At 46.9% G+C, this 230,686-nt stretch carries 201 protein-coding genes, 15 tRNA genes, 2 rRNA genes, 1 pseudogene, 2 riboswitches and 1 other annotated feature (1 of these 222 cut by a window edge); of the genes and pseudogenes, 54 read left to right on the top strand and 165 right to left on the bottom strand.

Annotated features, from left to right (window positions below):
- Positions 1-783 precede the first annotated feature (783 nt).
- The 4 genes from MHB84_RS18580 to MHB84_RS18565 form a co-directional block, all read right to left on the bottom strand.
- Positions 784-1,515 (bottom strand): sugar phosphate nucleotidyltransferase, encoded by a 732-nt coding sequence (locus tag MHB84_RS18580; protein ID WP_076290869.1) that lies wholly within the window; start codon positions 1,513-1,515, stop codon positions 784-786.
- A complete protein-coding gene (locus tag MHB84_RS18575) occupies positions 1,512-2,285 on the bottom strand; it encodes a glycosyltransferase family 2 protein (RefSeq protein ID WP_076290870.1) in 774 nt (257 codons plus the stop codon). Before MHB84_RS18575 ends, MHB84_RS18580 begins: the two co-directional genes overlap by 4 nt.
- Complete coding sequence (locus tag MHB84_RS18570) at positions 2,282-3,397, bottom strand: glycosyltransferase family A protein (protein WP_256716887.1); 1,116 nt, start codon at positions 3,395-3,397, stop codon at positions 2,282-2,284. The genes MHB84_RS18575 and MHB84_RS18570 overlap by 4 nt, the downstream gene beginning before the upstream one ends.
- A 62-nt stretch (positions 3,398-3,459) precedes the next feature.
- Positions 3,460-4,410, bottom strand: coding sequence for a glycosyltransferase family 2 protein (locus MHB84_RS18565; RefSeq protein ID WP_256716888.1), 951 nt, complete (start codon positions 4,408-4,410; stop codon positions 3,460-3,462).
- Between the two features lie 761 nt (positions 4,411-5,171).
- On the opposite strand from MHB84_RS18565, the gene MHB84_RS18560 reads away from it, so the two are divergent.
- Positions 5,172-6,737 (top strand): M4 family metallopeptidase, encoded by a 1,566-nt coding sequence (locus MHB84_RS18560; protein ID WP_076290872.1) that lies wholly within the window; start codon positions 5,172-5,174, stop codon positions 6,735-6,737.
- A gap of 183 nt (positions 6,738-6,920) precedes the next feature.
- On the opposite strand, the gene MHB84_RS18555 is transcribed toward MHB84_RS18560, so the two are convergent.
- The gene (locus MHB84_RS18555) at positions 6,921-12,146 is read right to left on the bottom strand and encodes a WIAG-tail domain (RefSeq protein WP_076290873.1); all 5,226 of its coding nucleotides are present in this window, start codon (positions 12,144-12,146) and stop codon (positions 6,921-6,923) included.
- 394 nt (positions 12,147-12,540) lie between these two features.
- On the opposite strand from MHB84_RS18555, the gene MHB84_RS18550 reads away from it, so the two are divergent.
- Complete coding sequence (locus MHB84_RS18550) at positions 12,541-13,671, top strand: YheC/YheD family endospore coat-associated protein (RefSeq protein ID WP_076290874.1); 1,131 nt, start codon at positions 12,541-12,543, stop codon at positions 13,669-13,671.
- 85 nt (positions 13,672-13,756) lie between these two features.
- Positions 13,757-14,548 carry an archaetidylserine decarboxylase gene (asd, locus tag MHB84_RS18545; protein WP_076290875.1) on the top strand — a complete coding sequence of 264 codons (792 nt, stop codon included), beginning with the start codon at positions 13,757-13,759 and terminating at the stop codon, positions 14,546-14,548.
- 494 nt (positions 14,549-15,042) lie between these two features.
- On the opposite strand, the gene MHB84_RS18540 is transcribed toward asd, so the two are convergent.
- The gene (locus tag MHB84_RS18540; RefSeq protein ID WP_076290876.1) at positions 15,043-15,828 is read right to left on the bottom strand and encodes a helix-turn-helix domain-containing protein; all 786 of its coding nucleotides are present in this window, start codon (positions 15,826-15,828) and stop codon (positions 15,043-15,045) included.
- A 124-nt stretch (positions 15,829-15,952) separates the two neighbouring features.
- Positions 15,953-17,410 (bottom strand): MocR-like pyridoxine biosynthesis transcription factor PdxR, encoded by a 1,458-nt coding sequence (gene pdxR, locus MHB84_RS18535; protein ID WP_076290877.1) that lies wholly within the window; start codon positions 17,408-17,410, stop codon positions 15,953-15,955.
- 136 nt (positions 17,411-17,546) lie between these two features.
- On the opposite strand from pdxR, the gene MHB84_RS18530 reads away from it, so the two are divergent.
- From MHB84_RS18530 to MHB84_RS18520, 3 genes are all read left to right on the top strand, one after another.
- Entirely contained in the window at positions 17,547-18,164 is a 618-nt protein-coding gene (locus tag MHB84_RS18530; RefSeq protein WP_076290878.1) for a pyridoxamine 5'-phosphate oxidase family protein, read from the top strand.
- A 178-nt stretch (positions 18,165-18,342) separates the two neighbouring features.
- A complete protein-coding gene (locus MHB84_RS18525) occupies positions 18,343-19,641 on the top strand; it encodes an aminotransferase class I/II-fold pyridoxal phosphate-dependent enzyme (protein WP_076290879.1) in 1,299 nt (432 codons plus the stop codon).
- A gap of 282 nt (positions 19,642-19,923) precedes the next feature.
- Positions 19,924-20,061 (top strand): hypothetical protein, encoded by a 138-nt coding sequence (locus tag MHB84_RS18520; RefSeq protein WP_162842448.1) that lies wholly within the window; start codon positions 19,924-19,926, stop codon positions 20,059-20,061.
- A gap of 159 nt (positions 20,062-20,220) precedes the next feature.
- On the opposite strand, the gene MHB84_RS18515 is transcribed toward MHB84_RS18520, so the two are convergent.
- The 5 genes from MHB84_RS18515 to MHB84_RS18495 form a co-directional block, all read right to left on the bottom strand.
- Positions 20,221-21,438, bottom strand: coding sequence for an ABC transporter permease (locus MHB84_RS18515; protein WP_076290880.1), 1,218 nt, complete (start codon positions 21,436-21,438; stop codon positions 20,221-20,223).
- 2 nt (positions 21,439-21,440) lie between these two features.
- Positions 21,441-22,193 (bottom strand): ABC transporter ATP-binding protein, encoded by a 753-nt coding sequence (locus tag MHB84_RS18510; protein ID WP_076290881.1) that lies wholly within the window; start codon positions 22,191-22,193, stop codon positions 21,441-21,443.
- Positions 22,194-22,220: 27 nt separating this feature from the next.
- Positions 22,221-23,594 (bottom strand): DEAD/DEAH box helicase, encoded by a 1,374-nt coding sequence (locus MHB84_RS18505; RefSeq protein ID WP_076290882.1) that lies wholly within the window; start codon positions 23,592-23,594, stop codon positions 22,221-22,223.
- A gap of 406 nt (positions 23,595-24,000) precedes the next feature.
- The gene (locus MHB84_RS18500; RefSeq protein WP_063566081.1) at positions 24,001-24,774 is read right to left on the bottom strand and encodes an SDR family NAD(P)-dependent oxidoreductase; all 774 of its coding nucleotides are present in this window, start codon (positions 24,772-24,774) and stop codon (positions 24,001-24,003) included.
- Positions 24,775-24,830: 56 nt separating this feature from the next.
- A complete protein-coding gene (locus MHB84_RS18495; RefSeq protein WP_063566082.1) occupies positions 24,831-25,289 on the bottom strand; it encodes a chemotaxis protein CheX in 459 nt (152 codons plus the stop codon).
- Positions 25,290-25,735: 446 nt separating this feature from the next.
- Here MHB84_RS18495 and MHB84_RS18490 point away from each other — a divergent pair, with 446 nt between their 5' ends.
- A complete protein-coding gene (locus MHB84_RS18490; protein WP_076290883.1) occupies positions 25,736-26,638 on the top strand; it encodes a LysR family transcriptional regulator in 903 nt (300 codons plus the stop codon).
- A gap of 32 nt (positions 26,639-26,670) precedes the next feature.
- A complete protein-coding gene (locus MHB84_RS18485; RefSeq protein WP_063566084.1) occupies positions 26,671-27,480 on the top strand; it encodes a histidinol-phosphatase in 810 nt (269 codons plus the stop codon).
- A 403-nt stretch (positions 27,481-27,883) separates the two neighbouring features.
- Here the strand turns inward: MHB84_RS18485 and MHB84_RS18480 are convergent, their stop codons facing one another.
- The 6 genes from MHB84_RS18480 to MHB84_RS18455 all read right to left on the bottom strand — a co-directional run bounded on the left by MHB84_RS18480 (position 27,884) and on the right by MHB84_RS18455 (position 34,275).
- Positions 27,884-28,516, bottom strand: a complete 633-nt coding sequence (locus MHB84_RS18480) for a GNAT family N-acetyltransferase (RefSeq protein WP_083679041.1) — start codon at positions 28,514-28,516, stop codon at positions 27,884-27,886.
- A 180-nt stretch (positions 28,517-28,696) separates the two neighbouring features.
- A complete protein-coding gene (locus tag MHB84_RS18475; protein ID WP_076290884.1) occupies positions 28,697-29,431 on the bottom strand; it encodes a metallophosphoesterase family protein in 735 nt (244 codons plus the stop codon).
- A gap of 39 nt (positions 29,432-29,470) precedes the next feature.
- Entirely contained in the window at positions 29,471-30,412 is a 942-nt protein-coding gene (locus MHB84_RS18470; protein ID WP_076290885.1) for a metallophosphoesterase, read from the bottom strand.
- 177 nt (positions 30,413-30,589) lie between these two features.
- On the bottom strand, positions 30,590-31,354 hold the full coding sequence (sdhB, locus tag MHB84_RS18465) for a succinate dehydrogenase iron-sulfur subunit (protein WP_053783217.1): 765 nt from the start codon (positions 31,352-31,354) through the stop codon (positions 30,590-30,592).
- Between the two features lie 466 nt (positions 31,355-31,820).
- Positions 31,821-33,563: a succinate dehydrogenase flavoprotein subunit gene (gene sdhA / locus MHB84_RS18460; RefSeq protein WP_076290886.1), complete on the bottom strand. Its 1,743-nt coding sequence runs from the start codon at positions 33,561-33,563 to the stop codon at positions 31,821-31,823.
- Positions 33,564-33,606: 43 nt separating this feature from the next.
- Positions 33,607-34,275: a succinate dehydrogenase cytochrome b558 subunit gene (locus MHB84_RS18455; protein WP_076290972.1), complete on the bottom strand. Its 669-nt coding sequence runs from the start codon at positions 34,273-34,275 to the stop codon at positions 33,607-33,609.
- Between the two features lie 312 nt (positions 34,276-34,587).
- Here MHB84_RS18455 and MHB84_RS18450 point away from each other — a divergent pair, with 312 nt between their 5' ends.
- The gene (locus MHB84_RS18450; RefSeq protein ID WP_076290887.1) at positions 34,588-35,511 is read left to right on the top strand and encodes a LysR family transcriptional regulator; all 924 of its coding nucleotides are present in this window, start codon (positions 34,588-34,590) and stop codon (positions 35,509-35,511) included.
- Positions 35,512-35,566: 55 nt separating this feature from the next.
- On the opposite strand, the gene MHB84_RS18445 is transcribed toward MHB84_RS18450, so the two are convergent.
- Together MHB84_RS18445 and MHB84_RS18440 are read right to left on the bottom strand one after the other, a co-directional pair.
- Positions 35,567-36,238 carry a potassium channel family protein gene (locus tag MHB84_RS18445; RefSeq protein ID WP_076290888.1) on the bottom strand — a complete coding sequence of 224 codons (672 nt, stop codon included), beginning with the start codon at positions 36,236-36,238 and terminating at the stop codon, positions 35,567-35,569.
- 17 nt (positions 36,239-36,255) lie between these two features.
- Complete coding sequence (locus MHB84_RS18440) at positions 36,256-37,590, bottom strand: TrkH family potassium uptake protein (RefSeq protein WP_076290973.1); 1,335 nt, start codon at positions 37,588-37,590, stop codon at positions 36,256-36,258.
- A 475-nt stretch (positions 37,591-38,065) separates the two neighbouring features.
- On the opposite strand from MHB84_RS18440, the gene MHB84_RS18435 reads away from it, so the two are divergent.
- A complete protein-coding gene (locus MHB84_RS18435) occupies positions 38,066-39,763 on the top strand; it encodes a CPBP family intramembrane glutamic endopeptidase (RefSeq protein WP_076290889.1) in 1,698 nt (565 codons plus the stop codon).
- On the opposite strand, the gene uvrC is transcribed toward MHB84_RS18435, so the two are convergent.
- Complete coding sequence (uvrC, locus tag MHB84_RS18430; RefSeq protein ID WP_076290890.1) at positions 39,732-41,822, bottom strand: excinuclease ABC subunit UvrC; 2,091 nt, start codon at positions 41,820-41,822, stop codon at positions 39,732-39,734. The genes MHB84_RS18435 and uvrC overlap by 32 nt on opposite strands.
- 349 nt (positions 41,823-42,171) lie before the next feature.
- Complete coding sequence (trxA, locus tag MHB84_RS18425) at positions 42,172-42,489, bottom strand: thioredoxin (RefSeq protein ID WP_036605788.1); 318 nt, start codon at positions 42,487-42,489, stop codon at positions 42,172-42,174.
- Between the two features lie 263 nt (positions 42,490-42,752).
- On the opposite strand from trxA, the gene MHB84_RS18420 reads away from it, so the two are divergent.
- Complete coding sequence (locus MHB84_RS18420; RefSeq protein WP_090810527.1) at positions 42,753-42,908, top strand: YqzM family protein; 156 nt, start codon at positions 42,753-42,755, stop codon at positions 42,906-42,908.
- A 116-nt stretch (positions 42,909-43,024) separates the two neighbouring features.
- Here MHB84_RS18420 and dnaI read toward each other — a convergent pair whose 3' ends face one another.
- The 11 genes from dnaI to MHB84_RS18365 all read right to left on the bottom strand — a co-directional run bounded on the left by dnaI (position 43,025) and on the right by MHB84_RS18365 (position 64,310).
- A complete protein-coding gene (dnaI, locus tag MHB84_RS18415) occupies positions 43,025-43,975 on the bottom strand; it encodes a primosomal protein DnaI (protein WP_053783224.1) in 951 nt (316 codons plus the stop codon).
- Positions 43,976-44,205: 230 nt separating this feature from the next.
- On the bottom strand, positions 44,206-46,983 hold the full coding sequence (locus MHB84_RS18410) for an alpha-mannosidase (RefSeq protein ID WP_076290891.1): 2,778 nt from the start codon (positions 46,981-46,983) through the stop codon (positions 44,206-44,208).
- A 4-nt stretch (positions 46,984-46,987) separates the two neighbouring features.
- On the bottom strand, positions 46,988-50,161 hold the full coding sequence (locus MHB84_RS18405) for a beta-galactosidase (protein ID WP_076290892.1): 3,174 nt from the start codon (positions 50,159-50,161) through the stop codon (positions 46,988-46,990).
- Complete coding sequence (locus MHB84_RS18400; RefSeq protein ID WP_076290893.1) at positions 50,158-51,477, bottom strand: glycoside hydrolase family 125 protein; 1,320 nt, start codon at positions 51,475-51,477, stop codon at positions 50,158-50,160. The genes MHB84_RS18405 and MHB84_RS18400 overlap by 4 nt, the downstream gene beginning before the upstream one ends.
- A gap of 293 nt (positions 51,478-51,770) precedes the next feature.
- Positions 51,771-54,878 (bottom strand): alpha-mannosidase, encoded by a 3,108-nt coding sequence (locus MHB84_RS18395; RefSeq protein WP_076290894.1) that lies wholly within the window; start codon positions 54,876-54,878, stop codon positions 51,771-51,773.
- A 4-nt stretch (positions 54,879-54,882) separates the two neighbouring features.
- Entirely contained in the window at positions 54,883-57,231 is a 2,349-nt protein-coding gene (locus MHB84_RS18390; RefSeq protein ID WP_179087205.1) for a glycoside hydrolase family 3 N-terminal domain-containing protein, read from the bottom strand.
- A gap of 34 nt (positions 57,232-57,265) precedes the next feature.
- Entirely contained in the window at positions 57,266-58,120 is an 855-nt protein-coding gene (locus MHB84_RS18385; protein WP_205525065.1) for a carbohydrate ABC transporter permease, read from the bottom strand.
- 84 nt (positions 58,121-58,204) lie between these two features.
- A complete protein-coding gene (locus MHB84_RS18380; RefSeq protein ID WP_076290895.1) occupies positions 58,205-59,134 on the bottom strand; it encodes an ABC transporter permease in 930 nt (309 codons plus the stop codon).
- Positions 59,135-59,209: 75 nt separating this feature from the next.
- Positions 59,210-60,682, bottom strand: a complete 1,473-nt coding sequence (locus tag MHB84_RS18375; RefSeq protein WP_076290896.1) for an ABC transporter substrate-binding protein — start codon at positions 60,680-60,682, stop codon at positions 59,210-59,212.
- 282 nt (positions 60,683-60,964) lie between these two features.
- Positions 60,965-62,479: a response regulator transcription factor gene (locus MHB84_RS18370; RefSeq protein WP_076290897.1), complete on the bottom strand. Its 1,515-nt coding sequence runs from the start codon at positions 62,477-62,479 to the stop codon at positions 60,965-60,967.
- A 1-nt stretch (position 62,480) separates the two neighbouring features.
- Positions 62,481-64,310: a sensor histidine kinase gene (locus tag MHB84_RS18365; protein ID WP_076290898.1), complete on the bottom strand. Its 1,830-nt coding sequence runs from the start codon at positions 64,308-64,310 to the stop codon at positions 62,481-62,483.
- A gap of 211 nt (positions 64,311-64,521) precedes the next feature.
- Here MHB84_RS18365 and MHB84_RS18360 point away from each other — a divergent pair, with 211 nt between their 5' ends.
- Positions 64,522-67,278, top strand: coding sequence for an endo-beta-N-acetylglucosaminidase (locus MHB84_RS18360; RefSeq protein ID WP_076290899.1), 2,757 nt, complete (start codon positions 64,522-64,524; stop codon positions 67,276-67,278).
- A 74-nt stretch (positions 67,279-67,352) separates the two neighbouring features.
- Here MHB84_RS18360 and MHB84_RS18355 read toward each other — a convergent pair whose 3' ends face one another.
- The 4 genes from MHB84_RS18355 to MHB84_RS18340 form a co-directional block, all read right to left on the bottom strand.
- Positions 67,353-67,871, bottom strand: a complete 519-nt coding sequence (locus MHB84_RS18355) for a DinB family protein (protein ID WP_076290900.1) — start codon at positions 67,869-67,871, stop codon at positions 67,353-67,355.
- Between the two features lie 95 nt (positions 67,872-67,966).
- Positions 67,967-68,938, bottom strand: coding sequence for a helix-turn-helix transcriptional regulator (locus MHB84_RS18350; protein WP_076290901.1), 972 nt, complete (start codon positions 68,936-68,938; stop codon positions 67,967-67,969).
- 87 nt (positions 68,939-69,025) lie between these two features.
- The gene (locus MHB84_RS18345) at positions 69,026-70,561 is read right to left on the bottom strand and encodes a helicase DnaB (RefSeq protein WP_076290902.1); all 1,536 of its coding nucleotides are present in this window, start codon (positions 70,559-70,561) and stop codon (positions 69,026-69,028) included.
- A 355-nt stretch (positions 70,562-70,916) separates the two neighbouring features.
- Positions 70,917-71,210 carry a YuiB family protein gene (locus MHB84_RS18340; protein WP_053783239.1) on the bottom strand — a complete coding sequence of 98 codons (294 nt, stop codon included), beginning with the start codon at positions 71,208-71,210 and terminating at the stop codon, positions 70,917-70,919.
- Positions 71,211-71,440: 230 nt separating this feature from the next.
- Here MHB84_RS18340 and hemQ point away from each other — a divergent pair, with 230 nt between their 5' ends.
- Positions 71,441-72,187 (top strand): hydrogen peroxide-dependent heme synthase, encoded by a 747-nt coding sequence (gene hemQ / locus MHB84_RS18335; protein ID WP_076290903.1) that lies wholly within the window; start codon positions 71,441-71,443, stop codon positions 72,185-72,187.
- 135 nt (positions 72,188-72,322) lie between these two features.
- On the opposite strand, the gene MHB84_RS18330 is transcribed toward hemQ, so the two are convergent.
- Together MHB84_RS18330 and MHB84_RS18325 are read right to left on the bottom strand one after the other, a co-directional pair.
- Positions 72,323-72,577, bottom strand: coding sequence for a hypothetical protein (locus MHB84_RS18330; protein ID WP_024632648.1), 255 nt, complete (start codon positions 72,575-72,577; stop codon positions 72,323-72,325).
- Complete coding sequence (locus MHB84_RS18325; protein ID WP_024632649.1) at positions 72,574-73,767, bottom strand: NAD(P)/FAD-dependent oxidoreductase; 1,194 nt, start codon at positions 73,765-73,767, stop codon at positions 72,574-72,576. The genes MHB84_RS18330 and MHB84_RS18325 overlap by 4 nt, the downstream gene beginning before the upstream one ends.
- A 535-nt stretch (positions 73,768-74,302) precedes the next feature.
- Between MHB84_RS18325 and MHB84_RS18320 the strand changes: the two genes are divergently transcribed.
- Together MHB84_RS18320 and MHB84_RS18315 are read left to right on the top strand one after the other, a co-directional pair.
- Positions 74,303-75,277, top strand: coding sequence for an NAD(P)/FAD-dependent oxidoreductase (locus MHB84_RS18320; RefSeq protein WP_217504637.1), 975 nt, complete (start codon positions 74,303-74,305; stop codon positions 75,275-75,277).
- Positions 75,278-75,361: 84 nt separating this feature from the next.
- A complete protein-coding gene (locus MHB84_RS18315; RefSeq protein WP_072735483.1) occupies positions 75,362-75,613 on the top strand; it encodes a hypothetical protein in 252 nt (83 codons plus the stop codon).
- A gap of 21 nt (positions 75,614-75,634) precedes the next feature.
- On the opposite strand, the gene MHB84_RS18310 is transcribed toward MHB84_RS18315, so the two are convergent.
- Both MHB84_RS18310 and MHB84_RS18305 read right to left on the bottom strand, forming a co-directional pair.
- Positions 75,635-75,778 (bottom strand): sporulation histidine kinase inhibitor Sda, encoded by a 144-nt coding sequence (locus MHB84_RS18310; protein WP_017692430.1) that lies wholly within the window; start codon positions 75,776-75,778, stop codon positions 75,635-75,637.
- A 355-nt stretch (positions 75,779-76,133) separates the two neighbouring features.
- A complete protein-coding gene (locus MHB84_RS18305; RefSeq protein WP_076290905.1) occupies positions 76,134-76,793 on the bottom strand; it encodes a YheC/YheD family protein in 660 nt (219 codons plus the stop codon).
- Positions 76,794-77,029: 236 nt separating this feature from the next.
- Between MHB84_RS18305 and MHB84_RS18300 the strand changes: the two genes are divergently transcribed.
- Both MHB84_RS18300 and MHB84_RS18295 read left to right on the top strand, forming a co-directional pair.
- A complete protein-coding gene (locus MHB84_RS18300) occupies positions 77,030-77,284 on the top strand; it encodes a hypothetical protein (protein ID WP_063566109.1) in 255 nt (84 codons plus the stop codon).
- Between the two features lie 26 nt (positions 77,285-77,310).
- A complete protein-coding gene (locus MHB84_RS18295) occupies positions 77,311-78,837 on the top strand; it encodes a Ppx/GppA phosphatase family protein (RefSeq protein ID WP_076290906.1) in 1,527 nt (508 codons plus the stop codon).
- On the opposite strand, the gene ppk1 is transcribed toward MHB84_RS18295, so the two are convergent.
- On the bottom strand, positions 78,797-80,878 hold the full coding sequence (ppk1, locus tag MHB84_RS18290) for a polyphosphate kinase 1 (protein ID WP_076290907.1): 2,082 nt from the start codon (positions 80,876-80,878) through the stop codon (positions 78,797-78,799). The genes MHB84_RS18295 and ppk1 overlap by 41 nt on opposite strands.
- Before the next feature lie 247 nt (positions 80,879-81,125).
- Between ppk1 and MHB84_RS18285 the strand changes: the two genes are divergently transcribed.
- The 3 genes from MHB84_RS18285 to MHB84_RS18275 all read left to right on the top strand — a co-directional run bounded on the left by MHB84_RS18285 (position 81,126) and on the right by MHB84_RS18275 (position 83,756).
- Complete coding sequence (locus MHB84_RS18285; protein WP_072735535.1) at positions 81,126-81,353, top strand: hypothetical protein; 228 nt, start codon at positions 81,126-81,128, stop codon at positions 81,351-81,353.
- Positions 81,354-81,769: 416 nt separating this feature from the next.
- On the top strand, positions 81,770-82,750 hold the full coding sequence (locus tag MHB84_RS18280) for a glycoside hydrolase family 53 protein (RefSeq protein WP_236703614.1): 981 nt from the start codon (positions 81,770-81,772) through the stop codon (positions 82,748-82,750).
- Positions 82,751-83,246: 496 nt separating this feature from the next.
- The gene (locus MHB84_RS18275; RefSeq protein WP_076290908.1) at positions 83,247-83,756 is read left to right on the top strand and encodes a hypothetical protein; all 510 of its coding nucleotides are present in this window, start codon (positions 83,247-83,249) and stop codon (positions 83,754-83,756) included.
- A 96-nt stretch (positions 83,757-83,852) separates the two neighbouring features.
- Here the strand turns inward: MHB84_RS18275 and MHB84_RS18270 are convergent, their stop codons facing one another.
- Together MHB84_RS18270 and MHB84_RS18265 are read right to left on the bottom strand one after the other, a co-directional pair.
- A complete protein-coding gene (locus tag MHB84_RS18270) occupies positions 83,853-84,494 on the bottom strand; it encodes an NAD(P)-dependent oxidoreductase (RefSeq protein WP_076290909.1) in 642 nt (213 codons plus the stop codon).
- A 217-nt stretch (positions 84,495-84,711) separates the two neighbouring features.
- The gene (locus MHB84_RS18265) at positions 84,712-85,068 is read right to left on the bottom strand and encodes a HesB/IscA family protein (RefSeq protein WP_064635713.1); all 357 of its coding nucleotides are present in this window, start codon (positions 85,066-85,068) and stop codon (positions 84,712-84,714) included.
- A gap of 628 nt (positions 85,069-85,696) precedes the next feature.
- Between MHB84_RS18265 and mqnE the strand changes: the two genes are divergently transcribed.
- A complete protein-coding gene (mqnE, locus tag MHB84_RS18260; RefSeq protein ID WP_053783250.1) occupies positions 85,697-86,803 on the top strand; it encodes an aminofutalosine synthase MqnE in 1,107 nt (368 codons plus the stop codon).
- A 221-nt stretch (positions 86,804-87,024) separates the two neighbouring features.
- A complete protein-coding gene (locus tag MHB84_RS18255; protein ID WP_076290910.1) occupies positions 87,025-88,086 on the top strand; it encodes an NAD(P)/FAD-dependent oxidoreductase in 1,062 nt (353 codons plus the stop codon).
- On the opposite strand, the gene MHB84_RS18250 is transcribed toward MHB84_RS18255, so the two are convergent.
- Complete coding sequence (locus tag MHB84_RS18250; RefSeq protein WP_063566116.1) at positions 88,083-88,337, bottom strand: YuzB family protein; 255 nt, start codon at positions 88,335-88,337, stop codon at positions 88,083-88,085. The two genes, MHB84_RS18255 and MHB84_RS18250, sit on opposite strands and share 4 nt — an antisense overlap.
- Before the next feature lie 80 nt (positions 88,338-88,417).
- Between MHB84_RS18250 and MHB84_RS18245 the strand changes: the two genes are divergently transcribed.
- Positions 88,418-88,663 (top strand): NifU family protein, encoded by a 246-nt coding sequence (locus tag MHB84_RS18245; RefSeq protein ID WP_024632664.1) that lies wholly within the window; start codon positions 88,418-88,420, stop codon positions 88,661-88,663.
- A 68-nt stretch (positions 88,664-88,731) separates the two neighbouring features.
- Here MHB84_RS18245 and MHB84_RS18240 read toward each other — a convergent pair whose 3' ends face one another.
- Complete coding sequence (locus MHB84_RS18240) at positions 88,732-89,511, bottom strand: SDR family oxidoreductase (protein ID WP_076290911.1); 780 nt, start codon at positions 89,509-89,511, stop codon at positions 88,732-88,734.
- Positions 89,512-89,835: 324 nt separating this feature from the next.
- On the opposite strand from MHB84_RS18240, the gene MHB84_RS18235 reads away from it, so the two are divergent.
- On the top strand, positions 89,836-90,834 hold the full coding sequence (locus MHB84_RS18235; RefSeq protein WP_083679042.1) for a DUF2167 domain-containing protein: 999 nt from the start codon (positions 89,836-89,838) through the stop codon (positions 90,832-90,834).
- Between the two features lie 183 nt (positions 90,835-91,017).
- On the opposite strand, the gene MHB84_RS18230 is transcribed toward MHB84_RS18235, so the two are convergent.
- From MHB84_RS18230 to MHB84_RS18205, 6 genes are all read right to left on the bottom strand, one after another.
- On the bottom strand, positions 91,018-91,854 hold the full coding sequence (locus MHB84_RS18230) for a MetQ/NlpA family ABC transporter substrate-binding protein (RefSeq protein ID WP_076290912.1): 837 nt from the start codon (positions 91,852-91,854) through the stop codon (positions 91,018-91,020).
- An 80-nt stretch (positions 91,855-91,934) separates the two neighbouring features.
- Positions 91,935-92,594 (bottom strand): methionine ABC transporter permease, encoded by a 660-nt coding sequence (locus MHB84_RS18225; RefSeq protein ID WP_076290913.1) that lies wholly within the window; start codon positions 92,592-92,594, stop codon positions 91,935-91,937.
- A complete protein-coding gene (locus tag MHB84_RS18220; RefSeq protein ID WP_076290914.1) occupies positions 92,594-93,628 on the bottom strand; it encodes a methionine ABC transporter ATP-binding protein in 1,035 nt (344 codons plus the stop codon). Before MHB84_RS18220 ends, MHB84_RS18225 begins: the two co-directional genes overlap by 1 nt.
- 127 nt (positions 93,629-93,755) lie before the next feature.
- A riboswitch (SAM riboswitch) is annotated at positions 93,756-93,897 on the bottom strand.
- Positions 93,898-94,027: 130 nt separating this feature from the next.
- On the bottom strand, positions 94,028-94,756 hold the full coding sequence (locus MHB84_RS18215) for a Cthe_2314 family HEPN domain-containing protein (protein WP_076290915.1): 729 nt from the start codon (positions 94,754-94,756) through the stop codon (positions 94,028-94,030).
- Positions 94,757-94,970: 214 nt separating this feature from the next.
- Positions 94,971-95,900 (bottom strand): COX15/CtaA family protein, encoded by a 930-nt coding sequence (locus MHB84_RS18210; RefSeq protein WP_445322132.1) that lies wholly within the window; start codon positions 95,898-95,900, stop codon positions 94,971-94,973.
- A 312-nt stretch (positions 95,901-96,212) separates the two neighbouring features.
- Positions 96,213-96,557, bottom strand: a complete 345-nt coding sequence (locus MHB84_RS18205) for a thioredoxin family protein (RefSeq protein WP_076290917.1) — start codon at positions 96,555-96,557, stop codon at positions 96,213-96,215.
- Positions 96,558-96,700: 143 nt separating this feature from the next.
- Here MHB84_RS18205 and MHB84_RS18200 point away from each other — a divergent pair, with 143 nt between their 5' ends.
- Positions 96,701-97,981 carry a DUF2515 family protein gene (locus MHB84_RS18200; RefSeq protein WP_076290918.1) on the top strand — a complete coding sequence of 427 codons (1,281 nt, stop codon included), beginning with the start codon at positions 96,701-96,703 and terminating at the stop codon, positions 97,979-97,981.
- Positions 97,982-98,131: 150 nt separating this feature from the next.
- Here the strand turns inward: MHB84_RS18200 and MHB84_RS18195 are convergent, their stop codons facing one another.
- From MHB84_RS18195 to MHB84_RS18145, 11 genes are all read right to left on the bottom strand, one after another.
- Entirely contained in the window at positions 98,132-99,760 is a 1,629-nt protein-coding gene (locus MHB84_RS18195) for a putative polysaccharide biosynthesis protein (RefSeq protein WP_076290919.1), read from the bottom strand.
- A gap of 60 nt (positions 99,761-99,820) precedes the next feature.
- On the bottom strand, positions 99,821-100,261 hold the full coding sequence (locus tag MHB84_RS18190; protein WP_063566179.1) for a DUF456 domain-containing protein: 441 nt from the start codon (positions 100,259-100,261) through the stop codon (positions 99,821-99,823).
- 54 nt (positions 100,262-100,315) lie between these two features.
- Positions 100,316-101,065, bottom strand: coding sequence for a Cof-type HAD-IIB family hydrolase (locus MHB84_RS18185; RefSeq protein ID WP_076290920.1), 750 nt, complete (start codon positions 101,063-101,065; stop codon positions 100,316-100,318).
- 664 nt (positions 101,066-101,729) lie between these two features.
- Positions 101,730-102,602 carry a metal ABC transporter permease gene (locus MHB84_RS18180; protein WP_063566127.1) on the bottom strand — a complete coding sequence of 291 codons (873 nt, stop codon included), beginning with the start codon at positions 102,600-102,602 and terminating at the stop codon, positions 101,730-101,732.
- A complete protein-coding gene (locus tag MHB84_RS18175) occupies positions 102,602-103,561 on the bottom strand; it encodes a metal ABC transporter permease (protein ID WP_076290922.1) in 960 nt (319 codons plus the stop codon). Before MHB84_RS18175 ends, MHB84_RS18180 begins: the two co-directional genes overlap by 1 nt.
- 3 nt (positions 103,562-103,564) lie before the next feature.
- The gene (locus MHB84_RS18170) at positions 103,565-104,386 is read right to left on the bottom strand and encodes a metal ABC transporter ATP-binding protein (RefSeq protein WP_256716889.1); all 822 of its coding nucleotides are present in this window, start codon (positions 104,384-104,386) and stop codon (positions 103,565-103,567) included.
- Positions 104,387-104,417: 31 nt separating this feature from the next.
- On the bottom strand, positions 104,418-105,332 hold the full coding sequence (locus tag MHB84_RS18165) for a metal ABC transporter solute-binding protein, Zn/Mn family (RefSeq protein WP_310854578.1): 915 nt from the start codon (positions 105,330-105,332) through the stop codon (positions 104,418-104,420).
- Between the two features lie 275 nt (positions 105,333-105,607).
- Entirely contained in the window at positions 105,608-107,584 is a 1,977-nt protein-coding gene (locus MHB84_RS18160) for a peptidoglycan D,D-transpeptidase FtsI family protein (protein WP_411835895.1), read from the bottom strand.
- 368 nt (positions 107,585-107,952) lie between these two features.
- Positions 107,953-109,977 (bottom strand): peptidoglycan D,D-transpeptidase FtsI family protein, encoded by a 2,025-nt coding sequence (locus MHB84_RS18155; protein ID WP_076290925.1) that lies wholly within the window; start codon positions 109,975-109,977, stop codon positions 107,953-107,955.
- 105 nt (positions 109,978-110,082) lie between these two features.
- On the bottom strand, positions 110,083-111,180 hold the full coding sequence (locus tag MHB84_RS18150) for a transglutaminase domain-containing protein (protein ID WP_076290977.1): 1,098 nt from the start codon (positions 111,178-111,180) through the stop codon (positions 110,083-110,085).
- A 69-nt stretch (positions 111,181-111,249) separates the two neighbouring features.
- Positions 111,250-111,705, bottom strand: coding sequence for an ATPase (locus MHB84_RS18145; protein ID WP_076290926.1), 456 nt, complete (start codon positions 111,703-111,705; stop codon positions 111,250-111,252).
- A gap of 214 nt (positions 111,706-111,919) precedes the next feature.
- On the opposite strand from MHB84_RS18145, the gene MHB84_RS18140 reads away from it, so the two are divergent.
- Together MHB84_RS18140 and MHB84_RS18135 are read left to right on the top strand one after the other, a co-directional pair.
- Positions 111,920-113,095, top strand: coding sequence for an MFS transporter (locus tag MHB84_RS18140; RefSeq protein ID WP_076290927.1), 1,176 nt, complete (start codon positions 111,920-111,922; stop codon positions 113,093-113,095).
- 356 nt (positions 113,096-113,451) lie between these two features.
- Positions 113,452-113,799: a toprim domain-containing protein gene (locus MHB84_RS18135; protein ID WP_024631255.1), complete on the top strand. Its 348-nt coding sequence runs from the start codon at positions 113,452-113,454 to the stop codon at positions 113,797-113,799.
- Between the two features lie 79 nt (positions 113,800-113,878).
- On the opposite strand, the gene MHB84_RS18130 is transcribed toward MHB84_RS18135, so the two are convergent.
- Positions 113,879-114,490: an SCO family protein gene (locus tag MHB84_RS18130; protein ID WP_083679049.1), complete on the bottom strand. Its 612-nt coding sequence runs from the start codon at positions 114,488-114,490 to the stop codon at positions 113,879-113,881.
- 231 nt (positions 114,491-114,721) lie between these two features.
- Entirely contained in the window at positions 114,722-115,651 is a 930-nt protein-coding gene (cyoE, locus tag MHB84_RS18125) for a heme o synthase (RefSeq protein WP_076290929.1), read from the bottom strand.
- A 254-nt stretch (positions 115,652-115,905) separates the two neighbouring features.
- Between cyoE and MHB84_RS18120 the strand changes: the two genes are divergently transcribed.
- Positions 115,906-116,886: a metal-dependent hydrolase gene (locus tag MHB84_RS18120; protein WP_076290930.1), complete on the top strand. Its 981-nt coding sequence runs from the start codon at positions 115,906-115,908 to the stop codon at positions 116,884-116,886.
- A 105-nt stretch (positions 116,887-116,991) separates the two neighbouring features.
- Here the strand turns inward: MHB84_RS18120 and MHB84_RS18115 are convergent, their stop codons facing one another.
- Positions 116,992-117,210, bottom strand: a complete 219-nt coding sequence (locus tag MHB84_RS18115) for an alpha/beta-type small acid-soluble spore protein (RefSeq protein WP_017692386.1) — start codon at positions 117,208-117,210, stop codon at positions 116,992-116,994.
- A gap of 120 nt (positions 117,211-117,330) precedes the next feature.
- Here MHB84_RS18115 and MHB84_RS18110 point away from each other — a divergent pair, with 120 nt between their 5' ends.
- Positions 117,331-117,528, top strand: coding sequence for a hypothetical protein (locus MHB84_RS18110; protein ID WP_063566137.1), 198 nt, complete (start codon positions 117,331-117,333; stop codon positions 117,526-117,528).
- 91 nt (positions 117,529-117,619) lie between these two features.
- On the opposite strand, the gene trpS is transcribed toward MHB84_RS18110, so the two are convergent.
- Positions 117,620-118,612, bottom strand: a complete 993-nt coding sequence (gene trpS / locus MHB84_RS18105) for a tryptophan--tRNA ligase (protein WP_072735502.1) — start codon at positions 118,610-118,612, stop codon at positions 117,620-117,622.
- Positions 118,613-118,676: 64 nt separating this feature from the next.
- Positions 118,677-118,943 (bottom strand) — a binding site (T-box leader).
- Positions 118,944-119,192: 249 nt separating this feature from the next.
- On the opposite strand from trpS, the gene MHB84_RS18100 reads away from it, so the two are divergent.
- Both MHB84_RS18100 and MHB84_RS18095 read left to right on the top strand, forming a co-directional pair.
- On the top strand, positions 119,193-120,167 hold the full coding sequence (locus tag MHB84_RS18100; protein WP_076290932.1) for an aldose 1-epimerase: 975 nt from the start codon (positions 119,193-119,195) through the stop codon (positions 120,165-120,167).
- A 200-nt stretch (positions 120,168-120,367) separates the two neighbouring features.
- Positions 120,368-120,601, top strand: a complete 234-nt coding sequence (locus MHB84_RS18095) for an alpha/beta-type small acid-soluble spore protein (protein ID WP_076290933.1) — start codon at positions 120,368-120,370, stop codon at positions 120,599-120,601.
- An 80-nt stretch (positions 120,602-120,681) separates the two neighbouring features.
- Here the strand turns inward: MHB84_RS18095 and MHB84_RS18090 are convergent, their stop codons facing one another.
- Positions 120,682-121,095: a hypothetical protein gene (locus MHB84_RS18090; RefSeq protein ID WP_063566141.1), complete on the bottom strand. Its 414-nt coding sequence runs from the start codon at positions 121,093-121,095 to the stop codon at positions 120,682-120,684.
- Between the two features lie 273 nt (positions 121,096-121,368).
- Positions 121,369-123,168 (bottom strand): M3 family oligoendopeptidase, encoded by a 1,800-nt coding sequence (locus MHB84_RS18085; RefSeq protein ID WP_076290934.1) that lies wholly within the window; start codon positions 123,166-123,168, stop codon positions 121,369-121,371.
- Between the two features lie 118 nt (positions 123,169-123,286).
- Here MHB84_RS18085 and MHB84_RS18080 point away from each other — a divergent pair, with 118 nt between their 5' ends.
- Positions 123,287-123,457, top strand: a complete 171-nt coding sequence (locus MHB84_RS18080; protein WP_064506463.1) for a YycC family protein — start codon at positions 123,287-123,289, stop codon at positions 123,455-123,457.
- The gene (locus tag MHB84_RS18075; RefSeq protein WP_063566143.1) at positions 123,454-123,687 is read left to right on the top strand and encodes a hypothetical protein; all 234 of its coding nucleotides are present in this window, start codon (positions 123,454-123,456) and stop codon (positions 123,685-123,687) included. Before MHB84_RS18080 ends, MHB84_RS18075 begins: the two co-directional genes overlap by 4 nt.
- A 17-nt stretch (positions 123,688-123,704) precedes the next feature.
- On the opposite strand, the gene MHB84_RS18070 is transcribed toward MHB84_RS18075, so the two are convergent.
- Both MHB84_RS18070 and MHB84_RS18065 read right to left on the bottom strand, forming a co-directional pair.
- A complete protein-coding gene (locus MHB84_RS18070; protein WP_063566144.1) occupies positions 123,705-124,436 on the bottom strand; it encodes a DUF2225 domain-containing protein in 732 nt (243 codons plus the stop codon).
- A 36-nt stretch (positions 124,437-124,472) separates the two neighbouring features.
- Positions 124,473-124,850, bottom strand: a complete 378-nt coding sequence (locus tag MHB84_RS18065; protein ID WP_076290935.1) for a globin domain-containing protein — start codon at positions 124,848-124,850, stop codon at positions 124,473-124,475.
- 562 nt (positions 124,851-125,412) lie between these two features.
- On the opposite strand from MHB84_RS18065, the gene ylbJ reads away from it, so the two are divergent.
- Both ylbJ and MHB84_RS18055 read left to right on the top strand, forming a co-directional pair.
- Complete coding sequence (gene ylbJ / locus MHB84_RS18060) at positions 125,413-126,666, top strand: sporulation integral membrane protein YlbJ (RefSeq protein WP_076290936.1); 1,254 nt, start codon at positions 125,413-125,415, stop codon at positions 126,664-126,666.
- A gap of 104 nt (positions 126,667-126,770) precedes the next feature.
- Positions 126,771-127,574 carry an NAD kinase gene (locus tag MHB84_RS18055; protein WP_024634403.1) on the top strand — a complete coding sequence of 268 codons (804 nt, stop codon included), beginning with the start codon at positions 126,771-126,773 and terminating at the stop codon, positions 127,572-127,574.
- 28 nt (positions 127,575-127,602) lie between these two features.
- Here the strand turns inward: MHB84_RS18055 and MHB84_RS18050 are convergent, their stop codons facing one another.
- Both MHB84_RS18050 and lipA read right to left on the bottom strand, forming a co-directional pair.
- Positions 127,603-127,986, bottom strand: a complete 384-nt coding sequence (locus MHB84_RS18050; RefSeq protein ID WP_257219555.1) for a YutD family protein — start codon at positions 127,984-127,986, stop codon at positions 127,603-127,605.
- 14 nt (positions 127,987-128,000) lie between these two features.
- On the bottom strand, positions 128,001-128,900 hold the full coding sequence (gene lipA, locus MHB84_RS18045; RefSeq protein WP_076290937.1) for a lipoyl synthase: 900 nt from the start codon (positions 128,898-128,900) through the stop codon (positions 128,001-128,003).
- 203 nt (positions 128,901-129,103) lie between these two features.
- On the opposite strand from lipA, the gene MHB84_RS18040 reads away from it, so the two are divergent.
- Positions 129,104-130,174 (top strand): M23 family metallopeptidase, encoded by a 1,071-nt coding sequence (locus MHB84_RS18040; RefSeq protein ID WP_076290938.1) that lies wholly within the window; start codon positions 129,104-129,106, stop codon positions 130,172-130,174.
- Positions 130,175-130,296: 122 nt separating this feature from the next.
- On the opposite strand, the gene yunB is transcribed toward MHB84_RS18040, so the two are convergent.
- The 4 genes from yunB to zwf (MHB84_RS18020) all read right to left on the bottom strand — a co-directional run bounded on the left by yunB (position 130,297) and on the right by zwf (MHB84_RS18020) (position 134,860).
- Positions 130,297-131,172: a sporulation protein YunB gene (gene yunB / locus MHB84_RS18035; protein ID WP_076290939.1), complete on the bottom strand. Its 876-nt coding sequence runs from the start codon at positions 131,170-131,172 to the stop codon at positions 130,297-130,299.
- Positions 131,173-131,381: 209 nt separating this feature from the next.
- On the bottom strand, positions 131,382-132,026 hold the full coding sequence (fsa, locus tag MHB84_RS18030) for a fructose-6-phosphate aldolase (RefSeq protein WP_024632668.1): 645 nt from the start codon (positions 132,024-132,026) through the stop codon (positions 131,382-131,384).
- An 87-nt stretch (positions 132,027-132,113) separates the two neighbouring features.
- Positions 132,114-133,007: a phosphogluconate dehydrogenase (NAD(+)-dependent, decarboxylating) gene (gene gnd, locus MHB84_RS18025; RefSeq protein WP_076290940.1), complete on the bottom strand. Its 894-nt coding sequence runs from the start codon at positions 133,005-133,007 to the stop codon at positions 132,114-132,116.
- A 398-nt stretch (positions 133,008-133,405) separates the two neighbouring features.
- Positions 133,406-134,860, bottom strand: a complete 1,455-nt coding sequence (gene zwf / locus MHB84_RS18020; RefSeq protein ID WP_076290941.1) for a glucose-6-phosphate dehydrogenase — start codon at positions 134,858-134,860, stop codon at positions 133,406-133,408.
- Between the two features lie 414 nt (positions 134,861-135,274).
- Here zwf (MHB84_RS18020) and MHB84_RS18015 point away from each other — a divergent pair, with 414 nt between their 5' ends.
- Positions 135,275-135,595 carry a winged helix-turn-helix transcriptional regulator gene (locus MHB84_RS18015; RefSeq protein ID WP_024632671.1) on the top strand — a complete coding sequence of 107 codons (321 nt, stop codon included), beginning with the start codon at positions 135,275-135,277 and terminating at the stop codon, positions 135,593-135,595.
- Positions 135,596-135,762: 167 nt separating this feature from the next.
- Here MHB84_RS18015 and MHB84_RS18010 read toward each other — a convergent pair whose 3' ends face one another.
- The gene (locus MHB84_RS18010; RefSeq protein ID WP_076290942.1) at positions 135,763-136,635 is read right to left on the bottom strand and encodes an AraC family transcriptional regulator; all 873 of its coding nucleotides are present in this window, start codon (positions 136,633-136,635) and stop codon (positions 135,763-135,765) included.
- 142 nt (positions 136,636-136,777) lie between these two features.
- Here MHB84_RS18010 and MHB84_RS18005 point away from each other — a divergent pair, with 142 nt between their 5' ends.
- Entirely contained in the window at positions 136,778-137,905 is a 1,128-nt protein-coding gene (locus MHB84_RS18005) for a glycoside hydrolase family 88 protein (RefSeq protein ID WP_076290943.1), read from the top strand.
- An 80-nt stretch (positions 137,906-137,985) separates the two neighbouring features.
- On the opposite strand, the gene MHB84_RS18000 is transcribed toward MHB84_RS18005, so the two are convergent.
- Positions 137,986-139,143 (bottom strand): Gfo/Idh/MocA family protein, encoded by a 1,158-nt coding sequence (locus tag MHB84_RS18000; protein WP_076290944.1) that lies wholly within the window; start codon positions 139,141-139,143, stop codon positions 137,986-137,988.
- Between the two features lie 112 nt (positions 139,144-139,255).
- On the opposite strand from MHB84_RS18000, the gene MHB84_RS17995 reads away from it, so the two are divergent.
- Entirely contained in the window at positions 139,256-140,122 is an 867-nt protein-coding gene (locus MHB84_RS17995; RefSeq protein ID WP_143764792.1) for an AraC family transcriptional regulator, read from the top strand.
- A 90-nt stretch (positions 140,123-140,212) separates the two neighbouring features.
- Here MHB84_RS17995 and MHB84_RS17990 read toward each other — a convergent pair whose 3' ends face one another.
- The 4 genes from MHB84_RS17990 to MHB84_RS17975 form a co-directional block, all read right to left on the bottom strand.
- Positions 140,213-140,974 carry a DUF3600 domain-containing protein gene (locus MHB84_RS17990; RefSeq protein WP_076290946.1) on the bottom strand — a complete coding sequence of 254 codons (762 nt, stop codon included), beginning with the start codon at positions 140,972-140,974 and terminating at the stop codon, positions 140,213-140,215.
- On the bottom strand, positions 140,961-141,551 hold the full coding sequence (locus MHB84_RS17985; RefSeq protein ID WP_179087206.1) for a sigma-70 family RNA polymerase sigma factor: 591 nt from the start codon (positions 141,549-141,551) through the stop codon (positions 140,961-140,963). Before MHB84_RS17985 ends, MHB84_RS17990 begins: the two co-directional genes overlap by 14 nt.
- Before the next feature lie 171 nt (positions 141,552-141,722).
- Entirely contained in the window at positions 141,723-142,511 is a 789-nt protein-coding gene (locus tag MHB84_RS17980; RefSeq protein WP_076290947.1) for a TrmH family RNA methyltransferase, read from the bottom strand.
- 102 nt (positions 142,512-142,613) lie between these two features.
- Complete coding sequence (locus MHB84_RS17975; protein WP_064635682.1) at positions 142,614-143,276, bottom strand: potassium channel family protein; 663 nt, start codon at positions 143,274-143,276, stop codon at positions 142,614-142,616.
- Positions 143,277-143,454: 178 nt separating this feature from the next.
- On the opposite strand from MHB84_RS17975, the gene sspI reads away from it, so the two are divergent.
- The gene (gene sspI, locus MHB84_RS17970) at positions 143,455-143,688 is read left to right on the top strand and encodes a small acid-soluble spore protein SspI (RefSeq protein WP_062324046.1); all 234 of its coding nucleotides are present in this window, start codon (positions 143,455-143,457) and stop codon (positions 143,686-143,688) included.
- Positions 143,689-144,059: 371 nt separating this feature from the next.
- On the opposite strand, the gene MHB84_RS17965 is transcribed toward sspI, so the two are convergent.
- The 12 genes from MHB84_RS17965 to MHB84_RS17910 form a co-directional block, all read right to left on the bottom strand.
- Entirely contained in the window at positions 144,060-145,643 is a 1,584-nt protein-coding gene (locus tag MHB84_RS17965; protein WP_076290948.1) for a peptide chain release factor 3, read from the bottom strand.
- 357 nt (positions 145,644-146,000) lie between these two features.
- Entirely contained in the window at positions 146,001-146,399 is a 399-nt protein-coding gene (locus tag MHB84_RS17960; protein ID WP_053783291.1) for a DoxX family protein, read from the bottom strand.
- 404 nt (positions 146,400-146,803) lie between these two features.
- Complete coding sequence (gene zwf / locus MHB84_RS17955) at positions 146,804-148,354, bottom strand: glucose-6-phosphate dehydrogenase (RefSeq protein WP_076290949.1); 1,551 nt, start codon at positions 148,352-148,354, stop codon at positions 146,804-146,806.
- Between the two features lie 247 nt (positions 148,355-148,601).
- On the bottom strand, positions 148,602-149,342 hold the full coding sequence (locus MHB84_RS17950) for a YwmB family TATA-box binding protein (RefSeq protein WP_076290950.1): 741 nt from the start codon (positions 149,340-149,342) through the stop codon (positions 148,602-148,604).
- Positions 149,343-149,585: 243 nt separating this feature from the next.
- Positions 149,586-150,260 (bottom strand): response regulator transcription factor, encoded by a 675-nt coding sequence (locus MHB84_RS17945; RefSeq protein WP_090904561.1) that lies wholly within the window; start codon positions 150,258-150,260, stop codon positions 149,586-149,588.
- Positions 150,196-151,317, bottom strand: a complete 1,122-nt coding sequence (locus MHB84_RS17940) for a sensor histidine kinase (RefSeq protein ID WP_076290951.1) — start codon at positions 151,315-151,317, stop codon at positions 150,196-150,198. Before MHB84_RS17940 ends, MHB84_RS17945 begins: the two co-directional genes overlap by 65 nt.
- Before the next feature lie 32 nt (positions 151,318-151,349).
- A complete protein-coding gene (gene liaF, locus MHB84_RS17935) occupies positions 151,350-151,997 on the bottom strand; it encodes a cell wall-active antibiotics response protein LiaF (protein WP_076290952.1) in 648 nt (215 codons plus the stop codon).
- Positions 151,998-152,146: 149 nt separating this feature from the next.
- A complete protein-coding gene (locus MHB84_RS17930) occupies positions 152,147-152,854 on the bottom strand; it encodes a PspA/IM30 family protein (protein WP_024634152.1) in 708 nt (235 codons plus the stop codon).
- A gap of 1 nt (position 152,855) precedes the next feature.
- Positions 152,856-153,362: a PspC domain-containing protein gene (locus tag MHB84_RS17925; RefSeq protein WP_063566168.1), complete on the bottom strand. Its 507-nt coding sequence runs from the start codon at positions 153,360-153,362 to the stop codon at positions 152,856-152,858.
- Between the two features lie 17 nt (positions 153,363-153,379).
- On the bottom strand, positions 153,380-153,616 hold the full coding sequence (locus tag MHB84_RS17920) for a PspC domain-containing protein (RefSeq protein ID WP_063566169.1): 237 nt from the start codon (positions 153,614-153,616) through the stop codon (positions 153,380-153,382).
- 4 nt (positions 153,617-153,620) lie between these two features.
- Complete coding sequence (locus tag MHB84_RS17915; protein ID WP_063566170.1) at positions 153,621-154,292, bottom strand: PspA/IM30 family protein; 672 nt, start codon at positions 154,290-154,292, stop codon at positions 153,621-153,623.
- Between the two features lie 33 nt (positions 154,293-154,325).
- Positions 154,326-154,634, bottom strand: coding sequence for a LiaF transmembrane domain-containing protein (locus MHB84_RS17910; RefSeq protein ID WP_062324034.1), 309 nt, complete (start codon positions 154,632-154,634; stop codon positions 154,326-154,328).
- Between the two features lie 516 nt (positions 154,635-155,150).
- Between MHB84_RS17910 and MHB84_RS17905 the strand changes: the two genes are divergently transcribed.
- The gene (locus tag MHB84_RS17905; protein WP_083679044.1) at positions 155,151-157,508 is read left to right on the top strand and encodes a helix-turn-helix domain-containing protein; all 2,358 of its coding nucleotides are present in this window, start codon (positions 155,151-155,153) and stop codon (positions 157,506-157,508) included.
- A gap of 182 nt (positions 157,509-157,690) precedes the next feature.
- Here the strand turns inward: MHB84_RS17905 and MHB84_RS17900 are convergent, their stop codons facing one another.
- The 19 genes from MHB84_RS17900 to MHB84_RS17810 form a co-directional block, all read right to left on the bottom strand.
- Positions 157,691-158,611 carry a methyltransferase domain-containing protein gene (locus tag MHB84_RS17900; protein WP_083679045.1) on the bottom strand — a complete coding sequence of 307 codons (921 nt, stop codon included), beginning with the start codon at positions 158,609-158,611 and terminating at the stop codon, positions 157,691-157,693.
- Between the two features lie 448 nt (positions 158,612-159,059).
- A tRNA-Leu gene (locus MHB84_RS17895) sits at positions 159,060-159,138 on the bottom strand.
- 23 nt (positions 159,139-159,161) lie between these two features.
- Positions 159,162-159,235, bottom strand: a tRNA-Cys gene (locus MHB84_RS17890).
- 6 nt (positions 159,236-159,241) lie between these two features.
- Positions 159,242-159,316: transfer RNA gene (locus MHB84_RS17885), tRNA-Gly, on the bottom strand.
- A gap of 4 nt (positions 159,317-159,320) precedes the next feature.
- Positions 159,321-159,395: transfer RNA gene (locus MHB84_RS17880), tRNA-Gln, on the bottom strand.
- 13 nt (positions 159,396-159,408) lie between these two features.
- A tRNA-His gene (locus tag MHB84_RS17875) sits at positions 159,409-159,481 on the bottom strand.
- Positions 159,482-159,510: 29 nt separating this feature from the next.
- Positions 159,511-159,584: transfer RNA gene (locus MHB84_RS17870), tRNA-Trp, on the bottom strand.
- A gap of 6 nt (positions 159,585-159,590) precedes the next feature.
- Positions 159,591-159,676 (bottom strand) — tRNA-Tyr (locus MHB84_RS17865).
- A 5-nt stretch (positions 159,677-159,681) separates the two neighbouring features.
- Positions 159,682-159,757 (bottom strand) — tRNA-Thr (locus tag MHB84_RS17860).
- Between the two features lie 18 nt (positions 159,758-159,775).
- Positions 159,776-159,851: transfer RNA gene (locus MHB84_RS17855), tRNA-Phe, on the bottom strand.
- 96 nt (positions 159,852-159,947) lie between these two features.
- Positions 159,948-160,025: transfer RNA gene (locus MHB84_RS17850), tRNA-Asp, on the bottom strand.
- A 27-nt stretch (positions 160,026-160,052) separates the two neighbouring features.
- Positions 160,053-160,126 (bottom strand) — tRNA-Met (locus tag MHB84_RS17845).
- Between the two features lie 18 nt (positions 160,127-160,144).
- Positions 160,145-160,220: transfer RNA gene (locus MHB84_RS17840), tRNA-Val, on the bottom strand.
- A 70-nt stretch (positions 160,221-160,290) separates the two neighbouring features.
- Positions 160,291-160,362, bottom strand: a tRNA-Glu gene (locus MHB84_RS17835).
- 6 nt (positions 160,363-160,368) lie between these two features.
- Positions 160,369-160,460, bottom strand: a tRNA-Ser gene (locus MHB84_RS17830).
- Positions 160,461-160,463: 3 nt separating this feature from the next.
- A tRNA-Asn gene (locus MHB84_RS17825) sits at positions 160,464-160,539 on the bottom strand.
- Between the two features lie 68 nt (positions 160,540-160,607).
- Positions 160,608-163,533 (bottom strand): 23S ribosomal RNA (locus MHB84_RS17820).
- Positions 163,534-163,781: 248 nt separating this feature from the next.
- Positions 163,782-165,333, bottom strand: a 16S ribosomal RNA gene (locus tag MHB84_RS17815).
- Together the 16S and 23S rRNA genes with 15 tRNA genes alongside form the textbook arrangement of a ribosomal RNA operon.
- 463 nt (positions 165,334-165,796) lie before the next feature.
- Positions 165,797-166,678, bottom strand: coding sequence for a nucleotidyltransferase-like protein (locus MHB84_RS17810; RefSeq protein WP_256716906.1), 882 nt, complete (start codon positions 166,676-166,678; stop codon positions 165,797-165,799).
- Between the two features lie 122 nt (positions 166,679-166,800).
- On the opposite strand from MHB84_RS17810, the gene MHB84_RS17805 reads away from it, so the two are divergent.
- Positions 166,801-167,205: a YgzB family protein gene (locus MHB84_RS17805; protein WP_053778954.1), complete on the top strand. Its 405-nt coding sequence runs from the start codon at positions 166,801-166,803 to the stop codon at positions 167,203-167,205.
- 127 nt (positions 167,206-167,332) lie between these two features.
- Here the strand turns inward: MHB84_RS17805 and MHB84_RS17800 are convergent, their stop codons facing one another.
- The 17 genes from MHB84_RS17800 to MHB84_RS17720 form a co-directional block, all read right to left on the bottom strand.
- Complete coding sequence (locus MHB84_RS17800; RefSeq protein WP_083679076.1) at positions 167,333-169,063, bottom strand: glycosyl hydrolase family 18 protein; 1,731 nt, start codon at positions 169,061-169,063, stop codon at positions 167,333-167,335.
- Positions 169,064-169,202: 139 nt separating this feature from the next.
- Positions 169,203-169,625 carry a peroxide-responsive transcriptional repressor PerR gene (gene perR, locus MHB84_RS17795; RefSeq protein ID WP_024631328.1) on the bottom strand — a complete coding sequence of 141 codons (423 nt, stop codon included), beginning with the start codon at positions 169,623-169,625 and terminating at the stop codon, positions 169,203-169,205.
- A 175-nt stretch (positions 169,626-169,800) separates the two neighbouring features.
- Positions 169,801-171,201, bottom strand: coding sequence for a DUF4097 family beta strand repeat-containing protein (locus MHB84_RS17790; RefSeq protein WP_076291280.1), 1,401 nt, complete (start codon positions 171,199-171,201; stop codon positions 169,801-169,803).
- A 26-nt stretch (positions 171,202-171,227) separates the two neighbouring features.
- The gene (locus tag MHB84_RS17785; protein WP_076291279.1) at positions 171,228-171,821 is read right to left on the bottom strand and encodes a hypothetical protein; all 594 of its coding nucleotides are present in this window, start codon (positions 171,819-171,821) and stop codon (positions 171,228-171,230) included.
- A gap of 146 nt (positions 171,822-171,967) precedes the next feature.
- Positions 171,968-172,678 (bottom strand): MgtC/SapB family protein, encoded by a 711-nt coding sequence (locus MHB84_RS17780; protein ID WP_076291278.1) that lies wholly within the window; start codon positions 172,676-172,678, stop codon positions 171,968-171,970.
- A gap of 33 nt (positions 172,679-172,711) precedes the next feature.
- Positions 172,712-173,176 (bottom strand): GNAT family N-acetyltransferase, encoded by a 465-nt coding sequence (locus tag MHB84_RS17775; protein ID WP_076291277.1) that lies wholly within the window; start codon positions 173,174-173,176, stop codon positions 172,712-172,714.
- Positions 173,177-173,295: 119 nt separating this feature from the next.
- On the bottom strand, positions 173,296-174,735 hold the full coding sequence (gene gatB / locus MHB84_RS17770; protein ID WP_076291276.1) for an Asp-tRNA(Asn)/Glu-tRNA(Gln) amidotransferase subunit GatB: 1,440 nt from the start codon (positions 174,733-174,735) through the stop codon (positions 173,296-173,298).
- Positions 174,736-174,761: 26 nt separating this feature from the next.
- Entirely contained in the window at positions 174,762-176,219 is a 1,458-nt protein-coding gene (gatA, locus tag MHB84_RS17765; protein WP_064640573.1) for an Asp-tRNA(Asn)/Glu-tRNA(Gln) amidotransferase subunit GatA, read from the bottom strand.
- Between the two features lie 27 nt (positions 176,220-176,246).
- The gene (gene gatC / locus MHB84_RS17760) at positions 176,247-176,534 is read right to left on the bottom strand and encodes an Asp-tRNA(Asn)/Glu-tRNA(Gln) amidotransferase subunit GatC (protein ID WP_063566618.1); all 288 of its coding nucleotides are present in this window, start codon (positions 176,532-176,534) and stop codon (positions 176,247-176,249) included.
- Between the two features lie 303 nt (positions 176,535-176,837).
- Positions 176,838-177,221, bottom strand: coding sequence for a hypothetical protein (locus MHB84_RS17755; RefSeq protein ID WP_024631336.1), 384 nt, complete (start codon positions 177,219-177,221; stop codon positions 176,838-176,840).
- 127 nt (positions 177,222-177,348) lie between these two features.
- Positions 177,349-177,585 carry a hypothetical protein gene (locus MHB84_RS17750; RefSeq protein ID WP_076291275.1) on the bottom strand — a complete coding sequence of 79 codons (237 nt, stop codon included), beginning with the start codon at positions 177,583-177,585 and terminating at the stop codon, positions 177,349-177,351.
- Complete coding sequence (locus MHB84_RS17745; protein WP_076291274.1) at positions 177,578-177,913, bottom strand: YxlC family protein; 336 nt, start codon at positions 177,911-177,913, stop codon at positions 177,578-177,580. The genes MHB84_RS17750 and MHB84_RS17745 overlap by 8 nt, the downstream gene beginning before the upstream one ends.
- Before the next feature lie 2 nt (positions 177,914-177,915).
- Positions 177,916-178,452 carry an RNA polymerase sigma factor SigY gene (gene sigY, locus MHB84_RS17740; RefSeq protein ID WP_240343258.1) on the bottom strand — a complete coding sequence of 179 codons (537 nt, stop codon included), beginning with the start codon at positions 178,450-178,452 and terminating at the stop codon, positions 177,916-177,918.
- Between the two features lie 98 nt (positions 178,453-178,550).
- Complete coding sequence (locus tag MHB84_RS17735; RefSeq protein ID WP_076291273.1) at positions 178,551-178,844, bottom strand: hypothetical protein; 294 nt, start codon at positions 178,842-178,844, stop codon at positions 178,551-178,553.
- Positions 178,845-179,150: 306 nt separating this feature from the next.
- A complete protein-coding gene (locus MHB84_RS17730; RefSeq protein WP_076291272.1) occupies positions 179,151-179,783 on the bottom strand; it encodes an MBL fold metallo-hydrolase in 633 nt (210 codons plus the stop codon).
- A gap of 6 nt (positions 179,784-179,789) precedes the next feature.
- Positions 179,790-180,359 (bottom strand): thioredoxin family protein, encoded by a 570-nt coding sequence (locus MHB84_RS17725; protein ID WP_076291271.1) that lies wholly within the window; start codon positions 180,357-180,359, stop codon positions 179,790-179,792.
- 2 nt (positions 180,360-180,361) lie between these two features.
- A complete protein-coding gene (locus tag MHB84_RS17720; protein WP_076291270.1) occupies positions 180,362-180,976 on the bottom strand; it encodes a DedA family protein in 615 nt (204 codons plus the stop codon).
- A 160-nt stretch (positions 180,977-181,136) separates the two neighbouring features.
- Here MHB84_RS17720 and MHB84_RS17715 point away from each other — a divergent pair, with 160 nt between their 5' ends.
- Positions 181,137-181,484: a hypothetical protein gene (locus tag MHB84_RS17715; RefSeq protein WP_064640579.1), complete on the top strand. Its 348-nt coding sequence runs from the start codon at positions 181,137-181,139 to the stop codon at positions 181,482-181,484.
- 187 nt (positions 181,485-181,671) lie between these two features.
- On the opposite strand, the gene MHB84_RS17710 is transcribed toward MHB84_RS17715, so the two are convergent.
- From MHB84_RS17710 to yyaC, 5 genes are all read right to left on the bottom strand, one after another.
- Complete coding sequence (locus MHB84_RS17710) at positions 181,672-183,114, bottom strand: O-antigen ligase family protein (RefSeq protein ID WP_341143099.1); 1,443 nt, start codon at positions 183,112-183,114, stop codon at positions 181,672-181,674.
- Positions 183,115-184,183: 1,069 nt separating this feature from the next.
- Positions 184,184-185,461 carry a class I SAM-dependent methyltransferase gene (locus MHB84_RS17705; RefSeq protein ID WP_076291300.1) on the bottom strand — a complete coding sequence of 426 codons (1,278 nt, stop codon included), beginning with the start codon at positions 185,459-185,461 and terminating at the stop codon, positions 184,184-184,186.
- A 91-nt stretch (positions 185,462-185,552) separates the two neighbouring features.
- Entirely contained in the window at positions 185,553-186,242 is a 690-nt protein-coding gene (locus tag MHB84_RS17700; protein WP_076291268.1) for a DUF6483 family protein, read from the bottom strand.
- A gap of 240 nt (positions 186,243-186,482) precedes the next feature.
- The gene (locus MHB84_RS17695; protein WP_076291267.1) at positions 186,483-187,274 is read right to left on the bottom strand and encodes an alpha/beta fold hydrolase; all 792 of its coding nucleotides are present in this window, start codon (positions 187,272-187,274) and stop codon (positions 186,483-186,485) included.
- A 76-nt stretch (positions 187,275-187,350) separates the two neighbouring features.
- Positions 187,351-187,893 (bottom strand): spore protease YyaC, encoded by a 543-nt coding sequence (gene yyaC / locus MHB84_RS17690; protein ID WP_256716905.1) that lies wholly within the window; start codon positions 187,891-187,893, stop codon positions 187,351-187,353.
- Positions 187,894-188,052: 159 nt separating this feature from the next.
- Here yyaC and MHB84_RS17685 point away from each other — a divergent pair, with 159 nt between their 5' ends.
- The gene (locus MHB84_RS17685) at positions 188,053-188,277 is read left to right on the top strand and encodes a DUF1128 domain-containing protein (protein WP_076291266.1); all 225 of its coding nucleotides are present in this window, start codon (positions 188,053-188,055) and stop codon (positions 188,275-188,277) included.
- A 77-nt stretch (positions 188,278-188,354) separates the two neighbouring features.
- On the opposite strand, the gene MHB84_RS17680 is transcribed toward MHB84_RS17685, so the two are convergent.
- Both MHB84_RS17680 and MHB84_RS17675 read right to left on the bottom strand, forming a co-directional pair.
- Positions 188,355-189,080, bottom strand: coding sequence for a pirin family protein (locus MHB84_RS17680; RefSeq protein WP_076291265.1), 726 nt, complete (start codon positions 189,078-189,080; stop codon positions 188,355-188,357).
- 143 nt (positions 189,081-189,223) lie between these two features.
- Entirely contained in the window at positions 189,224-190,243 is a 1,020-nt protein-coding gene (locus tag MHB84_RS17675; RefSeq protein WP_076291264.1) for an asparaginase, read from the bottom strand.
- Positions 190,244-190,422: 179 nt separating this feature from the next.
- Here MHB84_RS17675 and MHB84_RS17670 point away from each other — a divergent pair, with 179 nt between their 5' ends.
- The 4 genes from MHB84_RS17670 to MHB84_RS17655 all read left to right on the top strand — a co-directional run bounded on the left by MHB84_RS17670 (position 190,423) and on the right by MHB84_RS17655 (position 192,430).
- Positions 190,423-191,118 carry a phosphatase PAP2 family protein gene (locus MHB84_RS17670; protein ID WP_076291263.1) on the top strand — a complete coding sequence of 232 codons (696 nt, stop codon included), beginning with the start codon at positions 190,423-190,425 and terminating at the stop codon, positions 191,116-191,118.
- Between the two features lie 134 nt (positions 191,119-191,252).
- On the top strand, positions 191,253-191,510 hold the full coding sequence (locus MHB84_RS17665) for a GlsB/YeaQ/YmgE family stress response membrane protein (RefSeq protein WP_063566604.1): 258 nt from the start codon (positions 191,253-191,255) through the stop codon (positions 191,508-191,510).
- A gap of 65 nt (positions 191,511-191,575) precedes the next feature.
- The gene (locus tag MHB84_RS17660) at positions 191,576-191,983 is read left to right on the top strand and encodes a YtxH domain-containing protein (RefSeq protein WP_076291262.1); all 408 of its coding nucleotides are present in this window, start codon (positions 191,576-191,578) and stop codon (positions 191,981-191,983) included.
- Between the two features lie 81 nt (positions 191,984-192,064).
- Entirely contained in the window at positions 192,065-192,430 is a 366-nt protein-coding gene (locus MHB84_RS17655; protein WP_083679074.1) for a DUF5665 domain-containing protein, read from the top strand.
- A gap of 25 nt (positions 192,431-192,455) precedes the next feature.
- Here the strand turns inward: MHB84_RS17655 and MHB84_RS17650 are convergent, their stop codons facing one another.
- The 11 genes from MHB84_RS17650 to MHB84_RS17600 form a co-directional block, all read right to left on the bottom strand.
- Positions 192,456-193,484: a magnesium transporter CorA family protein gene (locus MHB84_RS17650; protein ID WP_256716904.1), complete on the bottom strand. Its 1,029-nt coding sequence runs from the start codon at positions 193,482-193,484 to the stop codon at positions 192,456-192,458.
- A gap of 128 nt (positions 193,485-193,612) precedes the next feature.
- Complete coding sequence (locus MHB84_RS17645) at positions 193,613-194,386, bottom strand: sigma-70 family RNA polymerase sigma factor (protein ID WP_024631358.1); 774 nt, start codon at positions 194,384-194,386, stop codon at positions 193,613-193,615.
- Positions 194,383-194,835, bottom strand: coding sequence for an anti-sigma B factor RsbW (rsbW, locus tag MHB84_RS17640; RefSeq protein ID WP_063566601.1), 453 nt, complete (start codon positions 194,833-194,835; stop codon positions 194,383-194,385). The genes MHB84_RS17645 and rsbW overlap by 4 nt, the downstream gene beginning before the upstream one ends.
- A gap of 18 nt (positions 194,836-194,853) precedes the next feature.
- Entirely contained in the window at positions 194,854-195,192 is a 339-nt protein-coding gene (locus MHB84_RS17635) for an STAS domain-containing protein (protein WP_053778980.1), read from the bottom strand.
- An 86-nt stretch (positions 195,193-195,278) separates the two neighbouring features.
- Positions 195,279-196,955 carry a response regulator gene (locus MHB84_RS17630; RefSeq protein ID WP_064640586.1) on the bottom strand — a complete coding sequence of 559 codons (1,677 nt, stop codon included), beginning with the start codon at positions 196,953-196,955 and terminating at the stop codon, positions 195,279-195,281.
- Positions 196,956-196,971: 16 nt separating this feature from the next.
- Positions 196,972-197,844, bottom strand: coding sequence for a CheR family methyltransferase (locus MHB84_RS17625; protein ID WP_076291260.1), 873 nt, complete (start codon positions 197,842-197,844; stop codon positions 196,972-196,974).
- Between the two features lie 71 nt (positions 197,845-197,915).
- On the bottom strand, positions 197,916-201,635 hold the full coding sequence (locus MHB84_RS17620; protein ID WP_076291259.1) for a response regulator: 3,720 nt from the start codon (positions 201,633-201,635) through the stop codon (positions 197,916-197,918).
- Complete coding sequence (locus tag MHB84_RS17615) at positions 201,632-202,801, bottom strand: PP2C family protein-serine/threonine phosphatase (protein ID WP_076291258.1); 1,170 nt, start codon at positions 202,799-202,801, stop codon at positions 201,632-201,634. The genes MHB84_RS17620 and MHB84_RS17615 overlap by 4 nt, the downstream gene beginning before the upstream one ends.
- A gap of 391 nt (positions 202,802-203,192) precedes the next feature.
- Complete coding sequence (locus MHB84_RS17610; RefSeq protein ID WP_064640589.1) at positions 203,193-203,537, bottom strand: general stress protein; 345 nt, start codon at positions 203,535-203,537, stop codon at positions 203,193-203,195.
- A 93-nt stretch (positions 203,538-203,630) separates the two neighbouring features.
- Positions 203,631-204,164, bottom strand: coding sequence for a hypothetical protein (locus MHB84_RS17605; protein WP_083679073.1), 534 nt, complete (start codon positions 204,162-204,164; stop codon positions 203,631-203,633).
- Between the two features lie 66 nt (positions 204,165-204,230).
- On the bottom strand, positions 204,231-204,743 hold the full coding sequence (locus MHB84_RS17600; protein WP_076291257.1) for a DUF948 domain-containing protein: 513 nt from the start codon (positions 204,741-204,743) through the stop codon (positions 204,231-204,233).
- Between the two features lie 219 nt (positions 204,744-204,962).
- Between MHB84_RS17600 and MHB84_RS17595 the strand changes: the two genes are divergently transcribed.
- Together MHB84_RS17595 and MHB84_RS17590 are read left to right on the top strand one after the other, a co-directional pair.
- Positions 204,963-205,127 (top strand): DUF1328 domain-containing protein, encoded by a 165-nt coding sequence (locus MHB84_RS17595; protein ID WP_017692264.1) that lies wholly within the window; start codon positions 204,963-204,965, stop codon positions 205,125-205,127.
- A gap of 396 nt (positions 205,128-205,523) precedes the next feature.
- On the top strand, positions 205,524-206,027 hold the full coding sequence (locus tag MHB84_RS17590; RefSeq protein ID WP_090954767.1) for a hypothetical protein: 504 nt from the start codon (positions 205,524-205,526) through the stop codon (positions 206,025-206,027).
- A gap of 105 nt (positions 206,028-206,132) precedes the next feature.
- Here the strand turns inward: MHB84_RS17590 and MHB84_RS17585 are convergent, their stop codons facing one another.
- Positions 206,133-207,023: a cation diffusion facilitator family transporter gene (locus MHB84_RS17585; RefSeq protein WP_076291256.1), complete on the bottom strand. Its 891-nt coding sequence runs from the start codon at positions 207,021-207,023 to the stop codon at positions 206,133-206,135.
- A 292-nt stretch (positions 207,024-207,315) separates the two neighbouring features.
- Between MHB84_RS17585 and MHB84_RS17580 the strand changes: the two genes are divergently transcribed.
- A complete protein-coding gene (locus tag MHB84_RS17580; RefSeq protein WP_063566591.1) occupies positions 207,316-207,504 on the top strand; it encodes a hypothetical protein in 189 nt (62 codons plus the stop codon).
- A gap of 164 nt (positions 207,505-207,668) precedes the next feature.
- On the opposite strand, the gene MHB84_RS17575 is transcribed toward MHB84_RS17580, so the two are convergent.
- The 6 genes from MHB84_RS17575 to MHB84_RS17555 form a co-directional block, all read right to left on the bottom strand.
- Positions 207,669-209,294 carry an ABC-F family ATP-binding cassette domain-containing protein gene (locus MHB84_RS17575; RefSeq protein ID WP_076291255.1) on the bottom strand — a complete coding sequence of 542 codons (1,626 nt, stop codon included), beginning with the start codon at positions 209,292-209,294 and terminating at the stop codon, positions 207,669-207,671.
- A 215-nt stretch (positions 209,295-209,509) separates the two neighbouring features.
- Positions 209,510-210,574 carry an MBL fold metallo-hydrolase gene (locus tag MHB84_RS17570; protein WP_076291254.1) on the bottom strand — a complete coding sequence of 355 codons (1,065 nt, stop codon included), beginning with the start codon at positions 210,572-210,574 and terminating at the stop codon, positions 209,510-209,512.
- Between the two features lie 71 nt (positions 210,575-210,645).
- Positions 210,646-210,819 carry a cytochrome bd oxidase small subunit CydS gene (gene cydS / locus MHB84_RS31425; protein ID WP_375165360.1) on the bottom strand — a complete coding sequence of 58 codons (174 nt, stop codon included), beginning with the start codon at positions 210,817-210,819 and terminating at the stop codon, positions 210,646-210,648.
- A gap of 32 nt (positions 210,820-210,851) precedes the next feature.
- Positions 210,852-211,886 carry a cytochrome d ubiquinol oxidase subunit II gene (locus MHB84_RS17565; protein WP_076291252.1) on the bottom strand — a complete coding sequence of 345 codons (1,035 nt, stop codon included), beginning with the start codon at positions 211,884-211,886 and terminating at the stop codon, positions 210,852-210,854.
- Positions 211,883-213,229: a cytochrome ubiquinol oxidase subunit I gene (locus MHB84_RS17560; RefSeq protein ID WP_076291251.1), complete on the bottom strand. Its 1,347-nt coding sequence runs from the start codon at positions 213,227-213,229 to the stop codon at positions 211,883-211,885. The genes MHB84_RS17565 and MHB84_RS17560 overlap by 4 nt, the downstream gene beginning before the upstream one ends.
- Positions 213,230-213,556: 327 nt before the next feature.
- On the bottom strand, positions 213,557-216,364 hold the full coding sequence (locus MHB84_RS17555; RefSeq protein WP_076291250.1) for an ATP-binding protein: 2,808 nt from the start codon (positions 216,362-216,364) through the stop codon (positions 213,557-213,559).
- Between the two features lie 380 nt (positions 216,365-216,744).
- Between MHB84_RS17555 and MHB84_RS17550 the strand changes: the two genes are divergently transcribed.
- On the top strand, positions 216,745-217,443 hold the full coding sequence (locus tag MHB84_RS17550; protein ID WP_076291249.1) for a response regulator transcription factor: 699 nt from the start codon (positions 216,745-216,747) through the stop codon (positions 217,441-217,443).
- A gap of 40 nt (positions 217,444-217,483) precedes the next feature.
- Here the strand turns inward: MHB84_RS17550 and MHB84_RS17545 are convergent, their stop codons facing one another.
- Positions 217,484-217,924, bottom strand: a complete 441-nt coding sequence (locus MHB84_RS17545) for a hypothetical protein (RefSeq protein ID WP_076291248.1) — start codon at positions 217,922-217,924, stop codon at positions 217,484-217,486.
- Positions 217,925-218,150: 226 nt separating this feature from the next.
- Here MHB84_RS17545 and MHB84_RS17540 point away from each other — a divergent pair, with 226 nt between their 5' ends.
- Together MHB84_RS17540 and MHB84_RS17535 are read left to right on the top strand one after the other, a co-directional pair.
- Positions 218,151-219,293: a virulence factor gene (locus tag MHB84_RS17540; RefSeq protein ID WP_076291247.1), complete on the top strand. Its 1,143-nt coding sequence runs from the start codon at positions 218,151-218,153 to the stop codon at positions 219,291-219,293.
- Positions 219,294-219,435: 142 nt separating this feature from the next.
- Positions 219,436-219,653, top strand: a riboswitch (Lysine riboswitch).
- A 114-nt stretch (positions 219,654-219,767) separates the two neighbouring features.
- A complete protein-coding gene (locus MHB84_RS17535; RefSeq protein ID WP_076291246.1) occupies positions 219,768-221,234 on the top strand; it encodes an amino acid permease in 1,467 nt (488 codons plus the stop codon).
- Between the two features lie 164 nt (positions 221,235-221,398).
- On the opposite strand, the gene MHB84_RS17530 is transcribed toward MHB84_RS17535, so the two are convergent.
- From MHB84_RS17530 to xylB, 8 genes and pseudogenes are all read right to left on the bottom strand, one after another.
- The gene (locus MHB84_RS17530; RefSeq protein WP_076291245.1) at positions 221,399-222,526 is read right to left on the bottom strand and encodes a transglutaminase domain-containing protein; all 1,128 of its coding nucleotides are present in this window, start codon (positions 222,524-222,526) and stop codon (positions 221,399-221,401) included.
- A 199-nt stretch (positions 222,527-222,725) separates the two neighbouring features.
- Positions 222,726-225,125 carry a YcdB/YcdC domain-containing protein gene (locus tag MHB84_RS17525; protein ID WP_179087215.1) on the bottom strand — a complete coding sequence of 800 codons (2,400 nt, stop codon included), beginning with the start codon at positions 225,123-225,125 and terminating at the stop codon, positions 222,726-222,728.
- A 202-nt stretch (positions 225,126-225,327) separates the two neighbouring features.
- On the bottom strand, positions 225,328-226,278 hold the full coding sequence (locus MHB84_RS17520) for an alpha/beta hydrolase (RefSeq protein ID WP_256716903.1): 951 nt from the start codon (positions 226,276-226,278) through the stop codon (positions 225,328-225,330).
- Between the two features lie 157 nt (positions 226,279-226,435).
- Positions 226,436-227,068, bottom strand: a complete 633-nt coding sequence (locus MHB84_RS17515; RefSeq protein ID WP_076291243.1) for a bifunctional 4-hydroxy-2-oxoglutarate aldolase/2-dehydro-3-deoxy-phosphogluconate aldolase — start codon at positions 227,066-227,068, stop codon at positions 226,436-226,438.
- A gap of 235 nt (positions 227,069-227,303) precedes the next feature.
- Complete coding sequence (locus MHB84_RS31420) at positions 227,304-228,374, bottom strand: glycosyltransferase (protein ID WP_445322131.1); 1,071 nt, start codon at positions 228,372-228,374, stop codon at positions 227,304-227,306.
- A 429-nt stretch (positions 228,375-228,803) separates the two neighbouring features.
- Positions 228,804-229,322, bottom strand: a pseudogene (locus tag MHB84_RS31415) (hypothetical protein); the annotation flags it as partial.
- The gene (locus tag MHB84_RS17505; protein ID WP_256716902.1) at positions 229,288-230,004 is read right to left on the bottom strand and encodes a glycosyltransferase family 2 protein; all 717 of its coding nucleotides are present in this window, start codon (positions 230,002-230,004) and stop codon (positions 229,288-229,290) included. The gene MHB84_RS17505 and the pseudogene MHB84_RS31415, both read right to left, overlap by 35 nt.
- Before the next feature lie 293 nt (positions 230,005-230,297).
- Positions 230,298-230,686, bottom strand: the end of a protein-coding gene (xylB, locus tag MHB84_RS17500) for a xylulokinase (RefSeq protein ID WP_076291241.1). It continues 1,105 nt past the right edge of the window; 389 of the gene's 1,494 nt are visible here — the last part of the coding sequence; the start codon falls outside the window, past its right edge — the gene reads right to left on this strand; the stop codon is at positions 230,298-230,300.

The following is a 230,686-nucleotide window of genomic DNA, read 5'->3' as shown; positions in this document are numbered from 1 at the left end:
CGCGGAAGCCCTCGGCGTAGCCGCTCTCGGGCGCTGCTGCCGGCTGCGCAGGCGCAAGTGCCCTTGCGCTGCCAGCATGCGCGGCAGCGCTTTCCCGCCCCGCGGGGGCGACACCACCGCGTCGGTGTGTCGCTTTCGGCGGGGCGGGGCCAGCACCGCTGGCAGGCAGCGCCTGTGGCGTGCTGGCTTGTGGTGCTGGCCCCGGCGCACGCTGCGCAGCTTTGCGCTGTTTGGCGCGGGCACCTGGGGCCCGCCCGCCCCGCGGCGCAGCATGCCCGCGGCCTGCAACTGCGCGCTTGCCCGTTTTGGCTCGCGCCCCTTTACGGCCACGGCTCACGCCTGTACGCTCGCCTGCTTTCACGCGGGTGCCTGCAATGCCACGCCCTTCACCTGTTTTCGCTCCCGTTCTGGTTCGTGCTCCAGTGCTCGCACCACTTCTTGCGCCGGTGCGCCCGCTGGCTTTGCCTTTCGGTTCTGCAAGAAGCTTGCGCTCTATTCCTGTGAGTTCCACATTCCCCTGCTTCGCGCCTTGGTTTCCCCATTCGTGATTCGAACTTGCTTTGGGCTGCACTCCCACAGATACGTACAAGGAGCCGGCATGACCGCCCAGTGTCTTCTTTCTGCCCAAGTCGCTGCGTTTTGCTACTCTCACGGCATTCCCTCCCTTGGCATGCACGAGGAGTGCCGCCGCTGCACAAAGCGCCGGAGCATTCTTCCGGCTCCGGCGCAAGTTGTTCTGCTCTCATGGGACCTCTCACAGCGGCAGCATCAGGCGCATATATTTTAGGGCAATTGACCCTTCATGCGGATGGCTGCTTCCTGAAGCGATTGGAACGTCCCGGCATCACTCCAATATTTTTGCAAAATATCGTATTCCAGTCCTCCAGCTGCTGCATAATGATTGTTCACGTCCGTAATTTCGAGTTCGCCGCGTGCAGAAGGTGTAATGTTCTGAATGAGGTTGAAGACATGGTCATCATACATATATATGCCAGTAACACAATAAGAGGTCTTCGGATCACTCGGTTTTTCCTCAATGTATGAGATTCGTTCCGGATGCTGCGGATCAAACACCGGTACCCCATACCGCCGTGCATCGTCCACTTCTTTGAGCAAGACACGAGCTGTACCCGCAGACTGCTGCATATACCGATCCACGTAAGGCTTCAAATCGTCGCTAAACAGATTGTCTCCCAGAAGCACAACGAATTTCTCTCCAGGAAGGATAAACGACGTCGCCAGATCCAATGCTTCAGCAATTCCGCCTGCCTTTTCCTGAATCCGATACGTCAGCTTGACGCCATGATCTGCTCCACCACCCAAATACTCCGTGTATAACCCAGCGGAATGTTTGTTGATCACGATCAATATCTCTTCAATGCCTGCCTGGCGGAGTCTGTCGATGCCATACATAATCATCGGATGCTTGCCGACTGGAATCAGATGCTTGTTAATCAGCCGGGTGAGAGGATACAGTCGTGTTCCTGTTCCGCCAGCAAGAATTACACCTTTCATTCCACTATCCCTCCTTCATCAGATGTCTCAATATATTTAAGGGGATCGACATGCCATTTGTTGATAAAAATGGATCGATTGCGCTCAAGCAACTGTTTCCATGCTACAGGATCGGTCTTCAGGAAACTCGCGCTGCCGCGATGATGTACCAAGACATCCCCGCATACCAGCAAACGATACCCTTTCTGGCAGGCCCGGTAGCAATAATCGTCATCTTCATAGTGTCCCGGCGAATAGACTTCGTCAAGCACACCAATGTCCTCCATCACGCTTCGCCGTATGAGCATACATAAGCCGACGATCCGTCTGACTTCCTTCCATCTGGAAGAATCGACTATATTGTTGACAGCAGCCAGTTCCTGAAAATGTTCCATGTCCCGGAACTCAAGCTCCACCTGCTGGATACCACTTGCGTAGTTGGTCACCGGACCTGTAATACCAATGTTTACATCACTGTAGAGTGCTGCCCGCAGATTATCGAGCCAGCGGGTGGTAACTGTAACATCATTATTCAGCAGCAACAGCTCATCACCACAGGCTGCGCGGAGCCCGGCATTGCAAGCCGCCGGGAAACCCCGATTGTCCGGTAACCGGACAAAGCGAATTCGTTCCTGGGCACAATACGCTGCCGTTCCATCAACCGAGCCATTATCCACTACGATGATTTCATAAGCTGTATGATGATCGGTATATTTTCGAATGGCATCGATACATGGCTTCAGCAAATCCAACCCATTGTACGTCGGAATAATAATACTCGTCAGTGTCATCTGGCGTTCCTCCTGTAGGCCACTTCAGCACGGGATATGGATCGGGCTTGTGACTTATTTCCGCCCATATCCAGCCAGGTTGCAATCGCCTCCAGATGATCGCCAATGATCAATCTGGCGACTTCGTTGCCACTGCCCGTATTGGTGGAACGCAGGCGATTGGAACGAATGACATCCACCTGACTGGGTGCAGTCACTCTTAATCCGTGCTGGATGGCTAGACTTTGCGCCTTGGGAGGAACGGCCAGCGCCTCCGGTTTTACGATCTGGATCATATTACGCGAAAGGGCATGAGGTACGGCCGTCAACGAATTAGAACCCAGATCCGAACGATTAAGCACATGGTTGAGATATGCCTTGATGCGGCTCACTTCATCCTGACGAGCAAATGGAGGCAAAAGGGATGAAAGATTGTTCAGCGCCACATCATCTCCCCGGTCAACCGCATACAGAAATGGGGCGAGCTGCTCTGCCGGGACGACCATATCCCCATCCACAAAGAGAAGGGTCTCTGCCTCCGTCATCTTGGCCCCCAAGGCGCGGCCCACATCATGTCCCGCCCGGTCAGGTTCATAGACCAGCGTGATACCAGGCTGTTCAAGCACCTGTGTCAGACTGTTGTCCGTTGTTCCATTCAATACCACAACGATATCCGTCAGGGGTAACCGTTTCAGTTGTACAAGCACTTGCCCCAGCGTGAGTTCCTCATTGCATGCACAGACGACTGCAGCGGCAGGTTTTCTCAGGGCAAGTGGAACGATATTTAATGAACGCCCTGCAGCATGAGCATAACCCTGCATGAATGCTTTCCCTGCGTGCATTGCAGCAGAATATCCCCTTAGCTCCACTGAGATCGCAGCCTCATGTTCCTGCCATGTTGAACGTGCATGTTGTTCAATCGATTGCTCATTTTCAAACGCCTTGCGTCCTGCCCGTTGCCCTGCGCGGAATGCTTCATGCAATACGGAGCTGTTCGTAGCAGACCTGCTCGCTGTCGAACTCTTTAGCGGCGATTTAATCAGGCTCTTCCTGCCCATTGTTCTGATTCTGTTCCTTGTTGTTTGTCTGCCTGCTGTCCGTTGACGACGGATACGCCCTGAACGCTCCTTCATTTCCTCACCTCCAGCATGTTGTATCTTTTGACGAGGTTTCTTGCTTGTTTTAGGCAACATGCTCACCTCGTCAGGCTACGAACACGCTGCAGATCGGAATGTCCTCCGCGTGGTCCAAGCGTATCAGTTATCCACCTGATCGCTGTCAGATGATCATTCCATACTACTTGACTGAGCGGGTCCGGTCCTTTTCGTTTCTTGACTCGAACTGCGTTCATTTTACCTACAGGCACATGATGAACGGCACGCACCTTTAACCCGCTGGTAACCGCCTTTGCATGTGCCAACGGTGGAATCTCCAGTGTGTCCGTACCAATCACTTCAAGTACCCTGCGACTTAATGCATGCGGAATGGCTGTCATGGAAGCTCCTTGCAGATCAGGTCTAGCAAGCATGCTGTTCAGCACATGTTTGGCTTCTACCACAGGGTGAACAGGGATACGCGCCACCGGTCCGTTATAATCATTAAGCGCCACATCCGTCCCATCCAGAATCGCTCGCACATAAGGCGCGAGATGTTCTGCCGGAATTGGAATGTCTGCATCCGTGAACAACAGCACCCTGCCACGAGCTGCCGCTGCACCGATTCTTCTGCCTCCATCATGTCCCAAAGCCTCGGCATAACGAAGCACCTGTGCCCCCGCCCTTTTTGCCGCTGCTGCCGTCCCGTCCGTGGAACCATTCACAATAACAAGCACTTCAGCATCACGGCATATCCGCAGCGCCTGACGGACGACTGCACCAATGGTTCGCTCTTCATTCATGGCAGGTATAATGACCGAAAGCAGTGGGTTATGCGAGTCCGTCGAACCTTGTGCGAGTGTCTCTCTCATCGCATGCTCAGCTCCGAATGCTGGCAATTCCGTTTGCTCCACGGGTGGAATCACGTACTTGTAGGCCTTTGTACCCTTTTTGTAAGCAGATTTCAAACGACGCTTCTTTAATTGCGCTTTTCTTTGTACCAGCTTCGATTTGGCTGCATAAAAAGCTGTATTGCCGCGTTTTTGCAACACAGTCACCTCCCGGGTGTACATCAATGCCATGCAAAGGGAGTACACGTTATTCTATGTATTCATGGAGCAGTGGAAACGGCGTATGTCCTTGAACTGAGCAGGTTCTGTCTGCTACCAGGATCAGTCAATCCATTTATTTAGACATGATTCGCCAAAAAATGCGAAATATGCTACGGCTCCCCTACTTCAGACACAATTTTAAAAAAATTTTAAAATTGCATCTTTTCCAAACTTTTACATTGTGATAATATACGTTGCAAGCAGTAGATTGACAAAAAAATCCTAACAAGGAACAAACGTTCCCTATAATTACTTTTTTATTCCTGTTAATTGACCTTAGGTTAATTTATGCATACAGGATGATACAGGAGACCGTTTTTGCTCTGTTACATGTACTTTGAGAGGAGTGATGCCGTTCAATACGTAATTCAGGCTTTATTATGTGAACCCGGAACGAACACCCCGGCTCCGTAAGAACATCTTCTGCTTCGCAAGTGGACAAGACCCCTGGCTTCTGAGAGAGGAACAACAATAAACGATTAAGCCTCATGGCTGAACCGAATAAACGGTACCCTTTTGTCAAGTCCCACCACAGACATACAGGCTCTGCCGACTTTGTTCTTTATCGTTTCTTGTCATATTCCACGTTTCAGATTCAGCCCCCACACTCCGCGCTGCCCAAGTTGCAGACGGAACTCCAACCGAGATTGGCATAATCATTTGTTATTCAAAAAATCATATTGAGAATGGGAGAGTTTACTATGAAATTTGCTAAAGTTATGCCAACAATTCTTGGAGGAGCTCTTTTGCTCGCTTCCGTATCGTCTGCTGCTGCAGCTCCATTGTCTGATCAGTCCATTCCATTGCAGGCCCCTTATGCCTCTGAGGAGGGTATCCAGTTGAACAGCGGTTCTGACGAAACAATCTTCAATTTCCTTGGACAACAGGAACAATTCCTGAACTCCGATGTGAAATCCCAACTCAAAATTATTAAAAGAACTACAGACACCTCTGGTGTACGACACTTCCGCCTGAAACAGTACATTAAAGGAATTCCAGTGTACGGTGCCGAGCAAACGATCCACTTAGACAAGACTGGCCAGGTTTCATCCGCACTTGGTGATCTTCCACCGGTTGAAGAACAAGCTATCCCTAATGACGGTGTCGCTGAAATCAGCGCAGAAGATGCGATCAAGATCGCATCCGAAGAAGCCACTTCCCGCGTTGGAGAACTTGGCGAACCACAGAAAACCCCTGAAGCGGAACTAAACATTTACCACAATGAGGAAGATGACCAAACCTACCTTGTTTACATTACCGAAGTCAATGTGCTGGACCCCGCCCCGTTACGTACCAAATATTTCGTGAATGCCGTTGACGGCAGTATCGTATCTCAATATGACCTCATCAATTTCGCAACAGGAACAGGTACAGGTGTACTTGGTGATACCAAAACCCTTACAACCACCCAATCCGGCAGTAGCTTCCAACTGAAAGATACCACTCGAGGTAATGGCATTGAAACTTACACTGCAAACAATGGCTCTTCCATTCCAGGTACGCTCCTGACAGATTCAGATAACGTATGGACTGATCGTGCTGGCGTAGATGCTCACGCCCATGCTGCTGCCACGTATGATTTCTACAAAAGCAAATTCAACCGCAACGGTATCAATGGCAACGGTTTGCTAATTAAATCTACGGTGCATTACGGCTCCAACTACAATAATGCCTTCTGGAACGGAGTACAGATTGTATTTGGTGACGGTGATGGAACGACTTTCCGCTCCCTATCTGGTGATCTAGATGTAGTAGGCCACGAATTGACACACGGTGTCATTGAGTACACAGCCAATCTGGAGTACCGCAATGAGCCAGGCGCATTAAATGAAGCCTTCGCTGATATTTTCGGAAATACCATTCAAAGCAAAAACTGGTTGCTTGGCGACGATGTATACACTCCTAACATTGCAGGTGATGCACTGCGCTCCCTGTCCAATCCTACACTCTATGGACAACCTGACAAATACAGTGATCGTTATACCGGAACATCCGACAACGGTGGTGTTCATATCAACAGCGGTATCATCAACAAAGCCTACTATCTTGCAGCCCAAGGCGGCACACATAATGGTGTGACTGTAACTGGAATCGGGCGTGATAAAGCCATTCAGATTTTCTACAGCACACTTGTGAACTACCTGACGCCTACATCCAAATTCGCTGCTGCCAAAACAGCGACAATCCAAGCCGCTAAAGATCTGTACGGAGCAACTTCTGCTGAAGCTACTGCAATTACCAAAGCTTATCAAGCTGTAGGATTGTAAGAATCATTCGTTGTTGAACTCATATTCAATCGTTCAGGCACCCCTCATCGTCCGAACGGATCAAGCTTATATATGAAAAAAAGCGGTGTCCCGGACATATCCGGGAACCGCTTTTGTCTATTTAAACATGTGAAATCCATTCCTCTACAGTTATCTTGAATGAAGACACATGATCTCCCATTTTTACTTCGAAGGCCCAGCGGCAATCCATGACAACAATCCGTAGGTGTGTGTGGAGCCCGCAGTACGTGACACTTCCAGCACGGCTTCATCCTCACTCTGGGAGAGGAGTGACACCTGGAATCCCCGATCATTACACATAGCTACAATCACATAATGCTCGGAAATAAAAGACTCCTCAAAAGCTACCGTTACTTCCACGCACTGTTCATTCTCAGGCAATATAAAGGCTTCCATACCGAACTGCTGCACCACAGGCTGACGGCTGACACTTCGTACAGGCTGGAATGACAGGTGTTCAGGACCCACAGCTCCATGCTGTAACTGGCTGCTTCCAACAGCTCCATCACTCAAATGCTCCTGCTTAACTGCTTGCTCCCTCAGCTTGAACTCCTTATTTCCATCGATCTCATGTGAAAATTCAGGCTGTGGTAGCTGTGGCTGGACCGTGCCAGCTGTCGTCAATGAATCTCCAAGCTGGTTAGCTTGCGATGGATGCTCTTGTTGTTGCCCCAGCTCCTGACCCGACGTCTGGATAAACTGCGTTTCCTTCAGATCGACACTTGAGTGTTCCACGACAATTGCCGGCTGTGATGGCGGTACAGCCTCACTTCCTGTTTGAAGCAATACCTCTTGTTTTTTGATCGCTGCCAGCTGTTCGAGCGTTTCTCCACTGAACTGACGAATCGCATTCCATATCTCTTCGCTCAAATGGGCCGGACCTACAATTCCCGCATTCAAGTGATTGGAGGTAATGCTTTGTTCACTCAGTTTGCTGCCGGTTACACTGCCGTCGGCCAATTTGGCACTGGTGACAGACCCATTTTGCAGATGAACCCCGCTTACTGCTTCCTCTTCCAGATGGGTTGTGCGAATACTGCGTTCCTGAATATGATCAGCAAGAATCGTTCCATCCTGAATATGCCGAGATTGCACACTTTTGTCTGCTATGTGGATTGCCGATATCGCACCTTCAAGCAATTTATTACCGTTTACACTGCCGTCGGCCAATTTGGCACTTGTAATGGAACCATTGTGCAGATGAATCGAACTGACTGATTCCGCTTTGAGGTGGGAGATTCCAATGCTACGCTCTTGAATATGGTCAGCATGGATGGCTCTCTCTTGGATATGACGGGATTGCACACTTCCATTGGCAATATGGACATCCGACACCGCATCTTCAAGCAGTTTGCTGCTGCTCACACTGCCATCGGCCAGTTTGGCACTCGTTACGGACCCATTTTGCAGATGAACCGCACTTATTGCTTCCTCCTCCAGATGGGACGTACCAATGCTATGCTCCTGAATATGATCAGCAAGAATCGCTCCTGCCTGGATATGGCGAGTTTGCACACTTTCCGATGCGATATGGCTCCCCAATACAGCATCTTCGAGCAATTTGCTGCCGCTAATGCTACCGTCAGCCAATTTGGCACTTGTTACGGACCCATTTTGCAGATGAACCGCACTTACCGATTCCTCCTCCAGATGGGCTGTGCCTATGCTTCGCTCCTGAATATGACCAGCATGAATAGCTCCTGCCTGAATATGCCCGGATTGCACACTTTCCGATGCGATATGAATCCCGGATACCGTACCTTCGAGTAACTTGCTGCCAGTTATACTGCCATCCGCCAGTTTGGCACTCGTTACAGATCCATTTTGCAAATGAATGGCACTTACCGATTCCTCTTCCAAATGTGCTGTGCCGATGCTCCGCTCTTGAATATGATTAGCAAGGATTGTTCCCTCTTGAATATGACGGGATTGCACACTATCGTCTGCAATGTGGATATCCGATACTGCTCCTTCAAGCAACTTGCTGCCGGTTACACTGCCGTCGGCCAACTTGGTACTTGTTACAGATCCATTTTGCAGATGAATGGCACTTACTGCTTCCTGTTCCAAGTGAAGCATGCCAATGCTGTGCTCGTGAATATGGTCAGCAAGGATTACTCCTGCCTGAATATGGCGGGATTGCACACTTTCAGAGGCGATATGGATTCCCGACACCGCATCTTCGAGCAACTTGCTGCCGGTTACACTGCCGTCGGCCAGTTTGGCACTGATGACAGACCCATTTTGCAGGTGAATCGCACTTACTGCTTCCTCCTCCAGATGGGTTGTGCCGATGCTCCGCTCCTGAATATGGTCAGCATGAATGGCGTCTGCCTGAATATGCTCGGATTGCACGCTTTCGGACGCAATATGAATTCCCGATACGGTCCCTTCAAGCAATTTGCTGCCGTTTATACTGCCATCCGCCAGTTTAGCACTGGTTACAGATCCATTTTGCAAATGAACCGCACTTACAGACTCCTCATCCAGATGAACTGAGCCAATACTGCCCTCTTGAATATGATCAGCAAGGATTGCTCCTTCTTGGATATGACGGGTTTGCACACTTTCATTGGCAATGTGAGTAGCCGATACGGTTCCAGCGGCTAATTTGCTGCCATCCACACTACCCGTTGCTAGTTTGGAGCGTGTTACAGATTCATCCTGCAAAATAATCGTACTTACCGCTTCTTCTTCCAGATGAGACGTTCCGATGCTGCGTTCATGGATATGATGAGGAAGAATCTCACCATCTTGAATATGACGGGAATGCACAGCTCCTTGCTGCAGGTGAACAGCACTTGTCGACTCTGCCTGAAGATGCAAACCACTAATCAAACCTGGCTGAAGATGAGCCGCTGTAATGGATAAAGGTGCCAGATGGTCTGTTTCAACAGATCCAGGTGCCAAGTGATGCGATGTAACCACCTGTTCAGCAATATGCTCCTCATGAATGATGTCTGCCTTCAGATGCTGTGAGCTCACTACTTGAGTTCCCAAATGGTCAGATTTCACGCTGCCTTCAGCAAGATGGACGGATTGTACAACGGATGGCTGCAAGTGCTCGCTACCTACAGCGGCCTGTTGTAGTTCTGTTCCGGATACCGAGTCTGCTGTCAAATGGTCCGCACTTATGGAGCCATGCCGAAGTTTGTTGCCGGTAATACTGCCATCAGCGAATAATTCCGGTGAGCGTATTTCTTCCGACAAATGTTCCAGAGAAACGGCATGCTGCTTCAGGTGATACCCGCGAATGGTTCCTGATGGAATATGTTTGGCGTTAATACTCTCTGCCATAATCTTTGAAGAAGTCACGCTGCCGTCTGCCAGTTTAGCTGACGTGACAGCAAAATCCGCCAGTTTATCTGTTGCAACACTCTCTGGTGAAAGCTTGGGGGAGGTAACCGCATGATCTGTTAGATGAGGCGGAAAAATGGACCCGCCAGCCAGCTGGGCTGAAGTTACACTATCAATAGCCAATTTATCTGTTGTGACCGCGGCCCGTGCAATCGCATCCGTTTCAACACTGCCCGGCTGAAGATGAGGTACACCTACGGCATGTTCTGTCAGGTGTTCCGATTTCACTGCATAAGGTCTCAGGGCCTCAGAACCCACGCTGCCTGGAGCCAAATGTGTCCCTGTGACTCCACCACTCGCAAGATGCGAGGATATAACACTTCCCGGGGCAAGCGCTCTGCTACTCACCGATGCCGTTCCAAGCTTTTCTGTTGTCACACTTCCATCCGCGAGTTTAACGTCTGTAACGGCAGCATCCTGCAATTCATACGTACCCACGGCCGACTCTGCAAGATGCCGCTCAGACACCACGTCGTCTGCAAGAGCATCTCCGGACACACTTCCGGTAGATAGATGAGTTGCCTCGATGCTTCCACTTGCAATGTGAATGGAGTGAATTGCGGAATTGTCCACATGTACCGGCGTAATTCCCCGATTCGCAATGTGTTCCGCACGAATGGACCCTTTGGCAAGATGTTTACCATGTATGGCTTCATCCGCAATTTTGGAAGAAATGACGCTCTGATCAGAGATCTTGGATGCCGTAATGGACTGCTCCAGCAACTTTGCTGTTCCAACAGACTGGTCTGCAAGTTTGCTGCTGGTTACTGCACCTTCTGTCAAATGCTCACTGCCCACTTCTCCATTGCCAATCTGCTCCTTGCCAACGGAATGAGCTCGAATCTGGCTTGAACCAATTGAACCGTCCAGTAGATGTCTTCCACTTAATGAACCCTCAGCTAAATGTCTTGTTTGTATGGATCCATCCTCTATCTGGTCACTTCCAATACTGCCATTTAATAGTTGTGAACGACCGACAGACCCTTCTGCCAGATGTGTCTGTTTAACAGCACCTGCCTGAATATGGTGAGACTCAATGGAGTGTTCTTCGATTTTGCTGCCTGTGACAGCAGCTTCTCGAATTTTGGATGTAGTCACTGCATCATCAGCCAGTTTGGAAGTATTCACAGCTCCTCCCGTGAGATGCCTTGTGTCCACGCCGCTAATCGCGATCTTGTCTCCAGTTACGGCATGATTCTTGATTAATTCTTCCGTTACCAGCATGCGGCTGAGATGTCTTGTGCTGATGGAACCGTCGGCAATTTTGGCCGAATCGATGACCTGGTTGCCAAGCTTCTGAGAAGTAATACTGCCATCTCTAATTTTCTCACCTGCAATAGAAGCATTACGTATTTTGTGACCAGATACAGAGCCGTCAATCAGGTGCTCCTCAGATACAGACGCTTCTGCAAGTTTCGCTGAAACAATGGCCCCGTCTGCAATGTGAATGCTGGTCACCGCATAATCCTGCAATGCTTCACTGCCGACCGCATCCGGTTTCAGCTTGGAGGCATCCACAGAGAAAGGAGCCAGTTTGCTCTCTGTAACAGCAAATTCACTCAAGTCGTCCGTGTAGATGTAGTGTCCGGTATGACCCGGCATCTGGTTCTGGTTCAGGATCTGCAGCCGGTCCTTGCTTATTATCTCCTGTTTGTTGATGTCCTGCTCTTCTTCCAGAGCAGGCGGAGCCACGCTACTAACCTGAATCTGCTTTTCCAGGATATCTTGCGTCTCGACGACTTTCTCGCTATCAGACTCTACGGGTTCCGGCTTGATCGATTTGGTTACGATCTCCAGGTCTTCCAGCTCGTTCGTTGAAGCAGGTAGCTCCATTGATTCGGATAGGAATTCTTCTGATGCCTGAATGGCCTTCGAATTTCGTTTATTTGTATTCAAGCGTTCTTCCCTATTCGAAGTGAAACCCGAGTCCATTGTGTCTGACCGTCGATTGGTCAGATCCAGTTCCTTAAATTTAGGACTCACATGCCGCAGTTTTGGCGTAGGAACCTTCTTATTGCCCTTTTTACTCATGCAGCTAGCTCCTTCCTCTAACGTTCGTCTCCGGCATCATATGCGTCAGTATGGGCATCTGCCACTGTAATTCCTGACTTTAGTGGGTTACATTTCATCGCCGCACAAGCTTCAAGGCATGAATGATTGAGCTGTCCCTACTGAAATAGGCTGTACCCGTTCACTTATGTAAGGCGGCTGTCCACGCCCCTGCTCCCGAGATGTCATACGATATCCTGTAAGCCATTTGCATAAATCCATATGATGCAAAGGAGCTGCTAGGAGAACTCGTTGATGCATATCGAAGCATCATGAATCCGGTCTGCGTTATCGTGATGTCCAACCATGCGGTGACAGGCCGGCATTCCATGGATGGACGATCCATGGTCGCGATAACATTGAAGGAGGAACGGTCATGCTACAAGAAACGATCGGTATTATGTTCGATTCACGCATGTACCGGGGGATACCAGCTGGGAGGACAGGTCAGGAATCACTTGCGAATGTTGAACAGGCAGCGGCCTGTTATGGATTAACCCCTTGTTTTTTGCGGCTGGAGGACGTGGATGCGGATACCAAAACCTGTATTGCTTATGTAAAAAAAGAGGGCATATACGTTCGTCAAAGAATGCCCTTGCCCTCCGTTATTCATAACCGGGCTCTCCAGCTTCGCCGTTCGGAGCAGCATCAGGTAACCAAACTATTGTTGCAGGGCATACAGGTATACAATGTACGCAATCGATACCGCAAAGACCACATTCACGAGATGCTTTATCAGGACCCCGGTCTCAGGCAGCACCTCCCCCGTGCGGTCAAGGCTACACCTGAGTCTTTGGCATATATGATGGAAAATTACGATGATCTGGTGATCAAGCCTTGCAGCGGAAGCATCGGTCACGGCATTATGCGGATATTTGAAAAGGATGGTCAGTGGAAACTGACATGTGAGACAAGGACTTCACGCAAGGGATGGGCCACCTTTCGACTGAATAAGGGACAACTGCCATCAGCCACCCTGCGCCGTATTTTCCGGCATGCCTATCTCATTGAAGAGCGGATACCTCTGGTCCGTTATGAAGGAAGACCCGTAGATCTGCGGGTATCCGTGCAGCGTGGAAGCGACGGTTTGTGGGGGATCACGGGCATATTCGCAAAGGTGGCTCCGGCTCATACGTTTGTTACCAATATCGCCCAAGGTAGCAAAGTCATGACGCTGGCTGAAGCCCTTGACTTGCAGGCAACCGATTGGCATGCACTTGAACTGGAGGCCAGAATCCGATCTGTCGGGCTCCGAATCGCACGGACGCTGGCTTCCAGCCTGCCTCATCTTGCGGACCTTGGACTTGATCTGGGGATAACAGCGAAGGGCCAGATTTATTTTATCGAATGCAACGGAAGGGATCAGCGCTACGGTTTCCGGAAGGCCGGAATGACGGAGACTTGGAAAGCCAGCTACCGGCAACCGATGGCTTATGGACGTCTGCTTCTGGAGCAGAATTCGCGCATACCGCGGCAGCCCCAGACGTATGATCGTGGCCTATATTGATTTCGTGGGCATTCTGTGTCAATATTATGCAGAACGGCCGGTCCTGCCGGCCTTGAAGTTCGCACTAACCCTAAGGGGGATATTCATGGCAAAAACGCTGTTGCGGTTAATGACCGAGCTTTCTTCTCGCAAATGGATCTCCCGGACTGTGGGAGCCTTCTCCAAGAGCCGGGGAAGCAAGGCATTTATCCCTTATTTTGTCCGGACCTACGACATCCCTGTTCAGGAAGCTGAGAAAGACTGGAAGGAATATCGTTCTTTGAATGATTTCTTTACCCGTAAACTTAAACCGGGCATGCGCCCGCTTGAACTTTCAGAACATGCTCTGATCAGTCCGGTAGATGCCAAAATTACGGCAGCCGGTCCTGTATCTGCTGGAACGCTCCTGAATGTTAAGGGACAAAATTATACACTTGCTGAATTATTAAACCACTCGCCACATCTGGAGAAGTACAAGCACGGTTATGCCTTTGTCCTGTATCTCAGCCCACGCGACTATCATCGCATTCATGCGCCTGTTAGCGGTCGCCGCATTGAGAGTGAACATATTAAGGGCAAGGTATATCCTGTAAATGATTTTGGTCTGACCCATATGAAATCGGTGCTGAGTCGCAACGAAAGGCTCATTACGTATATTGCTCATGACTTTGGAGAAGTTGCTGTCGTGAAAGTAGGCGCAATGAATGTGAGCAGCATACAGTACGCTGGTGCAGATGTAAGTTCATGGGCACAAGGCGATGATCTCGCATATTTTGAATTCGGTTCCACCGTCGTACTGTTAACGCAGAGCGGCACATTCGAACCGAAACCAGGCTTGCAGCCTGGCGACTCCGTCAAAATGGGAGAGTTGCTCGGTCGGTTAAAACCAATCCATTGAGCAATGCGCAGATGATTCCTGAATAACAGGAGTCATCTTTTTTAATTTCCGATCTAAAGAAAGAGATTACACAGAACTTTGGCCTATATAAAAAATATAAAAAGGTACTCACAGCCGGAACACCTTTTTAGGGTAAAGTGTCCAGGCTATGAGTACCTTTTGCTAATCAGAGAATTCGATTATCCGCTTCAGAGCTATGTAGAAGTCAGGATGATTACCGTTCCCATTCCATGTATACATGCAATACGAAGCTAAGCTTCGTCATATTGGTTTTCAGACCATTCCTTAAAACCATACGTCCTGCATTTCCTCTGCCGGTTTGGAGCGGCGCAGGCGGTTCCGGAAAATATTAAAGCCCTTAATAGAGCATCCCCGGTTGCGGACCCGACGTTTTCCGTTCATCACAAGTTCCCCCTTTCGTCTGGAATGCTACATACTTACCCCTGCTTTCCAGCTTTGAAACGTTTCCATATTCTTCCGGTCAGAGAGAAGTCCTATCGAATCTCGGACGGACTTTTGCCGGTGTACTGCTTGAACTGACGACTGAAGAAAAAGATATCGCGGTACCCAAGGGCATCTGCCACTTCGGTCACATTCATGCCAGTGTGCACCAACAGATGCTCGGCCCGCTCAATGCGCATGCGAATGATATAGGATTGCACGGACGAACCAATCAATTCCTTGAACTTAATCGAGAAGTATCGAGGCGATAATCCAGCCCTTGCAGCGAGGTCTTCCACGCGATGTGTTATCCCCGGATGCTGACGTACATAGTTAGCAACCTCCTGGATGACATCAGACAACTGGTTGCTCACCTTTTTCTCCACAGGAGATTCCGTGTCCGCGCGCAGCAAATGAATCATCAGCTGTTTCAGAATCAGTCGGCTCTCCTCATCCCGCCCATATACATCGGATAGAAACAGTCTTACATACCGAGCCAGCAAATGCTCGAATTCCACCGTTTCCAGTACCTCACGATAGGACTGGGGAACATCATTAACGGGTATATCTACATCAAAATGAATATACGTAAGTACCAACGGTTTTTGCTTATTATGTGTTGCAGTAGGATGATCGCCTGGCCTGAACAGAAAACAACTACCCTTGCCAACTTCATACGACCGGTCATTCAGCACAACGGTCCCTTCACCACTCCATACATAAAATAAGTCATAGTTTTGCATCGGTTTTTCCCGCTTCTGCCACTTCCATCCCGGTTCGCAGACAATTTTGGCGACGGCGGGCAAAATAACAAAAGATGACGGCGATGCCTGCAGCATGTCGCCACTCCCCCTTGAAAGTTAATCTCTTTTGCATACTGCATCAAAAATGATGAGATATGTGTTTATATATAATTTCTGCTCCTGCTGGAGCGAAACGCCTTATCCCATTATACAGCGGAATTCACCGAAACGAAAATGTGCACTTCTCCCATGCTAACCGCATTCTTCTTATCCCCTCTTGAATCTCCCCTTTCTCCAGATGTGCAAAGCCAAAACACACAGCCGGATGACCTGAAGTAAGCCGATAACGCACCGCATCGCGGAACAGGACACCTTCTTCCTGAGCCAGTGCCTTGAACCGCTCGTAACTGTTGATATCCCCTTTCCACGTAGCATAAATATGCAATCCAGCATCTCCAGGCTGCATGATGAAAGGTTCCGGTAATTCCCGCTTCATCTCACTGACAAAAAAAGCATGCCGTTCCCCATAGAGACGGGTTAACCTTCTTAGATGGCGCAAATACCCTCCTCGGGCCATAAACTTCGCAAGTGCACGCTGCTCCAGAAGGGCTGGAGGTACGGGTTCATACAGTGCTTTTGCAGCGATCAGTGGCTGCACCAGACTGGGTGGCAGAACCGCGTAACCAAGCCGGAAGGATGCAACCATCGTTTGTGAGAACGATCCGACATAGATGACCCGTTGTTCACGATCGAGTACTTTGAGCGGTTCAATCGGCCTACCTCCCCAGCGAAATTCACTATCATAATCATCTTCAATAATGACGGCATTTCGCTCGGAGGCCCATTCAAGTATGGCTCTCCGTCTATCCAGGCCAAGGACAGCCCCTGTAGGAAACTGGCGGGTTGGTGTCACAAATAACGTCTGTGCTTCCCAGGACTGCGGAACAATCCCCCCGGTATCTACTTCCGCTGGAATAATCTTTCCTCCGCAGGACCTAACGGCATGAGCGATTCCCTGATATCCCGGATTTTCCAATACGACAGCGGCCCCCTCAGGAATAAGCAGCTGCGCCAGCAAAGTGATGCCCTGCATGGAACCACTAAACAGCACGATCTGTGATGCCTCAGCCTGAATGCCTCGTGTCCACCTCAGATGTGATGCGATGGCCTCACGCAGTTCAGGGTCTCCGGCAGCACCACTTTGTTCATGCGACCCGCTTCGATGAACGGCGGCCAGCGCACTTTTCCATTCCGCTTGTGGGAAATGCTCGGCAGGCATACGCTGTACATGGAAGTTGATGACTCGTTGCTCCGGTGCAAGGGCTGACGTTTGTTGCTTTTGATTCTGAATATTCAGCGTACTCACCCGCTCTCCCCATGGAGAAAGTTGAATGATTGCCTCCTCTTCCTCATGTTCCTGCGCTGTTAAGGTGTCCGAAACAAAAGTTCCTCTCCCCCTATGTGCCCGCACATAACCATCCGCGAGCAGCATGTCATATACCTGGGCCACGGAGCCGCGTGACATTTCATATTGACGTGCCAGCTCTCGGGTGGAAGGCAGTCTTGTGCCTCCAACCAGCGTCCCTGCATGGATGGCGTCACGCAAAGCATGGTACAATGCCTCGTATTTGTAACGGTGTTGAACCACGTATGAATCCATAGGCAGCCACAATTCCATCGTGCACCTCTTTTTCCGAAAAAATTGGTCTATTAAAGTGAATGTAAATTGGATCTTTTTATATGTCAATGCAGGTTCTATTGTTATGGCTAAGGTACAGCGATCTTATCCACATGCCATTCAAGGGGGAACACCGATGAGAAGAAAAGAATTCAATGTAGATGAAGAGCAGGAAATGATAACATTTCTGGATCAATGCTCCTTTGGTTTTCTGGGAACGGTCAGTCCAGATGGGCAGCCAAGGGTAACACCGCTAAACTTCGTATATATGGACGGTTGTTTTTATTTCCACGGCAGTCTTGCAGGAGAAAAAATGAAACAGATCAAGCAGGATTCCTCCGTCAGTTTTACCGTTGCAGAAGAGTTTTCCCTGATTCCATCTTATTTCAGTGATCCCGAGTTAGCTTGTCCGGCAACTTCTTTTTTCAAAAGTGTAATGGCATTCGGACAGGCAGAGCCGGTTCAGGATCTGGATATCAAGGGCAAGGTTCTTCAACGTTTTATGGAGAAACTCCAACCGCAGGGCGGATATATCCCCATTAATGCAGCTGATCCCCGCTACAAGGGTAATCTCAAAGCGGTTGCTGTGGTCCGCATTGTTCCTGAACGGGTCAGTGCCAAGTTCAAATTTGGACAGAACCTCTCGGCTGAACGCTTTGATCATATTAGCGGCGAACTGGAACAGCGTAACGAAGGACGAGATGCGGAAACTGCCGAAATGATGCGGAAATACTGTCCTTTTCATCAGAAATAACATCCATTTTCTATCGTATAATCAATCGGGAGAAGTGACATTAACCTCACTCAAAAACACCTGCAACAACGCGGTAAAGTGATAAAACTGTCATTATGCGTAATTTCCGTGACGGGGGCAATGTAAGGTGTTATAATGTTAGGCAGTTGAATCCCAAAGACTTGGAAGGATGAAAAGAATGAATCCACTGGCTGAACAGTTGAACGAAAGTATTCAGGCAGGCAGCAGTCACGTCTACTCCATGCTGTCGCAGCTCGGCAAAGAAATCTATTTTCCAAAAGAAGGTATCTTGAGTCAGTCTGCTGAAGCAGCAAGTCTGGCCAAAACCTACAATGCTACGATTGGTATTGCCCTGGAGGGCGGTGTGCCGATGCACTTGGCTGTTATTCAGGATAAGCTGTCTGCATACCAACCGAAGGATTTGTACCCTTACGCTCCGCCTGCAGGAAAGCCTGAGTTGCGGACCGTATGGAGAGACAAGATGCTGAAGGAAACACCTTCCCTTGAAGGTAAAACGTTTGGTAACCCCATTGTGACTAACGCATTAACTCATGGACTGAGTATCGTAGCCGACCTGTTCGCCGAAGAAGGGGACGCTGTTATATATCCGGATAAAAACTGGGAAAATTATGAGCTAACCTTCGGAATTCGTCGTCATGGCGAGTTAGTTCATTATCCCCTGTTCGATGATCAATTGAACTTTAACAGTGCAGGCCTGCTAGAAGCGTTGCTTGCGCAGAAGGACAAAGGCAAAGCCATCGTGCTGCTGAACTTCCCGAACAACCCGACAGGTTATACACCTGGAGCTGAAGAAGCAGATGCAATCGTGGATACGATTCGTCAAGCAGCTGAGGCTGGTGTGAACGTTGTTGCTGTGACAGATGATGCCTACTTTGGTCTCTTCTTCGAAGATTCCATTCACGAATCCCTGTTTGGCAAACTGGCGAACCTCCACCCACGTGTGTTGACTGTCAAAGTTGACGGTGCCACAAAGGAAGAATTTGTATGGGGCTTCCGTGTTGGATTCATCACGTACGCTCATGAAGATGCTGCAGTTCTCCATGCTCTGGAGCAAAAAACACTCGGTATTATCCGGGCAACCATCTCCAGTGGTCCGCATCCTTCCCAAACTTTTGTATTGGATGCGCTGAAAGCACCTGAGTTTGAAGCACAGAAGCTGGAGAAGTTTGAAATCATGAAAGGCCGCGCCAACAAAGTAAAATCCATCCTCGATAGCGGTAAATACGGTGAGGTATGGGATTACTATCCGTTCAACTCCGGTTACTTCATGTGCCTGAAGCTGAAGGATGTCGGCGCAGAGCAGCTACGGACCCATTTGCTACAGAAATACGGCGTCGGTACTATTGCGCTGGGTGAAGCCGATCTGCGAATTGCCTTCTCCTGTATTGAAGAATCCGGACTGGAAGATCTGTTCGATACGATTTATCGTGGAGTTTTGGATCTACAGACAACTTAATTTATATGCAATAATGCTTATCCAAATAAATAAGTCAGGGAGCGGACTTGCATCCGTTGCCTGACAAATATAACCCCCTTTGTATCCTGATGAATGCCTCTAGATACAAAGGGGTGTTTTGTTTTCCAACCTGAAAACGTATGGCTATCTTGACGGGCAAATGCCCAAAACGAAGATTTTCAGGCTCTACCGGGCAACGGCCCAATCAGCCTATCCCCAAGGCACATAATATACGATGTACGCAAGGGCGTGCCTAACACCACTTGAAAGGGGAATGACCATATGTCTGGAGTAGTTGAAGAAACAAGAGGCGGTTATGGATGCGGCGGTTACGGTTACGGAGGAGGATTTACAAATACAGGTGCCATTCTCGTTCTGTTCATCTTGCTCGTCATTATCACAAAATCGTTCCTCTGTTAGTCCATACGTCCTCACCAGGATTCGGAACAAGGTAAGCTGACTGTAGCACAAAGAAGGGTATTCCGGGATACAGCTCGGAATACCCTTCTTTTGTTATGTTACGCAAGCGTCCCTAGTCGGCGTTGCCATTGGACGCTAACTAGTCATACGCCCAACCGTTCATTCATCCTCTTCTTCCTTCAACCACTTGTTCCCCTGAGAACGTCGCATCAAGTAGATGACCAGCACACCAAGGACCAGTGCTGCTATGGTCATGCTCAGTCCACTCCATCCCGCAGCCAGCATCGGCAACCACATAAGCAGAGCAACCAGCGCATGTAGATTCGAGATGAACCCTAGCACCTGGGATCGACGACTCTCTCCCGAGATGGGATAAATCATAATCCAGAACGATTCACTATGACTGCGTCGCAGCGCACCCAGTTGCACACCTGCAAGCAGCAGGAAGAACAGGTATACACCAATACCGAAATAACTGCCTGCCGTCCACCAGGACAGCAACATGCCCAGTACAACCAAGCGCACCACGATGGAGAACACTTCAGTTCGGATGAACGTTTTGGTAATCAAATAGCGATAGGCTTTTCCTGCATTCCACGGAAGACCACTCCCCCATTTGCTGAGCCAGCGACGAGAACTTACTTTTTGGCCTGATGAAGGAACATCTACGAACCATCCCAGCGTACGCATCACTCGTCCAGCCTGGCCCTTCTCGACCTGAATCAGACGTTCCCATGAAACCCGATGTTTCGAAGGGATACGCAGAGCAACGATATATACAACAGCCAGCAGCAGCAGGAACCAGATGCTGCGCTGTGGAGGCTGCCACAACCAGGCGGCAACCGCCAATACAGCCAATGCCCATCGGAGCAAACGATATCCTCTAGCGGCCCCAATTTGCACCATGCGCAGTTCCTGCCAAGCCCCATAGCTCGATAACCCTTTCCACAACAGGAGAAGCAGGATAAACCAGCCAAATGGCCTTGCATCCTGATCTGCTCGAACATAAAGCGGCCACAACGTTACAAATACGAGCAGCATACCCAAGGTTTTATAGATGATGCCACGAGCGAAGCTGTTTTTCAGATATTCGTGCATCCGATATTCCTGCGGACGTAAAAATACGATGTCTGCCGGATGCAGATATGTACGATAACTGCTAAACAGCACCAGGGGTGCCAGCAGCAGCAGCGTAATCCAGCGAATCGGAAATCCCGCCGGAATGTGCTGTACAAACGATGTATACCAGGCGGAGAACGCAATGACGAGAAATAAGAAAACCATGGCTACGCCGCTCTGAATGACATAACCCAGATAAGGAAGAATTCCATTCCAGAATCCCGTGCGTCTTTGCTTCCATAACTGCTTCAGATCCATGCTTAATCCCTGCCTTGTACAAGGGAATAGAACATATGCTCCAACGTGGCGTTCGATTCCCCGAATTGAGTACGCAGCTCATTCAGCGTCCCTTGAGCAATGACCTGTCCTCGGTGCAGGACAATAAAACGGTCACAGTAGTTTTCAATGGTGGACAGAATGTGTGAACTCAACAAAATGGATGATCCCGAAGCCTTCATTTCAAGCATAAAATCAAGCAAAGAGCGGATTCCGAGCGGGTCAAGTCCCAGGAAAGGTTCATCAATGATATAGAGTGGCGGACCTGCCACAAAAGCACACATGATCATGACCTTTTGCCGCATACCTTTGGACAGGTGGGTCGACAGACTTGTGCTTTTCTCATTCATGCGGAACAAGTCCAGCAGTTTCTCCGTACGCTTTTTGAAATCAGCCTCAGAAACACCATATGCTCTGGCCGTAAACTCCAGATGCTCCATGACTGTCATCTCGTCATACAGTTCAGGAGATTCCGGTACAAAGGCCATGGCAGATTGATATACCTGTGGATCTTCGTCCCGCTTCTTGCCCATGACCCGCACTTCTCCCTGTTGAGGGGTCATCAATCCTAAAATATGCTTCATCGTAGTACTTTTGCCAGCACCGTTTAATCCGATCAGTCCGACCATTTCTCCGCGTCCAACTTCCAGATCGATGCCGTGGAGGACCGGCCGCTTGGCACTGTATCCTCCGCTTAGCCCGTTGATTTTCAATACGGGTGGTTGAACGTTATCCATCTATCCCTGCACCTCTTTCGTCAGGTTTTATTCTTCAGAGCGTGTCTCTTTACCTTTGCTCCATTTGGGAGCGCCCTTGTTCTTGCGATCCTGGTCCCGTTCAGTTCTGCCAGTATTGCCAGCTGGCTTGCTGCCCGCCGGACGTTGATTCGAAGCAGCAGTTCTAGCACCGCCATTGCGGCTCGCCTGACCAGGTCTACGATCCCGGGACTGCCCTGGTTTTCTAGAGAAAGAATGGCCTTCAGGCCGCGTATCCGGACGTGGATCAGCCTCCAGCACTTTACCCCCGAACAATACACGTTCCGGCAATTCGATTCCAAGTTCCCGCGCAAACTTGCGCATAATGAAAATTTGCGTTTCGTCCACGATCGACAACACAATACCACTGCGACCCATACGACCTGTTCTTCCTGCACGGTGAACATAGTGTTCCGAATCAAATGCAGGGTCATAGTTAATGACCATAGGCAAACCTTCAATATCCAGCCCCCTGGCTGCAACTTCGCTCGCGATCAATAGTTGCAGTTTTCCGTTACGGAAAGCGGATAGCACGTTGCTACGCGTCACTTTGTCAGCATCGCCATACAGCGCAGCTGCGGAGAAGCCCAGATGATTCATTTTCGCTTCAACCTCGCCAATATCCTCGGTAGCATTCACAAAAACGATGGCGCGATCCGGGTTATACTGTCTAACCAGACGGCGCAGCATATCAATTTTGTTGCGGTTTTCTTCCACAAAATAAAAATGCTCAAGTCCCGCCGCAGTTGCCCGGTCCGGTTCAATTCCGATCTGTACCGGCTCTTTCATCTCCCGCTTCGCGAGTCCAGCAGTATGTTCATCAATCGTTGCTGACAAGAAAATAAGCTGACGGTCGCGCAGGGCACTGCGCAATACGAAGTCCACATCACTTACCCCGCCGAGCTGGAATACCTGGTCTGCCTCGTCAATAACAATCGTGGAGACATTGTGCATTTTCAGCTTTTTCAGCGTGATCAGTTCCTTCAGACGTCCTGGCGTTCCTACAACCAGTTCCGGGTGTTCACGCAGCTTCTCGATCTGACGTTTTACTGCGGCGCCACCAATTAGCCCCAGAACGCCAATTTTGCGTTCTTCTCCATATCGCTGTGCTTCCCGTACAATCTGCATCGCCAGCTCTTGTGTAGGAGCTATGATGAGCTTCTGTGTTCCTTTTACATCACTTTTGATGGATTGCAGCAGTGGCAGCAAATAGGCGAGTGTCTTGCCTGTTCCCGTCTGAGATTTTGAAACCACATCGCGACCTTCCAAAATAACCGGGATCGTCTGTGCCTGTACCGGTGAAGGTTCGTTGATGCCATGTTTGGCGAGTACAGCCTCAAGATCCTGTTCTACGCCAATTGAAGCAAATGTTTGATTCGTCATGTATGTCCATCCTTTAAATTTATTCGTTATGACGCTATATACATTCAACTAATAAATATTTACACTAACACTCCGATGACAGAACAACCTTCCGATGCAGCTTTCTTTCAGAAAGCTTTTTGGCGAAGTGGATGCTTTCGAAGTAGCTTTCTTGCAGAAAGCTTGTAGCTTCGCTTCTTCAGGTTATTTCTGTCCTCTCCGTTATCGTGTAAATGTTTAGTTGAACATATATAGCCCTGCTTGTACTAATAAAACCGAAGCCTGTCATCACATTACCTTTCATTATATGCGAAAAAAGCCTACGGACCAAATCTTATTCATGAAACATGTCTTTGCAGACAAAAAAAAGAAAAGCCCCTCGGCGGAGCCCTTCTTTTATCCGATATATGATGCCCATTGTTGCATCTTACTTCTGATTCATTACACCGTGCGACAGCCTGTCAGCGAGACGCGGAAATAGCTGATACAGCCACACTCCAGCCGAAGCCAGTCTGGGCAGATTCACTTCTTCCTTGCGCTTCTTCATCGCACGGATCATATGCCCCGCAACCTCTTCCGGCTTCAGCATCATCCAGCGTACATTATTAACATAGTTACCGGAGGGGTCTGCCCGTTGGAAGAACGGTGTATCGATGGGTCCGGGATTAATGGTCGTTACCGTGACTCCAGTCTTGCGAAGTTCCTGGCGCAGGGCATTGCTGAAGCCAAGTACAGCATGTTTGGTTGCCGTATATGAAGCGGATTTTGCAGTTCCGATCTTGCCAGCCATGGAAGCTACATTCACGATTTGTCCTCTGCCTCGTTGTAACATCTGCGGCAGTACTGCCTTGGTGCAGCGAACAATGCCCATGTAATTAACGTCCATCATCTCATCGAATTCCTGCACAGACATATCCGTCATCGCTGCAAATTTTCCGTAACCAGCGTTATTCAGCAAAATATCGATTCGTCCGTATTTCTGCAACATCGCATCCACGGCTGTCTGAACTTGCTCAGTATTCGTTACATCTAACGTGAGTAGTTCATGTTGCCCTTTCAGCGAAGCACCAATCTCTTCCAGCTTGTCCCGCGAGCGGGCAGCCAGAATCGGGATGGCTCCTTCTTCTATCAGCATCTGTGCACAGAGCGCACCAATTCCGCTCGACGCACCTGTGATAAAAACAACCTGATCTTTCAACATACCCGATGTCCTCCCGTATTGAACACATATTGCCCCAAGAGGCGTATGGTTCTATTCTACGAGATCATCACTTGAATATCCATCTCACCGATTCCGTCCATCAGCAAAGGAATACTCAATGCTTTCGTTGCACTAAAAGAACTCACGTATTCGGAATTCATCACTTGTGGAGGTGTAATATCAACAACGACACCCTGATTGGACAGGATGGTACTTGCATTGCCGCTAATCATATTGCCAAGTTCAGAAATAGCACTTTTACTCATTTCGTCCATTTCTGTAATGACAAAGCCGCCCATCATGGCAGAAACGATTTTCAATGCTACCGACTCTTGTATTCCAAACACGATGTTTCCGCTCAGTTGTCCAGTCATTCCGATCACGATCCAGACATGGTCTGCGATGTACTCCACATTTTTCACGCCAAGACTCCCGGTGGAAGGCGAAACCTGGATGAGCTGTTCGAATACGTTCCGTGCGGATTCCAGGAAAGGATTAATCACTTCCGCTTTCACTGTCTAATGTCCCCCTTACACTGGGTTATTGGTCACACACCAAAAGTCCCATATTCATAAATTTATTATACTTTATCACGTACAAGAATTCACCAAGAATTCGGCAAGGCATGTGTACTATAATTTATCGTCATCCGCGGGGCAAATGTTTATAGCTGATTCTAGCGAAAAAACGAGGCTTTTCGCATCTGTTGCAAGAACAATTGCCATGAAGAGGCATGGCAAAAGGCATTTAGGACTTTTTTACTGTTTCTTAAAATGTTGAAAATTTAATTTCTTGAAATAAAATTAATTTCTCGTTCTTATGGACCTCCCCAAATCCATGATGTTCCCTTCATTGCCCTGCTGTCCTGAATCACCTATAATTTAAGGAACGGAACAATGACCAGTTACGGGATTCCACCTATGGATAGACAGAAGACATTTTACGTGCAAGGAGGCCATACATGAATATCAGTCAACTGGAGACGCTGATTACCATCTCGAAAACGATGAGTTTCCGCAAAGCCGGAGAACTTCTAAATCTGACTCAACCTGCCGTCTCGGCCCAAATCAAGAGCCTGGAGGATGAATTCAGTACCGTTCTTGTCGATCGGAACCAACCGGTCACCCTTACCGATCGCGGACAGGTGTTTCTTCAACATGCCGAACGTATGCTGGACATCGTGGGTGAGCTGAAACAGAAGCTGATGGATCTCGATGAGACTCCTCAGGGACATATCAGACTAGGTACAACCACGTCCATTGCCATTCAGATTTTGCCACGGGTCTTATCCTACTTTCAGGATCAATTTCCACTCATCAAAACCAGTATCCAATCCCTGCCTTCCTCCCAGATCTATACCCAGGTCGAGAATGGAATGGTAGACATCGGTATCGGTTATCTCACGGAACGGAATCCTAACCTGAATACGTCCGTGCTGTATTATGATACTTTCGAACTTGTCGTATCCCCATTCCATCCACTGGCAAAGCAAAAGCATGCGGCGGTGGATGTCCTGCGCAGCACACCTCTGATTTTGCTATCTCCGGATACGGTAGGACGCCGCTTTACGGAAGGCATTTTCAAAAAACATAATATTGAGCCCAATATCGTTATGGAGTTGTCGAGCAGCGAGGAAGTAAAACGGATGGTTGAGATTAATCTCGGGGCAGCCGTTATATCCAAACAATCCGTTGCCCACGAGTTACGGCAAGGCACACTGCGCATGATTCCACTCAGTGAACTGGAGGTCAGTCACCCTGTCGGAGTCATTTACAAATCAAGTCGTTATCTCAATTCGGCTATGCAGCAATTCCTGAGCGATCTCAAAGGCATGCCGGAGACCCAGTTCATCAGTTCAGAATGACAAATGAGCCATGAGAAAGGAAGGATTTCCATATGAAATTTGATCTTCACACCCATCATTTTCGTTGTGGTCATGCAGACGGCAATATTCGCGACTATATTGAGGCAGGTATTCAATCTGGACTTCAGGTCATCGGTATCTCAGATCATACACCTTACTTTGGAAGTGACGAGGAGCAGGCTTTTCCCCGGATCGCGATGGGCAAGTCGGAATTGCGTCATTACGTGGAAGAAGTTCTGGCTCTGAAGGAAGAATACGCGGGCAAAATTGATGTGCTGCTTGGCATTGAATCCGACTATTTCCCTGTCCATGCCGATTTGTATCGCAATACACTGGGGCAATATCCTTTTGATTATATTATTGGTTCAGTTCATCATACGGAAGATGTCAGCATATTCAACAAAACCCGCTGGAACGGATTAAGCGATGCGCGTAAGGTTGAAGTGAAAGAGAGTTACTATGCTTTGATTCGGCAATCGGCCCGAAGCGGTATGTTCCAGATTCTCGGACATATTGATGCCATGAAAGGAAATTATCCACCTTTCTCGGATATTATCGCGGATCAAGCCATCGATGAAACGTTGCAGGTCATTGCAGAATCGAACGTGGCTATTGAAATTAATACGTCAGGTAAAACCAAACTCAGTGGGGGCTGGTACCCTTCCGATGCCATTCTGGAGCGTGCGCATCATTATGGAGTGAAAGTGACTTTCGGATCAGATGCCCACAAACCGCAGCGTGTTGCCGATGAACTGGATGACGTGCGTACACGTTTGCAAGAGATTGGATTCACCGAATGGGTATACTTCAAGCAGAAACAAATGCAAGTTGTACCGTTTTAAACATAGAACATCACAATAGCCCTCACGGCGTAAAAATAACGCTGTGAGGGTTTTTCTTTGTATCCTAATATAAAAAATGTTATATAAGTTCAACTAAATATTTACACGATAGCGGAATGTAGTTCTGTATCGGAGTGTTGGTATAGAAATTCCATAGTTAAACTTATATAGACAAAAAAAATGAACCCGCTAAGTGCGGGTCCCAACAGCATTATCTATTATCAAAAAGGGGGTCATGAGATAAGTTTACCCGCTGTCTGTTAGAGTTCAATTGCAGCTATATTTCATTTGTGTAACAAATAATTGAAGTTCGTTTCAAGCCCCTGCTGTTTCATTAAAACGATCTATATTTTTCTAATTGAAAGACGCTCTTTGGATTTATGCTATATGCTTCTATTCTATGTTACTCGTGCTTGTCGGATACCAACGTTTGCAGGCGATTTTCCCAAGGAGAACGGACATGCTGTTCACGATACAGACTATAAACCTTAACATCCAGCAGAGTATCCGGCTTCTCACCATCCTCATGATTCAAAACAAACGAAGGCAGAGTCCGTTCATAAATCATACCGCTTTTGCAGAGGACCCGTTCGGATGATACATTTGCCTCGTAACAGCGCGCTTCCACTTTGCACAAATTAAGTTCGGCAAAACCGAATTCCAGCAAACGCTGTACTGCCTCAGTTGCGACTCCCTTACCCCAGCATGACCTGTTCAGAATATATCCAATCTGTGCGGTGCCGTTCTGGTCGTTCCAATGCTGGAATGAAGTGATGCCGATGATCTGTTCGCTGCCTTTCCAGCAGATGCCGTAATGCAGTGAATCCAGCTTGGCACTGCTGCTGCGAATCTGATTCAATAATCGCCGAGCCCGGATTGGCGTGGGCTGACTCCCCCTGTTTACATAACGAATCACCTGCGGGTCGGAAAACAGCTCCGACAACGTGCTGTAATCACTCTGACGTAATGATCGAAGAACAAGGCGCTCTGTCCATAAAGCAGGCAATCCTTGGCCCAGCATTTTTCGGGTCAGCATGACAATCGCTCCTTTTGCCTAACGGGTTCTAGTCCGGTAAGACAAGCATGCTCTGAGGATGATCCGGCGCAAATAAAATACATGGATAAACAATGAAACATCACTATACTCCACAGTACTCCGCTCAGTAGCCCGAACATTAGTATGCCAATTCATTACAGCGGATTATTCCTGACATAACTAATCCGTTTGCAGCCCGCGATAAACGCCCGTACGAAGTTCCCGGATATAAAAATCAAGGGAAGGCACCTGAGCCTGCTGAGCAATCTGTACTTCCTGCTCAATATCATAAGGAACCCTTACAAATTGAAGGTTGAACGGGTTGTTTCGATCAGTGCTGTTCTCTCCTTCAAGGATACAGTAAGAAGCCTGGGTAAAATCAAGCGGGTTACCCACACTGCCCGCATTAAACAACATTTTCCCATTCATAAATTGCAAGTATGCATTATGCACGTCCCCATATCCTACAACATCCGCCACACCAAGCTCAGGTTCATCTGCCGGAGCATCGAACATCGCTAACCTTTTCTCGATCTCATCCCACGGCTGTACACGGTGATATACACTTTGGGGAGAGGCATGCACCAAGCGAATCGTACGACCACTCAGCTCTAATTGGTGACTAAACGGCAAGCTCTCCAGATATGCCAATCGCTCCTTACCCAGCCGCTTCGCTTGCCAAGTAAAATTCTCATTGTCCTGATTAACCGCAACCAATTCATCCCAGTTGCCGCGGATAACTTGCTCACATGTCTCCCTCACCAGATCAACTACCTGTACCGGATCAGGCCCCTTGCCAACGAGGTCGCCAAGACAAAAGATTCGCTTCAATCCGCGACTCCGAATATCTTTTAATACTGCTTCCCAAGCAGTCATATTGCCATGAATATCGGATACAATCGCAATTCGTTCCATCCGGCTAACCTCCCTTTATGCTCTATATTGTTTATGTTGTTAACCCTTTAATTCAAAAACCGTCAATTCCGGCCTGCACAAAAAGCGAATCGGCAGTTGGGTCATGCCAAAGCCACGGTTCACATAGACTGGCATATGCTTATCCCCTGCGTAATATAACCCTTGAATATACTTGAGTGAACCTCTCGGTGTAGTCAGTGCCCCAATCCAGGGAAAACGCACCTGTCCGCCATGACTGTGTCCAGAGAGCTGTAGTCCGAAACCGTAAGGTGCTGCAATGTCTGCATAATCGGGCTCATGCATAAGCAGCAGTTTCCAGACCTCTCTGCTCAATCCCTTGATTGCTACAACAGGATCAGGTCTGCCCGTAAGCGCGTCATCCAAACCTGCTATCGCAATACGTGAATCCCCTCGTTCAATCAAAACATGGCTATTCCGGAGCAACGTGAACCCGGCCTCTTTAAACATCAGCTCCACTTCATGCTGCTGATGGCCTCGGTAATCATGGTTCCCCAATACGGCATATTTGCCATACTTCGCTTGCATTGAAGCCAGTGCAGGAATACATTCACGCATCGGTTCTGCCTCTCGTTCAACCATATCTCCGGTAAAACAAATCAGATCAGGCTGTTGTTCCCGTATCGTTTCAGCCAGCTTCTCCATTTGTTTCAGCCCCGTATGGAATCCAAGATGAGCATCACTGAACTGAATCACACGCAGTCCCTCGAATGCTTTTGGAAACTTGGGCAGTTTCAATTCAACATGCTTGATCTCCAGATGACGAGGCTCCCACAACCAGGCATATCCTCCTGTGAGCAAACTGGCACTCGCCGTCATTAAGATCATGCGCATCAAAAAACTGCGCCGGGAGGGATCATGATCCTTTTCCTCTCCGGGAAAAATGGAGTCCTCCGAATCAGATCCATACTTCGAGCGCCGGGGCGGCGAGATCTTGCTGCCCTCACGCGGTGTTTCTCCCATGCGTCCCCCTCCTTCTTCCGCTCCAAATCCATCCCCTTAGTATACCATATTCTGCATGACTAGCCCGGTTCCTTTGCGAGTACAGAAAAAGAAGCCGGGATCTTAGGCTATATATGCCAAGGATCACGACTTCTTCTAATGGTGCAGATCCGAAGTTCTGCATTTGATATGACTAGGTTAAACACCCAACCAGCGTTTGAACATGTGTTTGGTTGTTTGTTTGTTCATTTCGGCAATGGAGGTAGTCAACGGAATACCTTTTGGACAAGAGCGTACGCAGTTCTGCGAGTTACCACAGCCTTCAATACCTCCGTCTTCCATAAGTGCTTCCAAGCGGTCTTCAGCGTTCATCTCCCCTGTTGGGTGAGCATTGAACAGACGTACTTGAGAAAGAGCTGCCGGACCGATAAAGTCTGTTTTCTCATTCACGTTCGGGCAAGCTTCGAGGCATACACCACATGTCATACATTTGGACAGCTCGTAAGCCCACTGACGTTTCTTCTCAGGCATCCGCGGACCTGGACCGAGGTCATAGGTTCCATCAATCGGAATCCACGCTTTAACCCGTTTCAGGGCGTTAAACATCCGAGTACGGTCGATGACGAGGTCACGAACCACCGGGAAGGTTTTCATCGGTTCGATGCGAACCGGCTGTTCGAGCTTGTCGATCAGGGCAGCACACGCTTGACGCGGCTTGCCGTTGATGACCATGGAACATGCTCCACAGACTTCTTCGAGACAGTTCGATTCCCAGCAAACCGGGGCAATGGACTTGCCTTCTGTATTAACTGGGTTCCGCTGGATCTCCATCAGGGCGCTAATAACGTTCATGCCGGGACGGTACGGAAGCTCAAACTCTTCGTTGTACGAAGATGACTCCGGACTGTCCTGACGGGTGATGATAAACTTGACGGTTTTTTTTGCTGTAGCTGTGTCCGTCATATCGTTGTCCCCTCCTTTGGTGACGATGATTGATTGCTATCGTTACAAGACCACAATGTTCACAAATGGTCACTCCGCTGGCAGAAGATCCTTCCGATCGCTGTTATCCCCAGATTTCTTTGATCCACCTTATAGGGTGGAAATCCGGAAATAAAGGCGAACGCTTCGCTTCTTCAGTAATCTTCTGCCTTCTCCGTTCAGGTGTTAACTTTTAGATCATGTAAATATGAAATAAAATCCTCTTGGTGTTATGCAGTAAAGGCGAGCGCTTCGCTTCTTCTGGGCATTTCCGCTTCCTCCGCTACGTCGTGCACGCAGGGTCACTTTGTTGGAAACTGCACTCCATTCATTCTGGTTGGCAGTAACATTGAGAAGCTCGGCGTACGCTTTGCCTCTATGTGTCTACTGCTTTTCCGTTATGTTGCTAAGTCATTAACTTTATTAATAGACCGAAATTTCACTTTACTTAATCTTTCGAGTAGTCCCGGATCCGTGGTGGGATCAGGGAAACGTCTACAGGCTCGTACGAAATTTTCGGACCTTCCTTCGACCAGCTTGCGATCGTTGTTTTCAGGAATTCTTCGTCATTCCGTTCGGTGAAGTCCGGTTTGTAATGCGCTCCACGGCTTTCGTTACGCAGCAGTGCGCCCAAAGTCATCGCTTCTGCAAGTTCAAGCATGTTCCACAGCTGACGGGTAAATGCTGCACCCGGGTTGTTCCAACCGGAAGTGTCGTACATGTTGATTTTACCGTAACGCTCTTTCAATTCCTTGATTTTGCCGATAGTCGCTTCCAGCTTATCGTTGTAACGTACCACCGTCATATTCGCTGTCATCCACTCGCCAAGCTCTTTATGAATGACATATGCATTTTCATTGCCCTGCATATTTAGGATGCCTTCGTATTTATCGGTTTGGCGCTTGGTATAACCATCGAATACGGAAGAACTGATATCTGCGGACGATTTTTTGAGTCCTTTGATATATTCAACTGCTTTCGGTCCAGCCACCATCCCACCGTAGATTGCCGATACCAGGGAATTTGCACCCAGACGGTTCGCACCATGATATTGGTATTCACATTCACCAGCTGCGAACAGTCCTGGAATGTTGGTCATTTGGTTATAATCTACCCACATGCCGCCCATGGAATAATGGACTGCCGGGAAAATTTTCATTGGGATTTTACGCGGGTCATCACCCATGAACTTCTCGTAGATCTCAATGATTCCGCCGAGCTTCACATCCAGCTCCTTCGGATCTTTGTGTGACAAGTCGAGATATACCATGTTCTCGCCGTTCACGCCGAGGCCCATATCCACGCAGACACTGAAAATTTCACGCGTCGCGATATCACGCGGAACAAGGTTACCGTATGACGGATATTTTTCTTCGAGGAAGTACCAAGGCTTACCGTCTTTGTACGTCCAGATCCGTCCACCTTCACCACGAGCCGATTCGGACATCAGACGCAGTTTGTCATCGCCCGGAATAGCAGTCGGGTGAATCTGAATGAACTCACCGTTCGCGTAATTTACACCTTGCTGATACACCGCACTTGCGGCAGTTCCTGTATTGATAACTGAGTTGGTTGTTTTACCGAAAATAATACCAGGGCCGCCGCTCGCCAGAATAACTGCTTCTGCCGGGAACGTTTGTACCTTCATCGTTTTCAAATCCTGTGCTACAATCCCGCGGCAGGTGCCTTCGTCATCCACAACAGCTTGCAGGAACTCCCAGTTCTCATACTTCGTAACGAGACCCGCTGCTTCCCAACGACGTACTTGCTCATCCAACGCGTAGAGCAATTGTTGTCCAGTCGTTGCACCAGCAAACGCCGTACGGTGATGCTTCGTTCCACCGAAACGACGGAAATCGAGCAAACCTTCCGGTGTCCGGTTGAACATTACGCCCATCCGGTCCATCAGGTGAATGATGCCTGGTGCTGCTTCACACATCGCTTTGACTGGAGGCTGATTCGCCAAAAAGTCACCGCCGTATACTGTATCGTCAAAGTGTACCCATGGAGAGTCGCCCTCACCCTTGGTATTTACCGCACCGTTGATACCGCCTTGGGCACATACGGAGTGGGATCTTTTGACGGGAACCAGTGAAAATAAATGAACATGGACTCCGGCTTCAGCCGATTTGATCGCCGCCATCAATCCCGCGAGACCTCCGCCCACAATAATTACATTAGATGATGCCATTGCTGTTCACTCCCTTATAAGTCAGCATTTAAAGTCCAAATGCTTAAATCAGAACTGTCTTAACTGCGTCAATCATAGAAGTGGCTACCTGGAAATCCATGCTCCGGAAAGCAAGCAGCGATGCAATAAACATGAGAGCTACAATAGCAAACAAGCTCATGCAGATGTAGGAAGATACACGCTGCGCACGCGGACCGACGGTAATTCCCCAGCTAACCAGGAACGACCACAAACCGTTGGCAAAGTGATAGGATGCCGCAACCACACTGATCAGATATAAAATAAACGTTACCGGGTTCATCACGATGCCGTGTATGACACCGCCAAGCTCTTCGTGTGTGACATTCCCCAGCGCAACCTGGAAACGAGTCTCCCAAATATGCCAGATGACGAACACAAACGTAATGACACCGCTGACGCGTTGCAACGTATAGCGCCAGTTGCGCTCATTGCCAAAACGTCCCACGTTAGGCTTGGCCTGATAGGCAATGTACAAACCATATACACCGTGATAGAACAGCGGCAACCAGATGAGAAGCGTTTCAAGTACAATTACGAGCGGCAGGCCATTCAGAAATGCAACTGCATCGTTAAAGCCTTCTTTGCCGCCTTCAACTGCCGAGAAGTTCGTCACCATATGCTCAATGAAAAACAGACTGAGCGGAATGACGCCAAGCAAGGAGTGCAGCTTTCTGGAGTAAAACCCTTTCATAAAATGTCGATCCCCTTTCGCTAAATACAACGTTTTCATAAATAAAATTCGCTTATCATGACACAAACCTTTCCCAAGGAAAGGTTCGACAAATTGTTCCGTTTTCTTCAGGTGTGAACAACTTGTGTCACGATTCATGTTACTCCTTTTTTTCTTATAAGGGAATTGCAATATAATTATTAAATGTTATAACCTATAGTTATAAGTTATAAACATCGGTCGTGCAGGCCATACAACATGAAGAAATATTTGACAAGGAGATGCCTCACGCAAAGTACATTCATACGTTCATTAGAAAAGAGGTTAGTGCTCATGTTCGAGGAATTAAACGCTTTTGCGGCGGTTGTAGAGCAGTCCAGTCTGAACCGTGCATCGAAATTGCTGAATCTTTCACAGCCTGCGCTGTCTCGCAAAATCTCCAAATTGGAGGATGAACTCGGCGTAGCGCTCTTTCATCGCCGTGGTAAACGACTTGAATTAACCAGCGTAGGCCAGTTCGCCTATACTTTCGCGGTAGAGCAGAAACAGCAGCAACAAAAATTTCTGACCATGCTGGCCCAGTACAAGGACGAAGAACAAAGCTCCATTACGCTTGGAGCCAGTCTGACAACGCTTCAAACCACATTGCCACCGCTGGTAAATGCCTTTATGCAGAAACATCCGAATGCGGAAATCAAGCTGGTGACAGGGAAAACGCATGAAATTGTCTCTTTTGTGCGGGATAAAAAAGCCGATGTAGGCATCGTTGCATCCTCTATAAGTGAAGCCGGGCTAAACTGTGTGCCACTTTTTGATGATCATCTGGAGCTGGTTGTGCCCTTAACGCATCCCCTATCGGGTAAAGAAGCCGGAATGGAACATTTGCAAGATCTGCCGATGATTACGTTCTCCAAAGGAACCTGGTATCGCAAATTAACCGACGACCTGTTCCAGCGCTGCGCCGTGATGCCGGATATTCGCATGGAGATTGATTCCTTTGAAGCGATTGTCCGTCTTCTGCCTACCTGCAAAGCTGCAGCCCTTTTGCCCAAGTCATATCTCCGCCCTCAGTTGCTTGCGGACAATGATCTCGTCTCGGTATATCTGCCGCAATTGCAACAGACCCGGCGAACAACCTGCATGATCTATGGGGAAAAGGAAGACCTCAGCCAAACCTCCAGACAGTGGGTCAGAGAAACGGCTGCGCTCTTTACAGCAAAGGCGCCGCTGCCCTCACGGAGGACTACGACGCCTTAGCATTCATATCAATCAGCCGAGCTCAACGCTCTGCTTTCATTTAATAGACTCAGCTCTAGCTCTCTTGGCTGATCACTTCTTCCTCAAAACGGTCAATGTCATCATTCATGCCGATAATTACCATGATATCACCCATCTGAAGCGAGTCCAGTGCAGTCGGGGCAATGATGACCCCGGCTTCCTTTTGCAACGCTACAATGCTGCAACCAAAGCGTACTCGAGCATTCAGAGTAGACAGCGTTTTATTATGCAGACAGGCCGGAACCTTCATCTCCACAATACTGTAATCATCGGACAATTCGATATAATCCAGCAGATTTGGGGTGACGAGCTGATGGGCAACCCGGATTCCCATATCACGCTCAGGATAAACAACACGATCGATCCCCAGCTTGTCCAGTGCCCGTCCATGAAGAACTGAAATGGCTTTGGCCACAACTGTTTTTACACCGAGTTCCTTCAGTAAAATAGCAGTGAGAATACTGGTCTGGATATCAGCCCCGATGGCAACGATACAGCAGTCAAAATTACGGATGCCCAGGGAGCGCAGCACTTCCTCATCCGTTGAATCCGCGACGACGGCATGGGTGACCAATTCACTCATGTCTTCGACGACTTCTTCATTTTTATCGATACCCAGCACTTCATAACCAAGCTCCATTAATTCCTGTGCCAGACTGGAGCCAAAGCGCCCAAGCCCAATTACCGCAAACTGCTGTGTTTTCATTGTTCTTCACGAACCCCTTATCCAATAATCATTTTGCCTTCCGGATACCTGTACAACTCTTTACCCTTTTTCTGTCCGAGTGCATACGCGAGCGTAATTGGTCCAAGACGTCCTGCAAACATCGTGAAACAGATCAAAAGCTTGCCGATCGTGGTCAGCTTCAGTGTAAGCCCCATAGATAAACCTACAGTACCGAAGGCGGATGTTGTCTCAAATAATATCATTAAAAAACTGCTGTCTTCCGTCGTACTAAGCACCATCGTAACGGCAATAATGAGCAACAGTGCAAGCAGTGTAATCGTCAGTGCTTTGAAAATACGTTCCTGTAGGAGCCGATATCTGAAAAAGACGATATCTTCCCGTCCTCGCATCATGGCATAGACAGCTCCGGCCATAATCATAAATGTGGTTGTTTTAATACCGCCTCCGGTAGAACCGGGAGAAGCACCAATAAACATTAATATAATGATGAAAAATTGCGTTGCCTGTCTCAGACCAGCAATGTCTACCGTATTCGCCCCTGCTGTTCTTGGGGAAACCGACTGGAAGAACGAACCGAGAATTTTACCACCCCAGTTCAGGCCACCCAATGTCCGGGGATTGCTGAATTCAAATACAAATATAACCAAAGCTCCAAATATGATTAACAATCCTGTTGTCAGCAATACCACTTTGGAATGCAGCGACAGCTTCTTCGTCCTCCGATACTCCACCAGATCAGACAAAACGACAAAACCGATTCCTCCTGCAATAATAAGGAACATGGCTGTAAAATTCACGAGCGGATCATACACATACCCGGTTAAGCTGCGGAATTCTCCGAACATATCAAACCCGGCATTGTTGAACATGGAGATGGCATGCCAATATCCATAATAGATGGCCTGCCCCATTGGCATATCAAACGACCACCGAATGGCGAATAACGTGCCACATATGCCTTCCAATATGAGCGAGTAGATCACAACTTTGCGAATAAGGCGGACAATCCCCTCCATCGTGCTCTGATTCATCGCTTCCTGCAAAATCAACCGCTCACGCAGAGAGATCCGCCGTTTGAATGCAATCGCCACCAGTGTCGACATCGTCATAAAGCCAAGGCCGCCAATTTGAATCAGGATTGCAATTATGATCTGACCCAACGTCGAAAAATGAGTACCCGTATCCACCACAACCAGCCCTGTTACGCAGACTGCGGAAGTCGCAGTGAAGAGTGCGTCAATAAAAGGAAGGCTGACCCCGCTTCGACTGGATGCCGGGAGCATCAACAGAAGTGTCCCGAGCAATATAATACCCGCGAACCCTAGGACCAGAATTCGGGGTGGCGATAGACGCATCCATTGAACATTCATTTTCACTTGAGTATCATCCACCTCTGCCAAAAAGAAAATGACTCCACGATGTGGAGCCTTTCTCCGAAGCGCTTTTCCACATGACTTGACGGAATAGCCAAGCACTTGGAAAGCCTCATTTCGGAGTGTAAACATGTATGATTTTCGCTGTAACACATATACATTAGGTTGGAATACCTTTTATACATTCTATTCGTTCCCTTGTTAGCCTAAAGACATGCGGAATATTGGACATTTGATTCAAAATTATAAGCGCTGGGACGTTTGTATACAAAACGATTTTTGTGTAAATAGCATCGAATTCCGTCAAAAAGGGAAAAACTCAGATATGGCGATGGATAGATCAGATTGTTTCGATCATTTTCATTCGTTTTCATGCATTTGCACCACTTCTCGTTTCGTCATTGGCATTCGGGGCTTGGGCTGTGCTATCTTTACTTTAATATCCATATTAATAAAGGAGGAACAATATTAAATGAATCCCTTAGGGCAGCCTTTGGTACTCAAAGCTAACTTCAAGCGTTTAGGGTTGCTTGCGGCGATTGGCCTGATTCTGTTTTTCGTTTTTCAAATCTTTCCTGCCACCTCATCGCAAACGACTGATATTCAGTCTACTTCCTTCATAAGCAAGGAGAAAGCGGCGGAGTCGGCACGATCTTTTGCAGCTTCTCTACCTGATTATACCCTTCCGTCAAATACCGGAAACGAGCTTGTGACGTACCAAACCCATTCCGACATCTATGGGTATATGGCCAAAACCAAACAGTTAGAAACCTATAACAAGAAATGGGAAACAACCTATCCTTACGATGTGTACCGCGTTCGTTTGCCCGATCAGGACAAAGGCGGTTATTTGAATGTTGACGTACATATGAGAACAGGAAAAGTTGTCGGTTTCAAGCGCGAACTGCCGTCTTCCCTGTATGCATCCATTGAGGCTGAGCAGGACAAAAGCAAAGTAAATGCTGCCCAACGTTTAGCTGAAGATAACCTTTCCCTAAATGAAAAAGAACAGCTTGCCGCTGGCGTTCTTGGCGAATTCGGGTATAATGTACCGAAACTTCAACTGGACACCCGTGAAGAAGAAGCGGGGCTGCAATACACAGATAACGAAAAGCAAATTGGAGATTCCAAGCTGGAACTGAATTTCACGTTTGAAAACGGAGCCGTTCGCTCCTTCGAATCGGTCTTCTCGGTTCCTACCTCCCATACCGACTATGTACAAAATCAGACCCGGCAAGCCAACTGGATGACTTATGGCGGTTATGCTTTCCTGACCTTTGTGCTTGGCGTGCTCGCGATCATCTACAGTATTCTGACGAGAGCACACACGTCATTCAAACGCGGAATCGTTCTGTCTCTGGTATACTTTGCAGCTTCCGTGATTGGCACACTGAACATGATTCCGCTCTTTCAGGCGCAGGGGCTGTCTAACTTTATGCTGACCTTCCTGATGGTGATGCAAGCTGGGATTACGCTAGTCATGAGTGCAACCATCTATCTGTCGCTCGTTGCCGGTGACGGCATGTGGCGCAAAATCGGTCTGAATCCTTGGCCTCGAGCCAAAGAACCCGGATACGGCAAATATGTCCTGCACAGTATGTATACAGGATACTTATGGGCGTTGATTCTGCTGGGTGTGCAATCCGTACTGTTCTTTATTCTGGAGCGCAGTATTGGAAGCTGGTCAACAACATCGGCTGACCAGTCCACATACAACATGAGTTATGCCTGGATCTTCCCGATTATGGCCTGGATGGCCGGGATCGGTGAGGAAACGGTCTATCGTCTGTTCGGAATTCGCATGATGCAGAAGGTTGTACGCAATACGTTCATTGCTTGCCTTATCCCAACATTAATTTGGGCTCTGGGACACACCCTGTACCCAATCTATCCGGTCATCACACGTCCAATTGAGCTTACTGTTATCGGACTCTTGTTCAGTCTGATCATGCTGCGCCACGGCTTCATCGCCGTTGTATTCGCACATGTTATCTTTGACAGCCTGTTGATGGGGCTAAGCCTGATCTTCATGGGTGATGCACTGAACATTTCCGCAGGACTCTTCTGGATTGTGCTTCCGGCCATCGTTGGTTATGTCATCTATAAGATGAATCCAAAACAAAAAGAGAAGCCGTATGTCACGACTCCTCATCACGAAGTGCTGCAATAATCTGATTCGCAAGCTTGTCACCAATAGATAGAGGCCGGAAGTCTTCGACGCTGGCCTCTTTTATTTTGCGTAAAGAACCAAAATGCTTCAGCAGCAGCTTGCGCCGCTTTTCGCCGATACCCGGAATGGCGTCCAGACGGGAAGTCACCATCGATTTGCCACGCTGCTCGCGGTGGAACGAAATCGCAAAACGGTGGACCTCTTCTTGAATCCGCTGCAACAGGTAGAACTCCTGACTGTCACGCGGCAAGGAGATGACTTCCGGCGGGTTGCCGATCATCAATTGTGAGGTCTTGTGCTTCGCATCCTTTACCAGGCCACATACCGGAATAAACAGCCCCAATTCATTCTCCAAAATATCGACCGCAGCCGAGATCTGTCCTTTACCACCATCGACCACAATCAGGTCAGGCTGGGTCAGATTTTCCTTCAATACCCGCTCGTAACGGCGACGGATAACTTCTCGCATCGTTTCATAATCATCCGGTCCTTCAACCGAACGGACCTTGTACTTCCGATATTCCTTCTTATCCGGTTTACCATCGGTAAATACGATCATGGCGGATACCGGGTTCGTACCCTGGATGTTCGAGTTATCAAACGCTTCAATACGGTGAAGCTGATCCAGTCCAATAAAACGTCCCAGTCCTTCAGCGGCTTTCGATGTCCGTTCTTCATTCCGCTCAATCAGGCGGAACTTCTCTTCCAATGCCACACGTGCGTTATCCACGGCCATGGTGATCATCTGGCGTTTCAATCCACGCTGCGGAATATGGACTTTAATTTCCAACCATTCCTGCAATGCTGCTGCGACCTGAGAAGGATCTTCGAAGCCTGGAGGCTGTTTATCAGCCGATACATCTTCCTGAGCAACAGCGTCGTCTTGGTTAACCATCGCAGCTTCTTCCGCTTCTGCTTCGGGTTGGATATCACCATAAGATGCACGGGACTCGGCAACACGTAGCTCAACCGCAGAATCTTGCGCCAATCGCGTTGTCTCTTCTGGCTCGATTGTCACCGCCGCAGGTACCGCTCCATCAGCATCGGATATATCATCCGCACCACCGTCACCCGCTGCTAGATCTTTTGGCATTTCCGGCAGTAAGATTTCCTGTGGCAACGCTGGATTATCACTGTAATACTGGGTCACGTAAGACATAAAGTCACTGTATGCCTCACCGTAAAACGGGAACGTTGATACGTGTCGTTCGATCATTTTCCCCTGACGCATATATAGAATCTGGACACACATCCAGCCTTTATCAATGGCAAAACCAAACACATCGCGGTCTCTGGCGTCCGCCATCGTAATTTTCTGTTTTTCCATCATCGCATCAATGGCAATGACCTGATCCCGAAGTTCCTTGGCTCGTTCAAAATACAGATCCTCAGCCGCTTCCTGCATTTTGCGCTGTAAATCCTTCTTGATCTCCTCATGCCCGCCACTCAAAAATGAACTGATCTCCTGGGAGATCTCATCATACTGCTCCTTGCCCACTTCTTGCACACAGGGGGCGAGGCACTGTCCCATATGATAATACAGGCATACTTCCTTCGGCATCACGCCGCATTTGCGTAACGGATACATCCGATCAAGCAGCTTTTTCGTTTGGTGTGCCGCATATGAATTCGGATAAGGTCCGAAGTATTTGGCTTTATCTTTGAGCACCCGCCGGGTCACTTCGAGTCGGGGATGCTTTTCATTCGTAATTTTAAGGTAAGGAAATGTCTTATCATCCTTGAGCAACACGTTATACCGCGGCATATGTTTCTTAATCAGGTTACACTCCAGAATGAGTGCTTCCATATTGCTGCCGGTAACGATATATTCAAAATCACGGATTTCGGACACCAGGCGCTGTGTCTTCCCATTATGACTGCCGATAAAATATGATCTTACGCGATTCTTCAGCACTTTGGCTTTACCTACATAGATAATGGTACCTTCACTGTTTTTCATCAGGTAACAGCCGGACATGTCAGGCAGCAAAGCCAGCTTGTGGCGGATCTGCTCCAGAGCCTTCTCCTGTTCCTGCACGTTTGTAATGAATTCATCCATAATTCGGTGGGTCCTCCTTCCCGATTACTGAGAAAGCTGATAGCTTCACCTTACATGAGGCACTCCGATGACAGAATGACCTTTCGATCGCTGTTACCCCCAGATTTCTTTGATTCTTTTCTTATAACGTATAAATCCGGGGATAGCGCATGCTTCCGAAGTAGCTTTCTTTCAGAAAGCTTTTAGGCGACCACTTCGTTTCTACAGGTCATTTCTGCCCTCTCCGTTGTTCATGTAAATTTCAGTTCACCTTATAATAAATAGTATATCTTATATTGTCCTATATGAAAGTATTCGACGCAAAACGCCCCCGGCGCATAACCGGAGGCGTATGTGAAATCTTGGTTAATTATTGGTGTTTTTCGATAATTCCTTTGAGAGCATCTTTCGAGTTCAGACCAACCACTTTATCAACCGGTTGACCATCTTTGAAGAAGATCAATGTTGGAATGCTCATTACGCCGAAGCGGGAAGCGGATTCCGGATTTTCGTCCACATTGACTTTAGCAATTTTCACTGCATCGCCAACTTCGGTGGACAGCTCTTCCAGGATTGGAGCGAGCATTTTACAAGGACCGCACCAAGGCGCCCAGAAATCAACAAGAACCGTTCCTTCGCCTTCGACTTCAGCGTTGAAGGATTGATCGGATACGTTAACAATAGCCATGAAATTGTCCTCCTTATATATACTTACGGTTTATTTTAACCTGTAACGTCGTGAACGACACTTCCAGTATAACACAGGTACTCTAATGTTGTGAAATGAACGCATCAATGTTCATCTTCCCAACATCAAATCTTCACAATTGAAGAACTTGCAGGTTCGCTGCAAAATCTTTACAAACGCTTTCTTTTCCAAGTATACTAAAATTACTCCGGGCTTCAGCTACCTGTAAGGGCAAGCTGTTATCCCCATAAGGAGGCAATACCATGGATGCAAATGTGCGGATCAACGACCCGCGTGAACATGTGAACGAGGAACCCCGTAACGATCTGTTTGATCTGATTGCGGGTGTTGCTGGCATGGCCGGCCTGATGACGGTTATCTTTTTCGGAATGGTGATTTTCAAATTTATCACCGAATAGGATCTTCAGGCTGCACGCAGGCCAGAAAAGCCCGGTTTTCGCGACAATGCGAAAGCCAGGCTTTTTTTGGGACTATAGGAGTAAAAAATAGATCAGATCGGTAACATAATTAGAAATTAACGTTTGCCCCGCTGATTCTCACCCCGAACCGAGATGACATCAACAAACGGACGAATCCGGTCCATCAAACGTTGGCCTTTGTTCATTTCCTCGCCGTCCCTACTGGTGAAGCTAAGATGTTTCTCCAGCCCATCCAAGTTGTAGTTGGACGTGTAAAATGTAGGTTTGCGATTCATACGGTAGTTCAGAATGGAACCCATCACATGATCCCGAACCCATGGGTTCAGATTTTCTGCCCCAATATCATCAAAGATGAGCAGATCACAGCTTTTCAAAATATCCGTCGTTTCCTTCAGCTTGTTTCCTTCACTGATCATGGATTTCAGATCCTCCACAAAATCAGGCATGTAGATAATAACACCTGTGTGGCCCACAACCGCGAGTTCATGCAGCAGATAACACATCAAAAACGTCTTGCCCGTTCCAAATGATCCTTCCAAAAACAGTCCTTGCGGAGACAATCCATTCTCCTTGGTGTCGTTAATATAACGCAGAACCTGGTTCACCGCCGGAGCACGCATCCGATCCTTGCCCATAATTTCCACATCGTTATATCCTGCATTGAGCGCACGCTCGTCCACATAGAAGCTGCGGATTCTTTGCTTGATAACATGCTCATTCTGCCGGGCGATATGTTTGGAACAAGGTGCTTTTTTATCTATAATTTCGGGTTTACCGTTAAAATGCTCTACTTCCAGTTTGCAAAAGTGACCCTGGAAATCGTTAGGACAGTTGTCGAGCCCCGGACAGTTCGCACAGTTCTTCGAATCTTTGGCATACTGATACAGCTTGCTCAGATCGGTAATAAGCTGTGCATCTTTCAGTTCAGGATGACCTGCGCGGAATTCGCGTACGTACGGATCTTCCATCAATTCCGCCGCAATCCGCCGCGACTGTTCACGAAAGGAAGGATTCAGCTGCTGAAGCAGTCCTCCCAAGGATTCCATGGCTTCAAGCCCCCTTAATAGTTTCAATATAGAATGAACAATTGAATTTTACGATGACCATCATGATGGCAGGGTAACCTTCGATCGCTTATAATTCTACTGTTCATTCTATATAAACTTGAGGAATAACTCAACATTTTCAGCTGGAAAAAGCATTATCCATTCCATGACAGTACGCAGAACTTCGGTTAGACACTACACAACGAATTGATCCAATCACGCTTGGAAAATTAACGACGCAACCCCACCGTAACAATCTCACAAGGTCCCGCTTGAAGAGCCCATTCTTTGCTAGCCAAGGCAGCGGAAGATTCATTTACCACCGAATCATTCAGTTTGCCTGTCTCTTCTTCCAGAATGTTGCTCTGATATGCATCTTCCAATGCTTGCGGGATGGACTCAGAAGCAGCAAACTTCAGCTCAGTTGTATTCGACCCCATATTATACCAACGCAACATCAGATCACCCGAATCCTCGTTCACCTTCAGTGAAGAAAACGCAAGACCTTCCCCTTGCCACTCAAAAGGTGTGTTGCTTGGCGTCAGGAATCCTGGATGTACGTTCGTCTGAGCCAAAGTCCATGGAATCTGGAACTGGTAAGCTTCAATGTATGCTCCGGAGGTTGCTCCGTTCCCGTCATGAGGGATAATCTCCATCTGGAAGGAATGCTCACCGAGACACTGAGCTTCCGGTGTAGGGAACAATCCCCAGTCTCCAAGCTCTCCCACGGCACGAAGCAGTGTCACGGCAATCGTATTCCGCCCATCCTCAAGAACCTCATATTCATTCAGACCGAGATTGGCTACAACCAACCCAACCTGATCCTCGCTTACATCAACAAAACTTTGCTGATGCTGGGTATTGCTCGGATTCTGCCATTCCGGTGCAGGCGTATTATCGCGAGTAGCAATTTCGAACATCGAGTCAACGTGATGAACAGCCGATGTCAGATCCGTCGGGAAGAGTGCCCGCACCCGATGATCCTTCGCCTGATTGTTGAAAGTTGTTTCGAGCTTGATGCCTTTTCCACTGCGGCTTAACGACACAATGGTTCGGATCTTGAGCGTAACCATTTGTTTGGAACGTTGAGCTTTACGATGTGGATAATAAATCAGTTCCCGCTGCTCACGATCAAGCGATTCGTCAGCGGATTCAGGAATTTCCCAATTATGAACAATTTCGTACGAAGCTCTGTAAGGCGCATCTTCAATAACCCGAATTTCTGCCCGAAGATCCTTCGTAGTCAATGCCACTTCATTCTCCGGTTGCTTGAACATGTACTCATTGCCGATATCACCGACATTTTCATACACGCCAAGATCTTTATACGTCCGGCCTGTCCGTTTATCTGTGAGTGCAAAAGATCCATTGTCTGCAATATTTACGATAAAATATTCATTTTCCATGCCACGTTCACCACGCAGCAGTGTATTTGAATTCGCAGCATTGCCGTCCATGCGGACCAAAGCATACGTCTTCAGGCCAAGTGCAGGCACACTCTCTGCTTCAAACGTAATGCTGACCCGACGGCAGCTATATGGCTGACGGAATCGATCATCAGGCAGATCATAGCCGAATTGCAGACCCAGATCCTCTACCGTACACGGAACTGGTTTGCCTTCTTCATCCACCAAAATACGACCTGACAGGTCAATGGCGTTCATTTTGGCTGCCATATCTTCCAATGAGAAACCATCGCGGAAGTACAAACGGGCCGCATCCAGTTCAATCTGAACTACACCGCTGCGCTCCCATCCCGAAGTGTTAAACACAACCACAGGCCGCACTTCCTCACCATATCGTTCAAATGTTGAAGTATCCACAGCTGCAGCGATTTGGCTGGTGCTATCCTCAATCAGGGCCTCAGCCACATGACGGCTCTTATCAAACCGGGTGACCATCTCGCGATGCACCTCGTCTACGCTACAGCCACAGATGCTGTCATGCGGATGATTCTGCATCAACGTTTTCCACGCATAGGTAAACTGATCATGCGGATATGGATGACCTAGCAGATGCGCGAACGAAGCCAGGGGCTCAGCCACCTTTTCCAACATGGATTGGCCCAGTTGGTTCATCTGTTTCAGATAAACGCGTGCGGAAGCTGTGTTCACCAAAGTGCCCCAGCCATCGGTACGCTGGCTGCGCAGCTCTCCTTTTACAACAGACAGCTCCTGAACCGCAGATGCTTTCAACGCTGACAGATAGTCCGGGAAGTTGGAGTGAACAAACTCGATATCGGGATACAATTGTTCAGCCATACGGATGGCTTCAGGCAGATCCTTCTGAATCGGCTGGTGATCACATCCATTCATGTACAGCAATTCATTGGTCGATGCATATTTCTCCGCGTCAGCCAGCTTGGTTTCCCAGAACTTGCGAGCTGAAGCTTCGTCCACCGGAACTTCATTCCCGTTAGAGTACCAGTTGGCAAATAAAACACCGAGCACTTTAGATCCATCCGGACCTTCCCACATCAGCTCTGAGAAACTGGATTCGTATCCATCGTCAGACACCATGTTGTTGAAACCCGTTGGCTTCACGCCTCGCCCGAAAAAGACATTATCGATGCCCGATTGCAGCATAAGCTGCGGTGTCTGTCCTACAAGTCCGAACGTATCTGGGAAGTATCCGATCTTTGAAGGTGCTCCGTATCGTTTGGCATCACGATGTCCAACCTGCATATTACGTACGTTCGCTTCACCACTGGTCAGGAAGGCATCCTGCAAAATATACCAAGGCCCAATGACAATCCGGCCATCGCGAATATGCTTCTCTAGCCGTTCCTTCTGATCAGGTCTAACCTGAAGATAGTCATCGATGATGATCGTCTGGCCGTCCAGGTAGAAGCTTTTAAAATCCGGCCCCTGATCGAGCTGATCCAGCAAGGCATCCACCAGTTGCACCAATCGCATATGATGTTTCTCATACGGCAAATACCATTCCCGATCCCAGTGCGTGTGAGAAATAATATGCGCTCTTTTCGATTTGCTTGTTGGTTTGGTCATTGTATTATTCCCCCTCTACCTTTTGTTGTACAATCTCTACTTCATCCGGACGATATACGGCTTGCAGCTGTCCGGCAGCATCTGTGGCAAACAGCACGGAGCGATTTTTCTCCAACAGGAACGTATATATGGCTCCAGTACGTGTATCTCTGACTTTCACCTCATGATTCAAAGCGAACTCCGATACAAATACGTACAGATTGCCTTTCGGGAAGCTCAGCTTCCGGCCATAAATCCCTGCCAGATCACCGCCAGATATCCATTCCAGTTCATTTTCAATACCAGCCACTTCTGACGCATATCGATACAGGTCAGCCAGCGGCTCATCCCGGCCGTTCAGCTCCAGCGGCAGCGGGCTCCAGATCAACTTGCCTTTGCCTAATGGTAGTACGACTACTTCATCAGGTGTATGATTCTCCGCATGAAGCAACGTTTCCTTCGCCACCTCGGCAATACGGCGACGACCATACGTGACGCGGTGATTCACACCGTTAATATTCAGCATTTCTTCTCGTTGTACGTTGCCCAGACTGCGCTGGCCAACAAGATGGTCTGCCCGATCACTTCTCTTCCAATAAGCATCCAACCCGAGCGGGCCAGTAATAAGCAGCGTAGCTCCTTCATTCTCCGCGAAGTTCAATAGCTCGCTTAAGGCATCGCTGTCCATGTTGTGCGGGCTCGGAACCATGATCAACTTCGGAGGTTGCTGCTTCAATGCTTCCAGATGATACTCGGATACAGCACGGAATGGCTGCTTCAGTTCATAAGCCATCACACGTGTCAATTTTGTGGTTGCATCGTAGGCCAGGGAACGGTTCGAGAAATCGTTGGAATACGGGAAGACCACCGCAATTTCCTCCAGCTCGCGATCGGTAAACAGGTCTCGAATCTGCTCCATGAATCGGCCAAAATCGTAAGACACATCGGCTTCAGGTTTTTCTGTACCGTCCGCTCTCAGCGCTCCAATATGAGATTCATTGGCATTATCCATATAAAAGTTCGTATTCCATATCCATTGCACAGCTCCGGCTCCGCCTGTTGAGAAGGCATAAGCGTATTTGCGCTCCAGAATGCTATGAAGCTCTTCCTCTGTACGTTTGGCCCGTCCATCCGGAGTTTCCACATACATGATGCCTGTCTCCTGAATGAGATTAGGTTTATGTGGTGTTTTGGCGAAAATGCCGTCCCAGATCAGGTCATCGTTGAGCCACCAGGAATGCACGGTTGTATAATCCACTTCCCGCTCATAGAAGAACGGTGAAGGACGCTGTGCTCCCAGAGCTTCATCCTGCCCCACGGTAACCAAATGATGGGGAACAAGATCCTTGATCGTGCCTACAAGCTCTCTCGCCCAAACATTATGCATCTCCATCGAGAAGAGACAGTAATCAAGCCAGCGTGTTCCTTTTTTAGCCTTGTGCATGTCCTGTACATCGAAATTGATCTCTTCCGGTTCAGGAATGACTGCTGCGGTAAAGTCAGGGAGCTGTTTAGGTGACATGTTCCATGCCTCCTGCAACGCTTCAATCGTCTGATGCCGCTGCTGAAGCCACTCGATAAACGCCTGCTGTTCATATGAATCTCTTGCCGAACGTGGCCCATCGGAGAATATGCGCACAGGATCAAACATCGACGGTTCATTAATCAAGTCCCAGTCCACATGTGTGGAATGTCTGTGACGACTAACAATGCTGCGAATGAATCGTTTCTGTGCATCTACACTCTGCGGGTCCAAATATGGATTTGTTCCTTCCCACGTCTCGGGTGTAAAGGAGAAAAAGGTAAACGTCACTTGAAGACCATGCCGTTTTGCCGTTAACAGGAACGCATCAATAGCACGCAGTACATCCTCGGACATGTGACCATCCACCTGCATCATGTTGCGATAGGCAGTCCAGATTCCGGTCCGAATCCAGTTAATGCCGGCTGCCGCCATCTGTGCCATATCCCGATCCCACACATCCGCATTGGGAAGGAACAGGAATTTCCGTGCCACGTCTGAGGTCATGTAAGTCATACCAACCACAGGCAATGGACGACCGTCTTTGATAAAATAATCTCTGCTGCGTGTGATGACTTCCCCTTCTGCCAACAACGCTGCGTCCTGACCCCAGAAGCCCTGCCGCAGTATGCGAACTTCTCCATCCGGTGCCTGAACACGACCGACGATTCGATACAGCCCGCTCTCGATTGAAAACGGAAGAAGAATACGTTCAAAACGCTGTTCGCCGGAAAGTTCCATCTCCAGTTGATGATTCCATACCTTCTCTACCGTGCCGTTTGTGCGATCTTCCCGTTCAACGGTTAAATCAAACGTCCAAAGTTCCGGCTCACTTCTTCTGCTACCCGCACGCTGTAGAATTTGGGTTTGGAGGATCAGTGAAGCTCGTTCACCCAATTCATACGAAGCATAGTTCGGCTTCAGAGATAGCTCGGTTACACCTTTGGCGCAATACTGCGCCCAGTTCACCATTTCGGCTGCTCCGTTCTGTTCCCAGAAGGCAGCCGTCAAAGGCAGATGCACAAACAGCCAGCGCGAACCGGCAAACGTACTGCGGGAGTTTTCCCATAATACGATTGGGGCAGCAATGCTGCGACCATCCTTGCTACGGCCGCGAAGCAGCGGAGAAATCTGCGTGCTCATCGGACCTGAGGAACCCATCTGATGTGGCAAATCGCTTGTTTTGGTTGTATGAGGTACCAGATTCCATGTATCCGCACTCTCGAACAGTCCCTCTTTGCCTGCAAGAAGTGGAATATCTTCTGAGGAAGTTAGTGAATCCACTTTGGCTGCGGATACCTTTAACGCCTCATGAATATAAAGTTCCTGATGATACGCCGTTTGTTCCGACTCGGAAATCCATGCCCCATTCTCCTGACGAACAGGACGTTTGAATGGTGCGCCACCAATGCTGATCAGACTTCCGCCCTGATGAAGAAAAGCTGCAATTGCGGTCCAAGCGGATTTTGGAAAATAAGGCGCATGCAGGTTCACGAAACACCCTTCACCTGCCGCTGTGCTCAAAGCCGAAGCCAATTCATCCGCGCCCACAACGATGATCTCTTCCGATGCTTTCCATGAATCAAGAGCACCTTGCGTTGGCAAAGTACCCTCCACTGGAAACGTTGGATCAGAGAAAATAATCAACTTGGTTCTCTTCACCTGTGCGCTACTCATAGCAAACCATCCTTCATGGATTTATAGACCAACTGGGAGAACAGGCTGTTGGACCAAGCAAACCATTTTCTCGTAAAAATCGTCGGATCATCGGCATGGAAACCTTCATGCATATATCCTGTATCCGCATCCGTTGCTTCCAGCATCCGAATGATTTCGAGCTTCTCTTCAGCAGACTGGGCCGTCAATCCTTGCATGGACAGACCCATATGCCAGATGTAATCCGGCGGTGTATGCGGGCTGCCGATTCCTTTGGCAACTTTGCCTTCATAATAGAACGGATTCTCTTTGCTGAGCGCAAAACGTCTCGTATTCTGATAGATCGGATCATCCGCTGTGACGTAACCAAGATAAGGAATGGACATCAGTCCCGGTGTACCCGCATCATCCATCAGGCAGTAGTTGCCAAAACCATCCGTCTCATAAGCATAGATCGGGCCAAATTCAGGATGGCGGTAAATACCGTACAGCTGAATACCATGATCTACTTCCGCTTCCAGATCCTTAAGCTCCTGCAGGAACTCCATATCCCGGAATACCCACTCCGCGAACTCCTGCATCTGACGCAGGGCAACGACGGCAAACATATTGCCTGGAATGTTGTAATGGAAATCACACGCATCATCACTGGAACGGAAACCGGACCAGATCATGCCTGTGTAATTGACGGGCATGCCTCGTCCGTTATTGCGGATTGAATCCGTAGCAATGCCGTTATTGCGGGTAAAGCTGTATGGTGATTGCTCCATGTGATGCTGCTCCACCCGGAACAAATCCACGATTTTGCGCATGGCGGCTTTGAAGCTGGAATCGAAAATATCCGTCAGTTCAGTTTCTTTCCAATATAAATAAGCGAGACGCACAACAAAGCACAAAGAATCAATCTCGAATTTGCGCTCCCACACCCAAGGTGACATCTCGGTCACGTCGGTGGTGTTCCAGTGCCAATCATTTGCTGTCTCGTTGAAGGCGTTGGCATATGGATCAATATGAACGTACTGGATATGCCGCTTGATCAGACCGCCAATAATGCGTTGTAGGTCTTGATCTTCCTTGGCAAATGGAATGTAATGCACCATTTGCTCCACGGAATCACGCAGCCAGGAAGCTGGAATATCGCCAGTGATGACAAAGGTCGTGCCGTCGTCCATTAATTTCGTGGTTGTTTCAATCGTATTCGGGAAACAGTTCTTGAATAGTTGAAGCAGCTTCGGTCGATGCGCCAGCTTCTGCTCTGCTTCTTCCATTACAGCCTGTACGGCTTGTGGCAATGCAACAGTTGGCATCGGTATTTTGGGTAGTCTGAATTGTTCCATGAATGAGTGCACTCCTTAAACAAATTGAATGGTGTAGCTGTAGCAAGATAAACCCATTAACTGTACACTAGGACACTACGATTGCAGTACCATCATCCGATCGCTGTTATCCCCAGATTTTTTTGGTTCCCTTCTCCAAAGGGAAAATCCGGGGATAGCGTATGCTTCCGATGCAGCTTTCTTTCAGAAAGCTTTTAGGCGAACACTCCGTTTCTTCATCTGGTTCTGCACTCTCCGTTATCGTGTACATGTTTTAATTCATCTTACATAGCTCAAAAATATTTCAAAAAGGTTTACCGTAGTAGCACGGTTTTTATTTCGTAAGGTTTAAAAGATAATGCAATCTGACCATTGGTGCTATCCAAAGGCTCGCCTGCTTCTTCCAATGCATTGGAGAGATAAGCTTGCTCAAATGCATGCGGCCATTGCAGCGTCACACGTTCACGTGTGCCCGAAGACTCATAGAAACGGAGCACTATACCGTTTCCTGCCTCTGCCGGTTTGACCGTATCCAAGATGACATGGCTGCTATCGAATTCAATCCATGCTCCAGTTGCCGGGCGTACGCCTGCGTTCTGGTCCACCTGATGCACAGGCACTTCATGGTTCAATTCGGTTGCCTGACGTACTGTATGTGCACTTCTCCAGTCGCCTTCATGTGGATACAGGGAATAAGTGAAATCATGTTCTCCAATATCCGCAGTCCGGTCAGGCCATCTCGGTGCACGCAACAAGGAAAGGCGAATCGTGCTTCCCTGTACGTCGTATCCATATTTGCAATCATTGAGCAGACTGACGCCATATCCGTGCTCGGCGACATCTGCGAAGCGGTGTCCGCACACTTCATACTGAGCCTGCTCCCAACTCGTGTTGCGATGAGTTGGACGCTCCAATGCACCAAATGGAATTTCATAGGTTGCTTTGGAAGTCACTATATCGATCGGGAAGCCCACTTTGAGCAATTTATGATCTTCATTCCAGCTTACATGGGTTTTGAAATCGATCCGTCGATTGTCATGATAGAACACCATATCCTGTGTAATCACAGACTGATGGAGCTTCCACTGAAAACGAAGTACGTCCTTCGTAGTACCTGCCAAAACCAGTTTTTTCTCCAAGAGCTCCACTTCTCCAGCAACCTGAGCCTCATAACGGCTGTCGATATCCCAGGCATCCCAGAGCGTCGGACGGTCATGGAAAAAGTGAAATTGATTGCCGCGTTCACCTGGCTTCAGAATCTCGCGTTCTGCTGTCTTGTCCCACAAGCGGGATATCTCGCCAAGCTCGTTAAACTGAACATGGTAATACTCGGTTTCCCATGTATCTGTAAAGTTCTTTTGCCCAGCAATGCTCGCCATTTCCCGTACATTTGTTTCCCTTGCATTTTCCGGTACGAGCCAAATCGTCTTATGACCAAACGCTGGAATATCCGTCACCAGAACCGAAATTTGGCCATCTTCCCGATCCATGCGCAAACGCTGACCTTCTTCATCGATGACGTAACGATCCAATCCATCGTGCAAATGAAGTTGAACGACTTCACTTCGATTCCAACCAAGGCTGTTGAACACAACATAAGGAACAGAACCCTCTGGCCCCTTCGTATTAATTCCTCTCGTTAATGCAGCAACACCTTGATTCAGTCCTTCTCTACCCAATTCGAATACCCGAATATACTCCTCATCCGACGTTACATAGGATTCCGTTATGGCCGAACCAGGGATAATATCATGGAATTGATTCAGCAAAATCAGCTTCCATCCATCATGCAGCGCCGAACGTACTTCGGCATCCTGCTGTGGCTCCATATCCGGTAGGGCAAGTGTGTTCCAGAGCTCCGCTTCGCGATAAAGCACCTCAGCCTTCCGATTGTTGCGCTTATTGCGGCCATGGGTCGTATAGGTACCCCGGTGAAGCTCCAGATACAAGTCGCCATGCCACTTCGGAAGATCAGGCTGTGCCTTCTCGATTCCGTCAAAAAAGGCTCCGGCGGTACTATAACCATTCTTCGGTTGGCCCACCATCAACTCGGAACGGTCCACGTACTCCAACATCTCTCGCGTCACGCCGCCGCCACCATCGCCATGCCCGTACAGAAGCATATGCTCAGGATGCGCCGCCTTCTCGCGGTATGACTGCCAATGATCATGAATATCCTTCGGCAGCGTATGCTCGTTAACACCATGATTGAGATAAGACAGGATGGATGTACCATCAATGCCTACCCAATGGAAAAGATCATATGGAAATACGTTCGTATCATTCCATCCGAGCTTGGTCGTCATGAAGTACTCCACATTGCCATGCTTCAAAATTTGAGGCAGGGAAGCACAATAACCAAATGTATCTGGCAGCCATTCAATCTGTGATGTTTTGCCGAACTCCTCCATATAGAAGCGTTGACCATATAACATCTGACGAATCAGGGATTCCCCGCTCGGAATGTTCAGATCTGGCTCAACCCACATACCTCCAACCAGTTCCCAGCGTCCTTCCGCAATGCGTTTCTTTACCCGTTCATACAGTTCGGGATCATGTTCCTTCAGAAAAGCGTACAACAAAGGCTGGCTCTGGGAATAAACATAATCCGGGTATTCATTCATGAGTGCATCCACCGTGGAGAATGTACGACTGGTCTTGCGCACCGTCTCACGTACAGGCCACAGCCAGGCAATATCAATGTGCGATTGCCCCACCATATGCTCCAAGCCTTCGGCGTTTCCACCAATCTCTCGCACTTCATGGATCAATCTTTCTTCGATACTGTGGATGTCATTCCCCTGCTTGACAGCCTCTTCTGTCAGGCCAACAAATTGATCCATTGCCCGATAGATCGCTTCCAGCAGGCGTACACGACGGAAATCACTTTCCGGCAGCAGCACCGCGGAATCACGCACAATCGTGACCGTGTACATCAGACTGCGAACAGGTTCATTCGGTCGCACCAGCAAACTGCTAATAGATGTAATCGGCGGCTGAATAACCGCTTGTTGGTTCAGTGGATCTACAGGCTCGGGTACCGGATCGAATAACTCAATCTCAAGTTCAGGCTGAGCCCCTACTCGTGAAGAGTCAAGTGTTACATACGTATGATTACGATCCAGCCCCTGATAAGAATGTCCATTCACCCGAAGCAAGCCTTCCCCACCGGATTCAAATACAAGTCCGTAAGGTTCTTTCTGCCAGGAGGCAGGTACATCCAACCGTGTCCGGAAGAAATAGGTCGTTCCCTGATCACTTGGGAAACGATTCAACCCCTCTCCTTCTGGATAAGCCTTCTGATCTTCATATTGTCCTGGCACTTTATAATAAGCGCGGCTGATGTCCCAGCTGCGCAGCTCCATTTGCTCCAACCACTGACGTTCGGACAACTCGCGAATAAATCGTCTGATGCGTTCCATTTCCTTACGCCTCCTCTACCGTCAGCTCGGCGAACTGCGTATCTTTCACATGTCTTCCGATATGAATATGGAATTGTCCTGGTTCAACGACAGGCGTGAGATCACGACCGATATATTGCAGCTGCTCCGATCCAATATGGAAGGCTACCGTCTTCGTCTCTCCAGGTTCCAAAATCACTTTTTCAAACCCCTTCAGCTCTTTGGCTGGACGTGCCACACGGCTAACCACGTCGGATACATACATCTGAATGACTTCTGCACCTCTGCAAGACCCTGTATTGGTGACTTCCACTGATACGGTGACTGTCTCGTTGGCCGTCATCGATTCTGTACTTAGCTTCGGCTCACTGTAATCAAATGTAGTGTAGCTGAGCCCATATCCGAATGGATAACGAGGCTCCAGGTCCTCTTCCAAATAACGCTTGCCGCGTGAACGTTTGCCATTATAGTAAATCGGTAATTGACCCACATGCTTCGGAATGGATATCGTCAGTTTTCCGGACGGATTCACTTCACCGAACAAGATTTCCGCAATGGCATGCCCACCCTCTTGGCCTGGGTACCATGCTTCCAGAATGGCATCGGCATGTTCATCCACCCAAGGCTCGGTGATCGGGCGACCGTTGATATAAACAATGACAAGTGTTTTGCCAAGCTTGTGAATCTCTTGAATCAGCTCCAGCTGGACTCCTGCAAGCCCAAGCGTCATGCGGTCAATGCCTTCTCCACACTCCATGTCATTCCATGAGTTATCGGACACATTGGAAGCACCTGTCTTCAGATCGATGGTTCCTTCACCAAAATCACGGGCACTCGAGCCGCCAACGACCATGATGACCGTATCTGCCTGACGTGCAGTTTCTATTGCGTGCTCGAACCCTTCTCTCGAATCACCCTTGATGCGACATCCCGGTGCATAGAGCACCTGATTTTCACTATTTGAATGTTCAGCTGAGCCTTCCCCTGCGTGCCCACTCTCACTTACAGCAAGCTTACTGCGGATGCCATCCAGCACCGTAGCCACTTTGGACTTCGGTTGGGGGGATGTATAATCGCCCAACTGGTTGTAGGCTTGGTCTGCATTAGGACCAATAACAGCAATTCGGCCCGCTGTTGCCGTCGACAGAGGTAATGTTGCAGCTTCATTTTTGAGCAAGACCACACCTTCTGCAGCCAATTGGCGTGCCAGTTGAATATGTTCTTCACTGCCAATGACTTCTGCCGCTCGATCGGCATCCACATAAGGCTGCTCGAATAATCCCAGCTTGAATTTCAGTGCCAGCACACGGCGGACAGCCTGATCCAGTACTTGCATTTCAAGTTTGCCTTCCGAGATCGCTTGCACCAGATATTGTCCAAACATCTCACCGGACATTTCCATATCAATACCTGCCTGAATGGCCTGTACGGATGCTTCCAATCCATCTGACGCCACATCATGCCCACTTGCGAGCATGTTGATGGCACCGCAGTCCGTAATCACCAGACCGTCAAAGCCCCAATCTTTTCGCAGAACGTCATCCAGCAGCTCCGTATTAACCGTACACGGGATACCGTCGATTTCGTTATAAGCCGGCATAATGGATTGAGCACCTGCTTCAACAGCTTTGCGGAACGGATACAGATCTACTTCCAGCAGCTCACGCCAGCCCATATGCACCGGTCCCGCATTGCGTCCACCTTCCGAGCTGCCATAACCGACAAAGTGTTTCAGTGTAGCCGCTACCGCATCCTCTTGGTCCAAACGCTCGCCCTGAAGTCCTTGCACGGAAGCAACAGCTAGCTCACCAATAAGATACGGGTCTTCGCCAAAGCATTCCTCGGTACGCCCCCAGCGTGGATCACGTACAACATCCAGCACCGGAGAATACGTTACCGCACCACCTTGAGCACGCGTCTCGCGAGCGACCGCCCGGCACATGTCACGGTAAAGATCCACATTCCAGGTACTTCCCAAGAGGAGGGGAACCGGATAGACCGTACCATCAATCGCCATATGTCCGTGCGAGCATTCCTCTCCGATCAGAATGGGAATCCCCAGTCTGGACTGCTCTACAGCATGACGCTGAATAAGGTTTACTGCTTCTGCCCCTTCTCTGGCAGACAGTCCATTTTCAAGCGTAACGCCCGTCCATGGATCTGCACGAAGTGCACCATACAGGGAGCCTACGCCCCCGTTTTCCACCTGCTGCTTAAAGGATTCATTCAGTGTGATGTTCCCTTGATCATTCGTATATGTCTGCCAACCAAAAGGCTGGATGAGTTGACCCGCCTTTTCTTCCGTCGTCATTAAGCTCAGCAGATGTTCTACTCGCTCTTCCACGGATTTGCTTTTATCCTTATATATCATCATCCTTCGACGCCTCCACCCTATAGAAGTGATTCGGTTACTCTTTGACAGCTCCGACCGTCAGACCTTGTACAAAGTAACGCTGGAAGAACGGATATGCGAAAATAATCGGCAACGTGGCGAGAACCACCATGGCCATCCGTGAAGTATCCTGCGGGATGGATTGCATCGCCGCCAGACTCATCGAGCTGTTCGCCGAGTTCTGCTGGATGAACTGGATGCTGGACTCGATCCGCATCAGCATCGATTGCAGCGGTACGAGGTTGGGATTATCGATATATAACAGTGCATTGAACCAATCGTTCCAGTAACCGAGCGTACTGAACAATCCGATTGTCGCCAGCCCTGGCAGTGATAATGGAATGACAATTTTCATAAACGTATAGAATTCACCGGCTCCATCAATTTTCGCGGATTCAATGACTGCATCCGGCACACTGGTTGAATAGAACGTACGCAGGATCATGATATAGAAGGCATTCATTGCAAGCGGCAGAACCAGTGCCCATATGCTATCTTTTAAATGAAGAAGTTGGGATACGACCATATAGGTCGGAATCATCCCGCCGTTGAACAACATGGTCAGAATGGCAAATATGGAGAAAAATCTCCGATAACGGAAACTCTTGCGGGAAATTGCATAAGCATACAGCGACATTAGAATCAGACTTATGATGGTACCCAGCACCGTCACCAAAATGGTTACCCCATAAGCACGCAGCAGCGTGTCTCCACTCTGCCACACAAACTGATAGGCTGCGAGACTCCATTCCTTCGGAATCAGTCGATACCCGTCACGGGCCAGTGCTTTCTCGTCCGTGAACGAGATGATCACTACAAACACGAAAGGAAATACACAGATTAAAGCGAATAGTCCGGCCAAAATATTCATAATGACGTTCCAGCCATTGGATACATGATGGAAGTCGCGTTTTTTTACGATTTGAGCCACAGTGGTTCACTCCTTTCCCTTGTCCTAGAATAAGCTGCTATCTTTATCGATTTTGCGTACAACATAGTTGGAAATGATAACAAGCACGAAGCCTACAACGGATTGATACAATCCGGCAGCGGTACTCATGCCAATCTCACCACTTGTTTTCAAGCCACGATACACATACGTATCAATAACATTGGTAACGGCATACAACGTACCCGAATCCCTTGGAACCTGATAGAAGAGACCAAAGTCGGCATAGAAGATGCGACCCACAGCCAGCAACGTCATAATAATAATGATAGGTGAGAGCAAAGGAATCGTAATGTTACGGATCTGCTGCCATTTATTAGCACCATCGATCATCGCTGCCTCATACAGCGACCGATCAATCCCCAGAATGGAAGCGAGATAGACAATGCTGTTGTACCCGATCGTTTTCCACAAAGCTACGAACACCAGGATATACGGCCAATACTTCGCTTCCGAATACCACTGAATCGGTTCAACACCGAACCACCCAATAATCTGGTTCAACATCCCCCGGTCCATGCTCAGGAAGCTGAACGCGAAATAACCGACAATAACCCAGGATAGGAAATACGGCAGGAACATACCAGTTTGATACAATTTGGCCAATCGTTTATTGACCAGCTCCGAGAGCAGAATTGCCAAACCTACAGCGAATACCAGCCCCAGAAATATAATTGCAAGGTTATAAAAAAGCGTGTTTCGAGTAATGAGCCAAGCATCGTTAGTGCTGAACAGGAATTTGAAGTTATCCCAACCCACCCATTCGCTCTTCATCAGACTGGCCCAGAAGCCTTCGCGGCTGAAACGATATTGTTTGAATGCTGCTACTGTACCAACCAATGGCAAGTAGGAAAAGAAGAAGAACCAGATGGCGCCTGGTAGCACCATGAACAGCATGACTCGGTTTCTAATCAGATTTTTCAAAAATGCGGTCATATGGAGATCCTCCTTCAGGCTTGAATGAAAAAGGATCGGGCGCAACAAGCAGCGGCCCGATCCCTGAATTTACCCTTACTTATTTGCCGCTCTCCAGGCATCAAGCTGGGTTTGGGCTTCAGCCATCACTTTTTCAAGTCCGGCTTGATTGAACTTCTCAATCACTTGCTCCAAATTGTTCTCTGGGTCCAGCGTACCTGTCATCAATGCGGCCCAGTATTGCTCTTTGACATTCTGCACTGCTGTCAGTTCCGACGACACCTTGCTTGAGTCAAAGTTAAAGCTCAGAATAGGGGAATTTACACCCTCTGCATTAAACTTCTTGAACTCATCCCATTTGTTATCCGGGTCATTGTTGTTCAGATACAACAACATGTTGTTACCGAGGGAGTAAGAAGGCATATCATAGTTCTTGGATTCAGCCAGATTTTCCATGTGCGTGTCATCCACTTTTTTGTAGTGAACGCCCTCAATACCGGAATCAACCATATTGCGCAGCACTGGATCTGTATTCAACAGGTTCAGGAACTCCATTGCTTTCTCCGGATATTCGGAGTTGGCTGAGATAGCCATGATCGAACCTTGTACAGACGTGTTGGTGATGATCGCGTCACTTGCTGGTGTGGAAACTACCGGGTATCCGTAGCTTGCTGACCACTGGTTGTCCGCGAGCGGTTGTGTCTGTGCACGATCCAGGAACCAGTTACCTGATGTGGTCAGGTCATTGGTGGAGCCTGTTGTTGCTGCCTCTGGCGATACATAACCAGCTTTGTAGTATTTGCTCATCGTTTTGAGAGCTGCTTTCATTTCCGGAGTATCCAGAATGTTCACAATCTTGTAATCCGTCGTATCCAGTTTGATTGCCATTGGCAAGTTCTGAATGACGTAGTCGTAAGGAACATAAGGAACAAAGTTTTTATCCATTCCAAATGGAGTCACGCTTGGCTCATTTTCCTTGATCGTTTTGAGCAAAGGCTCCAGACTGTCCAACGTACGAATATTGGAGATGTCCATTTTGTATTTATCAAGCAGCGTTTTGTTGAAACGCCATACCTCTTGTTGAGGCAGCTCCTTATTGGCCGGAATTCCGTAATTGTGTCCGTCTACTTTCGAACCGCTCAGGAATGCAGGATCAATGGTTTTAATAAGATCCTGACCGTATTTCGGGAGCAAATCATCAAGCTCTAGGAATGCGCCCTTTCTGGCATTTTGAACATAATCGAATCCGCCTGAAGAGGTGAACAGGATGTCCATTGGCTCACCGGATGCTACGTTAACTTGCATCTTTTGCGGATAGTCACCCCAGTCAACCATTTTCATCGTTACTGTGGCATTAATTTTTTCTTTGGTGTACTTGCTGACTTCTTCCATCACTTTATTAACATCTTTCTGAGGGGTACCGATGGTGTACCAGATCAGCTCGACAGGTGCCTCTCCTGCTTCTCCTGATTCTGAAGCATCTTTGCTTCCTCCACAGGCGCTAAGAACGAGTGTAACCGCCATCAACAATGCAAGTACGAGAGAAAAACTTTTTCTTTGTTTACTCATTTCCTTGATCCTCCCTTTTCGTGTTCCCTTTAGCTCTACAAACTAACTGCTTTAACCTTATCGAATGAAAGCATTTTCAAAAAGAAGATAAACTTAATATTTCGAGGTACAAATTAAAGAGAAATCAGTACCTATTCATTAATTTGTACCTATTTGAATAAATCGCTTACATAAAAAAGACATGCTGAGTAACATTTGGCACCAACTCCACTGCATGCCCTCCTGTCCCCAGAATGTCTCATTTAGTTCAGTCCACTGGTCCAATCGGTGATCCACTGAAAATTATCCAAAAACCTTAAAATCGGTTGGTGAAATTCCCACATATTTGCGGAACTGTTTATAGAAATATCCGGTCTCCCAGTAGCCAACATTCCTTGCGATCTCATGCACTTTCAGATTCGAATTGCGCAGCTGTTCCTTGGCACGTTCAATCCGGTATTTATTGATATATTCGGCAAAAGTCTCCCCCGTCTCCTTATGGAACAGTTGTCCCAAATATACCGGATGAAGATGGTAGTGAGCACCCAGAAGCTTCAGGGAGAGTTCTTCTGCGTAATGTTTGTCAATATGTTGAAGTACCTGGTTGACGATTGGATTCTTTAAATCCTGAAGCAGAGACTGAATCGTCTCCGTACCAACCTGCTGCAACGCCTGCACGAGCTCGTTAAAGGTTCCGCTGTCCAATACGAGGCGAAGCCCACGTTGGTAAATAGCCGATTCATCCGAATGTTTGATGCCCTCCAATTCCATCTTGAAACGAATGACCACTTCCAGTGCGATGTTCTGCAACTCAGCCGGAGTAACTCCATCGCGGTGCTGTTCAAAATCGACCCGAATTCGCTCTGCAAGCAGCTCTGCATTGCGGGATAGAATGAGCTTCGCGTACTCCTTCCAATCGATCGAGAAGGAAGAAGCAGAGCTTCCACCTTTCTCCAATATGGCATGATCAATCACTTTGAGATCGGGATAGATCATCACATACTGGAGCGCCTTTTTCGCCTCCTGATAGCTTGCAGGAGCATGGTGAAGTCCACGCATCAGACTTCCTGCTCCAATCAAAACAGTAGGATGTGTCTCACATAGCGCAGCGGATAATGCCTGAAGGCACTCCATAAACCTCTTTTTCTCATCCTCGCCTGCATGCACATTGGCAACGATGACGATGTCTCCATCGATGTCATGAAATATATTCACATAGGACTTATCCTTCAACATGTCTTCCACTCGCTCGAACATGCCGGATACTTCCCCTTTTGTCCGCAAGATAGCTACTGCAACATCAGGTGCATCCAGCGAAAGGTTCAAGAACTGTGCCCGTTCCTCGAATTCCGTGGCGGCAATCTGTCCCGTCAACCATCGATGAAGGATGTTGTCTTTCAGAATCTGAACACCATAAGCATCATCTGTTTGAGGAGACAACGTATGGTCCAACTTGGACGCCGTATTGCGAAGCGTCGATTCCAGTTCTTCCACATTGATCGGTTTGAGCAGGTAATTTTCGATGCCCAGCTGCATGCCCTCTTTCAAATATTCAAACTCATTAAAACCACTTAGAATAATCACCTTGATGTCAGGCTGCAATTGCCTTGCTTCCCGAATCAGATCCAGACCATTCATGAATGGCATGGATATATCCGTGATCAGTATGTCCACAGGCTGCGCAGACAAGGCGTTTAATGCGGCCTGTCCATTGCCGGCATGGCTTACAATTTCCATATCAAACGACGACCAATCCAAAATATCGTACAATCCTTCAATGATGAATGGTTCATCATCCACAATAAATACCTTGTACATATTAAATACCTGTCCCTTCTGTATGAGGATAACGAACCCTGATCAGGGTTCCTTCTCCGAGTGTACTCTCTATCGTGATGCCGAATTCCGGTCCATACAGGAAACGCAAACGGGTGTGAACGCTGCGCAGTCCGAACATTTTACCCGACTCTTCCGGACGTTCCAGTTCTTCTAAAATTTCAGTCAGGCGCTCAGGCTCAATGCCTTTGCCGTTATCTCTGACCTCTACCTGCAAAGCGTCGCCCAGTTCTTCAACAACGATCGTTAATTGATTATCCGAACGTTCTGTCTGAATGCCGTGCACCACATAGTTCTCAATAATCGGCTGCAGGGAGAGCTTGACCACCGGATGCTGGTTATGAACAGGGTCCAACTGAATCGTGTACATAAAAATATCCTTATACCGGATTCGGAACAATTCCAGATACAAACGGCAAGCTTCCATCTCATCCTTGAGCGTATAATTTTTCTTCTGTTGAACAAGGCTCTTGAATAACACGGATAAACTGTAAATCATCTCGCCGACATCCTTCGCCCCCTGCGAGATCGCCCTCATTCGGATGACCTCCAGCGTGTTATAGAGGAAGTGAGGATTAATCCGTGCCTGGAGAGCGACCAGTTCTGTCTCCTTTTGTTTGATCTCGGCTTTGTAGACGCGTTCAATATATTGATTAAGTTCATCCAGCATATCGTTGAAACTGTGCGAGATCTGTCCAAGCTCATCATCACGGGCATCATCGATGCGTGCTGTCAGGTTGCCGTATTTCACCCTTTGGGTGAAACGAATGATTCTGCGAGTGCGTTTGGCAAAATTAATAATGAAGAACGCCGGAACCAGCACTGCAAACAGGATACATATGATACTAATCGAAACGATTGTATTGCGTGTACCCGCATAGGCCTCTGCCATCTCATCCACAGGGACCGTGCCAACGACCACATATCCCTGATCCGCCGAGACAAACTTGTTCACATACATATTTCGCTCCTTTTTCATCGAATCCATATCCGTCTGATCAAACAGGGAATCGGCCACATTGATATACGGGTACTTCTTGCCGTAATAGTTACTGTTGGAATCGAACAATACTGTGCCCTTGGCTGACAGCACCACAATTTCTCCCTTGAGATTACTTTCATAACTATCCAAAGCGTTGCCAATACCTGCTGAGTCAAAGAACACAAGGAACTGGCCCAAATTTCGAAGGGTCTGTGTATCGTTGATAGGCACACGAATCGCATACAGTGCCGGGTCCCATTGATCAATTTCTTTACGAATCCAATAGTTTGGTGCGCTGATATTCGGTGTCTCCATCGCCATCACGTCAGGAATATAGGAATGAGCCACATTGGTGTTTAGCTTTCTGAACTGCTTATGTTGATTGAAGCTGGACAGATCCTGTCGCTCGGCACTATATAACATCACTTGATTGATATCCGAATTGCGATCCATGATATTTTGAAAATGTTTCAGTACATCAGCTGAATAATCATCCTGATTCGCATAATAGCCATTCGTCAGATGCTGTACATACTCGGCGTACGTGTGGTTCATCAAATAAGTGATATTGGCTGATAAGGCCTCATTCTGATGCATATCCCTCACCATGTTTTGCACCGATTCATACTGCTGATGAATATATCGGTCAACACTCTCCATGGCCGCTTTCTGGATCGCCAGCTCTCGGCGAATCGTGGCATCGGACACTGACAGGAAAATGATATAGGACAAGGTAATAATCGTTACAATCGAAATCATGGAGAAGATGAACAGCATCTTCATAAACATATTATTTTTAAAGAAATTTTTGTAAACGCTAACAATTTTCAAGTCACATGTTCCCCCCGATGCTGTTTTCCTGTCTAAATTATATCATTTGCCTTCTAACATTAACTTGTCACCTCGAACTTTTCTTTAGTTTATACCTGTGTTTCTTTAATTTCGCCCTATTTGAAAATGCTTTCATGCCCTATCGTTAACCATAAGTTTATTTTTGTGTAAAAGAATACCTTACATTCATTCGACTTGAAGGAGGAACAACATGACACGCAAACACAAACCCAAAGGCCTTATCCCCAAAGTAACCGCAATGGTTCTCACTTCGGCTCTGCTTGGACAAGTCATTGCCTCATCCGTTTCTGCCGGAGACACGCTTCCTTACACAGGTGACAGCGCCAAGGGAGTAAATCAGCCTTATCAGCATGGCTACACCGCTGCCCAGATTCTGAATTGGACACCCGAAAGTGATATCCATGGTGATCTGCTTCGTGCTCATGTACCTTTGCAGCCACGTAACGATGCCTTTGCGGCCACGCAGGCTTACCCCGAACTCAGCCCGGACACCCAGCTGTTTACGATGAGTGGCGATTATGGCAATTCATTCTTTGACAGCACCCCGTACACCAATGAATTCAGCGAATACCTCTTTAATTATTGGCAGTACACAGATTATTATAGCTATTGGCATGGTATGGCTTCTGCTGGCGTGCCTGAGGAATTGTATGACCCCAATAAGGAATGGACGGAAAAGTACTTTGAGTTTGGCATTTTGAACATTCCGAATCCGGCCTACACCAATGCTGCACACAAAAACGGTGTCCGTTCCATCGCTAACATCTTCTTCTCAGACAACGATCGTGGACCACAAACCTACAAGCAGATGCTTGTGCAAGATGAACAAGGGAATTTCCCTGTCGCTGCAAAGCTGGTCGAGATGGCAAAGTATTATAATTACGACGGATACTTCTTCAATCAGGAAGAGGTTGCCAAAGGCGTTGCGCCTGAAGACATCACTTCCTACAAGAAATTCATGAAGTATTTAAGAGACGAAGGACTATATGTTCAGTGGTATGACTCCACCATCAATACAACAGGCAAAATTCAATACCAGAACCAGTTTAATGGACTTAACAGCCCTTTTGTGCAAGATTCTGCATTAGGCAGAGTCTCGGATTCGATCTTCCTGAATTATGTGTGGAACCATGACATGCTGCGTGATTCGCGCGATCATGCCCTAGGTTTAGGTCTTGACCCACTGGAAACGGTATTTGCCGGTATCGAAGGTGGGAATGACCAGTTTGGCCGTTGGAAGCAACTCTACGATCTGCGTAACAATCTGGATGAGAACGGTCAACCGATGAACAGTATTGCAACGCTTGGTGCCGACTTTACCCATAATGCCCTAGATGAAGAAATGGGCGATGGCAGCACGAATCATAGAGCCGAAGATAAGTACCAATGGATGACCTTTGTGCGTGACCGCGCTTGGTGGTCAGGTCCGAATCAGGACCCAACCAATGCACGCCGTACGACATCCGTTGATCTATCCGACGTGTATGCTTCTGGTGCAAAGTGGGACGGCATCGCCGCTTACCTCACCGAACGCTCCGTTATTCATGGCTCCAATTTTGTGACCAACTTCAATACAGGCCACGGTCTGAAATATTATGAGGGCGGAATCGTCTCCAATGCAACCGAATGGTCCAATATTAATATTCAGGATATCCCGGTCACCTGGCAGTGGTGGATAGATAGTCAAGGTGACAAACTCACTGTTGATTTTGACTATGGTCCAACCTATGAAAAAGGTGCTCGTTATACTTATGATTCCGTTGGTGCGTTCACTGGCGGCAGTTCTCTTGTCGTAAATGGAAGTCTGAATACGGACAATTTCCTACGTCTGTACAAGACGGATCTGTCGATCAACGCCCAATCCAAATTGGAACTCACCTATAATAAACCGTCTGTCAACGACGCTTCCTCCATGTATGTCGGACTGATATTTGAGGATGAACCAACCAAAGTGGTCAAAGTCAAAGTGCCGGATTCAGGTCAGCACACGGCAGGCTGGAAGACTACTTCACTCGATCTGAGTGCATACCAAGGGAAGACCGTTGCAGCTTTTGGTCTATCCTTCAATCCTAACGGTACTACGATTGAAAAATATCAGATGAACATTGGTGAGATTCGTATATCCGACGGTTCTGCCGCCAAACCGAATGCTCCAACCGGATTCCATATTGCCAAAGCACTGACCAACACCGATGAGTTGGTTGTCGAATGGGATATCGAGGACTATTCGAAGGTTAAGCAATATAATCTGTATGAGAACGGCGCATATGTCGGCGGCGTGTATGACTCCACATTTTATATTAAATCGCTCAAACATCCCGCTGGCGAACTGTCCATTCGTGCTGTAGGCGCAGATGGTACCGAAAGTGAAGCAACCGTCCTGTCCTATGATCTGAATGCAGCTGTTCAGGACATTGATGTGAAATTCAAGAACAATGGCGATGCTATTGTCAGTTGGAAAAACCCGAAGAAGAACCCAAGTAAAGAGACGATCCAGCTTACACTCCAAACGGAGTACACGAAGGAACCTTTCACCAAGACACTTCAGCTCAAAAAAGGAAAACAGTCTGCCATTCTCACAGGCCTTCCGACCAATGGTGAACATTACGTCCTGGATATTGCCATTGGCAAACAGAATCCAGTCACTACTACCGGACAACTGGCAGATACTCAGATTACACCATATGCCAAGGAAAAGGTTACGGTAAAGGATGGAAAGTATACCCTCGCATTGCCTGATTTGGAGGATTGGTACAAAATCTATGTCTATGAAAATGAGGTAGCACGCGAATTCGGAGTAACTTACGTTTCACAGAAATTCCCTTATATCATTCGGGGTAGAACGAAGCTGAGCGAAATGACATTCACGCCTGCATCCAGCACCAGCTCCCTGAAGCTCGTTATCGAAGATTATGCTGGCAATAAAGCAACGACGATTCTGCGATAAAAGATTCACAAGAAATCAATTCAGCCCTTTCGCTTCCCTACAGGAAGTCGGAAGGGCTGAATTGATGTTTGGCACTACCCATGAACTTTCTGCTGTTCTAACAAATAAAATATATAATCGGTTGGCACACCGGTATAACCTTGCTGTCTCAACATCGCAGTCACATTGCCCCGGTGATAAGTCCCGTGGTTAACAACATGCTGTAGGATGTCCGAAAAATGTGTTTCCATTTTACCGTATTTCGGATGCTCGATTGTCATTTTTTTGTCCGGGTCAGGCGTATGCCGCAGTAAATCGCGGAAACGTTCGGCAACGCTGCCAAACAGCTCACGTATCTCATTCACGGTTTTGCCCTGTGCTTCCTCTGTCCAGCTCGAGATTTTCGAGAAAATCTCCTCGTTCGGAACTTCCGCGAGCACGAGCATATAGAGCTGTTCAAACAAGTACATGTGTGCACATGTTTGTGATACGGATGGGAACACGCTCGTCACTTCCGCATGGAATACTTCCTTCGGGAGTTGCTCCAGGTGTGCAAACAATCGATTGTTTGCCCAAACATGATAATCATACAATCGGTATGGTTGTTGAAGCATCGATAAATTCACCTTTCCCTTCTTCGCATGGTTTGGCTACCGCAGCTGTGTCTTTATCATATATCAAGTTCACTGACAAATGTTGTCAGCAAACTTCAATTCGGATCGTCTTCATAATGTTTGGCGATACCGTATGCCTTTTCCTGAATTCGCCGCTTCAACTCCAGTGGTTCGCGGATGCGAATGGTCGTGCCGAACGTCAGGAGATATGTCGGTAGGTATTTGTACATCGTCGGAGCATCGATTAGAAACCGTGCCTCCCGATCGGTTCGTTCCGTCAAATAGTGGCGCAGATGCCAGTGGCCGCAAACTACATTAAGCGTGTCAGGCTCTCCCTCGATACAGATAACCGTCAGCGGTCCATCTGCCTCCCGTCTCTGGTTGGACTGCTCACAGAAAAACGCGGACGCAGAGAAAGACTCCGGCTTATCAAAACTCGCTTCGGTTGACTCCAGCTGTTCGATTCGTTCGACGCGAAACGTCCGCATCGCCTGCGACCGATGGCAGAACGCGACAGCGTACCATTCGTTTCGGACGTAAGCAAGCCCATATGGATCGACTTCACGTTCGTCCGCCTGCTCCGCATTCGCTTTGCGATAGACCATACGGACCGTTCGCCCGTCTTTTGTCGCTTGTTCCAATTCCCGCAACAACGGAACAATAGAAGGGGCGCGCGCTGAAGAAACGACGTCCAAGCTGCTCTGCTGGCGAGACAGATCGTGGCGCTGCTCCTCATGCAGTCCGTTCTCCACCTTCTTCAACGCATACTCCAGCTCCTGCACATACGGATAGCCAGCACCTTGGGCAAATTTAAACGCATCCACAAGTGCCTTCAACTCTACAGAGTTGAAGAACAATGGTGTTTCCTTGAAATTTTCCAGAATACGAATACCGCCATCATGGCCCGATTCCGCAACGACCGGCACGCCACTCGCGCATAATGCATCGATATATCGATACACGGTGCGGACGCTAATCTCCAAACTGTCCGCGATCTGAGCGGCGGTGAGCTTTCTTCCGGATCGCAGCATCCAAAGCATGGACAGCATGTTATCCCATTTTGCCATTGGGAGCCCTCCTCTTTTCCTTGAAAGAATAAAAGGCGAGTCTCCTTTGATTTAGGTGACTCGCCTTTTGGGTCATTATTATAAAAATTATGAGGTTCCCTTTTGTTTGCTTGCCTGCATCTGCTGGGCAAACCTCATCATCTCTTCAAACTCTTCTTCGGATACAGCATCGCCGTCGGCGCCTATGTCTTGTACAATCGGAATTTCGGGTTTGGCTTTGGTTCCTTTGCCGTATGTACGGGAACGGGTTCCAGCTGCACCAGCAGCCTGTTTGCCTTTGACCTTGGCTTGGTCACGAATGTATTGTACCGCCTTCTCATAGGAATTTACCTGTTTGAGCAGCATGTTGGAGGCAATGGCCTCAACAAAGTTACGGTTAATTCTTTGCTCACCACCGGATACAAGCAATGCCATCAAATAATGAATAAGCACATTGATCACTTCACCCGGCAACTTGTAGCTGAGGTCGATCTTCTCAAAAATGTCCACCAGGTTGTCCGGTACGGCACCAGGGAAGAACGTCTGAAGCAATCGTGTGTAGGGCTCATTACGCAGCATCATATTGTATTGATGAATATCACACTTGGTCGAAAATTGTGGTGGCACTTCGACGTAGTATTCCATCTGTACCACATGTTCGACAGGCGGTTCACCGGAATCATCTTTCCGCTCAGGCTCCTCCATATGCTGTCTGAGGGCAACAACCTTCGCTGCCTGCACCGTCTGCTGCTCATGTCGCTTCTTGGTCTGTCTGAACTGCAGACTCGCCTTGTGTTGAAGGTCATCCAGCACGAGCTGTCCCTGAGGGTTAAAGATATCATCTTCATCCAACAATCGACATACATCCTGTACGCTGAGATTGAACTTGTTCACCACATAATTCACAATGCCGAGCTGTTCGTGATCGAACCGCAATTGCTCCACATGACGGCGATTGACCGACTCACGCGGAAAACGCAATATAATGTCGGCATAATTCAGGCTATTCTCTTCGGCTGCACCACTTATTCCGCTGCGCTGAGCCGAAGTTGACACTTCCGACAACGCCTGCTCCAGCTCATAATCAATGACATGCGTATTCAATTCAAATATATCGTAAAAAGGAACGGAAATATTCTCTTTATTTGCTGCCGGGTAAGGCGCGTCACCGCTCTCTATCGCCGAAAAACCGGAACGTAGTGAGAGTACGGCGAACTTGCCGATTTTGTCACGAAGCAGCAGTGTCAAATGCTGTGTACGGAAAAATTCTGCCGGAGAGAGCGGAGGTTGCAGCTCATATTCATAAATGTAGTCGTCATTTTCCGGAATATACAGCCGTGAAGTCTGAAGCAAACCAACGGCTTCAAGCTTGGATGCCTGCTCCACCAAATATTTGCGCCCTTTCTCGCTGGGCTCAAGTCCCAACGTCATGAACAGCCTCCGTTGCTGTTCAAGCGGCGAGTAACCGACCTGTTCACCGGGAAGATGCTGAAACAGCAGTCGATACAAACCTATCGCAAAGGCACCTACCATTGGCTGATACGCTCCGGTGAGCATGCGGTCATCCAGGGCACTAAGTCCAAACTCCCTGTATACGCAGTAGCGATGATGTTCAGTATAATGGTGCAAATTCTTCATGCGCATAGCTTGATCTCCTTCTCCCCAAAAGTATGTTTATCTATTCTATCATAAATGTCCGATACTCAAATGCTCAAAAACAGGTAAAAAACGGACCTGTTCTCGCTCCGTTTCGTCCTAGGTCGACAGCATTCACGTTTTCGCAGAGTTGCTAGATTACTATAAAAGCTACAGCCTTAGAACACAAGTGAACATATGGAGAAATGTTATTCATATATATATGAGACATGTCCAAACAATCATGCACATTTTTTGAACTGCATGCCAAAAAGCCTTCCCTTTGCACTCGTAAGCGTTTACGACAAAGGCAAGACCTTTACGGAAAATGCAGTCCAGCGTTTGCTGCCATTTGGCTAGCCTATCAAAACATTTTGTACCCACCCAGACGAAGTTTGCGAATGGCCCAGCCACTGATGACTGCTCCAGCAAGTCCAGCTACACCCGTCATATAGTCTACAATATGGAAAGAACCCAAATGCGACATCAACGATGCCGTATGATCCCATAAGGAATACACGACGACAGGCAGAATGACAATAATGAACAGATAGGAAGGAAACCAGGTTGTCTTCATCAGCATATTCAGAATGAAACCGATACCAAACATCATAACGAAAAATAACACCATCAATACCAGCACAGGTATAAACTGCATCGGGTGACGTTCACCTCTTCTTTCACTGACTCGGTTTCTCTTACTACGGATAGTAGATAGTGTACCGCAAAAAATGTGGCGAAGCAACGAACTTTCTGGACAAATTTCCCTATATTCACCTTCTCTTCATTTGCCCTTCTGCTTCCTGTTGGGATACAATGAAGACGATAAAGTACTCAACCGTCCCTTACCGGGATTTGGAAATATAACCTGCAGGAGGAATCAATTCAATGAACGAAGCCGCATCAACACTGGAGGGCTGGTACGCCCTGCATGACTTCCGCTCGATTAACTGGGCCGCCTGGAAAGCAGCCGATGATGAGGAACGCGCCGTAGCACTGGACGAGCTTCAGGCATTCTGGAAGGAATGGAAAGCTGTAGAGGATTCATCCAAAGGAAGCACTGTCGTATATACCGTTGTGGGACAGAAGGCTGACCTTGTCATGATGCACTTGCGTGAAACGCTGGAAGATCTGAAAGCCGTTGAGAACGCGTTCAACAAAACGATGTTTGCCCAATACACCACCAAATCATATTCTTATGTCAGTGTAGTGGAACTGAGCAATTATCTTGGCAAAGAGGGCGAAGACCCTATGCAGAACCCGGAAATTATCGCTCGTCTCAAACCGGTATTGCCACAGCGGCAATACATCTGTTTCTACCCGATGAACAAAAAACGCGAGCTGAACGACAACTGGTACATGCTGTCGATGGACGAGCGTCGTACGATGATGCGCAGCCACGGCATGATTGGTCGCAGTTACGCTGGCAAAGTGAAACAAATCATTACCGGTTCCGTTGGTTTCGACGACTGGGAATGGGGCGTTACGTTGTTTGCGGATGATGCACTTCAGTTCAAGAAGCTCGTTTACGAGATGCGCTTTGACGAAGTCAGTGCCCGTTATGGCGAATTTGGCTCTTTCTATGTGGGAAGCCTGCTGAACGAAGCAACATTGGAAGAGATGCTCAAGCTGTAAATCGGATAAATTACAAAAAAAGCACCGCGACACCTCCATTAAGGATAGGGTCAGCGGTGCTTTTACGTTTTCGAATGAATATGAAATGTTCAATAATAAATGGATGACTCAGGTTCTTTTGGATAACGTGATTGCTTAATCCTGATCCTCTTCATCAACCGCTTTCAGAGATTCCAAAAACTCAGCCGTTGCCCTGTCACGGTCACGTCCCTTCTCCTTAAGCCGCTCAATGGCAGGCAAAATGAGAATATCCACTTCCTTCTGAACGATATAAGCCAGATCATACTGATCCTGTTCCTCCAGATAACCGCCAACCTGCATCAGGGCGTTGTAACGATCCAGTTCTTCGCGTGTGAGTAGTCCTCTGACCTGAACACTGCAATGTCTCATCCAAAAAACCGCCCTTTCTTCAGTACCAAGGGAATGCCACCGATGATAAATAAATACCGGAGATCCACCAGCTTTTTCAGCTGAGCGGCCTTCCACCCCTTGTATTTCTTACCGCCTACGACGGCGATAGCTTCACCTTTCCCCAGTGACGCAACTGTACCTTTACTTGTAAATACAAAAGGCTGCGGCTGCTTTTTGCGGATGGCAGCGACAACGTTTTTGGCACAGTTAACACCTTGCTGCATCGCGATCTGAGCTGTTGGTGGATATGGACGCCCTTCGTTGTTGAACACGAGTGAATTGTCACCGATGACATAGACATGCTCATGCCCTGGGGCACGAAGGAATTCATCGACCTTCACCCGTCCGCGCATCACTTCAAGGCCTGCCTGCTCAAGCAGGGCATTCCCACGAATACCGCCGGTCCATACGACCGTTGCTGCATCGAGTTTTTCTCCCTCACCCACAATGACTCCGTCTGGCAGACATTGCTTGATCGGAACACCGATTTTGAAAGTAACACCTTTTTTCTTCAACACGTTCATTGCATGCTCAACCAGTTCCGGATCAAAGCCCGGCAGAGCTGAAGGCGCTGCTTCCACATTATAAATATGCACATTTTTGGGATTCACGTCGAATTCCTTGCAAAGCTGAGGAATGCGATCCGCAAGTTCAGCCACGAATTCGACACCACTGAAGCCAGCCCCACCCACAACAAAACGAATGCGGTTACGTTTATTATCGTTTTTGTACATGGCAAACTGATATTCGATATGCTCGCGAATCATTCTGACCGAGTTAATGCTGCGAATTGTCATGGCATGATCGAGCATGCCTGGAATACCAAAGGTCTCCGGTTCCCCACCCAATCCAATAATCAGATAATCATAGGATAACGTGCCATCCTCCAGAATAATCTTCCGATCCTGCAGGCGGATTTCCTTCACCGAAGATTTGACCAGATCAATCTTGAACTCGTCAATCAGCTTCGAAATCGGGACCCGTGCATGTTCAATGGTATCCGTGCCAGCTGCCGGCATATGTAGATGTGTAGTGATATAATGATAATCATGCCGGTTCACCAATGTGACATCGGCCTCGTTATAGTTCAATTCCTTCTGCAGCCGCTGGGCTGTCAGAATCCCGCCATAGCCCGCGCCGAGGATGACGATTTTGGGAATACTGCTCATGTCTATACCCCTTCCAGTTTCGCTCGCATCAGCCATTCGATTGTTTTGTTGTAAAAAGGCTCTTACTTACCCATATTGATGAGGTCTTATCCATTATGACGACAAATGTTAACTTCGCGAATTTATTTGAACTTTTTGCATGCAAGTTATCGATTAAAATTGTGAAATTATACACAAGATTCAACAAAACGCGGGTATTGTCTTCACATTACAAATTGGGGCTAAATTAGACAAAAAAACACATAGTACAGGTCAAGGATATCTGTATTTCTGGCAAAGATCAAGGTTTTTTTTGTTATTTTTCATAACCTTTCATTTCCAATTTCATCCTATTCTCACCTGATCTTCATCTATTGTTCCCAGATTCATCAAACTGCCAACTTTGCAACCCAGTTTACACCGTTTATAATGAAAAAGACAGTTCAGCAACAAACGCTGGTTACCATTCGTACCCGGCTTTATTATTTCTGTTAACTACCTATTAAAATAAGAAAGGTGTTGTTGATTCTTGACTGCACAAACTGCCGGTCATGACATGACCGATTTACTTATTATTGGTGGCGGCCCTGCGGGTCTGTTCGCCGCGTTTTACGGAGGGATGCGTCAGGCATCTGTTACTCTGGTTGAAAGTATGCCACAACTTGGTGGACAACTTGCAGCGCTCTATCCCGAAAAATTCATCTATGATGTAGCCGGGTTCCCGAAAGTTACCGCTCAGGAACTGGTGAATAATCTGGTGGAGCAAATGAGCCATTTTAACCCAAACATCCGTCTTGAGGAAAAAGTTGTATCCGTAGAGAAATTAGAAGAACGTCACTTCGTCGTAAAAACCGATGTGAATGAATATCACGCCAAAGCCGTAATTATCACTGCAGGTGTGGGTGCATTCGAACCGCGTCGTTTGGAGCTTGAGGGTGCGGCCAAATTCGAAAAAACCAATCTGCACTACTTCATCAGTGACCTGAACGCCTTTGCAGGCAAAAGAGTACTGATCAGTGGTGGCGGTGACTCCGCTGTAGACTGGGCGCTTATGCTTGAGCCAATCGCTGAGCAAGTAACCCTGATCCATCGCCGCGACAAATTCCGCGCGCATGAGCACAGTGTCGAAAACCTGATGAATTCCAAGGTAAACATCGTTACACCTACCGAAATTACGGAACTTCACGGTGAAGACAGCATTACCAAGGTCACTTTGGCTCACGTTAAAACGAAGGAAACACAGGAAATTGAAGTCGATGATGTAATCGTCAATTTCGGCTTTGTCTCTTCCCTGGGACCTATCGCAGAATGGGGCATCGAAATTGATAGCAATTCCATCGTGGTCGATTCCCGCATGGAAACTTCGATTCCAGGTATCTATGCTGCCGGAGATATTACAACTTATCCAGGCAAGCTGAAGCTGATTGCTGTCGGATTCGGTGAAGCACCAACCGCAGTCAATAATGCCAAGGTTTACTTCGATCCAGAGGCCAAGTTGTCCCCGGGACACAGCAGTAACATGAAGCGCTAATTCCTTATGGAATCATATAGAACATAAAAGACACAAAAAAGGGTATCTTACTCCTGAATGAATTGAACATCAGGAGGGATACCCTTGTCTTATATATGCCCGCTGTGTAACGGTCTGGTTGTACCGGAGCAGGCTTGTCCCCACTGCCTTCAGGGACTGTCAGAATGCGGCAAATTGGACGATTACACCGGACCATACAGCCCCTACGTCATTCACACTTCCTCTGACACGGCAGACGAAGCCGAAAACGTTTGCAATCATATGATGTACTGTCACCATTGTCAAACAAGCACACTGTGGCCTGTCAATCTATGGGACATGTCCGGAAACCTGTAACATTGCCTGCAATGAGGATCTCTAGTGAAGAATGGCAGATACGTCGGTACCCAGTTTGCGCTTATGGATTTCTGCCAACAGCAGTGCGATGAAATCTCGTTCGAGATTCAACTCAATCGCCTTATGGTAGGAATCCAACAACATCTCATCGGATAACATAGCCATTTCCCGCCACAACCTTTCCTTTTTTTTCCTCAAAACTATCATATCAGAGATTTATAAAGAGAACAAGCGTTCTTGTTATCCACAACGTTATGTGGAAATCCTGTGTATAGTTTGTTGATAAATGGTAAAAATGTTGATTGATCAACGTGGATTGTGTGGACAGTATTTATACACAGGATCGTAGCCTATCAAACAGAACGATTATAAGAGCATTTTTTTTAGAATAAATTCATAGTTTCAAGAGTTGATGCGAGTAAATTACCCTTATTTGTTAAATTTCAAACGTTTTCCATCTAGTTTCCTTCTATATTACTATCGGATTTTCTTTGGATTTTTTTAGCTTTTGTCACCATTTTCATTGCGGTCTGGTGTTCACTTCCAAAATCCATATCTTGCCTGAATGATCCAGTCCATAATCGAAGCCGAGCTGTCCCACACCCGGGAACTGCCTTTCCATAATATGCGTACAGGTAAGTGTCAGTGAACGCATCTCGCGACGTTTATGTTTTCCAGAAATATGAGGTAGGGACAGACCAAGCGCTCTCCTACCGGACAGCATCGTTCCTCCTTTGCTAAGATTGGTCACGACCAGTCCTGGACGAGCGAGCCGTCCCACTATTGAACGAAATACCCAGCCTCTTTCCGTTTTGACGACTTTGACTCTGTAATCGACAGGTCTGCCTTGAATGGTCGCCAAATGAATGCCTTGCTGAATCAGGTATCTCCGTCTGGCTTTTACACGGATTAGAGAACGGTACATTTGATTAAACTGAGTAAAAGAACGGGTTATTTTCATATGAGTGTACCGATAGACGCCTCCGCTTGCTGATACTCTAATGACACCGTAACCTCCACCACCAACAATAGGTTTGATATACACCATTCCATAATGACTAAGCATGTTTAGCAGATTCCCCGAGTTGAACGCCTTCGTCTGTGGGATGTGGACAGCAGCTACCGGATATTTCAACAGTGCCGCTGTCTTCAGCCATTTGCTTGCAAGCTGTCTCGACATGGGTTGATCTCCTTTCGTGAACAATAGTCCTTCCTTATACATACTCAACAGAAGCCGTGTTTTCTTGGATGTCTGTCCAAGGCTAGGGCCCCTTTTCCGTTGATATAGTCCATCAGCTTGGTTCAAGGCCGGAACAGGCGCCCGGTTTGCTTTTCAAACGCATCAATCTATCGTATGCTACTAAGGAATAGTTTGGAGAGGCTTAAATATGAGGATCTAAGGAGCGTTCAGAAGACATGGAATCATTTTTCAAATCACTGTATGGCGTAGCCTATTTTGCAATTTCTATCGTTCTGGTAGCCATTACGGTACTTCTATTCGTTACAGGTATTCGACTGTTTATGAAGAAAAGCAATCGCGGTTTTGCTGTAAGTTGTATTCTGTTTGCCTGCTTTATCGTCTTCATCATTGTGGTCATGCTGACCACGCCCTTCTCCTCGACGCCTCCGGGTTCACCGGAAGCCATGGCTGCCTTGCTGAAAGTCGGGTAGATTAACCTCTGTAGAAGGAGATGCTTATGACACATAACGAAAAACTCGGAATCATCGATATCGGCTCCAATTCCATTCGTCTGGTTATTTATGAACTCGACCAGGATGGAGCCTATCGCATCATTCATGAAGACAAATATGCCGCTCGTCTAAGCAATGTGGTTGAACAAGACGGAACCATCCTGCGACATTCACTGGACAAGGCCATTACGATTTTGCGACAATTCAGGGCTACTTGCGAAGCATATCAAACCAAGCTTATCCGGGCTGCAGCTACGGCTGCTATTCGGAATGCAGGCAATGCCTCAGAAATTATAGGTTGGTTGGAAGCCGAGACGGGACTTACCATCGAATGTGTATCCGGTGATCAGGAAGCCTATTACGGTTTCCTAGGTGTCACTCAATCGATTGATCTGGCAGATGGTTATGTCGTAGATATTGGCGGCGGCAGTACCGAGATCACTGTATTCCGTGATCGAAAAAGACTGCACAGCATCTCTCTGCCTATTGGTGCGGTTAACTCACATGGCCGTTATGGTGGCGAAGATCAGTGGACTGAGGCAAATGCGACTGCACTATGTAATGAGGTTATACAGGCATTAAGCGATCAGGATTGGGTTACACAGCATCCCGGACTACCTCTCATTGGACTTGGTGGCACCATGCGTACACTGGCCAAAGTGGAGCAGAAGAGAACACAATACTCACTACCGGTTACGCATCATTATGAAATCGGTGCAGAAGAGATGGAAAATATCGCTCGTTCTTTGCCACATCTAACCTCGGCACAACGCAAGAAAGTACCCGGACTTGCCAAGGATCGTGCCGACATTATTGTTCCAGGTGTACTCATATTGCGGACGGTCTTCCGCATCATCCAGGGGGATCGTTATGTTGTGAGCGGAGCGGGATTACGGGATGGTTTGCTAAGGGATCTCCTGGCTGAAGGTAAGTCAGTCGTGCCAGATGCGCTGCGGGACAGCATTCGCAACTTCATTCATTTTGGTCCACCCATTCCGGAGAAACGTCTGAATCGGATTCACCATGATGCGCTTACCCTGTATACCGCCTTACAAGGTAGTGCTCCCGATCCAGCGGATGCCCGGATTCTGTACACGGTCTCCATGCTGCACATGGCTGGAAAACAGATTAACTACTTCCGGTATCCGCAGCACTCGGCTTATTGGATCATGAATGCAAGCATCTACGGACTATCTCACCGGGAGACCATCCTGAGTGCCATTGCAGCCGATTATCATCCAAAAAAAAGAACGCCCCAGCTACTGCATAAGCACAAGGACATTCTCAAGGATTCGGACGAACGGCATGCCCATCGTTTGGGCTCTCTACTGCGCGTGACTGAAGCAATTAATCGATCTGAAAGCATTACTGCCATAAAGGCAACAAAAGAAAACGACTCGCTGCAGATGCAATTCATCTGTACAGCCGAGCCGTTACTGGAACTCAGTGGCCTTGACGATGCCGTCAAGGATTTACAGGAAGCTTGGGGAGTTACGTTAACGCACTCCATTCAGCAGGCTTCCAGGGAATAATGCCCATCGCCTCCGTCTGACTTCTCAGCGGGGGCTTTTCATTTTGTACAAAAACATAATTGCCGCCAGGCATGAGCTCTCTGGCCTTCACATTATCCATGAGTGACAGATTCAATATGTCGACCAACATCTTCTTTAGCTCTGGATCAAACACGGGACACATCAGTTCTATTCTCCGCTTCAAATTACGGGTCATCCAGTCTGCGCTGGACAGATACACATCCGGGTTCCCGCTATTTTCAAAATAAAACAATCTGGAGTGTTCTAGAAACCGGTCCACGATGCTGATCACCCGAATATTCTCGCTAAGTCCCTCTACCCCCGGACGCAAGCAGCATACACCACGCACGATCAGATCGATCTGTACTCCAGCTTGAGATGCCAGATACAATTCATCAATGATATCCTGATGGGATAAAGAATTGATTTTGGCAATAATCCTGGACGGTCTTCCCTTGAAGGCATGTTCCCTTTCCCGACGAATGAGCGCGAACAGTTCATCCTTCATGCCATCAGGGGCGACGCGGAATGCCTGCAACGCTTTGGGTCCTGAATAACCGGTAATCTCATTAAACAATTCCGATGCGTCTTCACCAATGATGGGATTGGAGGTAAACAGCCCCACATCGGTGTACACTTTGGCCGTACTTTCATTATAGTTACCTGTTCCCACATGCACGTACCTTCTCAGACCACTCTGCTCCCTGCGTACGACGAGAATAATCTTGGCATGCGTCTTTAATCCGACCAATCCATATACGACATGACAACCTGCCTTCTCCAGCGTGCGGGCCCATGCAATGTTCCGTTCTTCATCAAATCTGGCTTTTAATTCAACAACAACCGTTACCTGTTTGCCGCTCTCGGCCGCATGAGCCAGTGCGGGGATAAGACGGGAATCACCATTCACCCGATATAACGTCATTTTGATCGCCATCACGCGCGGATCTTCCGAAGCTTCCACAATAAAGTCCGTTACCGGTTCAAACGATTCGTATGGATGATGCACAAGCACGTCCCGTTTACGCAGCAGTTCGAAGTGACTTTCCCGAGGGAGGAACTCCAGAGGATACACCGGCTGCACCGGACTATATTTCAGATGAGAAAAGCCATCTAAACTATCTACAAACCCGGCCAAAAAGCTCAAATCCAGCGGTCCATCGATCTCGTACACAGGGTCTTGAATATCGAACTCTTCCTGCAACTCTAGCAACGCATCCGGGCGGAAATCCTTGCAAATTTCCAACCGTACCGGTGCTCCCCGGCGTCTGCGCCGCAGCTCCTTCTCAATCGCCTCAAGTAAATCCTCAGCTTCTTCTTCATTAATGGAAAGATCCGCATTGCGAGTAACTCTGAACTCCTGAACAGCCAGCGGAACATAACCGCTGAATAAGGTATGAATATGATGCTTGATGAGATCTTCGATCAGAATGAACGTTTTCTTTTTACTATTCGCCCTTAAAGGCACCTGAACGACCCGCGGCAGATTAGAGGGAACCTGCACAATAGCCAAAAATGGCTCGCCCTCCTGCTCTTCTTCCTTCTGCAGCATTACGGACAGATATACAGACTTATTGTGTACCAGTGGGAATGGCCGGCTCGAATCAATAGCCATCGGTGTTAAAACGGGAAAAATGATCTCGTGAAAGTACTGGTCCATTGCTCGCTGTTGGGTCATATTCAGATCTGTATATTCCTGAAAATGGACGCCTTTCTTGGCGAGAAGACGAATCAGCTCTCGATAGGTTTTATATTGCTCGGCGACCATGGTCCCCGTTCGTTTAATTAATCTACGGTACAAGCCAGCAGGGGTGTAGCCCGTAAAATCCTTTTGCGTAAATCCAGCCTTGATCTTCTCTTTCGTCTCCGCTACCCTTACACTTACGAACTCGTCCAGATTACTGGCGACAATACCAAGAAACCTCATGCGTTCCAGCAGAGGTGTTGTTGGATCTTGCGCCTCCTGAAGCACACGACGATTGAATTCTACCCAACTTAAATCACGATTAACGTAGTTACCTGTTTTGACATCTCTATGCATGTATGGCCTCCGAATTTGTTACATATCTATTCTTGGTTAGATGTTCTGAACTAATTGTACTATTCGTGATTGGCTACAAGCGTCAGCGTAGTGTAAACGCTATGTAAAATTTATGTAAATGATACCTCATGACGATAACTTTTTCCATCCCTTTACAAAGAGCAGGAGACAGAGTAAAGTGATTTACAGTGTAAAATGTCCGGTTGCTGTCCACATTCTAAAATTGTTTTTGTTAAAGGAGTATATAATGAAATCGAACAAACCTAGAACGTTACAAAAAAATATAGAGTTTTTCACGGCTGCACTATCCCAATGCACGGTAACTGCATGGCAGGAAGATCCGGCTGGCGTATATTGTGAAGTGGGCCGTGGCATCGTAGAACAGATCAGCGAAGACAGTGTGAGAATTCGCAACGACAACGGTACGAAGAGTCATTATGACCGGGATATCACGATGTTCCAAACCGAAAAATAATTTTGCGTATATATGAAAAAAAGACTAGCTTTCCGGAAAAGAGTGTTGTATACTCTTGGCACAAGGAAAGGAGGTGCGTCAACATATCTAATCACATGTTGAACGTGTCCCTTACCCGATCCACTAGCTCAAAATAAACTGATTCTGGTGGAGGCGCGGGATACGGATCAAGGTTTCAAAAAGCGCCACGGGTAGAAAAGCCGTCTTCGGACGGCTTTTTGTTTTGTCTTTTTTCGGGAGAGGTTAAAAAAACAACCAAAAGATTGGAAATGGACCCTGTAGCTGAGTAAATGATGCTCGATATAATTAGGTTGCAACTCAACCTATATTCGAGGAGGCATATTGTAATGTTCAAAAATGTAAGGGGTTTCAAAACATCCATCGCTCTGGTCTTTGTTTTGTTATTCACCTCCATTATGCTGCCGGCAGGCCAGCATGCCAGTGCTGCACCGAGCTTCGCCAAAGGAGCCGACATCAGTTGGGTGCCTGGGATGGAAGCGCAAGGTTACAAATGGAAAGACAAAAACGGCGTACAGCGTGATATTATTGATATTTTGAAAAATGATTACCAGATCAACTCCGTTCGTATTCGTGTCTTTGTTAATCCTTCGAATGATTATGGTAACGGTTACATGAATAAAGATCGTGCAGCTGCTCTGGCCCTGCGTGCCAAAAATGCAGGTATGAGTGTCATGCTGACCCTACACTACAGTGATTCCTGGGCTGATCCGGGTCAGCAAACGAAACCTGCGGCTTGGAAAAACTACACGTTCCAACAGCTGATGGATGCTGTATGGAATCACACGCGTGAAGTCATGACGGCCATGCAGAGCAAAGGCGTAACCCCGGACTGGGTACAAATTGGTAACGAAACAAGCAACGGTATGTTATGGGAGGATGGAAAAGCATCCACCAACATGAAAAATTATGCGTGGCTGGTGAACACGGGCCATAATGCCGTAAAATCCATCAGCACCAACACCAAAACAATTGTTCACCTCGCAGGTGGGGACGATAATGCCCTCTATGTATGGAATATCGGTGGTCTGATCGATAACGGTGCCAACTTTGACATGATTGCCATGTCCCTCTATCCTTCCGCTTCCGGCTGGAACACGGCTGTCACCAATGCTGTGAATAATGCCAAGGATCTGATCAACCGGTATGGTAAGGAGATTATCGTATCGGAAATCGGGATGGATAATACCCAACCGGCAGCTGGTAAAAGTTTCGTCGCAGCGATGAAAACGCAATTCCGCAACCTGCCGAGCAGTAAAGGTAAAGGTGTATTCTATTGGGAGCCTGAAGCAACGCCGGGCTACAACGGCGGTTACAGTAAAGGTGCATGGCAGTCTAACGGCTTGCCGACTGTAATGTTGGAAGGATTTATCGACTAAACACGGAGATAAGTGACTGGTGAGCAGTAGGTGGGCGTTACGGGTACGGATCGTTCTTCTGATCGCTGTTATCCCCGGATTTTTTTGAATGTCCTATTTCATAGGACAAAATCCGGGGATAAAGGCGACCGCTACCGCTTCTACAGAATCGATTCCGTCCCCTCCACTACGCTAGCTGCTTATGAGATACTTCTAAAATGTGTTTAGTAGGAATTTGGGGTAATAAAAGAAAAAGGCGCTACTTCCGTTGGGGAGTAGCGCCTTTTTTTGAGAGTTGTAGTGAGTTGTTTGGGTAGTTGCGTTAAGCTAGGAAGGTAGATTAGCTTCTTCGGTTCGGCTAGTTGGGTTAGATCGAATTCGTTGAATTGGTTCATGTTAATTAGGAACGCTTGATGAATCTGAACGTAAATAGTCTTATCGCTCATATACTTATATAATTAAGATAAAAGATTTAGACAGCACGTGTGCAACCTTATTTCAAAGGTGGGGAATATATATGGGATTTTTAAAAGAACTGGGTCAGTTTGCTGGAGAAGTTACCGGAAAAGTACTGGGCGGCACCGTCCGAGTGGCTGGAGAACTTACAGGAAGTCCATTCATTAAAGAAATTGGTAATGGCGTAGAAAAAGCTACGATTAATACAGGGAAAACGGTAGGACAACTTGCCAGCGGTACATATGATATGGCGAGTGGTGTGATCAGAAAAGACAATACAACGTTAGATGCGGGACTTGCCGATATTGGAGGTGCTGTTTCTAATACAGCTAAAGGCGTAGTGGTAACAGCTAAGTATGTGTATAACGGCGGCAAAGATGTGGTTGTCGGCATGAAAGACGAGGACATGGAGAGAGTAAAGCTCGGGGCCAAGAATCTAATTGCCGCTGCGGCAGTCACTACATTGGCTGTAGGACTCGTTGAGGTTGTAGATGGTGTTGAAAGTATGGAGTCGGCAGAGTCCGTAGAATTGATAGAAAATCCAAATACAGGTGACGTTACACCTCACTAGCATCGAGGATATTAGAGCTTCAACTTCATACGAAAAAATTGGACGCTAATCAGTATAATGATTGGCGTCCATTTTTCATCTTCAAGTTCAATTCAATTACTTCGCTTCGCCTACAACCGTAAAGCGTTCGTTCTTATGCTGCGGGTTTTCGATCTCATCGACCAAAGCGATGGCATAGTCAGCATAGCTAATGTAGCTGTTGCCTTCACTGTTCACCAAAATCTGGTCTTTACCGGACTGGTACTTACCTGTGCGTACACCCTCTGGATTAAAGATTCCAGCCGGGCTCAGGAACGTCCATTGGATACCTGAGGAAGCTTGCAGATCCTGCAAGTTTTTACCCTGGTTGGTTGCTGTTGCTTTGTATGCATCAGGGAACCCAGGGGAGTCTACTACCCGCAAGGTTTGGGTTTCATCTGTAAACAGACTGCCTGCACCACCAACAACGATCAGACGAGTATTCGGCGCCTCTTTCAGAATATTAATCAGGGCTTGTCCTGCTTCCACATGCAGATTCTCTTTACCGGCTGGTGCACCAAATGCATTGACGATCACGTCGAATGATTTGGCATCCTCTGCCGTGAGGTCGAATACATCTTTTTCAAGTACATTCAGACTTTTATCTTCTACCTTAGATGCACTACGAACGATCGCTGTCACTTCATGCCCTCTATCCAATGCTTCTTTCAAAATCAAATTCCCTGCTTTGCCTGTCGCGCCAATAATTCCAATCTTCATCATAATCTCTCCTTTGTGATTAGGCTCTGTTAAATTTCATAATGTAACTATATTAGTTACAACATAACTTGTCAACTTAACCTTTCTATAAAAAAGCGTCCAGGTTCCCACTTAATATGAACAACCAAAGTACATACCAAACCACCACGCAAAAAAAGACCTCCATAACAGGATTAGTACAAGACTAATCCGCTATAGAGGTCGCGATTCGCAACTATTAACAATCTTTATCCGGTACGCCTGCTTCTTCTCTCGTCCGGAAGGATGAGCCACAGCCGCATGTTGCCACTGCGTTCGGGTTGTGAATGGTGAAACCGCCGGACATGCCGGATTCTTCAAAATCAATTTCCAGTCCATTCAAATATTTCAGGTTTTCCTTCTCCACAACAACCTTCATATTCTGAATATCCATATAGAGGTCCTCATCGGACTCTTTATCGTCAAAGCCCATGGCGTACGAAAATCCGGTACAACCGCCCGGTGCTACTCCAAGACGCAAGAACATACCAGGTGTCTCTTGCTGTGCAAGCATTTCTTTCAATCTGTCTGCAGCCGTTTCGCTGATGCTAATCATGCCAGGTCACTCTCCTTTTTCATATAAAATCATGTTCAAAAAGGGCGCTTTTCAGTACCAAGAAGATGGGATGAAGATAGAAATGGAGTAGCGGAGCGTAGGCAAAACTACGTGAGCAACGGACATTTCGGCTGAATCCCATATTCGACGCTGAGATGCCGCTAGGCATCCTTCGTAATCAAAAGCGTACTTTTTGAACAACTTTTCGTTAACTCTTCTTTAAATTATACTCCACCCCGTCAAGGGGCTCAAGTCATCTTTGCCTGTTTCCGCGTTCCCCCTTAACTCCTTTTTCTTCCCAGTGTATTGAACCCCCGGGATACGAGGTTTATAATGAGTAGGTGATCGCTTTGAAATGTCGATTTTTTGTCATGACTTATTCAGGTGATGATCATATATAGAGTTGTAATTTTTTTCACATTTCGAGACTGTACGCAGTCCCCAATGCATATAGAGTCAAAAGACTCATTTTGATGAAAAATTAGCTTTACGTACGCAGCACAGGCTGCACCGGGTAAATAAGAGTTAGTCCATATAAGAAGCGGCAGATGACCGCATCTTTTCTATGTAGTTCTGTAAGTAAGTCCTACACACAACTCAATTCCGGTTAAGAATAGGAGGATACAAAATGTCTACATTGGTAACACCGTTCACAGACAAAAGAATGGCTGAGATCGTTGAGAAAGTGCAGAACGGCGTAAGGCTGACCGTAGAAGACGGCGTTTATCTGTATGAATCGGATGATCTGCTGACTTTGGGTCAACTGGCCAATGAGGCCAACTTGCGTAAGAATGGCAAGAAAGTTTATTTTATTGAAAACATGAGCCTTTATTTTACCAACGTATGCGAAGCCCACTGTGCCTTCTGTAACTTCCGCAAAGATCAGGGCGAAGATGGCTCTTACACATTGTCCGGTCAGGAAATGATTGATTACGTAGAACAGCATATTCACCCAGGTGTACGCGAGTTCCATATTGTAGGCGGACATAACAACCATGTTCCTTTTCAATATTATGTCGATTCCTTGCGTGCTTTAAACGAGAAATATCCGGACGTTACGCTGAAAGCCTACACGGCTGCCGAGATTGATTTCTTCACTCGCATCAGCGGACTGAGCATCAAGGAAGTACTACAAGAACTACAAAAAGCAGGTCTGAAATCACTGACTGGTGGCGGCGCTGAGATCCTGTCCGATGAATACCGCAAAAAAATGCGCGTAAACAAAGCGAACGTTGACCGTTATCTGGAAGTGCACCGTACTGCTCATAATCTGGGCATGCGTACCCATACCACGATGCTTTATGGATCCATTGAATCCTATGAAGATCGTGTGAACCATATGGTACAGATTCGTGAATTGCAAGATGAAACCAACGGATTCATGGTCTTTATCCCGCTTTCCATGCAGCCGAAAAGCAAAAACGCCAGCATCATGCGTCGTAACTCTGCATACGAGGATCTCAAAACGATTGCGATTAGCCGTCTGATGCTGGATAACATTGATCATATCAAAGCCTACTTTATTAACATCGGTCCACAGCTGACTCAAGTCGCTCTGGGATTCGGTGCTTCGGATGCACACGGCACGATCGTTCGCGAACGGATTAGTCATGCTGCAGGTGCACTAACACCTGAAGGTCTCACACGTAAAGAGCTTATATGGTTAATTAAGGGTGCTGGACGCATTCCGGTTGAACGTGATACGTTCTACAATGAAATTCAAGTGTACGAATAACATGTTAGCATGAGCATCATTCCCATAAGCGTCTTTCATTCTACCCGGGAGCGTTTGGCATGGAGTGGTGCAGATTGCTGAAGCATATCTGTAATTTTAAATGCCTATTTTCAATTATTTCAAATCCAGATTAAAAAACAGGAGCAGCTATGTTATTGCATAGCTGCTCCACAGGTTACAGCCCCGTTCACACGGGACTGATGCAGAAAGGAAGCCGAGTCATGAAAAATTTCGTCATTCTCGGAGGCGGCTACGGTGGCCTCACGATTATCAAGGAACTTCTGGAAGGTAAGATCCCGTCAGATACACAAATCGTGTTGGTGGACCGCAGTCCCTTCCAAGGATTGAAAACTGAATATTACGCACTCGCAGCAGGGACCGTATCCGATTATGACCTGCGTATCCAATTCCCAGTCAGCGACAAAGTCACTTATCGTTACGGAGAAGTAACTTCGATTGACTTGGAACAGCGTCAGATTGAATTTGAAGGCCAGGACCCGTTGGAGTATGACAAGCTCGTTATTGGACTTGGATGTACAGACCGATTCCACAATACGCCGGGAGCCGAGGAATATAGCTGTACAATTCAAAGCTTCAGCAAAACACGGGAAACCTACCTTCGTCTTAACGAAGTTAAAGCTTATGGTAATGTGCATATCGTCGGCGGTGGATTGAGCGGCGTTGAGATGGCTGCCGAGCTTCGTGAGAGCAGACCGGACCTGAACATCAGTATTCTGGACCGTGGTGAACGTGTATTATCCGCTTTTCCGCAACGCTTGTCCGCTTATGTTCATGAATGGTTTGGTGAACATCAGGTCGAGACACGCGGACATATTGCTATTTCCCGGCTTGAACCAAATGCCATTTTCAACCGGGATGAAGAAATTTTAACGGATGCGGTAGTCTGGACAGCCGGCATTCAGCCCGTAAAAGTCGTACAGGATCTCGATGTGACCAAGGATCCACAAGGTCGTGTTGTACTGAACGAATATTATCAAATTCCGGAATATACCGATGTCTATGTAGTAGGTGACTGCGCCAGCGTGCCTTACGCACCCAGCGGTCAGGCTGCCGAAGTACAGGGTGAACAAATCGCCCATATTCAGCATGCCCTCTGGAAAGGCGAAAAGCCCAATCCGCAGCCACTCAAGCTTCGTGGCACACTCGGTGCACTCGGCAAGAAGGCTGGATTTGGGCTGATGGGCAAAACGTCCATGATGGGACGTGTGCCACGTATTCTAAAAAGCGGTGTGCTCTGGATGTCCAAGCGTCATCTCGGTTAATCGAGATCCAACTCATCCCAGGCATCGGCTTCGGCAATTTTGGCCAAGATGGCGTTATATAAATCCTCCACTTTGTCGGTGATAACTAACTCACCATTCACTAGTGCAAATGGAGTCATGTAACATTGGCCGCAATTGCTGAGGCAGCCGTATTCTATCACATCATAGTCTGGATTTTCTTCCAGTTGATCCATGACTTCATCTGTGCCAAAATGCATATTATTGGCACAAAATTCAATAATCGGTCTCATGTAGGTTCACCTGCTTTGTTTGACCATTTTAATTTGTGGCCAATTGTAATATACTATAGTGAGGAAAGGAGTTGAAAAAAATGAGCGAAAACGCACAAAGCACCATGTATGATGAGGTATCTGAAGTGCTTGACAAACTTCGTCCGTTCCTGCAACGCGATGGCGGTGACGTGGAACTGGTCGACGTGGAGGACGGCATTATTAAGCTGAAACTGGTCGGTGCCTGCGGCAGCTGCCCAAGCTCCACCATTACCTTAAAAGCCGGGATTGAACGCGCCCTTCTCGAAGAAGTTGAGGGTGTCGAAGAAGTCGTACAAGTATTCTAATCAATCCTTCACGAAATAAACCTCAAGAGCCTTTCGCTTCGCATGAAGCGGAGGGCTCTTTTTTTGTGCTATGCATCCTCACGCTGTATGTTAGGACGAATCGGGTCAAGTCCTCCAGATACATCCATAATGTTACCTGTTATAAAATCGGAATGATCCAGACACAGATAAGTGATCACCCGCGCAATATCTTCACCGCTCCCAGGACGTCCTCTCGGCGTTTCCTCGTCGGTTATACCTGCCATCTCATCAATCGTTTTCTCTTTGTTGGCACCGCGAATATCACCTGGACAGACCATATTAACCGTAATGCCGTAGGGAGCTTCCTCCACAGCAAGCGTCTTTGTAAATGAAACCAGACCTACCTTCGCAGCAGCATAAACCGCCCGATGAGGCCATGACCTCGCTTCTCCCGCATGACTGAAGCCAAAATGTATAATTCGTCCCCACTGCTTGCGCCGCATCTCCGGCAATACACGCTGATCCAGCAGCATCGGTCCAAGCAGGTTTCCTTGCACAAGCATCTGAACCTCATCTTCGGAATACTCGGCAAACAGTCGTCGTTCACGGACAAAAGGGCCTGCGTTGTTCACAAGAATATCAATGCTGCCCAGTTTCTCTTCAACCTGTGCAACGAGCATGGTGATCTCTTCTGTCTTGGAAATATCGGCCTGAATGGCAATACACCGCACACCTTTGGCGATAATCTGAGCCTGTAATACCTCAGCTTCCGTACGGCTATGTACGTAATTCAGAGCAATATGACAACCCTGATCCGCCAGACTGAGGGCCGTCATTTTACCAAGACCTTTGGCACTTCCCGTTATGAGGGCAATCTTTCCCTTCACGTTCATCCCCCTCTTCAAAGAGCAGTCACTCATCCAGTATAAAAGATTTATCATCCCCCCACAACTCGCGTTTCCCACCAATCTGTACCATTTGCAAGAAAGTGTAAAATAAGGACTAAATACTTAGCTTTCAAACCACTGAAATAAAATGAATTAGGTCTTTTGGAGGAAAATTAACCCTTTATATCCATATTCCCCTTGTCGGGTTTGAGTACCTATGGTACTGTCGATAAGTCCTTATTTTCTTATGAATATAACGACACAATACATATGTTCATGTAAATGACAACATTGCATGACAACTTCGAAAGGAATACAGCGTAAATGAAAAGATGGTTAGCCTCTCTACTTGCAATTTTGCTTATCGCCTCATTTCAAGCTCCATTCTCGACCACAGCATCTGCAGAAAGTGAAAGCAATAGCTCCACCGAAGATTATCAATGGATTGACGGGCCTTCAAACGTAGTACTTGATAACAAAGCAACATTAAACGTAGCTGAAAATCTCTCCTATCTCGATGCAGCTAACACCCAAAGGTTCCTGGAAGACACGGAATCCTTCCCCAATGGAACGGAAATCGGAAGTATCTATGGCGCCGGCGAAAACTCCAACTGGTATGTTATCTTTGAATATAACGATACCGGTCATGTCGATGACAGTGAAAAAGACGATCTGGACGCCGATGAACTGCTCGATAGCTACAAAAGAGGTACAGAAGAACAAAATGAGAAAACGACACCGGAAAATCAGCTGTTTATCACCGGATGGGAAATTGAGCCCGCCTATGACAGCAGCAAACATCAATTGATCTATTCTCTTGGTCTTGAGGATGCAGAACGGGAAAAACTCGTCAATTACAATGTGAATGTACTCACCCGTGAAGGATACATCGGTGTTATCCTCGTTACGGATAGTGCCAATTTTGAAGAAAACCGCAAACAGTTTGAAAACTCCGTGCTTAACCAGCTCAACGTGATCAAAGGAAACACCTATGAAGAGTTTGATGCATCCGTTGACAAAAAATCAGAACTCGGCCTGACCAGTCTGATTCTCGGTGGTGCTGGTGTAGCTGTAGCTAAGAAAGTCGGATTATTGCTTTTGCTCAAAAAAGGGTGGTTTGTCATCGTAGCCGCCATTGTTGGTGCTTTCGGATGGATTCGTCGCAAGCTGACTGGACGCAAAAAGGATGCTGAACCAGGAGATCAGAATTCGCTGTCTCCTGTAGAGGAAGCTTACCAACAGCATGCTGCTGGACAGGAGTCCGCAGGCTCTGATAGCCAACAGACAAATGGACATTCGGATACTGATCCGAATAAGCGTTAAGCTTATAATTAATGTACTTATAATAATAAGTACTACATCGAAGTGCCCTTACATCAAAACGCTCTATAACATGATGTACAAAACAAAGCCCTGCATTCTCTATAAAGAGGATGCAGGGCTTTCTTTAGTAACGCCGTAAGAAGTGGCTCCGAGTACAACTTATTTTCAGCTTAATCGTTCAGCTTAAAACGCAGGTTCTACAGCACCTTGATAACGATCTTTGATGAATTTTTTAACCTCTTCGGAATGCAGAGCTGCAGCCAGTTTTTGGATGGCATCTGCATCTTTGTTATCTTCACGGGATACGAGGATGTTTGCATATGGGTTACCTTGCAGGTCCTCGATCAGCAGCGCATCCTTCTCTGGGTTCAGATTGGCTTCCAGCGCGTAGTTGGCGTTAATGAATACCAGATCTGCTTCATCCAGTTGACGAGGCATCATGGCTGCATCAAGCTCGATGATATTCAGGTTTTTCGGATTGGCTGTAATATCTTGAATCGTAGAAGTGATATTTGTGTTGTCTTTTAGCGTGATAAGTCCTTCTTTTGCAAGCAACAACAGTCCACGACCACCGTTGGATGGGTCATTAGGAATGGCTACTTTTGCGCCGTCTTTCAACTCATCCAATGATTTGATTTTTTTGGAATAGCCAGCAAATGGCTCAACATGAACAGGTGTTACAGCAACGAGGTGGAAACCACGTTCTTTGTTCTCTGTATCCAGGTAAGGCTGGTGTTGGAAAAAGTTCGCATCCAGTTGTTTATCTTCAAGCTGTTGGTTAGGTTGAACATAATCATTGAAAGTCACGATTTGCAAGCGAATGCCTTCAGCTTCGAGTTCAGGCTTGATGCTTTCCAAAATTTCCGCATGCGGTGTAGGGGATGCTCCCACTTTCAATTCTACGGTGCGCGGTGCGCCTCCAGCATTGTCAGCGCCGCTGTCGGAATCCTTGTTGTTTCCGCAAGCCGCTAGAACCGCAATCAGCATAATGCTAAGTAGAGCAAAAGACCATTTTTTCATGTGTAAAACCCCTTCTCCAATAAATTTTTTTTGCATTTTGCCCCAAATCGATACCGAATCAGGCAAATGCTATATATGTGTTATTTCCTGGTGAACCATTTAACCAAACGATCGCCCGCCATCTGAAGCACTTGCACCAGAATGATCATAAATACTACGGATATAATCATAATTTCATTCTGATAACGGAAGTATCCGTAGTTGATTGCCAATGTTCCCAGACCTCCACCACCAACCATTCCCGCCATCGCCGTGTAGGAAACAAGGGTAACGATTGTAATGGTGATCCCGGCTAGCAGACCCGGCAATGCCTCTGGCAGAAGCACACGCCTTACAATCTGTCCGGTTGAAGCTCCCATCGCCTGTGCCGCTTCAATGACGCCACGATCCACTTCACGCAGTGTAGTTTCCACCAACCGGGCAAAGTATGGAGCTGCGGCAATGACGAGCGGAGGTATAACACCCAGCACCCCTGTAGCTGTGCCAACCAGTGAACGGGTAAACGGAATGAGTGCAACAATCAGAATGATAAATGGCACTGATCGCAGAATGTTTACAATAAACGATAGTATCGTGTACACCACTTGAGACTGAATTGAAGTCGACCTTGCCGTCATAAACAGCAATACGCCTAACGGCAAACCAATGATGATCGTGAATAGGCCCGATGCTCCCAGGATTTGCAGCGTTTCAATTGAAGCCTTACCGATTTCTTCCCAACGTACCGTCGAAAAATCCATTAACGAAGCACCTCCACATCAAGTCCCTGATCCACTAACTCTTTAATGGTGAGATTAATCTCATCTAACTGCCCCTCAAACCGAACGGTCAGCTGTCCATAGGGAACTTGTTTGATCGTTGAAATGGTGCCTTGCAAAATGGCGAAATCCACTCCTGTTTTACGAACCGTTCTGGACAAAATCGCCTCATAGGTTTTATTGCCCAGGAAGGATATTTTCACAAGCTTAGAAGCTCCGTTTGTCTGTAATGAGACATCTGCACTCGCCAGAGCAGTCTCTTCTAGTGCAATTCCAACCTCATGGTCCCGCATCATAAAGTCACGCGTAATGGCATGCTGCGGCTTGAGGAACACTTCCGTCACTGGTCCTTGCTCCACGATGCCTCCCTGATGGATAACCGCCACCTGATCACAGATATTCTGGATCACGTGCATCTCATGGGTAATTAGAACAATCGTCAGGTTATACTTTTCATTGATATCCAGCAATAACTTCAGAATCGAATCGGTTGTCTGGGGATCAAGTGCCGATGTGGCCTCATCACACAGCAGAACGTTCGGATCACTCGCGAGTGCTCTTGCTATACCTACCCTTTGCTTCTGTCCGCCTGACAGCTGGGCCGGATATTTATTGCTGTGGTCCTCCAGTCCAACCAATGCAAGCATTTCCTTCACTTTCCGATCAATTGCAGCCTTGGGCGTATTAACGAGCTTCAAAGGAAAAGCCACATTATCATATACCGTAGCTGAGGATAACAGATTAAAGTGTTGGAAAATCATGCCGATCTTACGCCGTTGTTGTTGTAGATCGGACTTATTGAGATTGGTTAGGTTGATTCCATCAACCCAAACCTCGCCTGCCGTGGGGCGTTCGAGCAAATTGATACAACGGATCAATGTACTCTTGCCTGCACCGGAATGTCCGATAACTCCGAATATTTCACCCTTGCGGATATTCAAATTTAGATCGGATAAGGCCGTCGTACTTTTTGAACCTTTACCGTACGTCTTGGTTAAACCTTTTAATTCAATCAAAATTACTGCTCCTTCCCACTGCCTACATGTATCTTTACCCGAATGAAAGGAAAACTCCCCTTCATCGTACAAAAAAAGAGCCCCTTTTGCAGAAACAAAAAGGGCTCTTCACGTGAAAGATTATACCTTCTCATCTGCCAAAATCGTGCCTTGCACCATTTTGTAGGAATTAGCACCTAACATCTATAAAGTATGACACAGCTGTCATGCAGTTATAAATCGGTTGCCGGGCTTCATCGGGCCTGTCCCTCCGCCGCTCTCGATAAGAAATATTTAATTTATAAGTTCAGTAGTAGTTATAATGTTAATGTCATAAATGTTAATTCCATCTAACTGTCGATCAGGAACTCAGTATAATCCAAGTATTCCGATTTGTCAAAGGCAAATATTACTATCCAATCAGTTCTTCGGTTGATGCAATACCTGCTTATGCCATTTCTCATTGATGTAGCCATACGCTGCTTTTAACGTCTCACATACCATATCCACACCCTGCCGGAGTTCCACGACATGTTGATCCAGATCCTCCAGCTTCACTTTCCCTTGCAAAGTCTGGTGCAGCTGCCATAGATCATCCTGCATTTCGGAGTTCATGTAATGAATCTCCATGTTTCGTCGTTTGCGCAATTTGCTCATTGGCTCACGGTAAGAGTCCTTGATCCGAATTAGTTCGTTGGCAAGAACATAATGCAGCTTATCATATCCGAACTGTCTTAATACGGTGAAATATGAATAATGAGTTTTAACATTGGTTGTATTCAGCTCAAATATTTCATTCAACACTGTACCTAATTTATCCAAAATGGCAAAACATCGGATGAAGCCATCCTTATAAAAATAGACGTATCGGGCATACTCCGCTTTTTCTAATAATGTCATATCATCCGTAGAGCCCGCTTTAACTTTCTGACGGAAATGGGAAGCTGCAAAACAGCTTTGTTCCAATTCATCCAGCGAAGAGATCAGTCCCTGGGTCCATATATACAGTTTACGAAAATCATGGGTAGGATCATGGTCCACATGCATCTGTCGCTGAAATAGCTCAAGTGTATCCGCCATCGCTTCCATCGCGTCCTTTAGTATGCCTTCGTTCTTACGCGGCTTTTCACCCAGCAACGTTCGCAGCATATATAGCCTCCTCTTTCCACTCTGCAGATCATCAAATTAATAATAATTCATCATATTAAACAAAATCGGAATCAGAGTAAACGTATGACCGCTGCTTACAATAGGGTGCCCTGACACGCCTGACATCAAACAAAGTTCACCTGTCCAATGATGTACATCATCGGATGGTGAACTTCACTGGATTCATCCCCTGAACTACAATAATTCGGATATATTAGAAACGGTTAACGGGCCGATACAACTTGTACACCAGGAAACTCATATACGTTAATACACCGAATAAAATGGCAATATCAAGCATATGCGCCAGCGCTACGAACATATACACTTCCGGACGGTTCATCGTGAGCATCAAACCAAAACCAATCACCACTTGCAACAAAACCAGTACAACAGAAATGACTCCTAACGCTCTTAATTCCGTGTTATCCGGATGTTTGCGATACGCAAAATGACCGAGAATTGCAATGACGATTACTAATGAAACAGCCGCCACCCGGTGAGCAAAAGCAACAGCTACGCCTCCCGAGAGCTCAGGAATAATCTGCCCGTTACAGAGCGGAAAGCCTGAACATCCTCCAGCAGAATCCGTATGGCTCACAAATGCTCCAGTATATACCACGAGGTACGTATAGATCGTGGAAAACCACACCAGATTTCGGAAGCCTTTGCTAACTCGCGGATATCGATTCAGTCTTTCCAATCCACCATGGCGAGCTTCCTGCCGAATACCAAGCGCCATCATCAAGGAGCTGGCAAAAGCAATTAAGGCAAATCCGAAATGCAGTGCCATGACTGCGGAAGATTGGGAGAATACGACGGCAAAAGCCCCCATAATTCCCTGGACAATAACAAATATCAGCGTTAACAATGAAAACAATTGCAGATCACGGCGTGATTTGCCAAACCGCAAAAATGCTACAAAAGAGGCTATGGACAAAAGCCCTGCCAGTGCGCTGACTGCGCGATGGGAAAATTCAATTAGTGAGGCAACAGTATGTGCAGGCACAAGTTTTCCGTTACATAAAGGCCATTCTGCGCCGCAGCCGAGGCCCGATTCCGTTCGGGTCACTACGCCTCCGCCAAATGTGGCCAGAAACATGACAAGACAGGTTAATACGGTTAACCATTTAAACAAGGTTATGTGCTTCAATTTTTTTCTCACCCGCTGTTGGTTTAAGATGGCGAAGAACTACATCCTCCGCTTGATTCGTTACTTTGACACTTATTTCACAACTAAATTCATTATACCGGATAAATGTGTCATTGACGCCGCGCTTTGTGACAAAATGTTAACGTCTGTCGAGAAGTTGACCCACAGGTCATCGGCAAATATGTACATTATTACAACCTTAGTTTCTCCCGAAAACTCGGAAAATACAAACGCCACTTCCCTATTTCAAGAGAAATGGCGTTCCTTTAATTATAACCTTTAACATGGTTAACCTGTCATGCTTTATTTATGAATCGTGTTATACACCTCAACTGCACGCTGCAGGAATTGCTCAATCTCTTCTCTCGACTTGCGCAGTTTGTTCACATAACGAACAAGTTCCCGCCCATCTGTGTAAGCTACAAAGCTGGGGATGCCGAGAATATTTTGCTCTTCGCTCACTGTACCCACCTGATCTACGTCGACCTCAATCAATTTCAGCTCACGAGCGAACTTCTCTTCAACTTCAGGCATAAACGGATCGATGTACTTGCAATCACCACACCAATCTGCCTTAAATACAGCTACAGTCAAACGTGGAGACTGGATTGCCACATCAAATTCCGGTTTCGATGTAATCTTTTCCATTACAACATCTTCCTTTCTATACCTTGTCTTATCCTCTAAGTGAAGCAAATTGCGGAGTGGAAGTCAAATATTCGGCGCATACTGACATCAATAGCTTCTTAAACTAAAACCGTAATCAGAATATCAGGAAAGGAGGTCATGACATGACTTCCGTTAAAACGGATTCCTCCGAGCCTGCCCATCATGGGTCAATATTACAAATGGTTCGATCCATCCCAGGTGCGGCCCGGGAAGTGTGGAGGGGCAAACAAGCGGCTTGGCAAGCCTCTGCACAGCTTCGTCATCCCTTGCGTGATATGGCTTGGGATTCCGACATGGCTGCTACCTTACAAGCTGAGGTGGAGCGCCTATTGCCTGGAAACGAGAATGCTTTTGCCCGAAATACACTCAGTGCACTGGTCTGTGAAGAGGACTGCATTATTCTGGAAGAGATCAAGACATTAACGCAGGAAAACAACCGGAGTAACATCACTCGCACAGCAGCATACCTGGAATGTTACGAACAGTATCCTGAGCTGCATTGGGCCCTGCTTGCCCATATGGTATCCCGCAACGGCGGATATCACATGACCGATCTCCAGAGTGACCTTATGCACAATCTGCAAAATCAAACAGATCGTGAGCATATGTATCGACTACTGGAGCGATGCAATGCCCTCATTTTCCAGGATGCTTATCCCCAGCTTCTGTTGTATATGAACAGCCGCCGGATTGGCCGGAGCTGTTTTCATTTGTTGTCCCATTTTCATGTATCGGCGTTCATGACGCCATTTTGGGAACGATTTTGGCTGGAGCGATGCAGCTCGCTGCTTAGTGTGGCATTAATTATTAATGAGCAGAACTATATCGAGAGCCGGGTCGTGCAGCATCCCTATTTTCAAAAACAAGTGCTATCCAAACCCGCATTCCATCTGCATAATCTGGCTGGGCTGAATCATATCGTATTTCCACTCGGACGGGAAAAAGGTCTTGCAGGCCGGGTTATTGAACATTTTGGCAAACTGGATGAGCGGATTATGTTTGGCAAAGGTTTATATGCGATGCTGTTTGGCGTGGAACAAGTGTTTACTCAAGTATTGGAGTTTGCACGCTCGGTTCCCCACCGTGGCTCACGTGCTGAATACTGGCCTGGTCTGTTCACCGCACATCAAGATGAAGCCGGAGAAAATGAGCTCTATAGTCAGGAGTTACTGGATCAAGAATGGCTAGCAGAAGGACAAAGGTTATATAGTCCTGAATTGCTGGCTGTATGGGGTGATACGCCGTATGAACCGATTACAAGGCAGGATTGGCTGCAAAATCGAGATTGCCTCGGTCATCTCACTGCCCCGCGCCGCCCCTGGCTGTTTGAGATGAGCCATGAACATCGGTACGGCATGCTGAAAACTGCATTGGCCCATGATGCAAAAACCTTGACACATTAAGGACAGAGGCTTTATCCAGGACTCGTCTAGTAGAAAAAAATGGACTACCTTTATTGGTATAAATAAAAAAGCCCTGTCCGCTATGAAAGCAGACAGAGCTTGTACTTATTTCAAACAATATAACGAAGTGTGTATTATGTGTTGAATCGATTATCCACGTTGCCCGGCTCCACGTTGCAGACGCATGAGCGGACGGAGTATTTTTTGCAAAATACGAGGGTAACTGCCCAGTTCGTCTTTACGAAGTACACGTAGAACAACCATGAGTACCAGATACACGACAACCACAAGCGCACCCACAAACAGACAGGTAACGAGGAATGATACACGTGCTGGCAGGAATAAATCAAAGATGGAGTTCCCAGCCCAGTTCGCTGCAAAACCAACACCTGCTGCAAGCAGCACGGTAATGATGAATCCTTTCCAACGATCACCCATGATCGAGAAATCAACAATTTTGCGAAGTACCCGCAGATTGAGGTACGTAATAACCAAGAAACACAATGCGGTCGCAATAATGATTCCGTAAATGCCAAAAATCGGAGCCAGGATTAAACTCGCTATGAGTTTGACTACGATACCCGCAGCTACACTGATCATTGTAATCCGTGGTTTACCCACCCCAAGCAAAATGGAGTTCGTGGTCATCATTGTAATTTGGAAAATAGTACCGAACGTCAGCAATGTAATGATTGGTGTCCCGTCTGGGCTGGTAAACAGCAAGCCGTTAACGGAATACGCTGCCGCGCATAGAGCGATAACGATTGGCATCCCGGTCAGAATCGAAATGCGCAAAGCAAGCGTCACCTGGTTTTTCAGATGAACTTCATCCTTGCGTGCAAAAGCTGCCGAAATGACTGGCACAAGTGATTGACTCAGTGCGATGGCCAAAATCGGAGGAATGCCTGCAATACTTTGGGCCTTGGCACCGAGAATGGCAAGAACTCCTGTCGCTTCTTCCAGTCCGATTAGTCCGCTAAGCAGTGGAACTACCAACGATGAATCGATAAAGTTAATCGCCGGAACAGCGAGTGAAGATAATACGATTGGAATCGAAAGTTTGAATATATCGCTGTAAATACCCCGCATGGGCAACTGCTCCGCACGCTCGTAATTCAATTGCGCCGCACGGTCATTTTTGCGAAGCTTTAAGGTGAAGTACAACATGACAGCAAAAGCGCCAATACTTCCAAATACGCCCCCAAATGAAGCCCCTGCTGCAATGGTTTGATCATCATAATTCCATTGCAGCATAACAAACGCCACGATGATCGCTGTACCTACACGTGCAAACTGCTCCACAATCTGTGAAATGCCGCCTGCCGTCATATTGCCACGACCCTGGAAATATCCACGCATCATTGCGATGGCCGGGAAGAGAAGCAGCGCTGGAGCCAAGGCCCGAATGGCGCTCACCGATTCCGGTACTTTGGATACGTACGTCGCATAATAAGGTGCTGCGAACCATAATAAAGCAGACATCACTACCCCGGCTACAGCCGCAAAGATCAGGGCTGCACGGTAGATTTGTTGAGCTTCACCTGCGCGTCCCAGTGCATAACGTTCCGAGACCATTTTGCTAAGTGTACTCGGTATGCCTGCTGTAGCAACGGTTAACAGCATTAAATATACCGTGTTGGAGATGGTAAACGATGCGTTACCGATATCGCCGAGGATATGCTCCAGCGGCACCCGTTGAACCAATCCGAGTACCCTCGCAATCAGCGCAGCTGCCGCCAAGATGAGCGTACCTCTAATGAATGTTTCCTTCTTAGACAAGCCAATTCCCCTTCTTTCCCCCACACCGACGTGCATCCAGATGAAGCCGCTCCCGAACGTCTATGCGAATCTTACCACCCAGATAATAAACAGAACAATCATGACGATTTGCAAAATAATTTTCATTACGGTGCTCGTAAACAGCCCCACCACGGAACCAAATCCGACTTTAGAAGCTTTGGCTGGTGAAGAACCTCCGATCAGTTCCCCGATAAAAGCACCGATAAATGGCCCCAGTACAAGTCCGAATGCCGGAATGACAAATGGGCCAATGATGACACCAATCGTACTGAGAGTCGTCGATAATTTGGAGCCGCCGAATTTCTTCACACCCCAGGCACTGACGACATAATCAGCCACAAACAGCACCACTACGATCAAAATCTGGATAATCCAGAACCATACACCGAACGGAACAAAGCTGAAGAACCAGCCATAGACCAGAAACGCGAAGAAAATCGCTACAGCACCAGGCAGTATGGGATATACCGTTCCGGCCATCCCCACCGCAAACAGCAGTACAATTAAAATCCAGCCAACGGTTGCGAGCAAAGGTTACTCCCCCTTCAAAATATGATCACGGATGACTTCGACAATGCCATCTTCGTTGTTGCTCGCTACGATCAGGTCAGCCGCTTCCTTCACTTGTTCCTGCGCGTTGCCCATGGCAACACCAAGACCCACAGCTTCAATAACAGCCAGATCATTCAAGCTGTCTCCAACAGCAACCACTTCGGACATCTCTATGCCCAGAAGCTTGCAGACTTCAGCTACGCCGCTCGCTTTGGATACACCACCAGGGTTAATCTCAATATTAACAGGTGATGAGTTCGTCATTTGTAAGCCGCCCATTTGTTGCAGCTCCATCATAATCTGGTGACGGACTTCATCTACTTCGGTATTGAATCCGAATTTCAGCCATTCCAGACCTTCAATATTGTCCGTCCAGCGATCCCGGTTAAACAGCTCTTCCACGGAGTATGCCCAGTACCAGCTATTATATTTTTCGCCAATCTCTTGCATTTTGCGGATCAATGCCGGGTCCATCAGATGGCGCATATGCAGATCATGCGGAGCTTTCCAGACTTCACTGCCATTGACCGTTACCATCGGGGTCTCCAGCCCAAGCTGTACCGCATAAGGCATCGCATGAAAAACAGCTCTTCCCGTCGAAAGGCACACATGCACTCCCCGACGAATGGCGATCTGAATCCATTTGGCGGTTTCCTGTGTGATCTCATGATTATCGTTAAGCAATGTTCCATCCATATCCAATGCAAGCAATTTGTATTTTAGTTCACTCATGCCGTATTTCCTCCTCAGTTGTCTCTCTCCAAGTTGAACTCATGGATATACATATAGACACTAAGTGGACAGAAAACCTTTCGAGTTGTTGTATCTTTGTTTCAGAATTACCTTTCTCTTTAGTGTATTGAGATTATACGAGGTAACCGTTACGTGTACGGATCGTCTTCCGATCGCTGTTGTCTCCAAATTTTCTAGATTCTCTCTTCTTAAAGGTTAGAAATTCGGAGACAAAGGCGAACGCTATCGCTTCTTCAGTCGATTCCGTCCCCTTCACTACATCACCTGTGTATTTAGACCTCATAACACCTATTTTGTAGAAGGAAAATTCATAAACAAAGCTCCCCTCTTCAGGACTTTTCTGTCCTCTCCGTTTCCCAATGTATCTCCAGTTCAACTTATATGCTCTTTATATCTTATCTAACATACTCTCACAAAAAGATCGCCCGGCATTCGCGTAGGCGGATGCTCCGGACGTCACAGCTAACGACATTTTACCACAGATCGTCGGCCTGCAACAAAGTAACCCGCGATACGGGTGAACCTTTACAACATGGCAACAGGGGTCTGTTCCAATTCATGTAAGAGTCTGGTATGTAATAAAATTACCCGTAGCCATGAAAAAACCGCCTGCGATGCAGGCGGCTGCTACTTTTTTTATCCATTAACGTGCCGCGAATTTGCGACGAGCATACCGGAAGACAATACCATGCTTTGGAGACAGCAGCAGAGCTAGCACAAACAGAATTCCTGCTACGGCCACCATACAACCTGCAATGGAAGCATCCAACGCGTAAGCCATGATGTAGCCTCCTACCGAGGAAGCTGCTCCTACGAGCACGCTGTACAGAATCATTTTGCCCAATCGATCCGTGAGTAAGTAAGCCGTCGCTGCAGGTACAATCAACATGCCTACCACGAGAATAGACCCTACGCTCTCAAATGAAGCCACAGATGTCATGGAAACGAGCCCCATAAGCAAATAGTGGAACAACACCACCGGAATACCGCAGGCCGCAGCCAACGCCGGATCAAAAGCACACAACTTGAACTGCTTGTAGAACAAACCTATTACAAGGAGGATGACCAGCAAGGTGATGCCCAGCATCCAAACCGCCCTTGGGCCTACATCCGTCCCTCCAAGCGTTAAGGTATCCCACTGGACATAAGCAATCTCACCGAACAAGACACAATCGAGATCCAGATCAATATGCCCGGCATTCAGACTGATCAAAATCACACCCACTGCGAAGAGTGCCGTAAACACTATTCCGATGGAAGCATCCGATGATAGTCCTCCGGCCTGCAAGCTTTGAATGAAGAACACCGTCAGTAATCCAAATACGGTTGCCCCAAGCAGCATCCATAACGAATCACGTGAACCGCTCCACAGGAAAGCAATCGCAATACCTGGGAGAACCGCATGACTGATCGCATCTCCAACCAGAGCCATCCGCCTTAATATGAGAAAACAGCCAAGAATGGCACAGGCGGAGGATACCAGGATGGCCGTCAATATAATCCAAAACGTTGCCATTACAACTCACCCCGTTCCTGCTGTGCTCGCTGTGCAGAGAGTGTCTGGAGCGTGGCATGCTCTTCTCTCAAGTAAGCAGATTTCGCCTGTATACTTCGCAAACGCCGTGCCAACAGTCCGCGCCGTGGAGCAAGTAATGCGGAACCCGCAAATAGTACTGTCGCTGCCAGTACGGTTACTGGTCCTGTCGGCAGATTAGGCACCAAGGTGCTGAAGATTGTACCTGTCGCACCGCTCAGTGCTCCAAAAACGCCAGCCAACAGTACCATAAGCGAGAGCGAGTCCGTCCAGCAGCGAGCTGCTGCTGCAGGGGTCACCAGCAAAGCGGCGACAAGCACCACGCCAACCGCCTGAATCCCTGCGACAACCGCAATAACGGTCAACAGCAGAATCAGTTGTTCCAGCATGCCAACTGGCAGTCCCATACCCCGTGCAAATCCCGGGTCAAAGCTCACCAGCTTGAATTCCTTGAACCATGCCAGACAAGCGATCAATAATACAAGACATACACCGCCCATGACATACACATCCGTCATCACCATGGATGCGGCCTGACCGAACAAATATTTATCAAGTCCGCTCTGACTGCCACTTGCACCGTGCTGAATCCGAGTAAGCATCACTACGCCAATACCGAAAAATACAGTTAGCACAATCCCCATTGCCGCATCCTGCTTGATCCGGGAATACCTTGTAATCCACGAAATCCCGAAGGTCGCAATGATTCCAGCCACAAGCGCACCGAACAGAAATAATCCTACTGATTTGGTTTCAGTCAACATAAAAGCGATACAAATTCCTGGCAGAGCTGCATGCGCCAGCGTATCTCCCATGAGACTCTGACGACGCAAAAATGTAAAAGAGCCAATAATTCCACTACTGAATCCGAGCAACAAGCAGCCAAGCAATATCCAGCGTGTATTGGGATCGGACAAAATGGCTACTATCCAGTTCCACATGCACTACACCTGGCCTTTCTCCGACCGGCTTCCGATCATCGCTATCCGGCCTCCGTACGTCTCTTGCAAAGTATCCGGTACAAATACTTCATTCGTCGGTCCACCTGCAACCAGCCGTCCATTTAGCAACAGCACATGGTCGAAATATTCCTCTACTGTCGCCAGATCATGGTGAACAACCAGTACGGTCTTCCCTTGCTTCTTTAACTGTTCCAACAGTGAAATGATAGCTTTCTCCGTTGTGGCGTCCACACCTGCAAATGGCTCATCCATAAAATACAATTCCGCATCCTGTACCAGTGCTCTTGCCAGAAAGACACGCTGCTGTTGCCCTCCGGACAACTGACTGATCTGACGGTACATATAATCACCCATGCCCACTTGCTCCAGGCAGTGAGCTGCCAGATCCCGTTCTTTTTTGCCAGGACGGCGGAACCAGCCCAGATGTCCATAACGCCCCATCATGACAACATCGAGGGCGTGTGTTGGGAAATCCCAATCAACAGATTCACGCTGAGGTACGTAGCCGATGCGGCGACGCTGTTCTCGGTAGGACTGACCAAAAATTTTTACTTCGCCGTGCATTTTAGGCACTAGTCCCAGAACCGCTTTGATCAAGGTTGATTTCCCGGCCCCATTGGGACCAAGAATACCAATCAACTGACCTTCCGGGATGTCAAAAGATACCCCACTGAGCACCGGCTTTTTATGGTAAGCCACCGCCAGGTCCCGAATACTAAGCGGAGCTGATGTAGGCTGTGTTCCCTTCAGATGGTTAGCATTTAGTTGTGGTTGAGATTTTTCGGATAAAAATGTATCGCTCATGCTCTGTCCACTCCTCTCTTCATATCGTTTATCATTTTAAAGCTTCTACAATCGTCTGAGTGTTGTGGCGGATCATACCGATATACGTTCCTTCTTCTGTTCCCTCAGCACCCATTGCATCCGAGAACAGTTCACCACCAATACTTACGGTATGTCCTTTTTCGGCTGCCCCAGCAATAATCGCTTCCATCGCTTTTGCCGGTACGCTGGATTCTACAAATACCGCTTTGATATTATTTTCCACAAGGTAATCTCGCAACTCACTGACATCCCTCGCTCCATACTCAGCTGCTGTACTGATTCCTTGGAGCCCCATCACTTTCATGTCATAAGCTTTGCCGAAGTATCCAAAGGCATCATGCGCCGTAACCAATACCCGACTGGCTTCCGGTATCTCCTGGATTTTTTCCCGCACCTCTGAATCCAATGCCTCCAGTTTCGTTAGATACTGCTCCGCTTGTACCTTGTATTCTTCTGCGTGTTCAGGATCTGCTTCCACGAGTGTATCGCGTACAGCTTCTGCGGCATGCATCCAGTGGCTAACATCAAACCAGACGTGTGGATCGTATTCCGTTCCGCCTGTATCTTTTCCTGATCGCAATTCATCCACCGGAATGTTTTCTGTGACAGCTGTTACTATTTTGCTCTTGGACATTTTCTCCAGGATGTCTGTCATTTTTCCTTCAAGATGCAGCCCGTTGTAGAAAATGACCTTCGCTTGCTCCAGCTTCCGAATATCTCCCTGCGAAGCCTTGTACAAGTGAGGATCTACCCCTGGGCCCATTAGCCCGGTAACATCAACATATGCCCCGCCGACTTCACGCGCTACATCCGCAATCATGCCTGTTGTTGCTGTAACCTGTACCTTCCCTTCACTACCTCCTGTTTCCGCTGCACTTGAGCACGCTGTTAGCACGATAACCAGAACAACAGCTGTCAGTGTCATTAACCCTCTCTGAATGCTCCTCATCTTCACCATCAACAATCCAAACCGCCCCTTTCCCTCTCCTAACATAATTGTCCTCATCTAATTTTGTTGTACAAGGTATTAAAATTTATACAAGACTAATAATGTTTCCCTTGTGCAAATTTTAGCCGATGCAAAATAAAAAGGCAAGGGATAATTTCCCCTGCCTGTCCAAATGAATATATTGGCGTTTTAATTAGCCTGTTTTCTTTTCCGCTTATCTTCTGTCCTATTTTCTTTAAGCTGCTTCATCGCTACTCTGTATCTTTCCCCTGATCTTTCTTCCCTTTTGGAGTCCCGTCAAGGCCATACACTTGATCGTAAGCATCGAAAATTTTACGTGCAATTGGAGACGCACTGACCGATCCAAAGCCACCTTCGGGCACAACAACCGCTATAGCCAACTTCGGATTATCCCGTGGTGCAAATGCGATAAATACACCGTTTTCCTTTTTGTTCGGTCCTGTTCCCTGCTCCGAGGTTCCTGTTTTTCTCGCATAATCGTAGGGGAACCCTTCAAACGAACTCACTCTGGTGACCATGCCCTTATGCACTTCATTCCAGTATACATCCGCAAAATCAACCTCGTTTAACACTTTTGGTTTGATTTTTTTGACCACATTGCCATCGGCATCACGGATTTCCTTCACCAAATGAGGTTCCATTCGTTTGCCCTTATTAGCAAGCATCGTGGTATATTGTGCAAGTTGAAGCGTTGTATATTTACCTTGCTGACCAAATGAGGCAAAAGCAAGACGTGTAAGAGCCGATTCATCTTTGTTTTTATACTCAAGTCTGCCCAAGAATTCACCAGGCAAGTCAACACCAGTTGATACACCCAAGCCAAACTCCTGCATGTGCTCATGCCAAACATCAAGCCCTTTATCCGAGCCATATTTATTTAGAAGTCTTTTGCCAACCATATCAATCATAAAGGCATTGGAAGATTTCTCAATAGCCCGTCTCGCTGTAATATTGCCATTATATGCAGAATGGGAGTTCCTCACTTTTCTCCCGTCTTTCCCCAAAATGGCATATCCCTGGTCGGGATAGGTCTGCCCGGTCGTAAATAGTCCTTCTTTCAATCCAATCAATACACTGAGTGGCTTGATTACGGAACCTAGCAGTACAACGGATTCAGTATGTTTTTTCGAATCGTCCGGCGGGAAGGAAGCCATCGTTCCGTTGCGATAAACGTACTTGATCTTGTCATAATCCCAGTCATTCGGATCATAATCCGGCATACTCGCCATAGCCACTACATTGCCAGTATCCACTTCCATGGCTACCGCATATCCCGTAACGGCTTTCGGAAGCTTACGCAATTCATCCGTTATTGCCTGCTGTGCTGCCATCTGAATTTCCTTATTGATTGTGGAGACCAGACTGTATCCCTTCTCCGGCGGAGTCTGTTGCATCGTACCCTCTGGCAAATTACGCAAATTAATATCAATGGATTGGTAGCCGCTACGCCCACGAAGCTCCTCCTGATATTGAAATTCAAGGCCATCAACTCCAACTTTTTCTTGCTGAGTATAGCGCAATCCCGGGTCGCGTTCTGTTGCTTCAGATTTGCTGATTTCTCTATACTTATCCAAGTTGTCCTGTTGGCCCTTGAACTCTCTTGTATATCCGATCACCTGAACTGCTACCCTATCTGGATCATACTTTCTTACGTTTTCCTCAAGAACCATAGCACCTGGATATTCGGCCTTTTTCTCCATAAAATAAGCAATTTCTTTCATGTTGAGATCAGATTTCACCAGACGAGGAGTATACCCATGTGCCTTCTGAGATTCCAGATCCAGTCGCTTCATGATCTCTTCTGCATCGGGTTGTTCTTTGTCCCCCGGATTAAACTGTTTAAACACAGCCGCCAGTTCATCTGCGAGTTCCTGTGCCTCCTGCTTGCGGTCATCATTTCTATAATCCTCATACAACAATACATAGAGGGACTGCACAGGCTCCGAATAAGCCAGCGCAACTTCCCCTGTCGCATCGTAGATTGGCCCACGAACAGGAGCGAGCGGAATATCTTTGGTATTACGGCTGGTTTCCATATAGGTCAGTTCAGGTCCCTCCACAAATTGCACAAAGGCTAACCTGAAAATGAGGATACTGAATATCACAAACGCAGCGAAAAAAAACATATTCATTCTTACACTAGATGGCTTGTTGTTGACTGGTGTATCTTCATTGGACATTTTCTTTTTCCTCAATCGGTTAAACATGGGATAAGCCTCTCCGTTCTTATGTAAAAGTAGATTCATCTATCACGCATATTGCATCAATCGGTTCAAGTAACATACCTTTCCTTCTACAAGTCTATCAAAGGTCAACTGCCATGTCCTCCAGATTTTGGTTACATTTTCGTAAACAGAATAGACATATGGTGATTCTTTCGAAACGATGTCAATACAGACATATCGTTAATCTCTTTACTTTTGAAATAAATTTTCATTCTCTTATATAAACGTGGCATGCACAATGTTTGTTACATACTGATATGCAGCAGCTTGTGGGAAAGTGGCCTTTTAGTCCTGGCAAACGTAAAAAGGACCCTTGAAAGGGTCCCTTCTTTTGAAATCAACGACTTACATTACTGTGTATCTGATTCCTTATTTTTATCTTTTTTCGGTACACCGTCTAGACCAAACTCCTCGTCATACGCGTCGAAGATCGCACGTGCAACAGGGGCAGCACTGCTCGAACCAAAGCCCCCTTCAGGAATAACCACGGCTACAGCCAGCTTCGGATTGTTGCGTGGAGCGTAAGCAATAAATACCCCGTTATCCACCAATTTGCCTCCGACTAACTGTGTGGATGTACCTGTTTTTCTTGCAAAGTCATAAGGGAATCCACTAAACGCTGTTACTTCGGTTGCCATGCCTCGCTGTACTTCATTCCAGTAAGCATCATTAAAATCGACTGTGCTGAGCACTTTCGGTTTCATTTTCTCAACCACATTGCCTTCCGAATCACGGAACTCACTGACTAATTGTGGCTCCATGCGTTTTCCTTTATTCGCTAGCATCGTAGCATACTGTGCCAGCTGCATCGTTGTATATTTCCCTTGTTGTCCAAAGGAGCCATAAACAAGTCGAGTTAGTGAACTTTCATCGGTGTTCATATAATCCCGAATACCCAAGAATTCATTCGGCAGATCAATCCCAGTAGATACACCCAGACCGAACTGCTTCATGTATTTATCCCAAACATTGATTCCCTCTGCGCCATATTGGGAGTAAAGCTTCTTGCCAATCTCATCAATCATGAACACGTTCGAGGAATGTCGAATCGCATCATGGGGAGTTAACGACCCATACACGTGTCCCGATGAGTTCTGTACTCTACGGTTATCTCCACCGAAAGTCGTTGAACCACGGTCTGAATACACCGTATTTGTTGTGAAAAATCCTTCTTTCAAACCGATCAATACACTAAGCGGTTTAATCGTTGAACCAAGTAATACGATAGATTCAGCTCGTTTTTTAGAATCGTCGGGCGGGAACGAGCGAATTGTACCATTTTGATATACATACTTGATGTCATCATATTGATCGTTACTAATACTACCCGTTCTCCAGATATTCGTGTCATAATCTGGCATACTGGCAATCGAAACAATCTTCCCTGTATCCACTTCCATAGCTACCGCAAAACCTGTTTTGGCATTCGGATGCAGCTTACCTGAAACTGGATGTGTATGCAGCCAGCTTAGTTGATCCAGTATCGCCTGTTCTGTCTTCACCTGGACATTTTTGTTAATCGTTGTAATTAGGTCGTACCCTTTTTCGGGTGGGGTAGAGCCCGCTACACCTTCAGGCAAATTCCGCAAGTCAACATCAACGGAGTTATAACCACTTTTTCCCCGCAGAACATCCTGATATTGCAGTTCCAGTCCATCAAAGCCAACAAACTCATTCTCGGTATATACAAGACCTGGGTCCGTTTGCTTTTTATTGGCCTCATCAACCTCTTTGTATTTATCCAATGTTTTGGAGCTTTTGAACTTTTTGAGATAACCAATCGTCTGAACGGCTACCGTATCCGGATCATAGTAACGCACACTTTCCTCTACAATCTGAATTCCCTTGAATTCATCCTTGTGCTGCAGGAAATAAGCCACTTCTTCATCGGACAGATCACTCTTGATCAGACGTGGCATGAACCCATTCGCTTTGCGCGAATTGAGGTCCATTGCTTCTAAGATGTTGTCGACCGTAAGGGCCTCGGAATCCTTTTTCTTATACTGCTCAAAAACATCATGCAGCCGGGTGGCGATGTCCTCCACTTCGGCTATATTCGGATTAGGCTTGCCATCCACATCTCCATAATTTTTGTATAAGGTCAGGTACAAGGATTGAATCGGCTTGGAGTAAGCCAGCTTGACCTCACCCGTGGAATCATAGATGGTTCCTCTCACGGGAGCGAGCGGTACATCTTTGGTAATATTGCTCGCTTCCTCCTGACTGAGCTCAGGCCCTTCCACGAATTGCAAAAACGCCAAGCGTACAATAATAACGCTAAAAATAACAAAGGAAGCGAAGAAAAATACGTTCATCCGGTAACTAAAGCGCCGCTTGTCCGTAAGTTCATCCTTCTCTTTTGAATGATTGTTCATTCATCCTACCTCTTTCATGACTTGATGCATACCGTCCAGGCTGTACAGCCTCGGCATGATAACCTGGCAACGTCGTCATCTCCCGGACCCATGTCCGGCGTAATGTTAAGCTGATTGATCTTTCAGATGGGTATCGGCAAAGTTAGGAGGATTGAACCAATCGCCACTAATCGCCCAAGTGGGGTCAAGCGGAATCCAGCTTTCCGAATCACTCAAATATATTTCATTCCAGGCATGCGGACCATATCCACCCTGCCCGTTATAACCAAGCCCTGTAACCACTTTGACTTCGAGACCCTGTGAACGAGCCATGACCGCATATAGACGAGCGTAATCGATACATACGCCTTGACGTGTATCAAATGTATTTTGTGGCGTCTGCTCGTGCCATATGCCTTTTTGCTCATAGTCATCCACTTTGCCATAGTCATATTGAATGCGAGAACCTACCCAGTCATATAACGCCCTGGCTTTGGCTTCATCTGTCGTTTGACCTTTCACAATTTCTTTTGCCGCAGATTCAATATCCGCCGGAATGTTATGGTCGATGACTTCATATTTGCGTTGCAGGATCGCCCCAAGTTCCTTTTGCACGGCTTGCGTAAATACGGGCAACTTGTCCTTGATGAATGTACCTGATAATGGCTCTATAACAGATTTGGCTCCTTGCATATAAATGGGTGAAGCCTCTACATAGCGACTAAACATGCTGCCCGGATAGAGACTGACAATCATGAACAATACGGCAATCACAATCATCCCGCGGACGGAGCCAATAACTGTACCAATCACAGCACCCGTAATACGGCTGAAAAATCCTTTGGGTCTGCTCTCTTGCTCTGCCGAACTGTATCTTCTGCTGAAAATAAGGGAAGATAGCAATCCGAGAACCAATCGGATGAAGCCATAACTAATCACAAACAACACGGCAAACCGCATCAGCGGAAAATCAGCAATGGCCGTAATCAATGTATAATACATCTGCTCCCATCGGTTCAATTCACGGTTAGGCATGTCTGCCGCATGCACAGATAACCATTGCTGAACATATGGCGCAAGCCATAAGGTTAAACCGATAGATAACAAAATACCAATGACCGCCATAATGCCATCCATGAGGAATCCAAAGAGTCTTCCTGCCGAACGCGAAGCACCTCTGGACCACCCCTGAAGCAATGAAGCGGCCACAATCAGCAGCAGCATAATCGTTATGCCATTGAATTCTTTCAGACTATCCAGCCAACTTTGCAGCACGTATTCATTCCTCCTTTACTACGAAGCCGGTGCTGTTCCGTTCTCCTGTGCCTGTTTGACAAAAGTTCGTATCGTTTCATTGTCGACCTTCCATTCACCCACGGAGATCCCCCGGAATGTAACATCGACTTTATCCGAATTCGTTCTACCCTTAATCTCCACATTGGGGCTTGTGATGGTAAATGCCCCATCCTGTCCCTTGGTGTATGTTGCTTTGGAAGCTTCTTTGAGCATCATACTGGTCGCTTCCTTCTTCAATGTGTCCATCGTACTTGATTGAACGTCAGTAACTGTCTGTTTGATCTGATCAATGGAGATGCCGCTGTATATCAGTAGAGCCGCAATAATGATGATGGCAATCGCCCATTTCAATACGGTTTTGACCACGTTCAGAACAAAGAACAAAATGATCAACGCAACCACAATCACCAGCCAGTTCTGCATCACAAACTCTTTGATTACTTCTATGTTCATGACTACACCTTCCGTATTAGAGTTGATTATTAACACTCCCGAATATTATACATGATTTCCGAAGCTGCTGTCAGCTAAGCCTCCTATGTAAAAATAAACGGTCTAAGTTCGTCCCGCCGGGCGTACAAGTAGTACCATGAGGTTCTGTCCAAGGAACGGGGAACACATCATGACCAGTTATTGAACATGCATCGCTTAACAAGGAGGGGCTTATGTGAAAACGGCCATCTGGCTATATCTATTTTTGTTCCTTGCTGTTTTTGATCTGCACGCGCAGTATCCAATCTTGACCCCTTTCGCTATCTCGCTCGGGGCAGCCCCGACCTTCATCGGCTGGATGATGGGCATCTATTCCTTGACTCATCTCCCAGGCAATCTGATTGCCGGAACCCAAATCGACAAACATGGCAGTCGTCGTTACATTGTATTCAGTTTACTGGGTGCAGGCATCATTTTGCTTATCCAGGCACAAATCCATACGCCATGGCAGCTGCTCGCCCTGCGCTCCATCAGCGGGTTTGTACTTGCTTTTCTCTCTCCGGCCTGTCTCGCATTGCTTGCGCAGCTGTCAAGTGATCCAATCAAGCAAGGTAAGTACATGTCAGGCCATGGCGTCGTACATACGCTGGCATCCGTGGTGTCCCCCGCCGCAGGCGCACTGATCGTGGGAGCTTTAGGATTTTCGGCCACCTTTGCAAGTCTCGGTTATCTGCTCATACTGTCTGGTGTTATCGCATGGTTATCCATGCCCAAAGGCCTCGTTGAAGTTCAGCACGAAAAAGTGACCGAGCCCGCCATGCCTAGCAACCTGGTTGAAGAAAAAAGAAAATTCCTGCCCGTATCCTGGCGGTACTTTGCTCTACCCCTTGTCATTGCCTGTGCCCAAGGAATTCTGTTTTTTGAACTGCCACTGCGTGGAGGCGGACATTCGTCCATGATGTCTACCGGACTTTTGTTTTCCATTATCAGTATTGGAGCACTATTTACCCTGAGCATGCTATTTCTCAACCGTTATTCTCCCAAACTGCGGTTGATTGCAGGTGTGCTGCTGATGTCTTTATGTTTCTTTGCTATGGCGGCGATACCACAAATTCCGTTGTCTTCCGTGCTTTTCGTTCTGGGGATGTCCAAAGGCATTATTTTCCCAGCCATGGCAACACTCTTTATTCATTTAAGCGGTGGAAACAAGCTGGGTCGAATCTTCTCATTGCAATCCATTGCTACCTCCATCGGTTCTTTCATCGGCCCAATCACAGCAGGACAGCTTCGTGTGGGTTTATCGCCATATTTCATTGCTTTTGTATTATTGATGATCGGCATCATGCTGCTTCCTTACTTCACAGCCAGACGCGAAGCTTCCCTATCTGATCCTAAAAGCATACTGGGTTAACCGTATCAGAATGATCTACTATCCGTACTCTTTGACAACAGAAAGGCTTGTATTTTTCTTGGCTTTGCATCATTCCCCCATTTACAGCTAAACTATATAAAATGGACTGATGTTTTACACACGAAACAAGGTGACTTCTTCATCGTTAAAGATTTCTTCTTAAATATCATCATTTGGAACAGACGATCCGTAAACGGAACGGCCACTGTTGCTGAAAGTTAGAAATCAAAGATGTTTCTGTCAACGTAGTCACTCGTGTAAAAATTAGAAAGTCCATTTTATATAATCCAGTCGATTTCCGCTGCAACATTTCCCGGGGAATGTCGACATAAGCTCTCGATCAAGAGGTGAATATGATGCCTATTCATGTCATTGTGGAAGGTAAAAACGACCGCAGCAAACTAAAACGTCTTGTAGGACCCGAAATCAACATTTTGTGCACATTTGGAACACTGAATTCTCTCAAGCTTGAGTCGCTGCGCAAACAGGTTGGTTACGATGAGGTCTACTTATTTATGGATAATGACAGTTCGGGCAAAAAAATCAGGGGTGTGCTACGAGATGCCTTCCCGGATGCAGTACAGATGTATACACGACGTGGTTATGCGGGTGTAGAGGGAACTCCCGATGAATACATCATCGCCCAGCTGGAGAAAGCCGGATTGGAATCGTATATCCAATATCCTGAATTCCCATCGTTTTAAACCGTAAGAGGCTGCTCGCCGGGTATTCATTCAACCCAGGAAGCAGCCTCTTTATTTGGCGATTATAATGAACGCATCTTTATTCCTTGATCAGATTGCGAATGTCTTCCGCAATGACTGCTGGTTCAACATCCTCTGTATTAAACGCATTGTATACCTTACGCAATTGGTTATTCCGATCCACCAATCCAATCATGTTCATGTGGGCAAAATCATCCTTGTTCTCACCCTCAATGAGGATCTGGAATGAATCCCTGGCGAGCTGCTTCGTTTGATCCATATCCCCCCGCAAGAAGTACCAGCCTTCATAATCCGCGTGAAATCGATCTGCAAATTCCTTAATCTTCTCCTTGGTATCCACTTTTGGATCAAACGAGATAGATACAAATGAGGCATCCTTGCCAAAGGTATCGTCCTCTTTCAACAGATCCTGCACCTGGGATAACGTAAACGTCGTAATTGGGCACACATCCGGACAACTGGTGAAATAAAAGTAGAACAAACGTACCTTGCCTTTGGTATCATCCAGAGATACTGTACTTCCATCCACATTTTCCATCGAAAAGGATTGAATCTCCCGAATTTCGGGTAACTTTTCCTTGCTGGCAAATACGGTGCCCCACATTAAATACACCGCCATAATTAGTGCAAGCCCTAACAGCATCCATGTCCATTTATACTTTTTCAGCATCATTATCGTCCCTTCCGATATCAGATCATATGAATACGCATACATAAAAGTTGAAGCAGTTCTCTATAAAATTCATGGACTTGAATCGTGTTTTTAATGACTTTCCCTCATTCCCATACTACTTTGATGCATATGTATACCAAGAACCCAACCGACAATGGGCCCCCTTGTTATTGTAGCTGTTCCACGGACCCGTGCCCATCTAATGTTTATTAAAGCATTTCATGCTGCTCATTTGTGCACTGTATCCAGAATCATCAATATAAAACTCAAAGATAGATAGTTAATGGAGTAAAGGAATACCTTTTTGGCCCAGGCATCTGTATTTTGTGCACGAAAGCCTTTAAGTGCGTAGTACAGCCACAGCACGGAAAGTATCAGTGAAACGGTAAGATAGAAAATTCCTGCATACCCGTAAGCATACATGAGAACTGGGACAAAGATTTGCAAAACCAGATAAGGAATCATCTGAATCTTGGTCCGTTCAATACCCTTTACCACCGGTAATAGCGGAAATCCACCAGCCCGATAATCTTCCACCCTACGGATCGCGAGCGCCCAGAAGTGTGGAGGCTGCCATAAAAACAACATGGCCAGAAGCAGCCATGCACCAAGATCCATCCGTCCAGTTACTGCGACATAACCGATGACTGGTGGCATTGCACCAGACAGACCGCCAATGGAGGTGCTCCATGTCGACGAACGTTTTAACCAAAGGGTGTACATAATCACATAGACAAACATGCCAAAAATGCCGCATAATCCGGCAAGTACCCCGGAGAAGGAAAAGAGTACTGATAATCCAATCACACCCAAAATAATAGCATAGGATAAAACGACTTTGGGTGTTAATCGTCCTGTTGGCAAGGACCTGTTGCGGGTACGTTCCATTTTGAGATCAAGTTCACGGTCAAAGTAATTGTTAAATACACAAGAAGAAGCCATAATCAGTACCGTTCCAAGCAGGGTCAGCAGCATTTTGCCGTAGTTGACGTCCCACTGGGATGCAAGCCAAAAGCCACCAAAAACCGCAATAAGGTTGGTTCGAAGAATGCCTGGTTTCGTAATATGGATAAAATCTTTCCACGTCCCTGACTTCATCGGAGGCGCAGATCGTGTTGCCGAATCGGAAGAAGCCTGGTATCTCAATGGATTGTCCACGCTTGTGAATCCCCCTTCTTCTTGATCTCATGGAGGTTTCTCTCTTTCGCCTCCGATATAAAGTTTATCACAGGAAAAGGAAAAATAGTTTGACAATGCTCGTACAATTGCTGTCAATTGAGCAGGTTCTTGTCATATCTTTGGAAATTAGGGTGTTTTGCTTCCCGGTAGGCGGATAATATACACTATATATGGGTATCACCTAGATAGAGAAGCAACTCGCATTAACGATACACCACACAAAGGAGACGTTTATGGATACTTCTACACATTTTGTCATGGGGATTGGTTTGGCCGGTCTGGCTTATGTCGATCCTGTTGTCGCGACGAGTCCCATGCTCGCAGCTGCGGTCATGGTTGGAACCATTGCAGGCTCGCAGGCTCCTGACATCGATACTGCGTTACGTCTCAAAAGCAACTCGCTCTACATCCGGAATCACCGGGGTATGTCCCATTCACTGCCATTTCTCCTGTTATGGGTACTACTCATCACCGGTGTCATTGCACTGATCTTCCCGGGTGTCGCTGTTGGACACGTCGCGGCTTGGACTGCTGTCGCCGTTGGCGTTCACGTTTTTACCGATTTGTTCAATACCTATGGAACTCAGGCAGCACGGCCTTTTACAGAACGCTGGATTGCCTGGAACATCATTCATATTTTTGATCCGTTTCTGTTTACCACACATGTGCTGGCCATATTGTTATGGGCCTTCGATCTGATCGCCCCTGCTCCACTCTTTGTTTCACTGTATATTTTGATTGGCTTATATTATGTATGGCGGACAATAGCACGTGCTATGGCTATTAGACAGGTGAAACGACTCGACAAAAATAATTCTAAGGCTCATTACATGGTCATCCCAACAATATCCTGGTACCGATGGCATGTAGTGAAAAGATTTGAAGACGGCAGTTATGAGATTGGCAAAATGGACCATTCCGTCTTAACCTGGAATCTCCATGCTTCATCGTCTACTCACGCGGCTGTCGCCGCCTCGCGCAACTCTCCTGAAGTCACTGCGTTTCTGTACTTCACCTCCTATGCTGTTGCAGAGGTGGAAGAATTACCAGCAGGATACAAGGTTCGCTGGGCTGATGTGCGTTATCGACACCGCAAACAGTATCCATTTGTCGCTGTAGTCGTTATGGATCGAAATTTCGAAACGATTGATACGTATGTCGGCTGGTTAAGTGACGAGAAAATGAATAAAAAACTTTTATCCGCACGCTCTTGACGAAAGGTGCATGGAAGGGCACAATCAGACATAGGAACGAATGCGCGAGAAAGCCCGGAGCGTTTCCGCCCCGGGCTTCTGCTTGTTGCTTTTTGGTTATAATAATTATTTGCCAGACCCAGCCAGAGACTGCTCAGCGATTTGTACCAGACGTTTGGTGATGTACCCACCCAGAGATCCTGTCTCACGGGAAGTGTAGTTACCGTAGTAACCGTCTTGTGGGATAGTTACACCCAGTTCTTGTGCAGCTTCGATTTTCAATTGTTGCAATGCTGAGTTTGCTTGAGGTACCACCAAGTTGTTAGAACGAGATCCTTGAGCCATATTTAAAATCTCCCTTCAATCTGTGTCTGTAATGTAATTGCAAGCTTGCAAGATTATTATGGCTCGTGCGCTTCAGGTTATACGGAATTTCATCAAATTTCTATATGGAGGTTTTTCCCAATGAGCAAAGGTTTATCGCTATGGTTTGCATTCTCTTCGATTATGTTGTTAGCGGTTACGGCGATTATGATCTCTTACTCCGGCTGGTTGGCTACGTTGCTGTTTGTCGTGTCCGTTGCCAACATCGGCTGGGGATTTGTTATTCGCGCAAAGAAAGAGCGTCGTGAAGCACGTACCACTTCGGAAACAGCCTCTTGACCCGGTAAACTTCATAGGATAGTACGAAACGATAATTAAAGAGGAGCCCCATCAGGGCTCCTCTTTACTTTAAGTTACTTGCCTCGTCCTACTACAACGTACGTCTAGGAACAAACCCCATACGTTCTTTAACTGCATTAAGTGTCTGGGAAGCCACCGCTTCTGCGCGACGAGCTGAAGTTTCCAGGATGTCAGCTAATTCGCCAGACTCACGAATCTCACGATACCGTTCTTGTAAAGGTTCAATAACAGATACGACCACTTCAGCCAGTTCTTTTTTGAATGGACCATACATTTTGCCTTCATAGCGCTCCGCTACTTCTTTCAATGACAGACCTGCGCATTCAGCATAGATACTCATCAGATTGCTGACTTCAGGTTTGTTTGCCGGATCATATACAACTTCACGACCGGAATCGGTTGTGGCACGGCTAATTTTTTTGCGAATCACATCTGGCGGATCAAGCAAGGCAATGTAGCTGCCTGCATTGGGATTACTTTTGCTCATTTTGGAAGAAGCATCATCCAGTGACATTACCCGAGCACCCACCTGTGGAATATACGGGTCTGGAATCGTGAAATACTCACCATAACGATGGTTAAAGCGTCCCGCCAGATCACGTGTCAGTTCCAGATGCTGCTTTTGGTCTTCGCCTACTGGCACAAGATCAGCATTATACAACAAAATATCAGCAGCCATTAATGAAGGATAGACAAACAGCCCAGCGCCAACGGAATCTTTACCAGATGATTTGTCCTTGAACTGAGTCATGCGTTCGAGCTCGCCCATCGATGTCAGTGTAGTCATCAACCAGCCCAATTCCGCGTGCTGCGGTACATGGGATTGCAGAAATACATTGGATTTCGTAGGATCGATTCCAGCTGCGATAAACAAGGCAGCTACCGCCTCAGATTGCTCACGCAGCGCTGCTGGCTCTTGAGCTACCGTTACAGCGTGGAGATCAACCACCATGAAGTGACATTGGTAGTCATGCTGCAATTTCACAAAGTTTTTAATTGCTCCGATGTAGTTACCCAATGTGAGCTTGCCACTCGGCTGAATTCCCGAAAGTACTGTTTTCATTTCACATAACGCCTCCCTATTTGTTTGTTCCTAATTCTCCGCGAACGCAAAAAGGCCCACATCCGCAAGGGACGTGAGACCGTGGTGCCACCCTTATTCGCATTTCTCCATTCCTCTAGACCTAATTAGATCATGTAGAAGAAATGCCTTCATTTCTCCGTAACGTGGAGTATACGTCCGATTCTACTAAGGGTAGTCCAAACTTCAGACATTGCCTGTTCAAGCCAGCACTCAAGGGTCCATTCGGTAAAGAGTTCACACCGGTTCACATCATCCACCGGCTTTCTGAAGAGAGTTCTCTTAGCTTACTTGTCCCTGTCATCGCTTTGATTATCATTCATTGGATAAAACGCATCGTTCAGAATACCATCTTAATCCGCGCGGACCAGAATGTCAAAATGGGAATAGCTTTTTTTACCCACTTCACTGAAATCTGTTATGATGGAATTGCTTATCCTAATCACCAGCATTCATTCGGTATGCTAATGGGATAAATGGCATGTACACAATGACACGCCTGCAACGGCATATAGGAATGGCCGTTTGCAGACAGATTTCAAGTGGGAAAAGGAGCATCGATATGAAACAAGTGACCAAAGGCCAATGGAATGGTTACGACACGTATATCCTACATAGCCGTGAATTGGAGATTACCCTGCTGCCGCGTCTTGGAAATAATATTATCTCGATTCGCGATCTGGTGCAGGGCCGCGATGTCGTTCGCAGTCCGGAAGAAGATGAACTTGCCTTTTATTTGCAGAAGCCGTATCACTTCGGCGTTCCGCTTCTTGTTCCGCCAGGCCGCATTCATCGAGGACAATTCGAATATGAGGGAGTTCATTACCAATTCGATCAGAATACGGCCAATGACAACCATATTCACGGCCTCCACCGCAGCCAGTCCTGGTGTGTCAGCGACATCGAAGAAGATGAAGATGGCTGTGCAATTACAACGGAATTATTAACTGAAAATGAAGAGCATTGGATGGCTCAATTTCCAATTCCTTTGAAGCTTGAGATGACGTTCAGACTTCAAAACGCGGTGTTAAGCCAGCGTCTGCGTGTGACCAATCTGAGCTCTACTCCTGCTCCTTTTGGAATGGGATATCATACATGGTTTCTGCTTGACGGTAAACCTGCCGAATGGTCACTTCAACTTCCTGTGTCCGGAATTTACGCTCAGAATGAAGAACAACTGCCTACAGGTGAGATTGAATCTCTCGGAGAATGGTCTTCATTGAACGAAGGTATGAACATGCAAGGACGAAACTGGGATACCCTTTTGAAAGCTGCCGATGGGCAACCAGCAGTAGCTCACTTGCGCAGGCAGGATGGATACACGCTTAAATATTCAGCGGATGAAGCATATTTCAAACATTGGGTCCTCTTTACAAAGGGAGAATCTGATCAATTTCTATGCATTGAACCGTATACCTGGCTTCCTGATGCACCCAATTTAAATTTAACAGACGAGCAAACGGGACTGATTCGTCTGGAACCAGAACAGCCCGTTGAACTTTTCACACGTATTGAGATTGTTCCGCCAACCGAGTAGAATCTTGTACTCTCAGGCGACTTCTATGGGACATAGCTCCTACTTTTTCCTTTTATTCTATGTAGCCGATCCATACTGGGTCGGCTTTTTTCATGTTATATCTTATCTTTTATATCCAAATTTTCCCTTACGCCATATCATGCATATTTCCTCATTCTCTAACCATACTAACATCACCAAGCCATAAGGAGGTGACACACATGTACGGAGGTCAAAACCAAGGAAGCAGAAATTCTTCAAACAATCTGGTTGTTCCTCAAGCAACTGCAGCTTTGCAACAATTGAAAATTGAAGCTGCACAAGAGCTGGGTGTAACAATTCCCCAAGACGGTTACTATGGTAACTACACTTCCCGTGAGACAGGTTCTCTGGGTGGTTACATCACTAAACGTCTGGTCCAAATCGCTGAGCAGCAATTATCGGGTCGTTCGTAAGCTCGTAATTCGTGCTCGCATATGCAAGAACAAAAAGCGGCCTTCCTCGGAAGTGCCGCTTTCCTGTGTGCTCTTCACAATTATGAAGACGACTCCATGCCTGAATCCATGTATGTATTGGTTCTTGGATAACGAATCATCAGGTTCGCCATATTATAGTTGGACTCCATCGTGGCATCAACCAAAATCATGCCTTGTCTTACTGTAAAATCATATGCAATTTCTCCATGAGTCCAATTTCGCTTGAATTTCAAAGTTTCCAGTGCCATTGCGCGGAAAGAAGAGCGTTGGGTTTCATTTAGCCCACCGTCCTCCACTTCCATTTGACCGTCACGTCCGGTTATCGGATTATGTCGAATCCCAAACTTTCCAATTACATTATTTCGTATTTGCACAAAAACTACACCTGAATCTAACCCTGATAATTCATGATCAAGCTCTTTGAACACCAGATCCAACTGTCGTGCTAATGAAAGCTGGTCAATTTTTACCATAACGCTCCTCCTTTATGCACTTCATCCTACAAAACAAGGACTTACGACTCATTATATGACAACAAATGTGGTCATTCAACAAAGTCAAACAAACTTGGGTAATTATGACTATAATTTGCACAATTAATTGCCATTTTGCGTGCTTTTAGCGAGTTATTTCTCTCAATTGCGACAAAATATTTAGCGAGAGCTTAGCTTTAAAAAACACTAAAAAAGGCCGCAATCCCGTGTACATTTACACAGGATTGCAGCCTCATTACATATATAGGAATACTATTTTGCGGATTCTGTCATCTCAAGAAATTGATCAATATCGGCAATGACCAGGTTCGCTGCATTTTGCCAGAAATCAGGTTGTGTAAGATCTGTACCCAGATGTTTCTGAGCCAGTTCTTCTACCGTCATTCGGCCCGTATCTCGCAGCAAATCATCGTATTTATCGGCAAATGCCGTACCTTCCTCCTGCGCTCTGGCGTATATGCCTGCACTGAACATATACCCGAACGTATACGGGAAATTGTAGAATGGTACACCTGTCAGATAGAAATGCAGCTTGGACGCCCAGAAATGCGGATGATCGGATGAAAGTGCACCACAGAACGCTTCTTGCTGTGCTTCCACCATCAGTTTGGACAACTCATCTGCATTCACCAACCCTTGTTTGCGTTGCTCATAGAACCGATTTTCGAACAGGAAACGAGCGTGAATATTCATGAAGAACGCAACGCTTCGTTGAATCTTGTCTTCAAGCAGAGCTAGCTTCTCTTGCTCATCCGTTGCTGCTTGAACCAGAGCATCGGCTACAATCAGCTCAGCAAAGGTAGATGCCGTTTCCGCCACATTCATGGCGTAGCGTTGATTCAAGGCTGGCAGTTCTTCCATAATGTGCTGATGATATCCGTGACCAAGTTCATGAGCAAGTGTCGACACATTCGACGGCGTCCCAGAGAAGGTCATGAAAATACGTGTTGCTTTGCTGAGTGGCAAGGACGTACAGAATCCCCCTGGACGCTTACCAGCACGGTCCTCTGCTTCGATCCAACGTTTCTCAAACGCCATCTCTGCAAATTTGGAAAGTTTGGGACTGAACTTGGCGAATTGATCAACAATATTGATAGCTGCCTCGTCATATGTGACTTTTCCACCCGACTTGCCTACGGGTGCATCTACGTCACTCCAGCTGAGTTTCTCTACACCTAGCAGTTTCGCCTTGCGCTCCAAATATCGAACCAATGCAGGTTTGGCACCGTTAATTACGTCCCACATCGTATCAAGCGTCTGGCGCGACATCCGGTTGATCGCCAAAGGTTCCTTGAGAATGTCATCCCAGCCGCGCTTCTCATACAATTTGAGACGGAAACCGGCGAGATGGTTTAATGTATCTGCGCAGAAGTCTTCGACATCCGTCCAAGCCTGTTCCCAGTTAGCGAATACAGTCTCGCGCACATTTCGGTCACTGTCGCTCAGCTTATTGGCAGCCTGACCTGCGGATAACATCACCGTTTCACCATTTTGTTCAAATGGGATGTTCACCTTGCTTACAATAGTGTTATAGAATTTGCCCCACCCATGGTAACCATCTACGCCGAGATCCAACGCAAGACCTTCAAGTTCAGGTGACAGTTTCTCACGAGCTAGCGTGCGGCTCTCGTTCAGTGCGAAGGAAAGCGGCTGAATATCTTCCCGAGCAATCCATGCTTCCCATACAGAGTCTGTCGTCTGGCTAAGTGTATTGTCGAAATGGGACTTGGTACTGTTCAACATCGCGGCAAGAGAACTAATGGTTCCCTGAAGCTGAACTGCTTTTTTATCCTTTTGGTTTTGTGAAGAAAGACAGGACACAAATGCCGACCCTTCCGAAATTCGGATATAACAGCTCTGCAGCAGATCTAGGATCGGATCAAACGCATTCGTTTCTTCCAGAGACTTGGGTGCAGGTGTATCTTTCAAAAGGGCTTGCAGCTTACGTACATCCTGCTCCAGCTCAATCAGATACGCAGCGAATGACTCAGAGGCAGAACCTCCACTAAAAATGGACTCCAGATCCCAGACGGGTTGTAATGGTGTTTTCATTTAAATAAGGCACCTCTCTCAGTAGAATGGATAATTAACCTTGAATTAGAACTGGTTTTATAAGCGCTATATCTCTATACTAGAGAAATAGTTTAAGCTATTTTCAGGAGGTAATCGTATGAAACCTTTACAAGTCTCGGCTGACACAGCCGTCAAATTAGCAGAATCTCTGGGTGTTCCCCTCGAACATCTGATGCATATGCCGCAGCATATCCTGATGCAGAAAATCGCCGAGTTGGCCAAAGAAGAAGCGGCTAAACCTGCCTCTACGGAAGGCGAGCAAGAATGATCCCCTTTGAGAACAGCTGGCCTTACGATATTGTAATGGGGGACATTTATGTACAGCAATGTCCGTACTGCCATGCAAACAATGTACTGCTGCCACTCAAACCAAAGGAGCTTGTACGCATTCGCGAAGGCAAAAAGAAATTACTGGTCTTTCCTTGTTGTAATGCCAGCATGACTGTGATCGACAACGATAGTGATTACCTGCTGTCCAGTCGTCCTGTCCGCAACTAGAGAACAACTGTCACTTATCAAATGGGGCTGCGTTTCGCAGCCTCTTTGTCTGCTTCAATCATTTCATCTGGCAATTCCAACTTGCTCGAAATCATCTGTTCCCGCAGTAATGCCCACTGCTCTCGCGAAGCACGAATCATGGCTGCATCGGTAATGCGCTTGTCATGAATAACCCTGCCGAACCATTTTACAGCCTCATGGAATCGACCTACTCTGCGGTTCAACTCTCCCAATAGATAAAGAAGCTTGGCTTCATTCCCGCCAGTACCTTCCCGTTCATAAACCTTTACATAAGCCTCAAGGCTAAATTCAAGAAAACGGTTTTCCTGGGTATGATCCTCCATGTACCGATACAACCAGGCAATATGATGCAGCAGGCCTGCAACGACACGATCTTTCTCCTGAATAACCTGCGCAACAAGCAGTCCAAGCTTGTACGAATCCATCGCCTGTTCCAGTGTCCGCGCTCCGCTATAGTCTCGTTTCACCCAACGATTGCCGATCTGCTCCTTAAAAGCCTTGCGCTGTTTATCGTTTAATTGTTCTGTCGAATTCTCTGTCGAAGCAAATCCACACTCAGGACAAATTCGAACAACATAGAAATCCGGATTTTCCCGCTTGTAATACGCGCAAAAATCGGAATCCGTCCGATATGGCCGTTTTAAGCTTGGTCTTACACGTGAGGTATCATACTCAGTCTCGCAATAATGACACTTCACCTTTACCTTATACAGAGGCTCTAATTCCACTCATTCCATCCCTCTCCCATAAGCTTGTAATCGGAACTAAGGTGTATTCACAAAATGATGTGCTGGCCCCGACAATCGCTGCAGGACGAAAGAATGCAACGGCTCTTCCACACCAACTTGTGTCAACGCCTGATCCATACATGCAAGCCAGGCTTCTGCCCGTTCAACCGTCACTTCAAAGTGCATATGACGTGCACGCATCATCGGATGACCAAAAGCCTCGGAAAACAATGCAGGACCACCGAAGAACTGAGACAAAAACATGTATTGCTTGTCGATTACCGGTTGAATATTCTCCGGAAAAAGAGGTGCCAACTTCTCATTCTGCTGAACAATCGGATAAAAAGCTTCGACCAGTGCGAGAACGCCTGTCTCTCCACCAAGATTGTCGTAGATGCTCAAACTAGGATTCATTCCGCTTCCCCCTCCTTTCAGGTGTCGAATTTTGACATATATTACACTCCCATGCTTAATTGTGAAAGGAGATTGAAGAACAAGGCCACGAACACCTTTATCTTCATTCTATCAAAAAAATCCCAAAAGTCCTATATAACATGAAAGGCTTATGGTTCCACATAGCCATAACTTATACAGGTCTATCTCGTACTGAAGGCACAAAAAAAGCGCCAAACATGAGGTTTGGCGCACCAAATATTTCATTAATAACTTCGCCAGTCCTCTTCTTCAGAGCGAACAAGCGAGGCACGTATAACATAAACAAAAGCACAAACCAGGATTCCGGTGACAAGACTCATAATCATCACTCCATCCGATTTAATTCCACCTTCTAGGTAAATAGTTGACGTCCAGGCGTTTTTATCATTTTAGCATACATCTCTTAAAAACACAGCCATTTTTGCAAGCGCTTTCTAAACATTAATTTGTACTGTTTGTCCGCTTTGTCTCATATATTGATGGCAAAAGCACCAGCGATCTGCTGCACACTGACCATTCCAAAAATAAAGGAGAAGAATTCATGGCCGCTTCACAACGAATCACCCATGTCCTGATCCCATTAGCTCTTCTGATCCTGTGTGTGTTGATGGTGCTGTTTCCTACGGAAACCTGGCATGCAGGTGTACGTGGACTATCCATTTGGTGGGACGTGCTGTTTCCCTCCCTTTTTCCCTTTCTGGTGCTTTCCGAACTGCTTCTCGGCTTCGGCATTGTTCATTTTTTGGGTACACTCTTAAATCCTTTGATGCGTCCGCTATTTCGCGTTCCCGGAAGCGGTGGCTTTGTGTTTGCCGTCAGTTGCGCTTCCGGTTATCCCACTGGAGCCAAATTGACTGCACAATTGTGGGAGCAAAAATTGGTTACTCGGGAAGAAGGTGAACGCCTCGTTGCTTTCACCACATCATCCGATCCCATCTTCATGATTGGAGCCGTATCGGTCGGTTTTTTTCATAATGTAGCTATCGCTCCCATACTGGTCACATCACATTATGGTGCTGCATTTCTTGTGGGCTTGCTCATGCGCTTCCATGGAAATGTCTCCGTAAAGGATAAACAGTCGATCAACGACTCTCCCTCCGCTTCTGAAAAGGTACACAGAAACAGACTGCTCCGAGCCATTTATGCAATGCACGAGGCAAGAAAGGCTGATGGACGGGCATTTGGTGAATTGCTGCGCCAGGCAGTCTCCTCATCCCTTCGCCTTATTATTATCGTAGGAGGGTTAGTTGTATTCTTCTCCGTTATGTTGGAATTACTCGTTCAAACTGGATGGCTAGGCGGGTTATATGCCATTACGGAACAACTGCTTTTATATACGGGATTTCCCCCTGCCTTATCTCACAGTCTCGTAGGTGGATTATTTGAAGTCACTTTGGGAGCCAAGGAAGCAGGAGCAGCGGGCATTTCCATTCCGCTCGTGTACAAAGCTGCTGCTGCTGCATTTGTCCTCTCCTGGGGAGGATTATCCGTCCATGCCCAGATCATGAGTGTCCTGAGTAACACACCCATGAGATATGGCCCCTTTTTGTTTGCGAGAGCAATTCACGCTCTCATTGCACCCATACTTGTTCTTGTGTTGTGGCTGCCGATGATGGGGGGTTCAGAATGGCCTGTTTTGTTCCAAAACGGTGCCAAGCCAGAATTATTTTTGTATACACCCGATTGGACACAGATCCTGTTTTCGGGAATTGGTGTACTTGGGGTCGTATTACTTTTACTACTGATACTTTCTCTGATGAGTCCCTTTTTCTTACCTCGACGCATGAAAAAATAAGCTATCCTGTGTGTTTATATTCAACTGAATATCAATCCAACGTTGTGTTCTTCCCTGGAATTGATTATCATCGGTAGTATAATGACCACAAAGGAGCTTTCATCTTGAGATACTATGTTCAAGACCGCGGAGACCAGTTATCGATTGATCTCAGTCAGCAGTTTCATGCGCTGGCAAAAGAGGAAGGGTTTAAGCTGGATGCAGAATCGCCGGAGATTGTCATCTCCATCGGAGGCGATGGTACGATGCTGCAAGCATTTCACAATTTCATCGACCGCATCCCGGACATCGCTTTTGTTGGGGTTCATACAGGCCATCTCGGCTTTTATGCCGATTGGAAGAAGGAAGAATTACGGGAACTGGTTCGATTAATGAGCGGCAAAGGCGACCCGGAACGACTCAAACCCCGGATTGTGGAGTACCCGCTATTGGAGCTTGAGATTCGTAAAAAATCGGGCAATACCTCTTATATTGCACTGAACGAATTTACGTTAAAAGGTGTAGACGGTACGGTGGTTGCCCAGGTCGACATTAATGATGTGACGTTTGAGATGTTCCGGGGTGACGGTATCTGTGTATCTACACCTTCAGGCAGTACGGCATACAACAAAGCGCTTGGCGGCGCCATGGTGCATCCCACGATCGAGGCCATTCAGATCGCCGAGATTGCATCGATTAATAACCGCGTCTATCGGACGCTGGGTTCACCAGTTATTTTGCCCAAGCACCATCACTGTGATATCTTCTCACGTAAGGATCAGCGGTTGCTACTTACCATTGACCACGTAAACGTTATGGTGGAAGATCTCATATCCGTACGCTGCCAAGTGGCTCGTCATAAGGTCAGCTTTGCTCGTTTCCGGCCGTATCCGTTTTGGAACAGGGTTCGCACAGCTTTTTTGGACTAAATGTATGCAACAAAAAAAGCGGTCCTTCTCAGGAACCGCTTTTTGCTTTGGCTTGAGGCTGATCTTTGCTCTTCTGAAGCACAAAGTACGCACAGCCAAAATTGCAATATTCATTGATATAGTCCACCATGCTAGAGATTGTGGAATCCTTCGTTGCTTTGGGGTGGTTGTCCCGGTAAAAACCCTTCAACCGCAACTGGCTGTAACCCCAGTCCCCAATAATGTAATCGTACCGCTCCAGCACTTCGCTGTAACGGTCACGGAAGACTTCAGGATTCCAGCCTTCCTTGTGGTTCTGCACGATTTCATAATTCTTTCCGCCGATTTGAACAATAACCGGTTCTTTAGGTTTGTCCTGTACAGGCTCCTGAACCGATTCCTCAACCTGTTCTGAACTTTTTTCTTCTTCCAAACCTGTCTCCTCCATCATGCGTGAGATGCCGCCTTTTCACTATTTTTCGCAGCAGATTTCACTTGTTCATGGGCATGGTAGGAGCTGCGGACCATAGGTCCGGATTCCACGTGGCTGAATCCACGCTTCAGTCCTTCCTGCTTCAATGATGCGAACTCCTCTGGCGGATAATACTTCTCCACAAACAGATGTTTCTCAGATGGCTGCAAGTATTGACCAATCGTCATAATGTCACAATCCACAGCGCGCAGATCATCCATCGTTTGCAAAATTTCATGATATTCCTCACCTACACCAAGCATGATGCTCGATTTCGTCGGGATATTTGGCTGCATTTCCTTGGCACGAGCAAGCAGTTCGAGTGAACGCTTGTATTTTGCCTTCGCACGAACTTTGTCCGATAGCCGCTCTACTGTCTCAATGTTATGATTCAAGATGTCCGGTTTGGCATCCATGACAATCTGCAAGGAATCCCGGTCACCCAAAAAGTCTGGAATCAGTACTTCTACGCTACATAAAGGCAAACGACGACGAACGGCTTTCACCGTCTCCGCAAAAATCGTCGCTCCTCCATCCTTCAGGTCATCACGCGCCACGCTCGTAATTACGCAGTGCTGCAGATTCATCTGTTCTGCCGCTTCTGCCACGCGTTCTGGTTCCTGCAAATCAAGTTCCGTCGGCAAGCCAGTATTCACCGCACAAAAACGGCATGCCCGTGTGCAAATGTCGCCCAAAATCATAAAAGTAGCCGTCCGATTGGCCCAACATTCGTAAATATTTGGGCACCGTGCTTCCTCACATACTGTATGCAGCGTTTTGGAACGCATCATCGTTTTCATTTCCTGATAGTTATCGCCGGTTGTCAATTTGATCCGAATCCAGTCCGGTTTCGGTTCTTTAACACGTTTAGCCAATGCATAAACCTTCTTTCTACTGAAGTTAGGCTGTTGCTCGGAACATATTATACCATGAAAGCGCTGGAAAAACCCCCATTTGTCACATCTTGTGCATTCATGTCTTACATGGATAAAATGAAGACTTTTGAAGAACGCTAGGTTATAGCTTGGTTCACCGGGCACCATGTGCATCATCTCATTGGAAAGGGGGCTGCTTCCCTGTGCAAGATCGCTTTACATCGCGGTTAACTTATTCCTTTTGGATCAAAACATTGCTTGCAGGCACACTGCTTCTCCCATTCTTGCCTGTTGATGTTTACGGTGAACCCACCGCCGTTGATTCCAAACCACAGGCTGTAAAGCAAAAACCAGCGGAAATTTTCGCTTCACGCCGACATCTATATGAAAGCATTGGTCAGATGACCCAAATTCCCTGGTACAGGCTCGCAGCAATTGATCAATACGAACGAACCATCTCGCGTGCACATCCGAAAGATCGTAAACATCCGGAACGGTTGACCGGCATATTCATGACCTCCCCAGCCTGGAGAGGCTGGCTCAATCCAGATGAGACGGATCAACATCCGGGCTCCATTGTCTTTTTCAATGGTTATGGTCGTGACGGTTCTGGTGATGGTGTAGCAGATGCCAATAATGACCTGGACGTACTCTACAGCATGGCTTCCATTATTAAGAATTATGGGAACAAGCCGGAGGACTTCAACATTGCTCTATGGGAATATTATCATAACTCCCGTGCGGTGCAGCGCATTCAGCAATTCGCGAAATTATATGAGCATTTTGACAACCTCGATCTCTTTGATCACGCCTTCCCCGTTCCTCTCGGAACCAACTATTCTTACCGCAGCACCTGGGGGACAAAACGCAGTTGGGGTGGGTACCGCATTCATGAAGGCACGGATATTTTTGCACCACATGGCCTGCCTGTGCGCAGTACCTGTTACGGTGTCGTGGAGATTAAAGGCTGGAATCCGTTTGGCGGCTGGCGTATCGGTATTCGTGATCTGAACAACCATTACCACTATTATGCTCATCTATCCGGCTTCGACAAAAACGCCCATATCGGCGAAGTGGTTACCCCTGGTCAGGTTTTGGGCTGGGTGGGTAGTTCAGGGTATGGAAAACCGGGTACACAAGGCAAGTTTCCTCCTCATCTGCACTATGGGATCTATCGTGATAGCGGGCTGAATGAATGGTCATTTGACCCTTACCCGAATCTAAAGCATTGGGAGCAGGAAGAACGCAAACAGAAAAAAGCCAAAAGCAAATGAAGCAAAATGAGGTTGGAACAAAAGATAAGAAGTATCTATTTAGTATTGAGATGATTTTTAATGCAAAGCGGGACCTCATATAGAGGCCCCGTTTTTTTTATTCGATATTTGCCTTTGACTCATCAGTGGTTTACATCTACGTCAAGCTGCAATCCCCCATTCGGATCAGACAAATCCGGCTCAACCTCCAGTCCATTTCCGTTCAGACCGTTTGCTGGAGCCTGCTGCTGGTTGGAAGAGTTTGAATTCGGTGCTCCTCCATGACCACTCGAAACACCAGTCTGACCGGATGGAAGTGCAATTGCGGGTGCGTTGCTACCGTTGCTGCCCACCGGCTTGCCCTGATTATCATAGTAATACATCGGCACATCCCCGACCACCAACAGGTAAGATATCGGAATTTCCGTATCAACGGTCTCGGGTTCCATGTCAAAGGGCACCACCACCGCGACTTCGGCAATGATGTGAATGTACACTTCAACCAGAATCATGTTTATACCGGCGTTCTGCTGACGGGTGTTCAGATCCACCTTGACGGCCCCCTGAGGCTCAATACGAACCGGTATACTTGGACCAAAGGATGCCAGTACCGGGCTGCCCAACGCCTGCCCCAGCGGAATTTTTTCTTTTAACATATGCACGTTCTGCAAAGTGGATTGCACGATGTTCATCGTACTCGCAGTGATCCGCATATGCTCATCGTAATTCAGCATGAATCCGGACACTTTCCCAGCCGTATCGGTTTTCCAGTCAATCAATCCTTCGGTGGATTTACCTTCGGAAACCTGCGCAGTAATTGCCTTATTGATCGCTTCCGTTGCAATTTGCTTCACTCTGATTTTGGCCAGATGCATGATGGGCGGTTTCATTTTCTTGTCTACATAGGCGAAACCCTGCATCAAACAAAACGCTGTTACCAATAAAATAATCAACCACATTTTGCGCCTGCCACTTGGCGGCTTGCGGCGTCTTCGGCTTCGCCATCGTCTTCTCATCATCGGGCGTCCCTCCCCTGCGGGATGAGCTATAGGCTATATACTATCCTTATGCACTGTTGTCCCGAAAAAGAAGGACAGCACCTGCTCGTACGGGGATCTCATCACTTACAACTAAAAAAGCCTTTCGCCAGCAGATTTTGTTTATCTGCAAGTCGAAAGGCTTTTTAATGAAATATGGCTCTGAGGAATCAGACCCTATCCACATTTTATTATTTCGGAACAGATTCCCAATCTTTCAGGAAACGCTCAATGCCACTGTCTGTCAGTGGGTGTTTCCACAATGTTGGCAGGAGCGAACCCGGAATGGTCGCGATATGCGCACCGGAAAGGGCTGCATCCTCCACATGTTTGATATTACGGATGCTTGCTGCAATAATTTCGGAAGGCAAATCGTACGTATCCAGAATGAGACGCAGATCGCGAATCAGCTTCATGCCATCCACCGCAATATCATCCAGACGACCAACAAATGGACTGATGTAAGTTGCGCCAGCTTTCGCTGCCATCAGGCCCTGTGCTGCAGAGAAGATCAGCGTTACATTGGTTTTAATTCCTTTTTGGGTCAGTTCATGACAAGCATAGAGTCCATCTTCGGTCATCGGTAGTTTAATCACTACATTCGGTGCCCACTCAGCAATTTCATAAGCTTCCTTCAACATATCCTCGGCTTTAAGTCCGATGACTTCAGCACTGACCGGGCCTTTAACAACCCCACAGATCTCCTGAATCACTTCTTTAAATACGCGACCTTCTTTGGCAATCAAAGACGGGTTGGTCGTGACTCCATCCACCAGACCAAGACGTTCGATCCGTTTGATTTCTTCAACATTACCTGTATCTAAGAAAAATTTCATAATATGTTCCCTCCACTTGATGAATTTTGTAAACAACTATACTCATCATTACCCGATTATCCGTATATGTTAACAGTTATATATAAATTAATTTTTTTCTACAGCGTGACCGCCAAATTCATTACGCAAAGCTGCGACAACTTTACCTGTGAACGTGTCTGTTTCCAGGGAGCGGTAACGCATCAACAGGGACAACGCGATAACTGGCGTAGCTGTTTGCAGGTCGAATGCTGTTTCAACTGTCCAACGTCCTTCACCGGAAGAATGCATAACCCCTTTGATTTCATCCAGGTTAGCATCTTTGGAGAATGCACGCTCTGTCAATTCCATCAACCAAGAACGGATAACGGAACCGTTGTTCCATACACGAGCAACTTGTTCGAAGTCGAAATCGAAGCCGCTTTTCTCCAATACGTCGAAGCCTTCACCGATGGAAGCCATCATACCGTACTCAATACCGTTGTGAACCATTTTCAGGAAGTGACCGCTACCCGCTTTACCTGCATACAGGTAACCATTTTCAACGGAAGTATCCTTGAATGCAGGCTCAACTACAGCCCAAGCTTCAGGATCGCCACCGATCATGTAACATGCGCCATTACGTGCGCCTTCCATACCGCCTGATGTACCAGCATCCATGTAGTGAATGCCTTTAGGTTTCATTTCTTCGTAACGACGGATGGACTCTTTATAGTGAGAGTTACCGGCTTCGATGATGATATCGCCTTTGGACAACAGTGGGCTTACTTCAGCCAATACAGCGTCAACCACGTTGTGAGGAACCATGATCCACAATACACGTGGGGATTCAAGGGAAGCCACCATTTCTGCATAAGAAGATACGCCTGTTGCGCCGTATTCTTTCATTTCATTAACAGCTTCAGCGTTCAAGTCAAAAGCAACCACATCATGTTTGTGGTCAATCAAGTTTCTACCCAGGTTCAATCCCATTTTACCTAATCCAATAAGTCCAAGTTTCATTGCTAGTTCCTCCTGTTATGAACATTTCTAATTTTTATCTGGCCAATTCCAAAATAAGTGCTTAACCTTGGCGCAGTAGCCGTTCCGGTTACGAATCGTTCTTTCGATCGCTCTTACCCCCAGATTTCTTTTCATTACCCTCAAGGGGGAAATCCGGGGATAAAGGCGCAGTCTTCGCTTCTTCAGAATCGATTTCGTCCCCTACACTACCCGCGCGTAATTGTTACGAACTGATTTAGATTGAGCCAACTAATCTATATCAAAAATTTTCGCGGCCTTCCGAGTATTACCGGAAGGACTTATGCAAAATTGGAACGGTGTAATTCATAAAAATTTGTATATTATTGAGCAGAACGTATTGTAGTGTTCTCTTCTCTGATGCTGCTCTTACATTACTTTTAGCACCAACGGTAGCCATTCTCTGCAATCAGACGATCTGCTGACTCAGGTCCTTGCGAACCAGCGCTGTACGTATCAAGTGGCACACTACCCTCCTGGAATGCTTCCAAGATCGGCTGTACCCATTGCCAAGCCAGTTCAACTTCGTTCCAGTGAGCAAAGAATGTAGAATCTCCACGCATCGCGTCAAAGATCAAGTTTTCGTAAGCTTCCGGAATGTTGCGTTCACCTGAGTTGAAGTTCATATGCATCGGTTCCACTTCACCTTGGTTGAGTGGGTTTTTCGCATTCAATTGAAGCGAGATGCTTTCTTTCGGTCCAATTTCAATTGTCAGCAGGTTAGGCTCTGTTGTATTTTCGGATTCATGACCTGTTTTCAGTGGAGCCTTGAATTCAACAACAATTCTGGTTGATTTTTCAGCCATGCGTTTACCTGTACGAATGTAAAATGGAACTTCACTCCAGAATGGATCATCGATCCACAGTCTCGCGGCAACATATGTCTCATTCTGAGAACCAGCTGGAATGTCAGGCTCGTCCAGGTATCCAACAACAGAAGTTCCTTGTAGTTCGCCTGCTGCATATTGGGCACGAACGACTTCGGCAGCAATATTCTCTTTCGTCAATGGACGAAGAGCTTCAGCGATCTTCTGTTTTTTGAATTGAATTTCCTCCGGTGTGCAACGTTTTGGCAAGTGCAAACCAATCATCATCAGCAACTGAAGCATATGGTTTTGGAACATGTCACGAAGGGCACCGCTTTGGTCATAATAAGCTGCACGTTCTTCAACACCAACCGTTTCACTTGCCGTAATCTGTACATTGGCAATGTATCGATTGGACCACAAAGCCTGAATGACTGGATTCGCGTAAGTGAGGGTTTCAATATTTTGAACCATCGGTTTACCAAGGAAATGGTCAATGCGGTAAATTTCTTCTTCTGCAAAGGTATTGCTGAGTTTCTCATTCAGTTCACGAGCAGATTGCAGATCGTGTCCGAATGGTTTTTCGATGATAAGTTTCTTCCACCCTTTGGTGTTACCCAAGCCGCTTTCTTGAATGTTCAGTGCGATTGGCTCAAAGAATTCCGGTGCAACCGACATGTAGAACATGCGATTTTCAGGAATATTGAGCTCTTGTTCACGTCTCTGAACCAGTTCCAGCAATTTGGTGTAATCTTCAAGCTTCGTATTATTTAAAGAACAATAACGGAAAGCTCCAATGAAGTCGCGAACTTGAGCTTCTTCTTCCGGTGTTTGACGGGAGAAGGTATGCAGTGACTTTTCAACATTCGCCTGGAAGTCAGCATCCGACAATTCACGCCGTCCAAGACCGATAACGGAGAAGGATTTCGGCATTTTCGAATCAATGTACAAATTATATAATGCAGGGTAAATCTTACGTTTGGCTAAATCGCCTGTTGCCCCGAAGAGGACAAATGTCATTGCGTCCATTGGAGTGCCTCCTGTGATCTGTGCAGTATAGTATATGATGATGCAAAATGTTCAAATCCAAGCATGACAAAAGACGGAATTAGTGGGGGAGTTCCCCGCCTTACCTCCGCTTGTGTATCTGACCTGAATTAAACATGGAACATTCCTTCTCTCCACAACCTTAATCAAGGTTATAAATTGTAACCAATTGAATTGACGTTACCCATCTTACACCTGTCGTCACAATTCGTCAACAATCGTGTCCAACCTGTGAACACCAGTGTTTATAGGGTTTTTATTTAATGTTAACGCTTTATGTGGTAACATTAAGAACAATTGGTATGTGACATTTTACACATAGGGCTTGTGGACACTCAGGTTACAATAAGTATACTAATGCTATAATAAGCATAACTAAATCAAAGGAGTACTATTATGAGCGATGATGAGAATGCCAAGCAAATATGCGAAAAGGTGGAACAGTCTTATCAGATCATTGGCCGGAAATGGGTAGCCCTCATTATTCATACATTGATGGAAGAACCCAAACGATTCAGTGAAATTCACGCTTATATCCCGGACCTGAGCAAACGGGTACTTAACGAACGGATGAAGGAACTTGAGGAAGAGGGATTGGTCGTGCGTCATGTGGTTACGGAGCGCCCTGTTCGGACAGAATATATGTTGTCCCGCAAAGGCACAGAGTTGGGGCGCGCATTAAGCGCCGTAGAACGGTGGGCCGATAAGTGGCTGTAGGACGTACTTTTGAGGAAAGTATAGAAATTCATTCTATTTTAGAAGAGAAAACTTCATTTTCGCTTTAACTTCCGAATACATTGCAATTTTAAAATAGCACTTTAAATTTCATTACGATAATGTTCTGACGCTACTTTTAATAACATCAGCAGTTACACTCATGTGATTTAATGTCTGCTGCTGCGTTCAAAATGCTGCCGATACTGAAGCGGAGTAGTTCCCGCCGACTTGCGAAATAATTGAATGAAATAAGAGCCATTGGGAAATCCCGCCCTTCTGCCAACCTCTTCAACGGAAATTGTTGTCGTTTCCAGCAGAAGATAAGCTTGCTTGAGTCTTCGGGCTGTGACGTAGTCCGTAATACTGCTTCCTGTTTCTTGCTGAAAGATACGGGAAGCATAAGACTTGGATAAATGGATATCGTTCGCCATATGATCCAATCTGATTTCATCTATATAGTGCTCTTCAATCCAATGCATCATCTTCTCCGCATGTCTTAATTGACGTGATTCGACCAAGTATGGTTGCCTCTCCTGTTCCACATCATTTTGTTGATCCAAAACATTCAGGAGTTGAAGCAAAAACAGCACTGATTCCTCCCACTCTCCCCCAATTCGACTGCGTGACTGGTGATAACTTTTGTATATCCAATCCACCTGTTCCATAGATGAACTTAGATCAAAAACCTGCTGTTGATTTCTTCCTTTCCATAACCTTGAAAAAAAAGCACGGCGATACGGGAACGCTTCCAAATATCGATCCATTACAATAGGTTCTACATAGAAAATATTCCTTTCATACGGTTTATCTGAATGCACCTCGGCATAAACGTGATGCAGCTGATAGGGCTGAAAAAAGAAGAGCATGCCTTTACGAATGGGATAGGTATGATTATTCAAAACCACAATGCCTTGCCCTTCATGGACATAGAGGATTTCTCCGCATTGATGCCAATGATAATATCCTTTGAAGTCGTTCACCGACTTAATTTGATAATCCCACACCAAAGTATTTCCCTCAAAGTCCACACGTTCAAACATTCTCGTTCCTCCTTCTTCACAATGACAACAGAGCAACATTTCTTCATATCCTAACACAACTTTTAAGGTTTTTAAAAAGATATAATCTCCTTATAGGAAAGCGTTATCTTAACTTTCTAATTAACCCTAAGGAGGTTATCTCATGGCCAAGGCAGAATCCGCTGTAACTACGACATATTGGCAGGAAGTCATGCAGAAGCTGGAAAACAAATTGCCAGAGATGAAAAAAAACATTGGGGATAAATGTCCTCATTTTGCCGGCGATGATGGGAAGTATGATAACATCAACACCGATTGGTGGGTTTCAGGTTTCTGGCCGGGTATGCTGTGGATTATGTACGATATGACAGGAGAGAAAAGCTACCGGGATGCGGCATGGTCGTGGGATGAAACTTTGGAGCAATGGTTTGTAAAACCAACAGGAGAGCTTCATCACGATGTTGGCTTTCAGTTTCTCTCTACTGCTGTAATCAAACATAAACTTACAGGTGATGATGATGCTCTCAGACGTGGTCTGGAGGCAGCCAATTTCCTTGCAGGACGCTATAATCCGGCAGGCAAATTCATTCGTGCGTGGAATGAAGACAAATATGGCTGGGCCATTATTGATTGCATGCTGAATATCTCTTTGTTGTTCTGGGCTTCAGAAGTGACGGGAGATCCCCGCTACAAACATATTGCCATTAGCCATGCCGAGACGACCATGCAGTATGGTGTTCGTGAAGACGGATCAACCAAACATATCCTTTCCTTTGACCCGGTGGATGGTCATTATATTGAATGTTTTGGCGGACAGGGATATGCTCCTGAGTCCTCATGGAGTCGTGGTACCTCATGGGGGTTATATGGATTCGCTAATACGTATCGTTATACCCAAGATGAGCGTTTCCTGAACACAGCGAAACGAATCGCCCATTACTTTATTGCTGCGCTTCCAGAGGATCATGTACCTTACTGGGATTTCAGACTTCCTACCCTGGATGATCAATCCCGGGACAGCTCTGCCGCAGCAATCGCCGCATCCGGTCTGCTGGAACTGGCCGCCGCCGTTCCTGAAGGTGAGAAACGACTCTATGCCGATGCAGCCGAACGAATTCTGCGTTCCTTAACAGAGAACTATGCGGTCTGGAATCAGCCAGAGCATGAATCAATTCTGCTGCACGCCACAGGCAGCGGCAATTCCTTCATCGATGTCTCCCTGATCTATGGAGATTATTATTATCTGGAAGCCATCGCAAAATTAAATGGATGGAAACATCGGGTGTATTGATTTTATTTTGTAAATAGGATTTCAATAAGATGAAGCCAGATCTCACAATATCTGTGGGACTGGCCTCTTTTTTTATTTAACTAAGACTCCAACTTTCTCCCTAACGTTATTTCCACATCCTCGAAGTTCTCTACGGCTGTCTTTTTTTCATAAAAGTGCACCGCATTTTTCATAATCCCTTCCCTTGTATAGAAAGCATCCTCTCCCTCTAGTGGAAAAGTAACCTTCTCTCCCGTACTAGCCGATTTATAGATACCAACAATGAGTTCCAGTGTATTCCGACCACTCTTCCCATCCACCAGAAGCGTTGATCCTGTCTCAATGGCGTTTAGCACATTCTCCACTTGTCCGGCATGCCCCACATGAATAACATCCGGTAATTCGTCAGCAAGTTTCTGAATTTGTTGTTCCAAATCTGGATTGGGTGCTGGGAATCCATTCGTTCGTGCCGTAGAAGCAACGACCTTCCAAGGCGCAGATACCCTGGCCTCTTTACCTTGAAAAATCAACTGCTGCTCCTCTCCGTGGTGTACCACGGAACTGGTGATCATACCAAGTGCTCCTTCTTGGAATCGAAGCATCGCCATGGAAATATCCTCTACTTCGGCATTATCATGCGTCGTATTCGCCATCATCGCCTGCAATTCCACCGGAGGACCCATCATCCAAAGCATCGCATCAATATGATGGACCGCATGATTAAGTGTACAGCCACCGCCTTCTTTTTCCCATGTACCACGCCACCACAGATCATAATAATTATGGCCCCGCCACCAGAACGAATCGACCTGTACGTGGACAATGGGACCCATAAGTTTGCTATCCAGCACATCTTTCAGTTTCATCATCGGTGTTGTAAAGCGATTCTGCGCCACCACCGAAAGCAGCTTACCACTCGTTTGCGCCGCTTCCAGCATCATATCCGCCTCTTGTAAAGAAGAGGCCATCGGTTTTTCGACAAGCACATGTGTACCTGCATGCAGAAAATCACATGTGATCGGTGCGTGGGTATATGGAGGGGTACAGATGGAAACCAAATCAATGTTTTGATCCAGCAATTCATGGTAATCGGTAACAGCTTGCGCTCCTTTCAATCCGTATTCGTTAATTCGTTTCTGTGCTTTTTCCGTGTACATATCCACCACAGCTACGATCTGGCATCGTTCAGGAAATGCCAAATACGCTGTAATATGCGCTGTGCTGATGGCGCCTGCTCCAATAATGGCTACTTTTAACATGAATGCATACCTCCCTTATTCCCTTCACAATACACAATAATAAAGCGCTTTTATGCGTTCATCTTGTGATAAAATAAAACTATATTGCGCTCTTGAAGGGGAGGCATTCCTAATGCCCATCATCACTGAGGATCAATTTAATCTGGCATGCCGTCGAACCTCCACCACTGCGTTCCGAGAAGTTTTTCACGCTCATTCACAGATGGAAATCACGTATATCCATGATGGATATGGACAGCTTATAACCGAGGGTCAGGCTTTCTCCCTTGAACCGGGTACGCTGATGATATTCCGTCCATTTCAGCTGCATCAGATCCAGATTCAAGTCACGAAAGAACATCCCTTTATTCGCAGCGTCCTGATGTATGAGCAGCATCTGCTGAACTCGCACTCTCGGCAATTTGCCGTATCCAATCGTTTTACATTGGACCTTCTTGAACATACGTCTCCACTTCAACCTATCCGTCTTTCCGCCTCATCCCCACTGGTCCAGATGATTGAGCAATTTGCCGATATTCTGCCTACGTTGCTTCCACATGAAGCGGAAGAGGATACACGACTTTTTTTACTTGGACTTCTCGCACAGCTTCGCTACCTTTGGAAAGACAGGCGGTTTCCCAACTCTACTGCGCTCCCAACGGGTTCTTCCGCTCTGCATCCTCATGCTGAGGCTGTCATGCATTGGATTGAAGAGCACTACAATGAAGCTTTTCATTTGGAGGATATCGCAGATACACTGCATCTCTCGCCTTATCATCTGTCCCATATATTTAAAAAAACTACCGGAACTACCATCGTTGCTTACGCCCAGGCTACCCGTATTCGTCATGCTTGTGTGTTACTCACGAGTACTACACACGCTGTTCCGGAAATAGGCCACCGTGTAGGCATGTCCAGCCCATCTTATTTTTGCAAAGTCTTCCGCAATGCAACAGGCACTACGCCGCATCAGTATCGGCTGAATATGCAACGCAGATAAGAAGATTATCTACAAAATCATCTCTACAAAATAAAAAGGAGCAAAAGGAATGAAATCCTTTCGCTCCTCAGCCCCTGAATACTACCTAAGCTACTCACCCGGTTTGCGTACATCCAGTCCCAACTTCTCCAAGAAGGGAAAAATCTGCTCACGTACCTGCTTCAGTTCTTTTTTCTGCTCCGCAGACAATCGGTCTTCATGCATGTTCCCATCCTGATCCATCACCATGGCCTCATACTGCTTCATCTGTTCATATAACGATTTGAACTCGGTAAACTGCTCCTTGGAAAACTTCGTCTCTGCAATTGCTAGCTGTTCCTTCCAAAATTGCTCCTGGTCCAAAGGTTCTTTTGGAGAGTCTACACTTGCTACTTCCAGCTTTTCAAAAAAAGGTTCCAGTTCTGCAGTAAGACGATTAAATTCCGTCTGTTCTGTGACACTCCATTGCTCGGGGTGCATCTCTCCCTGTTGATCCGCATTCTTCAAAGCCATTTGCCCCATTTGCTTCATCAGATCCATAAATTGAATGAATTCCTCTTCACTTAAGTGTGCTTTGGCTGTCTGGAGCTTCTCTTCCAGTCTCATATAATCCTCCGATGTTCCACCCACCGCTGATATATTCTCCTGTGAACCATACATTTCGTTAGCCAAATAGGTATACCCCGCATAGGCTCCCGTAGGAATGATGAGCACAGCAGCCAGCAGCAAAGTAACCAGCCATTTTTTCCGATGTCTTTTGAGAACTGATTCACTTCGAATAGCATTCATGATTTTATGTTTTGTTCTCTCAGGAATTGTCCAGTCTTTGGTCTCTTCCTGGTAGGCTGTTCGCAGCTGTTCATCGAGATTCATGCAAATCCTCCACCTTTCCCCGAATACCTAGGTCCAACTTCTGATTCTGCCTCAGCTTGGTTAATGCCGCATGAATACGCGATTTCACCGTTCCTAGCGGAATGTCCAATATGCATGAAATCTCCTCTTGCGTGTACTCGTTCAAATAGTGAAGAGTGATGGCCTGCTGCAGCTTGTATGGCAATCGGTGTACCTGCTCAAGCAGTGGACGATTTGCCAGTTTGTTGATTAAGTCACCGGAAAAATCATACTCCAGCCCCGTATCAGACTTTTCCATCCGCTTGCTAAAACGAAATTGCGTCAATCGTCTGCGCCGGTAACTTCGGACCTGTCGCATTGTCACACCCATTAACCATGGACGAAACGCTCTCTCCGAATCGAAACGCTCTAATGACCTGTATGCCTGAATATAAATTTCCTGTACCAGATCTTCCGCGTCAGATGAGTCACGAATCAGAAAACGAACAGTGCGATACACATCCATCACCGTTAGCTCATATAACTCCCCGTATGCTTCGTAATCGCCAGCCCGGGTTAATTCCACAAGTTTTATGTACTTTTCTGCCTCACTCATCATCCATCCCCTTCCTCCTTACACTATATATTGGCATACCAGCTCCATATCGTTCGATTTATTTATTTCCACTTTCTCCGACCATGCAAAAAAGCCCATTCCCCACTCATCGTTCAAGTAGGAATAAGCTTATATTTCTTACCTCATATGATAACGAAGTATATTATTCATCGGCTAAACCATACGCTGCCTCATCGCCTCGAACAACAAGATCGTTGCCGCCATCGCGGCATTAAGTGACTCAGCCTGTCCCTGCATTGGAATCGTAATCGCATCGTCCACCAGTTGTGCAGTAGACTCCGATATGCCCTTGCCCTCATTACCGATCACAAGCCACACCGTTTGTGTAAAATCATAACTGTAGCACGAATACTCTGCCTGCAAAGACGTACTAACCAACTTTATACCCGCAGCCTTTGCTTCAGGCAGTAACGATTCCAACTGCCCTTCTACAATCGGCAAATGAAACAATGACCCCATCGTTGAACGGATCGTTTTCGGATTATAGACATCAGCACAACCCGCACCGAGCACAACACCTGCCGCTCCCGCTGCATCCGCGCTGCGAATGATCGTTCCCACATTACCAGGGTCCTGAACATTGTCCATTACAACGACCAGCCCCTTGGAGGACGACAACAAACTTTGCAGCGGCTCACGACCTTTATGTACAACGGCAAAAACAGGTTGGGGGGTCATCGTATCCGTACACTTGGCGATAACCGCAGGGGATACACTGATCCATTCCACACGCTGAAGTGTAGCCTCCTGTCCAGCCAGTTCCTTGGGTACACCCTGCTCCCCATCGTAAACGATACATTCCAGATCTGCCCCGGCACGCAGCGCTTCCTGTACGAGATGAATGCCTTCAATAATATATTTATGTTGACGGGTACGGTGCTTTTTCTCCAGCAGCTGTGCCCATTCCTTCACACGTGTATTTTGCGGTGATACAATATCCATCTTTCCATCCTTCCCGTCTGCGGGATTTTTTATCAACATGTTAACATGACGAATTGAAATTATCCGACCAAAGAATGTTCCATCATCCCATCAACGTACTTATTACTTTGGATATGCAAGCTCCATTTTCGTCAAATGGTCCTTATGGCCAACAATGATCAGCACATCCCCGTCCGCAATCCGATCCTCCGCATACGGAGAGATATTCATCGAATTCCCACTGCGAATCGCCATCACATTGCAACCGAAACGTGCACGAATATTTAGCTCCAGCAGATTTTTACCGATCATTTGCTCGGACGCTCTCATCTCCAAAATGCTGTAATCCTCAGATAACTCGATGTAATCGAGAATGTTTGGAGATGTCAGATGATGGGCTACACGCAGTCCCATATCCCGTTCAGGATAAATAACCTTGTCTGCTCCGATCTTCTGCAATACTTTACCATGAAGCTCATTTTGTGCTTTTACAATCAGAACAGGTACACCCATATCCTTCAGAATAAGGGTCGTGAGAATACTCGACTGAATGTCTTCGCCAATCGCCACAACGACGACATCAAAATTTCGTATGCCCAGCGCACGCAGCGCTTCTTCGTCCGTCGAATCTGCCGATACGGCATGAGTCACCACATTGGACATTTCCTGGGTCCGCTGCTCGTCCGCATCAATGGCCAGTACGTCGAATCCCATGCCGCTCAGCGCATTGGCTACACTTGATCCGAACCGTCCCATGCCAATGACGGCATATTGTTTTTTTGCCATTAGGGTCTAACCTCCCGCTGCACTTCAGCATTACGCATCTATTGGTAGTCCATTTTTCAATTAAAGGGTAAATGTAAATATCCTTCGTAGTATACCACAAAGCCCAATAAACTTGAATGCGCTCACGCTTCCCAGGGAACAGTATTAGAGCAGCCGAATATACGAGGAGGGACTTGCGATGCCAATTACATTAAGCCTGCGTGAAGCGATTGTTCATAAGGTTCATGATAAAAGTGATGATCAGCTCCGGGAGATGATCGAAGGTTCTGTAGATGGACCGGAAGCAGCATTACCCGGACTTGGTGCCATTTTCGAAATGATCTGGAAGAACACGGAACCTGCCAAGCAGGAAGAATTAATTCAAATCGCGCAGGAGCATCTGCACACCATTCCCGTTCAACCCATCAGATAACTGAAGCCTTGGAGGGAAAGGTACCATCATCACGTTGTTCTGTCTGCAAAGAAGGATTTTGGCTCATTGGTCTGGATGATGCCTTGCTCCAAGAGCAAGGCAGTTATATCCCTATAGACTAATTAGGCTCCCCAACCAAACAAGGTACAGCCACTGAGCAAAACTCAGGAGGCTGTACCTTGTTTGTGTATACCCGTGTTTTAGAAAAGGAAAAAGCCGCTCAATTAAGACTGAACGATGACTGAATGTTATATTTGCGGCGAAATCCTTAATGAGCTATAAACGCTGGGAACGACAAAAAAACCTAAACCCCTCTGATCAGGGATTTAGGTTTTTTTTCTTCTGTCTTTACTATTCTAGGAAAAAACGACTTATGGAGCTGTCTCCAGGAATTTCGCCGTTGGATTTTTGTCCATTGCGGTTCTCATCGCGTATTCATTTTCGAACAGGACTACATGATTTCCTTTTTTATCTTTCACCAGAGCGGAGTTGATCCGGAATTTACTTGGGTCCAGATTCTCGTCCACGATCCAGCGTGCAAATTGATATGGCATACGCTGTAGCTGCACGTCTACCCCGTACTCGCCTTTCATCCGGTATTCAAATACCTCGAATTGGAGCTGACCCACTACGCCGAGCAATGTCTCGTCGAAGCTAACGGTGTTGAATACCTGGATCGTACCCTCCTCGGTCAACTGGTCAATCCCTTTTTGGTACTGTTTATGTTTCAATGCATTTTTAACCGTAACTTTGGCAAAAATCTCTGGTGAGAATGTTGGCAATTCGTCAAAAATAACCTCACTACCTTGGCTCAATGAATCGCCAATCCGGAAGATACCCGGATCGAAGAGACCAATAATATCGCCTGCGTAAGCCTCTTCTACAATATCCCGATCCTGTGCCAGGAATTGCTGAGGCTGCGATAGTTTGATTTCTTTGCCCACACGATTATGCTTCACGCTCATACCGCGTTGGAACTTACCGGATACAATCCGCAGGAATGCGATACGATCCCGGTGTGCCGGGTTCATGTTCGCTTGGATTTTGAAGACATAACCGCTGAACTTCTCATTCGTTGGTTCAATCTCACCCGCTGTACTGCGACGTGGTTCCGGCTTCGGTGCGAGCTGCAAGAAGTTCTCGAGGAACGTCTGCACGCCGAAGTTATTGATGGCACTACCGAAGAATACAGGTGTCAGTTCACCACGTTGTACCTTCTCCATGTCGAACTGGTCTCCTGCAACATCCAGAAGCTCTAGATCCTGACACAGCTGATCATGCAGATAATCTCCTGCCATCTCACGAATGATCGGATCTTCGTATCCATCCACTTTTTGTACTTTAATCGTTGAGTGATCGTCCCCTTGGAACAATTCCACCTGATTTTTCATCCGATCGTACACGCCACAAAGTTCACGACCTGTACCAATCGGCCAGTTCATCGGTACGGAGCGAATGCCCAGTACGTTTTCGAGTTCTTCCATCAGATCAAACGGACTTTGTCCTTCACGGTCCAGCTTGTTGATGAAGGTAAAGATCGGAATACCACGCTTCGCACAAACCTGGAACAATTTAATAGTCTGTGCCTCGACACCTTTGGCCACGTCAATCAACATTACTGCGCTATCGGCAGCTGTCAGTGTACGATACGTATCTTCACTGAAGTCTTGGTGACCCGGTGTATCCAAGATGTTGATGCGATGACCCAGGTAATCAAACTGCATTACGGAAGATGTTACTGAGATCCCCCGCTGTTTCTCAATCTCCATCCAGTCACTTGTTGCATGTTTGCTTGCTTTCCGAGCTTTTACTGTACCGGCAAGACGAATAGCGCCCCCGAACAGCAACAGTTTCTCGGTCAATGTCGTTTTACCCGCATCCGGGTGAGAAATAATGGCAAACGTCCGGCGTTTGTCCACTTCCTGTTGAAGAATGTTATCTGCAGCTTTGCTCATAGATTCTATCCCTTTCGTCCGTTCATTCACGTTAATCCGGCGAGGCCGGTCTACCATTCAATCTTTATGCAATCCGGCTATGCCGGTTGATTGTACATTCGCATTTCGCATATTAGGCAGTTAAGCATCCTATGTTAATTTTACACATTTACAACGGAGTTCATCCTCCCTAAGCATTGTGCTTCATTCATGCCGTAGACCTGATTTAGTATCCAACTTTCCTATTGTACCATAATCTTTACCGAAAATAACCGATTACGTACAGCAGATTCTTCTCTTTTCCGTTAGCAAAAAAAGAGCACCCTTCCGCCATCATTATGGCGTCCAGGTACTCATTATTCATTTCGCTTACCGCTCTTAGAAAATTAATGCGTCCAGTGCGTATTGTCCTCCACCTGTCAAAGCTAGTGCTACACCAACCACCAGGATCGCAAGGTTATATTCAAACCCGTTTTGTGTGGACCAGTATCCGTTCGCACCATGAACCTTCACAATCGCAATAACCATAGTCAAAGCAATCAGAATGCCGCCTACCGGTGTGAGCAGACCCAGAGCCAGCAACAATCCGCCGCCGAATTCAGCGAGCCCTGCCAGCAACGCTACCAATGCGCCTGGTTTCATCCCCATTGATTCAAACCAGCCTCCGGTTCCCTTGATTCCGTATCCCCCGAACCATCCAAACAGTTTCTGAGCCCCGTGCGCCATGAACGACAATCCAATCACCAAACGAATCAACAACAATCCTACATCCAACATTTTCTTTTCCTCCATTCAATATATACAAAATAGTATTCTTAGATTAAAGATATTATGCTAAAATTTTTTCTTCATGAATGTATTTCGTAACCCCTTCACCTGGTTCACATTTTATCTCATGAATGATGTACGTATCCGATTCGTCATCGGGTTTCGTATGTCTTTGCGTAATTTCTTTATCTCTTAAATTGAGTATAAGTTATATACTTACTTTTTGTCAATAACTTATTTTATTATATGTACATTTTTACATCCCCCCACTTCTCTATCGAAAAAAAGACCTGAAAAGATCGCATCTCTGCGTTCTTCCCAAGCCTTATTTGTAACAGTGTTAGTCTTCTCACCAATAATATGATTTCGCTCTAATCAAAATCGCTGCCACTCATAAGTGATACTTCCCGCGATTAATTGTTCACTTGCCAGATGACACTGTCTTCGTCCTGACCGTTCACCGGCCACCAGTGAAACCCATCTTGCTCCAGCAGTTTGCCTGTTGCTTCCGGCCCCCACGTACCTGCTGGATACGTGTGCAGCTCTCCGTGATTTTCCGCCCAAGCCGCCGCAATCCGGTCAACGAAGGACCATGCTGTAGCCACTTCGTCCCAACGGGTAAAGTAGGTGGAGTCTCCTTCTGCTGCATCATGCAGCAATCGTTCATACGCCTCAGGCGAGTTGATTCCAATCATGCAGCTCTGACAGAAATCCATCGCCAGCGGCTGAATCTCGGAGTCTGAACCCGGCTTCTTAGCATTGATTTTAATATAAATGCCTTCCATCGGGTTTACCCGAATGACGAGCAAATTCGGCTCCAGTTTATACTTTTTGCCCAGATAAACGTTACTCGGCATGGATTTGAATTCAACTACAATCTCGGTCGTTTTCACCGGAAGGCGCTTGCCTGTCCGAATATAGAACGGCACTCCCGCCCAGCGGAAATTATCTACAAATACACGTGCGGCAAAATAAGTCTCCGTATTGGATTCCGGATCAACCTTGTCCTCTTGGCGATAACCGGGAAGCTGCTTACCACGATACTCCCCTTCCGTATACTGCCCGCGCACAACGTTAGTGCTTACTTCTTCATTAGAGGTAAATGCACGCAGAGAACGCAGTACCTTAACCTTCTCATCCCGGATATCCTCTGGGAATAGACGGCTTGGCGGCTCCATGGCAATCATCGTCAGCATCTGCAGCATATGGTTCTGCCCCATATCGCGCAATGCTCCCGAATGATCGTAGTATCCACCACGTTCTTCCACACCAACCGTCTCTCCCAGAGTAATCTGAACGTTGGCAATATGTTTATTGTTCCAAAGCGGCTCGAAAAAGGCATTACCAAAGCGAATAACTTCGATATTCTGTACCATTTCCTTGCCCAAATAGTGGTCAATCCGATAAATCTCTTCCTCACGGAACACTTCACGAATCTGCTCATTCAGATGCTCCGCAGATTGCAGATCATATCCAAATGGTTTCTCAATCACAAGTCGATTCCACCCGCGGCTCTCCAACATTCCACCATCACGCAAACTATATGACACGCTGCCAAAGAGCTCAGGTGCCAGTGCCAGATAGAACAGACGGTTACCCGGTGTGTTAAACTTCGCTTCCAGACTCTCTGTCTGCTCACGCAATTCTTTGAAACCGTCTACGTTATTGATATCTAGTGATTTATACTCAAAATGTTCGACAAAAGCGTTCCACTCATCGGGTTCCCCCGCCGGATAGCGGCAGAACTCCTTAATGGATTCATAGATGTCTTCCCGGAATTCTTCTGGTGACCTCGGACGACGCGCTACACCAATAACCGCAAAATCCTCGGCTAACTTGCCTTCGCGGTAGAGACTGTAGATCGCCGGAAACAGCTTCCGGCGAGCCAAATCACCCGTTGCTCCAAAAATGAAAAATACTGCACCTGGTGTCTGCACTTCATCTTGCATTTGTTTTTCGACCATGGGCTCCTCTTTCTTTCCGGGAAGATATCTCCACACTCTCCCCGAGCTATGTAATGGTGTTATATACGCAACATACAACCGTCAATTACCAGCAAATTTCCTTCTTGGATGTGATGCCATTTTAGCATAAAGCCCCATGGGTTGCACTAATTTTCCTGAGAAATGTTATCACTATTTTTCCACAATTCATGGAAATTTCATCTATAAAAATTCATGATCAGACTTATAAACCTGCTTGAATATTGCATTAATATTCGATCGTGATAACAGGGAAACCTACTGTAACTCGATTAGTCCCCTTTTCGTCATCCTGATGGACAGCAAGCTGCATGTTCAAGTGATGTTTACCGCTCTTAATCGCTATGGGCAGATCCGATGCCTCATATGACACACTGGCAGTGCTGTTATCTGTATAACGTTCTATCGCTTGCATATTCATATCTCCAGATAGCTGTTCCTCGATTTGCTGCAATTGACTGCTGGCGCCACTTTCTTCAGTTGCACCTGTGCCCTGCACAGCGAAATTCCATGCTGCTTTCATTCCCGAATCGTTGAGCAACTGGGATACTTGTTCATGTAATGTGGTCAATAAACGTTGGTCTGTATGTTCATTGCCTGTTAATTGGACAATCGTGTAGTATTCCTTTTCCCCCGTCACGACAACATTGACCAGAATGCCTGCATGCTGAGCGTCAGCAACCATCTCACTACGATACACATCATGCCCCGTCTGAACACCGCGTTCAGGCTGTTGCAATCCTAACTGATGAGCAAGCAACTCCGCCTGCTCTTTTGCATCTCCACGGCCTTCACCTTGCCATTTAATGACTAGACGGTCCACATGATCGATTGCTGTATCGGCGGTCTTCATCAATTGTTCCAGCTTGCCTGCTTCGGATTCCGTCTTCTCAGCGTACACATGAGTCATGCCTACAAGTATAATAATTGCTAATGCCAGTATGCCTGCTGTCATCCATCGATTTAACATTTGAATCCTCCGCTCTTTCTTACATTCTATGAATCTATCAACAGCATGCCCCCATTACTCATTTGCTAAACTTCTTTTTGGCACACAAAAAAAGCCCTATCCACCATCTTCATGGCTGATCGGACCTTATAGCATCTTATGGGCAGAACAAACTTTCGAATCGTGCTCCACCGATTTCTTAACTTCACCTTATCTACTCAGCAAAATCATAGTGCATGCCTCAACCTTCACACGCTTCTTTTTCTATTCCGCAAGTCCATTCTTATAAGCATAGATGGCTGCCTGTGTACGGTCATCCACGCCCAATTTTGCTAGTATGTTCGTCACATGAAATTTGACTGTCTTGATCCCGATAATGAGATCATCTGCGATGTCCTGATTCGATTTGCCTTTAGCTACTAACCGAAGTACATCCATCTCCCGATCAGTCAATTCATCATGAGCTGGTGCCACTGCCTGCGGCTGTCGGAAACGATTCATCATTTTGGACGCCACTTGTGACTCCAGAACCGATTGCCCCCGAGCTGCAGCACGGATTGCATCTGCCACCTCATTGGCTCTGGATGTTTTCAGCAGATAACTGAAGGCTCCTGCCTCGATAACCGGATACATTTTTTCATCATCCAGATAACTGGTCAGCACAATGACCTTGCATTCCGGATACATTTTAAGCAGCTGCCGTGTGGCTTCAATCCCGTCCATTCCTTCCATAACGAGATCCATCAGGACAACATCAGGCTTATACTCCTGTGCCAACCGAATGCCTTCCTCACCACTGCCCGCTTCCCCCACCACTTCAATGCCATCTTCGGTATCCAGCACCGCAGCGAGGCCAATACGTACCATTTCATGATCATCCACGAGCAACACTTTGATCGACGTTTCCGCTTCCGTCTCCGTTTCTATTCCCGTCTCCATTGACATGTTCTTCCTCGCTTTCATCGTTCATCAAAGGTATTGTAATCTCAATTCGTGTTCCTTTGCCCGGCGCCGTTACAAATTGAATGGCTCCTCCAATTTCAGTCACACGTTCACGCATATTGGTCAAACCATAGGAGGCCTGTTTCTGATCGTCGAGATCAAATCCCTGACCATCATCACGAATCAGTACCCGAATGGCATCCATCCGGCGCTGAAGCCGAATTTCCATCTTTTCTGCCTTCGCATGACGTAATGTATTGGACATCGCTTCCTGAATAATACGGAACAGATGATTCTCAATGCCTTTGATCAAATGAATGTCTTCATCCATTTCGAGTACGATGTCCATAGGTACTTTTGTTTTCAACTCCATCACAAGATCGCGCAAACCTTGTTCGAGATGTTTACCCTCCAGATAGACAGGTCGCAAATGCAATAGCAATGCACGCATCTCGGACTGAGCTACCGACGCCATCTCTTCAATCAGGGCCACCTGCCGCTGAGCACGCGCAAAATCCTTTTCCATTCTTCGTCCAACCGCGGTCGCGGTCATGGAAATGGCGAACAGCTGCTGTGATACCGCATCATGCAATTCTCGTGCCAGGCGCTGTCTCTCTTCCACAATGGCCGTTATTCTGGCCTGTTCAGCCAGCTGAGCGTTATTCGTAGACAGCCTCTGCAGCGAGGAGACCTGATCTTCCCACTTTTTGCCGATTCGTCCAAGCTGCTCACTTAATCGGCCGACATCATCAATACCAAGGTCTGGCACTGTACGTGAGAGTGAGCCCTTTTCCCATTGCAACAGTGTCTCTCGCAACAGTTCAAGCCTTCGTTTGACCCGGTAGCTCTGATAGAAGCCGAAGGCCGCACCCATACCGATCAAGAGCAGCAGTAACGCCAGACCCGATTGAATCAGATGCCTCCACCCTGCAAACGGAGCAAGATAACCATATGTATACAATACATACAAGATTACAATGAGCACAATGAAAACAAGGAGGATCCCTTCACCCATACTTCGGGTTACCATGTCGGTATGTCGTTTTGTCTTCATCCGGTCTCCTCCTTCTTCACCTATTTAACTTATTACGGATTACTGATGTTTAGGTCGCCAACAATATAAGAAATGACAAATTTTGCTTTATGTTCACTGGACTCATATCCAGGAGTTCTCCATACCAATTTGTTCATCATGCCACTATCCTGCTCTCCATTCAGGCTAATCCGTCCAAAGAGTACCGATGCCTCAATTTCAACACCATAATCTTCAGGCAGTATCAGACGAACATTCCCCATAACTCCCTGCAAAAGTACAATCGTTTGTTTCTCCTCCGGGAGGGAAAGTGACAAATCTGCATTAATCTCACCCATGGCATGCCATAGGCTCATACTCCGCAATGTCCATGGTGCTTGATCCCAATAGTAACGAGCCATGAAATTTTGCTTCCGCATGACATGTCCATCTAGATGAATCTTTTTGTTTTTGGAATAAAAATAGGCTAGTGAGGCCAGTACAATTAAAAATACAATCATTAAATTATCAAGCAACAACAGAGCGGCACCGATACCAAGGTATCGATAGCCTTTATGTGTGTCACCCTTACGAACTTGAACCATACCTATCGTTAACAGAATCAGTGCGGCGACGGTCAGCAGGTTAATACTTCGGTTCAGTAACATCAGCATGCCGATGACAATGATTACAACAGCAAGCCATTGACCCTTCTTATTCATCTCTGCCGCACCTCCTCTGTAAGTTGATCTTCCCAATTCGACGGAAAAGCCATATCAGGCTTTGAACACCTGTATGGCTTAACCTTTGTTCTAGAAACCGTTCTTTATTCACGATTTATAGAATATCATATTGTCTGCTGAGCGAACAGTTATTCTTTTGAAGTACCGCCCGTTTCATTTTTGGCACCATTGCCGATTTTGTTTTTCAGAGCTTGCAGCTGTTGATCCACTTTGAATTGCTTTTCTGTATCTACAGGATTAGTGTACGTAGATTGTGTATTACGATAAGGTGCACGGATCACATCAGCTTCAGCTTCCATTTGCATGATTTTCTCTTCCATGCGGTGGAATCCAAGGGATGCGCCACCACTCTCGATGGAGTGCAAGCTGTTGATTTGGGACATTTGTTTTTTGGCTTTCGCCATTTGTGCACGGGATACGAGTTCATTACGTTTGTTACGCATTTTGTAGAACTCATCTTTCATGTCATGCAGCTGTTGCAGCAAATCTTTGGCTTGAGCTTCGGATTGAGCATGAAGTTCTCTGTATTCCGTAATTTTTTGATCGAAGTAGATTTTCTCTTCCAGCAATTTACGGGCCACTTCTTCCTGACCATTAGCCAGTGCAGCCTCTGCCTGAGACTCACGTTGTACCGATGTACGTTCTGCTTCGTCCAGACGCTGTTTCATGCGACGCTCATTCGCCATTTGTTTGGCAACTGTTACCTCTGCCTCATGAATTTCAGCCTCCATGTCACGCAAGTACTGGTTCAACATTACAATCGGGTCTTCCACTTTATCCAACATATCATTTACCGACGCTTTAGTCATATCCTTAATCCGTTTAAATACTCCCATTTTACTTTTCTCCCTTCTCGTAACGAGATAATTTTTGGCGAAGCTCTTCAACTTCTTTTTTCAATGCTTTTTTCTCAATATCTTTCATCATGGAATCAAGTTCACTTTCTTGCTGTGACCCTGCTCCGTAAGCGTTATTGTCGTAAGAACGTGGACCAGACTGAGGTCTGCTGTTGTATCCTGGGCCAGGACCGAAGTTACCTGGGCCTTGATTATGGTTGTTTTGGAAAGGACCTCTTGGCGGCTCGTGATCAAAGTTGTTGTATCCTCTACCAGCGCCAGGACCAGGGCCAGGACCATAGCCGTATGGATCATAAGGTGGATATGGCTCTTTTGGCACCACCAGTGCTGCGATGAAGTAGATTAACAACGACGTGCCGCCAGTTACGAAGATACTGATGACGAAGATGATACGCAGCAAGGTTGAATCCATGCCGATCGACTCGGATATCCCACCACATAATCCAGTCAACATCCGGTCACGCGTTGAGCGATATAATTTGCTCATGTGCTTACTCCTTTCTTTTACTTGTATCCTCTTACGTGATCAGCACCATAAGTGTATGGATCAGCGTGATAGGGTTCTTTTGGCACTACCAATGCAGCGATGAAGTAGATCAACAATGATGTACCCCCCGTAGCGAAAATACTGATGAAGAAAATGATACGCAGCAGCGTGGAACTAAATCCAAGATTTTCAGATATGCCGCCAATCAAACCTGTCAGCATACGATTACGCGATGAGCGGTAAAGTTTATTCATGTGTCTACTCCTTTCTGTCATTGTTCAGCTTTTGTTTCAGCCGTTCCAGTTCTTTGTCCAGCGTAGAGGATGACATGGTGCCAGACGTACCTGACCCATCCTGACTCATCCGCCGCAAATCCCGGAGACTTTGTGCCTCATATTCGAGATCAGAAACTTGATCGTCCAGCCGGTTGAACATACGGGGTACATTCTGACCGTTGTAGTGACCTCTCTGATTCATTCGTTGCTGCAATTGAATCGTCTGCATACGAGCGTAGTAATATTGGCGTTTGCTGTATACATTTTGATACTCCACTTTCAGTTGGTCGATCTGTTCGTCCAGTTCCTGTAAAGCCGCATTGCTTTGTGCGTACAATTCATTGTATTGCTCCATTTTTTCCTCGTGGAGAATTTTCTCCTGCAAAGCAAGTTTGGCTAAATGCTCCTCGCCTGCTTTCAGAGCCATGGAAGCTTGTTCTTCCCGTTTGTGTACCATACCTGCTGCCTGATCCGCTTGTTGTTTCATTTGTCTGGTATGGCTTGCATATTGATGACGAAGCTTCTCGGCTTCACCGATGTCTTGGCGGGTCGAGACCAGAAACTGATCAATCAGTTTGACTGGATCCTGACTTTGCTCCAGATGTTCGTTTAAATTAGCTACGGTAATGTCCCGCATTCGACGAAATACACTCATTTTGTCTGTCCTCCTTATCATAATCGTGAAAGCTTAGTAACGGCCACGACGACTGCGATTATTACTCAACATGGAGAATCCGAAGATGATTAACCCAATCGCGATGATCGGTCCGATCAGCCAGGCCAGTTTACCCAGCAATGAGAGGATACCGATGAAGAGAACAATCCATCCAAGCAGTACATTTCCTCGTTTAACTCCGTAGTAGCCAAGTGCAATCATCAGGATCGGAATTAGATAACCCATTAAATGTCCCAGTAGAGGAGTTAACTTTCCGAAGAGGAGGAGTGCACCCAATGCAATCAGTACAACCGCCCAGCCATTTCCTTTATTCCATCTCATAATTATTGTTCACCACCCTTTCGGTTCGTTAATTTTGGTTTGTGTGTTTGTTCGTTTGTTTCTTGTTTAACCTTATGTCCTTATTCTAGGGGAAATTGCGACTTTTCAAAACAGACCGTGGACGGTTTTTCATCCTAGACTCAGGTCGGGGATCGGGTTGGACCTTTGACTGTCCCTTGATCAGACCATTGGCCACTATACCGAATAAAGGCCTTAGATATCCCTTAATATCCTTCTTCAAAGCCGTTTCACCCCGTATAATACGACTTCCATACCTCTTATCTACGTTCTCCCTCGACTGACGTTTCCCATTATGCCTTCCATTAAAGCTAAAACGACCTCTATTATAATTTGAACGATTTCATGATCTTAATTTCCGCTTGGTTTTTTATTACTTTTTTATCCAAATAAACAAAATTTAGATTGTTCTATATGTAAGCGTTTACTAAAATAGAAAGTGTTACTAATTCATAAGTCAGGAGTGGACCTGTGCGATCATTCAGCTATCTACATAAAATGATAGTCTTCGGAATTTTGTTAAGTACCCTGCCCATTCTGTTGACGGGAATCGCTGCTTTTATCTATTCTTCAAAACAATCAGAGCTACATCGTGCTCAAGCCAATAAACAACTGTTAATCCAAATGCAAACCAACGTGGAGCACAAACTTGCAACCGTAAGCTATATGCTCGATCAGGCCGTTCGGTCACCGGACACGCTCCATTCGCTAACTTCATCATCATCGGTTCAGGGTACCGGGCCTTTGTTTGCTGAGAAGTTACAGACCGAATTCAAGAATATGAGGTCATGGGAGCCTCTAATGGATATTACGCTCGTAAATCAGACCCAGGATTGGCTTATCGATCATGCTGGCCTATACCTGAATACTGATTTCCCAATGGCTCTGCCGATGAAAGACTTATTATCAAGCACGCTCACATCCGGTTGGCAGCTTACACCCTCATCCGTGTTTAACAATAATGAGCGCCCGGTGAATTCAGGCTGTATCTATCATATTGCACTCGCCAGATCGATACCCGATGTAAATGTTTCTTCTGACGCTGCCCTGATTGCGGGAATTCCCGCATGCTCACTACAAAAACCACTGGAAGAGGATGCACCCGACAGCTCTACAGCCGGACTTATCATTTTGAATCGTGAACAACGCATCATGGTCCACCCCGATCCCGAATACATTGGTCAGCCATTAGCTTCAGCAGGAATATGGGACAACGATTCGAAGGCCAACTTTAGTGAATTGTTATCTAAGCGTGGTTTCGCTGCCTCTTCTGGTCAACGAGAGGTGCATATTGCAGATACACGTTACTCGCTGTCCTATGCGCATTCTTCTCTAAAAGGGTGGACATATATTCTCATTTCGCCTACGAATATTCTTACTCACGAGTATGTTCAGATTGGGCTGCACACCATGTATATCAGTGTTGCTATGCTACTGCTCTCACTGTTGCTCTCTTGGGTAGGTTCGAGACGAATGCATATGCCCATCCGCAAGCTTCTTGCACAACTCGGTGATAAACGCTTACCCGATCGCCTTGGAACCAAGTCTACACTTCATATAGACGAATTCGAACAAATCAGAGCTGGCGTCTCGCAGCTCTCTGCTTCTCAATCCCAGCTTGAAAGCAAACTAAATCAATATAAGTTGCAGATACGCACTCATTTTCTAATCAACCTGCTTCTGGGTAAAAATGCACCGTCCACTCTTCATGACACACTCAGAGAGAATGGTTATGGTTCACAGCTTCAAGAGTGGCAACAAATAGCCGTCATTGCAATCCAGACTGATCTTATGAATCACACCAAATATCATGCCAAGGATCGGGATCTGTTGTTGTTTGCCGTTCAGAACATACTGGAGGAGAGTATTTATGCAGAACAACAGTTACTTCCTGTGGTATATGAACAGGCTGTCGTTACAATCATCGGTACCTCTGAGCAAGACCGTGTTCGTTTTTCACAACATCTGTACACGTTAACCGAACAACTCCAACATCAGATCAGTGTGATCCTTAGTCTTCAAGTAAGCATTGGCTTCAGTCAGCCTCACAACTCCCTATTTCAGATACCACAAGCTTATACAGAGGCCTTTGAGGCACTTAAGCATCGAATGAAACTGGGAGCAGGCATCATCTTTCAGTTTGAGGCGATAGACAATCGTACTTCCCATTGGACACTGCCATATCCCGAATCACTGGAATATACGCTGATACAAGCTATCCAAAATGCCGATGAAGCCCTGGCCTCCTCTCATCTCCATCAGTTGCTTAAAGTGCTCTTTGGCATGGAATGCACACCGGAAGAATATCAGGTAGCACTTACCCGATTGTTAACACATATTTTGCAGATGATGCAGGAATCCGGTATACGACTGGGACAGATCTCCAAAGGCCATGGGTCTATTTTCAATGAACTTCATGCTCTGCAGTATGCAGCTGAGGTTGAGCAATGGTTTAACAAACATATCATCATACCGATCATTCTCATTTTGAAAGAAAGACAGTACGCCCAATATCAGCAAATATCCGAGAAAATGATTGCCATCATTCAGCAAGAATACGATAAGGATCTGACGTTGGAGGAATGCGCATCCAGACTTCATTACAATGCCAACTACCTAAGTAGTGTGTTCCGCAAAGAGACAGGATGTTCATTCAGTGAGTATCTGACAAAGTACCGCTTCAGTATAGCTAAAAAATGGCTCGACGAAAGCGAGCTGACGGTCAAGGATATCGCCGCACGGCTTCGTTATAACAACCCGCAGAACTTTATCCGTTCTTTTCGAAAATGGGAAGGGATCACGCCTGGACAGTATAGGGAACGTAAACATAAGCCTGATCTATCCATAAAGCAATAACGGCTCTTTGGAGGATGAAGTATGAGAGTTATATCAATTTCTATTTATAGAAGAAGAACGTTTGTTATTTAGTCGAAGAATAAGATGTCTTATATCTGACCATCAAAAAGGGAGCAGTTATACTGCTCCCTTTTCCTTTTTAAAACTTTATCTAAATTGTTCCTGCTGAAATGGGTCTACTGTTACTTGGTAAGTACCACTTTCATGTTCTGTTGCTCCAATTGAATCAGAATTTTACCGAACTTCCCTCCGCGTGAGAATGTAACCATACCATCCTTGTAAGTGTCTCTGATATATTGCTCAGCCAGGGCAAGTGAACCTTCATCCGTTGGCAGTTCGTGCGTGCTAAGCCACTCCTGAAGCTTATCAACGACTTCCTCAACAGGCATCTGCATATAACTTGTTTCTTTAGTGATTAAGGTGGTGTAAGAATAATCTTTCAGGTACAGCAGCTGTTGTATATATCCCATATCTCCGGCGTTGTATGATGGATAGACACCTAGTACCTCTTTAAGCTCATTTATTAGTGTGTGTTCTCTCGGTCCAGCCATCGTACTAATATAAACATACTTTCGGGCAGTGCTAATCGCCTGTTCAATCGTTTCCCAATTCGACATTGCCGGGCACATGGATGCAAATGTAAAATCATATTTCTTCTCCCAACCTTTGTCCTGAATCGATATGTCCTCGAACCGCTCTGAAACGATATCAATACTGGATGTAAGGGATGCAGGAATTGTCTCCTTCATTAATGAAACTAACAGTTCAGAGGGCTCTACAGCTGTAACGGTCGCTCCTTTGGTTGCAAAAGGAATCGTAAAGATGCCTGACGCTGCTCCAATGTCTAATATGGATAACCCGTCAAAACTCACACCCTGATTTTCTATCCAGCCTGTGATGCGATCGGATCGCTTCTTTCCATCGTCAGTAAACGACTGTTGGTGATATTCTCTAGCCCATCGTTCAAATGCTCCTGTTGCGTCAAACGCCGTACTCTTCATATTGTATTTTGAAGCTGTCGACTGATTCTTCCACGCTTCTTCCCACACAGAACGATCAAATAAAATTTCAGAATGTTTTAATACATGTTTTTCCTCAGACACGTTGCTTCACTCCGTTTCTTTTATAAAATATAAATTTACACGCAAAAGGATACTAGCTTGCTTGGATAAGCATCTTTTATATGAATTTAAAAGAGCTATAATATCCATAATTAAACGAAGTAATATTAGAGACTTTGTATATCCACAATATACTGATTAAAGTTATGAGTCAATACGTAAACAAAAATAATTCCATCTCCTTCTATAAGCCATAATCCGAGTGCCAGAGATCAGGGAATGAAATTGAGTAATTAGAGATACAAGATAGTCGCGTATTTACCCAAGCCCATCATGTTGGACTCCCCTGCAGTAATGGTGTTGTGATGACCTACAAAATTCCATTCAGGAGCCCCTCTTTGCTTAATTGCCGCACGTCACCTTTCATTCCGACAAATAAAAAAAGCTCATTAGATTTTGCATCTAATGAGCTTTTCCATACTTGCTTGAATACCGGCGAGAGGACTCGAACCTCCACGGTTTCCCACTCGATTTTGAGTCGAGCGCGTCTGCCATTCCGCCACGCCGGCATATGAAGTTTTTATGAAAATACTGGAGGCGCCACCCAGATTCGAACTGGGGATAAAGCTTTTGCAGAGCTGTGCCTTACCACTTGGCTATGGCGCCATATTTTGGAGCGGACGACGGGAATCGAACCCGCGACCCTCGCCTTGGCAAGGCGATGCTCTACCGCTGAGCCACGTCCGCATAATGGCTGGGGATATAGGATTTGAACCTATGCATGACGGAGTCAAAGTCCGTTGCCTTACCGCTTGGCTAATCCCCAAAAAAAACAAAGGGGCGATCGAGGGGAATTGAACCCCCGAATGCCGGATCCACAAACCGGTGCGTTAACCACTTCGCCACGATCGCCATAATACAATATGTTCTTAAAAGTTAATTGGCAGGGGCAGCAGGAATTGAACCCACACCAACGGTTTTGGAGACCGTTGTTCTACCTTTAAACTATGCCCCTAAAAACTGGTGGAGGATGATGGATTCGAACCACCGAACCCGTACGGGAGCAGATTTACAGTCTGATGCGTTTGGCCACTTCGCTAATCCTCCATAAGTGGTGCCGGCGAGAGGACTTGAACCCCCAACCTACTGATTACAAGTCAGTTGCTCTACCAGTTGAGCTACACCGGCGTATTAAGTTGTGATAAATGGTGGCTCGGGACGGAATCGAACCGCCGACACGAGGATTTTCAGTCCTCTGCTCTACCGACTGAGCTACCGAGCCATAATAAAGTTTAATCCTGAAACGTTACACTTTATCTAGGGCGTTCGGTGCCATATAGCAGATTTAGTGAACAGCTTCCTCATGTAAAGATTAAAATGGCGGAACCGACGGGATTCGAACCCGCGATCTCCTGCGTGACAGGCAGGCATGTTAGGCCAACTACACCACGGTTCCAGATCACTTTCTTGATAGAAAGTATAATTGCGGGGGCAGGATTTGAACCTGCGGCCTTCGGGTTATGAGCCCGACGAGCTACCGGGCTGCTCCACCCCGCGTCGTTATTAAAATTTATATGGTGGAGGCTGAGGGGATCGAACCCCCGACCCTCTGCTTGTAAGGCAGATGCTCTCCCAGCTGAGCTAAGCCTCCGAACAACACATTTATGATCTTATCATAAAACTGCTGTGTAAATCAACTTCTTTTTTTTCGAAGTTAGATATGACCCGTAGGGGATTCGAACCCCTGTTACCTCCGTGAAAGGGAGGTGTCTTAACCCCTTGACCAACGGGCCTTGCTATGGCGGAGAGAGAGGGATTCGAACCCTCGAGACGCTTGTGGCGCCTACACGATTTCCAATCGTGCTCCTTCGGCCAACTCGGACACCTCTCCATATGGCTCCCCGAACAGGGCTCGAACCTGTGACAACTCGATTAACAGTCGAGTGCTCTACCAACTGAGCTATCAGGGAATAATGCTTCAGAGATCATTCTCTGAAAACTAGATCCGAAACGAAATGTGCGACTTACAACTTGCATATTGGATAAGCCCTCGACCGATTAGTACTGGTCAGCTCCATGCATTGCTGCACTTCCACCCCCAGCCTATCTACCTCGTCGTCTTCAAGGGGTCTTACATACTGGGAAATCTCATCTTGAGGGGGGCTTCACGCTTAGATGCTTTCAGCGCTTATCCCTTCCGTACATAGCTACCCAGCGGTGCTCCTGGCGGAACAACTGGTACACCAGCGGTACGTCCATCCCGGTCCTCTCGTACTAAGGACAGCTCCTCTCAAATTTCCTACGCCCACGACAGATAGGGACCGAACTGTCTCACGACGTTCTGAACCCAGCTCGCGTACCGCTTTAATGGGCGAACAGCCCAACCCTTGGGACCTACTTCAGCCCCAGGATGCGATGAGCCGACATCGAGGTGCCAAACCTCCCCGTCGATGTGGACTCTTGGGGGAGATAAGCCTGTTATCCCCAGGGTAGCTTTTATCCGTTGAGCGATGGCCCTTCCATGCGGTACCACCGGATCACTAAGCCCGACTTTCGTCCCTGCTCGACTTGTAGGTCTCGCAGTCAAGCTCCCTTATGCCTTTGCACTCTTCGAATGATTTCCAACCATTCTGAGGGAACCTTTGGGCGCCTCCGTTACTCTTTAGGAGGCGACCGCCCCAGTCAAACTGCCCACCTGACACTGTCCCCGCACCGGATTACGGTACCAGGTTAGAACCTAGATACGATCAGGGTGGTATCCCAACGGTGCCTCCACATAAGCTGGCGCTCATGCTTCAAAGGCTCCCACCTATCCTGTACAGATCGTACCCAAATTCAATATCAAGCTGCAGTAAAGCTCCATGGGGTCTTTCCGTCTTGTCGCGGGTAACCTGCATCTTCACAGGTATTAAAATTTCACCGGATCTCTCGTTGAGACAGCGCCCAAGTCGTTACGCCATTCGTGCGGGTCAGAATTTACCTGACAAGGAATTTCGCTACCTTAGGACCGTTATAGTTACGGCCGCCGTTTACTGGGGCTTCGGTTCACAGCTTCGGATTGCTCCTAACCGCTCCCCTTAACCTTCCAGCACCGGGCAGGCGTCAGCCCGTATACTTCGCCTTACGGCTTCGCACAGACCTGTGTTTTTGCTAAACAGTCGCTTGGGCCTTTTCACTGCGGCCCCCTCGTGCTATTCACACTACCGGGGCACCCCTTCTCCCGAAGTTACGGGGTCATTTTGCCGAGTTCCTTAACGAGAGTTCTTCCGCGCGCCTTAGAATTCTCTTCTCGCCTACCTGTGTCGGTTTGCGGTACGGGCACCATCACCTGGCTAGAGGCTTTTCTTGGCAGTGTGAGATCATGACCTTCGCTACTATAATTTTCGCTCCCCATTACAGCCCAGCCTTACGATGTGCGGATTTGCCTACACATCAGCCTCACTGCTTAGACGGACATCCATCAGTCCGCGTCACTACCCTGCTGCGTCCCCCCATTGCTCATAACGGCTTACGGTGGTACAGGAATTTCGACCTGTTGTCCTTCGACTACGCCTTTCGGCCTCGCCTTAGGTCCCGACTTACCCTGAGCGGACGAGCCTTCCTCAGGAACCCTTAGGCTTTCGGCGGATCAGATTCTCACTGATCTTTTCGTTACTCATACCGGCATTCTCACTTGTATAATGTCCAGCGCTCCTTACGGTACACCTTCAACCCTTATACAACGCTCCCCTACCCCTGATGCAAAGCATCAAGCCATAGCTTCGGTGGTGTGTTTAGCCCCGTTACATTTTCGGCGCAGAGTCACTCGACCAGTGAGCTATTACGCACTCTTTCAATGGTGGCTGCTTCTAAGCCAACATCCTGGTTGTCTGTGCAACTCCACATCCTTTCCCACTTAACACACACTTGGGGACCTTAGCTGATGGTCTGGGCTGTTTCCCTTTTGACAATGGATCTTAGCACTCACTGTCTGACTCCCGGAAGTAAGTCTATGGCATTCGGAGTTTGACTGAGCTTGGTAACCCTTGCGGGCCCCGCACCCAATCAGTGCTCTACCTCCACGACTCTGTTTTCCGAGGCTAGCCCTAAAGCTATTTCGGGGAGAACCAGCTATCTCCGAGTTCGATTGGAATTTCTCCGCTACCCCCACCTCATCCCCGCACTTTTCAACGTGCGTGGGTTCGGGCCTCCAGTGCGTGTTACCGCACCTTCACCCTGGACAGGGGTAGATCACCCGGTTTCGGGTCTACGTCCACGTACTATGTCGCCCTATTCAGACTCGCTTTCGCTGCGGCTCCGGCTCTTCACCTTAACCTTGCACGGGAACGTAACTCGCCGGTTCATTCTACAAAAGGCACGCCATCACCCCTAAAACGGGCTCTGACTTTTTGTAAGCACACGGTTTCAGGTTCTATTTCACTCCCCTTCCGGGGTGCTTTTCACCTTTCCCTCACGGTACTGCTTCACTATCGGTCGCTAGGAAGTATTTAGCCTTGGCAGATGGTCCTGCCGGATTCATACGGGGTTTCACGTGCCCCGCACTACTCGGGATACATCTCGGAGAGAACAGACTTTCAAGTACAGGGCTTTTACCTTCTTTGGCGGGCCTTTCCAGACCTCTTCGTTTAACCGGTTCCTTTGTAACTCCATGTGAGATGTCCCACAACCCCAAAGAGCAAGCTCTCTGGTTTGGGCTTCTCCGCGTTCGCTCGCCGCTACTGACGGAATCACTATTGTTTTCTCTTCCTCAAGGTACTTAGATGTTTCAGTTCCCCTGGTATGCCTCTACATAACCTATGTATTCAGTTATGAGTAACTGGAAATTACCCCAGCTGGGTTTCCCCATTCGGACACCCCCGGATCAAAGCTTGCTTACAGCTCCCCGAGGCAGTTTCGTTGTTCGCCACGTCCTTCATCGGCTCCTAGCGCCTAGGCATCCTCCGTGTGCTCTTAGTAGCTTAACCAATTGCTCCAAGGAGCAAATGCAATCTACCGTTTTTATTGAAACTTGTTTTAACACAAGTTCAGCTTAAAAAGGAATGTTCTAATTCGCAATTTTCGTTTCGATATCTAGTTTTCAAAGAACAAGCTCCATGCAAAAGCAAGCTGTTTGAGAGTTTGAGCTCTCAAAACTGAGCAACGAGTGAGTAACTAGCCGACCTGGCTAGATTTTGTATTTGAATGTTTCCACTCGGGAAACGATTCTCCATAGAAAGGAGGTGATCCAGCCGCACCTTCCGATACGGCTACCTTGTTACGACTTCACCCCAATCATCTATCCCACCTTCGGCGGCTGGCTCCTTGCGGTTACCCCACCGACTTCGGGTGTTATAAACTCTCGTGGTGTGACGGGCGGTGTGTACAAGACCCGGGAACGTATTCACCGCGGCATGCTGATCCGCGATTACTAGCAATTCCGACTTCATGCAGGCGAGTTGCAGCCTGCAATCCGAACTGAGACCGGCTTTTTAGGATTCGTTCCACCTCGCGGCTTCACAGCCCGTTGTACCGGCCATTGTAGTACGTGTGTAGCCCAGGTCATAAGGGGCATGATGATTTGACGTCATCCCCACCTTCCTCCGGTTTGTCACCGGCAGTCACCTTAGAGTGCCCATCCGAAATGCTGGCAACTAAGATCAAGGGTTGCGCTCGTTGCGGGACTTAACCCAACATCTCACGACACGAGCTGACGACAACCATGCACCACCTGTCTCCTCTGTCCCGAAGGAAAGGTACATCTCTGTACCGGTCAGAGGGATGTCAAGACCTGGTAAGGTTCTTCGCGTTGCTTCGAATTAAACCACATACTCCACTGCTTGTGCGGGTCCCCGTCAATTCCTTTGAGTTTCAGTCTTGCGACCGTACTCCCCAGGCGGAGTGCTTAATGTGTTAACTTCGGCACCAAGGGTATCGAAACCCCTAACACCTAGCACTCATCGTTTACGGCGTGGACTACCAGGGTATCTAATCCTGTTTGCTCCCCACGCTTTCGCGCCTCAGCGTCAGTTACAGCCCAGAGAGTCGCCTTCGCCACTGGTGTTCCTCCACATATCTACGCATTTCACCGCTACACGTGGAATTCCACTCTCCTCTTCTGCACTCAAGTCACCCAGTTTCCAGTGCGATCCGGGGTTGAGCCCCGGGATTAAACACCAGACTTAAATGACCGCCTGCGCGCGCTTTACGCCCAATAATTCCGGACAACGCTTGCCCCCTACGTATTACCGCGGCTGCTGGCACGTAGTTAGCCGGGGCTTTCTTCTCAGGTACCGTCACCTTGAGAGCAGTTACTCTCCCAAGCGTTCTTCCCTGGCAACAGAGCTTTACGATCCGAAAACCTTCATCACTCACGCGGCATTGCTCCGTCAGGCTTTCGCCCATTGCGGAAGATTCCCTACTGCTGCCTCCCGTAGGAGTCTGGGCCGTGTCTCAGTCCCAGTGTGGCCGATCACCCTCTCAGGTCGGCTACGCATCGTCGCCTTGGTGAGCCGTTACCCCACCAACTAGCTAATGCGCCGCAGGCCCATCCCCAAGTGACAGATTGCTCCGTCTTTCCAGTTCTCTTCAGGAGAAGAAAACAACTATTCGGTATTAGCTACCGTTTCCGGTAGTTGTCCCAAACTTGAGGGCAGGTTGCCTACGTGTTACTCACCCGTCCGCCGCTAACCATCAGAGAAGCAAGCTTCTCATCAAGTCCGCTCGACTTGCATGTATTAGGCATGCCGCCAGCGTTCGTCCTGAGCCAGGATCAAACTCTCCAATAAAGTATTGAAAAGAGCGATAAGCTCATTTTGAAACTGACGAGATTAAAAATCTCATTTTTGCTTTGAAATCATACAGTCCGAAGACTTGTACCAATTTCTCAGCGTCGATCTTGCAAGCAAGATCGTTACTCACTCGTTGTTCAGTTTTCAAAGATCAAACTCGATTTGTGTTACTCTTTTTCCGTCTCAACCGTGTTTTCGGCGGCGACTTAAATAATGTATCACATTTCGTTTGTTTTCGTCAAGAACTTTTTTTAATTTCTTTTTTTGAAGCTTTTGTTCTTCACTAATTCCTCCGCAGAATTTATCAATTGTTGACGATAAGCTCGTTTGAGGAACGAAATATAATGTATCATATTTCCTAAATAAGAGTCAACCTCTTTTTATAAATTATTAATCAAACAAAAAAGGAAGGTTTCCCCTCCCACATTATAAGCCATTTAATGACAGTCTTCTCGAGTATCTACGCCTCAATCCAATAGCGGATTTCCCGTCCATCTCCTCCTATAAAGGATGGCCAGCCTGCCGATTCTTTTACTATAGAACGAAACACCAGCTTGCGAAGGATGAGCGGTAGATCCTCCCGTACAAATCTCAACTGTGGATGATGGACAAGTTCATCCATACTCCACGGCTCCCTTCGACTTCCAAGCACACGCAGAAGTAAACCGGAGCAATCGCTCATTTTGGACATCACTGAGAATTCACAAGCAAGCAGCACAAGCTCAACTCTCTGTTCCAGAGTCTCTGAACTTACTGTAAGCTCCTGATAGAGCTTCCACAAAGCACGATCCAAACTCTGCACATGTGTCCAGACGGCATGATCCGGGTAGATCCCCTGTTCAATAAGTACAATTCTAGCCCAGTTCCCCAGAGCCTCAAGTACATTGTAATAGGCATCAACAACATGGCCCTCTTGAATGTAACGTTTGGCTTCCACATACATTTTCAAAAAGCTGGCGAACTCATGCAGCAGCTTTTGCTCACGCAATTCGGTTCCAAAAGCAGATAGTTCCTCTCGTAAATCGCTCAAGGCATTATCTGCTTCCCAGATGATCTCACCTTCAATCAGGCACTGCATGATGTTATTGTTATCCCCCGTGATTACACTGCTCTGCAGCTCATGACGGCTGACATAGATCATTTGATAACGAAGATCACCATATTTGTAGTGTCCAACCTTGGATATCAACTGGTCGGTATTATGCACAACAAGTACAAGCAATTCAAAATCCTGGATTAGGGAGCCGTGGAATCGTTCTCCCGGGTGGGAATAAGCGATAGCCCCAACTGCCCCTGTCTCTTCCGACTGTTCGGACAAAAAAGCAAGGTTCTTTAGTTCCACGATTCCCTCCATACAATTCATGGCAGATAAGCGCCAAGTCAGTTATAATGTAATTCTACATGCAGACTAAGGTTTCCTTCTTATCCAGGTCCGATACTACTCATACGATAGGAGCATTTTTCATGATTTTTAAATCTGCAAAAATTAATGCTTTTCGCACTTGGGGACTACTACTTACCATGCTAGGCATGGGCCTAATGGTACTGGGAACTGCCGGAATTGTGTTCTGGGGACACGCAGGCAAAGTATTTGCCGCTGTGGGACTCGTCATCGGCCTGATTGCCATGATGGCTAGTCTGGCCATTTATTTCTGGGCTGGTATGCTTTCCACCAGCGCAGTACAAGTAGACTGTCCGGAATGTGGCAAGTTAACCAAAATGCTCGGCAAGACGGATCGTTGTATGTTCTGTCATACCATCCTTACCCTGGACCCTAATCAGGCCAATACAACCAGTTCACAACTGAAAGCGCATTCCACACCTCCATCCCCTTCCGACACAGATCATGGCATGAGTTCCAACAGCTAGATGCTCTTTTCATCAAAGCCCAGAGACAGAAAAAAGGCCCGGTATCTTCACCGGACCTTTTTTTGAATTTCAAAAAGACATTAAATTAATTAATATATAAGTTCAATTGAGCTATTTCATGTTTATTTCATTTCGAATACCCTGCCTGTTTTAGCGTTTCCCATGCCGATGCATTGGCGAAGCTTCGATTCCATGCAGCTACTCCACCCAATTTCAACGAAGCAACCAAATCAACACGTGCCTGAAGCGAAACGGCATCCTCTATCCAAATTTTCTTAGTGGCCCCATCTTCGGAATATTCCACATAATTTTGTCCGCTTTGTTTATCCAGAACAGGTTTGAGTTTCTTTTCCTTAATCAGATCTGCGATGGTGCTCATGCCTACCGCTTTGGAAGACACTTTTACTTCTCCTTGATCATTAGTCTCTTCCGTCCAGATTCGAGTATATAGAGGCACAGCCATAATCAATTTGTTCGATGGTACTTCATCCTCTTCCAGGATCCTTCTCATAGAAGACTCGGTCCAAGGAAGCGAGGCAACCGAACCGGCCTTTGGACTTGCAGCCCAGTGTTCGTCATATGCCATAACGACAATATAATCGGCAAAAGAGCCTAACGAGCGACGATCCAGAAAAGCAGACCACATCTCACTGTTCGATTTCGGCGTCACATCAACCGAGAGCATCAAGCCATGTATGCGAGCCATCGCCTTAATTTCGCGGACAAATTGAGTGATGTTCGGTCCATCATCTGTATAGACATTTTCAAAGTCAATGTTAATACCGTCCAAATGATACGTCTGTGCATACTCCAGCATCTGCTCAATAATATGCGTACGTGTCTCATATGAGGCCACGGCTTCTTTCGTAATATCCGGATCAAAGCTGTTATCCATCAAGCCCCACACTTCCATGCCGGAATGGTGAGCCCAGTTGACGTATGCTTTATCCCCTTTACTTTTTACGTTGCCTTGTCCATCTGTAATATGGAACCACGTGGGGCTGACCACATTAACTCCAGGCATCTTACCAATCGAAGACACATCAGGCTGTCGATTGTATACGGCTTCCCAAACCAGGTTTACCGGTTTATTCTGCCACTTTTTCTCCGCCGCGGTCAGGGTGAACTTAGGCTTGTCCAGTTCCTTTTTCTCGGTAAGAGTGACATACTTATTAGCCACATATCCGGCATAACCATTATCCAACTGAACAAAGCTCTGATCATCACCAGTCTGCCATACCCTTACTCGCGCGTCCTGCTCCATATCGGCAATGATGGGAGAAGATTCCCCTCCGCGTTTGTATAGAGGAACGGTTTTGTCTGCCTTGGAAGACAATGTATTAATCTCCGCATACTGAATGGTGTCACCTCCACGCATCAGCAGCACGGCACCCGTTGTAGCATCTTCCTGTATAGCTATTCCATATACTTCTTTTAAAGGTTTGAGCGGAATATAAGCTTCTCCGCCAACCACCTCTGGTTTAACCGTCATGGGATAATCTCGATGATTAAGTTCCGCCTTCGTACTACCTTCCTTCATATGGAGTACTCGCTGCGGTGTTGCAATAATGATATCTCCTGTGTCAGCTTCATAACGTATTCCGGAATCGATCGCCTCTTGTAGTACCGATACAGGCAATTTAAGCTGATCTCCCGTTCCTGACGCCTCGCCATCCATTAATTGTCCGTCCACAAAAATAGGTTGATTCATGCCAATCCAGTCGGGGTCTTCATGAATCTGATTAAGCCAAACATTCGTTATTAGCCAATAAGCACCGCCTGCGACAACACAGGCAGCCAAAAATCCAGGCCAGAACGAGCGGCGCTTCTGACGTGTATATCTGCTTTTTCTACTCAAACGTCTACCTCCGTTAATCATGCTGAATCATGAAATAGCTAAACTGCTGCTGAGACTATATCCATTCTATCGTCCTAAAAACAAAAAACGTGAAGAATCCAATCTGAATTCTGCACGTTAATATTGTAATTCAACTCTCTTAATCCCTGCAACTTTTACAAACACCATATACTTCCAATCGGTGCCCATGTACTTCGAATCCTGTACTTGACTCCGCCTGAAGCTCGACGCTCTTTAACGAAGGATAACTGAAGTCTTCAATTTTGCCGCATTTATCACAGATAACATGGTAATGATCCGTCACATTGGCATCGAAGCGGCTTGAATTATCTCCGTATGTCAATTCCCGAACCATGCCGGCTTCCAGAAACATCTTCAAATTGTTATATACAGTCGCCACGCTCATACTGGGAAACTGGGGTTCAAGCGCACGGTAAATTTCATCGGCTGTTGGATGCCCCATGGATTCCATCAGATAGTTCAATATGGCATGACGCTGGGGTGTAATACGGACACCGGTCGTTTTCAGATGCTCCAACGCATGTTGGACACGTGTTGCCATAAAACCCACCGCCTTACCTTTCATTACTCTGCAGAGACAGAATGTGTGATCACATGTCCTCTTCATTCAGAGTTGATCCTCGGCTGGAACAACGACTTTACATTTTCCCTGCCGTGTAACCTTGCCAGTTTATATTTATTGTACGGCGATTGCAAGTTTATTGTCAACGCGTCAGTCAGGGAACTTCGGACGTTTGTTCTTGGGAATTCTGTCCGTCTTCGGTCATTTGTTCCAAGTTATCATCCGTATCTTCCGAATCCAGTGAATTCGTTCCAACAGGAGGTACTGCAGGATTACGATCAATAGTGAGGTCACTGTTCCCCTCAACTTTAACCGTATATTCTCCTTCACCAAGCTGGCCCTCAATCGTTTTATTCTTCACTTTAAACGGCAGATCCGTTTGCAGATCTCCATAACTGCTGGAACCACTGAGACTATAATCCCCCCGCTCCGGAATCAAAATGTTAATAGCACCTACAGCGCTATAAACGTCCCAGTCACCGCCTACTTTGGCGGATACAATACTTATACTGCCATTGAGGGATTGAGCTTTGACTGCCAAACTTGCGCCGTCTACACTGATATTGCCGTTTCGGGTATCCGCCGTGATCTCTCCGACGGAGTCCGTGATGCTAATACTTCCGACTTGTGTAGTCAGATTCACATTTCCAGAAACCCCACGGGCCTTCATATCGCCTCGATTACTGTTCAAGTCCACATTTCCGATCGCATTTGTCACAACAACATCACCATTCAGGGTTTTACCAGAAATATCACCTACCGCATTCGTAATTCGTATCCGTCCATTTCCTGTCTCAGCCAAAATGGTACTAATGGCTTCTGGACGATTCAACAATATGGCTCCATTGGACGTTCGAATATCGAGATTGAAACGACGATCATCCGGGATCGTTATGGTGATATTCATCCGCGGCTGTGTTTTCTCGTTCTCTCCATACGTTTTGCCTGTAGTCTTGATATGAATCACTTTTGTCCCGTCTGCCTCAACAAAGGAAGCGTCTGCCACTGCTTTGGCCTGCACTTCAGTTGTCTGATCCACCCAAACTACCGTACGCACCTCAATCTCTTCTGTGTCCCCCCGCTGTACCGAGATATCCCCGTTCACTCCCTCAACAACGAGGTCCGACGTATCCATACCTACAGGCACCCGAATCGTGCCCTTATCTTCCATATATCCTGCTGCCTGACTATAGTCCATGGATGCTGCTCCTAGATTAAGACTCACCCTGTTCCACAAATGCATATAATGATCCTGCTCAGAAACGATAAAAACAGATGCCGTCAGGACAAGGGACGCCAGGATTCCTTTCGCATCGGGTCTGAAGCGCATTTTAATTTTCTCACTTTGGTTGTCTGAAGCTGCATTCCCTCTTCGACGTGTCACTAAGAACAACAGTATGTATTCTACACCTAACACAACGATCAAGAGGGGCCACCAATCGACCATCTCATATACATAGTCCGTTCCCCACCGTTTATCCAAAATCAACAACACACCGACAGCTACGAGTAAGGCGGCAGCCGTATAGCGGCCGACCCGGACTTTACGGTTCATGGCCATCCCTCCTTGAATAGTTCACACTAGATTTTCTTTTTGCGAAGCATGACCCAGATTTCCCGTCCGAAAAGGATTAGTCCTCCTGCGATCATCAAAACAGCAAAAGTGTATCCGCCATACACAGCGATTAACTCTTTAAACCAACGCGGTTTGCGAAAGAACAATACCAGCAGCGATCCTCCAACAATCAGAAGTAATCCAAACGAAATGCCTCTCTCCCACACCATCATAGCTTCCCCTGCAGAACGTTCGTTAGGGATGGGCTTGTCCGAGCTATTGTGCGTAACCGCTCTTCTCCTGCGCATCATCACCCAGTCCGCAGATTGCAATACATCGAATACATTGTAAAAGTAAATCACCGGAATAAACAATGCCAGTAGGATAAGCAATGGTACATTGATCTGTATTCCAATAGTTGAGAAATACAAAAGTGCTGACAGGTCCAGAAGCACAAGCATCATGAAAGTCAGACCTCTCATGTATAGTCGGAGATAAATATGGCCCAGACCCGGAATAACCGCACTTAGTAACCCGGCAATAAACTTGTGGGTCCGATTTCGGACAGGTTTTCCGCGCTTTCCGCTCGAATTATGGTTTGACTGACGTTTCCGTTTCATAAACGACTCCTTTCTTCCGGGCTGATGTTCCCGCTCTTCATGCATTTGGTTAGATAGTACCCTAAAGAGCCTGGAGAGTAACTGGAAGAAATATGGTTATGGGCAAAAACCCTCCGGCACTAAAGGCCTCAGAGGGTTTAATTCATTTATTCGACCGACACTTTTGTTACATGTTCCCACTGTCTTAACTTGGATACGAGCTGCACTGCACTGAACTCATGTGGCATGTAGACATGCAACACAATTTCAATTTTGCGTTCAACCGATACCATTTCTGCATAAGCCAAATCCTGCTCATTAACCGTTATTTTACGGATTTTGATCTTCTCCTGCTCCATAAATGAAGATACCTGTTCCAGAAAACCGGGCTCAGACAAGGTATGAAGTGTAACAACATGTAGTTTGTTTCCCCGTATATACCTAAGTTCCAACTTGTTGAATACCCAGAGATTAAGTAATACCAAGACTGTTGACACGATGGAGGCAAAAAAGAATCCCGCGCCTGTTGCCAGTCCGATGGCTGCCACAACCCAAATGGAAGCTGCCGTTGTCAGTCCGGTGATTGACTTGCCAGTAAAAAGAATCGTGCCCGCTCCGAGAAACCCAACGCCTGTAATGACGGCTGTAGCCAGACGGGCCGGATCAATCCTTACGTTTAATTCATTTGCAAAATCTTTAAAACCATAAATAGACAACATCATGATTAGTGCAGATCCAAGACATACCAGAATATGGGTACGCAGACCAGCAGCATGATTGGAACGCTCCCGCTCCAGGCCTACAAGCCCTCCAAGCAGCATAGCCAGTAATAATCGCAATAAAATGTGCCACTCATCTATTAACCAGGGATTGCCCAAAGCCGGTATTCCTCCTCCAAGTTGTTCACATCATTAATCTTTATTCTTATGAAATGTCGTTAATTCCACTCCAGGTGCAATCTGTACAACTTCCACGGGCTTAAAACCGAATTTGGTATACAATTTCACGGCTGGCTGGTTCAGCGTCCCTGTGGAAACGATATAACGCGGAAGATCCGGATACTGTTCAAACACATACGTCATCAAAGCAGCAGCAATTCCTTTACGAAAATGATCAGGGTGCACCATCATGCGTGTGATCGTCAACGTATTGATCTCTTCCTCATCTACTGCGACCGCACCAAGTAATTCACCATCCGTGTCCAAATAGCCATAAAAGATCTCTCCACAGTTCTGCAGGGTCTCCATCGTATCCATCAAAGGCGGAATTTCCTGAAAACCGATGATTTCGGCTTCGAGTCGATAAGCTACATGCTGCAGTCGCCAGAGCTGACCTACGGTCTCCACATCACTCAATGACAAAGATTGAATCTTCATACCTTCCTCATCTCCTTAATACATCACGGAATCCTGGACAATAAAATCAAACTTGTGCCCCTAACAAAAAGAGGCTGTCACAGGGACGAGCCTCTTTCTGTCCGGCCTCACCGGATGGATTAGCGGTTCAGTACATCTGTAAGCAGTTGATTGGCTAGTCCCGGATTGGCTTTGCCTTTGCTTTCTTTCATGACTTGACCAACGAGGAAACCAATGGCCTTCTGCTTCCCAGCCTTGTAATCTTCCACGGATTGCGGGTTGTTCGCAACAACCTGCTCCACAATGGCGAGAATGGCACCTGAGTCACTAATCTGGACCAGACCTTTTTCTTCGACGATTTGCTGCGGGAGCTTGCCGCTCTCCAGCATTTCCTTAAATACCGTTTTGGCGATTTTACTGTTAATTGTACCTTTTTCAAGCAATCCAATCATCTCACCCAGACCTTGGCCAGTCAGTGGCACCTGAGTCAATTCAAGGTTGCTGGTATTCAAGTAACCAAGCAAATCGCCCATAATCCAGTTGGATACGGCTTTGGCATCCTTGGTGTATTTCAGACTGTCTTCAAATAGATCAGCGACCGCTTTGGATGAGGTAATAACCTCTGCATCATAATTAGGCAGTCCATAATCAGCCGTATAACGGGTTTTACGCTCGTCCGGAAGCTCCGGTATGGAAGCTCTAATCCGTTCTTTCCAGGCTGCATCAATATGCAGCTTCACCAAGTCCGGATCTGGGAAATAACGATAGTCATGCGCCTGCTCTTTACCACGCATCGACAGTGTTTTCCCTTGAGCCTCATCCCAGCGACGAGTTTCCTGAACCACTTCACCGCCGTCGTCCAAAATTTCAGCTTGGCGGAACTGCTCGTATTCCAGACCACGCTGAACGCCACGGAAGGAGTTCATGTTTTTCAGTTCGGCTCTCGTTCCCAGCTTCTCCTGTCCATGCGGACGCAAACTAATGTTGGCATCACAACGCAATGAACCTTCTTCCATCTTCACGTCGGATACATCACAGTACTGCATGATGGCACGCAATTTCTCCAGGTATGCACGAGCTTCCTCCGGAGAAGAAATCTCCGGCTCGGACACAATCTCCACGAGCGGAGTACCCACACGGTTGAAATCGACCAATGAAGCATAACCGCCGTCAACGTGGGTAAGCTTCCCTGCATCTTCTTCCAGATGAAGACGCGTAATCCCGATTCGCTTCGTTTCACCGTTAACTTCAATATCGATCCAGCCATTCTCACCGATCGGTTGATCGAATTGTGAGATCTGATAAGCTTTCGGAGAATCGGGGTAGAAGTAGTTTTTGCGGTCAAACTTGCTGACATCAGCAATGGTGCAGTTAAGGGCCATGGCTGCTTTCATCGCGTAATCTACAGCTTGGCGATTCAATACAGGCAATACGCCTGGATGTCCGAGACAGACCGGACAAGTATGTGTATTTGGCGGAGCTCCAAAGGCAGTGGAGCAGCCGCAAAAGATTTTGGAGTTTGTATGCAACTCGACATGGACTTCAAGTCCAACGACCGTTTCATATTTAGATGCGGACATTTCTATATTCCTCCGTTCCGGACAGTCTACAGCTGCGGACGCTGCTTGTGGAATTCCGTATTTTGTTCAAATGCATGCGCTACGCGCAGTACGGTTGTTTCATCAAAAGCTTTACCGATAATCTGCATGCCGACAGGCAGTCCGTCCGAGAATCCGCAAGGGATGCTAACTGCAGGTACACCAGCCAGGCTGACAGGGATAGTCAGAATATCATTGAGATACATCGTAAGTGGGTCATCGACTTGGGAACCAAGTTTAAATGCCGTAGTTGGCGCAGTTGGCCCAATGATGACATCATATTTGGCAAATACGTCGTCGAAATCCTGTTTGATCAACGTACGCACTTTCTGAGCTTTCAAATAATACGCATCGTAGTAACCCGAGCTGAGTGCATAGGTTCCAAGCATGATGCGTCGTTTCACTTCGGGACCAAAACCTTGACTACGGGATTGGTGGTACAAATCCAGCAAGTTTTCCGGATTGTCTGCACGAACACCATAACGTACGCCGTCGAAACGAGCCAGGTTCGAAGAAGCCTCTGAAGAAGCGAGCAGATAATACGTAGCTACCGCATATTCGGTATGCGGAAGGGATACTTCTTCCCATGTTGCGCCGAGTCCTTCGAGGACTTTCAGTGCAGACAGGACGGTTTCTTTAACTTGAGGATCAACGCCTTCACCAATGTATTCCTTCGGAACAGCAATGCGAAGTCCTTTGACATCCCCTGTGAGTCCGCTCAAGTAATCCGGGATATCCACTTTCGCGGATGTCGAATCTTTGGCGTCATAACCAGCAATGGCTTGCAGCACATAGGCAGAGTCCTCGACATTTTTCGTCAAAGGTCCAATCTGATCCAGAGAAGATGCGAATGCAACCAGACCAAAGCGGGAAACGAGTCCGTAGGTCGGTTTCAAGCCAACCACGCCGCAATAGGATGCAGGCTGTCTGATGGAGCCGCCTGTATCTGATCCCAATGTGAAATAAGCTTCTCCTGCCGCAACAGCCGCAGCAGATCCACCACTTGAGCCGCCCGGAACACGATCGAGTGCCCATGGATTACGTACAGGGTAGAAGCTTGAATTTTCATTGGACCCACCCATGGCGAATTCGTCCATGTTCAGCTTCCCGATCGTCACGGTATCCGCCGCTTTCAGCTTCTCGACAACTGTTGCATCATACACCGGGTCGAAATTGCGCAAAAACTGGCTGCCGCATGTTGTGCGAAGTCCGTTCGTAACGATGTTGTCCTTAATGCCGACAGGCAGACCGAAAAGCAAACCTTTCTCCTCACCGCTGACGAGACGATCATCCAGTTGACGTGCACGTGCACGTGCCTGCTCTTCATCCAACGCCAGATAAGCCTTAACCTTTTCATCCCGTTCACCAATGTTTTGATATGCCTGATTCACCAGATCGCTGACCGACAGCTCCTTGGCGTGCAGCTTGTTATGTATCTCCGGCAACGATTGTTCAAATAAACTCACGTAATTCGTCCTCCTTCCGGTTATCCGTTATTCCATTACAGCAGGCACTTTGAATTGCCCGTCTTCTTCATCTGGTGCATTGCGCATGACCTGTTCAATCGACAGACTTTCCTTCGTCTCATCTTCACGCATCACATTGCTGACGTGCAGCACGTGAGTGGTTGGCTCAATGTTCTCTGTATCCAGTTCATTCAGCTTCTCAGCATATTTTAAAATCGCGTTCAGCTGTCCTGTCAGGGTCTGCTCTTCTTCAGCAGTCAAATTAAGCCGGGCCAGCTTGGCCACATGCTGAACGTCATTATTCGAAATACTCATTTCCGGATGCCTCCTTCATTCGTTCTAATTCCTGAAACCGCCGAAAACGAATCGACCGTTTAACGGGCTAAAGTCCAAGATAACTTTTTTCATTATAGGTGAGATAGTTCGACAATTCAATGCAAATGACCCGAGTTACCGAATATGCAAAATAACCCCAAACGGTGGAGTCCTCCTTTAATACAAATTTCAAAACCTAATTAACTGAATTTTTACGTGCAAAACTAGGATAATGAGGGGATTCAAAATTCATATGTTCCAATCTAATCAAAAAAGAGCCGGCATCAGCCGACTCTTAAAATTCTAAATCCATGCACGCAGGTTAACCTGCTTTATAAAATCCGCCTGTGACATAACATCGTTCGCGGTTTCTTCTTCCTCTTCCACAGCTTGAAAATCTCCGTTCATCAGATGATGAAACAGTTTCTCATTGTGTGTCGCAAGGGCGTAATCTATCAACGCTTCTCGCTCGACCCGCTCAGCTTCCTGCTTCAGCAGAACCTCTTCTAGATCGACGTCGCCGGATGGAACAAAAAAGTTCCGATTCACCTGCGGCACTCGAAGCACGTAATCGAACGCATTGTCCGGATTCCGGTCATAAGCGATGATGAAACCATATTCCCCCACAGGAAGATTCTGCTCAAACGCATCCGCGACGATGACAACCTTCTCTCCTAATCGCAGCATCGTCTAACCTCCTGGTAGTCTATCTTTTTATTATTTGTATAGTCTACTAGAAAAGAATAGCGATGTCTACGATTACTAGAATTAAACAAAACATTTGTGCAAAATCTTTTTTTTCAAGCCATTAACTCTATGATTTGCCCGACGTTCGCTTAGGTGGTCTGCGATCTGCTCTCACCACAATAAACCAATATATGATCAAAGGTGTTGGGAACCCGGTAATGCCCCACAATCCCCATAACCAGGGCAAACGGCCACGTCTGCGTGCATCCTGAAAGATCCATGTTCCCTGTATTAGCAAGAGAATGGCAATCAGAATAAGCCATATGAGAGGAATCTCATTTAAAGAATAATGCAGATCATTCATGACGAGTCTCCTTCCGGCGTCGCCCTGACCAGATTACTGCCACGGCAATCGCTGCACACAAGCTTATAGCCTGGATACCCAAATATAGAGCTGGAGCCGAATGGAACAACAAGACACCAAGAGCAATAATGAACAGTCCCACAATCCAGAACAAAATCATTTCGATCCGATTGGCTCGTCGTTTCATTTGTTTTCGTTCCTTGACTTGGGCTTCAATGGAGGCTAATGAAGGAATGTTTACAGGTTCATACGCATCATCGAGCACTTTCATCTGTTGTCGCATTCGCATCAGAATCTCTTGTTCATCCTGTTCCTCAGATCTGCTCATGCTCAACCCAGCTCCTTTCTCAATTGACGAAGACCATAGGCAGTTCGAGACTTCGCCGTTCCGGATGGAATACCCAGCATTTCACCAATTTCATCATAGCCATAGCCATAATAATGCTTCAACAGGACAGTAATACGATGTTCTGGGGTTAACCTTGTCATGGCATCCATGACATCTGTCCATTCTTCATTCCGGCTCTCAAATTGCCACCGCAATTTCCGTACAGCCTGATTACGAATGGCTTCCAGCCAAATCTGTTCTCTTCGTCTGCGCCTAGTCTTGTCGATATATATACGGGTGGCAATCGTAATCATCCATGACGAAAAGGCAGACGAGCCATCGTATCTATGAATATTTTCCATACATCGAATCATCGTATCCTGCACCGTCTCCTCAGCAACGTTGGGGTCCATCGTTACTTTGACAAGATACTTATACACAAAAGCGTAATGGCGCTGCAGCAGTTCTGCCAGCGCACTGTCATCTCCCTGTATCGCTCTCTGTACCTCTTCCAGTTCGGCTGCCTCCATCTGAATCATCACCTGCTCTCCGCTCAGTCTTATGTTATTACGACAGGCTCTGCAAAAACGTTCAATTCAATCCAAAAAAAATCTGAAGCCGACAATTTCCCGGGCAATCAGACTTCATTTCGGTAATCTTGCAGTTTGTCGAACCACGGTTGGTTGCGGGCTCCGCTGCTTAATAAACGACTTCTCCATATATTCTGCTGTTGATCCTTGATTGGATTCATCTCATTGTTCATGTAATTATGTAGTTGAGGACGCTGGGTAACTGCTTCTATTCTGCCACTTTCCATTGCTCGTCGGTTTTCTTCGATGATCAGGTTCTCGGAACGTTGTCCCAACTGGATCACTCGCTTTTTCTCCACTTCTAATTCCTCGCTCTCATTAGCTATTGTTTCTTTCATCATTCTTCTGACTATTATCATCTCATGCACATTATAATTCGACTTGCTAAATGGACTAGAACGATCTTCTGTAGATACTTGTCAACGAACTGTATGTAGGGTTAAACGGATGTAACTTTGATAAAAAAAGTGAGTGAAAACAAAAAAAGAACGCAAACCGGGTATAGACCACAGTCTGCGTGCTTCGCAAGTTAGGGTGTTTCTTTGTATTGCTTCAGTTAGATGGTGCTTTAACGCTTGTAACAACTAATTGCTATTCTAATGAAAAAGTTGTCACTTGTCCAGACTTTCTTCACATAAATTGTCGGATCATCTTGCAGACACGTAGGGATTGTTCTTCTTCTCATAACCGATTGTCGTTTTGGGACCATGACCTGGATACACTTTGACCTCATCCGAGAAGGTGTACAATTTGTTCTGGATTGAATCAATCAGATCGCGTTCACGGCCTCCTGTCAGATCCGTTCTGCCTACACCCATACGGAACAGAACATCTCCAGCAAACAGATCCTCACCACATAGCAGACTTACACTGCCTGGTGAGTGTCCTGGTGTATGGTACACTTTGAACGTATGACCAATAAAGTTCAACGCCTGACCTTCGTCCAAGGCATATTCAGCTGGATCTGTCGATAACGGCGGGGTAGCCTGAGGCCAGTTCAAAGAACCATTCAATTTCGGCGTTGTGAGCCAATCACTCTCCAAGTCATGCAAATAAACGGGACAGCCTTTCAATTTGCGAATTTCATCCACGCCGCCCATATGATCAAAATGCGCGTGAGTGAGCAGGATCGCTTCAATCTCAAGGTCTTGAATAGCTTTGAGTAATGGGCCCGGATTCATTCCCGGGTCAATGATTACGGCTTTACCTGAATCATCACCCTGCAACAGATACGCATTGGTCTGGAGCGGTCCCAAAGAAAATGTACGAATGTTAAGCATATCGGCTCAGTAACCCGAAATCAGTTCACGCAACTCACGAATAATAGCTGCATTGGACTCCGTTCCTTCCCCATAACGTTTACCAATCTCTTGACGTGCAACAGCCAAATTATCCTGATAATCTGCCGCTTCACGATCTGGGTTGTTACGTTTGAATTCAACCATAACTTCCTGCACATGTTGTGGACGAGGTCCCCATTGACCCAGTACATGTCCGCCCGTATCTGCAAAAATAACGACAGGGACAGAGCGTCCGCCCAGCGTAAGGAACTCATCCATCACTTCAGGGTGATTTTCCAAAATTAGAACTTCAGTTGGAATGCCGGAAATTTCCAGCGCCTGGAACACGACTGGAACATTGCGTACCACGTCGCCACACCAGTCAGCAGCCAAAATTAACACACGCAAATCATCGCGGTGATTCAGGCTTTCGAAAAATTCACGATCATCCTCGCTTGGCCATGCAAAGCTGTCATAGTTTGCCTGGAACTCACTTTGGTTCTTCGTCATGCTCTCAATGAATTCTTTCGGTGGCAGACCTTTACCGAATTTGTGAGACAAGTTTGGTTTTCCCATAACTAGACACTTCCCTTCTTTTTACGAGCATTCATCCATTTAATAAGTACATAAACAATCATAAGTGCGAGAGCAACGAGCAGAATCGGCATAATATATGGTGCCGCTTTCTCGTTAATATGTTGCCATTGATCTCCAAGTATCATCCCTAAATATATAAACAATGCAGACCAAGGTATAACAGCGAGGGTTGTCAACAAAATAAATCGACCCGTATGCATTTTGGAAATACCGGCAGGAATCGATATGGCATGTCTTACGACCGGAACAAAACGCGCCGTGAAAATGACACCTGTCCCATACTTGCGGAACCACTCTTCGGAATGGTCGATGTGCTTTTTCTGGATCAATATGTATTTTCCGTAGCGTTCAAGTACAGGTCTTCCGCCATAACGGCCAATCCAGTAAATAAATAGCTGGGCTATGACACCGCCCACGGTACCAAAAATCATTGCACCGAAAAAATTAATATGGCCTTGTGAAACGAGAAAACCTCCATATGCCAGTACAATTTCACTCGGAATAACTTCAAGCATTAGTCCAAGCATAATTCCAAAGTATCCAAGACTCTGAATCCAATCGAATAATTGATTGACAATGTTATGAATAACGTCCATCTCGACCCTCTTTCTTCATCCTGATTGGCAGTGCCCTTCCGCACCATGGATGTTCGTCCCTATTTTATCACAGGCCTCTAGCTGTTGCTACTTCACCCGTCTGGGATAGTGTCCCGCAGGCAGCCGTTTGCATATGGTATCGGGAGAGGAGCGTGAGAAGATGTCATTCAAATCAGCACCCGGTACTCCCCCGGTCAAACATAACACCCCAGGCCAGAAGCTGCCTTCTGCCCGAGGTATCCGAAGAGCATGCAGCAAAGAGCTGTATCGAACAGCCAAAAAGTTAAAGGTATATATCTCCCCCGAGCTGATGAAGCAAGCGGAAGAATTGTATTATGGGAAGGTCATCGCCAATCTGCTCTGGATCGGAGAAAATCGGGATAATCGTAAAAAATTATGCGAATGGTGGAACGCGGATGTCAGCCTAGAGATTGCGACTCTATGGGGTGTAGAGGTAGAACCGCTGCAAGCTGCCTTCAAGAATGCGTTTGGCGGATACCGCCTGTAGGTTGAGAGCAACAAACAGGTAGTCGAACAGCTAATCGTACAGCATATTGCTCGATTTTTGAATAACCTGAACTGAGGCGTAAGGCAATACTTTCGTTGGATCCATGCGAGATCGTTCATCATGTTAAATATTGAATCAATGTTTTCATGGATTTTGTTCACCATCGGCGTTACGTGAGGTCAGATATTCAGGGACTCTTTCTGGTCACTTCTGAAGCAAGTGGATCCAAAGCAAGGAGGCGCAGATTATCCCCATAACGTGATGCTTCTTCTCCAAGCCCAAAACGTCGATCATTTCTCTCCTCCCCTGCTGCCACTTCTTCAGCCAGTTGTCTATAACGTTCGTATATCTTTACTCCAGCAGCAGCGGTCTGCCTCCCTCGTTCAGCATACCCTGCCGCCAGTTCCCTCCGTGATGCCTGTTCCATCCAATACAAGGCTTGGGACTGGCTGGACGCGTCAAAACGATTTAGGGCCAGGCCATGTTCAAAATAGTTCCCAGCCGATTCTCCTCTACCCGATTGAGCGGCTAACCGCCCCAGCTCTCTGTAGAGTTGGGGTGAAACAGGGGAACAGGACAAGCTCTGCACCAATATCGATTCAGCCTTTTTCGCTGGAAGCGTACGGGACAGGGAGATGGCGATATCCGGCCTGTAGGGGTTAAACTTGTACGCCGCAGTAAGTAGCGCTTTACGCTCAGTATCTCCTGAATCTTTTGACATGGCTAGACGATATTGTTGTTCTGCCGCCACCTGTTGTCCAGCAAGCCAGACTGTGCCGCCAAGCCAAAACATGACGAACAGTCCGGTTAATATCCGTTGAGGCCACGGGCTTAACGGACGGAGAAAACGAGACCGCTTTTTGTCAGCCGCGGATTCCTGTAGAGTTGGTGACGAGAGGGCCCAGCCCCCCAGCCAAATGAATATCATCCAAAGGAAGGTGAAGCTCCAGTCAAAGTCCATTGCGCCATGGAGGCCAAAAATAATAACCGAAGGCAGCAGCTGAGGTGCTTGCCTCCACATCGTCCGCAGAGTGAAAAAGAACCATCCGGCGATGAGCAGCAACCCGATCACGCCTGTATCGAGAGCCAGATCGAGGAAGCCGTTGTGGACCTCGCCTCCGACATAAGGCGAGGATTGGATGGCGCGAAACATGTTGCGCCATGTCTCTCCCCCGTGGCCCAGCCATGCGGCCTCGGTCCAAAGCTTCAGGGCGTCCCGCCATATCTGAAGGCGGGACAGCCCTGTGCCAACACCAGCCGCCATGCGGTCGGCGGTGGAGGCCACGGCAACAGTGGCGGCGGTGATTCCCGCCAGCACTGTTGCCGTGAGGGCAGCGGCGCGCGCACGAGCGCCGCTGTGCCACAAACGGCACAGCAGCAGCGTGCCGAGCAGCGCAGCTGCCCATGCCCCGGCCAGTGCCAGCAGGCCGGGCACGGGTGCAGGCGCCAGCTGGGCAGCAGCCAGCTGGCGGTAGAGCCAGGCCGCGCACGCCAGTGGCGCGGCCGTGGCCAGCAGCAGCGGCACGCGGGCACCGCGCCGCTGCAAAGCGAAGGCGGCGACCGCGGCGCAGCCGGTCGCCAGCCAAGCGCCGCGCGACTCGCTCAGCAGGAGCGCGGCTTGCGCGGGCATGAGCGGCAGCACTGCCGCGATGAGCCGCCCGGCCGACAACGGCCGGGCTATGGCGCGCGCGGCGGCGGCCAGCCGCTCCAATGCGTACATGCCAACAACGGCAGCGTACGCATTGGGGTACTGCAGCAATCCGCCGAGCCGGGCTCCGGCGGAGCTGATCTCCGGGTCAGCGGTTCGCATGACCCCATAAGGCAGCGGTAGCACACCACACGCCGCGAGCACTCCGCTAAGCATAAGCAGGCCACCTGCCAATTGCCAACCGCAGGCAAACCATTTCGCTCCGTTCGCGCGTGCGGCCAACATAACTGTTAGCAATGCAAATATCGCCAAAAGGCTCCAGCGCAGCATCTCATCCAAGCTTCCCTGTACACTGACAGAGTCCATCCCTACATGCAGACCAAACCAGACTGTTATTCCCAGGGGCCAAAGCATCCAGCGGAAGTGAGCATACTGCATAATTGCCTCATATAGTCGTTTGAGGTAATCCAACCACTGAGCAATCCCTAACTGCCCTCTCGTCTTCGGTGCATTAAAGCACATAATGAACAAAACAAACCAAATAAGTACACTTCCTGATGCCATGAGTACCATGGGATATACGTCCGTAGCATAAAACAATCCCCTACATAGACATCCTGCCAACAGTAAAGCCACTGCAATTAAACCTAAAACTGTCGTTAATGCCGTTTCTGATAATCCGGAAAATACAATTTCCTGATTTCCTCCGTCCACCTTGTCCAGCCTATCTGTATCACTAATCTTGCTCCGATTAGTCTTCTTATCTGATCTCGCCTCCTTCATGCGCCTCCCTCCTTTCTCCCGTCTCCGTATTCTTCTTAATTAATTTCAAACCAAAAAAGACAGAAGCTCCCAATAGGGTCTTCTGCCTGATTTCATGCCTTTGGCACATTATATATATTTTCACGGGACCCTCTTACCAGTATGTCCCGTCAACGGCGATGACAGACGAACTGTATCGTCTCAAAGGATCAAATAACTCAATCATGTATCTATCCCTTTTACCTTCTGCCGTCAAACATCATGCTTCACTCTTCATTATCCCGTACATTCAACAGTGATCACAGTGGCTGGCATCTTGGGTGACACCTTTGATCGATTCCTCATTTGAATTCTCTTGGCTCGCATCTGCCCCATGGTTCGGCGCAGCTTCTTTCAGCTTGCCGTCACCTGGAAGCAAGTCCGCACATGCCCGCTCCAAATAAGGATCCGCGTGAATGAAATCACGGAATGCAGTATATTCTTTCCACATGTCAGCAGTCTGTCCAGCCTGGCCTCGTACGGCACGGATTAATATATTTTTCGGCGTATGCTCCATGTCGATAAATTCGAGCAACTGCGTTTTGTATCCCATCAGATCGAGCAGCTTGGCCCGAATGGCATCCGTTGCCAAAGCGGAGAAGCGTTCCTTCAGAATACCGTGTGACAACAACGGGTTCATCACGTTGGATTCAATCTGGTCAAATAGTTCGTGCTGACAGCACGGTACAGATAGAATAACGGAAGCGCCCCAACGAACAGCTTTCTCTAAAGCAGCATCGGTTGCTGTATCACAGGCATGCAGCGTTACGACCATATCCACCTCATTGAGCTCGTCGTAGTCAGCGATGTCCCCAACGAGGAACTTCAGATCACCGTAATGCAATTTGTTTGCTAGATCATTACAGTGTTCAATAACATCGGCTTTTAAGTCGAGTCCAATAATTTTGAGCGATCTGCGCTGTTGTACGGACAAATAGTGATATAAAGCAAAGGTGAGATAAGACTTTCCGCAACCAAAATCAACAATGGTCAATGGACGGCCCTCCGGCAGATGCGGGATGACATCCTGTACCATTTCGAGGAAACGGTTGATCTGTCTGAACTTGTCGTACTTACGAGCCAAAACGCGGCCTTCCTCGCTCATAATCCCCAGCTCGACCAGGAACGAAACGGGAACTCCATCTTCCAGCACATATTGCTTTTTGCGATTATGCGAGAGGTCCACCGCAGTTTTGGAAGCCGACTTGGTCAGGATGGACACTTTATATTTTTTGCTGATCAAAATTTGATAGTCTGCGTCTGTAGTACAGAGCAGTCCTTGACGAAACGTCTCTTCGCATAGCAAAGTCATGCGCTCTGCCGCTTCATCCGGAGTCAAATTCTCATGCAGCACTTTGTTGGTATAATGAAATGCGAATTGATAATGAAGCTGATTCTTGAGCGTTACCGGCTTGACTTGCACTTTCGTATACGAGACATTGTCCCGTCTGCGCAGCTGGCTCCAGGTCGCTGTAATCAGCGAATTCTGTTCAAAGATGTCTTGTATAAGCTTTCGCAATGAATCCACGGGGGTACATCTCACTTTCGGTTTGGTTTGGTCAACCGTTACCATAACACAATTCCGTTCCCTCTCCAAGTAAACGGGCCTATTCATCGGTTTAACGGTTCAGCTCGGCAAGCCCCTCTTCCACTTCTTCACGAGGCAAGCCACCTTGTAGCAATTGCTCATCTTCCAGTTGTCTTAACCTTTCATAGAAAGCCTGTACCTCACCCCGATACTGAATGGGATGGCTGTCGTCTACCTGCAGCAGTCTGTACCAGCTATTCTCAGCCTGATCATAACGCCCCTGCTGTTCACGATACAGGGCAAGCTGCTTTTCCGTTCGTGCCGGAAGTTCGTATTGTTTCGTCTGCTCCAATATTCCCTCCACACGATCTGGTGCATCCAGCAGCTTCGGATTAGCCCCATTATTCAGTGCGTACAGGTAAAAATGAAGTGCTCTCATCAGACGAATAAGTGCTTCATTCTCCGACTCCATTTTTTCCTGATCATCTATGCCCTCTACTTTGGCCTTTTCATTATAAATGTACGCCTCTTCTTCAATTAGCCTGGCGGCTTGTTGCAGATTGTCCACTTCAATGACGCCGCGAAAACGGAACATTTCAATGACATCTTCGGCCGGCAGTGAGTTCAGCAGAGATAAATTCAGTCCAAACTGCCTACGCAGTAGCTCGTCCAGCTCGGACAGAGCCTCCGTGTGTTTTCGCTGTTGTTTAAGTGTAAATACTTTGCCGATCGCTTCTGTCATTTCCTCCATCATGCGGAGCAGATAATCTTTCCTGAACATGCTATGTGCCCCCTCATCGTTCGATCGTGTACATTCCAGTTTCACTTGCAAGATCCATTCTCATCATTTTAATTCATGCCATGACAAAAAGCCAAAACATGGTCTATAGCTCGCCCTATGCTCTGGCCCTAAACAACTAAAACCCCTGCCGTTCTTGAGCGAACGGTGCAGGGGTTTAGCAAGGTATCGACGCTCCGCCAAGGAGGCGAAATCATCGGATACTCTATTCATGTACCATTATTATTTCGATAATCCCGTCAAAAATTGTTTAATGACCTGAATTAATTCTTCCGGAGCTTCATACATGCTCATATGTCCTGCTCCAGGAATCACGGCTTGTGTAATATGTGGCTTGTCACTTGTGAATGTTCGTTCCGGCGGAATGACAGCATCCTTCTGACCAGCAACCAACAGGACAGGAAGCGGTGTAGCTGATAATACATCACGGCGGTCCGGCCGTTCACGCATAGCCAGTGCAGCTCCAGTTGCCCCTTGCGGCGCTGTCTGGTAACCAATTTCCTTCACACGTGTCACTTGTGACGATAGCGATTCAACATGTTCTGGTGCAAACAAACCGGGAACCAGCCCATCTACAAAGTGAACAATGCCTTCCGTCTGAATGGTGGATACTGCACGAAGGCGTTTTTCTTTGCCTTCTTCACTATCTGGATAGGCTGTGGAATGAATCAAGCCGAAGGCATTCAATCGTTCTGGGTGGCGCTGTGCGATAGAAAGTGCGATATATCCGCCCATGGAGTGACCGAGCAGAAAAGCCTTGTCCACCTTTAGCTCATCCATTAATTGCAATACGTCATTGCCCATCTGATCAATGGTATAACTACCTACTGGTGCGTCCGTTTTACCGTGTCCACGCAGATCGGGTACGATGCAACGATAGCTGCGTGCAAGCTCAGGCACTATTTCATCCCAGTAGGATGAACTGCCGCAGTATCCGTGGAGCAAAATGAGTGCTTCTCCCTTACCCTGTTCGGCATAACAAATCGTCGTTCCGTCACACATCACTTTTTCCATATAAATCCCTCTCTCTGCGCGAATTAAATTAATTCAAGTTGTATATTATTAAGCCTGCATATCATTAATGAAACGTTTATCTGTATTTCACTGCTTCAGCGACCGCCTCCGCAATCGATCTGGACATGCCCATAACGAAATGAAGCGAGGTCATCTGTAGAATGGAATAAGGTCTCGGTCCATTAGCATTCACTACAGCAGCCACGCTGTAATGACCAACTGGCGGCAGCTTGCCTCCAACCGATTTTGCCGGAATAAGTGGATGTTCCGCAAGATAGTATGTACCTGTTGCCTGTTTTGGACCCAGACAAGCATCTATGGCGATGATGGCATGATGTGACGGGACAAGCGCCAGCCTCTTCTCCAGCGTATCCGCATCACAAGGAGAAGCCAGCGTCCCTATAACATGATTCACTCCATACTCCTCCAGTAGACTGCCTGTCAGTGGGCCCAGAGCATCTCCGGTGGAACGGTCCGTCCCGATACAGACAAAGGTGATTTCATCCGGTGAATGAAGCTTATAGATGTGCTTAAAAAACAATACCAAGTCTTCTCCCTGCACATTTTGGCGGGCTTCCCTACTTTGATGCCTAACCAATTCCCGCTTATATACTGCCAATCTCTTACCTCCTTTACACATGTACTTCCTACCTAAGGCTCTATTGTTATATTCCTCATTTTACCCGATGCTTGATTTCGCCGCAAAAGCATTGGCCTGGGCCTGTCCAATCGTGATACAATGACAACAGTTTCCGATACGGAAGGGATGGACATAACGATGGATTTAACGCAAGCAAGCGCAGCCAACATGGAATATATGATTGAAGCGATCAAAACGAAGCTGCGGATGGCCAGTGGAGCTGCCATGCAAGCTTCGGCTTTCCCACTTGAGAAGTATGAAGATTTGTTTGACCTGTATGAGATGGTCCTGAGCAAGGAACATCTGAGTATCTCTGAAGTGGAAGCTGTCGCTTCCGAACTGGGTAATCTCCGCAAATCCTAGGGCGGCATTGCCCATGGAAAAGAGGACCTGTTCTCCACATCACAGTGGGAACAGGTCCTCTTACTTTTGTTTTTTCGTTAAGGCAAATCCACCAATACAAATTCAGCAGTCTCGCTGCCTGTACCTGAAATTTGCAGATCACAGCTTTTGCGGATTCGTGCAGCATCACCCGGCTTGAGATTGAAGTTGCCATCCGAACATACAATCTCGATATGGCCACTAATAAGGAAGAGATGTGTACGCCTATCTTCATGTTGAGGGTACATTAATTTTTGACCGGATTCCAGATGGGATAGATAGCAAGTCACATCCTGTGAAATAGGCAATGCTCCCTCTGCTCCTTCTCCCCCTTGCCCTGATACAATCGGACAAAGACGGTTCAGATGCTCCTGAGCCTCTACACGACGATTAGTATACGAGGGCTTCAACATGCGCTGGGATGGCAGGAACCACATCTGTAGAAAGCGTACAGGTTCATCCTCTGACGGGTTAGTCTCTGAATGCTCTACGCCAGTACCCGCACTCATGACCTGAACCGTTCCCGGTTCCAACAATTGCTCCGTTCCCATGCTATCCGTATGTTTTAACGTACCTGATATGACATAACTAACAATCTCCAAGTCATGATGTGGATGTCGCTTAAAGCCTTCCTGCGGCATCAGTGTGTTGTCATTATGAGCCAGAAGACAACCAAAATGGGCATTGCTTGGATCATCATAGTCCGCAAAGGAAAAGCTGAATTCACTGTGTATCCAACCTCGATCCGACGTGTGCCTTTCTTCCGATGTCACTACTTTAATCATGTTCATCCACCTCCAAGAGTTTAGAGCTGCCGCACTATCGCAGCAGTTCTTGCGTGTATATTTAGAATTCTATAGATCAATACCAGTTGGTATGTCATCTTTACCCGTGGTCCGGGAATTCTAATCACGCCCCTTGCATATGGTTATACGCTCTCCTCAGGTGAGTGAAGCATGAATTCGATCTCTGCCCGCCCTACGACTTTACCGGCGTCGTTCCGAATGTCAGGTGGATATACTTCTGCCAGTCGTTCAATGGTTTTCCGATTGCTATATCCAATCTGCTCCAGAATGGATTGGGCAATATAGGCCCATTCTTCTTCCGAACCGTCAAGCACTTTGAACGTAATTCCGAGGCGTTCCTTTTTCAGGGCAAAACCAAACACACCCTTGAAGCCACCTTTGGCTACAATGTTGCTATCTTCAAGCAGCACGGAATCCACTCGCTGCGTTCCTCCTACCATTAACGGATATTCGTTCATGGCTCCAGTAATGGTCTCTACCGCCGAACGTGTAGATGGGTCCTCGATCAGATCCGGGCAAGCCAGCTTCAGATATGCGTTCGACAATGCCGATAACGGCAACGAAAATACCGGAAAGCCGCAGCCATCCGTCCCAAGTTTAATCTCTTTCTGTTCAATCCCTGCCATATAGGCCATGGTCTCGAGAATTTCACGCTGTACCGGATGTTCTGGCTCTGCATAACTTCCCAAATCGGCCTGTTTCATCTGAGTGTATGCGAGAATGCCCAGATGTTTACCGGAGCAGTTGTGTAGAATACGACGTTTCTCTCCTTGGGCGCGCAGCCATTGATTTCGGCTTTCTTCATTGAGGGGATAACTCGGTGCGCAAATCAAGCACTCCTCCCCCAATCCTATTTTGCTTTCTATCTGCTCCAGCACCTGAATATGCATCGGTTCCGAACGGTGCGAGGAAGACATGATGGCAATCTCCTGAGCTGTCAGACCATAATGCCCGGCAATACCAGCACGAATTCCCGGAATAGCCTGAAAAGGCTTGGCGGACGAACGGGTAAACGCTCTAAAATGAGGATCGCCGGCTGAATATACAACATTGCCGTTCTCATCCGTAATGCTTATGTGTCCGTAATGGGCGCATTCCATAACGCCCGCACGGTATTCTTTAATTAACAGGGCACTCTCCATGCGAGTTCTCTCCTTTATACTCCCGAATTCATCTCTGCTTTGCGTCACGACGCCGCATGGGATATCTTAAATAGTATAGTACAAAAGCGACGTTTTTACAGTTTTTTCGACAGACATTTCGGGTAATCCTTTATCAATCTTTATCTACCTACTACCCTCACTGAAGGAGATACTCATATATGCTGCGCAAAACGCAATTACCCACTTCCGGGTTAGCTCGCAAAACTTCGGTACGTCCACTGCTCAACTGGGTTGGTGTTGGAATTATAGCCAGCGTTTCGGTTGTCTTCTTACTGGCAGCTCTGGGAGCGTTACTGGGTAACGATGTTATCGTTTCATTGGATGACCAGATCCAGCAGTTATTTTATCTGAACTCGAATTCACGTCTTTATCTGCTACCTTTCATTTCATTCATTACTGCGCTCGGTTCTTTCAGACTTTCTGCCATCGCAGCTATCGGTTTTTCCATTCTTTTCTTGTGGCAGCGTCGTCCCCGTTTCCTCATATATGGTTATGCGTTACTCAGCAGTTTTGCCATGATGTGGATTCTCAACACCTTATTGAAGGAAATATTCAGGCGCAGCAGACCTGAGCTGGAACATCTACTGGTTGTTCACGGATATAGTTTTCCAAGTGGCCATGCGATGATCTCGATGGGGTTTTATGGCATGCTCTTTGTCATCTGGGCAATTGAACGACATCAACGTTTGTCTGGAGCTGCACTACCTGTCCTTTGCGGAATTACATTTATATTTCTAGTCGGCCTCAGCCGTATCATGCTGGGTGTACATTTTCCAACTGACGTTTTCACCGGATTTGCTGCTGGACTGGCTTGGATCTTCTGTATGATTAAAGGGATTCAACGTTCCGTCTGAATTGCACTATCCTATAATTTCCAGTACAGATCTCTCTACATTGATTGTTTCACCTGGAAGCACGGCGTTTATATACGAAGTAAGCAAACGCGAACAGACACCATCCTACATCAAGCACAAAGGAGGCGGTTGTTATGTGGGGTATCATTATCAGCATTGTTATGGCAGTCATTATCGGTGTAATCGGTGATGCACTTGCCGGTCATAACATGCCTGGAGGAATCATCGGTGCAATGGTTGCCGGATTTGCCGGAGCCTGGCTGGGAGCACTCTTGCTTGGTAACTGGGGACCGGTCATCGGTAACTTTGCCGTAATTCCTGCCATCATTGGAACAGCGGTCTTTGTCTTTTTGCTGGGGCTTGTGTCCAGACTGTTCAGACAGGCTGCCTGATCGGTCCAACAAGGTGTTCGTTGTTTCGTATCCGTTTCTTAAATTTGAAGAAGGAGTGATTTGACATGAATAAAGCAGAAGAACAATATCCTGTACAAAGCGGTTCCACTTTCGCCAAAGGAATTTTCATCGGAGGTTTGCTGGGAGCAGCTGCAGCCCTACTCTTTGCCCCTAAACCAGGACGCGAATTGCGTGGTGACCTTTCCGAGAAAGTGGGGATCGTTACAGATCGCACAAAAGAAGTTGCAGCGGTTGTTGGTGATAAAGCTTCCGAACTGGCTAAAACGGTCTCTTCCAAAACTTCTGATATTGCAAAAACGGTAAACCAAGGCCGTAATGACGTTATGGACTCCGTAAGAAAAGCTTCCGCTGATGTGGCGAATGAAGCATCCAAAGCGTCAGACGAAGTGGCTGCCGCTTCTGTAGAAGCGAAGGAAGATGCACGTAAAGAATTGAACTCGACCAACCTGTAAGGCTTTGGATCGAGTGACCAATAGCCAGCTGTATTCCAGCTGGCTATTTTTTATCCACTGCGAGATTAAAGGAGGAAGAACATGAGTAAAGTCACAATGAACGGCAATACGCCTATAACCGGAGGAAAACCTGCACAACAGTATGATACCAGCGACCACCCTTTTGAATTGCGACATGAGGTCAAACGTCTGAACACAAGACTGGATCAGATTGCAGACAGTCTGGAAAAATCTCAAATCAAGGATATTATCGAAAACTACAGCAGTCCCAAAAAACGTATCATTACCAACTTCACCGCTGGTATGGCGCGTGGTTTGGGTTTGACGGTAGGGACCTTCGTCGTTCTTGGTCTGCTCGCTTTTATTCTCAGTCAATTCGTAAACATGCCGATTGTGGGACAATATATTGCGGACTTACTGGGATACATTGAAGATTATAAAAAATAAAAGGCACAGGGTGAGGCTGACAAAGTCATCGCCTTCGTTTGCCCTTGGCACGCTTCTCTGTTTCTTTGGCCGACGGTTGGGAGGACTTCACTTTGAGCAGATCCCCTGTCCAGCCCTTCATCATCATCCATACATACATGCCAATCATGCTAATGATTATAAGCGCAAGGACGAGTACAACACCCCATGTCTTGTCGATCCAAGGCAGATTCTCAAAGTTCATTCCCCAGATGGCTCCTGCAGCCGTTGCGGGCGTGAATACCGAGGTTACAAGGGTCAGTGTCTTCATAATCTCATTGCCCCGTACTCCTGAAATGGCATTATCAATGGAGATCAGTGTATCAATCTCTGTCTCATAATGTTTGAACAAACGCTCCATCCGTTCGATCCGGTGCTGAAGCTGCTGGAAAAAGCGATTCTCTTTCAATTCATCCAGGTAAGCCTCCCTGGCGGCAGCCATCAATTCGGAATACGGAATGAATAGGTTACTCCAATACAACAGCTCAAATCTGGCCGCAAGAATCTGATCCATCAACGTGCGTGCATTACGGGATTCCATCGTCCGCTCCAATTCCCTCAGATTCATCTCAAAATGATCCATACCCACATGGTAATAATGCAATATCGCCCGAAAGAGCACAAACATGCCGTCCCGGGCTTCACTGCATTGTTGTAACATGGCTGCACGTTCACCTGTATTCATAATACCTCTGGTATTGTCATCTACATTCAAGGTAACCAGTCTTTCTTGATCCACATAGAAAAACATCTGATTATCTTTACGTTGATCGTTTCTTTCATTCTTGACCGCATATAATAATGACCCGAATATCACGGGCTCCGTGCCGTTCATGAAGCGGACGGACAGGTAGTTGGACTCTACCTCCGGTATTTTGCGAAGCCAGTACTGCATTTCTGGAAATGCGCTCGTGAGTTCCTCCAAGGCATCAGCCATACTCTCCTGATCAGGTGCCACCCAATCCCACCATTCCCAATGGTCTGAGTAGGTAAGCTTATCCCGACGCGCTTCCAGCTTGACTTTATCCACAATCACAAACATCCACTCCTGCATTCATACTGTTCATTAAAAATCATTGATCCCAAAAAAAGGACACGTATGCATTCCATTGGAATCACGTGTCCTTCTCTATGCCGTGCTCAATATCGTCACCGATCTACATCTCATAATAATGAAGCATTCGACATAATCTGTTTTAATTTCTCAGTGGCTCGCTTCTGAATACGGGATACACTCATTTGGGAGACTCCCAATTTCTGAGCAATTGCCCGCTGCGACTGACCATCCTGAAATGCTAAAATAAGCACTTTTTGTTCCTGTTCCTTCAATTGTCCCAATGCCTGTTGCAAGTCCATCCGCTTCTCAACCGAATCGAAGTCATTCACATCAGAACTGATCAGTTCGCCTAAAGTGGCTGCACTCTCATCCTGTGATAGCGGAGAATCCAGTGACACATAGTGATAACATTCCCGACCAGCTAAGACTTCGATGGTTTCTTCAGGGGTTAAGTCCAGATATTCAGCAATCTCGTTCACACCTGGTGAACGCTCCAGCTTCACTGTCAATTCATCAATAGCATGCTGGACAAGTGCTCCCTTTTCCTTAATTCTGCGGGGCACCTGAATGTACCAGGACTTGTCCCTTAAATAATTCTTCATATGACCGATCATGCTCTTCATGGCATAAGGTTCAAACGGAATACCCAGATTAATATCGTATTGCTTAAGCAAACGAATTAGGGCCATTTGCCCGGTCTGATACAAATCCTCATACAGATCGGGTCGATTCCGCGCAATTTTACCTGCTGCCATCTTCACCATCGGTTCATATTTGCGGATAAGAACTGTTGCAATTTCGTTATCCTGGGTTTGCTGGTATTCCCAGATCAAACCTATTGCTTCAGACATGGACTCTGGGGGAGTCACTTTTTCATTCATACTTTCTCCTCACTTCTTGCAAGACGTTTTACGAGTACTACTTTCGTACCTTTGCCCGTCTCACTTTCCACACTGACATCATCCATCAGAGCTTGCATCAGGTAAAAACCAAGTCCACCGATTTGGGCATCTGTCAGCTCTTTGTCGTGAAGGCCTGCACGGGATACCGCCGGGTTGATGTTCTCAAAGCTGGCTCCTTCATCTTTGACGGTAATAGCCAGCGTGTCATTATCCACTTCGAACACAACCTCAACCATGCCGCCTTCGTGTGAGTAAGCATACAGTACAGAGTTATTGCAGGCCTCGGATACAGCAACCTTCATATCCTCTATGTCCTCATAAGAAAATCCCATTTTGGACGCAACACCATAAAGATTGAGTCTTACAATATCAACGTAATCAGCTGTCGCCGGTAAATTAAGGGTGACTCTTTGAACTTCTGCATTCATTCCTTTTTCGATCCTTTCCTATTGGGAATTCTTCTGTGAGACAAAGAATTTGGCAATACCCGTCATATCAAAAAGTTTCTGAATTTGCGCAGGAACTTCCTGTACTTCAAAGCGAGCTTCCATTCCATGCCGTGCTTTCAGAACAGATAACAGGATACCAATCCCTGTACTATCGATGTACTTCAAGTCTTGCATGTTAATGATCAAATCTTGTTCCTTGTTGTCCACTAACGGCTCCATTACCAAACGGAATTCAGGAGCAACCGACAAATCCAGTTCGCCAGTCAGATACACCGTGCACACGCCGTCATGTGTTTCTGTTCTTGCATTGAATTTTTCATTTTTATTTGTATTCATTAGACATCTCTCTCCTGATCAATGGTTTCTTTACCTAATAACCCATCTACAGCACATATGAAACAGTAATCGAATTAGCAAATATTTCAATTGGCCTGATTTATGGCCGAGGTGTTGGATTTGAACCCTTGCCTTTCTTCCTGAAATCGGGACAACTTCTGTTTCACATTGCCCATTTTCACAGGTTTGCTGATGTAATCGTCCATACCCACAGTAGAACATCGCTGCTGAATACCATCCATGACATTTGCGGTCATCGCTACAATAACCGGCTGCTGGTCTTGAGGAAGGCTCTCACGAATTCTGCGAGTACATTCCAATCCATCCATCACGGGCATCTGCAAATCCATAAATATATAATCATAATTGCGGTTCGCCAAAACCATCTCCAGCGCCTTCTTGCCATCTTCGGCGATATCTGCGACGAGTCCTAGCTTGCCCAGCATAATAGACATTAGTTTCTGATTAATAGGGTGATCATCAACGATTAATACACTTGGATGCATTTCATAATTTTTTTTAATGTCCGTAAGCTGATCTTCCCCCATACCTGTCGTCAGCTCAGTCTCGACATACCGCTGCGCCTGAATGGTAAATACAAACGTAGCACCGCGCAGCTCCGACGTATCCAGATATATCTTTCCACCCATCATTTCAACGAGCGTTTTGCATATAGCCAGCCCCAGTCCGGTTCCACCATACTTACGCGTCATGGATGTATCCAGTTGGGAAAACGGCTGGAATAGACGATCTACTTTGTCTGGCGCTATGCCTATTCCTGTATCTTTTACAGCAAACTCCAGCGTCATTCGCCCGTCTTTTTCCTCATTAACGGATACGATCAGATACACGCCACCGTGGTCCGTGAACTTAATGGCATTGGCAATCAGATTCAATAAAACCTGGCGCAGCCTTGCCATATCTCCATAGATCAGTTCGGGTACCGAATCTTCCAGGAAATATTCCAGCTCAATATTCTTTTTGCCAGCTTCAACCGCGAAGAGCCTCAGTACTTCACGTATACAGGACACAAGTTCGAACGGATGCTCTTCCAGCTCCATTTTGCCAGATTCCATCTTGGTGAAATCAAGGATATCGTTAATCACCGTAACGAGTGCATCGGCACTGCGACGTACAATGTCCGCGTATTCCTTCTGATCTTCTTTCAGATCGGTTTCCATCAACAGATCAACCATACCGATAACGCCATTCATCGGCGTACGAATCTCATGACTCATCATGGCAAGAAACTCAGTCTTCGCGTTTGCAGCGATTTCCGCTTCCTCTTTGGCCTGAACGAGCTGCTGGTTCATTTTCTCCAGTTCCTGCGTCTTCTGATGCAGCAGCATCGTCTGTGTTTTCAAACGTTTATTCGTGATAAACATTTCTACAAAGCCCTCGATTTTGGATTTCAAAATCTGAGGGATAAACGGCTTGACCATATAATCAATGGCCCCAGCGGAATAACCTGCAAATAAATGCTCTGCCTCTCTGCTATTTGCAGAGATGAAAATAATCGGCACGTCCTTGGACTTGTCACGCGCCTTGATTAGTTTTGCTGTCTCAATTCCGTCCATCCCAGGCATCTGCACATCCAGTACAATGACCGCAAATTCGTCTTTCAGCAAACAGCGAAGTGCCTCTTCCCCGGAGGTTGCCTTGACGAGCTTGTACTGTTCCGATTCCAGAACCGCTTCGAGAGCGAGCAGGTTCTCAGGGCGGTCATCTACCAATAATATGTGGATTGGTTCATTGAGCCCCATGACTAAGCCTAACCCCCTATTTAATCTTCCGGTATATTTTTTCCGTCCGGTCTAACGGCTCGTAGGCATCGCTGAATTCCGTAAAATGTATCGATTCTTTAGACCCCAGAACAAGGATGCCGAAGTGGCTCAAACTTTCATGAAAAAGTCCGTGCACATGATTCCGCAGTTCATCATTGAAATAAATCATGACATTACGGCAGAAGATTACATTAAACTCGTTAAATGACCGGTCTGTTGCCAAATTATGTTCGGCAAAAATAATATTTTTCCGTAGATAAGGATGAAATATAACGGAATTATATTTCGCGGTGTAATACTCCGAAAACGCGCGGGTGCCCCCGGCTTCCAAATAATTTGTAGTATATAATTTCATTTTCTCAATGCCATATACGCCTTCCTTGGCCTGCTGCAATGAGCGATCATTCATATCTGTTGCATATATTCTTGCCTTGTCATACAGTCCTTCCTCATGCAGCATAATCGCCATGGAATAGACTTCTTCTCCTGTAGAACAGCCAGCATGCCATATCCGGATATATGGATAAGTCCTCAGTACAGGAATAATCTGTTCCCGGAAGAACCGAAACAAGGTTGGATCACGAAACATTTCCGTTACAGGGATGGACAAATTCTGTACAAAACGATCAAATACAGAACGGTCATGAAGCACCTTATCCTGTAGACTGGAAATGGTCTTCAGTCCCTCGGCATGTACATAATGCCAGATTCTGCGTCTTAAAGACGGTAACGCGTAGTTCCTGAAATCATATCCATATAAACGGTGCATACCTTCCAATAGCAATTCGATCTCGATCAGTTCACGCTCTTCATCTTGCGGCATGCGGATCGATTCTGCCTCCGCCTCGGTAGGTTCCCACGGTGTCATATATTCTCTCCACTTCTTCATTTGTTACTTGCGTAATAGATGTATTGTCTTTCATTACCCAAACTATCGGGTTACGAATACAGCCATACCCGCATTAAGGATAACAATTGATCCGTTTGGATCGGTTTTTTTACATAATCGGATGCTCCAGCCTCTATGCACTTGCCACGATCATCTTTCATTGCTTTTGCGGTCAAGGCGATAATTGGCAATTTCTCGAATTTCGGTATCTGTCTGATCCGTGTCATGGCCTCATAACCGTCCATTTCCGGCATCATCATATCCATTAATACCAGATCGATCTCTGGGTTCTTATCCAGAATCTCCAGAGCTTCACGGCCGTTCTCCGCAAATGTCACATCCATGCGATAGCCTTCAAGCACACTTGAAAGGGCAAATACATTACGGATGTCGTCATCCACAAGAAGTATTTTCTTACCTTCAAATAAGGTTTCCTTGTTATGCAGTTTCTGCAGAATTCGACGCTTATCTTCCGGCAGGTTAGCTTCTACCCGGTGCAAGAACAATGTCGTCTCATCTAGAAGACGTTCAGGTGACTTCACGTCCTTAATAATAATGGATTCCGCGTACTTGCGAAGCTTCATCTCTTCTTTGCTGTCGAGCTCTTTGCCTGTATAAATAATAATCGGCAGATCATTCAGGTACTGGTCGTCCCGAATCTGGTCAAGCAGCTCGAATCCAGTCATATCTGTCAGCATCAAGTCCAGCACCATGCAATCATAGCGTTGACTGTGCAATTCATTCAAAGCCTCACTGCCAGTGGACACTGCTGTGATAGCGACATCATCATGGCCAATCAGTTCAATAATTGCTTTCCGCTGTATTTCATCATCTTCCACAATCAATAGACGTTTCAATTGATTCTCTGTATAGGATTCGATATGCGAGAAAGCTTTATCCAACGAATCTTTACTGGAAGGTTTTTTCAGATAAGCAATGGCTCCCATCATCAAACCTTGTTTCATATCATCAATAACCGAGATGACATGTACCGGAATATGACGTGTCGCCGAGCTGCTTTTCAGTTCACCCAGTATCGCCCAGCCATCCATGACAGGCAACTGAATATCAAGGATAATCGCATCCGGCAAATATTGACGGGCCATTTCGAGTCCTTTGTCTCCCTGAAGCGCCACAATAGCCTTAAATCCTCTACCTCTCGCCATATCCATCAAAATATGCGCAAAATTCACATCATCCTCAATGATGAGGAGAATCTTGTCACCTTCCACTAGGTTCTCCTGATCATCCTCCAGCTGTGCCAACACAGGTAAATCAGTTTGAGGCAACTCCATGAACGAAGTGCTATCCGGGTCAGGTGTGAGCACGGTTTGTCTACCCGAACGCATCGTCTGTGAGTCTCTCCCGAAGGCTTCAATCTCAGAAGCAACTGCGGCTTCTCTTACCGCGTCATCCACCTGAACCTCATCTTCGTGATTATCCGGCAGGAACAAGGTGAAGGAACTGCCCACACCTTCGGAAGACTCTACCTTGATAGCACCCCCAAGCAGTCGGGCAAGTTCGCGGCTTATGGACAATCCCAAGCCCGTTCCGCCATATTTGCGGCTGGTTGTACCGTCCACCTGCTGGAATGCTTCAAAGATCAGATCCGTTTTGTCTGATGGAATTCCAATCCCGGTATCCTTCACGGTAAAGCCTACATATTCCTGGTTCGTATTCAGGTACCCAGGAAGCTCTTCTGTTTTCATTTTTCGTCCAATCAGGCTAACAGATCCTCGATTGGTAAACTTGAACGCGTTCGACAACAGATTACGCAAAATCTGTTTGACGCGATGGCTGTCGGTATATACCCATTCCGGCAAATTGCTGTCGAACTCAATGTTCAGGTTGAGTTCTTTTTTATTCGCCATTGGGCCAAAATTCTGTTGAACAAAGCTGGTTAGTTCTTCCATTCGCACTGTTTCATAATTGATATCCATTTTGCCCGCATCCACCTTGGACAGATCCAAAATTTCATCAATCATTTTCAGCAAATCTGCACCAGACATATAGATCGTCTGGGCATATTCCTGCTGTTTAACACTCAGGTTTCCATCCTTGTTCTCCGATAACAATTGAGACAGAATCAAAAGACTGTTAAGTGGTGTACGCAATTCATGCGACATATTTGCTAAGAACTCCGACTTGTACTTGCTTGTCATCGACAATTGCATGGCTTGCTGTTCCAACTGTGTTTTGGTTTTCTCAATCTCGTCGTTCTTCTCTTCCACTTCTCGCACTTGTTCTTCCAGTGCACGAGTCTTCGCAATCAGCTCGGTATTGAAGTGCTCCAATTCTTCCTGTTGACGCTGCAACAGCTCTTCTGAACGTTTGAGGGCTCCCGTCTGTTCTTCCAGATTTTCATTGGAACGGCGTAACTCCTCTTGCTGTGTCTGTAGCTCCTCGGATTGCACCTGCAATTCCTCCGTGAGCGCCTGGGATTCACGCAGCAGTTCCTCCACCCGCAAACGGCGTCGAACGTTGTTGAGAATGACACCCAAATTCATAATCAGCTGCGAGAATAACTGAGTATGCAAATTTGTGAATCCTTCAAACGATGCCAGTTCGACAACGCCAATCAGTTCATCCTCAAATACGACAGGATAGATCATCACACCAGAAGCACGCGATGATCCCGTTGCTGATCCGATGTTCACATAATCCTCTGGCGTTTTTTCGAGAATAATTGGCGTCATATCCAATGCGGCTTGGCCGATTAGTCCCTCGCCGATACGATATACCTCTTTGCCAACATCTTCATTCTCTTCAAATGCATAAGCACCATAACGTCTCAATTCGTCTGGATGTTTCTCTTCATCGATTAGGTATACGACACCCAGTTGAGCTCCAAGTACAGGTGTGAATTCACTGATAAACATCTGCGAGATCTGACGAATCGACCCTATACCACGCAACAATTCTGGAACTCTGGCAATGTTGGAACTCATCCAGTTCTGATCTTGCTGTGCTTGCAAATAAGCTTTCTCGACTTCTAGTTTTTCTTCCAAATCATTGGAGACATCCTTGAACACGCTGGCAATCTGACCAATTTCGTCGGTAGACTTCACCTGAATGCGGCGAATGGTTCGATAACGGCCTTTTCCAAAGCTGGTGATCATCATGGAAACGGTATTCAGTCCCCGTGTAATACTTGGCAGCACCCACATAATGACACCCAATGCTAGTAACAATCCGGCAATCATGATGGCTACTGTAATCTGAACCGCGCGCATATAGGCTGCATTCGCATCTTTAATCTCGGTATCTATCTCCTGGTCCTGAAAACGGGACAGGGCGTTCAAGCTGTCTACAGCTTCCTTCTGCACCGCCAAGCCGGTTGCATTCCGGTAGTTATTGGCATCTTCCACCCGATTCTGGGACATTAAGCTGACCTGTCTCGCGGCATAAGCATTGTAAGCTTCCCAGGCCGTATTCACACGATCTACCAGTTGGTGCTCTGGTGCGCTGTCTGCCCGATCCCGCACTTCCTCAAGGTAGCGTTCGCCCTTTTCCTGCATGGCCTTCAAATCACTGTCTGCGGCACTAATCGAATTGTTGGGATTCAGCAACAAGTTAGCCAGCACTTTGGCTATATCATTGACCTCTCCACGTGCAGAAGAAGTATATCTGACTTTGAGGTATCGCTCCTGATACATCTGATCGATCTGTTGATTGCTGCTGTTCAGCCGTTCGTAACTCACAAACGTAAGTACAATCATGATGGCCATCAGGGCCGTAAAGCCAATCAGCAGTTTATTTCTGATCTTCATTCAGCTTCGACCCCTTTATTTAAGGTAATCCACACCAAACATTTATCATCTTCCCGTTCCTGCGGAATTTCATCATCGAAGAACAACGCCTGCATGGATGCTTCATCCCACTGGTGGGAACCCGCCAGTTTTTCCTTCAGAAACGCCTGCTGCATTTCCTGATCGCCCTGAACGGCTTCGGTTAGCCCATCCGTATAAAGTGCAATGTGCCCATCGCCTTCGTAGTGAATGGTCTGTGGTTCAATATCCATCTTGTCAAACAGACCAACGGGACAGCAGACGCTGTCAAACGTTGTCACACTTCCGTCGTGACGGAAAAAGAGTGCTGGCGGATGGCCTGCATTAACATAATCAATCCTCTTCATTCGTGTATCTACGACCAGATATATCGCTGTAAAATAGTACTGCACCAGCTGTTTTTCCAGATGCAACTGATTAAAGCGTCGATTCAGCTCCTGAATAACCTTCTCCGGGTCTACATACGTTGTAACCGTGTCTTTCAGGACGGAAGCAATGAACATGGTAAATAGGGATGAAGATATCCCATGCCCCATCATATCCAGCAGCAGGACTCCATATCTGCCTTCACCAAGCGGGTACCAGGAATACAGATCACCCGCAAGTTCAAACGAAGGTTTGTAAATTGCATTAACGTGGAATAACGGATCTTCAATTGCTGGGCTTAGCACAGCATTCTGTACCATAGCCGCAAGTTTCAGTTCATCCTGAATCCGCTGATCCCTCTCTTTATGCCAGTCCTTCTCCTGTTTTAGGCGAAGCGCAAGACGAATTCTGGCCATCAATTCGACTTTGTTAATTGGTTTGGTCACATAATCGGATGCACCTGCATCCAGCGCTTCGGCCAATTTTTTGGAATCTCCAATCGCAGTTACCATAATAATAGGTATATCCTTGAGATTTTCAAATTTCTGCACAATACTGCATGCTTCGATTCCATCCATCTCCGGCATCATCATATCTAGCAAAATCAGGTCAATATCCGACGGCTTGGGACGAAGTTCATTGTTTTCCTCACCAATCCCAAGGACTTCAAACATCTCCATCGCAGAACTTGCCGTTACAATGTCACGATAGTTTTCTTTTTTCAGAATTTCTCGAATGATAATGACATTCGTCGGATTGTCGTCAACAATAAGTATTCTCATTTCTATCTCCTTATCTGTGGCGTCCGGGTTTGTCGATTCTTATCAGGTCAGCTAACAACCTTAATTATACAAATTTCGCATACAACACAGCGGTAGACATAATAATTCCTAGTATAACTATAATCGTATTATCAGAAAACTTCTATCAGTAAATGGCACCATCGCAGGAGAATTCACCCGCTGGTTACCCTGTTTTTGCCGCGTTCTGATCCCGCTTCCAAACTTGCAAAAACATAGATAAGGAATGGGGATATCCCCATTCCTTATCTATGTTTTTGGTTAAGCATTCTGCGTTCATCAACTTGAAAGCTCTTTTGAATGATGCAAAATACTCGATTCTGAAGCTTGTCCATTCTCAGAAGGCTCCAGCTTACGCTTTGGATCGTCTAAGCTATTCTTTCTTTTTGGCAATCACAAGTACTTTGCCTTTATCGAGTTCACTCTCGTAAAAATCTGCCTCAGCTTCGGTGAATCCCATCGAAACAATTTTGGCCCGGAGTTCATCACCGCGGGAGCGGAACAGGTTCGCCAAGGAATCAAATACCCCTTCTTCCTTGATACCAATCTCTTTGGCATCTGCCGTATCGGCAATTCGATCTGTACGATCCTTTTCATGGGCTAGAACGAAGATATGATCAGCAAGGTATCCGGTAATCTGCAATTCTTTCACCGCTTCTACCGCTTGGACTCCGTTTTCTACCACTTTTGCATAAGCTTGCGCATTGGTTGAATTCATCGTTTCCACTCTCCTCTGATTGATCTTCTTTATCGAGCTACTTAGTATATAACCATACGATATCAGGTTGAAACGCTTGTGAATTATCCAATCCTAGGAAACCGATTCATCAAAGAGGTCCATTCCTTCAATATGATTGGAGCCTGGCTTCATATATACTTTCAGCGCCTGGCTTCCTCGAAGAAATACTTCTCCATCCTCTGCTACATAATGCGGCTTGCCCAAAACATCTCGAATGGCCTCAATGTTCATATCAATCCATTCCTGATTAAGCTTTAGACGTTTCTCGGAAGCATCAATATGCACATAATTGACCACTCCTGTATCTTCGCAGAGCCCAACCGTTACATCTTTGAATTGATACTCAGGGCAACCCAGGTATGGATCATGTTCCTTATGAATCGGCTGGCCTTTATTGGCTAAAATATCATCGATGCTGTCATCCAGAGAAATGTCATTCAGAGTCCGAAAGTGCTGGACAGGTCCGGATCGATCAGTAGCCAGAATAATCTCTGGTGTCTCCTCTTCCACTACCGTCCATTGCATATCATGAGCAGCGGGTACCGCTGCCGGTTGAACGGAAAAGGGAGAAATTACGCTAAACATAACAAGCAGTAGTTTCATCATGATTCTCACCCTTTCATCAGGTTCATCACCGCTCTGAAGACTTCTATTCATTACAAAACGGTCATGCTATTTCCGCATACGTTGCCATACATTAGCAGCTACATCCACATATTTCAGCCAGCTTTTGCTTCCTTTGGCATCATCATGATATGTAGCTTCATAGGATTGCAGTGTCCGATCTGTCGGTGTAGCAGGCGGTGTCTGTACTACATTCGCTACTTCTGAGCGCTTACTCTGTTCAGTGCTGCTGCGTTTCGTCTGAAACTTGGCCATCAAAGTGGATGACACCTGCTTTGCTGCTTCCGTCACTTCGTTCAGCACTTCACCCAGATTCTGTACAGATTCCATAACAGGATCAATTTGTTTCATCTTGTGCTGCACATCAACTGTAATATCATTGGCATGCCTTACTGTCTGTTTGACTTCATAACTAAGCTCATCAATGGTCTTCTGTACTTCCTGCAGTGTCTGTGACACATTGTCGAGTGAACCCTGAGCGGACTTCAAGGTACGAATTAAGAAGAATACAAGTACTGCAAATGCAATTGCAATTAAAGCCACACTAATTTGATAGATCATAAAAGAACCTCACTTTCCAGTATAAATCGGTTTTGTTATTGCTTAGTTACCCGACCCATTCCGAGGCGAAACAAATAGGATATGAACTGTAAAAACAACTTCTCCTGGTAAAATATCGCAATGTTTCAACCCGATAGGCCTCGGTTAAAGAACAACTACACACGGCAGTGAGACGAACACTTCTCGCTACCAAGTTCTATAAACGAAAGGATGATACCCATGTTGAAATGGTCGGTACTATTTCTAATTATTGCTCTTGTTGCAGGTATTTTCGGATTCTTCGGTATTGTTGAGGCAGCTGCTTCGATTGCCAAAGTACTCTTCTTCATCTTTGTTGTACTGTTCGTCATCTCCCTGATTACGGGACGCAGCCGAATGCGATGAATGACGCTTCCCAATTATGAACAGCATTCGATACATACAAAAGCCTATCGAGCTTGCAAAAGCCGGTAGGCTTTTGTGCGTTCATAATCTCTTTTTGCAACAATTCTCCCCCCGCACATTACGACTTATCTCTATTATGTATTACGCTCCCTTCTGGTCTATTCCATCGCTTCTCCCCGATTACATCATAAAAACAGGACCATTATGACATAGCCAACCCGGTTTTCTCCCACCGAAGTATGATATTTACAGGCTCTCCTTATACCCACATATGCTCCAGTTGACACTGGAGAATCCAAGAAAATATTGTTATAATTTGTGATTCATAAGTAAGCTTGCTTGGTTACTTTTAACACAGGACAACAAACTACATACCTAACCGAGGAGGAAAAACAAATGAAAAAAATCGTAAGTTTTGCCGCTGCTCTGACTTTGATGGGTTCCATGGCTGCTGCCGCAGGTGCTGAGGAAGCGGTTACCGGAACGGTAGCTCCAGAAACGGGAACTCCCACAACCACAACAACGCCGGCTGTTGAAGTGAACAAACCTGCTGTAGACACTGTAGAAGGCACAGCTGAGACCGTAACTGGCACAACAGTAGACACAACGGGTACAGAAGGTACTTCAACGACTACTGAAACAACAACTTCAACAAAGGATGACAAAATCTTTGATGAGCCTGTTGTGAAAGCAGGAGATGAGGTTCTGGTCCCTACAATGCTGCTCAACCTGTTGGAGCGCACATGGTTCTATGATGCACCTAATGGCAAACCAATCGGTGCACTGGGTTCCCAAGTCATTGATACGACAGGTGAAGTTGTAGATGGATTCGATGGTGGTCAATGGGTACAAGTGTATACGTGGAAAGGTAAAGCTTGGATCCACGTTGCTATTCAATAGTATCGTATAATCGTTCTGACGATAAGTAAAGAGGACAGCACGCAGGCAGCGGCTGTCCTCTTTTTCATTTCAAATATGTTTATTTCCGGTTTGTCCCTCCCGATTTCAAGGGCTTCCCGTCGTGCCTTTTTCCATCTTCGGCTCTACATGCACATGTACATGCATAATATTATGTGAACGTTTCAAGCGCTCTTCGACCCGGTCACAGATCTGATGACCTTCGATCAGGCTCAGTCCTCCATCCACCTCAATAACCACATCCACCAGTACATGACTGCCGTGCACACGTGCTTTCACGTCCTTGATCATTTCCACACCAGGAACTCGCGCCACAGATGATCTTAGGTCAGTGAGTTCTTTCTGATCAAATCCGTCTGTCAGACGATGTGTTGAATCACGGAAAATCTCCCATGCTGTCTTACAAATCAACAGACCTACAGCAATTGCAGCTACTTTGTCCAACCAAGGGAGGCCAAATTGTGCACCGATGATTCCGATCGCAGCACCTATGCTGACCCAGGCATCCGAACGATTATCTTTTGCCGCAGCCATCAGGGCCTGACTGTTAATTTGTTTGGCAAGACGATGATTGTAACGATATACGCCCAGCATTACCAGCGCACAGACAACAGCAACTGCTGCTGACCACAGGTTTGGTGCTACAAAGTTTCCTTCATACCAGGAACGAACCGCTTCAACCAATACCTGTAGGCCAACCATGGCCATAATAAATGAAGCAATTAGGGCAGCGACCGTTTCCGCTCTAAAGTGACCATAGGCATGATCGGAATCAGGTGGCTTCTGGGATATGCGGAGTCCGATCAATACCGCAACAGACGCAACAATATCTGTAAGGTTATTAAAACCATCCGCCAGCAATGCGCTGGAAGCAAACAAATATCCGCAGATCAATTTAAAAGCAGACAAGACCAGATAGGCCACAATACTGACCCAAGCTCCGCGCTCTCCTTTGCGTATTTCTTCGTAGGCGTTCAAACCGGGCGACACTCCTTTAACGTTTCGTATTACGGTTGTTCAATGTTACCAAATGCGTACCGTGTGGGTCTATAGAAACAGTGTTGCCAAGCTGCATTGCTGTAGGGATGCCGAAACAAAGTTGCCAGACCGCAGGGCTGTAGGTAAAGAGAAAAAATGTTGGCCCAGTCAAAAAAGTGAAGGTTTTCAGCATTTTATCAGGTTGCCCTTGTGGGGCTTTTGTAAAACGTATAAAATGAGTACATCCCGTCCAATTTGGACGGCTTACTGTAAGACCGGGAGGGAAATAACGATGAGCGATAATAACGAACCGAAAAAGGTCAGTTTGCAGGATGCTATACGCCAGAAACTGGCACAGAAGAAAGAACAGGCAAACACCGGTAACCAATCCAGTGCCTATTTTGAAGGCGGCCCTAAAGCAATGAAGAGCCAAAACAACAAAAAGCCTAACAATCAGCGCCGCCGTACTGGCGGATCCTAGACCGCAAGAAGCTCTTGTATGAGATGTTTCTATGGTTACAGGATCACCCTGTATGACCAAAAAAGAACCGCAAGCCTCCTCTGGAGAGCTTGCGGTTCTTTTTTTATATTAAAACGAATAGTTAACTACGTTAACCATACTCAATGTAGACAGCTTAGCTTATCTTAAGCTTCTACCGGATACATTTTGTTACGCAATTCTTTAATTTCGTCACTTTCCAGATACTCATCATAGCTCATTTGGCGATCAATAACGCCGTTTGGCGTGATTTCAATAATCCGGTTAGCGATGGTTTGAATGAACTGATGGTCATGGGATGTAAACAGCATAGTGCCGTCAAAATCAATCATACCATTGTTCAGTGCGGTAATGGACTCCAGATCCAAGTGGTTCGTTGGCTCATCCAAAATCAGGGCGTTGGCGCCTGTTTGCATCATTTTCGCCAGCATACAACGAACTTTCTCACCCCCGGAGAGTACACTTGCTTTTTTCAGGGATTCTTCGCCTGAGAACAACATACGACCCAAGAATCCACGCAGGTACGTTTCATCCTGATCTTTGGAATATTGACGAAGCCAATCTACGAGACTCATATCTACTCCGTCAAAATATTTGGAGTTATCTTTCGGGAAATAAGCCTGAGTTGTAGTAATACCCCACGTGTATTCACCACTATCCGCTTCCGTTTCACCCATAAGGATATCAAACAACAACGATTTGGCATTACCGTTCGGGCCAACAAAGGCAATCTTATCCCCTTTATTCACTACAAAGCTGAGATCATTCAGCATGTTTACACCATCAATTGTTTTATTGATACGATCAACGGTCAACAATTGTTTACCCGCTTCACGCTCAGGCTTGAAGTTAATGAACGGATATTTCCGGTTCGATGGACGAAGATCATCCAACGTGATTTTGTCGAGTTGTTTCTTACGCGAAGTCGCTTGCTTCGATTTGGAAGCATTCGCAGAGAAACGTTGAATAAAGGCTTGCAGCTCTTTAATCTTCTCTTCTTTTTTCTTGTTAGCATCACGTTGCAAAGCAAGTGCCAATTGGCTGGATTCATACCAGAAATCGTAGTTACCTACGTACAGCTGGATTTTACCGAAATCGATATCTGCAATGTGTGTACAGACTTTGTTCAGGAAGTGACGGTCATGGGATACTACAATAACAGTACCTTCATAGTCCATGAGGAAGTTTTCCAGCCATTGAATGGATTCGAGGTCCAAGTGGTTGGTAGGCTCATCGAGCAACAGGTTGTTTGGACGACCAAACAAGGCTTGTGCAAGCAGGACACGAACTTTTTCGTTACCGCTCAGATCAACCATTTTCTTCTCATGCATGTCACGTTCAATACCCAGACCGATTAGGAGTGCCGCTGCATCCGGCTCAGCATCCCAGCCATTCAACTCAGCAAACTCACCTTCAAGCTCACCTGCACGCAAACCATCCTCTTCAGTAAAGTCCGCTTTGGCATACAACGCGTCCTTCTCTTTCATGATGGAATAAAGACGGCTGTGGCCCATAATTACAGTTTCGAGAACCGGATACTCGTCATATTCAAAGTGGTTTTGCTTCAAAACGGCCATGCGTTCGCCCGGGGTGATGTGCACCTCTCCCGAGTTTGCTTCAATTTCACCGGACAAAATTTTCAAAAATGTTGATTTGCCGGCTCCGTTGGCGCCGATCAGACCGTAACAGTTGCCTGGCGTGAACTTGATATTCACATCTTCAAAAAGTGCACGTTTTCCGTAGCGGAGCGTGATGCCGCTTGTACTAATCATTAAGCATACCATCCTTTATTTAATATTCTGCATACTGCATGAATAGCAACTTGCATCAATCATGGATTCAATATCCCGAAGCCTATTCTGGCACCATATTATAACACAAAAAAGCGGCAAATTCGAAAATTGGCCGCTTTTTAATCGTTAAAGATTTGGTAAATGTACCGTTCATGCGGGTATACCCTTACATTAGCATATCTAGATCACTTTTGTTAGTCTTGTTTACTTTCTTCGTGCCGGATGCGGAGTGTCTCGCCATGTCCTAGCACTCGAATGCGCTCTTCGTTAATTCCCAGCCGTTCTCGTTCAGCTTCCATTCGATCAAGTGCTTCCTTGGGTGTGTCATCCGCCAGCTTAAACGTTCCATAATGCATGGGAACCATAAGCTGGGAACCCGTTTCTACAAATCCTTGCAGCGCTTCTTCCGGCGTCACATGTTGGGATGTCATGAACCATTCCGGGTCGTACGCACCGATTGGCATCAGGGTAACACCGATGTCGAAGCGTTCTCCGATCGTTTTGAATCCCTGGAAGTATCCTGTATCCCCTACAAAATAGATCACTGGCGGACCGCCGAGAGAATGATCAGCCGAAGTTTCTATTGGATCATCCGTTCCTGCTGCTCGGGAATTTTTATGATTTTCGTCTTCACTCGTCGCAGCACTCTCCTCCGATGGAATGAGTGCCGGGTGATTCTGTTCCAAAACATAACCGCCCCAATGGGACGTATTGGTATCGAATAGGGTTCGGCGCGTCCAGTGCTGCGCAGGTACAAAGGTTATTTTGACCCCGCCAAGCGTAATATGTTCCCACCATTTCATCTCATGACACCGATGGAACCCTTTGCGCACCATTTTGCGTTTGAGACCATCAGGAACGATGAGCAGTGTTTTGGCTGTGACCAACTTCCGCAGCGATGCGAGATGCAAATGATCATAGTGTGAATGCGAGATCAAAATGACATCCAGAGGCGGAATATCCTGAATCGGAATGCCAGGGGCACCGAGTCTGCGCTGAAATCCCATTTTTTCGGCCCAGACCGGGTCTGTCACGATGTTTAGTCCATGATATTGAATGAAAAATGTGGAATGACCAATCCAGGTAATCGTGGTTTCAGCCCGGTTGGCGTGCAGATAATCCAGTTCAGGCGGGTGCTTGGGCACGGTGTAGGAATAATCCTTAACTTTGCTGCGCCGTTGCTCCCTCCATTGCTTGAATTCCTTCAGCGTTTTGTCCGTACTTACATTATCAATGTTGTTATAACGGATTTTCGGCATGAAAGGGCCCTCCTCCCCTCCTCGTATCTTAACAAAAGATTACCCCGAATTGGAAAGTACGTACCAACGAATCAATCCTTTGGATTTTTGCATTTCGCCAAGTAGACGAACAAAAACGCAATTGCAGCCACGATAATCAGTGGTGGGGCGTACATAATTGTAAAGGTCTCAAAAAAACTTAATCCCGTTATACCGGGAATACCCCTCACTCCCTCGTCAGAGCTGAGAAGTAACCGTGGAATCATGATGAACAGCATGTTGGGAAGCATCAACGGACTCATCCTTTCTTTTTGCCAGCATTACCTCGCACATAATTGGCATCAAACAGAAACAACTTCATAATGAGCACAAGTGAAGGAATGAGCACCAGCAGTCCCAGGCTGAACGCCGTAATGAGCGCAATCCCCATCGTCTTGTTCGTAAAGCTATCGTAAATATTAATGTACGGATACAGAATGTATGGAAGATGTGAGCGCCCATAGCCGTACCAGGCAAAGGCAAACTGCAGCATGACGGCGATAAAGCACCATCCCAAATATTTACGTTTCCATACCAGCGAGACGGCGATCACAAAACAGATAAAAGATGCGATAAACATCCATGAGATATTTAACATCTGCTCAAAGTGTGCGGGATTCTGTTTGTTAATTTGCAAAAATGCCAGGAAGCTGGCAAAGATCGTGGGCAGACTCCATAGGAGTGCATACTCCCGAAGAACCTCAAACGCAGTCTCATCTTCTGCCCGCTTGGCATAGTAAGAAAGAAACATCGCGGATATATAGAGCACACTTACCAGTGCAAGCAATACAACAGACCAGGTATACGGATTCGTCAAAAACTCACGCCAGCGAAAAAACACCTGATCTCCCACCTGCTCAATAATTCCACCTTCGGATATCGCCAAAATGGTGGAAAACACCGCCGGAATCAGCAATCCCGTTGCTCCGTACAATGCCATATAGATCCGGCTGTTCTGCCCATGGTTCCCATAGGTATTATAGGCGTAGTACACGCCCCGGATGGCAAGCAGTACAATCGCCAATGAACCTGGAACAAGCAGCGCTGTCCCATAATAAAAAGCGCTATCCGGATAAAAACCGACCAAACCAACCACAAAAAAGATCAGAAACACATTCGTCACTTCCCACACGGGTGAGAGATAGCGCTGAATAATGTTATGGATTTTGTTCTCGTGTCCGGTTAATATGCTGTAAAAGCTGAAAAATCCGGCTCCAAAATCAATCGAAGCCACGATCAGATATCCAAACAGAAACGTCCACAAAATCGCGATGCCCGCTATTTCAAAGCTCAATGCACGATCCCTCCTTCCAGACCGAGAGACTCCAGTTCCTTCTCTGCTTCCTTGTTACGAAACAGCTTGCTGAGTACCCGAATCGCTGAGAAGCAAAGGATCAGGTACAGCAGAATAAACAGAACCAGCATCCAGCCTACTGAGGATGATGTTGTTGCTGCTTCCGACACCTTCATGTACCCGCGCAATATCCATGGCTGTCTGCCAACCTCGGCGAACATCCAGCCCAGCTCAATGGCAATCATGGCCAAGGGCCCAAGCAGGACGATACCGAGCAAGAGCCACTTGGGATAAGGTTTGCGCCCCGGCAGCCAGCGACGGAACACATAAAGCACCGGAATTAGCAGAATGATCACGCCAGTCGTTACTTTCAGGTCAAACATATAGTGAATGGACAACGGCGGCCTCAGATCGGCCGGAAATTCTTCGAGCCCTTTCACTTCCGTATCCGGTCTGTTTCCCGCCAGTATACTAAGTGCATAGGGAATCTCTATGGCATATTTCACTTCATTGTTCTCGTCAAGAATTCCCCCATAGACCAGCGGCGCTTTCGTCATCGTTTTGAAATGCCACTCTGCTGCTGCCAGCTTCTCCGGCTGGTATTTCGCTAGAAATTTACCGGAAGAATCTCCAATCATGACGGTGCTGACCGCAAATACGAGCGCACATACCGTTGTGAGCTTAAGTGCCTTTTTGTAATACACATGATCCCGCCCACGAAGCAAGCTGAATGCAGCAATACCTGCTAATATACCCGCACTCAATGTGTATGACGAGGCGAGCACGTGAGATACCTTGGTCGGGGTAGCTGGATTCAGCATTGCAGCAATCGGATGGATGTCCTTCATGATGCCATTAATCAGGGTAAACCCCTGAGGTTGGTTCATAAAAGAATTCACTGTTGTAATGAATATCGCAGAAGCAGAGGATCCCAGTGCCACCGGAATCAGCAGCAGCATGTGCGTATATTTCTTTTTGAAACGGTCCCATGTGTAAAGGTAGATTCCAAGAAAGATCGCCTCCACAAAAAAAGCGAATGTCTCCATAAACAGCGGCAAGGCAATGGCCTGCCCCGCTACCCGCATAAACATCGGCCACAGCAGGCTGAGCTGTAAACCGATTGAGGTGCCTGTAACCACACCTACGGCAACGGTAATGACGAAACCTCGCGCCCATCTGCGCGCGAGCAAGGTGTAATGGATATCATTGGTGCGCAGTCCGCGCCATTCAGCCAAGGCAATCATGAGTGGTACGCCTACACCGATGGAGGCAAAAATGATGTGCACAAACAAGGTTAGACCGGTCAGCATCCGGCTGAGCAGAACAGGGTCCAGGGATGACATGGGTTACACTCCTCTTTCACTTAATCGTTATGTACGACTTCATATCGCCTGTGTGACAATATGCCTCAATAACTCATAATTCGGATAATACTTTTGACAACGGCATACAGCACGATCACGGCTGCAACCAAGCAGACGATAATAAGGGTTTTCTCTTGTTTACGGAACATAGACCTGCCGTCCTCCTTTTGCATGGCATGCAAATTATGGCTCTATAGACAGTTTGCAAAAGAAGTTGTTTTTTTATCCGGGAAATTTTGAAAAACAAAAAAAGCCTTTATCTATTTCAGGATAAAAGCATCCTATTAGATAAGGGCTTCTCTTGCCTTACAAAAGTTCGTCTTGCTTAGGCAATCGAACCTTGAACGTGCTTCCTTTGTGCGGCGCGGATATAAAGGTAAGTGTTCCCTGGTGGTCCTCTACAATTTTGCGCGAAATGTAAAGTCCCAGTCCAGTCCCGCCAATCTGACGATGATCCGAATTGTCCACACGATAAAACTTCGTAAATAACAGGTCCTGCACGTTCTCTGGAATTCCTATTCCATAATCACGTACATCGATGCATAACCATTCTTTTTCTTCCCACAGCGTAATATCAATTCGGTCTGCTCCAGGTGAGTACTTGACTGCATTACCAACCAAATTGTGCAGCAACTGAACCATCCGGTTCTGGTCCGCGTAAGCAAAAAAGTCTCCATTAAACGCATGTACATATATACGCTGAATGGATTGCATATTCCATTGCTCAGCAACACCCTCAACCAACTCAAGCAACGGTACATACGTCTTATGATAGGTCATGCCTTCATTGTCAAGACGTTGAATATCAAGTACATCATCCAGCAGACTGCTCAGCCGTGCGCCTTCCGAAGAAATGGTTTCCATGAAGTCCTGACGCTGTGAAGCGGGAAGATCATACATCATCATTAGTTCCACATAGCCCATAATGGTCGCTACAGGGGTACGAAGCTCGTGGGACACCACACTGATCAGTTCGTTTTTCATCCGATTCAGTCGTTCTTCCTCTGTACGATCGCGGAACACCAGAAGAAATCCATGGTTTTTACCGGGAACATCCATTTGCTTCATGTACAGGGAAAATACACTCTTTTCCACATCATTGAATATAAATTCAGTTTCCACAAAGGCCAGTTCTCCGTTTAAAAAAGCACGAGTCTGCTCTACCAAATTGAAATCAGCAGTTAACACAAGAGTATCAATGGCATTGGCTAAATCTACGATAGATCTGCCCGAAAAATCTCGGAGGCCAAACATTTCTTCAATTCTTCTGTTAACTATCGTAATGGTGCCGAAACGATCAGACATGACCAGACCTTCCCTAACCGATTCAATGAAATGCTCGCTGATATCCCGCTGTTCCTGGATGGCAACTTTTTCATGAAACAACTCCGCATTCAGCTTCTCCAGAGCCAGCGCATGACGTACACGGTCTTCTTCAGCTCTTGTCCGCTCGGTAATATCTTTGATAAATAAGTTGTACAGCGTTTCGTTATTTCCCAGCTGAATTTCTACAATTTTGTACTCAATCGGAAAAACCGAACCGTCCCGGCGAATGCCTGAAATTTCTTCCACGATGACATGCCGTTTGCCCTGAATATACTCACATTGTTTCAGCATTTCCTTAATTTCCATACAGCTCGCTCCCTGAAAAAGGGATGGGGCCTCTTTTTCTAAAACAACCTCTTCCCGTTTCAATCCAAACATTCTTTCGGCTTCGGGATTAAACTCTATAATCAGTCCGTTTAAATCCACAGCAATAATAGCATCAATAGATGAATCAATGATTGCCCGTTTGATTTCTTCACTATTCTTCAGCTCTTTGGTTCGTTCTCTGACCCTGTCTTCCAGCGTAAGCTTGTCCTGACGTATCTGCTCGAATTGTTCAAGGAGCACATCGGCCATTTTGCGCAAATTGCCAATTAGAATCTGCACTTCGGTGACGTGGCTGGTCGGCCAATCCATCTTACCATTACGAAATAATAGTCTGGGAAGGGAGCCTGTCATGCGTGTGAGGCGTTTCATTGGACTTACGACTTTCTTGCTAAGTGGAGCAGCCACAATCATGGAAACCACGAAAATGATAAACAGAGACTGAAGCGTATTCAGATAGATCGACTCAATACGTTTGTAATAATTGGCTGAGTTGGTCTCAACAAAAACTCGATAAGGAGTACTTGTGGTCATATCTGCTTCATACATAAACGACGCCTGTTTCCAGTGAGTAAGCACATCGCTATAATAAGCATCCCCGGAATGGAATAGGATACTGTTCTCCCCTGGCTTGAGTAAACGATACTTGTTGATATCCAGGTAATCTCCCTGCGGAAGCGTATCCAATCCAGAAGCTACAACTTTATTATTTGGATCCAGAACGATGACATTTACATCCAGCAGATGATGATAACGCTCCATGCTCTGGTGCATGTTCTCTTCGGTTAGATATTGTTCATTCAAATCCTTGATCACGGCATTCGCAGCGTGTTTTAGATTAGATACGATGGAGTTATTGATCTGACCCAGCTGTCTCCGACTGTCGGCCGATAACAGAACAAGAGAGACAACGACTACAAAGGATACGACGTATTTAAATGCAATTCGTGTGAGCGGAATGGTTCCTGTTCGTTTCGACTTCAATTCGCCATTGGTAATCCAGAAGTCTACCACAATACCTGCAATCAGCGCGTTAACCATACTGGTCACAGCGACATGCATGTATGTATATTTTAATTCTTCAAGATTCATGCCCATAATGTACCCATAACAGGTCACTGGCAATAACATCGCGACCCAGAATGCAGCATTTGCCTTCATGACACTTCCATTCTTCCATCGGATCTGCCACCCCAGCATCCAGATTAATTCAATTGTATGAGCGCCAATCATAAAAAAACTATTTGGGACTAGACCCCCGAATAACACACCCAAGGTACAGATTGCTATCAAAGCAGTGAATCCGTATACGGCTCCATGTAAGCGCAAGGCAATAAACGTTGCGGCTGTACCAAACAAGAGCTGTACCCCGTAAAAAAGAGTCAACGGAAATATCGTTCCCAGCGTACCCAGGATAATAAGTATAGCCGTACCCAACCACGGAATACGGAGTTTGATTACCATCCACTCCAACACCTTATTTATCCTTATGTAGTCCACAGGCATCCGTCCTTATGATTGATTTCTATGTTTGCATTCAACAACAACGTTGGTATTTCCTATGGATTAAAGCTCAAAAGATCTACTTTATTTCCCTGAAACCGTTCTGATACATTATACTGTAATTACTACTCGATGTAGCTTTGGGAAATTTTGAATGATCGGCAAATGAGCTTCATTCATGGTAAAATACTGAAGTTTGGCCTCAACTCTATAGAACTTACTACATATGCATCCTATATTCTGGAATACAAACATTAAAAATTTTGCAGCATTCCCACACAAATTACGCCATTTTTCTAGAAGTTTCTTAACAAATTCATTTCATCAGGAGTGTGACCTCAATGTCTATCAAAGTTCTTCTTATAGAAGATGAGAAAAATCTGGCCGACATGATTGCTTTCTTTCTTGAGGAGGAGGGTTACATAACTGAACGGGTTCATCATGCACGCGAAGCACTTCAACTTTTCCCACGATTCCAGCCCGATATTGTAGTGACTGACTTGATGCTGCCTGAAACAGACGGTAATGATCTGGTAGATGCGTTTCGCCAGCACTCGACTGTACCCATATTGATGATCTCGGCCAGCACCATGCTGAATGATCGGCTCCGAGCGTTACATAATGGTGCAGATGATTTCCTTTGTAAACCCTTTAGTCTGAAAGAGCTTGATGCACGTATTAAGGCATTACTGCGCAGATCGGCTATCTTCTACCCGGACAAACCGATAAAAGAGGACAAACCTACTGAAGTTGTCGGACATGTCAGTGTGAATGAGTACAGAAGAACTTTGTTTGTGGATGGCCTTGAAATCGAGGTTACTCATATTGAGTTTGAAATCATGAAGGAATTGTACCGAAATCCCGGCAAAGTGTTCACCCGCAATGAACTCATGGATCGAATTAAAGGCTCTGAACGGGCATATCTGGACCGCACAATCGATGTACATATCTCCAGTCTGCGTAAAAAAATTGAACCCGACCCCAAAAATCCAAGGTACATCAAGACGGTTTGGGGAACGGGATATAAATACGTCATTTAGTACACGCCGCAATGAAATAATGGCTCATGTCCTCTCTCTGTCATCGTCTCATCGACTGAGTTGAGGGCTGAGCTGTTTTTGTTTTGTATGCAAAAGAATGCAGCCACCGCTGGATTTCCACGATCAGACTGTCTGGTTCCTTCTCATGCCAAAGGATCATCTTTATCAGACCCGTACCCGTAATAAGCTGCAAATGGCGCTTGCGAATCAGGGATTGGAAATCCGTAATTACCAGCAAAGGAATCTGAGGCATAAATGCCCGAATGGCATTGGCTGCTGATACGGCTTGCCCGGCGTCCTGATAATCGACAATACAATAATGAGCTTTGCCCCATTCCTCCCCCTCCTCGTTATTCACATTCTTTTCTCTCTTCATTGCATGCTCCCTCTGCTCGTCTGTTATCCATTCATTCAACAATGCAATCATATTGTCATAATCAATACCACGACTTCCGTCCGAAAGTACGGTAATGGGTTCCATAGGTATAACCTCCAGTTCATTCTCTCTTCTTATTGTGCCAATCTTCATTTAAAAATGTTCGTGTATGAACATAAAAGAAGTGTTAACTATCTTCGTACTTCTTCACAAACTGTGTAAGGTTCATTACCCATTTCGCAGTTTGCGACAATTCATGTAAAATAGGGATATGCCCGTGCTAATTGCGGGAACTTTAAGAAATGAATCCGGTACAGGAGGTTATGAACCGATGAATATTGTTTCAATTGAACCAACACCCAGTCCCAATACGATGATGCTGCATCTGGACGAACGTCTGGAGGACGGGATCCGCAGAACATATACACTGGATAACGAACGATCTGCTCCGGCGTTTATTCGCCAGATGCTTCATATTCCCGGAGTAAAAAGTGTATTCCACACAACCGACTTCGTAGCGCTCGACCGCAAGGGAAATGCGGATTGGTCCGTCATACTTGGCGAAGTCCAAAGTCGTCTTGGCCAACAGGGAATCGATTTGGACTGGATTGAATCTGAAGACGCCTCTGGCGAACACTTCGGTGAAGCACAGGTATTCGTTCAATTCTTCAGAGGTGTGCCGATGCAAATTCGGGTCAAAGCCGGCGCCAAGGAAGAGCGGATTTCGCTCTCGGATCGGTTCGTCAAAGCCGTTACTGAAGTCGCCAGCGCAACACTGATCAAGGAACGGAAACTGAGTGATTACGGCGTCCGCTACGGGGAATTGCCTGAAATCGCAAGAGAAGTTGAACAGGAGCTGGAAGCAGCATATCCCCCTGAGCGTCTGGAACGCGTAATTCAACAAGCCATTGAGCACGGCACCAATTCCGAAGAGTTCGTGGAACGTCGCCGCGAGCTGGATGGTGCCGAGCTTGAAGAGGCTCTGCATAATGAGGACTGGAATGTTCGCTACGCTGCATTTGATGGTATGGAGCCTACAGCAGAACGACTGCCACTCGTTGCCCATGCACTCCATGACAGTAAAATGCAGATTCGCCGACTGGCTGTTGTATATCTAGGTGATATCCGTACACCGGAAGCGATGGAACTGCTGTACGAAGCTCTGCAGGATAGTTCACCTGCTGTACGTCGGACTGCCGGAGATACCCTCTCCGATATCGGTGATCCTGCAGCAACTGCAGCCATGACAGCTACGTTATCGGATAAAAGCAAGCTTGTACGCTGGCGTGCAGCCCGTTTCCTATACGAAGTGGGAACTGAAGAAGCTGAGCAAGCTCTGCGGAAGGCAGCCGAAGATCCTGAGTTTGAAGTCAGCCTGCAAGCCAAAATGGCACTGGAACGGATTGAATCCGGGGAACAGGCAGCCGGAACCGTATGGCAGCAGATGGCTGGGCGTAACAAGACGTCGGAATAGTCCTTTCGATTCATATCCAACAATTGTTATTGCACTGGAATACCATGGGGGTTATACTGATTGTCTGTTTACTAAACAGAACATTGAGTGTTACGTTCTGTGATTTATAATTTCATAGACAATAGATACACCTCATCCATGATGATGAGGTAGAGGTCGCGGGTGCGATCAGTACGCTGAAGGAGGCGCTAAGGAGCCGCTTATGAATTCAGCCGAAAGGTGCACCCGCCGAAGCCCGCAGGACGGTTCCTTACGTTGTCCAGCGCGGCTGGGGCTGTTGCCGAAAGGTGCAGAACTGTCACAGATGTATGATGCCTTCCTCGGAGGGTATGATTTCTTCTGTGTTGAGCTATCTTAAACATCTGGGACGAGGTGCGGACGATTGATAATAAAGACCGCAGGCTAATGCCTGCGGTCTTTTGGTTATTTCCATTGTTCTGAACCCATTAGTACGCTGAAAGAAGGAGTGTTTCCATGCAAGACCGCAACAACCAAACTAACACAGGACCTACCCTGAAAAAAGGATTACGCGCACGGCATATGACCATGATTGCACTCGGTGGATCCATTGGTACAGGACTTTTCCTCGCAAGCGGAACCGCTATTTCCAATGCTGGCCCCGGCGGTGCACTGATTGCTTACGTTGCCGTCGGCATCATGGTCTTCTTTCTAATGACCAGTCTCGGAGAGCTGGCTACCTTCATGCCTGACTCCGGTTCATTCAATACGTATGCGGCCCGCTTCGTCGATCCAGCCCTTGGGTTTGCCATGGGTTGGAACTTCTGGTACAACTGGGCCGTCACCATTGCGGCAGAACTCGCTGCGGCAACCGTACTCATCAAATACTGGTTCCCTGAAAGTTCATCCATGTTGTGGAGTCTGTTGTTCCTCGTATTAATCTTTGCCCTAAATGTGTTGTCCGTTAAAGGGTATGGAGAGTCGGAGTATTGGTTCGCCATTATCAAAGTCGCTACAGTGATCATCTTCCTTACCGTTGGTGTGCTCATGATCTTCGGCATTATCGGTGGAGAAACGGTAGGATTCAGCAACTTTACTGTTGGAGACGCACCATTCCATGGCGGATTCTTTGCGGTTCTGGGTGTATTTATGGCTGCAGGATTCTCTTTCCAAGGAACAGAGCTCATTGGTGTCGCAGCCGGTGAGAGCGAAAATCCGCGTGAAAATGTCCCTCGTGCTATTCGGCAAGTGTTCTGGCGTATTCTGATCTTCTACATTCTGGCGATTACAGTCATCAGTCTGATCATTCCTTACACACATCCGAATCTGCTTAAAGGTGATCTGAACAACATCGGAGTCAGTCCGTTTACTCTTGTCTTTGAAAAAGCGGGGCTGGCCATTGCTGCTTCCGTCATGAATGCCGTTATTCTGACCTCTGTACTGTCTGCCGGGAATTCAGGCATGTATGCTTCAAGTCGTGTTCTGTATGCTCTTGCCCGGGATGGCAAAGCGCCTCGCTTCCTGGGTCGGCTGAACAAAAAGGGCATTCCAATGAATGCCCTGCTCTTGACCACAGCGGTGGGTATGCTCGCTTTTCTAGCCTCCCTATTCGGTGATGGTATTGTATATACCTGGCTGCTTAATGCATCCGGGATGTGTGGGTTTATCACCTGGCTCGGCATTGCCATCAGCCATTATCGTTTCCGCCGTGCGTATGTGGCCCAAGGTCGGGATTTGAACGATCTGCCCTACCGTGCACGCTGGTTCCCATTTGGGCCGATCTTTGCTTTTGTGTTATGTATCATCGTCATTATTGGACAGAACTATCAGGCGTTCACGGGCGATCAGATCGATTGGAGCGGAGCCCTCGTCGCTTACTTAAGCGTTCCGCTGTTCCTGATCTTATGGCTGGGTTATAAATTTATTAAGAAAACAAAAGTTGTACCATTACAGGAATGTGATTTTACAACAACAAACGAATAACGTTATTTCATAGGCACCCTTCTTTCCACTGGAAAGAGGGTGCCTATTTGGTTCGTCCAAGTTTCGGGATAGCTATCACTCAAGCAAAAAAGGACGCTCATGAATGAGCGTCCTTTTTCACCATAAGGTGTGTCCTATTATAATCATTCATACAAAGTTTGCTGTCACATGGTCCAGGTAATCTTCACACGCAGATCGATGGTATCCTCCATGTTGGACACGTAATACGATATTGACTTCATGCCAAGCTGATACAGATCCTGCAAATCCTCTACTAGTCCTGTCTCAGTACCTTTGTATCTAAAAGTCAGTGAGGTTCCGCCATCCTTGAGCACACTCTGAACTTTTGTTTTTAGCGCGGAATGACCACTAACTGCATCATTTTCATCATAGAGCGAGTATTCCAGTGTATGATAAAGCTTCTGGTACGCGGTTGCCTTGCTGCCTCCCGACTTCACCAAAGTTTGCAAAGCTTCACGATAGGGGGCAGATGCAGCAGGATACTTGCCTTTAGCTGTCCAGACATGGTCCCGTGCCATCTCATCATCACTGAGTAAATAATAACTGTGACTTACCTTGCCCTTACGGTCAGGAGTAGGGTCATCCCACGTCGTATCCATATGGTACCACTTACCATCCAGCTTGACGAGATTCCAGGCGTGTAATTGCTCACCAGCCGTTCCTTCCACAATCCGGTTCTCTATACCTACCTGCTCCAGCATGCGATAAGCCAGCAATGAATACCCCTGACATACAGTACTGCCGGTAACAAGTCCATCGTATGCAGTATATTTCTGCAAGGATGTATCGTAGGACAGGTTAAGTACAATCCAGTCATGAATGACTTTAACTTTCTCATGATTCGTCATGCCAGGCAATATAATCTCTTTGAGCACGTTGGTCACCTTACGGTTCACATAATCGGTCTGCTCCTTCGTTTCCCGATATGCCAGCTTCACATGTACCTCTGCGGATACATTGGAGCCTTTATAATTAAATGCGTAACTTTTAACGGTATATTGAATATAAGGATCACTGGTCATTGCTTCGTCAATGGAGCTCTGCAACTGTTTTTTGAGGCCTTTCACATTGCCTTTGTATGTAAAAACAAGTTCCTCTGTACGCTGGGACATCGCATTAAGCAACGTCTCGCGCAGATCCGTATTCGTGGATATGTCCGATGTTCCCGACGCCGCGTACAGCTGATCCAGATCAACCGCATGTGGCAGTGCCACAGCGACGAGACAGCCAGCCAATAGCAAGGTTATCACTCGTTTTCCGTGCTTGCCCATGAAAGGATACCACCTCTCTTTGCAAAGTTCTCATGCCTCATTGTATCACAAAAGGGATTGACGGCAGGCTTCTAGTTTTGTCGAAAAGCATCAAAAGAGACCCTCCGTAGAAGGTCCCCCTGTCTTCAGTAAAACAAACCTAACCTACCCGTTATCCTCATCATATGACTCTTCCGGGCATTTATGCAACAAACTCAAATCAATATAAACGATTGCCGCTCATAAAGGTATCCGTCTTACCCTGAAGCTTGGCCAGACGTTCCAATACCTGAGCCGCTTCGGCAACCGTCACTTTGCGTGCAGGCATGAATCGTCCTTCAATCGAAGGCAACAATCCCAGCTTGATGCTGAGGGAGACAGCTCCCTTGTTGTTGACTGCACTGGCATCTGCCAGGTTGGGAAGATCCGATGGCAATGTGTAGAATCCGGCTAATTTCTCATAGCGCAAAATGCGCACGAGCAATACCGCCAGCTCTTCACGAGTCATCTCCTCTTCTGGATTTAGCTTCGTTTCAGAGTCGGCACCCGCTAACCAGCGCTGATCGATCAATGTCCGCACAGCTTGGTAATAAGGGCTCTCCGGGGTAATGTCAGCGTATAGCTTCTCGCTCCCGTTTCCACTGTAATACATATCCATATTCGGGTTAACCGCTCTTGCCAGATAGGTAAACCAATCACCCTTCGTGATGACCCGGTCTGGGAATACACGTCCCTGCTCATCTGCAAGAATTACGGCATGTTGAGTCATATTCCGAAGTGCAGCCTCCGCCACATGACCCGAAATATCACTAGGCTCAACATTCGCTGTGGCACTTCCACTACCATATAAAAACTTCCATTCTCCAGTAGTAGCATCAAGTACTTCATAACTGGCGGAAATCGAATTTCCATCTCGTGTAGGCTGGTAAACCAGGTTTACACCCGAGGGAACGACCTGACCGTTACTCATGGCATAACCACCGTAGCGGGAGTAAGCCAGTGTTAACTTGAATGCTTCCAGATAGGTTGCCTTTGCCTGTTCATAACTGATGGCTGGTTTGGTGTTTCCAGGCAACTGTTCAGGCGTTGCAGCAATCCTTGTATAAAATTCGTTGATGGCTCCATCCTTCAGGACTTGTACTTGCACTGTATCATCCATAACCGCAATTCCGTTCATGTAGCGCTGGAACATAAATGTACGTGCACCTTCAAATTCAAGCACACTGGACAACCGGAATTGTTCTGATGCACTCGGAACCAATGAAATCACCTTATTGATTGCAAGTTTCTCGGCTTGTGTCCGGGTTACGGACTTAGTCTCATTCTCATCCGATGGTTTCTCCTGCGCAGCACCCGGCTCCACCCGCTGATACAAGCTGTAACTATAAATCTGTCCAGTAAGCGCATCTACCTGTGCTGAAATATCTCGCATGAACATGTAGGATACATTTGCATTTCGATTGCTCCAGCTCAGGCTCCATACTTGATTGTTAGGACTCGCATACTCACCTTTGCTTAACTGACTATGCTCCAACTTGTAACCTTTCGGAATATCAAAGTTCTTTTTAATGATGTTCTCGGCCTGTTGTGCATTTAATTTCTGACCGTTCGCTGCGGCAAAAGGAGCTACACTTCCTTTTAAAGGTTTATTCTGCTGTAAAGAATCTTCATCACCAATAGCTTTTCCAGTCATCTCGTTAATCGGCTCCAGTGTATTAGCATCCAGCGGAACCATGCTGGAATTCTTCGGCATATAACCAAGATAATACTTTTGTCCTTTGGGCGAGGATAGACGATCAGTCGAGATATAGGCGAGCTGTACATCAAATTGCTCCTCAAAACGTTGACTGGCCTTCACTTCCGATGCTGCCGACTTCGATGAAGGATATTCAGCTCCGGTTGTACTTCTTGAATAGCCAGTCACCAAGCCACTTTCATCCACACTTATGTAGATCGTCTCTGCCTCAGACAACAACCCTTCATGCTTGAGCTGGTAGCCATATCGATATTCCGTTCTGCCAAACAAAGATTGCTGTGCTGTAAATTGATACACATCTCCAAGAGAAGCATATTCATTTTCTTTCAATCCGGGAATAGCTTTGAACAGTAATGCCTCTGCATGCACCTCAGCCTCGTCTTTGGTCAATTTGACATCAGAATCAGTAGACTGCTTATCCAGTAAATCAGAAGGCAAATGTACGTTTAGCACTTCCCCCGTGCCCGCATGTACCGTTGCGCTAAATCCCATCGTATGGTTTCCTTCGACAATTTGAAAGCCAATCTCCCACGCCTTGTAATCTGGCGGTGGGTAAGAGTTAGGCGAATCGAATCGTACGGATGAAATCGTCGCCTTTTTTAACAATGGAAATAAGTTCAGTATATTCTCGCTGGCTTGCTTGGAGGAGATTTTGGCTCCTTCAGGCACCTCGTTGTCTGTTAATCCAAGTTGTTGTTCCGTTTCCCCCGCTGCGGATTCTGTTACCTGTTCCGCTGTCGCTGCCGACGCGCTGCCTGCAAACCCTGGTGTCTGTGATGCCAGAAGCAAAGTTGCCATGGCTGCTGTAGCCGCTTTGGTTGTAAACATTTTGAATCGTACATTAAAATTCCATTCAAAACTCAAATCTGGACCTCTCCCTTCAATTTCATACAAGGATGCATGAAAATAACCTCGCATGAATATTGCCAGTCTATTCTATGATACCATAAGCTTCCTTTTTAATCGTCATTTTCCCAACAATTTTACAAATGTGAATTTCTGCATATTTTATAGAAACAGCAAAAAAACGCCAACTGGGTTGGCGTTTCGACGATCAGCCTGAGCATCAAGTGGGCTGAATTTTCTCTATATTGACGTTCGGCATAACAGATTTGTTGGTCTGAGCCTGCACCTTTACATGTGTTTTCAAAAAAGGAATCACCGTATTCCAGAACGCAGGATCTTCTTCTGAACAGCTATGGCCTCCACTATTGACCCATAGATGCTCCACGGGCGGATCCGCTTTGGACATAAAATATTCAAGTTCGCTAGGTGGAATAAAGTTATCACCTTTGGAATGTACCATAAGCATGGGTAGCTGCATTCCCTTGCGCCGTTCATTCAGCAGCATGACTGGATCACGCTGTCGATACGTTTTCAGAGATTCTCCAAGCCGCCAGAACCAGATTCGCGGAATCAGCTGGGCCAGTGGAAACAAAGGCAGACGGCGCCGTCTCAGCTCCGAACTGACGATAACCTCGAATTGGGATGGCATAGAGTCCGTGATCACCGCTGATACAGGAATGCCCTCCGTTACAGCGAGGATCGTGCCTAGCCCACCCAAGGAATGCCCAAGCACACCGATTGCAGCAGGATCAATTTCCGGGCGTGATGACGTATATTGCAATGCAGACAGCAGATCATCGCGGAACAGGTAAGCTGAAGCCGCTTTAACTGGGTCACTGGCTCCATGGCTTCGAACATCGTACATAAAGAGGGCGTAACCCGCTTCCCAAATGGGACGTGCATAACGGAGGACACGGGATCGGTTGGAGCCCCAGCCATGTGCAATAATAACCAACGGCCAAGGCTTCGGGAGATGAGCTCCAGCCGGAATGAACCAGCCATGCACTCGCCCCCCTCCACTCTCGAAGGTTATATCCTCAAATGGCATGGGCGGTGTGAGCGTAATCGGAATCTTTTTGGGGGTTTGACTCTTCACAGCTGCCTTCCATAAACCACCCGCAGTTACAGCGGCAACAGCAATCATCCCGCCAATCATCGTTTTAGCTTTCACTGGTGTCACTCCTCTCCGTTTTCTGGTCTAACTCCATCATACGACAGCAAAGTTAACCGGACGTTAATCCATATCACTTCTTATATTATCTAATGGTTCAGAAGCTCTTCATATATATACCCTGGTGTGTCTAGTCCACTTCCGTTAGCTACAATGTTCAACCCTCGATTTTCGCTATTTCTACAAATGCACGAGTGCAAGCAGCAATCTGCTCATCGTTCCCTGCCGCAAGTGCTTCTCGTGGCAAAAGTGCACTTCCAAGGCCCACTGCCGCCGCACCAGCAGCATAATAATCTGCAATGTTATCCAGCGTGGCTCCTCCTGTTGCAAGCAGTGGAATATGATTCAATGGAGCCTTGATTTCACGTAAATACGGAATACCCATACTCGCCATTGGAAACAGCTTCACCGCTTTTGCTCCTGCTTCATATGCAGCCACAATCTCCGTTGGAGTCATCGCACCGGGCCAGATCTCCACTCCATGTTCTACAGCATATTCAATAACAGACAGATCGACATTCGGAGACACGAGAAATTGAGCACCTGCTGCAACGGCTTCTTTGGCCATCTGCACATTCAGTACCGTGCCTGCTCCGATATAAGCCTTACCCTCATGCCGTTCGCGCCAGTCTGCAATAATATCATGTGCTCCAGGTGTGTTAAGTGTCACTTCCATCAGTCGGATTCCACCATCGGTCATTCCCTGCCCTGCTGCCTGAGCAGATTCCCGGCTAATACCACGAACAATAGCCACCAGTCTCGATTCCAATAATACTTCCGTCAGATTCATGCCAACTTCCCCTTGTTTCATAGATTCGGCAGCCGAGGACAAGTATTCGTTATCACCGCTTTTCCGTTAGTCACTATTGTAAAGCATATCGTCCCCTGGATGAAATCTTTTGATCCAATTTCTTGTGAGAGTGTGTGCACCAACATCTCCGGTATAAAGTTAAATAGGAACACAAAAAACCTCTCCATAGAAAAAGGGATTATTCATCCTCTTTGTTCCATTAGAGAGGTTTGTTCTAAGCATTTTCCAGCACATTATCCTTCTCCAGATCCTTAAAATACTTATCATTATACAACATGCTGGGATGTGTCGGATGGTACATCAAAGCAATGTCATTGTGCTCTTTGGCTTTGGCCCGATTGCCCATCCGGTCATAACACACACACAATTGTAAATGCGGCATCCATGTCCATGCAGCTTCGTTCAATACGACCATCGGATCAGTCGGTCGTACGGCGCGGGTCGCCTGTTCATACCAGTATAAGGCTTTGCGGTAATCGGCACGGTCAGCAAAATATCCACCCAATCGGCAGCAGATCTCGGCCCTCGGTAAATCAAAGGCAAAGGATCTCAGCAATGCCGAGACTTCCTTTTCGGAATGTTCAAGTGCTGCCTCGCAATCAGCTATTTTCTGGCATGCCGCAATCTGATCTTCCACCCATCCCAGCCCAGTATCCAGAAATTTTCCATAGTAATGCACTGCATCTTCAAGATGCCCGTGGTCTTTCAATTCATTGCCAAAATAATATAAATCACGCGGAGAGAATTCCTCCCCTGCCTGTTCGCGTTTGCGATAAATCTTTAGATTGCGATCCGTGTATTCCTTATCTTTCTTATGCGTGACTGCCACATCACTATGCAGCAAATGACCGGCCACTTCAAGATATTCATGCACGGCACCAATCCAGCGATAATTCCGATCCCGGCGCACCAGTCGGTTCCGTCTCAGACTATATGCCACTTTTCCTTCCGCTGTAAACGACAGATGATAATCCATCGTGACACTGTCCACAGCAGGGTCCAGGGAACGCTTCAATTCAATGAACTTCACCCGGTCATCCGGTTCAAACACATCATCTGCATCCAGCCATAATATATATTCACTGGTTGCTTGTTCAAAGGCAAAGTTCCGTGCTGCCGCAAAATCATCCACCCACTCAAAATCAACAATGCGTTCCGTATAACGAGCCGCGATCTGACGTGTCTGGTCCGTCGAACCCGTATCTACGATCACGATCTCGTCAGCGATCCCATTAACCGAGTCAAGACATCTGGCAAGGGAAGCCTCTTCATTTTTCACAATCATACACAGCGAAATACTGATCGATTCCTCTCCGCGTATGGCTCTGCGATTAAAAGCAGCCACTCCCGGCAATTCCGATAGTCGGTAAATGTGATAGGCCGGAAAATGTGTATCCACATATAAACGAAACCCCAATGCCTGAGCACGGATGCAAAAATGGCGATCTTCTCCCCAGAACGATACATTCGGAATCTGGTCATAGGAAATCCCGGACTCCAATACATTCCTGCGAATAAGAGTACACGCCCCCAGTCCCCCCACTTCATAACAACCCGGAGTACGCAATTGCCTCAGGAATGCATCCGTTTGTGTACCTTCGTCCTCTGCTTCCTCCCCTGAGTTGCGTTTGCCTCCCTTGCGAAACAGGGCGTACTCATCCTGCAACCAGACTTGTGGCATTTCCCTTGTGCCCGGCTGCCATCGTGTCCAGAAGATATTGGAGATGATCTCCTTCCTGTTCGATACGAGCTGTTCCAATGTCCGTGGATGCAGGACGAGATCGGAATCAATCAAGAACACGGCATCGTACTTCTGGTCACGGGCATATGCCAAAATACGATTTTTCAGTCCGGCTACCCGCCAGATCTGTTCGTCGCGCCAATAATGCCCACCCTCGTCCTTGTTGTATACTCCTTTTCCCTGATTGGTATCTGCTTCATCTACATTGGCATCCAAAAGACTGCCTTCATGCCGAAGTACAAACTCATGGAGCATATTGGATGCCGCTTCTTCTTCATTGTCGTCCACAAACAGATAGTCTGTCGTCACCGTCGTTCGCTCAAGCGATTCCAAGGACTGGAGAAATTCACGTAGTACCGGGGCTGTCTGCCGAATAGGACTTGCGATAAGAATCTTTTCCTTTGGCTCTTCTTTACCTTTTTCTTTTTCCTTCTTCAACTCTATTGTCCTCCTTCCCTTATTCCGACCATTGCAAAAGTCTGGGCTCTGCATCCAAAATGGATTCGTACTGTTCCTTCCAGCCATATCTTGCATCCGGGTCCAGTGCCTGATAGCGCTCGTATTTACGAATTCGGTCCTCTGCACGTGCCCAACCATAATGCTTCACCCGAGGCGAGTGGCATCCATAGGCAAAATGCTGAATGGTTAGCGGGAAACGGCCGCAGTGCTGCGGAGTTTCCTTCCATTCATAGCTCCATTCCGGTCGGTATCGGACCAGGAATGGCCGATAATACGCATGAGCCTGCCAGTATTGATCTTCCCGGTAATGTGTATCGCTCCACATATCAAACAACCTGAGATAAATGGCGTCCTCCGCTCCACCCAACAGTTGATTCCGAACAGTCCCAAAATCCGTTGTCAGAATTTCATCCGCGTCCAGATTCAAAATCCATTCCGGTCCGGTAGCCACTGTTGTCGCCCACTGCTGCTTCCGTAAACTCACCTCATCTGCAAACAAGGAGGCCGGGTTCACAATCAACGTAAGCGGAATTCCCTCCAGCATTTCCTGGCATAAAGCAACGGTATGGTCTGTACTTCCATCGTCAATGATTACTGCACGATCAATCCACGGCCGGTGAGTCTCTAACGCTTGTTTGAGATACCTGTGCTCCTCATTGCGGACAATCATGGACAAGGTGACATGCGGCCTCGTGGTTGCTTCACGATCTTCCAACTCCCCACCTCCAGGCTGAGTCTGTCACGCGTAATAACTGATGTGCTATGGATGATTAAAATGGCAGAACCCCGGTTAACCTCAATATCTAATCTATGCGCGTCTGGAACAGGGTTATGTCTGGCAGGGAAACCTTTCATGACGTTTAGGAACCTTCAAAAACGATATGTTCTTCTTTTCTTGGACAACGACAAAAAAGGCACCCGCTTCCGCAGGTGCCTCGTTAATGTAATATTTCATTGGTTTAATTGTTAATGAACCTATTCAGATCGATATAAAAGAGGTCTGAATAATCAACGATATGCTGCCAGACGGTCATTCAGGCTGCGTGTTTGCCCGTACACATCCTGATACAGTGCAAATAGTCCGTCATACACCTTAACCGCTTCCGGGTTAGGCGCATAAGATTTCGCAGGACGAATGAACGCTGCTGCACATTCTTGCAAAGATGGGAACCAGCCACAGCCATAAGCTGCCAGCATCGCCGCGCCCATTGCTGGACCTTGCTCACTTTCCAATTTCACAATGGTTGCATTGAAGACATCGGCCTGCATTTGCAGCCAAGCTTCATTTTTGGCACCGCCGCCAATGGAGATGACTTCGTTGACTGTTTTGCCAGCGTTACGAAGAATATCAATGGACTCGCGCAGCGAGAACGTAATGCCCTCCATCACAGCACGTC

Origin of the sequence: Paenibacillus sp. FSL F4-0087 (assembly GCF_038020215.1) — a bacterium.
GTDB classification, from domain to species: Bacteria; Bacillota; Bacilli; order Paenibacillales; family Paenibacillaceae; genus Paenibacillus; species Paenibacillus taichungensis.
The sequence above is the reverse complement of the archived record's forward strand: the minus strand, read 5'-3'. Positions and strand labels throughout refer to the sequence as shown.

Coding starts and splice junctions, on each gene's coding strand:
- cydS (WP_375165360.1), bottom strand. CDS start 210,819: ATGATTCCACGGTTACTTCTCAGCTCTGACGAGGGAGTGAGGGGTATT.
- MHB84_RS18180 (WP_063566127.1), bottom strand. CDS start 102,602: ATGGCAACGTTTTGGATTATATTGACGGCCATCCTGGTATCCTCCGCC.
- MHB84_RS17540 (WP_076291247.1), top strand. CDS start 218,151: ATGAATATTGTTTCAATTGAACCAACACCCAGTCCCAATACGATGATG.
- MHB84_RS18375 (WP_076290896.1), bottom strand. CDS start 60,682: ATGAGTAAACAAAGAAAAAGTTTTTCTCTCGTACTTGCATTGTTGATG.
- MHB84_RS17545 (WP_076291248.1), bottom strand. CDS start 217,924: ATGGAACCCATTACCGTACTTTCGGACGGAAGTCGTGGTATTGATTAT.
- MHB84_RS18080 (WP_064506463.1), top strand. CDS start 123,287: ATGAAACCTTTACAAGTCTCGGCTGACACAGCCGTCAAATTAGCAGAA.
- MHB84_RS17995 (WP_143764792.1), top strand. CDS start 139,256: ATGCCCATCATCACTGAGGATCAATTTAATCTGGCATGCCGTCGAACC.
- trpS (WP_072735502.1), bottom strand. CDS start 118,612: ATGAAAACAGTACTTTCGGGAATTCAGCCGAGTGGCAAGCTCACATTG.
- MHB84_RS18300 (WP_063566109.1), top strand. CDS start 77,030: ATGGAATCATTTTTCAAATCACTGTATGGCGTAGCCTATTTTGCAATT.
- MHB84_RS18100 (WP_076290932.1), top strand. CDS start 119,193: ATGAAACAAGTGACCAAAGGCCAATGGAATGGTTACGACACGTATATC.
- MHB84_RS17660 (WP_076291262.1), top strand. CDS start 191,576: ATGAATAAAGCAGAAGAACAATATCCTGTACAAAGCGGTTCCACTTTC.
- sigY (WP_240343258.1), bottom strand. CDS start 178,452: ATGATTCAGATGGAGGCAGCCGAACTGGAAGAGGTACAGAGAGCGATA.
- dnaI (WP_053783224.1), bottom strand. CDS start 43,975: ATGGAATCCTTGGGAGGACTGCTTCAGCAGCTGAATCCTTCCTTTCGT.
- MHB84_RS18230 (WP_076290912.1), bottom strand. CDS start 91,854: ATGAAAAAATGGTCTTTTGCTCTACTTAGCATTATGCTGATTGCGGTT.
- MHB84_RS18275 (WP_076290908.1), top strand. CDS start 83,247: ATGGGATTTTTAAAAGAACTGGGTCAGTTTGCTGGAGAAGTTACCGGA.
- MHB84_RS18215 (WP_076290915.1), bottom strand. CDS start 94,756: ATGCTGCGAACGTTGCTGGGTGAAAAGCCGCGTAAGAACGAAGGCATA.
- MHB84_RS17980 (WP_076290947.1), bottom strand. CDS start 142,511: ATGGATATTGTATCACCGCAAAATACACGTGTGAAGGAATGGGCACAG.
- MHB84_RS17775 (WP_076291277.1), bottom strand. CDS start 173,176: ATGAAGATTCAATCTTTGTCATTGAGTGATGTGGAGACCGTAGGTCAG.
- MHB84_RS18135 (WP_024631255.1), top strand. CDS start 113,452: ATGCCTATTCATGTCATTGTGGAAGGTAAAAACGACCGCAGCAAACTA.
- MHB84_RS18200 (WP_076290918.1), top strand. CDS start 96,701: ATGACTTCCGTTAAAACGGATTCCTCCGAGCCTGCCCATCATGGGTCA.
- MHB84_RS18340 (WP_053783239.1), bottom strand. CDS start 71,210: ATGCAGTTTATACCTGTGCTGGTATTGATGGTGTTATTTTTCGTTATG.
- MHB84_RS18530 (WP_076290878.1), top strand. CDS start 17,547: ATGAGAAGAAAAGAATTCAATGTAGATGAAGAGCAGGAAATGATAACA.
- MHB84_RS18395 (WP_076290894.1), bottom strand. CDS start 54,878: ATGGAACGCATCAGACGATTTATTCGCGAGTTGTCCGAACGTCAGTGG.
- MHB84_RS17695 (WP_076291267.1), bottom strand. CDS start 187,274: ATGGAAAAAGTGATGTGTGACGGAACGACGATTTGTTATGCCGAACAG.
- trxA (WP_036605788.1), bottom strand. CDS start 42,489: ATGGCTATTGTTAACGTATCCGATCAATCCTTCAACGCTGAAGTCGAA.
- MHB84_RS18525 (WP_076290879.1), top strand. CDS start 18,343: ATGAATCCACTGGCTGAACAGTTGAACGAAAGTATTCAGGCAGGCAGC.
- MHB84_RS17925 (WP_063566168.1), bottom strand. CDS start 153,362: ATGAGCAAATTATATCGCTCAACGCGTGACCGGATGTTGACTGGATTA.
- MHB84_RS17950 (WP_076290950.1), bottom strand. CDS start 149,342: ATGTTAAATCGATGGATGACAGCAGGCATACTGGCATTAGCAATTATT.
- MHB84_RS17790 (WP_076291280.1), bottom strand. CDS start 171,201: ATGAACCGTAAAGTCCGGGTCGGCCGCTATACGGCTGCCGCCTTACTC.
- pdxR (WP_076290877.1), bottom strand. CDS start 17,410: ATGGAATTGTGGCTGCCTATGGATTCATACGTGGTTCAACACCGTTAC.
- MHB84_RS17805 (WP_053778954.1), top strand. CDS start 166,801: ATGATTTTTAAATCTGCAAAAATTAATGCTTTTCGCACTTGGGGACTA.
- MHB84_RS17735 (WP_076291273.1), bottom strand. CDS start 178,844: ATGATGAAAGAAACAATAGCTAATGAGAGCGAGGAATTAGAAGTGGAG.
- MHB84_RS18560 (WP_076290872.1), top strand. CDS start 5,172: ATGAAATTTGCTAAAGTTATGCCAACAATTCTTGGAGGAGCTCTTTTG.
- MHB84_RS17675 (WP_076291264.1), bottom strand. CDS start 190,243: ATGGAGAGTGCCCTGTTAATTAAAGAATACCGTGCGGGCGTTATGGAA.
- MHB84_RS18110 (WP_063566137.1), top strand. CDS start 117,331: ATGAGCAAAGGTTTATCGCTATGGTTTGCATTCTCTTCGATTATGTTG.
- hemQ (WP_076290903.1), top strand. CDS start 71,441: ATGAACGAAGCCGCATCAACACTGGAGGGCTGGTACGCCCTGCATGAC.
- MHB84_RS18155 (WP_076290925.1), bottom strand. CDS start 109,977: ATGAACAATCATTCAAAAGAGAAGGATGAACTTACGGACAAGCGGCGC.
- MHB84_RS18485 (WP_063566084.1), top strand. CDS start 26,671: ATGAAATTTGATCTTCACACCCATCATTTTCGTTGTGGTCATGCAGAC.
- MHB84_RS17570 (WP_076291254.1), bottom strand. CDS start 210,574: ATGCCGAAAATCCGTTATAACAACATTGATAATGTAAGTACGGACAAA.
- MHB84_RS17580 (WP_063566591.1), top strand. CDS start 207,316: ATGAGCGATAATAACGAACCGAAAAAGGTCAGTTTGCAGGATGCTATA.
- MHB84_RS17680 (WP_076291265.1), bottom strand. CDS start 189,080: ATGATTAAAGTAGTGACATCGGAAGAAAGGCACACGTCGGATCGAGGT.
- MHB84_RS17940 (WP_076290951.1), bottom strand. CDS start 151,317: ATGAAGACAAAACGACATACCGACATGGTAACCCGAAGTATGGGTGAA.
- MHB84_RS18520 (WP_162842448.1), top strand. CDS start 19,924: ATGTCTGGAGTAGTTGAAGAAACAAGAGGCGGTTATGGATGCGGCGGT.
- MHB84_RS18380 (WP_076290895.1), bottom strand. CDS start 59,134: ATGACCGCATTTTTGAAAAATCTGATTAGAAACCGAGTCATGCTGTTC.
- MHB84_RS18115 (WP_017692386.1), bottom strand. CDS start 117,210: ATGGCTCAAGGATCTCGTTCTAACAACTTGGTGGTACCTCAAGCAAAC.
- MHB84_RS18400 (WP_076290893.1), bottom strand. CDS start 51,477: ATGGAACAATTCAGACTACCCAAAATACCGATGCCAACTGTTGCATTG.
- MHB84_RS17910 (WP_062324034.1), bottom strand. CDS start 154,634: ATGAGATGGAATAAAGGAAATGGCTGGGCGGTTGTACTGATTGCATTG.
- gatC (WP_063566618.1), bottom strand. CDS start 176,534: ATGAGTATTTCGAATAATGACGTTCAGCATGTGGCCAAGCTGGCCCGG.
- sdhA (WP_076290886.1), bottom strand. CDS start 33,563: ATGGCATCATCTAATGTAATTATTGTGGGCGGAGGTCTCGCGGGATTG.
- MHB84_RS18010 (WP_076290942.1), bottom strand. CDS start 136,635: ATGTTTGAACGTGTGGACTTTGAGGGAAATACTTTGGTGTGGGATTAT.
- MHB84_RS17975 (WP_064635682.1), bottom strand. CDS start 143,276: ATGGCAAAAAAACAATATGCCGTCATTGGCATGGGACGGTTCGGATCA.
- MHB84_RS18245 (WP_024632664.1), top strand. CDS start 88,418: ATGAGCGAAAACGCACAAAGCACCATGTATGATGAGGTATCTGAAGTG.
- MHB84_RS18165 (WP_310854578.1), bottom strand. CDS start 105,332: ATGACACTGACAGCTGTTGTTCTGGTTATCGTGCTAACAGCGTGCTCA.
- MHB84_RS17530 (WP_076291245.1), bottom strand. CDS start 222,526: ATGGGCAAGCACGGAAAACGAGTGATAACCTTGCTATTGGCTGGCTGT.
- MHB84_RS18170 (WP_256716889.1), bottom strand. CDS start 104,386: ATGAGCGATACATTTTTATCCGAAAAATCTCAACCACAACTAAATGCT.
- MHB84_RS18555 (WP_076290873.1), bottom strand. CDS start 12,146: ATGAGTAAAAAGGGCAATAAGAAGGTTCCTACGCCAAAACTGCGGCAT.
- MHB84_RS18440 (WP_076290973.1), bottom strand. CDS start 37,590: ATGAATGTTCAATGGATGCGTCTATCGCCACCCCGAATTCTGGTCCTA.
- MHB84_RS17645 (WP_024631358.1), bottom strand. CDS start 194,386: ATGAATGAAAAAGTGACTCCCCCAGAGTCCATGTCTGAAGCAATAGGT.
- MHB84_RS17915 (WP_063566170.1), bottom strand. CDS start 154,292: ATGAGTGTATTTCGTCGAATGCGGGACATTACCGTAGCTAATTTAAAC.
- MHB84_RS18005 (WP_076290943.1), top strand. CDS start 136,778: ATGGCCAAGGCAGAATCCGCTGTAACTACGACATATTGGCAGGAAGTC.
- MHB84_RS18145 (WP_076290926.1), bottom strand. CDS start 111,705: ATGAACATAGAAGTAATCAAAGAGTTTGTGATGCAGAACTGGCTGGTG.
- MHB84_RS17670 (WP_076291263.1), top strand. CDS start 190,423: ATGCTGCGCAAAACGCAATTACCCACTTCCGGGTTAGCTCGCAAAACT.
- MHB84_RS17630 (WP_064640586.1), bottom strand. CDS start 196,955: ATGGGGCTCAATGAACCAATCCACATATTATTGGTAGATGACCGCCCT.
- MHB84_RS17515 (WP_076291243.1), bottom strand. CDS start 227,068: ATGAATCTGACGGAAGTATTATTGGAATCGAGACTGGTGGCTATTGTT.
- MHB84_RS18450 (WP_076290887.1), top strand. CDS start 34,588: ATGTTCGAGGAATTAAACGCTTTTGCGGCGGTTGTAGAGCAGTCCAGT.
- MHB84_RS18420 (WP_090810527.1), top strand. CDS start 42,753: ATGGATGCAAATGTGCGGATCAACGACCCGCGTGAACATGTGAACGAG.
- MHB84_RS18250 (WP_063566116.1), bottom strand. CDS start 88,337: ATGAGACCGATTATTGAATTTTGTGCCAATAATATGCATTTTGGCACA.
- MHB84_RS18345 (WP_076290902.1), bottom strand. CDS start 70,561: ATGCGCATGAAGAATTTGCACCATTATACTGAACATCATCGCTACTGC.
- MHB84_RS18130 (WP_083679049.1), bottom strand. CDS start 114,490: ATGCTGAAAAAGTATAAATGGACATGGATGCTGTTAGGGCTTGCACTA.
- MHB84_RS17785 (WP_076291279.1), bottom strand. CDS start 171,821: ATGAAACGGAAACGTCAGTCAAACCATAATTCGAGCGGAAAGCGCGGA.
- MHB84_RS17945 (WP_090904561.1), bottom strand. CDS start 150,260: ATGGAGACGGGAATAGAAACGGAGACGGAAGCGGAAACGTCGATCAAA.
- liaF (WP_076290952.1), bottom strand. CDS start 151,997: ATGAATAAGAAGGGTCAATGGCTTGCTGTTGTAATCATTGTCATCGGC.
- MHB84_RS17605 (WP_083679073.1), bottom strand. CDS start 204,164: ATGATGAAACTACTGCTTGTTATGTTTAGCGTAATTTCTCCCTTTTCC.
- sspI (WP_062324046.1), top strand. CDS start 143,455: ATGCCAATTACATTAAGCCTGCGTGAAGCGATTGTTCATAAGGTTCAT.
- MHB84_RS31420 (WP_445322131.1), bottom strand. CDS start 228,374: ATGATTGTGAAAAATGAAGAGGCTTCCCTTGCCAGATGTCTTGACTCG.
- MHB84_RS17655 (WP_083679074.1), top strand. CDS start 192,065: ATGAGTAAAGTCACAATGAACGGCAATACGCCTATAACCGGAGGAAAA.
- MHB84_RS17615 (WP_076291258.1), bottom strand. CDS start 202,801: ATGAGAATACTTATTGTTGACGACAATCCGACGAATGTCATTATCATT.
- asd (WP_076290875.1), top strand. CDS start 13,757: ATGGCAAAAACGCTGTTGCGGTTAATGACCGAGCTTTCTTCTCGCAAA.
- MHB84_RS18090 (WP_063566141.1), bottom strand. CDS start 121,095: ATGGTAAAAATTGACCAGCTTTCATTAGCACGACAGTTGGATCTGGTG.
- MHB84_RS17635 (WP_053778980.1), bottom strand. CDS start 195,192: ATGAATACAAATAAAAATGAAAAATTCAATGCAAGAACAGAAACACAT.
- MHB84_RS17985 (WP_179087206.1), bottom strand. CDS start 141,551: ATGATGAGTGAGGCAGAAAAGTACATAAAACTTGTGGAATTAACCCGG.
- MHB84_RS18325 (WP_024632649.1), bottom strand. CDS start 73,767: ATGAGCAGTATTCCCAAAATCGTCATCCTCGGCGCGGGCTATGGCGGG.
- MHB84_RS17920 (WP_063566169.1), bottom strand. CDS start 153,616: ATGAATAAACTTTACCGCTCATCGCGTAATCGTATGCTGACAGGTTTG.
- MHB84_RS18150 (WP_076290977.1), bottom strand. CDS start 111,180: ATGCTGCTGCTGATTGTGGCCGCTTCATTGCTTCAGGGGTGGTCCAGA.
- MHB84_RS18510 (WP_076290881.1), bottom strand. CDS start 22,193: ATGGATAACGTTCAACCACCCGTATTGAAAATCAACGGGCTAAGCGGA.
- MHB84_RS18515 (WP_076290880.1), bottom strand. CDS start 21,438: ATGGATCTGAAGCAGTTATGGAAGCAAAGACGCACGGGATTCTGGAAT.
- MHB84_RS18175 (WP_076290922.1), bottom strand. CDS start 103,561: ATGTGGAACTGGATAGTAGCCATTTTGTCCGATCCCAATACACGCTGG.
- MHB84_RS18370 (WP_076290897.1), bottom strand. CDS start 62,479: ATGTACAAGGTATTTATTGTGGATGATGAACCATTCATCATTGAAGGA.
- MHB84_RS18185 (WP_076290920.1), bottom strand. CDS start 101,065: ATGAGTGAACTAAAATACAAATTGCTTGCATTGGATATGGATGGAACA.
- MHB84_RS18505 (WP_076290882.1), bottom strand. CDS start 23,594: ATGACGAATCAAACATTTGCTTCAATTGGCGTAGAACAGGATCTTGAG.
- ylbJ (WP_076290936.1), top strand. CDS start 125,413: ATGGCCGCTTCACAACGAATCACCCATGTCCTGATCCCATTAGCTCTT.
- gnd (WP_076290940.1), bottom strand. CDS start 133,007: ATGAAACTTGGACTTATTGGATTAGGTAAAATGGGATTGAACCTGGGT.
- MHB84_RS18280 (WP_236703614.1), top strand. CDS start 81,770: ATGCTGCCGGCAGGCCAGCATGCCAGTGCTGCACCGAGCTTCGCCAAA.
- MHB84_RS18385 (WP_205525065.1), bottom strand. CDS start 58,120: ATGAATATTTTGGCCGGACTATTCGCTTTAATCTGTGTATTTCCTTTC.
- MHB84_RS18540 (WP_076290876.1), bottom strand. CDS start 15,828: ATGCTGCAGGCATCGCCGTCATCTTTTGTTATTTTGCCCGCCGTCGCC.
- MHB84_RS18295 (WP_076290906.1), top strand. CDS start 77,311: ATGACACATAACGAAAAACTCGGAATCATCGATATCGGCTCCAATTCC.
- MHB84_RS17600 (WP_076291257.1), bottom strand. CDS start 204,743: ATGATCTATCAAATTAGTGTGGCTTTAATTGCAATTGCATTTGCAGTA.
- fsa (WP_024632668.1), bottom strand. CDS start 132,026: ATGAAATTTTTCTTAGATACAGGTAATGTTGAAGAAATCAAACGGATC.
- MHB84_RS18120 (WP_076290930.1), top strand. CDS start 115,906: ATGGATACTTCTACACATTTTGTCATGGGGATTGGTTTGGCCGGTCTG.
- MHB84_RS17550 (WP_076291249.1), top strand. CDS start 216,745: ATGTCTATCAAAGTTCTTCTTATAGAAGATGAGAAAAATCTGGCCGAC.
- perR (WP_024631328.1), bottom strand. CDS start 169,625: ATGGCAACACGTGTCCAACATGCGTTGGAGCATCTGAAAACGACCGGT.
- MHB84_RS18085 (WP_076290934.1), bottom strand. CDS start 123,168: ATGAAAACACCATTACAACCCGTCTGGGATCTGGAGTCCATTTTTAGT.
- MHB84_RS17610 (WP_064640589.1), bottom strand. CDS start 203,537: ATGAATTCAACCAATGCGCAAGCTTATGCAAAAGTGGTAGAAAACGGA.
- MHB84_RS17560 (WP_076291251.1), bottom strand. CDS start 213,229: ATGTCATCCCTGGACCCTGTTCTGCTCAGCCGGATGCTGACCGGTCTA.
- zwf (WP_076290949.1), bottom strand. CDS start 148,354: ATGGTCGAAAAACAAATGCAAGATGAAGTGCAGACACCAGGTGCAGTA.
- MHB84_RS18255 (WP_076290910.1), top strand. CDS start 87,025: ATGAAAAATTTCGTCATTCTCGGAGGCGGCTACGGTGGCCTCACGATT.
- MHB84_RS18190 (WP_063566179.1), bottom strand. CDS start 100,261: ATGGCCGGAACGGTATATCCCATACTGCCTGGTGCTGTAGCGATTTTC.
- MHB84_RS17715 (WP_064640579.1), top strand. CDS start 181,137: ATGTCATTCAAATCAGCACCCGGTACTCCCCCGGTCAAACATAACACC.
- MHB84_RS18205 (WP_076290917.1), bottom strand. CDS start 96,557: ATGGAAAAGATTACATCGAAACCGGAATTTGATGTGGCAATCCAGTCT.
- MHB84_RS18480 (WP_083679041.1), bottom strand. CDS start 28,516: ATGCTGACCCGAAAAATGCTGGGCCAAGGATTGCCTGCTTTATGGACA.
- MHB84_RS18000 (WP_076290944.1), bottom strand. CDS start 139,143: ATGTTAAAAGTAGCCATTATTGGAGCAGGCGCCATCAGCACAGCGCAT.
- MHB84_RS17590 (WP_090954767.1), top strand. CDS start 205,524: ATGAAAAAAATCGTAAGTTTTGCCGCTGCTCTGACTTTGATGGGTTCC.
- MHB84_RS18065 (WP_076290935.1), bottom strand. CDS start 124,850: ATGAATCCTAGTTTGAGCATCTACGACAATCTTGGTGGAGAGACAGGC.
- MHB84_RS18285 (WP_072735535.1), top strand. CDS start 81,126: ATGAAATCGAACAAACCTAGAACGTTACAAAAAAATATAGAGTTTTTC.
- gatB (WP_076291276.1), bottom strand. CDS start 174,735: ATGTCCGCATCTAAATATGAAACGGTCGTTGGACTTGAAGTCCATGTC.
- MHB84_RS17535 (WP_076291246.1), top strand. CDS start 219,768: ATGCAAGACCGCAACAACCAAACTAACACAGGACCTACCCTGAAAAAA.
- MHB84_RS18490 (WP_076290883.1), top strand. CDS start 25,736: ATGAATATCAGTCAACTGGAGACGCTGATTACCATCTCGAAAACGATG.
- MHB84_RS17905 (WP_083679044.1), top strand. CDS start 155,151: ATGATAGTCTTCGGAATTTTGTTAAGTACCCTGCCCATTCTGTTGACG.
- MHB84_RS17700 (WP_076291268.1), bottom strand. CDS start 186,242: ATGTTCAGGAAAGATTATCTGCTCCGCATGATGGAGGAAATGACAGAA.
- MHB84_RS17755 (WP_024631336.1), bottom strand. CDS start 177,221: ATGCTGCGATTAGGAGAGAAGGTTGTCATCGTCGCGGATGCGTTTGAG.
- MHB84_RS17725 (WP_076291271.1), bottom strand. CDS start 180,359: ATGGGAAAACCAAACTTGTCTCACAAATTCGGTAAAGGTCTGCCACCG.
- MHB84_RS18360 (WP_076290899.1), top strand. CDS start 64,522: ATGACACGCAAACACAAACCCAAAGGCCTTATCCCCAAAGTAACCGCA.
- MHB84_RS18330 (WP_024632648.1), bottom strand. CDS start 72,577: ATGAGACATTGCAGTGTTCAGGTCAGAGGACTACTCACACGCGAAGAA.
- MHB84_RS18410 (WP_076290891.1), bottom strand. CDS start 46,983: ATGACCAAACCAACAAGCAAATCGAAAAGAGCGCATATTATTTCTCAC.
- MHB84_RS18160 (WP_411835895.1), bottom strand. CDS start 107,584: ATGTTTAACCGATTGAGGAAAAAGAAAATGTCCAATGAAGATACACCA.
- MHB84_RS17720 (WP_076291270.1), bottom strand. CDS start 180,976: ATGGACGTTATTCATAACATTGTCAATCAATTATTCGATTGGATTCAG.
- MHB84_RS18095 (WP_076290933.1), top strand. CDS start 120,368: ATGTACGGAGGTCAAAACCAAGGAAGCAGAAATTCTTCAAACAATCTG.
- MHB84_RS17960 (WP_053783291.1), bottom strand. CDS start 146,399: ATGTTGGATGTAGGATTGTTGTTGATTCGTTTGGTGATTGGATTGTCG.
- MHB84_RS17595 (WP_017692264.1), top strand. CDS start 204,963: ATGTTGAAATGGTCGGTACTATTTCTAATTATTGCTCTTGTTGCAGGT.
- MHB84_RS18475 (WP_076290884.1), bottom strand. CDS start 29,431: ATGGAACGAATTGCGATTGTATCCGATATTCATGGCAATATGACTGCT.
- MHB84_RS18225 (WP_076290913.1), bottom strand. CDS start 92,594: ATGGATTTTTCGACGGTACGTTGGGAAGAAATCGGTAAGGCTTCAATT.
- MHB84_RS17990 (WP_076290946.1), bottom strand. CDS start 140,974: ATGAATCTCGATGAACAGCTGCGAACAGCCTACCAGGAAGAGACCAAA.
- MHB84_RS18570 (WP_256716887.1), bottom strand. CDS start 3,397: ATGAAGGAGCGTTCAGGGCGTATCCGTCGTCAACGGACAGCAGGCAGA.
- MHB84_RS17685 (WP_076291266.1), top strand. CDS start 188,053: ATGGATTTAACGCAAGCAAGCGCAGCCAACATGGAATATATGATTGAA.
- MHB84_RS17745 (WP_076291274.1), bottom strand. CDS start 177,913: ATGAGCAGATCTGAGGAACAGGATGAACAAGAGATTCTGATGCGAATG.
- MHB84_RS17965 (WP_076290948.1), bottom strand. CDS start 145,643: ATGAGCAAAGCTGCAGATAACATTCTTCAACAGGAAGTGGACAAACGC.
- MHB84_RS18305 (WP_076290905.1), bottom strand. CDS start 76,793: ATGTCGAGACAGCTTGCAAGCAAATGGCTGAAGACAGCGGCACTGTTG.
- sdhB (WP_053783217.1), bottom strand. CDS start 31,354: ATGACGGACACAGCTACAGCAAAAAAAACCGTCAAGTTTATCATCACC.
- MHB84_RS18390 (WP_179087205.1), bottom strand. CDS start 57,231: ATGATGATATATAAGGATAAAAGCAAATCCGTGGAAGAGCGAGTAGAA.
- MHB84_RS18435 (WP_076290889.1), top strand. CDS start 38,066: ATGAATCCCTTAGGGCAGCCTTTGGTACTCAAAGCTAACTTCAAGCGT.
- MHB84_RS18265 (WP_064635713.1), bottom strand. CDS start 85,068: ATGATTAGCATCAGCGAAACGGCTGCAGACAGATTGAAAGAAATGCTT.
- MHB84_RS17730 (WP_076291272.1), bottom strand. CDS start 179,783: ATGCTTAACATTCGTACATTTTCTTTGGGACCGCTCCAGACCAATGCG.
- MHB84_RS18320 (WP_217504637.1), top strand. CDS start 74,303: ATGACCGATTTACTTATTATTGGTGGCGGCCCTGCGGGTCTGTTCGCC.
- MHB84_RS18470 (WP_076290885.1), bottom strand. CDS start 30,412: ATGGGAGAAACACCGCGTGAGGGCAGCAAGATCTCGCCGCCCCGGCGC.
- MHB84_RS18405 (WP_076290892.1), bottom strand. CDS start 50,161: ATGAGTAGCGCACAGGTGAAGAGAACCAAGTTGATTATTTTCTCTGAT.
- MHB84_RS18235 (WP_083679042.1), top strand. CDS start 89,836: ATGAAAAGATGGTTAGCCTCTCTACTTGCAATTTTGCTTATCGCCTCA.
- ppk1 (WP_076290907.1), bottom strand. CDS start 80,878: ATGCATAGAGATGTCAAAACAGGTAACTACGTTAATCGTGATTTAAGT.
- mqnE (WP_053783250.1), top strand. CDS start 85,697: ATGTCTACATTGGTAACACCGTTCACAGACAAAAGAATGGCTGAGATC.
- MHB84_RS18075 (WP_063566143.1), top strand. CDS start 123,454: ATGATCCCCTTTGAGAACAGCTGGCCTTACGATATTGTAATGGGGGAC.
- MHB84_RS18580 (WP_076290869.1), bottom strand. CDS start 1,515: ATGAAAGGTGTAATTCTTGCTGGCGGAACAGGAACACGACTGTATCCT.
- MHB84_RS17555 (WP_076291250.1), bottom strand. CDS start 216,364: ATGGTAATCAAACTCCGTATTCCGTGGTTGGGTACGGCTATACTTATT.
- MHB84_RS18500 (WP_063566081.1), bottom strand. CDS start 24,774: ATGTTGAAAGATCAGGTTGTTTTTATCACAGGTGCGTCGAGCGGAATT.
- MHB84_RS17710 (WP_341143099.1), bottom strand. CDS start 183,114: ATGCCCGCGCAAGCCGCGCTCCTGCTGAGCGAGTCGCGCGGCGCTTGG.
- MHB84_RS18455 (WP_076290972.1), bottom strand. CDS start 34,275: ATGAAAGGGTTTTACTCCAGAAAGCTGCACTCCTTGCTTGGCGTCATT.
- zwf (WP_076290941.1), bottom strand. CDS start 134,860: ATGGACGCAATGACATTTGTCCTCTTCGGGGCAACAGGCGATTTAGCC.
- yunB (WP_076290939.1), bottom strand. CDS start 131,172: ATGATGAGAAGACGATGGCGAAGCCGAAGACGCCGCAAGCCGCCAAGT.
- uvrC (WP_076290890.1), bottom strand. CDS start 41,822: ATGGATGAATTCATTACAAACGTGCAGGAACAGGAGAAGGCTCTGGAG.
- MHB84_RS18445 (WP_076290888.1), bottom strand. CDS start 36,238: ATGAAAACACAGCAGTTTGCGGTAATTGGGCTTGGGCGCTTTGGCTCC.
- MHB84_RS17575 (WP_076291255.1), bottom strand. CDS start 209,294: ATGATTAGTACAAGCGGCATCACGCTCCGCTACGGAAAACGTGCACTT.
- MHB84_RS18575 (WP_076290870.1), bottom strand. CDS start 2,285: ATGACACTGACGAGTATTATTATTCCGACGTACAATGGGTTGGATTTG.
- MHB84_RS17930 (WP_024634152.1), bottom strand. CDS start 152,854: ATGGGAGTATTTAAACGGATTAAGGATATGACTAAAGCGTCGGTAAAT.
- MHB84_RS18355 (WP_076290900.1), bottom strand. CDS start 67,871: ATGCTTCAACAACCATACCGATTGTATGATTATCATGTTTGGGCAAAC.
- MHB84_RS17620 (WP_076291259.1), bottom strand. CDS start 201,635: ATGAAGATCAGAAATAAACTGCTGATTGGCTTTACGGCCCTGATGGCC.
- MHB84_RS17750 (WP_076291275.1), bottom strand. CDS start 177,585: ATGAATGATCTGCATTATTCTTTAAATGAGATTCCTCTCATATGGCTT.
- MHB84_RS17665 (WP_063566604.1), top strand. CDS start 191,253: ATGTGGGGTATCATTATCAGCATTGTTATGGCAGTCATTATCGGTGTA.
- MHB84_RS18310 (WP_017692430.1), bottom strand. CDS start 75,778: ATGGCTATGTTATCCGATGAGATGTTGTTGGATTCCTACCATAAGGCG.
- MHB84_RS18015 (WP_024632671.1), top strand. CDS start 135,275: ATGAGCGATGATGAGAATGCCAAGCAAATATGCGAAAAGGTGGAACAG.
- MHB84_RS17625 (WP_076291260.1), bottom strand. CDS start 197,844: ATGACACCGTGGGAACCTACCGAGGCGGAGGCAGAATCGATCCGCATG.
- MHB84_RS18270 (WP_076290909.1), bottom strand. CDS start 84,494: ATGAAGATTGGAATTATTGGCGCGACAGGCAAAGCAGGGAATTTGATT.
- MHB84_RS18550 (WP_076290874.1), top strand. CDS start 12,541: ATGCTACAAGAAACGATCGGTATTATGTTCGATTCACGCATGTACCGG.
- MHB84_RS18350 (WP_076290901.1), bottom strand. CDS start 68,938: ATGGCAAAATGGGATAACATGCTGTCCATGCTTTGGATGCTGCGATCC.
- rsbW (WP_063566601.1), bottom strand. CDS start 194,835: ATGAATGCAGAAGTTCAAAGAGTCACCCTTAATTTACCGGCGACAGCT.